Genomic DNA, 172,794 nt, shown 5'->3' with positions numbered 1-172,794 from the left:
ACCGAACCCACCAGGGTTGAAAACCTGGGGGATGACCTGTGGTTAGGGGTGAAAGGCCAATCAAACTCCGTGATAGCTGGTTCTCCCCGAAATGCATTTAGGTGCAGCGTCGTGTGTTTCTTGCCGGAGGTAGAGCACTGGATAGGCGATGGGCCCTACCGGGTTACTGACCTTAGCCAAACTCCGAATGCCGGTAAGTGAGAGCGCGGCAGTGAGACTGCGGGGGATAAGCTCCGTGGTCGAGAGGGAAACAGCCCAGAGCATCGACTAAGGCCCCTAAGCGTACGCTAAGTGGGAAAGGATGTGGAGTCGCACAGACAACCAGGAGGTTGGCTTAGAAGCAGCCACCCTTGAAAGAGTGCGTAATAGCTCACTGGTCAAGTGATTCCGCGCCGACAATGTAGCGGGGCTCAAGCGTACCGCCGAAGTCGTGTCATTGCAGCATTACTCCCAACGGAGGCTGTGATGGGTAGGGGAGCGTCGTGTGCCGGGTGAAGCGGCCCTGTAAGGGAGTCGTGGACGGTTCACGAGTGAGAATGCAGGCATGAGTAGCGATACAAGAGTGGGAAACTCTTGCGCCGATTGACTAAGGGTTCCTGGGTCAAGCTGATCTGCCCAGGGTAAGTCGGGACCTAAGGCGAGGCCGACAGGCGTAGTCGATGGACAACCGGTTGATATTCCGGTACCCGCTTTGAAGCGCCAGCGCTGAACCCTCTGATGCTAAGCCCGTGAAGCCGCCCTTGATCTCTTCGGAGTGATGGGGAGTGGTGGAGCCGGTGACCCGAGGTGGTAGTAGGTGAGCGATGGGGTGACGCAGGAAGGTAGTCCAGCCCGGGCGGTGGTTGTCCCGGGGTAAGGGTGTAGGCCGAGTGGTAGGCAAATCCGCCACTCATTGAGGCTGAGACCTGATGCCGAGCCGATTGTGGTGAAGTGGATGATCCTATGCTGTCGAGAAAAGCCTCTAGCGAGTTTCATGGCGGCCCGTACCCTAAACCGACTCAGGTGGTCAGGTAGAGAATACCGAGGCGTTCGGGTGAACTATGGTTAAGGAACTCGGCAAAATGCCCCCGTAACTTCGGGAGAAGGGGGGCCATTGCTGGTGAGGGGATTTACTTCCTGAGCTGGTGGTGGCCGCAGAGACCAGCGAGAAGCGACTGTTTACTAAAAACACAGGTCCGTGCGAAGCCGTAAGGCGATGTATACGGACTGACGCCTGCCCGGTGCTGGAACGTTAAGGGGACCGGTTAGCTCCATTTCGGTGGGGCGAAGCTGAGAACTTAAGCGCCAGTAAACGGCGGTGGTAACTATAACCATCCTAAGGTAGCGAAATTCCTTGTCGGGTAAGTTCCGACCTGCACGAATGGCGTAACGACTTCTCGACTGTCTCAACCATAGGCCCGGTGAAATTGCACTACGAGTAAAGATGCTCGTTTCGCGCAGCAGGACGGAAAGACCCCGGGACCTTTACTATAGCTTGATATTGGTGTTCGGTTCGGCTTGTGTAGGATAGGTGGGAGACTGTGAAGCGGTGGCGCCAGCCATTGTGGAGTCGTCGTTGAAATACCACTCTGGTCGTGCTGGATGTCTAACCTCGGTCCGTGATCCGGATCAGGGACAGTGTCTGGTGGGTAGTTTAACTGGGGCGGTTGCCTCCTAAAGAGTAACGGAGGCGCCCAAAGGTTCCCTCAGCCTGGTTGGCAATCAGGTGTTGAGTGTAAGTGCACAAGGGAGCTTGACTGTGAGACTGACGGGTCGAGCAGGTACGAAAGTAGGGACTAGTGATCCGGCGGTGGCTTGTGGAAGCGCCGTCGCTCAACGGATAAAAGGTACCCCGGGGATAACAGGCTGATCTTCCCCAAGAGTCCATATCGACGGGATGGTTTGGCACCTCGATGTCGGCTCGTCGCATCCTGGGGCTGGAGTCGGTCCCAAGGGTTGGGCTGTTCGCCCATTAAAGCGGTACGCGAGCTGGGTTTAGAACGTCGTGAGACAGTTCGGTCCCTATCCGCTGTGCGCGTAGGAGTCTTGAGAAGGGCTGTCCCTAGTACGAGAGGACCGGGACGGACGAACCTCTGGTGTGCCAGTTGTCCTGCCAAGGGCATGGCTGGTTGGCTACGTTCGGGAGGGATAACCGCTGAAAGCATCTAAGCGGGAAGCCTGCTTCGAGATGAGGACTCCCACCCCCTTGAGGGGTTAAGGCTCCCAGTAGACGACTGGGTTGATAGGCCGGATGTGGAAGCCCAGTAATGGGTGGAGCTGACCGGTACTAATAAGCCGAGGGCTTGTCCATAGGTTGCTCGCGTCCACTGTGTAGTTCTGAAACAACGAACCCCGGCCCCCTGCTGTTTTGTGGGGTGGCTGGTGCCGGTTCGTACAGTTTCATAGTGTTTCGGTGGTCATAGCGTTAGGGAAACGCCCGGTTACATTCCGAACCCGGAAGCTAAGCCTTTCAGCGCCGATGGTACTGCAGGGGGGACCCTGTGGGAGAGTAGGACGCCGCCGAACAATTATTGGCCTCAGCCCCTGAGTTTCGACTCGGGGGCTGAGGCTTTTTTGCGTTCAGCGCACTCCGGTCCAGATGACCGGCTTCAGTACGTCGTCGCGGACGGCGCAGCCGCCCACCCTGCCGTCGTCCGCGGCGGCGAAGGCATCCGCGTCGCCGTCCTCCTGGAGGCGGGGCAGGGCGCGGATCGGGCCCGTGCCGGTCCAGAACTCGGCGGTGCCGGGCGGGTATCCGGGAGGAGAGCCGAAACTGGTCGGGGCGCCGCCGACGACGAGGCCCGTGGTGGGGCTGACCGCACGGAAGTAGCCCTCGTCGTAGTAGCCCGGCAGGCCGGGGACCCGTACGCCGTCCGCGGTGTACGGCGCGTCCCAGTAGGTCTCGTACTGGCTGTCGGAGAAGAAGTCGCCGGCGCTGCCCACGATGCGGCCATGGTCGTCGACGGCGGCGGGGGCGTACGACACGCCCTCGGGAAGCTCGGTGGGCATCAGGCGTTGAGCCGGCCCGGCGGTTCCGCCGGGCCAGACCACGGCGCCGTTGGTGTCGGTGCCGACGACCGTGCCGGCGTTGTTGATGCCGACGGCGCTCGTCACGTGGGCGAACGGACTGGAAGACGGCAGTTCGCGCTCCACGGCGGTGCGGTGCCAGACGTACGCCGTGTGGTTCTCGCCCGTGCCGACGATGCGGCCGTGGTCGTTGACGCCGTTCGCGGTGAGGCTGTTCGGGAGGATCCTGGCGGTGCGCCAGCCACGCCGGTAGCTGAAGCCGACGGCGTGGCCCGGTCCGGGGAAGAGCACGGTGCCGGCCATCAGCCCGTGCCGGTTGACGGCGCGGACCTCGCCGGTTCCGAAGCCGTACCCGGCCGGGAACGGGACGCGGTGGACGGTGCGTCCCGTCCAGTACACCGGGACGTTGGCGCTGGATCCGCCCGCGAGGCCCGCGCGGCCCAGGGCGTGGACCTGTCCGTTGCCGCCGGGGAGTGTGTCGAGGACGCGGATGCGCGGTCCGGCCGCGACCGCGGCGGCGGCCGCGGAGGAGGCAGGGGCGACGAGAGCGGTCAGGCCCGCCCCGGTGAGTGTGAGGAAGCTTCGGCGTCTCAAGGATCTCCCCTCCCGCCGGGACGCGGTGCCCCGTCGGCCGTCCATGATGGGCGAGAGGCGCCGGCGGACGGGCGGATTCAGCCCGGACCGGCCGGATCCGGTGCCCGACTACAGTGGGGCGGTGCGCTACGACCTGGTCATCTTCGACAACGACGGCGTGCTCGTGGACAGCGAGCCGCTCTCCAACCGCATCCTGGCGGGCCTGCTGACGGAGCTGGGCCACCCCACCACCTATGAGGAGTCCGTCCGCGACTACATGGGCGCGGCGATGCACCGCGTGCACGACCTGGTGGCGGAGCGCACGGGGCAGCGGCTGCCGGAGGACTTCGACGCCACGTACTACGCGCGGGTCTTCGAAGGCTTCCGGCGTGAACTGGAGCCGGTGCCGGGCGTGGTGACGCTGCTGGGGAAACTGGCGGCGGACGGGGTGCCGTACTGCGTCGCGTCCTCCGGCAGCCACGAGCGGATCCGGGTCGCGCTGAAGACGACCGAGTTGTACGGGTACTTCGGCGAGGAGCGGATCTTCAGTTCGCAGGACGTGGGACGCGGGAAGCCGGCGCCGGACCTGTTCCTGCACGCGGCGCGCACGATGGGCGTGGCGCCGGAGCGGTGCGCGGTGGTGGAGGACAGCCCGCTCGGTGTGCGTGCCGCGGTGGCGGCCGGGATGGACGCGTACGCGTTCACGGCGATGACGCCTGCGGAGAAGCTGGCGGGGGCGCGGGAGCTGTTCGCGGACATGGCGGAGCTGCCCGCGAAACTGTTCGTGTGATCGATCTACCCGTCCGTAGCCCGCGGCCCTACGCTGCACGCTCATGGAGGGCTTCGACGGCGGTTTGCGTCATGGACGGGCCTCGTTGGCCGTCGGTTTCTTCGCGCAGGGGGCGGCCTTCGCGCTGCTGGTGACCCGGATCCCGGCGCTGCAGGACCGGTACGGCGTCAGTGACGCGCTGCTGCCCGCGTTCCTTGCCGCGGTGCCCGTGCTGGCGGGCGTGGGGAGCGTCGCCACCGAGCACCTGGTGAAGCGGGTGCGGCCGAGCGTGGTGCTGCGCTGGGTGCAGCCGGTGGTGTGCCTGGCGCTGCTGGGCGCCGGTGCGGGCGACGCGCTGTGGCAACTGGCGGCGTCGCTGGCCGTGTTCGGGATATGCGTCGGCGCCCTGGACGCGTCCATGAACATGCTCGGGGTGAGCCTGCAGCGCGCGTACGGGCGCAGCATCATGCTGGGCTTCCACGCCGCGTACAGCCTCGGCGGCATCCTGGGGGCGTCGCTGGCCTGGGCGGGAGCGCACTGGCACCTGTCGCTGGCGGTGCTGTACGGGCCGGTGGTGGCGGTGCTGATCCCGCTGACGCTGGTCGCGAGCCGCTGGTACGTCGACCAGAAGACGGAGGCCCGGGGCGGGGCGGCCACAGCCGCCGAGGCTCCTGTGGCGATGCGGCTGCTGCTCCCGCTCTGCCTGGTGATGGCGTTCGCGTACATCGGTGACTCCACCGTCTCCAACTGGAGCGCGAAGTACCTGCAGGACGTGCTCGGCGGCTCCGAGCAGCTGGCCACCGTCCCGTACAACGTCTACATGGTCACCACCCTGCTGGGCCGCTCGGTCGGCGACCTCGGTGTGCGGCGGTTCGGGGCGGCCGCGGTGGTGCGCACGGGCGCGCTGGTGGCGGCGGCGGGCTTCGCGGTGGTCGCGGCCGCGCCGGGCGCATGGGTGGGGATGGCGGGCTTCACGCTGCTGGGCCTGGGGCTGTGCGTGATCGTGCCGCAGACCTTCGCGGCCGCCGGGCGGCTGTTCCCGGGGGCTTCGGACACGGCGATCGCGCGGCTGAACATCTTCAACTACGTGGGTTTCCTGGTCGGTTCCCCCCTGGTCGGGGCCCTGGGTGACGCCTGGAGCTACCGGGGCGCGATGCTCGTGCCGATGGTGCTGGTGGCGGCGACGCTGCTGTACGCCCGCTCGTTCGGGACGGAGCCCGCCCGATACGGTGTCGACCATGAGCGGCCGCGCACAGCTGATGTGGGACGAGCAGGTAACGGGCTATGACTTCGGTCGCGGCCACCCGATGGACCCGGTGCGGCTCGCACTGACCATGGGGCTGGTCCGGGCCCTCGGACTGGACCGGGCGCTCACCGTCACCGCGGCCCCCGCGGCCGGAGACTCGACGCTGCGCCTGGTGCACGACGCGGAGTACGTGGCGGCGGTGCGCCGTGCCTCCGCCGACCCCAAGGCCATGACGGAACTGGCGTACGGCCTCGGCACCGAGGACACCCCGGCGTTCGCGGGCATGCACGAGGTCTCGGCGCTGATCGCGGGCCAGTCGGTCGGGGCGGCCGAGGCGGTGTGGCGCGGCGAGGTGGCGCACGCGGTGAACTTCGCGGGCGGGCTGCACCACGCGATGCCCGGGATGGCCTCGGGCTTCTGCGTCTACAACGACGCCGCGCTGGCCGTCGCCCGGCTGCTGGAGCTGGGCGCGGAGCGCGTCGCGTACGTGGACGTGGACGTGCACCACGGGGACGGCGTGCAGACCGCCTTCTGGGACGACCCGCGCGTGCTGACGATCTCGCTGCACGAGCACCCCCGCACGCTCTTCCCGCAGACCGGCTGGCCGGAGGAGACCGGGGGTCCGGCGGCGGAGGGCGGCGCGGTGAACGTGGCGCTGCCGGCCGGCACCGGGGACGAGGGCTGGCTGCGGGCGTTCGACGCGGTCGTCCCCGAGGTGCTCGCGGCCTTCCGGCCGCAGGCGCTGGTGACCCAGCACGGCGCGGACACGCACTTCGAGGACCCGCTGGCGCACCTCGCCGTGAGCCTGGACGCGCAGCGGGCCGTGGCGGAGGCGCTGCACGGCCTGGCGCACGAGCACGCCGAGGGCCGGTGGGTCGCCCTGGGCGGGGGCGGTTACGCGGTGGTGGACGTGGTGCCCCGGACGTGGACGCACCTGGTGGGCATCGCCGCGGGGCAGCCGGTCGCGCCGGAGACGGCGACGCCCGAGGAGTGGCGGGCGGAGGTGTACCGCAGGACGCGCCAGATGGGGCCGCTGCGGATGACGGACGGTCGCGACGCGGCGTTCAGCGGTTTCCACGACGCGGGGTACGACCCGGCGGACCGGCTGGACCAGGCGATCCTGGCGACCCGGCGGGCGGTCTTCCCGCTGCACGGGCTGCTGCCCTAGTGAGGCGCGACCGGATCCCCGCGAGAACGGGGTCAGGCGCCGGCGCGCAGGAGCCGCGCCGCGCGTTCCGCGATGGCGTAGACGGTGGCGTCGGTGTCGGCGGAGACCGGGCCCGGCATCACGGACGCGTCGGCCACGCGCAGGCCGTCGACGCCGCGGACCCGCAACTCGGGATCGACGACGGCGTACGCGTCGGTGCCGATGCGGCAGGTGCCGGCGTAGTGGTTGCAGGAGCGCAGGTTGCGGCGGAGGTAGGCGCGCGCTTCGGTGGCGCCGGTGGTGTCCGGGCCGGGGAGGACCTCCTCGCCGTACCACTTCGCCAGGGCGGGGGAGGCGGCGAGCTCCCGGGCGGCGTCCAGGCCCCGCGCCATGGCGTCGAGGTCGCGGACGTCTGCGTAGTAGCGGGGGTCGATGAGCGGTGGCGCGCCGGGGGCGGTGCCGGAGAGCCGGACCGTTCCGTGGCCGTGCGGCGCCATGAGGGCGACCATGATCGTCCAGCCTTCGCCGACGGCGGGCCCGGGCAGGCTCTCCTCGCGGATCGGGACGTCGGAGATGTGCAACTGCACGTCGGGGCCCGGAGTTTCGGGCCCGGTGCGGATCAGGCCCTGGACCTCGCCGTGGTTGTTGGCGCCGGGCGGAACGGGGCGGGCGGATCGTACGACGACGCCGGAGAGCACGTGGTCCAGCAGGTGGGAGCCGACGCCCGGCAGATGCACGGCGGTGGGGATGCCCCAGTGGCGCAGGTGGTTGCGGGGGCCGATGCCCGAGAGCATGAGCAGCTGCGGGGTGCCGACCGCGCCCGCGGCCAGGACGACCTGCCCCGACGGGGAGCGACGGGCCGTGCGGGGCTCGCCGTCGACGGCGTACTCCACGCCCGTGCAGCGGTCGCCGGCCAGGAGCACCCGGTGCGCTAGGGCTCCGGTGGCCACGTGGAGGCCCGGTTGGTGCAGCGCCGGGCGCAGGTATGCCGTGGCGGAGTCCTGGCGTACGCCGTCGGCGATGCTGAGGTCGCCCCAGCCGAACCCCTCCTCCAGGCCGCCGGTGAGGTCGCGCGCCTCGCGATGGCCCGCTTCGAGCGCGGCGCGCAGGAAGTCGCGGGCGAGCGGGTGGCGGTCGGTGGCCGGGCCGACCCGCAGGGGGCCGTTCATGCCGCGCAGTTCCGGGTCGCGGTCCGGGACGCCGGTCAGGTCCTCGCTGCGGCGGAAGCAGGGCAGCAGGTCGTCCCAGCCCCAGCCGTCGGCGCCCTCGGCGGCCCAGGCGTCGTAGCCGGAGCGGTGGCCGCGCAGGAAGTTCATGGCGTTGACGGCCGAGCTGCCGCCCAGGCCGCGGCCGCGGGGCCACGGTACGACGAGGCCGGTCTCGGTCTGCGGCACGGTGCGGTCCGCCCAGTCGAGCCGGGTGCCGAGCAGGCTCGGCCAGGCCGCGGGGACGGAGACCCGCGGGGGGCGGTCGGCTCCGCCGGCCTCGAGGAGCAGCACACGGGCCGCGTCGTCCTCGCAGAGGCGGGCGGCGAGCACGCATCCCGCGGTTCCCGCCCCCACCACGATGTAGTCGAACTCGTCTGCGCCGGCGGAGGTGTCGGCAACGGGGACCCTCCCGTCGCTTTCGCGCGCCATGCCTGAATTGTACGGAGGGCTCCGCCGGGAGCGCCGACCCGAACAACCGCCCCTCGGGAGTGATGTTCGGGCCGTTCCGGCACGTGAGGGGGACGAGGAGGGTCACCATCGGCACGTGGTGACTGTTGCCGCGCTGCGGGCGCATCTGGTGGGGGCGGGGATCGCGGGGGTCGTGGCGACACCGCGGGAGAAGAGCCTGCGCAGCTATCGGCTGTTCGTGGCGGGCGATCCGCGGCAGACCCTGGGGCTGGAGCCGGCGCGGCCCTGGACGCAGTCCGGTCTTCTGCGGTTGATGGCCGACCGATGTGGGGTTTCGCCTGACCCGGGGCACACTTCCGGGCAGGATGTGATCGACCCGGACCGCACGCTGGCGGGGCTCGAGGCCTTCGCCGTCCGGCTGAAGGAGGCCGCGCAGCGCAGGGAGCCCGTACTCATCGGTACTGGTCACCCGCATCGTCTGCTCGGGTTCTACGCCGGATTGGCGGCCGCCCTGTCGGCGGCGGGATGTCCTGTCCTCACCCCATCGCATGGCCGATGTATCGACATGGCGACGCAATTCGGCCTACGCACGTACAACCTCTGGTACGTAGGGGGAGTCGCGACGGTCCGGGATGCGCCGGGTGAGGGCGCCCGTGGTGCGCCGGCGGTACACACGCACTCCCCGCTCCCGGTTCGGGCCGCGCTGGCCGGCGCGGCAGGACGCGGGGGGCTGCTGCCGAGCCTCGTGGTGGGAGACCACGGCTGGGTCTGCGGAGCAGGTCAGCTGGGCATCGAGGCCATCGGACTGGCCGATTCGGACGACCCGGCGGTTTTTGTGGCCGAGACGGAGGGCAGGGTCTCGGCCGTGGTTCCGCTTGATGACGCTGTGCGGTCCGATTACTACCGACCGCTTACGCGCTATGTACTCAATCGAGCGTGTCTGTCACAGTAGTCAACCGATCGCTACTCCTCTTCCCCACTTGCATCATGCGCACCTAATCTGGGGAGGAGCGCACGTGCGAGAGGGAGTCACCGGAGGGGAAGCCGGTGCCCGTCATGTGCGGAAGGTTCAGGTGTGTCATGGCTTCAAGCGAGAGGCCTCTCAACGAGGTCGTGTTCCTGACCGTGGCAGAGGTCGCCGCGGTGATGCGAGTTTCCAAGATGACCGTGTACCGGCTGGTGCACAGCGGTCATCTGCCGGCGATCCGGGTGGGGAGGTCCTTCCGGGTGCCGGAGCAGGCCGTCCATGACTATCTTCGGGAGTCCTACGTGGGGGTGGGGGAAACTGCCTGACGACCGCCTCGGTTTCTGCTCGGCGCTTGCGGACGGGTAGGCTGAGCCGACGTAGGTCGTGTGGGCTCGGACGCCCCGCACCGAGTGAAAACGAAGCGAGGGTAGTCGTGGGCTCTGTCATCAAGAAGCGGCGCAAGCGTATGGCCAAGAAGAAGCACCGCAAGCTGCTGAAGCGTACGCGTGTGCAGCGTCGCAACAAGAAGTAAGCGAGCTACGCGTCGCACTTCGCTGCCCTCCCGCCCCCACGGACCGTGGGGGCGGGAGGGCAGCGGCGTTCCCGGGGGCCGGGCCCTCCTTGACGGTGCCCGTACGTTCGGGCGTCATCACGGCGCAACAACGAACCGATACGGTGCGTACATGCGGTGCGAGGGAAGGCGCTGATCTTGGGCAAAGTGGTGCTGGTGACCGGAGTCGCCCGCCAGCTCGGCGGCCGGCTGGTACGACGTGTGATGCGCGACCCCGACGTCGACCGGGTGATCGCGGTCGACACGATGCCGCCCACGCACCAACTGGGCGGCGCCGAATTCGTCCGTGCCGACATCAGGCACCCGATGATCGCGAAGGTGCTGGCGGAGCACTCGGTGGACACGGTGGTCCACATGGACGTCAGCGGCACGCTGCCCGGTCGCAGCAGCCGGACCGCGGTCAAGGAGACCAACGTCATCGGCACGATGCAGCTGCTCGGCGCCTGCCAGAAGGCCCCGACGGTGCGCCGCCTGGTGGTGAAGTCCACCACGAGCGTGTACGGCTCCGCGCCCCGCGATCCCGCGGTCTTCACCGAGTCCATGCCGCCCAAGTCGCTGCCCAGCGGCGGCTTCGCCAAGGACGCGGTCGAAGTCGAGGGATATGTGCGCGGCTTCGCACGGCGCCGCCCGGACGTTGCCGTATCGGTTCTGCGGTTCGCCAACATCCTGGGCCCGCGGGCCGACACGCCCCTCGCCGAGTACTTCGCGCTGCCGGTGCTGCCGACGGTGTTCGGCTACGACCCGCGGCTGCAGTTCGTCCACGAGGACGACGTCATCGACGTTCTCATGCTGGCCCTGCGCGACGAGCGCAACGGGACGATCAACAGCGGCACGTTCAACATCGCCGGTGACGGGGTGCTCCTGCTGTCGCAGACCGCGCGACGGCTCGGGAAGCCCACGGTGCCGGTGCTGCTGCCCGCGGTCACATGGGTGGGGCAGATGCTGCGCACCGCCGGCGTCACCGACTTCTCGCGCGAGCAGATCCGGTTGCTCACCCACGGCAGGGTCGTGGACACCACGCAGATGCGCGAGACGCTCGGTTTCGCCCCGAAGTACACCACCGCCGAGACCTTCAGCGACTTCGCCCGCAGTCGCGGCCCCGGCCTGCTGCCGCCCGATCGGCTCGCGGAGGCCGTCGACCGGCTCGCCGCGCTGGTCCCCGCGGGCGGCCCCCGAGGACTGAGCTCGTGAGCACTGCTGCGAGGAGGAACCGCACCATGGCGGACGCCAAGGTCATCCCGTTCGACGAGGACACGCGGACGCGGAGGGGGGCGCCGCGCTCGCGCGGGCGCGCCGCGGCCCGCGGCAAGGCGGGCGGCGACGCCGGGAACGCGGTGGCCGCGCTGCCGGTCGAGGAGCGGACCACGCGTGCCGCGGACGAGGCCGACGCCGTTCAGGGCGCCGTGACGGCCTCCGCGGACACCCCGGGCACCGGTGGTGCGGATGGGGCGTCCGAGGGCGCACAGGCCGCTCCGGAGGGCGCTGAGGGGCATCCCGGCGGCACCCCGGGCAGTACTCCGGGAGGCCCGGGCGGCCCGCTGGCGGCGGCGCTCGGCTCCGCCGCGGACCGGCTGCTGGGGGCACCCTGGGAGCGCCGGGTGGCGCACGGCCTGGCCTTCCTGCGCCGCCGGATCACCGGCGACTACGAGGTCGACGACTTCGGCTACGACGAGGAGCTCACCGACCAGGTCCTGATGTCGCTGCTCCGGCCGCTGTACGAGTCGTACTTCCGGGTCGAGGTGAAGGGCATCGAGAACATCCCGGCCGAGGGCGGCGCCCTGGTGGTGGCCAACCACTCCGGGACGCTGCCGATGGACGGCCTGATGATGCAGGTCGCCGTCCACGACCACCACCCCGCGGGTCGGCACCTGCGACTGCTGGCGGCGGACCTGGTGTTCATGCTGCCGCTCGTCAACGAGCTGGCCCGCAAGGCCGGGCACACCCTGGCCTGCGCGGAGGACGCCCAGCTGCTGCTCGAACGCGGTGAGGTCGTCGGTGTGATGCCCGAGGGCTTCAAGGGGCTGGGGAAGCCCTTCTCCGAGCGCTACAAGCTGCAGCGCTTCGGGCGGGGCGGTTTCGTCGCGACCGCGCTCAAGACCGGGGTGCCGATCGTGCCGTGCTCCATCGTGGGCGCGGAGGAGATCTACCCGATGATCGGCAACGCGAAGACGGTGGCCCGGCTGCTGGGCTTCCCGTACGTCCCGATGACGCCGACGTTCCCGTGGCTGGGGCCGCTGGGCATGGTGCCGCTGCCGACGAAGTGGACGATCCAGTTCGGCGAGCCGATCCCCACGGACGGCTACGCGCCGGAGGCGGCCGAGGACCCGATGCTGGTCTTCAATCTGACCGACCAGGTGCGGGAGACGATCCAGCACACCCTCTACAAGCTGCTGGTGCAGCGCCGCTCGGTGTTCTTCTAGAGCTTCGGCCTCCGGGGCTGCCGCCGGCTCGCGGGGGCCGGAACCCGTGGTGGGCCGGGGCGTGACGCTCCGGCCCACCACGTGAGGTGCCTGCTCAGTCGTCCCTGTCGTCCTCGGCGCTGAGCCCGAGGCCCGGGAGCAGTCCGGGCAGCAGCGGCGGGAGGGTGACCGACGGCTGGGTGCCGTCGCCGCCGGGGTAGCTGCCGCTCGGCGTGGGGTCGAGCAGATCGCCCGTGCCGCCGATGAGGCCGCTGTCCGCGCTGCGGGAGGCCGACGGGCTGGCCTTGTCGCCGCCGCGCTCGTCGGCCGAGCCGCTCGCGGAGCCGCTGACCGAGGGCGAGGGGCCCCGGGTGCCGCCGACGGAGCGGTTTCCGCCGCCCGGGACACCGCGGCCGTCACTGTGGCCGGCGCCTGTGTCGGGCGGCAACAGCTTCTGCAGCGGCGCCACTTCGTCCTCTATGGCGTCGAAGACGGAGGTGACCTTGTTGCCCACGTCGTCGAGCCGGGAGGGCAGCCGGCCGCGCAGCTCCGTCCAGCCCCTGCGGTGGTTGCTGGAGAACGCGGAGAGCGTCTCGATCGGCCGCAGCGAACCGTCCTTGCGGTACGCGGCGGCGAGCAGCCGATGGCCCTCGGAGGCCTCCTGCTGCATCCCGGACAGCGCCCTGCGGATCTCGCCCACGGACTCGTCGTCGAGATCGCCGCCCCGGCCGCGTTCCATGAGGCGGCGGGCCTCCTGGAGCCGGGTGGAGGCGAGGTCGAGATAGACCTTGCCACGGTCGGCGTCGTCGTCGGCGAGGTTGAGGCGCATGTCCTCCATGCCCCGTTTGAGGCCGTAGAGGGTGTCGCCGGGCAGCGCGTCCGTGCTCGCGGCGGCGACGCCGCCGAGGGCACCGGCCGCCACGCCCACGGAGAGGCCGCCGGCGGCGAGCCTGCGCGACCACGCCGAGCGCGGCTTCAGTTTGCCGAGACCGCGGCCGCCGGCGCGGTGCGCGCCCCGTCCGCCGTCACGCTGTACGGGAACCGTCAGGGTGCCGTCGGCGAGCGCGGCCTCCATGGCCGCGATCAACTGGGCACGCTGGACGGTCTTGGTCTCCGGGTCCAGCATCGGCCGCGGAACGTCCTGCAGGGCGTCCGCGAGGGCCAGGAACGTGTCCTGGTCCGGATCCGCATGCCGGTCCGCGGCGTGGGCGCCGTGCTGTACGCCGGCACCCGTCTGGGGGCCTTCGCCCTCGAGGGCGTCGGCGAAGGCGTTGGCCCGCCGGTGCGCCGTTGGATTCGCGATCACGGGCGGCACCTCCTCTCGTCATCCACCTCGACTCCCCGTAGTGCCTTCAAGGTTGTGCACCTTGAGCCTTTCCACCCGATCGAGTGATCGGAAGCGGGCAGGGCACGGCATTGGGGGGTCCGCATGTGATGCAACGAGTGCCGCCCGAGTTGGGTTACGCAGTCATGATGATCGGACCGTGGAGGCAGTCGCAAGATGAAGATCCATCCATCGCGCTCATCGCGCGTCGTCGGGGAGCAGCCGGGCGAGGGTCCGTACGGCCCGGTACTGCAGGGTCTTGATCGCGCCTTCGTTCTTGCCCATGATGCGGGCCGTCTCCGCGACCGAGAGCCCCTGCAGGAAGCGCAGCGTCACGCACTCCTGCTGCTGGGGGTTGAGCTTGCGCACGGCCCTGAGCAGCGACTCGTTGGACAGCGCCTCCAGGACGCAGTCCTCCGGGCTGGGCTCGACCTCGTTGGCGTCGAGCATCTCCCCGGTGGTCACCTCCAGCCGGAACCGGCTGGACTTGAAGTGGTCGGCCACCAGGTTGCGCGCGATGGTGACCAGCCACGCGCCGAAGTCACGGCCCTGCCAGGTGAAGGTGCCGATCCGGCGCAGGGCGCGCAGGAAGGTCTCGCTGGTCAGGTCCTCGGCGGTGGCCTTTCCCCCGACGCGGTAGTAGATGTAGCGGTAGACCGTGTCGGAGTAGTGGTCGTACAGCCGCCCGAAGGCCTCGGTCTCACCGGCCTGGGCGCGCTCGACCAGGTCCATCATGCGTCCGCTGTCGCTGTCGGCCGCCGGCCGGCGCGGGGTGGCGCCCGTTGACCGGTCGGTCTGCTGGGCATTGCGGGATCGTCTGCCGACCGTGGCCCGGCCGTCGGCCAGCGCGTAGGCGCGGCCGGCGGGCGCTGCCGCCGTGGCGAGTGCGGGGACGGGCACGGCGTACGCGGGGACGACGCGCAGCAGGTGCTCAGCCACCAGTGCGCGCAGCGTAGCCAGGCCAGAGGCGTCAACCCCGGTGTGTGGGTACACGGGACTCCCAGAGGCAGAACTTCCATCACGTGCAGTACGGAACCGTTCACCCGTCGTAGCGACGTGTGGGTACCGGCTTGCGTTTGAGGAGAATAACGCTTCGTACAGGCGACGCTACACCGAGTTGCTGAAATCGTCGGTTCCGCCCACTCTCTGGCGGAATGGTGATCGAGTAATTATCGAACACTGAAACGGTGTTGACCACATAGCGTCGTGAAATGCTCGCGTGGAGAGCGTGTTGTGGCTGTGTGGCTCACCGTGAACTGACGGGGCGCCAGAGGGGGACCCGGGCGTGTCGCCCGTGTCCCTAGCGGCGACGGCGCTGCAGGGCCATCGCGGCGGCCGCACCGCCCGCCACGGCGCCCACGCCGGCGGCCGCCGGGATGCCGATCTTCGCCGCCTTGCGGCCCGTACGGTAATCACGCAGCCGCCAGCCCTTTTCGCGTGCGTGCTTGCGCAGACGCGTATCAGGATTGATCGCGTATGGATGTCCTACGAGCGACAGCATCGGGATGTCGTTCGACGAATCGCTGTACGCGGCGCAGCGCGAGAGTTCGAGTCCCTCCGCGCCGGCGAGCGCCTTCACGGCCTCGGCCTTGGAGGGGCCGTGCAGCGGCTCGCCGACCAGCCGGCCGGTGTAGACGCCGTCGACGTGCTCGGCGACGGTGCCGAGGGCGCCGGTGAGGCCGAGCCTGCGGGCGATGATCGTGGCCGTCTCCACCGGGGCGGCCGTCACCAGCCAGACCCGCTGGCCGGCGTCGAGGTGGGCCTGGGCGAGCGCGCGGGTGCCGGGCCAGATCTTGTCCGCCATGTACTCGTCGTAGATCTCCTCGCCGATGGACATGAGTTCCTCGACGCGGTGCCCCTTGATGATCGTGAGCGCGCTCTCCCGCACCTCCTGCATGTGCTCGGGGTCCTCGGACCCGGCGATCCGGAAGTACGCCTGCTGCCAGGCGAAGCGCGCGAGGTCGCGGCTCCGGAAGAACTTCCGCTTGTACAGGCCGCGCCCGAAGTGGAAGATCGCGGCGCCCTGCATCACGGTGTTGTCCAGGTCGAAGAAGGCGGCCGCGTGCGCATCGCCGGCCACCGGGAACGCGGGGGCGCCCGCCCGGTCGTCCTTCTCCTGCGCGGGTGCCGCGAGTGCGGCCTCCGCCGCGGCCTCGCCGGCCAGCACGCTGCGCGCGGTGGCGGAGCGCTTACGGGGGGTGAGCCATCGCAGAGCGGCCATGGGGCGAGCATAGCCAGTCCGTTGGGCAACTCCGGTGCACCGATGGAGCAGGTGAATGAACTCCTCGCGACGAGGGTGTTACCGCGGGTCGGCGGTTGACGGAGGCAGAATGGCCGGCATGAGCCCTCTGTTCGGGCGTGAAGCCCGCAATGCCCGGAAGGACCCGGCCGGCCGGACGGTGACGCTGATCGCCAAGCCCGGCTGCCACTTGTGCGACGACGCGCGGACGGTGATCCGCAGGGTCGTCGACGACCTGGGCGCGCGCTTCGAGGAGATGGACATCACGCGCGACGAGGAACTGCACGACCGCTACTGGGAGCAGATCCCGGTCGTCCTCATCGACGGCGAACAGCACACGTTCTGGCGTGTCGACGAGGGCCGGCTGCGGCGCGGGCTGGGCGCCTGAGGGCCCTGATGCGACAGGTGGGCGATTTGCGCGTGTTCCTCTGGACGCGGGTGCTCGTTTACCATCAAGGCGTTTTGTGTAACGGCGGGGGTGCGTGAGTAAGGAAGGTGACTGCGTGCTCCCGGGCAGACTTCAGACGCGCGGCGGCTTCGCCGTGGTCGATCTGGAGGCCACCGGTTCCAGTTCGCGGCGCCACCGGGTGGTCGAGCTGGCGGTGGTGCTGCTCGACCGCGACTTCGGGCACGAGGGCGAGTTCTCGACCCTCGTCGACCCCGAGGGGCCGGTCGGTCCCACTCACATCCACGGCATCGAGTCCCGCCACGTCGAGGCGGTCGGCGCCCCGCTGTTCGGGCAGATCGCCCCGAGACTGCTGGGGCTGCTGCGGGGCAGGGTGCTGGTGGGGCACAACGTCGGCTGCGACCGCGCGTTCCTGGCGGCGGAGTACACCCGGCTCGGAGTGGAGTTCCCCGTCGTCCCCGAACTGTGCACCATGCGGATGGCCGCGCTGCGCGAGCCCGCGCCGGGCGGCCTGAGCCTGCTGGCGTGCGCCGAGGCCGCCGGGCTGACCGGCTGGACCGCGCACACGGCGCTGGGGGACGCCCGCACGACGGCCCGACTGTTCACCTCGTACGTCCTGGACCACCCGGGTGGACCCGCGCAGGCGGACAAGGCGCTGGGGCGCGCGGCGGCGGTCGAGTGGCCGCAACTGGCCGGGGCGGACGCGCTGTGGGTGGGGCGCCGGAGCGCGGACCGGGCTCCGGCGTGGAACGTTCCGTCGCAGCAGAAGGTTTCTTATGTCCGTAATGGGGGTGCGTGATGCCGGTCACTTCCCCTGGGCAAATCGGACACCATCTTTGTGCACGCGTTCACAAAGACATAGCCTGGCGTCCACGGGGCGGCCCCAACGACGGGTGCCGCTCGCAGCCCAGCTCTACCCGCAGGAGCATCGTGGCAACTGGCCGAACTCACCGACCGGCGACCCGCAGCCGAGGGATTCCCGAGGCCACCGTCGCCAGGCTCCCGCTGTACCTGCGGGCCCTGACCGCGTTGTCCGAGCGATCGGTGCCCACCGTCTCCTCGGAGGAACTCGCGGCCGCCGCCGGTGTGAACTCCGCCAAGCTGCGCAAGGACTTCTCCTACCTCGGTTCCTACGGAACCCGCGGCGTCGGATACGACGTCGAGTACCTCGTGTACCAGATCTCCCGTGAACTGGGCCTCACCCAGGACTGGCCGGTCGTCATCGTCGGGATGGGAAACCTCGGGGCCGCGCTCGCCGGGTACGGCGGCTTCGCCTCCCGCGGTTTCCGCATCGCCGCGCTCATCGACGCGGACGTCCAGCTCACCGGCCGGCTCATCGCCGGGTTGCCGGTGCGCCACGCGGACGAGCTGGAGGGCATCGTCGATGACAACCAGGTGTCCATCGGCGTGATCACCACGCCGGCCGGGGCCGCCCAGGAGGTCTGCGACCGCCTGGTGGGCGCCGGGGTCACCTCGATCCTCAACTTCGCGCCGACCGTGCTGACCGTCCCCGACGGGGTCGACGTCCGCAAGGTCGACCTCTCCATCGAGCTGCAGATCCTCGCCTTCCACGAGCAGCGGAAGGCCGGCGAGGAGCTGGAGAGCAGCCTCACGGCGCCTCCGGTGGCGGCCAAGGCGGTCCGCGACGGCGGCCGCCGTCCGGGACCTGACGGGGACGTCCCCGCCGTGATGCCGGCATGAGCCTCCTCGTCGTCGGACTGAGTCACCGCACAGCCCCCGTCAGTGTCCTGGAGCGCGCGGCGCTCGGTGAGGACACCAAGGGCAGGCTGCTGCTGGACGTCATGGCCGCCGAGCCGGCCAGCGAGGCCGCGGTGCTGTCCACCTGCAACCGCATCGAGCTGTACGCGGACGTCGACAAGTTCCACGCCGGTGTCGCCGAGCTGTCCACGCTGCTCGCCACGCACAGCGGCGTCGGCCTCGACGAGCTGACCCCGCACCTGTACGTGCACTACGAGGACCGGGCCGTCCACCACCTGTTCTCGGTCGCCTGCGGCCTGGACTCCATGGTCGTCGGCGAGGGCCAGATCCTCGGCCAGCTCAAGGACACCCTGGGCCTCGGCCAGGAGCTGCACACCGCGGGCCGGTCCCTGAACGACCTGTTCCAGCAGGCCCTGCGGGTCGGCAAGCGCGCGCACTCCGAGACCGGGATCGACCGGGCCGGGCAGTCGCTGGTCACCTTCGGTCTGGAGCAGATGGCCCAGGCCGTCGGCGGCGTGCCCTTCGAGGAGTGGGGCAAGGGCAAGCGCGCCCTCGTCGTCGGCGCCGGCTCGATGAGCTCGCTCGCCGCGGCCACCCTCGCCCGCGCGGGGGCGGGCGAGATCGTGGTCGCCAACCGTACGTTCGAGCGCGCCGAGCGCCTCGCCGAGAGCGTCGGCGGCCGCGCCGCTCCCATGGACGATCTGGCCGGCGAGCTGTCGTACGCCGACATCGTCGTGTCCTGCACCGGGGCGACCGGGCTGGTCCTCACCGCCGACACCGTCGCCCGTGCCACGCTCTCCCGGGCCCTGCGCTCCGGCGGCGAGCCCGTCGCGCCCATCGGGATGCTCGACCTCGCCCTGCCGCGCGACATCGACCCGCTGGTGCACTCCCTGGACGGCGCCCACGTCACCGACCTGGAGACGATCGCCGCGGCCGCGGCCAACGCCCCGATGGCGGCCGACGTCGACGAGGTGCGAAAGATCGTTTCAGCTGAGGTGGCCGCCTTCGGCGCCGCCCAGCGTGCCGCGCACATCACGCCGACCGTCGTCGCCCTGCGCGCCATGGCCGCCGACGTGGTCGCCTCCGAACTGGCGCGCCTGGACGGCCGCCTCCCCGATCTGGACGAACGGCAGCGCGCGGAGGTCACCCAGACCGTGCGCCGCGTCGTCGACAAACTCCTGCACGCGCCTACTGTGCGGGTCAAGCAGCTCGCGGGAGAGCCCGGCGGCGCCGGGTACGCCGACGCGCTGCGCGAACTCTTCGACCTGGACCCCCAGGCGGTCGCCGCGGTCAGCAGGGCCGACTCACCGCGCACAGCGGTGATCCCCTCCGCTGCCGCGGCCGTCACGCCGGTGGCGTCGGCTGCTTCAGCAACGAGTGACTCGAATCGAGGGCGGGCATGACGAGCCCAACCGCACTGAAACTGGGAACCCGGCGCAGCGCGCTGGCGATGGCGCAGTCCGGATTGGTGGCCGAGCAGGTCCGCCGGATCACCGGTCGTGACGTGGAGCTGGTGGAGATCACCACCTACGGCGACGTCTCGCGCGAGCACCTGGCGCAGATCGGCGGCACCGGCGTCTTCGTCTCCGCCCTGCGCGACGCGCTGCTGCGCGGCGAGATCGACTTCGCCGTCCACTCCCTCAAGGACCTGCCGACCGCCGACCCCGAGGGCCTGACCCTTGCCGCGGTCCCGCTCCGTGAGGATCCGCGCGACGCGCTGATCGCACGCGACGGCCTCACCTTCGAGCAGCTGGCCGCCTCCCCCCGGGGCGCCCGCATCGGCACCGGCTCGCCGCGCCGCATGGCGCAGCTGAACGCCTGGGCCCGCTCGATGGGGGTGCGCGTCGAGACCGTGCCGATCCGCGGCAACGTCGACACGCGCATCGGATACGTTGCCTCAGGCGACCTCGACGCCGTGGTGCTCGCCGCCGCCGGACTCAGCCGGCTGGGCCGCCTCGCGGAGGCCACCGAGCTGATCTCCCCCGACATCGTGCTGCCCGCTCCCGGACAGGGAGCGCTGGCCGTCGAGTGCCCTGCGGACGACGCAGGGCTCGTCTCCGTGCTCGCCGAGCTCGACGACCCGTTCACCCGGGCCGCCGTGACCGCCGAGCGCGCACTGCTCGCCGCTCTCGAGGCCGGTTGCTCCGCGCCCGTGGGCGCGCTGGCCGACCCCGTCGTCGACGGGCACATCACCGAGCTGCGCCTGCGCGGTGTCGTCGGGACCACCGACGGCTCCTCGCTGGTGCAGATGTCCATCACCGGTCCGACCCCCGCATCCCGGGACGAAGCCGTGGCCCTCGGCCACGAGCTCGCCGACGAGATGCTCGCCAAGGGCGCGGCCGGTCTTATGGGGGAGCGCGAACTTTGAGCCCCACCGCCGCCGCAGCGACCAACACGACCGCAGGCACCACCGCGGCCGGGCCGGCAGGACCGGCAGGCAGGACGGGTACCGCGGGCACCGCGGGCCACACCGGGACCGCGGGCACGGGTGTGCCGGGTTCCGCCCTCGGGCACGTCACCTTCCTCGGTGCCGGGCCCGGTGACCCCGGGCTGCTGACCCTTCGCGCCGTCGAGGCGCTCGCCCACGCCGACGTCCTGGTCGCCGACGGCCACGTGCTGGACGTCGTACGGACCCATGCCCGGCCGGGCGTGGACACGGCGCAGCCGGGCGACGCCGAGGGGGAGTTGAGCCCTTCGGCCGCCGCGGCCAAGCTTTTCATGGCCTCCGCGCGTACCGGCAAGCGGGTGGTCCGTGCGATCGCCGGCGACCCCGGACTCGACTCCGCGGCCGCCGGCGAGATGCTCGCCTGCGCGCAGGCCGGCATCCCCTTCGAGGTCGTGCCGGGCGTGGCCGCGGCCGTGGGCGTGCCCGTGTACGCCGGCGTGCCGCTCAGCGGCGACGTGCGGTTCGTGGAGGCGGCGACCGCGTCGGGGCGGTGCTGGAGCGAGGCGGGCGCGAGCGACGCGACCCTGGTCGTCTCCACCACCCTGCAGACCGTCGCCGCCAACGCCGCGGAGCTGGTCTCCGGGGGCCGCAAGCCGGACACCCCGCTGACCGTCACGGTCGCCGGTACGACGACCCGGCAGCGCACCTGGACGGCCACGCTGTCCACGATCGCCGCCGAGCTGAAGGCGACGAAGGCGCTGCCCACGCCGGAGGGCCCCATCGCGGCGATAGCCGTGGTCGGCGAGCCGACCGCGCGGCGCGAGCTGCTCTCCTGGTTCGAGACCAAGCCGCTGTTCGGCTGGAAGGTGCTCGTCCCGCGCACCAAGGAGCAGGCCGCGTCCCTCTCCGACCAACTGCGCTCCTACGGTGCCGTGCCGCACGAGGTGCCCACGATCGCGGTGGAGCCGCCCCGCACCCCGCAGCAGATGGAGCGCGCGGTCAAGGGCCTGGTCACCGGACGGTACGAGTGGATCGCCTTCACCTCGGTGAACGCGGTCAAGGCCGTCCGCGAGAAGTTCGAGGAGTACGGGCTCGACGCGCGTGCCTTCGCCGGGATCAAGGTCGCGGCGGTGGGCGAGCAGACGGCCGGGGCGCTGGTGGACTTCGGTGTGAAGCCGGACCTGATGCCCAGCGGCGAGCAGTCCGCCGCCGGCCTGCTGGAGGACTGGCCGCCCTACGACCCCGTCTTCGACCCGATCGACCGGGTCTTCCTGCCGCGCGCCGACATCGCGACGGAGACGCTCGTGGCGGGGCTCGTGGAGCTCGGCTGGGAGGTCGACGACGTCACCGCCTACCGGACCGTGCGGGCCTCCCCGCCGCCGGCGGAGACCCGTGAGGCGATCAAGGGCGGCGGGTTCGACGCGGTGCTGTTCACCTCGAGCAGCACGGTGCGGAACCTCGTCGGCATCGCGGGCAAGCCGCACAACGTGACCGTGATCGCCTGCATCGGCCCGGCCACCGCGAAGACCGCGGAGGAGCACGGGCTGCGGGTGGACGTGATGGCCCCGGAGCCGTCCGTCCACGCGCTCGCGCAGGCGCTGGCGGACTTCGGCGTCCGGCGGCGCGAGACGGCGATCGCCGCGGGCGACCCCGTCACGCGTCCCAGCGAGCGGCGTCCCGGCTCCCGGCGCAGGGCCCGCGTCTGACGGGCCCACCGGCCGCGTTCCGCGTGCCCCCGGCTCCCCCTGCGGAGCCGGGGGCCGTTGCGTTCCCGGGCCGGCAGCGGACCGCACCGGGCCGACAACGGGTCGGCATGAGCACGGCGCGTACGGGCGTACCGTGGAACGCGGAAACGGCCCGGGACGGAGAAAGGCGCGGCGCGGTGATGAGCGGAAACGGAAGCGGATACGGTCAGTTCCCCGGTACGAGGCCCCGCCGGCTGCGTACGACGCCCGCGATGCGCCGCCTCGTCGCGGAGACCCGGCTGCACCCCGCCGAGCTGATCCTCCCCGTCTTCGTCCGCGAGGGCATCGACGCGCCCGTGCCCATCTCCGCCATGCCGGGCGTCGTCCAGCACACCCGCGACACCCTCCGCAAGGCCGCCGTGGAGGCGGCCGAGGCGGGCGTGGGCGGGATCATGCTCTTCGGCGTGCCGCTGGACGAGAAGAAGGACGCCGTGGGGACGCCCGGCACGGACCCGGACGGGATCCTGCAGGTGGCGATCCGCGACGTCGTCAGCGAGGTCGGCGACGCCCTGGTGGTCATGTCCGACCTGTGCCTCGACGAGCACATCGACCACGGCCACTGCGGCGTGCTGGACTCCGAGGGCCGGGTGGACAACGACGCGACCCTGGAGCGCTACGCGGAGATGGCCCGGGTCCAGGCGGACGCCGGCGTCCACGTCGTCGGCCCCAGCGGCATGATGGACGGTCAGGTCGGCGTCATCCGGGGCGCCCTGGACGCCGCCGGCCACCAGGACGTGTCGGTGCTGGCGTACACGGCGAAGTACGCGTCGGCGTTCTACGGGCCGTTCCGTGAGGCCGTCGGGTCCTCGCTCAAGGGCGACCGCAAGACCTACCAGCAGGACCCGGCGAACCAGCGGGAGTCGCTGCGCGAGCTGGCGCTGGACCTCGCCGAGGGCGCCGACATGGTGATGGTGAAGCCCGCGGGGCCGTACCTCGACGTGGTGGCGAAGGTCGCCGAGTCGGTGGACGTGCCGGTGGCGGCGTACCAGATCAGCGGCGAGTTCGCGATGGTCGAGGCGGCGGCCGAGCGCGGCTGGATCGACCGGGACCGGGCGATCATGGAGACCCTGACCGGGATCCGCCGCGCGGGCGCCCAGTTGATCCTCACCTACTGGGCGACCGAGGTGGCCGCGCAGCTCTGAGCCCGCGGCCGCCGGCCGTTCAGGCACCGGCCCGGCGCGCCGGTGTCGCCGGATTGCGCGCGGCCGTGGTGGCTCCGGCGCGCACGGTCGCCGTGCGGCCGCCCGACGTCCTCGGCCGGGGCGCGGCTCACGCGCGGTCAGGTCGCGGAGCACACAACGAACATGGGGCGCCCCCTCGCGCGGGCGCTGCCGTGCCCGGGGGCCGCCGACCGGGTGTGATCGGCGGCAGAGGAGTGATCATGCCCGGCCGGGTCTGCAGCCGGGGCGGTCACCTGCCGAAGCGGGGTGGGCGGCGCTCTTCGCGCGCTGCCCGGACGCGGTACCCACAGATGATCGCGCGCAGGACGCGGATGTGGACGGCGCGGTTCCAGGTTGCCCGGCATTTCATTACATCAAGTGGCGTTGGTGGCGATTCGGACTTAACGGCCCATCTCGGTGGGAAGTTCACAGCAAGTCCACAGCAGGCGGAGGCACAAGGGCCTCCGCCGTGAAAGGAGAACCGCGATGCGGATTCCCCGATTCGCCGCCGCGCTGGGCGTCGCTGCCGCCGTCCTTCTGGGCGGCGCCGGCGCTGCCGGCGCCGCAACGCCGCCGACGGCGGCGGTGTCGCACACGACCCAGGCGACAAACGACCGGGGCGGCGAGTACCGGCACGACGGTGACCGCGGCCGAGGCCGTGAGTTCCGCCGTGACCGGGGGCGTGACGGCCGTGAGTTCCGCCGTGGCGGGCGCGACGGCCGCTGGCACCACCGCCACCACCGGCACCACCCGCGCTGGCACCACCGCCACCACCGTCACGACCACCGCTGGCACTTCCACCGCTGAGCGGTGCTGACCGGGTCGTCTCGGGGGTGTCCTTCCACCGCGGGGAAGGACACCCGTAGCTCGGGCCCGGTCGACGGCACCGCCTAGTCCCACCAGAAGGACCAGGCGTGCGCGTCCACCAGGGACTCGGCGTACGCCCGCAGTGAGCCGCTGCCCTGGGTGACGTTGTCGGGGCAGAAGGCGAAGTGCTCGGCGGCCACGGCCTCGGCCTCGGCCTCCGTGGCCGGCGGCGCGGCCACGGAGAGGACGAGCACGTCGAAGGCGACGGCCACGACGCGCACACCGAAGCGCTCCTCCCAGGAGCGCAGGACGGCACAGAGCCGGGCCACGTCGTTCTCGTGGTTGCACGGTCCCGTCCAGCCGATGGCCGCGGGGACGTCGGCGCTGCGCCGGGCGGGGACGAGGGCCGCTCGGGGGTCCTTGATCCACCCCGCCCCGACCACGGACGCGGCGACCTCGGCCGCCCTGACGTCCGGGTCGGCCTCGAACTCCCGCTCGGGGGCGAGGCCGGGCCACGCCCGGCCGAACGGGGCGGTCAGGTCCGCGTCGTCCTCCTCGGACTCCTCCTCGTCCCCCCAGAGGCCGGCGAGGACCTCGTCGGCGTCGTGGTCGCCCGGATAGGACATCGCCCCGGGGTCCAGGTCCCTGGTGGCCGGCAGCGCCTCGTCCATGGAGAGCAGCACCGGGTGCAGCCCCGCCGACATCCGCGCGGGGAGCAGCCGTTCCCAGGAGCCCGGCTCGGCGGGCCCTTCCGCGTGCCACAGCAGCGGTTCGTGCCAGCGGCCGTCGCTCGTGGCGTCGACGAGCGTGCCGGGCGGGAGGTTCAGGCCCAGGGACCGGCCGGCCGGGTCCTGCGCGAGCTTCGGGAGCTGGTTGGGGAGCATCGCCATGGCCGTGAATGTAGGGGTGCCCACCGACAACGGCGGCCCCGGGGGGAGTGATGACTCCCGCCGGGGCCGCCGTCGTACGGACGCGGGGCGCGTCAGAGGCGCTCGGGCGTGCGGATACCGAGCAGCGCCATGCCCTGCCGCAGGGTGCGGGCGGTCAGGTCGCAGAAGAAGAGGCGGTTCTCCCGCAGTTCGGGGGTCTCGGCCTTCAGGACCGGGCACTGGTCGAAGAAGGTGGTGTACGCCGAGGCCAGCGCGTACAGGTACGAGGCCAGCTTGTGCGGCTCGTAGGTCTCCGAGACGCCCGCCAGGGTCTCCGCGAACTCGTCCAGCAGCAGGCCGAGCGCCCGCTCGGCCGGGGCCAGCGGCAGCTCGGGGTGCGCGACCGGCTTCGCGTCCCCCGCCTTGCGGAGGATGGAGCGGTTCCGGGCGTACGCGTACTGCAGGTACACGCTCGTGTCGCCGTTGAGCGAGACCATCCGGTCCAGGTCGAAGACGTAGTCCCGGCCGAGCGAGGTGGACAGGTCGGCGTACTTGATCGCGCCGATGCCGACCTCCTTGGCGCGGTCCGCGACCTCCTCGTCCGTCAGCTCCGAGGACTTCTCCCGGATGACGGTCGCGGCGCGCTCCACCGCCTCGTCCAGCAGGTCGACCAGCCGGAAGGTCTCGCCGGACCGGGTCTTGTACGGCTTGCCGTCCTTGCCGAGCAGTGTGCCGAACGGGATGTGGAGCGCCGTGACCTCGTCGGTCAGCCAGCCGGCCCGCCTGGCCGTCTCGAAGACCATCTTGAAGTGCAGGGCCTGCCGGGAGTCCACGACGTACAGGAGCGTGTCGGCGTGCAGGTCCGCGGTGCGGTCGCGGATCGCGGACAGGTCGGTTGCGGCGTAGCCGAAGCCGCCGTCGGCCTTCTGCACGATGAGCGGGACGGGCTCGCCGTCCTTGCCCTTGACGTCGTCGAAGAACACGCACAGCGCGCCGTTGGAGCGCACGGCGACGCCGGACTCCTCCAGCAGCTTGCAGGTCTCGACCAGCATGTCGTTGTAGCCGGACTCGCCGACGACGTCCTCGTCGCGGATCGCGATGTCGAGCTTGTCGTAGACGGAGTTGAAGTAGATCTTCGACTCGTCCACGAACCGCTGCCACATCGCCAGCGTCTCCGGGTCGCCGGCCTGCAGGTCGACGACGCGCTTGCGCGACCGGGTCTTGAACTCCTCGTCGGAGTCGAAGACGGTCCGGGAGGCCTTGTAGAGCCGGTTGAGGCGCGACATGGAGGCCTCGCCCGCCTCCTCGCCGGCCTCGGACGCCTCGTGGTCCAGCTCGTGCGGGTGCTCCACCAGGTACTGGATGAGCATGCCGAACTGGGTGCCCCAGTCGCCGATGTGGTGGCGGCGGATCACCGTCTCGCCCTCGAACTCGAGGATCTTGACCAGCGCGTCGCCGATCACGGAGGACCGCAGGTGGCCGACGTGCATCTCCTTGGCCACGTTCGGCTGCGCGTAGTCGATCACCGTGGTGCCCGGCTCCGGCTTCACGGGCACGCCGAGCCGGTCGTCGGCGGCCCGGGCGGCGAGCGTCCGGGTGATCGCGGCGTCCGAGACGGTGATGTTGAGGAAGCCCGGTCCCGAGACCTCGACGGCGGCGATCAGCTCGTCGCCGGCCGGGAGGGCCTCGACGACCTGGGCGGCCAGCTCGCGCGGGTTCTGCTTGCTCCGCTTGGCGAGGCCCAGCACGCCGTTGGCCTGGAAGTCGGCCCGGTCGCTACGTCGCAGCAGCGGGTCGGCACCGAGGGCGTCGGCGACGCGCTGCTGGATCGAGGCGGAAAGCGAGTTGACCGAGGCCATGGGATGGGTGCTTCCTGAGAGGGATCGGAGATCAACCCTCAGTATCCCACGCGCTACCACTCATTTTTCTCTGGGACAATTGCCGGGTACCGCGCTACCCGCTGCACAGGTGGAAGGAAGTCGAGACAGTGGCTCAGAGCACCGAGGCCGACTGGGTCGCCCGCTTCGCGGACGACGTCATCGCGGAAGCCGAGCGTCGGGCTCCGGGCAAGAAAATCATCGTCGCCTCGGGTATCAGCCCCTCCGGCCCGATCCACCTGGGCAACCTGCGCGAGATCATGGTCCCGCACCTGGTCGCCGACGAGATCAAGCGGCGCGGCGTGCCCTGCGAGCACATCCTGTCCTGGGACGACTTCGACCGCTACCGCAAGGTGCCGGCCGGTTACGACCCGTCGTACGCCGAGCACATCGGCAAGCCGCTGACCTCCGTGCCGGCGCCCGAGGGCAGCTCGTACGAGACCTGGTCGGACCACTTCAAGGCCCCGTTCCGCGAGGCGCTGGCGGCGCTCGGCGTCGAGGTCACCGAGATCAGCCAGACCGTCGAGTACACCTCCGGCGCCTACCGCGAGCAGATCCTGCACGCGATGCGCGAGCGCCGGCGGATCGACGAGGTGCTCGGCCGCTACCGGACGAAGAAGAAGGGCGGCGGCGAGGAGCAGGACGACGAGGAGGCCACGCTCGCGCAGGCCCCCGAGTACTTCCCGTACAAGCCGTACTGCTCGGCCTGCGACAAGGACACGACCACGGTCGTCGCCTACGACGACGACACCACCGACCTCACCTACGAGTGCCAGGACTGCGGCAACCGCGAGACCGTGCGGCTGAGCGAGTTCGACCGCGGCAAGCTGGTCTGGAAGGTCGACTGGCCGATGCGCTGGGCCTTCAAGGGCGTGGACTTCGAGCCCTCCGGCGTCGACCACCAGTCGCCCGGCTCCTCGTGGATGGTCGGCCAGCAGCTGGTGCGCGAGATCTTCGGCGCCGAGCCGCCCATCGGCCCGATGTACGCCTTCGTCGGCATCAGCGGCATGGCCAAGATGTCCAGCTCCAAGGGCGGCGTGCCGATCGCGGCCGACGCGCTGCAGATCATGGAGCCGCAGCTGCTGCGCTGGCTGTACGCCCGCCGGCGGCCCAACCAGGCGTTCAACATCTCCTTCGGCGACGAGATCTCCCGCACCTACGACGAGTGGGACGCGCTGGAGCGCAAGGTCGCCGAGGGCACGGCCGCCCCGGTGGACCTCGCGGTGCACTCGCGGGCCGCGAGCACCGCGAGCGGTGAACTGCCCACCACACCGCGCAAGCTGCCGTACCGCACCCTCGCCTCGGTCGTGGACATCACGACCGGGGACGAGGAGCAGACGCTGCGCATCCTGCGCGACTTCGACCAGGAGCAGCCGCTGGCCTCCCTGGACGAGGCCCGGCCGCGGCTGGACTGCGCCGAGCGCTGGGTCAACACCCACGTCGAGCCGGAGGCCCGCACCCGGGTGCGCACCGAGGCGGACGCGGAGGCCCTGGCGGCTCTGTCGGGCGAGGAGCGGGAGGCGCTGAAGCTGCTGGTGGACGGGCTGCCCGAGCACTGGTCGCTGGACGGGCTGACCACCCTGGTCTACGGCGTGCCGAAGATCCAGGCGGGCTTCGCGCCCGACGCCAAGCCGACGCCGGAGATGAAGGTCGCCCAGCGCTCCTTCTTCGCCCTGCTCTACAAGCTGCTGGTCGGCCGGGACACCGGTCCGCGGCTGCCCACGCTGCTGCTGGCGGTCGGTCAGGACCGCGTGCGGGAGCTGCTCGCGGCGAGCTGAGCGGGACGCGCACATGGCGGCGGCGGGTGGCACGGCCACCCGCCGCCGTCGCGCGTGCCGGGGCGTGAATATTCGAACGCGGTGGAGGGGGCCCCGCGCTAGGGTCGTCGCACGCGGGGCGGCTCACGGTGTGCTTCCTTCTCTCACTGTCAATGAACAGCGCTCCGGCTTCCCGCCCCGCGTACACGACCGGCGTCACCGGCCCGGACATGGGGACCGGGCACGGGACCACCGGTTCCCGGGGCGGCTCCCGGCGTGCTTCCTCCTCACAGTCATCGCTATCGCTGTGCCGCGAAGGTTGTCAGCGCGCCCACTTCCCGCCCCGGTACGTCCATCAGGGGGAGACACAGGGATGTCCACGGCCACCACCACCGCCACCACGACCGCGCCGCGCACGCTCGCTGCCGTCCTGCTCGCACGCGGCGGAGCCGTCCACCTGCCGACGCCGACCGCTCCGGCCGGGCCGTCGCTCGCCACCGCGGCGGGCGTGGCACTGCTGGAGGCGGACCTGCTCGACCGCGGCTACCTGATGGCGCCCGCGCTGCGGGCCGCGCTCACCGAGCGGAGCGAGGCCGCGCTGACCGCTGCCGGGCGTGCCCTGCTGGCCGAGGCCGACCAGGCGCTGGGCGCCGACCGGCCCCACGAGCCGCTGTTCCGCGACTTCCCCGCGAGCACCCCGCGGGACACCTTCGCCTTCTACGTCGACCGGGTCCTGACCCTGCTCTTCCAGCACCCGGAGCAGCCGTGCGTGCTGTGCGGCACGGAGGGCACCGTCCACGCCGTCTCGCCCTGCGCGCACCTGGTGTGCCGCTCCTGCTTCGACGGCGCGGACTTCTCGGCGTGCCCGGTCTGCCACCGCCGGATCGACGCTGACGACCCCTTCCTGCGGCCTCGACGGCCCCGGCGCTTCGGCGCGCTGCGGCGCGCCCTGCCCGAGCGGCTGCGCGTGCTGCAGTACGGCGGCGACCTCGCGGCGCGGGACGCCGACGCGGAGCGCGAGCTCGGCGGGCTCCTCGCCCGTACCGGTGCGCTGAGCCCGCAGGACGCCGACGACCTCGTGGCGCTGCTGGGGACCCGGGAGCGGGACGGGCTGTCCTGGCTGCCGGAGCAGATCCCCGGCCGGGAGACCAAGGCCCGGGTCCTGGCCTGGCTGCTGGCCGATCCCGCCGCGTACGCCACCGCCGTCCCGGCCGCCGCCGCACGCATCGACACCGCGACCGACGTCCTGCGGCTGCTCGCCGTCCGCTCGGGCGGTGACCCCGGCCTCGTCGACCTGCCGCGCTTCGGCGCGGTGCCGCGGCCGCTGCGGCGCGCCCTGCTCGGGGTGCTCGACGGCCTGGCGCCGGACCTGGCCGCGCAGGACATGCGCCGCCACCGGCACGCGTGGCTGCGCGTCGCCGAGCGGCTGCACCCCTTCGAGCACGCCGACCGCTTCCCGCGGGCCGCGCTCGCCGTCGCGGCGCTGCGCGACACCCGCCTCGCGGACGGCGACGCGCTGACCGCGACCCTGCGGGCGGCGGCCGACGCCGCGCCGCGGATCGACGCGACCGGGACGACGGTACGGGTGCGCGGCTGGGCGGGCCGGGTCGAGGCCGCGCTGGACGCCATGGACGTACCGGCGGCGGTCGCGCTGCTGGCGCAGCGGCCGGGCGAGTTCGTACGCCGGCTCGACCACCTGCTGCGGCTCTCCGGGGCCGCGGAGGCGGACGTCGTGCTGTCGGCGCTGGAGACGGCGGCGCCCCGGGTGTCGCCCGCGGTGCTGCTGTCCGCGCTCGGCGAGATCCGCAGCCGCCCGCACGCGGCCGGCACCAGGGTGTTCTTCCCGAAGGGCGGCAGCGCCAAGACGCATCTGGCGGACGACGACCGGCTGCCTATCGACGCCGGTACGGTCGAGAGGACCGTGGCCGTGCTCCACGCCGAGGTGCTGCGGCGGGCGGCGGAGCGGGAGGCGGTCGAGGTCGCCGTCGTGGACGCCGGACTGGACGGCCTGATCGCGCCGTTCACCGAGCGCACCGCCTCGCGCGCCCTGGTGACCCTGCCGCGCGGCAGCGAACTGCCCGTGCCGCAGGGCCGGACGATCCGGCTGTTCCTGCACTGGACGGAGAGCGAGCACTCCGGCAGGACCGACCTGGACCTGTCCACGGCCATGTTCGACGCCGACTGGCGGCGCGTGGGCCACTGCGACTACACGGCCCTGCGGTTCGGCGGCGGCGCCGCGGTGCACTCGGGTGACCTGACCAGCGCCCCCGCCCCGGACGGTGCCAGCGAGTTCGTCGACCTGGACCTGGACGCCCTGGCGGACGCCGGGGTGCGCCACCTCGTCGCGCTGGTCTTCTCGTTCAACGACGTGCCGTTCGAGGAACTGGACGAGGCGTTCGCCGGGCTGATGCTGCGCGACGAACCGGGCGACGCGGGACCGGTGTTCGACGCCCGCGCCGTCGAGCAGCGCTACGACCTGACCGGGCGGGCCCGCACGAGCGTGCCGCTGGTGATCGACGTGGCGGGCCGCACGATGCGGTGGCTTGACGTGGCCATGGGCGTCACCGGCACCTGCCACTCCGTGGCGCGGCACGGGGACGGCCTCGCCGCCCTCGCCGAGGGCCTCACCGGGATGTTCGCCTCCGGGGCCCGGGTGGGGCTGGGCGAACTTGCCGTCTGGCAGGCCGCGGCCCGCGCCGCGACCGTCCTGCTGCGGCACGCGGACGGCTCCACCACCGCCTACCGGCGCCGCGACGCCGAGACCGCGGCGCAGTTCGCGGCCCGGATCGGTTCGACGTACGCCGACCCCGCCGACGGTGTGGAGCCGGACGCGGCACGGCTGGCGTACCTGCTGCGCGGCGACGTCGCCGTGGCCGAGGGCGGCGAGGTGTTCGCGCTGCACCCGGCGGCCCTCGACGCGGCGCGGGTGCGGCTGCTCTCGGCGTCCGACGTGGTCGCCTCGCTGGGCCCGGCCGTCGCTCCGGCCGCCGGCTGAGGCGCTACGACGCGTACTGGCCGTCGAGTTCGAGCCGGCGGCGCAGTTCGCGGACGTAGGGGCGCAGTGTGCTCTCGCTGAGCGGGCCGCCGTTGGGGCTGGAGATGCCGTAACGGTCCTGCAGGATCAGGCCGAACTGGCGGGCGTTCGGGATGGTGCCGAACTGCTGGTGGTACGCCCGGAAGGCGCGGTCGTAGATCTCCTCGCGGGAGGTGTCCTCCGTGACGGGCTCCGGCTCGGGTTCGGGCTCGGGGTAGAAGTCCGAGTCGGGCTCCGGGGCGAACTCGGCGCGGGGCGTGGGGATCACGCCGTTGCCGTCGGCGAGGGCACGGCGGCGGTTCCCGGCGCCGACCGGGGCGGTGACGGGCTCGAGCGCGGGAGCGGGAGCGGGCTGCTGGTACGGCTCCGGCGCCTGGTACGGATCTGCCACCGGTTCCGGCGCGGGAGCGGGGGCCCGGAACTCGACCTGGACCTGCGGCTCGGCCGGGACCGGTCCGGGGGCCGGCTCCGGGGCGTGCCACACGGGCTCGGGCGCGGGGCCCGCCTCCGGCGCGGGGGCCGGCTCGGCGGCGGGCAGCGCGGCGGTGGCCGCGGCGGCGGCCGGGAGGTCGATGCCCGCGGCGGCCAGGCCGATGGCCGCGGTCTGCTCCATCGGCACCCCGTACCGGGCGAGCTTGAGCGGCATCAGGGACTCGACCGGGGCCTTGCGGCGCCAGGCCCGGCCGTAGCGGGCGCGCAGCCGGGCGCGGTAGACGAGACGTTCCTGCTCGACCCGGATGACCTCGTCGTAGCTGCGCAGCTCCCACAGCTTCATGCGCCGCCAGAGGCGGAAGGTCGCGAAGGGGGCCAGCAGCCAGCGGGCGAGCCGGACCGACTCCATGTGCCTGTCGGCGGTGATGTCGGCGACCCGGCCGATCGCGTGCCGGGCCGCTTCCACCGAGACGACGAAGAGGATCGGGATGATGCCGTGCATCCCGACGCCGAGCGGGTCCGGCCAGGCCGCCGCGCCGTTGAAGGCGATCGTGGCCGCCGTCAGCAGCCACGCCGTCTGGCGCAGCAGCGGGAACGGGATGCGCAGCCAGGTCAGCAGCAGGTCGAGTGCGAGCAGCACCACGATCCCGGCGTCGATGCCTATCGGGAAGACGTTGGCGAACCAGCCGAAGTCCTTGCGCAGCGCCAGCTCGCGCACGGCCGCGTACGAGCCCGCGAAGCCGATCGCGGCGATGACCACCGCGCCCGTGACGACCACACCGATCAGGATCCGGTGCGTCCGGTTCATGCGTATCGCGGACACCCGCGACCCTCCCAGGCTCGGAAACTGGCCTGCCCAGCCTGCCACACGGGGCAACGGGCAGGTTGCCCAAACGTGGTGAATCGGTACAGCGGATCCCGCAGTTGTTACGCGTTCGCCGCCGCGACCGCGGTGGCGGCCTCCTTGGCCGCCTTGAGCGCGCCGGCCTTCAGGCCGGAACCGGCCGGGGTCTTCGCGTCCTCGAGGCCCGCGCCGTTGTAGGTGAGCACCAGCACGGCGTTCCCGGTGCGGGCGACGACCGTGACGTCCCGGTACTCCTCCTTGTCCTTCTTCGCCGTCGAGGTGACGGCGGTGCCCGCGTCCCACACGCCGTCCACCGCGACCGGAGCGCTCTTGGCGCCCTTGACCCGGCCGGCTTCGGCGACCTGCTCGGCGTAGCGCTCCTTCGCCTGCTCCTCGGCCGAGCCGAGGCCCGCGACCGTGTCATAGCGCTGGAGGGAGACGTCCAGCCAGCGGTACTGGTAGCCGTCCAGACCGTTCCAGGAGCAGCCGCCGCGCTCGTCGCGCTCGGCGGAGTGCGCGGGGGAGCCCGCGGGCTTCTTCGCCTTGGGGACCAGGGACTTGACGGTCTTGGCGCCGATGACCCGGCAGGGGTCGGGGAGTTCGGCGTACTTGGCGGCGACGGTGCTGGGCGACGGTGACGCGGACTTCGACGCGGCGGCCGAGGCGGCGGCCGCCTTCTGCGCGTCGTCCTTCGACGAGTCCGAGCCGGAGGAGCAGCCGGCGACGAGCATCACCGGCACGGCCGCGCCCACCAGCAGGCGGGCGAGGTGCGGGGCTGATCGGTGCATGGGTCCTTCGCTCATTTCGTATGCGTGTCATGTCATGGCACAAACGGCCAGACTACGCGCTTCGTCTCATTCGTCCAGTTGATCTGCCAGCTCGGCCGCGACCTGGCGAGCCCCCAGCTGCAGTTCCTCGCTGGGCGGTTCGACCGATTTGTCCGTCGACCACTGGGAGAGTTCGACGGTGACCAGAACGTTCGCCATGCGGAAGACCACGGCGATGTCGCGGTGGAGTCCGGAGTCCTGGGTCTTGAGGACGTCGTCGAGGAAGGCCCCGTCGCCGAGGTCGTCGAGGGTGCGCGGGGAGGTGTCGCCGGTGGCCGTGACAGACGGCGAGGGCGCGCCCGAGGCCGTGGGGCTCCCGCCCTCCGCGCCGGGCGGCCCCGCGGTCGCCGACGTGGAGGCGGCGGCGTCGGCCGGCGCCGTGGCGGCCGGGATGTGGGCCGCCGCGGCCCGGCTGTCGTAGTCCGCCGTGGCCTGGTTCTCGTCGCTGACGGATGTGTCGTACGACACGACGCGCTCGAGGTCGATGTGGAGGTAGCGGTTGCCGAGCTCGGTGCGGCCGGTCCACCTGCAGCCCGCCTTGCGGTCCGTGTCGAACGTCACGGTCGCCTCGCCCGCGTAGTCGTCCGCGTCCGGGACGAACTTCTCGAGTGTGCCGGGAGCCAGCGAACCGCAGGGCTCGGGCAGTACCCGGTACCGGCCGGGCGGGGCGGCCGGGGTGGACTGCCTGCCGTCCGCGGTGTCCCCGTTGCGTGCGCCGTCCCCGGTGCCGCCCGAGCCTGTGCACCCCGCCAGCGCGGCGGCGGCGAGCGCGGTCGTGCACACCGCGGCCACCAGGCCCCGGACCCGGTGCACGCGGTCTCCCGTTGGCTGCACTTGAGGTGGCCCCTTCCTCCGGCGATCGGTCCGGCGCCCGCGTAAATCCCTTGGCGGGGGTGGGCGACGGGTAGACACAATGTCTACCGCACGCGCTGCGGCCGTCGCCGGATCATGGGGCTGTATGGCCGCCTTCGCCCTTTATTTCACTTTCCGTTGTGACGTGTTGTTTGTGTTGCCTTGATGGAAATCACCGTCCGACCCAGGGGGGATCGAGATGTCGTACACAGAAGTGCCCGGAGTGCGGGTGCCCATCCGCATGTGGACCGACCCGGCCGCGGTTGAGGGCGGGGCCATGCAGCAGCTGCGCAACGTCTCCTCGCTGCCGTGGATCAAGGGCCTCGCCGTCATGCCCGACGTCCACTACGGCAAGGGCGCCACGGTGGGTTCGGTGATCGCGATGCACGGCGCGGTCTGCCCGGCCGCGGTCGGCGTGGACATCGGCTGCGGCATGAGCGCCGTGCGGACCTCGCTGACGGCCGACGACCTGCCCGGCGACCTCTCCCGGCTCCGCTCCAAGATCGAGCAGGCCGTCCCGGTCGGCCGCGGCATGCACGACGAGGCCGTCGACCCCGCCCGGCTGTACGGCCTGTCCGCCGCCGGCTGGGACCGCTTCTGGGACGGCTTCGACGACCTGGCCGAGCCCGTCCGGTTCCGTCGGGAGCGCGCGACGAGGCAGATGGGCAGCCTCGGTTCCGGCAACCATTTCATCGAGGTCTGCCTCGACGAGGAGGGCGCGGTCTGGCTGATGCTGCACTCCGGCTCGCGCAACATCGGCAAGGAACTCGCGGAGTACCACATCGGCGAGGCCCAGAAGCTGTCCCACAACCAGGGCCTGATCGACCGCGACCTGGCCGTCTTCATCGCGGACACCCCGCAGATGGCGGCCTACCGGCGCGACCTGTTCTGGGCGCAGGACTACGCGAAGCGCAACCGCGCGATCATGATGGCCCTGTTCCAGGAGGTGCTGCGGCGCGAGTTCCGCAAGGCCAAGGTCACCTTCGACGAGGTCATCTCCTGCCACCACAACTACGTGGCGGAGGAGCGCTACGACGGCATGGACCTGCTCGTCACCCGCAAGGGCGCGATCAGGGCCGGCAGCGGCGACCACGGCATCATCCCGGGCTCCATGGGCACGGGTTCGTACATCGTCCGCGGCCTCGGCAACACCGACGCCTTCAACTCCGCCTCGCACGGCGCGGGCCGCAAGATGAGCCGCACAGCGGCGAAGAAGCGGTTCTCCACGCGGGACCTGGAGGAGCAGACCAAGGGCGTCGAGTGCCGCAAGGACTCGGGAGTGGTGGACGAGATCCCCGGCGCGTACAAGCCGATCGAGAAGGTGATCGAGCAGCAGCGGGACCTCGTGGAGGTCGTCGCGAAGCTCAAGCAGGTCGTCTGCGTGAAGGGTTGAGCCCGGCCGGGCGGGCGGGTCCGGGGCCGCGAAGGGCCCCGGACCCGCCCGTCGTACGGCGCAGGTGAGCGGAACGGTGATGCGCCAGGGAGCACTGTGGGCGCGGCTGCTCGCCCCTGCGCGCCTTCCACCTGCGCACGGGCCGTCCGCTGTGGAGCACCGGTCAACGCCGGCACGCCGTGGGGCCGTTGGCTGCCGGGGCCGTCGGCCCCGGTGCACGCCGGGGCGGTCTGCGTGGCCGCCCGGGGCACCCCGCTCGCGCTGCGCCTGTGACCCCGCCGGGCGGCTACGGCTCCCGGTGCACCCGGTGCTGGGCGGCCTGGGCGCGGGGGCGGACGACCAGGAGGTCGACGTTGACGTGGGGCGGGCGGGTGACCGCCCAGGTGACCGTGTCGGCGATGTCCTCGGAGGTGAGGGGCTCGGCCACGCCCGCGTAGACGGCGGCGGCCTTCTCCTCGTCGCCGTGGAAGCGGGTGAGCGCGAAGCCCTCGGACTTCACCATGCCCGGGGCGATCTCGACCACGCGGACCGGCTCGCCGAGCAGTTCCAGGCGGAGCGTCCCGGCGAGGGCGTGCGCGCCGTGCTTGGCCGCCACGTACCCGCCGCCGCCCTCGTACGGGGTGAGGGCGGCCGTGGAGGAGAGCACGACCACGGTGCCGTCGCCGGAGGCGATCAGCCGGGGCAGGAAGGCCTGGACGGTGTTGAGCACGCCGATGACGTTGACCTCGTACATCGTGCGCCACTCCGCGGGATCGGCGGTGGCGACCGGGTCCGCGCCGAGGGCGCCGCCGGCGTTGGCGAACAGGACGTCCACCCGGTCCAGCGAGGCGGCGAGCGCGTCGACGGCGCTCCGGTCGGTGACGTCGAGGGCCACGGCGGCCGCGGAGTGGCCCGAGGCGGCGATCTCCTTGGCGAGCGCCTCCAGACGGTCGGCGCGGCGGGCGGTGAGCACGACGTGGTAGCCGGCTTCGGCCAGCCTGCGGGCGGTGGCGGCACCGATGCCGCTGCTCGCGCCGGTCACGACTGCGGTACGGGGGCTCATGGTCGTGCTGCCTTTCGCCGTTCGGGAGGTCGGGAGGGGCAAGCGCCCGCCCACATTCGCAGCATAGGCGCGGTGGTGCCGGGCGCTCGCAGGGCGGTCCGCGGATCCGCGGGCCCCGGAGCCCCGCCGGTGGCTCAGCCTCCCGTGCCGGCCCAGGCGGCGAGGGCGGCGGCGCGGCCCCCGGCGGCGGTGCCCTCGGCGGCCCAGGCGATGTAGCCGTCGGGGCGGACGAGCAGCGTGGTGCGGCCGCCGTCCGTACGGGTGACATGAACGGCGCGCGGGTCGGCGGCGGGGCCGTCCGCGGAGCCGTCCGCGGGGCCCTCGGGGGTCACGAGGACGAAGCGGCCGGCGCGCAGGGCCTCGTACAGCCGGCCCTCCCGCAGGGGCAGATCGGGCGCGCGCCCGCCGGTCAGGGGATGGGCGCCGCGCGGGGCGGGATAGGCGATGCCGATGCCGGTGACCGTGCCCAGGGCCCTTCGGCGCAGTGGTGGGAGGTGCCCGACGGCCAGGGAGAGCAGGTCGCGGAGGGCCCGCTGGAGGATGTTGTGGGCCATGGCGAGGCGGATGATGCCGCCGCTGCTGCGGAGCACCATCGCGCCCACCGGGTGCCGTTCGGCCTGATAGGTGTCGAGCAGGGCGTCGGACGCGCCTGCGCGGACCACGGCGGCGAGCTTCCAGCCGAGGTTGGCGGCGTCCTGCAGGCCGGTGTTCATCCCCTGCCCGCCGGCGGGGGAGTGGACGTGCGCCGCGTCGCCGGCGAGCAGCACGCGGCCGGTGCGGTAGACGGGCACCTGGCGTTCGTCGCTGTGGAAACGGGAGAGCCAGCGGGCCTCGCTCATGCCGTGGTCGGTGCCCAGAGCGCGGCGCATGATGTCGCGGACCTCGTCGAGGCCGACCGGGTCGCCGTCGGGCCGCTCGCCGGCGCGGTCCCAGCACATCACGCGGTACCAGCCGTCGCCGAAGGGCGCGAGGAAGGCGAAGGCGTCACCGGTGCCGCGCACGGTCAGCAGTCCGGGGGGCGGCTCGGCGAGCCGGACGTCGGCGAGCACGATCGACCGGATCACGGACCGGCCGGGGAAGGGCAGGCCCAGGGCGGTCCGGACGGCGCTGCGGTGGCCGTCGGCGCCGACCGCGTACGCGGCGCGGCGGGTGGCGACGGTGCCGTCCGCGGCGCGGACGTCGAGCGAGACTCCCTCGTCGTCCTGGCGCACGGCCAGCACCTCGGCGCCGTGCTCGAAGCGCACGCCGGCGGCGCGGGCGCGGCGTTCCAGCAGCCGCTCCACCTCGTACTGGGGAGTGATCAGCAGATACGGGAAGCGGGAGGGCAGTTCCGTCAGGTCCAGCGAGAGACGGCGGAAGAGCCGCATTCCGCGCAGCCGGTGGCCGGTGGCGACCAGTTCGTCGGCGAGGCCGCGGGCGTCGAGGAGTTCGAGGGTGCGGGCGTGGACGCCGAAGGCCCGGCTCAGGTTGCCGTGTCCCGGGGCGCGGCGCTCCAGGACGGTGACGGGGACGCCGGCGGCGGCGAGGTCCCCGGCGAGCAGCAGCCCGGTGGGGCCCGCCCCCACGACCAGGACCCCGGCCGGGTGGTCCGCGGTTCCGGGGCGGCGGGCGGCGTCGGTGCGGTTCTCGGTGGTCATGGCGGCCTCCTGGGGCCAACGTCTGTGGGCCAACAGATGTTGGCCAACGCTTGTTGGCAAACGTAGTCCGGCCCCTCTGGTGATGTCAACAGGTGTTGGCCTACAGTTGTGGGCATGACTGCGACGTCCCCCGCCCCCCGCCGGTCCGACGCCACCCGCGCGGCGATCCTCACCGCGGCCCGCGACCGCTTCGCCGCCGACGGCTACGAGCGCGCGACCATCCGCGCCATCGCCAGGGACGCCGGCATCGACCCCTCGATGGTCATGCGCTACTACGGCAACAAGGAGGGGCTCTTCGCCGCCGCCTCTGAGTTCGACCTGCGCATGCCGGACGTGGCCTCGGTCGCGACCGAGGACGTCGGGGCCGTTCTCGTCACGCACTTCCTGGAGCGCTGGGAGGAGGACGAGACGCTGACCGCGCTGCTGCGCGTCGGCGTCACCAACCCGGCCGGCGCCGAGCGGATGCGGTCGATCCTGCAGCGGCAGCTCGCACCGGTCGCCGCCGCCGTGTGCCCGGATCCGGAGCCCGGACGGGCCGCGGAACGCGCCGTGCTCGTGGCCTCGCAGATCCTCGGCATGGCCGTCAGCCGGTACGTGCTCCGCTTCCCGCCGGCCGCGGCGATGCCGCGCGAGGAGGTCGTGGCCTGGCTGGCGCCCACCGTCCAGCGGTACCTGACGGCCGTGGCGCCCTGACCCGGCGGGCGGTCACCGTCCGCGCGGGGCGGACCCGTGAACGAAGGAGTGACGACGCATGGAGCAGCCGAAGAACGTCCTCGCGGCGATCGCGCCGCACGTCGGGGGCCGCGGTGCCGGTGCCGCCCTGGCCGGGCTCTTCGGGGACCGGGCCGCCGTCACGGTCGTCGAGTCCGCCGACGAGGACCCGGCCGCGCTGGCCGCGGCCCATGTGATCATGACGGCACTGTGCCCCGTGACGGCCGGGTACCTCGCCCGGGCGTCCGCCCTGGAACTCGTCCAGTGCACCGGCCACGGCCACGAGCACGTGGACGTCGCCGCCGCCCGCGCCCGCGGCGTACCCGTGTGCACCATCGGCTCCAGCGGGGCCGAGACGCAGAGCGTCGCCGAGCAGGCCTTCGCGCTGATGCTCGCCCTCGCCAAACGGATCGTCCCCGGGCACGAGGCGCTCTCCCGCGGTGAATGGCCGCTGCCCCGCCTGCAGCGCTCGCTGACCGAACTGGACGGCAGGGTCCTCGGCGTGATCGGCCTCGGGGCGATCGGGCAGGCCGTGGCCCGGCGGGCCGCCGCCTTCGGGATGACCGTGCTCTACACCTCGCGCGGGCCCGTACCGGCCGCGACCGAGCGGCTGCTCGGGGCGCGCCGCGTGCCGCTGGAGGAACTGCTGGCCGCCGCCGACTACGTCTCCGTCCACGTCCCGCTGACCGGCGCGACCCGGCATCTGCTCGACGCGCGGCGGCTGGCGCTGCTCAAACCCACGGCCTTCCTGGTCAACACGGCGCGCGGCGCGGTCGTCGACCAGGACGCGCTGGCCGACGCCCTGGAGGCCGGGCGCCTGGCAGGTGCCGGGCTCGACGTCTTCGAACCCGAGCCGCCGCCGGCCGGGACGCGGCTGCTCCAGGCGCCCAACGTCGTCCTCTCGCCGCACGCGGGGGGTGCCACCCGGGACACCCTGGTGCGGATCGCCCTGGCCGCCGTCCGCAACGTCGTGGACTTCTTCGACGGCCGGCCGCCACGGGACGTCGTCCCCGCCGCGGAGGACTGAACGGGGCCCGGGGGAACGGGCCTTGCCCGCCCGCCGCCGGCTCAGGCGCTCTGGTCGCCCTCGACGTTGCTGCCCGGGCCGAGCCCGGCGAGCGCGTCCTTGGCCACCGCCAGGGCGCCGTCGCGGACCGCGGAGTCGTCCGGCGCCTTCTTGTTCTCGAAGTCGCTGCCGTTGTAGGTGACGGTCACGACCGCGTTGCCCTTGCGGAACACCACGACCGCCTCGCGCGTCTGCTGCTTGTCCTCGGTCGTCAGCTCCACGGACACGGACGCCTCGTCACCGATGCCGGAAGCCGTGATCGACTTTTTCAGGCGCTTGTACGAGGCCTTCGCCGCGGCCTCGCCGTCCTGGCCGCCGCTGTTGGTGGACACCTCGAACGTCACGTCGAGCCACCGGTAGTCGAAGCCCTTGAGGGCGTTCCACGAGCAGCCGGTGCGGTGCGAGGGGTCGGTGAGGGAGAGCTGCTTCCCCGCCGTCTTGGCCTCCGGTACCAGCTTCTTGATGGTCGCGGCCTTGATCGCGGTGCACGGCGCGGGCGGTTTGGAGTACGTGGCGGGCGCGTCTTTCGAGCCCTCCGATCCGGAACCGGACCCGGAGTCGGAACCGGACCCGGAGTCCGAACCCGGGCCGGAGTCCGACCCGGACGGCGCGACGGAGCCGGCCGGGGATCCGTTCGCCGACGTGCGGCCGGCCTCCTCGTGGGACGAGGAGGCCATCGTCCAGCCGACGATGGCGAGTATGGCGGTGGGCAGCAGACGAGCCGCCAGGGTGAGGGGCAGGGACGCCACGGCGGTCTTCTCTTCGTCGATCCTGAGGAACCTGGGGCTGAGGAGGTGAGCGTGGGGGACGTGGGGCCTGAGCGTACGACGTGAAGATGAGATTGCCATATGAAAGTGGCCCGGGAACAGACCAGGCGCGTAGGGGTTGCGGCACCGGGCGTGACGGGTGTACTCGCGCGCCCCGTCAATCCGGGTGCGCCGGAGGTGGTGCCGGAGTCAGGATGGGCGCCGTGACCGATCCTCCGTGGGCCGACGTCGCGGACGTCTTCGACCCCGTCGCCATGGGCAGGCTGCCCGATGTGTGGGTCCCCGGCGTCTCCGCGGCGGACTGGCAGGCGCTGCTCGACCTGGTCGTCGCCCGCGGTTGGTGGCACGAGTACGCGGAGGGCTGCCGCGTGCTGCCCCTGCCGACCGCCGCGCGGGTGCTGTCCCGGCCGTCCGGCGCCGAGGTGCCGACCCTGTGCGTCGAGCCCGCGCCCGGGTTCCGGGCGATCTTCCGTTTCCTGTCGGACGAGACGATCGACTTCGACATCGACCTGTACGAACTGCGGGGCCAGGAACGGCTGGACGTCTTCTGCGGCTTCCTGCGGGCGATCGGCCGGCGCCTGGACCGGACCGTCTTCCTGTGCCCGGAAGGCGCCGGCGTGGACGTGGCCGTCCTCTGGTACGAGCCGGGTGCCGACCGCATCGCCGTCCGGCACGACCGGTGACAGCGTGGGAGCGCTCTCATAGCATGCGGGGACATGAGGAGCCTGACCAAGCGCGCCCTGTCCGCCGAGCAACTGGCCGCCATGCTGCGGGAGTCGGCGGGCGTCGGCTGCAGCGTCGAGGCGGAGCTGACGGACGGCTGGTTCAACGCCGCCTACCGGGTGCGGCTCGACGACGGGCGTCCTGCGGTGGTGAAGATCGCCCCGCCGCCGGACGCCGTCGTCCTGCGCTACGAGCGCGGCATCATGGCCACCGAGGTCATGGCGCACCGCCGCATGGCCGCCCTGGGCGGCATCCCGCTGCCGGAACTCCTGTACGCGGCACCGGAGTTCATGGCGCTCTCGGTCCTGCCCGGCACCTCCTGGGACAAGGCGGCCGACCGCATCCCCGCGGACCGGCAGGCCCCGCTCCGCCGTGAACTGGGCCGGATCGTGGCGCGGCTGCACACGCTCGCCCCGGAGGACGGCCGGTACGGCTACCCGGCCGCCGAGGCCGGGCTGTCGGCGGCGGACTGGCCGACGGCGTTCGGCGCCATGGTGGACGCGCTGCTGGAGGAGGCCGGGCACCGGGACACCCCGCTCGGCGTCGCCCCCGAGGAGATCCGCGCGCTGGTCGCGGCGGGCGAGGACGTCCTGACGGAGGTGACCGAACCGCGGCTGGTCCACTTCGACCTGTGGCCCGGCAACGTCTTCGTCGCCGACGACGGCTCGGCCGTGACCGGGCTCATCGACCACGAGCGGGCCTTCTGGGGCGACCCGTTGGCCGAACTGGTCTCCCTGGCCCTCGGCGGCGACGCGGGCCCCGGCAGCGACCTCGTGGCCGGCTACCGGGAGGCGGGCGGCGTTCTCGACTTCGGGCCGTCCGCGCTGCACCGGCTGGCCCTCTACCGGGTCTACCTGGGCCTGATCCTGGTCGTCGAGTGCGGCCCGCGGGGCTACCCCGCCGACCACGCCGACCACGTCCGCGACGTCCTCGGCCGGTGGGTCGCGGAGCTCAGGGCCGTACGGCGGGGCCGGGCCGACCCGGCCTAGTACAACCGTCGCGCCCGTCGCGGCACCGGGGACGGGGGAGCTACCCGGCGGCCGTCGTGGGCTGCTCCACCACGTTCCGGCCGTCGAGCGGCGCCAGCCGGCCGGGCTGCTCCGGCCGGCGGCCCGGCGTGAGTCCCGTGCCGGACACCGAGGTGGCGGCGTGGGCGGACGCCGGGGCGGTCGTGGGAGCCGTCGCGTGCGTGGACGCGTGCGTGGGCGTATGGGCGGGTGTGTGGGCGGGGGCGGCGTGGGTGGGCGCCGCGTGGGCGCCTCCGGACTGCTGCGCGGCTCCCGGGGCGATCGCCATCGGGGCGGCGGAGGAGGGCACCGCCGCGGTGACCGCGCGGGTCGCCTCCGTCTTCGGGTGCTCGTCCTTGTCGGGTGCGTGGCTCACCCCGAACCGGGTCCGCAGGTGGTGCCCGGCCGCCTCGTCGAGGCTCACGGGCCGCTGCAGCCGTACCGCCAGCCGGCTCGCCTCCCGGCCCAGCGCCGCGAGGTCCTCCCACCTCAGGTGCACGACGAGCGGCAGCTCCGCCTCGCCGTCGGGGAGCGCTTGAAGGCCCTGGAAGGGGACGTTGCTCTGACTGTTCATCGGCCGTTCCTCACCCTTGGCTGCAGTGCGGTACGGCAGGGGATACGCGCCCCGGCACCGGAACGTTCAGCCGCGCCCCCGCGGCGCGGTCCGCACGGCGGGGATGATGGGACCGTGCGCACCCTCGGGATCGACCTCGCCGCCGGCCCCCGGACGACCGCGGCGGCGGTCGTCGACTGGCCAGGCGACGGCACGGCCGTCGTCGCCCCGCCGCTGCTCGGGTGCGCCGACGACGTGCTGGTCGACCTGCTGTCCGGCCTGGAACCGGAGGAACGCGCCGGGGTGGACTGCCCCTTCGGCTGGCCGATCCCCTTCGTCGAGGCCGTCACCGCCCATACGGCGGGCGCGCCCTGGCCCGGACGGGGCACCGACAGCGCCGCGCACCGGGCGACCCTGCGCCACCGCCGCACCGACATCCTCACCCACGAGGAACTCGGCGGACGGTGGCCGCTGTCCGTCGCCTTCGACCGGCTCGGCGCCACGGCCGCCCGCTGGGCCCACCTCGCCGACGAGCTCGCCGCCCGCGGCCGTCCGGTGGCCCGCGACGGCTCCGGGCGGATCGCCGAGGTGTACCCCGCTGCGTCCCGCAGGCGATGGGGCCTCGGCCCCGAGCGCTCCATGGCGGAACTCCGCGCCGCCGCGCCCTGGCTGCGGTGCGGCCCGGCCGAACGCGCCGCGTACGACGGCAGCGAGCACGCCTTCGACGCCCTGATCGCCGCCCTGGCCGCCCGCGCCGTCGAGCGCGGGCTCACCCGCCTCCCGTCCGGTCCCGAACAGACCCGTGCCGCGGCCGTCGAGGGCTGGATCCACGTCCCCCACGCAGCCACCCTCCCGTCCCTGCCGTGAGGCCCGGCCCGGTCAGGGGAGGCGGATCGCGAGGGTGACGACCGTGCCGACCGGGCCCGGGACGATCGTGAGGTGGTCGGTGACCAGGCGGACGAGCCACAGGCCGCGCCCGCAGCGGGAGTCGAGGCCGGGGAGCAGTTCGGGGATGACGGCGGCGTCGAATCCGGGGCCGCCGTCGGTGACCCGGCACTGCACCTCGCCGTCGGTCCGGCGCAGCATCAGGCGGCCGCGGCCGCCGCCGTGGACGATCGCGTTGGAGGCCACCTCGTTCACCGCCAGGACGAACTCCCCCCGGTGGGCCGCGGGGAGGCCCGCCCACATCGCGAACTCCTCGGTCAGCACGCGCAGCCGGGGCAGGTCGCCCTCCGCGAAGTCGCGTTCGAGCCGGCAGCCGTCGGCGGCGGGGTCGGCGGCGGGGTCGCCGGCGGACGGTTCACGCAGCTCCTCCAGCATCAACCGCTCACCCCGATCAGCGTCAGCCCCGGCAGGGTCGCCGCGCCCAGTCTGCGCAGCAGCGCCAGGTGGAAGGCCGAGCAGCGGACCTCCACCCGCACCCCCCGCTCTCCCGCGGCGGCCACCAGCGTCAGCAGCTCCGCCGCGCAGCCCACGTCGAGGAAGTGCAGGTCGCGCAGGGCCAGTACGAGCCGGCCGCCCTCCGCTGTCCGGCGCAGGGCGTCCCCGACCACGCCGTGGAACCGTTCCCGTGTGCTGAGGTCGGCCTCGCCCAGCAGTCGCAGCGGGCCCTCGGTGCGCGTCGCGTACAGCGCGCCGAGCCGGGTCAGCAGGTTGCGCGGGTGCGCCTGCGCCATCGCGTCGAGCACGTCCCCGGTGAACCACCGGCGGTCGTAGGCGCAGACCTCCGCGTAGGGGCGTCCGGCGAAGAGGTGGTCGGCGTGGGTCTCGCGGTGCACCATCGCGTCGATGGGCGCGCCCATGTCGCGCACCCAGTGCATGTCGATGTACGCGCGCAGGCCCGCGTATCCGTCGCGGACCGCGCGGTCCGTCTCCTCGGTGAGCCGGCCCTGCTGCCGTACCGCCGTGAACTCGCTCTCCGGGCTGATCAGTTCGCGCATGCTGCTCAGCACGAGCTGCCCGCTCCGCCGCGCGGAGCGCACCCACGCGTCGGCGTCCCCGGGCCGCCCGGCGTCGTCGGCCGGTCCCAGGTGGGCCAGCACTTCCGGGTCCGGCACGCCGGGGGCGGCGAAGACCATCACCCGCTCGCCGGCCGCCAGCCCGAGCCGTGCGAACGCGGCCAGGACGTCCCAGCGTGTGTCGTCGCCGTCGTAGCTGACGAACGCATGGTCGCCGGGCCGCATCCGCTGCACCGGCACGACCCGCACATCCGCGGCAGGCATCCGCCCTCACCCCCTGGTCTCCGAGCTGCCGAGGCTAGGAGCGCGCACCATGGGACGCCAGGCGGGACCGACTCTGCCCGGGATCGCACGGGGAGCGACCGCGACCGTGCCGTAGCTGCCCGGAAGCGCCCGTCCGTCAACGTGATGTGACGTACGGCGATCAATGTGCCGGTCGGGCGCCCGTGCACCGGCCCGGCCGTCCCGCGGGACGTCACCCGGATGCGCCGTGAGGACGCTGCCCCCGTCCCCGCCGTGGTCCAGTGGGTGGCGTGGCGAGGCCCCGACGCGAGCCGGGAGCCGGGCGGGCGTGCGGGCGTTCAGGGGTGCGCGCGTGCGGGTGCCGGGACCGTCGGACGGGCCACGGGAAGGAGGTGGTGACGACGCCCCGCCGGAGCCCGGCACGGCTGTGAGAGCGACCACTTGCCCGCTTTTCGGCAGGCAGCGTGGATTGAGTCCCGGTAAACTCCTTGTTCGCCATTTCTGGCGCTCGGTGAAAGGGCCCGTGGCCGTCCGGTCGCGACGGCCGCGGTACGGGGAGGCCGGGCGTGCGCCAGTCGCGGGAACCAGCCCGCGCGCCGGGACACCGTGGTCCCCGGCCGTCCGGTCGAAGGCCGCCGGCACCGCAGTGTTCCCGAGTTCTTGGAGGGTTTGACATGCGTCCGTCCCTGGCTGTGAGTGACCGGAACAAGGTGCCCGGCGCGTCCGCCGCCGCGCCACCGTCCCCCGGCTCGCCCGAGCCGGGGAGCACCGTATGACGCTCGTCGAGTCGCCCCTCCCGCTCCTGGAGGACCCCGCGCCCACTGGTGCCACCGGCGTCACCTGCGCCCCGGGTCCTGCGCTCTTCCGGGCCGGCGACGCCACCCCCGAGCGCACGCTGCTCGGCATCCTGGCCGCCACCGCCCGGGCGCACCCCACCGCCCCCGCCGTCGACGACGGCACCACGACGCTGAGCTACCGCGCCCTCGCCGCGGCGACCGAGCGCCTGCGCCACCGCCTGGCGGAGGCCGGCATCGGCGCCGGCGACCGGGTCGGCGTACGGGTGCCCTCGGGCACCGCCGACCTGTATGTGGCGATCCTCGCCGTGCTCTGCGCGGGCGCCGCCTATGTGCCGGTCGACGCCGAGGACCCCGAGGAACGCGCCCGGCTGGTCTTCTCCGAGGCACAGGTGTGCGCCGTCATCGGCGAGCACCTCGCGATCACCCCGTGCGCCGTGCCCGGCGGCACCGCCGGCCGCCGTCCCGGGCCGGACGACGACGCGTGGATCATCTTCACCTCGGGCTCCACCGGCAGGCCGAAGGGCGTCGCCGTCACCCACCGTTCGGCCGCCGCGTTCGTCGACGCCGAGGCGCGGCTCTTCCTCGCCGACGAGCCGCTCGGACCCGGCGACCGGGTGCTGGCCGGGCTGTCGGTGGCGTTCGACGCCTCCTGCGAGGAGATGTGGCTGGCGTGGCGGCACGGCGCCTGCCTGGTGCCCGCGCCGCGCTCCCTCGTGCGCACCGGCCTGGACCTCGGCCCGTGGCTGGTCGAGCAGGGCATCACCGTCGTGTCCACCGTGCCCACCCTGGCCGCACTGTGGCCCGTCGAGGCGCTGGACGACGTCCGCCTGCTGATCTTCGGCGGCGAGGCCTGCCCGCCCGAACTCGCCGAGCGGATGGCCGTCGAGGGCCGCGAGGTGTGGAACACCTACGGCCCGACCGAGGCCACCGTCGTCGCCTGCGCCGCCCAGCTCACCGGCGAGGGCCCGGTCCGCATCGGGCTGCCCCTGGACGGCTGGGAGCTGGCCGTGGTGGACGCCCACGGCGAACCGCTGCCCATGGGCGCGACCGGCGAGCTGGTCATCGGCGGGGTCGGCCTCGCCCGCTACCTGGACCCCGCCAAGGACGCCGAGAAGTACGCCCCGCTGCCCGCCCTCGGCTGGGACCGGGCCTACCGCAGCGGCGACCTGGTCCGCGCGGACGCGGAGGGCCTGGTCTTCGTCGGCCGCGCCGACGAGCAGGTCAAGCTCGGCGGCCGCCGCATCGAACTGGGCGAGATCGACGCCGCCCTGCAGGCGCTTCCCGCCGTCGCCGGCGCGGCCGCCGCCGTACGCACCACCAAGGGCGGCAACCAGATCCTGGTCGGCTATGTCGCGGTGACCGAGGACTTCGACCAGGCCGACGCGCTCGCCCGGCTCCGCGAGGCGCTGCCCGCCGCCCTGGTGCCGCTGGTCGCCGTCGTCGGCACCCTGCCGACCCGGACCTCGGGCAAGGTCGACCGGGACGCGCTGCCCTGGCCGCTGCCCGGGCTCGACACGCCCGCCGCGGAACTCGCCGGCACCGAGGGGCTGCTCGCCGGGCTGTGGGGGGAGCTCCTCGGCGCTCCGGTGACCGGGCCCGAGGCCGACTTCTTCGCGCTCGGCGGAGGCAGCCTGACGGCCGCCCGCCTCGTCTCCCAGCTGCGCAGCCGCTACCCCGCGGCCGCCGTCGGCGACGTCTACCAGCACCCCACCCTCGGGGCGCTCGCCGCCCGCCTGGACGAGGCCGCCGCCCGCCGCACCGCCGCGCGCCCGGTACGGCCGGTGCCCCGGCGGGCCGCGGCGGCCCAGCTGGCGCTGATGCCGCCGCTGCTCGTCCTGGCCGGACTGCGCTGGGGTGTCGTGGCGGCCGCCATCGGCAACGTGCTGCTCCTCCTCGGCCCCTTCCCCCGGGTCCCGGCCGTCTCCTGGTGGTGGGTGCTGGCCGGCTGGGCGCTGCTCATCAGCCCCGCCGGACGGGTCGCCGTCTCGGCGGGCGGCGCCCGGCTGCTGCTGCGCGGGGTGCGTCCCGGCACCTATCCGCGCGGCGGGGCGGTGCACCTGCGCCTGTGGACCGCGGAACGCCTGGCGCACGTCAGCGGCGCGGGCAACCTCACCGGCGCCTGGCTGAGCCACTACGCCCGCGCGCTGGGCGCCAAGGTCGGCGAAGGCGCCGACCTGCACGCGCCACCGCCGGTCACCGGCATGCTCAAGCTCGGCAAGGGCAGCGCGGTCGAGCCCGAGGTCGACCTGTCCGGGCACTGGCTCGACGGCGACCTGCTGCACATCGGCAAGATCCGCGTCGGGGCGGGCGCCACGGTCGGCTCGCGCAGCACCCTCCTGCCCGGCGCCCGGATCGGCAAGCGCGCCGAGATCGCCCCCGGCTCCGCCGTCGTGGGGGCGGTCCGGGCCGGGCAGCGCTGGGGCGGTGTGCCCGCCGTCCGCACCGGCAAGGCCCCGCACCGCGGCGCCGACTCCCGGCCGCCTCGGCGGCTGCGCTGGGCGGCGGCGTACGAGGCGACCGCCTTCGCCCTGGACCTGCTGCCCGCGGTGTCGGCGCTGCCCGCCCTGCTGGTACTGGCCCGCTGCCTGCGCGACGCCGGCGCCGCGCCGCTGTCCGCCGCGCTCGCCGCCGTCCCCCTGGCCACCCTCGCCTGGCTGCTGACGTACGCGCTGCTGGTGCTGGCCGGGGTGCGGCTGCTGGGCGTCGGGCTGCGCGAGGGCCACCACCCCGTGCACGGCCGCGTCGCCTGGCAGGCGTGGACGACGGCCCGTCTCATGGACCGGGCCCGCGCGCATCTGTTCCCGTTCTACGCCAGCCTGCTCACGCCGGTGTGGCTGCGGGCGCTCGGCATGAAGGTCGGCCGCCGTGTGGAGGCGTCCACCGTGCTGGCGCTGCCCACGATGACCACCGTCGGCGACGGGGCCTTCCTCGCCGACGACACCATGGTCGGCAGCTACGAGCTCGGCGGCGGCCGGATGCGCATCGCCGAGGCCCGGATCGGCAAGAAGGCCTTCCTCGGCAACTCCGGAATGACCGCCCCCGGCCGCTCGGTGCCGAAGAACGGCCTGGTCGGCGTGCTCTCGTCGGCGCCCAAGGGTGCCAAGGCGGGCAGCTCCTGGCTGGGCATGCCGCCGATGAAGCTGCCCCGGGTCCCCGAGGAGGGCGACCGCAGCCGCACCTTCGCGCCGCCCCGGCGGCTGGTGCTGGCCCGCGCGGCCGTCGAGCTGTGCCGGGTCGTCCCCGTGATGTGCGCGGTCGCGCTGGTGGTGCTGGTGCTCGCCGGGTACGCGGCGGTGGCGGGCCGGTACGGGGTGCCGGTGGCGCTCGCCGCCGGCGGGGCGCTGCTCGCGGGCGCCGGTGCGGCCGCCTGCGCGGTGGCCGTCGTGATGAAGTGGCTGCTGGTCGGGCGGGTGCGGGCGGGCGAACGGCCGCTGTGGAGCTCGTTCGTGTGGCGCAACGAACTGGCCGACACCTTCGTCGAGGTGCTGGCCGTGCCGTGGCTCGTCGGCGCGGTCGGCGGCACCCCGCTGATGAACCTGTGGCTGAGGTGCCTGGGGGCGCGGATCGGGCGCGGCGTATGGTGCGAGACGTACTGGCTGCCGGAGGCGGACCTGGTCCGGGTCGGGGACGGCGCGACCGTCGGCCGCGGCTGCGTGGTACAGACACACCTGTTCCACGATCGGATCTTGCGGATGGACGAGGTCGTACTCGGCGAGGGCGCGAGCCTGGGCCCGCACGGCATCGTGCTGCCCGGCGCCACGGTCGGGGCCCGGAGCGCGATCGGCCCGGCCTCGCTCGTCATGCGGGGCGAGGGCGTGCCCGAGGGCACCCGCTGGCTCGGCAACCCGATCTCCGCCTGGCACACAGAGGGGGCCCGCACAGGGTGAGCAACGGCAAGCGCGTGCGTGGCGGGGCCGCCGTCCCCGCCACGCCGGGGGCGGAGGTGTCCGCGGACTCCTACTTCCCCGAGCACGGCAACGGCGGCTACCGGGTCACCCACTACGACCTGGAACTGGATTACCGCCCGGCGGCCAACCGCCTGTCGGGCCGGGCCCGGATCTCCGCGGTGGCGGACCGGGCCCTCTCCGCGTTCAGCCTCGACCTGGGCGCCTTCCGCCTCGACCGGATCCTCGTCGACGGCCGCCCCGCCCGCTACACCCACCGCGCGGGCAAGCTCCGCGTGAAGCCCGCGAAGGCGCTGCCCGAGGGCCCGTTCGCGGTGGAGGTCCGCTACGTCGGCAACCCGAGGCCCGTCCGCTCCCGCGACTGGGGGGAGCTGGGCTGGGAGCAACTGGAGGACGGCGCGCTCGTCGCCAGCCAGCCGATCGGCGCGCCCTCCTGGTTCCCCTGCAACGACCACCTCGGCGACCGGGCGGGCTACCGGATCACGGTGACCGCTCCCTCGCCGTACACGGTCGTCGCCAACGGCAGTCTGGAGTCGTACCGGGTGGGCGCCTCCACGACGACCTGGGTGTACGACCAGCCGCGTCCGATGCCGCCGTACCTGGCGACCGTGCAGATCGGCCAGTACGAGCTGATCGACCACCTCGGCGGCCCGCTGCCCCAGCCGGCCGCCGTACCGCCGCGCCTGACCGCCGACTTCGCCCACGACTTCGGACGGCAGCCGCGGATGGTGGAGGCGTTCACCGAGTTCTTCGGGCCCTACCCCTTCGGCGAGTACGCGGTCGTGGTGGTCGACGAGGAGCTGGAGGTGCCCGTCGAGGCGCACGGGGTGTCCGTCTTCGGCCGCAACCACCTGGACGGCCGCCGCGGCGGCGAACGCCTCGTCGCCCACGAACTCGCCCACCAGTGGTTCGGCAACAGCCTCGCCCTCGCCGACTGGCGGCACATCTGGCTCAACGAGGGCTTCGCCGCGTACGCGGAGTGGCTGTGGGCGGAGTCCTGCGGCGAGATGACCGCCGCCCGCAGCGCGGCCCGCGCCCACGCCAAGCTCGCCGCCCAGCCCCAGGACCTGCGGCTCGCCGACCCCGGCGTCCGGCGCATGTTCGACGACCGGGTGTACAAGCGCGGCGCGCTCACCCTGCACGCGCTGCGCACGGTCATGGGCGATCCGGCGTTCTTCCGGCTGCTGCGGGCCTGGACCGCCGCCCACCGCCATGGCACCGTGACCACCGGGCAGTTCACCGCCCTGGCCCAGGAGCACACCGACCGGCCGCTGGAGGCGCTGGTCTTCCATCCGTGGCTGCACGGGACGCGGCTGCCACGTCTGCCGATCGGGGGAGTATGAGCGACGCGCACACGGACGAGGGCGGCATCGTCGTCTACTGGCGGCCCGGCTGCACCTTCTGCATGAAGCTGCGCGCACAGCTGCGGTTCGCACGGCTGCGCCACACCAAGGTCAACATCTGGCGCGATCCGGACGCCGCCGCCTTCGTGCGTTCCGTGGCGGACGGGAACGAGACCGTGCCGACCGTCACCGTGGCGGGACGGGCCATGGTCAACCCGTCGCTGCGGCAGCTGAGGGAGGCGGTCAGGGCGTACGCCCCGCACCTTCAGCCGAAGCGCGACACATAGCGGCGCTGCCAGGGCGTCTCCACCGCGCGCCGGGCGTAGTGCTCGCGCACGTAGGCGACGGCCTCGCCGGGGGGCACACCGTCCAGCACCGCCAGGCAGGCCAGCGCCGTCCCGGTGCGGCCGACGCCGCCGTGGCAGGCGACCTCCACCCGCTCGCCCGCCGCCCGGCGCCACGCCTCGCGCAGCGTCTCCGGGGCGGCGGCGCGGTCCGCCGGCAGCCGGAAGTCCGGCCAGCGCACCCAGCGGCTCTCCCAGGCCACCGCCGGGGGCTCGTGGCCCAGCAGGTACAGCCCGAACGTGGGGACGGGCCCGGCCGGCAGCGGATGCCGCAGCCCCCGTCCGCGCACCAGCCGCCCCGACGGCAGTCGCAGCACCCCCGGTGCGCCCGGCTCCCAGCCGGCGGCGGGCTCAGCGCTCATGGCCGCCGCACGCCGCCGTCGCCGGGTAGAGCACGGCGCCGGCCAGGCCGCCGTCGTCGGCGGCGTCCGCGCCGAGACCGGACAGCCGCAGGCAGGCGTCCTCGGTGGCGTCCACGCGGGGGCACTCGACGCCCACGGCGGCGACCTCGGTCACCGAGCCGTCGTGGTGCAGTTCCCCGCCCGCGGACGGCGCGGGCAGCCCGCCCTGAAGCGTGCCGAGGGCGACGACGTCACCGGACGCGCCCGAGGCCTCGCGGATGACGAAACGCCAATGGGCGTCGCTCGCTTTGAGGAGGTATTTCCCGGACCTCCCGCATTCCGCCAGGGAATCCCCGCGGGCGCGGACCAGTTCGGCTATCGCGCAACACAACGGGGCGTCATGTCCGGCCGCCGTGCGGAAACGGCTGAAATCGGCGAGCGGGGCGGACCGCATCGCGCGGTCGAGGAGGACGACCGCGGACTCCCGGGCGTGCGGGTGGCCGCGCTCGGCGATGTCCAGCAGGAAAGGGGCCGCGACCGCGGCTCCGGGAAGCGTCTCGCCGTTGCCCCCTCGGAGCAGGGAACCGCTGGTCAGGGCCGCCACGGCGGAGGCGACCGAGTCGAGGTCCCGCGCGGCGGCCAACGCCCTCAGGCCGTCCCGGGCATCCGCGGTCCGAGGGCGCGGCCGCGGCGAGGGAATGGCATTCCAATTGACGGCGTCGATCTCGGTGAGCAGCATCCGCACATGATTCCACCCGCTCCGGGATTTCGGGGTTCCGCATGCGGGACAAGCGTTCGAGCGGCTATCCTCCGCCGACTCAGGCGGTATGACGCAGATACAGCGCGCCGCAGCTGTGGCAGAAGGGCTGCGCCGCCGGCGTCCCCCACACGTCCTCCGCCTGTACGGCCGCGGCGGGGGAGAGCTCCCGGCCGCACAGCCCCGTCACGGCGTCGTCCTCGACCATGTGCCACGCCCGCACCGGGCCGTCGCCGGCCGGGCCGCCGTTCTCGGTGTCGTACTCCGCACGCATCTCGTACACGGGCATCGTGGTGCCTCCGGGTGGGTCATGCCCCCTGTGGTGCCGGTAGTCCAGTATGTCCGTGCGCCGTGCCCTCGGCGATCGCAGTCGCGCCGGGGACGGGCGTACCGCGTCGGACCTGCCCGGGCGGCTCGGTCAACGACCGTGCGGAGCCGGTGGGTTCGGCCCCGGCGAGCGGCGAACCGCCCTCAGCCGCCTGTCGGCGGCGGAACCCGACCGGCCCCGCCGGGCGGCCGCCCCGTGTGACCGGCGGGCGGCGGACCGTCACCGATTTGGTCACCTTTCGTGACCGGAGAAGCTCCCACTGCATGAATAGAGTCCGAAATTAGGGGATTTCACCCTATGTATTGACTGCGGGGAGTAATGGAATCTAAGGTTCATGTCAGAGGGCGACTCCTATGAGCCGCATCCCGTCCGACACTTCACGTCTGTGATGGTGCGTCCGCCCCAGAGGTCCAGACGCACCCCCCGTCGCACCAGTGCCATTGCGCACCGGCCGGTGCGACCCGCGCACGGTCGCACGCGACCGGCACCGACGTTCCGCACCTCGAAGGGGAACGACAATGCGCGTCCAGAGCATGACCATCCGCCGGGTCGCCGCGGCGGCACTCGCGGCACCGATCCTCGCCCTCGTCGGAGCCGGCGCGGCCGGCGCGGCGCCGCAGCAGGCGGCCCCCGCCTCGCACCAGTCCGTCGTCACCCACGGGGACGGCTGCCGGGGCTACGGCGACTGGGGTTACGGATGGCGTTACAACCATCACTACGACAACGGCTGTGGCTACGGCTACGGCTACGGCTGGGGAGGTTACGGCGGCTACGACAACGGCTACGGCAACGGCGTCGTCGTGGTGGTGCTGTAACCGTCAGTGAACCCGCATCCGCCCGGCGCCCGTCACGGCCACACCAGGCAGTACAGCTGGTGCCCGCTCTCGTGGCAGCGCTGGGCGAAGTCCTGCCACTCGTGCAGCATCTTGTAGATCATGAACGCGTCCCGCGGTCCGCGGCGGTCGGGGACGGTGGACCAGATGAAGGCGGCGGCGCCGAGGGCCTCCTCGTCGGCCTTGCGCAACGGCTCGACGACGGAATGGGGCAGTTTGACGACGGCGTAGTCGGGATGGAGCACGACGAGTTCCAGCGGCGGGACCTTCGCCGGGGGTATGCCCTCGATCCCGGTCAGCACCATCGCGGCCATCGTCTCCGGCTTGACCTTGGTGTACATGCCCTGGCCCAGCTCGTCGCCGCCGAGTTCCTCCGGTCGCATCGAGATGGGGACCCGAGCGGCGGTGGCGCCGTCGGGCGCGCCGAAGTACTTGTAGGTCACCCCCACTCGGCCACCCCTGCTCCCGCTTTTCTCAACGGCCATGTCGCGCTCTTTCGGCGGCCGGCGGCGCCGACCGGTGGGGCGGGCGTGCTCCGCGTCGGGGTCGTCCGACCCGTCGCCCACGTCACCGCGTTCGCCACCGCGCTGCATTCCACTACCCGACCATCCGCAGACCCAACCGCGCAACCCGATCATCGTCTCAGATGCACGGTCGATACCTCGTCGCGCAACGCCCGGCATTTGAGAGCATGTGCTTGTGAGCTATCCGTACGCCTACGAAGCGCCAGTTTCTCAGACCTTGTTCGATCGAGCAGCCGCCGTGACCCCTGGTGGGGTGAACAGCCCGGTACGCGCCTTTCGTGCCGTGGGCGGTACGCCCCGGTTCATGGTGTCCGGAACGGGTCCCTACCTGAAGGACGCGGATGGTCGTGAATACGTCGACCTCGTCTGCTCGTGGGGGCCGATGATCCTCGGCCACGCCCACCCCGAGGTGATCGCCGCCGTGCAGACGGCGGTTGCGCGGGGTACCTCCTTCGGCACGCCCGGTGAGGGCGAGGTGGAACTGGCCGAGGAGATCGTGGCGCGCGTCGCGCCGGTGGAGCAGGTACGGCTGGTCTCCTCCGGCACGGAGGCCACGATGTCGGCGATCCGGCTGGCGCGCGGGTTCACGGGCCGGGCCAAGGTGATCAAGTTCGCGGGGTGTTACCACGGTCATGTGGACGCCCTGCTGGCCGCCGCGGGTTCCGGGGTTGCCACGTTCGGGTTGCCGGACACCCCCGGGGTGACGGGCGCGCAGGCCGGCGACACGATCGTGCTCCCCTACAACGATCTCGGGGCGGTACGGGCCGCGTTCGCCGCCCACCCCGGCGAGATCGCCTGCGTGATCACCGAGGCGTCGCCCGGCAACATGGGCGTCGTGCCGCCGGCCGAGGGCTTCAACCAGGGCCTGGCGGACCTCTGCCGCGAGAACGGCGCGCTGTACATCTCCGACGAGGTCATGACGGGCTTCCGCGTCTCGAAGGCCGGCTGGTACGGCATCGACGGCGTCCGCCCCGACCTGATGACCTTCGGCAAGGTGATGGGCGGCGGCTTCCCCGCCGCGGCGTTCGGCGGCCGTGCCGACGTGATGGCGCACCTCGCGCCCGCCGGCCCGGTCTACCAGGCGGGCACGCTCTCCGGTAACCCGGTGGCCACCGCCGCGGGCCTCGCCCAGCTGCGGCTGCTGGACGACGCGGTGTACGAGACCGTCGACTCCGTCGCCGCGGAGGTGTCGGGCCTGGTCTCCGCCGCGCTCGCCAAGGAGGGCGTGGCGCACCGCCTGCAGACCGCGGGCAACATGTTCTCGGTGTTCTTCACCGAGGGGCGGGTGACCGACTACGACGAGGCCAGGAAGCAGGAGGCGTTCCGCTTCACCGCCTTCTTCCACGCGATGCTCGCCCGGGGCGTGTATCTGCCGCCCTCCGCATTCGAGTCGTGGTTCGTGTCGGCGGCACACGACAGCGCCGCCGTCGAGCGCATCGCCGCCGCCCTGCCGGCCGCCGCCCGCGCCGCCGCGGAGGCCACGGCATGAGCGAGATCACGGTCGTCCACCTGATGCGGCACGGCGAGGTGGAGAACCCCACCGGCGTGCTCTACGGGCGGCTGCCCGGCTACCACCTGTCCGATCTGGGCCGGAAGATGGCCGACCGGGTCGCCGAGCACCTCGCGGGCCGCGACATCGGCTACGTCGTCGCCTCCCCGCTGGAGCGCGCCCAGGAGACCGCGGCGCCGATCGCCGCCGTCCTCGGCCTCGACGTCGCGCGGGACGAGCGGCTGATCGAGGCGGACAACGTCTTCCAGGGCAAGACCTTCGGCGTCGGCGACGGCGCGCTCAAGCGTCCCGCCAACTGGAAGCACCTGGTCAACCCGTTCCAGCCGAGCTGGGGCGAGCCGTACGCGGACCAGGTCGTCCGCATGACCGCCGCGCTGGAGGCGGCCCGGGACGCGGCGCGCGGCCACGAGGCGGTGTGCGTCAGCCACCAGCTGCCGATCTGGATCGTGCGCAGCGCCATCGAGCAGCGGCGCCTGTGGCACGACCCGCGCAAGCGGCAGTGCACCCTGGCGAGCCTGACGTCCGTCACGTTCGAGGACGACCGGATCGTCTCCGTCGGCTACACCGAGCCCGCCCGCGACCTGGTCCCCGCGCACCTGCTGGCCGGGGCGAAGCCGGTCAAGGGCGGCAGCAAGGGCTTCGGCGCGTAGCGGTCCCCCAGGAGGGCGCCGGTCACACAGACCGGCACCCTCCTGGACGCTGTGTGACGACCGCCGCCACGTCGCGCGATCCGGTGCCCGGTCCCGGTGAATTTCCCCGCCCCGGGAAGGAACCTGCCGCACGCCCATGGCATCTAGCGCCATGGGGCCGAGGCAAGGCACGGGGATTGGGGCGCGGAATGCGGGACATCAGCCGACGAGGAGTACTGGGCCTGGCGGCCGGAGCGACCGCGGCCGGACTGGCGGGCTGCGCCGGGCAGAGCCCCGGAGGCCGGCACGCGAGCGGGGGGTCGCCGTCGCCGACGCCGTCCGCGGGCAGCCCGCGGGTGTCGCCCTCTCCGTCCCCGTCGGTGCGGACGATAGGTGACGGCTCCACGGCGGACACCGGGCCGCAGCCGCACCAGCCCCTGGTGGAGCGCCTGGAACCGGGGCAGAAGCCGCCGCAGTTCGTGATCTTCTCCTGGGACGGGGCGGGCGAGCTGGACAACGGCCTCTTCGAGCGGTTCCGGAAGCTCGCGGTCGAGCACGACGCGAAGATGACCTTCTTCCTCTCCGGCGTCTATCTGCTCCCCGAGTCGAAGAAGAGGCTCTACAAGCCGCCGCGCAATCCCGTCGGCGCCTCCGACATCGGCTACCTCACCGACGCCCACATCCGCGTCACCCTGGAGCAACTGCGGCTGGCCTGGCTGGAGGGCCATGAGATCGGCACGCACTTCAACGGCCACTTCTGCGCGGGATCCGGCTCGGTGGGCCGCTGGAGCCCGGCGGACTGGCGCAGCGAGATCGAACAGGCCGTCGGCTTCGTGGAGAAGTGGCGTACCCACACCGGCTTCACCGACCTGCCCCCGCTGCCCTTCGACTACCGCAAGGAACTGGTCGGCGGCCGCACGCCCTGCCTGCTGGGCCAGGGTTCGCTGCTGCCCACCGCCGCCCGCCTGGGCTGGCGGTACGACGCCAGCGGGCCGGGCGGTCTGCAGGTGTGGCCGGGCAAAAGCCACGGGCTGTGGAACCTGCCGCTGCAGGCGGTGCCCTTCCCCGGCCGCTCCTTCGAGGTGCTGTCGATGGACTACAACATGCTGGCCAACCAGTCGGTGAACTCCACGCGCGGCAACCCCGCCCGCTACCCGGCCTGGCAGCGGCAGGCCCGCGACGCCTACCTGGCGGGCTTCAGCCGGGCGTACGAGACCAACCGGGCGCCGCTGTTCATCGGCAACCACTTCGAACAGTGGAACGGCGGGATCTACATGGACGCCGTCGAGGAGGCGCTCCGGCGGATCGCCGACCACCGGGACGTGCGGCTGGTGTCGTTCCGCCAGTTCGTGGACTGGCTGGACGCGCAGGACCCGGCGGTCCTGGCGAAGCTGCGCACCCTCGGGCCGGGGCAGCGCCCGGCGGGCGGCTGGCGCCGATTCCTCGCGCAGGAACGTTCCTCCAAGTCCCCTTCGTCCTCTGTCTCCCCTTCCTTCTCCTGAGCGTCTGAGCCGACCGGTTCGCACACCTGGCCGGGGCCGCGATTAACCGTCGCTTACTTGGGGCATTTGCCGCTTTCGGCAAAGGTGTCGGGGGTGCGCAAGATCGCCCCCGGCCTCATGCGAAACTTTTCACATGAGTCCTACGCGCGCCCTCCGACGCCGTCCGCTCCGCGGTGCCGCCGCACTCGCCGGGGCAGCCGCGCTCGCGCTGGCCGTCACGGCCTGCTCGACCTCCACCGCGTCCTCCAACGGCACCGGCTCCGGGACGAACTACGTCGGTGGGACGGGCGAGATCTCCACGGTCGAGCCGGGTCACCGGGTGGCCGCGCCGGAGCTGAGAGGGAAGTCCGTGGAGGGCGCCCCGCTGAGCCTCGCCGACCACAAGGGCAAGGTCGTCGTCCTCAACATCTGGGGCTCGTGGTGCCCGCCCTGCCGGGCCGAGGCGCCGCACCTGGCCAAGGTGGCGAAGGAGACCGAGTCCCAGGGCGTGCAGTTCCTCGGCATCAACACGCGGGATCTGCAGACCGCGCAGGCCAAGGCCTTCGAGAAGGAGTTCGCGATCCCCTTCCCGAGCTTCTACGACCCGTCCGGCGACCTGGTGCTGCGCTTCCCCAAGGGCAGTGTCAACCCGCAGGCCATCCCCTCCACGCTGATCATCGACCGTCAGGGGAAGATCGCGGTGCGCGCGCTGAAGGAACTCGGCGCCGACGAACTGCACGAGGTCCTCGACCCGGTGATCGCGGAGAAGTGACGTGAGCGCACTCGCCGCCGGTGCCAACCAGACCGTGATGAACGGCGCCCTGCTCGCCGCCGTGCCGATCGCGCTCCTCGGCGGCCTGGTCTCGTTCTTCTCGCCGTGCGTGCTGCCGCTCGTCCCCGGCTACCTGTCGTACGTGACCGGCGTCACCGGCACCGACCTGGCCGAGGCCCGGCGCGGCCGGATGCTCGCGGGCGCCTCGCTGTTCGTCCTCGGCTTCACCGCCGTCTTCGTCTCCGGCGGCGCGCTGTTCGGCAACTTCGGCTACACGCTGCAGCAGCACAAGGCGGTCATCACCCAGGTGCTCGGCGCGCTCACCATCGTCCTGGGCCTGGCGTTCATGGGCCTGGTGGGCGGGATCACCCAGCGCGAGTTCCGCTTCCACCGCAGGCCCGCGATGGGGCTGGCGGGGGCGCCGCTGCTCGGGGTGCTCTTCGGCATCGGCTGGGCCCCGTGCATCGGCCCGACGCTCGCCGCCGTCCAGGCACTCGCCTTCAACGAGGCCAGCGCCGGCCGCGGGGCACTGCTCACCGCCGTCTACTGCCTCGGCCTCGGTCTGCCGTTCATCGTGGCGGCCGTCGCCTTCCGCCGCGCGCTCGGCGCCTTCGGCTGGGTCAAGCGCCACTATGTGTGGGTGATGCGGATCGGCGGTGGCATGCTCGTCGCCGTGGGCCTGCTGCTCGTCACCGGCGTGTGGGACCACATCGTCTACCAGATGCAGATCTGGTCGTCCGGCTTCACTCCAGGGATCTGATCCATGAGCTCCAAAGACACCGCGGGCGCACCCCCCGGCGCGGCGGCGGACGCCGGTACCGACCTCGGCGCGGCCGGCGCACAGCTGTCGACCGCGCCCGTCGAGGACCTCGGGCAGGCCGTCCCCGGCTCCTTCGGCGGCGTCCGCAAGCCGGGCACGGCCGGCGCGCTCGCCTGGACCGGCCGCGAGGCCGGGGGGTGGGTGCGCTGGACGTGGCGTCAGCTCACCTCGATGCGGGTGGCGCTGATCCTGCTCTTCCTGCTGTCGCTGGCCGCCGTCCCCGGTTCGCTGGTGCCGCAGACCAGCGTCGACGAGATCAAGGCGCAGAACTTCAAGGACGCCCACACCACGGTGGCGCCGCTGTACGAGAAGCTCGGGCTGTTCAACGTCTACAGCTCGGTGTGGTTCTCGGCGATCTACATCCTGCTGTTCGTCTCCCTCGCGGGCTGCATCGTCCCGCGCAGCTGGCAGTTCGTCGGGCAGCTCCGCGCCAAGCCCCCGGCGGCGCCGCGCAACCTCACCCGGCTCCCGGCGTACGCGACCTGGCGCACCGAGGCCGAGCCGGAGGCCGTGCTCGCCTCAGCGCAGCGCCTGCTGCGCGGCCGCCGCTTCCGCACCGAGCCCGCCGGCTCGGCGGTCGCGTCGGAGAAGGGCTTCCTGCGCGAGGCCGGCAACCTGCTGTTCCACGTCGCCCTGTTCGGACTGCTGATCTCCTTCGCGGTGGGCGGGCTGTTCAAGGCCGAGGGCGGCAAGCTGATCGTCGAGGGCGACGGTTTCAACAACACGCTCACCCAGTACGACGACTTCAAGCCGGGCACCTTCTACAACGCTGACGACCTGGACACCTTCGGCTTCAAGCTGGACGGCTTCAACGCCTCGTACGCGCGCAGCGGCCCCCAGAAGGGCACCCCGCGCACCTTCCGCGCCAACATCCGCTACTGGACGAGCCCGGGCGGCAAGCAGACGAAGTCCGCGATCGAGGTCAACGAGCCGCTGGAGGTGGGCAGCTCCAAGGTCTACCTGATCGGCCACGGCTACGCGCCCGTCGTCACCGTCAAGGACGGCCAGGGCAACGTCGTCTTCCAGGGCCCGGTCCCGTTCCTTCCGCAGGACGGCAACCAGACCTCGGTCGGTGTGATCAAGGCAATGGACGTCCGCGACCACGCCGACCGGAAGACCCAGTACGGCTTCCAGGGGCTGTTCACCCCGACCTTCGCGCTGAACGCGCAGCAGGGACCGCACTCGTCCTTCCCGGCCCTGGACTACCCGGCGCTGGTCCTCACCGCCTACCACGGCGACCTGGGCGTGGACGCCGGCCTGCCGCAGAACGTGTACCAGCTCGACACCAAGAAGATGAAGCAGTTCAAGGACGCCGACGGCAAGATCGTCAGCAAGGCGATGAAGCCGGGGGAGACCCTCGCGCTGCCCGGCGGCGACGGCTCGCTCACCTTCGACGGCGTCAAGACCTGGGCCACCTTCCAGGTCTCCCACCAGGTCGGCAACGGCTGGGCGCTGGTCAGCTCCGTGGCCGCGATCGCCGGCCTGGCCGGCTCGCTGTTCATCCAGCGCCGCCGGGTCTGGGTGCGCGCGGTGCGCGGCGACGACGGCACCACCGTCGTCGAGCTGGCCGGACTCGGCCGCAGCGAGTCGGCGCGGATCGCCGACGAGCTGGGCGAACTCGCCGACGGCCTCACGGCCACGGCCCCGCCGCTGCCCGCGGCGGACCCCGAAGCCTCAGAAGAACCCCTGCCCCATGACGAAGGAGCGCGCGCGTGACCACCGCTGCCGCGGTCAACGAGAACGTCGCCCACATCAGCAACCTACTGATCTACTCGGCGATGGCGGTCTACACGCTGGCCTTCCTCGCGCACATCGCGGAGTGGGTCTTCGGCAGCCGCAGCAAGGTCGCCAGGACCTCCGCCGCGCTCGCCCCCGCCGCCGGGTCCGCGCCCGCGGTCACCGTGACCGTGAAGCAGGGCGGCGGCACCGCCACCCTGGCGCGGCCCGAGGTCGTCACCCGGGCCTCCGCCAGTGACCGCGGCTTCGCCGACGGTCCCGGCGCGGCCGGCGACACCGAGCAGGGCGACCTGTACGGCCGCATCGCGGTGTCCCTGACCGTGCTGGCGTGGGCGCTGCACGTGGGCGGTGTCGTGGCCCGGGCGGTCTCGGTGCAGCGCGCCCCCTGGGGCAACATGTACGAGTTCTCCACCACCTTCGGCGCCACGGCGGTCACCGCCTACCTGGTGCTGCTCCTGCTGGGCAAGAAGGTGCGCTGGATCGGGCTCTTCCTGACCACCTCGGTGCTGCTCGACCTCGGCCTCGCCGTCTCGGTCCTCTACACCGACAGCGACCAGCTGGTCCCGGCCCTGCACTCGTACTGGCTGTGGATCCACGTCTCCTGCGCCATCATCTCCGGCGCGGTGCTCTACCTGGGCGCGGTGTCCAACGTGCTCTACCTCTTCCGCGACCGCTACGAGACCGGCCTCGCGGCCTCGGGCAGCAGCAACGAGGGCGCCTGGGCGAACATCATGTACCGCCTGCCGTCGGCCGCGAGCCTGGACAAGTTCGCGTACCGCGTGAACGCCATGGTCTTCCCGCTGTGGACGTTCACGATCATCGCCGGCGCGATCTGGGCCGAGGCGGCCTGGGGCCGCTACTGGGGCTGGGACCCCAAGGAGACCTGGTCCTTCATCACCTGGGTGGTCTACGCGGCCTACCTGCACGCCCGGGCCACCGCCGGGTGGAAGGGCCGCAAGGCCGCCTACCTGGCGCTGCTCGCCTTCGCCTGCTTCCTGTTCAACTACTACGGCGTGAACATCTTCATCACCGGCAAGCACTCCTACGCCGGCGTCTGACCTCCCGGCCCGGGCTCGGCCCAGGCCGATCGCGTCCGGCTTCGCCCGCCGCCCGCGGGCACGCGTGCGAGTCCACCGGCTCGTACGCGTGCCCGCCCACGGGCCCGGGCGGCGGCGTCACCGGTGAGCCACGGCCCGAGGCCGAGGGCGGGGATCACGCGCCGATGTCCTCGTTCCACAGGTCGGGACGGGCCGCGACGAAGTCCGTCATCAGGGCGACGCACTCCGGGTCGTCCAGCAGGACGATCTCCACGCCGTGCTCCGCCAGCCAGTCGTGGCCGCCGTGGAAGGTGCGGGCCTCGCCGATGACCACCCGGGAGATCCCGAACTGCCGGACCAGGCCGCTGCAGTACCAGCACGGCGACAGCGTGGTCACCATCGTCGTGCCGCGGTAGGTGCGCTGCCGCCCGGCCGCGCGGAACGCCGCCGTCTCGCCGTGCATGGACGGGTCGCCGTCCTGCACACGGCGGTTGCGGCCGCGACCCAGCACCGTGCGGCCGTCCGGGCCGTACAGCGCCGCCCCGATCGGGATACCGCCCTCCGCGAGGCCCGCCCGGGCCTCCGCGACGGCCGTCGCCAGCATCGTCCGTGCGTCGTCCATGACGGCAGTGTGCCGCAGGATCAGCCGCGGGGCTGGTTGTCCTGGCCGTCGCCGGAGCCGCTCTCGCGTTCCCGCAGCTCCTCCTCGCGGCGCCGCAGGTCGGCCTCCCAGCTCTTCAGCAGCTGCTCGTCCTTCTTGTTCTCCTCACGGAGCGAGGAGAGGAACTCCGGGTTGTCGTCCGGCGCGACCCACTGCGTGCGGTGGTTGCGGTGCCACTCCGCGGGCGTGCTCCCGCCCGCCGGGGCCGTGCGGTGCTTGCCGGCCACCAGCCAGGCGATCGGGCCGATCAGCACCTCGCCGAAGAGCAGGATGACGATGACCCAGACGACCTTGGGGAGGCCACGCACCTGCTCCTCGGGCGTGTTGAGGCAGTCGATGAAGGCGTAGATCCACAACGCCAGCACCAGCAGGAACGGGATGTACCGGATCATCGCGGGAGTGCCCCCCAGGCAGCGGCGGCGGGGCGCGGCAGGGCCCCGGTGACGGGTACAGGGTAGTCCGTGCCGGATACTGGACCGCATGGCTTACGACGATCTTCGCTCGCTGCTGAGGGCCCTGGAGAAGGAGGGGGACCTCAAGCGCGTCAAGGCAGAGGTCGACCCGTACCTGGAGGTCGGTGAGATCGTCGACCGCGTCAACAAGGCGGGCGGCCCGGCGCTGCTGTTCGAGAACGTCAAGGGCTCCTCGATGCCCCTGGCGATGAACGTCTACGGCACCGACCGGCGGCTGCTGAAGGCGCTCGGCCTGAAGTCCTACGCCGACATCGGCGACCGCATCGGCGGGCTGCTCAAGCCGGAGCTGCCGCACGGCTTCGTCGGCGTGCGCGAGGCCTTCGGCAAGCTCGCCGGGATGACGCACGTACCGCCGAGGAAGGTGAAGGACGCCCCCGTCCAGGAGGTCGTGCTCACCGGCGACGACGTCGACCTGGACGCGCTGCCCGCGCTGTTCACCTGGCCCGAGGACGGCGGCTCCTTCTTCAACCTCGGCCTGACGCACACCAAGGACCCCGAGACCGGCGTCCGCAACCTGGGCCTGTACCGGCTGCAGCGGCACGACCGCCGCACCATCGGCATGCACTGGCAGATCCACAAGGACAGCCGCAACCACTACCAGGTGGCCCAGCGCCGCGGCGAACGCCTGCCCGTGGCCATCGCCTTCGGCTGCCCGCCCGCCGTGACGTACGCCTCCACCGCGCCGCTGCCGGGCGACATCGACGAGTACCTCCTCGCCGGCTTCGTCGGGGGCAGGCGTATCGAGATGGTCGACTGCAAGACCGTGCCGCTGCAGGTGCCAGCCCAGGCCGAGGTGGTCCTGGAGGGCTGGCTGGAGCCCGGGAAGATGCTGCCCGAGGGGCCGTTCGGCGACCACACGGGCTTCTACACCCCGCAGGAGCCCTTCCCGGCCCTGACCATCGACTGCGTGACGATGCGCAAGCGCCCGCTGCTGCAGTCCATCGTGGTGGGCCGGCCGCCGACCGAGGACGGCCCGCTGGGCCGGGCCACCGAGCGCTTCTTCCTGCCGCTGCTGAAGGTCATCGTGCCGGACATCGTGGACTACCACCTGCCGGAGGCGGGCGGCTTCCACAACTGCGCGATCGTCTCGATCGACAAGAAGTACCCCAAGCACGCCCAGAAGGTCATGCACGCCATCTGGGGCGCGCACATGATGTCGCTGACCAAGCTGATCGTCGTGGTCGACGCCGACTGCGACGTGCACGACCTGCACGAGGTCGCCTGGCGGGCGCTGGGCAACACCGACTACGCCCGCGACCTGTCGGTCGTCGAGGGTCCCGTGGACCACCTCGACCACTCCTCGTACCAGCAGTTCTGGGGTGGCAAGGCGGGCATCGACGCGACCCGGAAGCTGCCCGAGGAGGGCTACACCCGCGACGGCGGCTGGCCCGAGATGGTGCTCTCCGACCCGGAGACCGCCGCGACGGTCGACCGCCGCTGGAAGGAGTACGGCCTGTGAGCGCCGAATCCGCGACCCCGGATCTCTTCGGACCCTCTCCCCGTCCGGACGGCAAGGTCCGGGCGTTCCTGCGGCTGGTGATGATCGAGCACTCGGTCTTCGCCCTGCCCTTCGCCTACATCGCCGCGCTCAGCGCGATGTTCGCCGAGGACCGGTCCGTCCACTGGTGGCAGCTCCTCCTGATCACCGTCGCCATGGTCGGCCTGCGCACCTTCGCGATGGCCTGCAACCGGATCATCGACCGCGAGATCGACGCCCGCAACCCCCGCACCGCGGGACGCGAACTGGTCACCGGCGCCGTGTCCGTGCGCTCGGCGTGGACCGGCGCGCTGATCGCCGTGGTGTTCTTCCTGGGCGCCGCGGCGCTGCTCAACCCGCTGTGCCTGGCGCTTGCGCCGATCGCGGTGGTCCCGATGGTGGTCTACCCGTACGGCAAGCGGTTCACGGACTACCCGCACGCGATCCTCGGCCTCGCCCAGGCGATGGGCCCGGTCGGCGCCTGGCTCGCGGTCTCCGGCTCCTGGTCGTGGGACGCCGTCGTCCTCGGCCTCGCGGTGGGCGTGTGGATCGGCGGCTTCGACCTCATCTTCGCCTGCCAGGACGTCGCCGCCGACCGCGCCCACGGGGTGCGCTCGGTGCCGGCCCGCTTCGGCGTCGACGGCGCGCTGTACGGGGCGCGGGTGAGCCATGTGGTGACGACCGTGCTGCTCGTCTGGTACGGACTCGCGGTCGGCGCCGGGGCCTTCTGGTGGGTCGGCATGCTGATCGTGGGCGGCGCCTTCGTCTACGAGCACAGCATCGTGAAGCCCGGCGACCTCAGCAGGCTCAACCGGGCGTTCTTCACCGTCAACGGCTTCATCGGCATGGCGCTGTTCCTCTGCGCCCTGCTGGACCTCGCGGTGCGCGGCCTGGGCGTCTGACGCCCGGGCCGCTCCGGCCGCGACCGCTCAGCCGCGTACGAACGGCAGGGCGAAGAACTTCGGGTAGCTCCACCACTGGCCGCCGTTGGCCTTGGTGCTGCCGATGATGCAGAGGATCAGCCCGGCCAGCAGGTGCAGCCCGGCCACGGCCAGCAGGCCGAAGGCCGCGACGGGCAGCCAGCCCGGGCTGCCGTCGTCGTACGCGGCAAGGCCGACCAGGCCGCCGACGTAACCGGCCACGGCGAGCAGGCCCACGATGGCCGTGGTGATGCCGTAGTTGATCGCCTGGGCGGCGTGGTGCCGGATGAAGGGGTCGTGCTTGTTGTGCTGGTTGGAGCGGATGACCAGCGGGGCCACCCAGGCCAGCGCCCAGCCGATGCAGCAGACGCTGCTCCCCGCCACCAGGGTGAGCAGCGCGCCCAGGTGGGCCCACATCGCCGGCGTGGTGGGCGGCCGCACCGGCGGGGGCGGGTACGGCAGCGGCCCGTGCGCGTAGCCGTGGCCGTACGGGGGCGGCGGCGGGGCGGGCGGCTGGTACGGCGGTGGCGGCGACGGTACGGCGTGGGGACCCTGCGCCTGCCCCTGCGGCGGCACGGGCGGTGCCGTGTCCCGCGGTGGTACGTCCTCGTGCTTGCTGAAATCGGTCATGGAGAACCGCCCCCCGTCGCTTCGTTCCCGGGATCCTACGGCGTCATCTGATCAACCCGTCGGCGGGGCGGTCCCGGAAGAGGAACGCGCCCACGACGCCGCCGACGAGGCCGAAGAGGTGACCCTGCCAGGAGACCCCCTGCGCGGTGGGCAGGACACCCCACAGGATCGAGCCGTACGCCACCGCGACGATCAGGCCGACCGCGATGTCGATCAGGCGCCGGTCGACGAAGCCGCGCACCAGCAGGTAGCCGAACAGGCCGAAGACGACACCGGAGGCGCCCGCGGTGTTGGTGTGCGGCGGGGCCACCAGCCAGACCCCGCCGCCGCTCGTCATGATGATGACGAAGACCACGCTCAGCAGGCGGCCGATGCCGCGCAGCCCCGCGAGGAAGCCCAGCACCAGCAGCGGCAGGCTGTTGGCGGCCACGTGGTCGAAGCCGAAGTGGACGAACGCGGCCGGGATGATGTCGCGCAGCTCGCCGATCTGCTGCGGCACGATGCCGAAGGTGTCGAGCGCGTGATGGGTCATCACGTCGACGCACTCGATCAGCCAGAGCAGCCCCACCCAGATGAACATGACCGCCGCGGCGGTCTTCGCACGGTCTCCGGGACCCGGCACGGCGTTGCCGCGGACGCGCCGCCGGGCGTCGCCGGCGTCATGTCCGGCGACGGGTTCGTACGCCACAGGTCCCCCCTCGTGGTTGTCCACCGCCCGCCTGTCCGGCCAGGCTTCCTCACGGTAGACAACGACAAGGGCATCGGTGGCGGTTCCCGGGCCTACTCGTCCATTCCGCCCATCATGAACTGCATCATGGCGCCCATGACGTCCTGGGGGTTGAGCGGGGTGGCGCCGGCCGGGGCGGCGACGGGCGCCGCGTCGGGGGCGAAGCCGACGGTCAGCGGCAGCGCGCCGTGGATCTCGTCACCGGAGTCGAACTGGTCGAGGTCGAGGCTGATCCCCGACAGCGTGCCGTCCTTGACGGCCACGTCCACGGTGACGTCCTTGTCGGGCACGTCCTTCAGGTCGGAGGGCGAGACCCCCTCGGGCAGCTGGTCCGCCAGCGGCTCCAGGGCGTCGGCGAGCGCGTCGGCCGTCTTCCCCGCGGGGACGGTGACCTTGACGATGTCGGCGCCGTCCTTGCTGCCGGCGTCGGCGAACTTCGCGTTGCTCTCCAGGGCCCGGCGCAGTGCCTTGGTGACCCGCTTCTGCGTCCCGGCGTCCAGTTCCGGGGTGTCCGGGAGAGGCGAGCCGGCGGGGCCGTTCTCGCCCATGCTCATGGCGAACTCCTGGAAGGCCTTGGGGTCGACGGAGACCCACTTGCCGCCGAGCGCGTCCTTGACCGACTTGTACGAGGAGGGCAGGTCGTCGGCGGCGTCCAGGAACTGCTGGATCTGCGCCATGTCGCCCTTGCTCTTCCCGGTGCCGAGATCGCCGGCGAGCGACATGAACCGCCTCAGGTCCAACCGCAGGTAGGTCTTCCCGCCCGCCAGACCGCGGACCTCCAGCAGGTCCTTGCCCCGGCCGAGCGAGATCCGCAGCGCCAGCGAGGCGCCGCCCTCCTTGACGTCCTTCAGCGGTTTGGCGGCGCTCACGGACAGCGACACGTCGATACCGGCGAGCAGTTCGGCGTTTTCCCGGGTGAACCCGTCCGATCCCTTCAGCGCGGACCAGATCTGCTGTTCATTGCCGTCGAGGCCCACCGACAACGTGACGGCCTTCTGCTCGCCGAGCCGGTCCACCGCCTGCTGGAGCTTGGCACCGGCGCTCAGGTTCTCGGCGGTGCCGCACGCGCTGGCGGTGGTGGCGATGAAGGCGGCGCAGCCGGCGGCGGCGATCCCCTTGCGCATGGCGTTGATGGTGTTCTCCTCGATCGGTACAGGAACGGTTGAAGGACCCGCGAGGTGGCCGGAAGGTTGTACGAGTGGCCGGATAGGCTCGCGGCATGGACGACAGCGAACGCGGGGCACCGTGGGTGGTCGGGGTCTCCGGGGCCTCCGGGACGCCGTACGCCGCGGCGGTGCTGCGGGCGCTGCTGCACGCCGGTGAGGCGGTGGACCTGGTGGTCAGCCGGGCCGCCCGGCTCACCGTCCTGGACGAGACCGGGGCGCCCTTCCGGGACGCCCACTGGCGCGAGGACCTGGCCCGCTGGCTGGCCCGCGGCGCGGACGGCACCCCGGACCGGTTCGAGACCGATCTGAGCCGGGTGCGGTACTGGTCCGCCGGGGACCTCGCGGCGGGGCCGAGCTCGGGTTCGTACCCGGTCAGGGGGATGCTGATCGTGCCGGCGAGCACGGCCTGCGTGGCGGGCGTCGCCCTCGGGCTCTCCAAGGACCTGCTGCAGCGGGTGGCGAGCGTGACCCTGAAGGAGCGGCGGCCGCTGGTCGTCGCCGTACGGGAGACGCCGCTCGGCGGACAGACCCTGCGGCACCTGGTCGCGCTGGACGACGCGGGCGCCGTGGTGCTCCCGGCCTCGCCCGCCTTCTACGCGGGGGCCAGGGACATCCAGGACCTGGTCGACTTCGTCGCGGGCCGGGTGCTGGACGCCGTACAGGTGCCGCACAAGCTGTACCGGCGCTGGGAGGGCGAGCTGGGCGCCGCCGGGGCCGGGGTCGACGGGGCTGCCGCGGATTGATGCGCAGGGCACATCCCCGTGGATGCCTTAGATTCTTGTCCTGACAGCTCAGTCGTGGCATGAATGAAGGGGTCCAGTCTGATGGACGCGGTGGACAGGCAGCTCATCCAGGCCCTCCGTGAGAACGGCCGGGCCTCGTACGCCGAGCTGGGCCGGCTGGTGGGCCTGTCCGGACCGAGCGTCACCGACCGGATCAACCGGCTGGAGCAGGCCGGAGTGATCACCGGCTACCGCGCCACGATCCACCCCGCGGCCCTCGGCCTCGGGGTGACCGCTCTGGTGGGCCTGCAGCTCAGCGACGCCGCCGACCACGAGGACGTGGCCACCCGGCTGCGCGACCTGCACGAGATCGAGGACTGCTGGTTCATCGCCGGCGACGACTCGTACATGCTCAAGGTGCGGGTCCCCGACGTGGACGGCCTGGAGCACACGATCCGCAGGCTGTCCGGCACCAAGGGCGTCGCCCGCACCCGCACCACGGTCGTGCTCTCCACGAAGTGGGAGAACCGGGTCGGGGAACTCCCCGAGAGCATCTAGGCGTAAGGTCGAACGGTCGATTTCGGATGGTGAAGGCGAGGCGGACGATGGACGCGGGGCTCAAGCGCGAACTGGAGGAGAAGGTCTACGCGGGTGAACGGCTGACCCGCGAGGACGGCATCGCCCTCTACGAGTCCGACGATCTCGCCTGGCTGGGCGGTCTCGCCCACCACGTGCGGACGCGGAAGAACGGTGACGTCGTCCACTTCAACGTCAACCGCCACCTCAACATGACCAACGTCTGCACCGCCTCCTGCGCGTACTGCTCCTTCCAGCGCAAGCCGGGGGAGAAGGACGCCTACACGATGCGCATCGAGGAGGCCGTCCGGCTGGCGAAGGAGATGGAGGGCGACAGCCTCACCGAGCTCCACATCGTCAACGGCCTCCACCCGACGCTGCCGTGGCGCTACTACCCGCGCTCGCTGAAGGCGCTCAAGGAGGCGCTGCCGGACGTCTCGCTGAAGGCGTTCACCGCCACCGAGATCCACCATTTCGAGACGATCTCCGGGATGAGCGCGAGCGAGATCCTGGACGAGCTCATCGAGGCCGGCCTGGAGTCGCTGACCGGCGGCGGCGCCGAGATCTTCGACTGGGAGGTGCGGCAGCACATCGTCGACCACCGCACCCACTGGGAGGACTGGTCGCGCATCCACCGCCTGGCGCACGAGAAGGGCCTCAAGACCCCGTGCACCATGCTGTACGGGCACATCGAGGAGCCCCGGCACCGGGTGGACCATGTGCTGCGGCTGCGCGAGCTGCAGGACGAGACCGGCGGCTTCCAGGTCTTCATCCCGCTGCGCTACCAGCACGACTTCGTGGACCTTAAGGACGGCAAGGTCCGCAACACCCTCCAGGCGCGCACCACGATGGCCAGCGGCGCGGAGGCGCTGAAGACCTTCGCGGTCTCCCGGCTGCTGTTCGACAACGTGCCGCACGTGAAGGTGTTCTGGGTCATGCACGGCGTGCAGACCGCCCAGCTGGCGCTGCAGCACGGCGCGGACGACATGGACGGCTCGGTCGTCGAGTACAAGATCACGCACGACGCCGACAACTACGGGACGCCCAACAAGCTCACCCGGGACGACCTGCTGGAGCTCATCCAGGACGCGGGCTTCCGTCCCGTCGAGCGCAACACCCGGTACGAGATCATCCGCGAGTACCCGGGTCCCGACGCGGCGCGCCGCGAGTCGCCGCAGCCGATGCGCGTGTGAGACCGCCTGCGAGACGGAACCGAGGGTGCGTCGCCGTGTGACGGCGGCGCGCCCCGGCGCACCCTCGCGCACCCCGGCGCACCGAGGCTTTGCCTTAACCCCGATGTCGTCCGGCGTCCGGACGCCCGTCGAATGCTGTCAGCCCCGATGCCTAGGGTGTGCGCCATGGCACTGCGCTTCACCCTCGACCCCGAGCTCACCCCCGGTCTGCGGGAGCAGCTCGTCTCCCTGTGGACCGACGTCACCAACGCGGGCGGCGCCGTCGGCTTCGTCGCGCCCGTGACCCGTACCGAGGTCGCCCACGAAGCCCAACGGCACTACTCGGCGCTGTCCGAGGGCAGGGCGCACATGGTCGCCGGGTTCGACGGCGACCGGCTCGCCGCCTCGACCTTCCTCACCTTCAACACCCACCGCCTGATGAGGCACTGGGCCTGGCTGTACACCGTGATGGTCGACCCGTCGCTGCAGGGCCGCGGGTACGGCTGGGAGCTGATGCAGGCGGCGGAGCGGGCCGGCCGCGACCTCGGCCTGGAGGGGCTGAAGCTCACCTGCCGCGGCGGCATGGGACTGGAGCGCTTCTATGCCTCGGCCGGCTACAAGGAGGTCGGGCGCGTTCCCGCGGCGATACGCGTCGCCGCAGGTGACGACCGTGACGACATCACCATGTGGCTCCCGCTGACCTGACCGCCGCGGGCCCGTGCTTCACTGATACGGGTACGTCCGGTACGTCCCGCAGGCCGGAACGAGGGAAACGAAGGAAGTGGCAACGACCGTGAGCTGGAAGCCGAGCCCCATGCTGCGCTACTCCCTGATGCGCCTTGGCCTTTTCGCGGCCTGCTTCCTGGTGATCTGGGGCCTGGTCTACGTCCGCGTACTGCCCTCCGGCCTCGGCGACTCCAACCTGCTGTGGGTGATGCTGCTCGCGCTGGTGATCAGCGCGCCGCTCAGCTTCGTCGTGCTGCGCGGAGCCCGAGAGGCGGCCTCCGTGCAGGTCTCCGCGCGCGTGGAGCGCACCAAGGCCAACCTCGCCGCCAACGCCGCCCAGGAGGACGAGGCGGACGACGCCGCGCGCGCGGCGGCGCAGAGCAGCTGACACACCCGGGGGGCCGGGGCGAGGGGCGGGTGACCCGCAGGCGCCTGCCCGAAGAGGTCCGCGAACGGCAGATGCTCGACGCGGCGGTCGCCGGCTTCGGACGCCTGGGCCACCGGGCCGCCTCCATGGACGGGATCGCCGAACGGGCGGGCGTCGGCAAGCCGTTGCTGTACCTCCACCTGACCTCCGAGGAAGAGCTCTTCACTGCCTGCGTTCGGCGTGAGGCCGTCGCCCTGTCCTCGGCGGTGACCGGCGCGTTGGACGCCGGGGAGTCCCCCGAGCGGCGGCTGTGGAGCGGGCTCCTCGGCTGGGCCGTCCTCCACCGTCAGGCGCGCACCACCGGCGAGCCCTTCGCGGCCGAGGTGGACGTCCTGCGCGAGGGGCTCGTGGAGTACGTGGCGGGGCTGTTCGCGGCCGCCGCCCGTGAGGCGGGCTGCGACGCCGCCCTCGCCCACGCGCTGGTCGGCGCCGCGGAGTCGCCGGCCGACCGGGCAGGCGGCGCGCCGCCCGCGTCCGGCGATCGTTCCGAGCCCAAGGACACCGCCGCGACCCTGATGAACTTCGCCTGGCTCGGCCCGGAGGCCCTGCTCGCCCGTGCCCGGACGCCCGGCACGGCCTAGGGACCGACGGTTCCGGTGAGGTGTATCCGGTCCCCGGAGCGGACGGCGAAGTTCCGCACCCGGCCCGGCTCGGAGGCGTCCCCGTCCGATGCCGCGTAGGTGACGGTGCCGGGCAGCAGGACGGGAGCCTTGAACTCCGCCCGCAGGGTGACCGTTTCGGCGTCCGTGGGGACGGCCTCCGCGGCGCAGCGGGCGACGGTCCACATCCCGTGGGCGATGGCGCGCGGGAAGCCGAGCGGCCGAGCGGTCAGCGGGTGGACGTGGATCGGGTTCCAGTCGCCGGACACGGCCGCGTGCCGGCGCCCGAGGCCGGCGGGGAGCCGCCACTCCGCCACGCCGGGAAGTCCCGGCCCCTCGGCGCCCGCGGTGCCGCCGCCGGTCGTGCCCCCGCCCTCCGCAGCGCCCGTGCGGGTCCGTGCGAGATAGCCGCTGCGGTCACGCCAGACGACCTCCCCGCCGACGGACGCCTCGGTGACGACCACGACTTCGACGCCGCGCCGGTGGGGGCGCAACTCCTCGGCGTGGACGGCGATGTCGGGGCGGTCGCCGGGCAGGAGCGGGCGCCGCTGGACGATCTCGATCCACGTGTGCACCAGGCCGAGCAGCGGAAGCGGGAAGCTCCGCCGGGCCATCAGCCGGGCGGCGAGCGGGAATCCGAGGACGTGCGGATACGTCAGCGGGAGCCGTTCCGCAGGGGGGAACCCGCACACCTCGGCGTACGCGGCGAGCCGCCGGGGGTCCACCCGGACGGCCGGCGCGGTCGCCCGCTCGGCGGGCAGCGGCGCGTCGGCGGCCGGATGCTTGCCGAGACCGGTCAGTACGCCTCGGGCGAGGGTGAGGATCAGGGGCATCGTGGGTTCCCGCGGGGTCGGTGGGCGGTTGTGGACGGGCGGACGACGGGCGGCCTCCGCCCCGCGGACGCGCACGACCTGCCCGGCCGCGGCCGTCGTCGTCGGTCTCGACGAAGCCGATACCCCGGGCCTTGGGTGAGATTACCGAAAGTAACGCTCACCCGTCGCCCCCGGTCCTTGCAGGAGCAGCGGGTATCGCCGAGGACGGCGAGGTGCCCGTTCCCGACGGTGCCCTGCGCGCGGACGGCGGCCCCTGTGAAACCGCCGGCGTGGTTGCGGCCGGTCGTAGAAGATGCGATTTCCCTGTTTCCCGCGCGGAGTCCCAAACGCGGCTTCACCGTGTTATCCGTGGAATTCACGGAGTAATCGGCCCATCTCGCCCCGCCCGTGAATCCGCGCCGCGCGGCGGGCGCACGCAAAAGGCAGGAGCCCCGCACGACTCGTGCGGGGCTCCTTGGGTACTGCTCGTCGGTTACTGCGCGTCAGTCCGCGATCAGGCGGGGACGACGTTCTCCGCCTGCGGGCCCTTCGGACCCTGGGTGACGTCGAAGGTCACCGCCTGGTTCTCCTCCAGCGAACGGAACCCGGAGGCGTTGATCGCGGAGTAGTGGACGAAGACATCGGGGCCGCCGCCGTCCTGGGCGATGAAGCCGAAGCCCTTCTCGGCGTTGAACCACTTGACGGTTCCGGTAGCCATAAGCCCTCCTTGGGCCAAAGGGTTGCCCTGCTCCAGAACCTGCCCTGCGCACTGCAAGAAGTCTGAAAACTACAAAAGCCCGCGGTCACATGCTCCGCAGGCTCTGTACTGCAAGGGAAACCAAACTGCAACTTGCGAAGACAGTAGCACGGAGCATCTGCGGCGGGGAAGAGCGACAAGATCCGATTTCACTCGCGCCGCGCGAGGCGCGAACGCAGAGTGAACGCCGTGCCGGCCCCCGGCCGCCCGGCGTGGGAGGCGGGGACCCGCCTGAAGTTCACCTGGGCGGGGGTCTAGCCTCCTGATGTGGACAAATCTGCGCCTCTTCCATCCGGCAGTGGTGTGCGCCGGACCCGGCCCCGCGTCGGGCACATCCAGTTCCTGAACTGCGTGCCCCTTTACTGGGGACTAGCCCGAACGGGTGCCCTGCTCGACCTGGAGCTGACCAAGGACACGCCCGAGAAGCTCAGCGCCCAGCTCGTCTCCGGGGACCTGGACGTCGGTCCGATCACCCTCATGGAGTACCTCCGGCACGCCGACGAACTGATCGCGCTGCCGGACATCGCCGTCGGCTGCGACGGCCCGGTGATGTCCTGCGTGATCGTGAGCCAGGTCCCGCTGAGCGCCCTGGACGGCGCCCGGGTCGCCCTCGGCTCCACCAGCCGCACATCGGTCCGCCTCGCCCAGCTGCTGCTCGCCGAGCAGTACGGGGTCGAGCCCGAGTACTACACCTGCCCGCCCGACCTCTCGCTGATGATGCAGGAGGCCCAGGCCGCGGTCCTGATCGGCGACGCGGCGCTGCGCGCCTCGCTGCACGACGCGCCGCTGCTCGGCCTGGAGGTCCACGACCTCGGGCTGATGTGGAAGGAGTGGACGGGGCTGCCCTTCGTCTTCGCCGTGTGGGCCGCCCGCCGCGACTACCTGGCGTCCCTTCCCGGTGTGGTGCACGAGGTGCACCGGGCCTTCCTCTCCTCCCGCGACCTGAGCATGGAGGAGGTCGAGAAGGTCGCCGAGCAGGCCGCCCGCTGGGAGGCCTTCGACGCCCGCACCCTCCAGCGCTACTTCACCACCCTGGACTTCTCGCTCGGCCCCGAGCAGCTCACCGGCATCGCCGAGTTCGCCCGCCGGGTGGGCTTCCCGGAGCAGGCGCGCGTCGAACTGCTGGGCGCCGGGGGCTGACCCCGGGCGGGACCCGGGCCGGCGGCACCCCGCCGCCGGCCCGGGTCCCGCCCGGCGGGCCCACTACGATCGGCGGCAGCCCCGGCCGCGGCGCCGGGCGCCGGATCCGCTCCGGCGCCCGCCGCGACGGCTGGGGTGACCACGGCGGCCACGGGTACAACTCCACTGACCTTCCGCACCGGCGAGAGGCGCGCAGATGCAGCCCCTGCAAGCGAACGACCCCCCGTCGATCGGCCCGTACCGCCTCCTCGGCCGGCTGGGTGCCGGCGGGATGGGCCGGGTCTACCTGGGGCGCAGCCCCGGCGGCCGGACGGTGGCCGTGAAGGTGGTGCGCTCGGAGCTCGCGGACGACCTGGAGTTCCGCACCCGGTTCCAGCGCGAGGTCGACGCCGCGCGCCGGGTCGGCGGCGTGTGGAGCGCGCCGGTGCTGGACGCCGACACCGACTCGCCGGTGCCGTGGGTGGCCACCCGCTACGTCGCCGGTCCCGCCCTGTCCGAGGCCGTCGCCACCTTCGGGCCGCTGTCGCCGCAGGGCGTGCGGGCGCTGGGCGCCGGACTGGCCGAGGCACTGGAGGCCGTGCACGGCCGGGGGCTGGTGCACCGCGACATCAAACCGTCCAACGTGCTGCTCTCGCTCGACGGTCCTGTGCTGATCGACTTCGGCATCGCCCGTGCCATGGACGCCACGGCCGCCCTGACCAGCAAGGGGGTGGTCGTCGGCTCGCCCGGCTACATGGCGCCCGAGCAGGTCACCGGCGGACCGACCGGCCCCGCGGCCGACATCTTCGCGCTCGGCGCGGTGCTGGCCTTCGCCGCGACCGGCAGCGGCCCCTTCACGGGGGACAGCGCGGCCGTGCTGCTCTACAAGGTCGCCCACGAGGAGCCGGAACTCGACGGCGTCCCGGAGGAGTTGCGCCGGATCGCGGAGTCCTGCCTCGCCAAGGACCCCGCGGTGCGCCCGACGCCGCGGCGGCTCGCCGAACTGCTGGCACCCGGCGGCGACGCCGCATCGCTGGTGCGGGCCGGCTGGCTGCCGGCCCCGATGACGGAGCGCCTGGGGCGGCAGGCCGTCGAACTGCTCGATCTCGAACCCACCCCGCATCCGGGCCCGGTCGCCGGCAGCCCCGACGGGACCGCCGGGGGACCGGGCGGCGGTCACGGCTCGTACGGTTCGCACCCCTCCTACGGGTCGTTCGGCCCGCCGCCCTCGCTGACCGAGCCCCAGGACGCATCCCCGTTCGCCGCCACGCCGCCGCCCGCCCCCGCGCCGGGCCGCCGCGGCCGCGTCGCCGCGCTGGCCGCGACGGGGATCGTGCTGGTCGCGGCCGCCGTGACCCTGGCGCTCGTGCTGCCGGGACTCCTCGACGGCTCGAACCAGGCCGAGGGCGGCGAGCGCACCCCCTCGCGGAGCGCGGGCTCCGGGACCACTCCGGCGTCCTCGGCCGCGTCCTCGCCCTCGACCCCGTCCTCGCCGGCGGCGTCCGAACCGCGCCTGGACGCGCTCCCGAAGGCCTTCGCCGGCACCTGGAAGGGCGACACCGTCACCGCCCACGGGGTGCCGGGGACGATGGAGATCACCCTTCGCGAGGGCAAGGTCGGCGCGGTCGTCGGCCGCGACAAGAGCGTGCTGGACCTGCTCGGCCAGTCCTACGACTGCAGCGGCGACTGGAAGCTCGCGGAGGCCACCGAGAAGAGCGTCGTGCTCGACACCAGCGGCGGCACCAACCCGCATCCCGGGGTCTGCTCGGACGGCTCGGCCGACGAGCGGTTCACCCTCAACGCGGACGGCTCCCTGCACTACCGCTCGGGCGACTCCCTGGCCGGTCGGCCGGAAGGGGACCTCAGGAGGCAGGGCGGCTGACCCCCTGGCGTAGGCTGGGCGCGTCCGTCACACCCCTCGGAAGGATGCCCGGTGAGCGAGAACGCCGACCTCCAGTCCGTCCTCGACCGCGCCGCCGACGGCGGTCGCATCACCCCCGAGGAGGCGCTCGACCTCTACCGCTCGGCGCCCCTGCACGCCCTCGGCGCCGCCGCCGACGCCGTGCGCCGCCGCCGCTACGCGGGTACCGAGCACATCGCGACGTACATCATCGAGCGCAACATCAACTACACCAACGTCTGCGTGACGGCGTGCAAGTTCTGCGCCTTCTACGCCGCGCCCAAGGACACCGCCAAGGGCTGGACCCGCGACCTCGACGACATCCTGCGCCGCTGCGCGGAGACCGTCGAACTCGGCGGCACCCAGATCATGTTCCAGGGCGGCCACCACCCCGACTACGGCGTCGAGTACTACGAGAAGCACTTCAGCGCCATCAAGCAGGCTTTCCCGCAGCTGGTCATCCACTCCCTCGGCGCCTCCGAGATCGAGCACATGGCCCGCATCTCCAAGGTGCCGGTGGACGAGGCCATCACCCGCATCCACGCCGCGGGCCTGGACTCCTTCGCGGGCGCCGGCGCCGAACTGCTGCCGGCCCGCCCGCGCAAGGCGATCGCCCCGCTGAAGGAGAGCGGCGAGCGCTGGCTGGAGATCATGGAGACCGCGCACAAGCTCGGCGTGGAGTCGACCTCCACGATGCTCATGGGCACCGGCGAGACCAACGCCGAGCGCATCGAGCACCTGCGCATGATCCGCGACGTCCAGGACCGTACGGGCGGCTTCCGCGCCTTCATCCCGTACACCTACCAGCCCGAGAACAACCACCTGAAGGGCCGGACCCAGGCCACGCTCTTCGAGTACCTGCGGATGATCGCCATCGCGCGGATCTTCCTGGACAACGTCGCCCACATCCAGGGTTCCTGGCTCACCACCGGCAAGGAGGTCGGCCAGCTGTCGCTGCACTACGGCGCCGACGACCTCGGCTCGGTGATGCTGGAGGAGAACGTGGTCTCCTCGGCCGGCGCCAAGCACCGCTCCAACCGCACGGAGCTGATCCACCTGATCCGCGCCGCCGGCCGGGTCCCCGCCCAGCGCGCCACCACCTACGAGCACCTCGTCGTCCACGACGACCCGGCGAACGACCCGGTCGACGACCACGTCGTCTCCCACCTGTCGTCGACCGCCATCGAGGGCGGCACGGCGCACCCGGAGCTGAAGCTGCTCAGCACCTCCTGACCCCGCCGATGCTGACGATCCATTCCGGGACCGACGGCACGGCCCTGGTGGCCGACGGCGGCCTCATCGCCGCCGTCGGCCCCCTCGACGCGGTACGGGCGGCCCATCCGGGCGCCCGCGTCCGCAGCTGGCCCGGCGCGCTGCGTCCGGGCCTGACCCACGAGGGCGAACTCCCGCCGGCCCCCACCCCGCGCGAACGCGTGCACGCCCTGCTGCGGCGCGGGGTCACCGCCGTCGCCACCGCCCCCGCCGACCCCGCGCTGCGCTCCGCCCTGGACCGCAGCGGGCTGCTGCCGGCGCGCCAGGCCCCGCCCCTGGAGCCGGGCGCCCGGGCGGACTTCGCCGTCTTCGACGAGCACGGCGCCTGCCTCGCCACGGTCGTCGCCGGCCGGCTCCTGCACCGCAGGGCCTGACCGCCCACGCCGGGTCGCGCCCGCCGCCCGGGGCGGGTGCCCGCCCCGCGACGTCCCCCGTCCCCTCGCGGAACGCCGTACGGCGTTCCGCGACCGCGGCCGGGGCCCCTGCGCGGGGCGCGATGCCGGCGGGTGAAGAATGGGGGCGTGACCCGAGCCTCCCTGGACAAGCAGCCGCACGAAGTCGCCGCGATGTTCGACGACGTCGCGGCCAACTACGACCTGACCAACGACGTGCTGTCGCTCGGCCAGGACCGCCGCTGGCGCAAGGTCGTCGCGCAGGCCCTCGCGGTCCGTCCCGGCGAGCGCGTGCTGGACCTCGGCGCCGGCACGGGCACCTCCTCCCTGCCCTTCGCCGAGGCGGGCGCCCGGGTCGTGCCGTGCGACTTCTCCCTGGGCATGCTGCGCGAGGGCAAGCGCCGCCATCCCTTCCTCCCGCTCACCGCGGGCGACGCGACACGGCTGCCGTTCGCCGACGGGGTCTTCGACGCCGTCACCATCTCCTTCGCGCTGCGCAACGTGCACGACACCGACGCCGCGCTGCGCGAGATGCTGCGGGTCACCCGGCCCGGGGGCCGGGTCGTCATCTGCGAGTTCAGCCACCCCACCTGGGCGCCGTTCCGCACGGTCTACACCGAGTACCTGATGCGGGCGCTCCCGCCGGTCGCCCGGGCGGTCAGCAGCAACCCCGACGCGTACGTCTACCTCGCCGAGTCCATCCGGGCCTGGCCCGACCAGCCCGGCCTCGCCGCGCGACTGCAGAAGGCCGGCTGGTCGAAGGTCGCATGGCGCAACCTGTCGGGCGGCATCGTGGCCCTGCACCGCGCGGTGCGCTAAGCCGGGGCGCCCGGCCCGCGCGCAGAAGCGGCCACATAGACTGCACGGGTCCGGTCCGGCCGCCGCCGGCTGGTCGCAGACAGGCCCGCATCAGCCCAGAGCAGCGAGGAGCACCGTGACCGAGACCGCCGCTTCGGAACGCAGCGCCGATGTGATCGTCGTAGGTGCCGGGCCCGCCGGTTCGACGACGGCCTACTACCTGGCGAAGGCGGGACTCGACGTCCTGCTGCTGGAGAAGACCGCCTTTCCGCGCGAGAAGGTGTGCGGCGACGGCCTGACGCCCCGGGCGACCAAGCAACTGGTCGCGATGGGCATCGACATCTCCGAGGAGGCCGGCTGGCTGCGCAACAAGGGCCTGCGCATCATCGGCGGCGGGGTCCGGCTGCAGCTGGACTGGCCGGACCTGGCCTCCTTCCCCGACTACGGGCTCGTGCGCAAGCGCGAGGACTTCGACGAACTCCTCGCCCAGCAGGCGCAGAAGGCCGGCGCCCGGCTGTACGAGCGCTGCAACGTGGGCGCCCCGATCCGCGACGAGCGCACCGGCCGCATCACGGGCGTCGAGGCCAAGCTGGGCGAGGAGAAGACCCCGGTCACCTTCCACGCCCCGCTGGTCGTCGCCGCGGACGGCAACTCCACCCGGCTCTCCCTCCAGATGGGCCTGCACCGGCGTGAGGACCGCCCGATGGGCGTGGCCGTCCGGACGTACTTCACCTCCCCGCGGCACGACGACGACTACCTGGAGTCCTGGCTGGAGCTGTGGGACCGGCGCGTCCCGGGCAACCCGCGGCTGCTGCCCGGCTACGGCTGGATCTTCGGCATGGGCGACGGCACCTCCAACGTGGGCCTGGGCGTCCTCAACACCTCCGCCTCCTTCAAGGAGCTGGACTGGCGTGAGGTGCTGAAGGCCTGGTGCGCCTCGATGCCCGAGGAGTGGGGCTACACCGAGGAGAACATGACCGGGCCGATCCGCGGCGCGGCCCTCCCGATGGCCTTCAACCGCCAGCCGCACTACACCAAGGGCCTGCTGCTGGTCGGCGACGCGGGCGGCCTCGTCAACCCCTTCAACGGCGAGGGCATCGCCTACGCGATGGAGTCCGGCCAGATCGCCGCCGACGTCATCGTCCAGGCGCACGCGCGCGGCACCGCGGCCCAGCGGGAGCTGGCGCTCCAGTCGTACCCGCGGATCCTGAAGGACACCTACGGCGGCTACTACACGCTCGGCCGGGCCTTCGTGAAGCTGATCGGCAACCCGAAGGTCATGAAGCTGGCGACGCAGCGGGGCCTCACGCACCCGATGCTGATGCGCTTCACGCTGAAGCTGCTGGCGAACCTCACCGACCCGTCGGGCGGCGACGCGATGGACCGCGTGATCAACGGTCTGTCGAAGGTGGCGCCCCGCTCCTGACATCCCGGCACCCGCTTGCCGCGCCGGCCCGTACCGCTCGGGCCGGCGCGGCTTTTTCCTGCCCTCCCGTCATAGGACGAGGTAGGTAAACATCCTTATCCTTCCCTTTGGAGGGTAGGATGCGTACTCATGGAGAGGGATTGGCTGTCCGTCGAGCAGGTCGCGGACCGGCTCGGCCTGCATGTGCGTACGGTCCGCGGCTACATCCGCGACGGCCGGCTGAAGGCCGTCCGCATCGGCAAGCAGTACCGCGTCGCCCGGACCGACCTGGACGCCCTCACCGGTGCGCCGGCGGCCGCCGCCCGGCACCGGGTGGAGGTCTCGGCCATCGTCGAGGTGGACGGCATCGGTGCGGCCGCGGCCGACCGTCTGGGCACCCTGCTCGTGGCCGGTGCCCAGATGGCGCGTGACCCCCACGAGTTGGCCCGGGTGCGGACGGCGTACGACGACGAGCGCTCGCGGCTGAAGGTCGTGGTGCTCGGCGGCGCCGCGGCGACGGCGGACGTCCTGCGGACCATCGACGACGTCCTGGGAGGGGAGAACGACATGTTCCCGGAGGAGCACACCGAGCACCCGGAGGCGGGCCGTGACTGACGTGGTGACCGAGCGGCGGGGCGTGCCGGTCCTCGTCTGCGGCGAGAACGGCGCGCGGATCTCCGGTGTCCAGGACGCGCTCGACGTGATCGGATCGGCGTTCCAGCGGGCGGATGTCGTGGCCGTCCCCGTGGGCCGGCTGGACGAGCGGTTCTTCGCCCTGCGCAGCGGCCTGGCGGGGGAGATCCTGCAGAAGTTCGCCAACTACCGCATCAGGCTTGCCGTCGTGGGCGACGTATCGGCGTACACGACGGCCAGTACGGCCTTTCGGGACCTGGTGCGCGAGTGCAACCGCGGCGACCGCACGTGGTTCGTCGACGACCTCGAAGCGCTCGACACCCACCTGGGCTGACCCGGCGTCGGGGCGGTGCGGCGCGAACGTCGCCCGGTGTCCGCCGTGTTGCCCCGCCCGGCGTCACCTCCCACCGAGCGGGACGGTGAACTCCGAAGCCCTGTGCACCGGTTCGCGCCGACCGAGATGGAGGGGCGCGGGTGGGGCGGACCGCCGATCCTTTGACATCGATGTCGTTGACATCGATGTCAGATGCGTCTGCCCCGGAGTCAGCTCGCGCCCGAAATGCGGGATTTGAGGCGTTGTGCTCATACTTTTGATCACTGCTCGGGGATTCGTGATCAACAGAAGGGTGCAGACATGAGCACGCGCATATTCCAGGTCCTGGCCGCCGCTGCCGCATCGGTCCTGATCGCCGGAGGGGGCGTGCTCGCAGCCGGCCCGGCCTCCGCGGCCCCGACGGACCACCGCTCGAGCGACCGGCAGGGCGACGATCGACGTGGTGACGACCGGCGTGGCGACGACCGCCGTGGCGACGACCGGCGTGGTGACGACCGGCGTGGTGACGACCGCCGGGACGGGGACCGGCGCGGCGACCGGCAGCGACAGTGCTCGCTCGGCCTGGGCTCCTGGAAGCTGGAGTACCGCCCCGGACGCCTGGTGCGGGTCTCCAGCCACGGCCGCGTCAAATGGGTCCGCACGCCCGGCCACTGGGTCAGGGTCTGGCACGGCGGAGGCCGCGACTGCCACCGCTGATGAACCCGAGGCCCGGAGCCCGGTCCCCCGCCACGGCGGAGCCGGGCTCCGGCCCGTGAGCCCCGTCCGGGGCTCCCCGGTCGTCCGGCCCCGTGTGCGGTACCTCTCCTTGCGGCGGGGCCGGACCCCTGTCCGGCCGCCTGCCGTGGGGCGCGGTGCGGCGGCCCCGCCTCGCGGCGGCGGAGGACCGCACGGGGGTGGAACGGAGGAGGCCGCCGGCCCGGTGCGGGCCGGCGGCCTCCGTGGGGACGGGGCGCGTGATCAGAGCACGCGGACGGCCGACGTCGGCATGTAGTTGGACATCTGCTGGATGACGACGCCCTTGCTCGGGTTCGCCGCGTCCAGGTACTGCCCGCCGCCTATGTAGACGGCCACGTGGTAGGCGGAGCCGGCGCCGCCCCAGAAGACGAGGTCGCCCGGCTGGACCGCGCTCACGGACACCGGGGTGCCGAAGGTCGACTGCGCCTGCGAGGTACGCGGCAGGTCGACGCCGATGGTGCGGAAGGCGGCCTGGGTGAGACCGGAGCAGTCGTAGGCGCTGGGGCCCGTGGCGCCGTAGACGTACGGCTTTCCGACCTGGGCCTTCAGGAAGCCGATGACGGAGGCGACGCTGCCCGTCGCGGAAGTGGAGGAGGAGGCGGCCAGCGCGGTGCGTCCGGCGGAGCGGGACGCGGTCGCGGTCTCGCGCGCCTTGGCGGCCTTGGCCGCGGCGCGCGACCGCGCGTCGGCGGCGGCCTTCTTCTTCTGTGCGGCCTTCATGGCCTCGGTGCGCGCCTCCGTGCGGGCGGCGTCCAGCTGCTGCTCGACGACGGTCTCGTCGATGGCGTCAGCGGCCTCCGCGGCGGTGGCGGTGGTGGAGAGGGCGGGGATGACGGGGATGCTCCCCGTGGTCGCCGGGTCGGCGGCCGAAGGCTCGGCGTTCGCCGAAGAGGACATTCCGGTGAGGGCGAGCGTTCCGATGACGCCGCCGGCGACTCCTGCGCGGCGCACCCAGTTGGGGCTCTGCGAGGCGCGTCGCCGGCGGCGTATATGCGAGGTCTGAAGGGACATGAGGACTTGGGTATCAGGCCAGGTCGGTTCCGTTCAACAAAAGTGTGATGCGCCACAGTTGGCTCGCGAGCAGTGGTATTGTCCCCTTTTTGATCTTCCTTATTCGGGACGATAGGGATATTCAACCGCGAATCCTCGTGCGCGCGTTCACGTGCCTCGGGCCGCTGTCAGTGCGGGGTTTCGCGCCTCACCCGCGCGAGTGGCGAGGCGCTATCACGTCCTCCGGACCGGCTCCAATTTGCCTCGGCTCGTCGGCGCCTGATAGTGCGGCACCCCCGTTTACCAGCGGAAACGCAGGAAAATGTGACTTCTGGTGATCGTTTGAGATTCCTGAGTGAGAAGATCACCGCTCATCCCTGTTCATGATCGTTCGACTGGTGGCAGAGATCACAAAGGCCAGAGTGAACCCCGTGTCGCAGATCACAGACCAGGAGGCATAGGATGCGGGCAGTCTGGGCTTGTGAACTGCCTCACATGGAGGGGATCCAGGTGGCGTGGGGCGCACGTCCGGGCACGGTCCGTCATCAGTCATCGTCGACTGGAAGGAGCGGGGACGTGAATGCCTACGCGCCCATCCTCGTGCTGGGCGGCCTCGGGGCCGGCTTCGCGATCTTCTCCGTGGTCATGGCCTCCATCATCGGCCCAAAACGGTACAACCGGGCCAAGTTGGAGGCGTATGAGTGCGGTATCGAGCCGACTCCGCAGCCAGCCGGGGGCGGCCGTTTCCCGATCAAGTACTACCTGACGGCGATGCTCTTCATCGTCTTCGACATCGAGATCGTCTTCCTCTACCCCTGGGCCGTCACCTTCGACGCCCTCGGGGTCTTCGGGCTCGTCGAGATGCTCCTCTTCGTGCTCACCGTCTTCGTCGCTTACGCCTATGTCTGGCGTCGCGGCGGCCTGGAATGGGATTAGGGGCGGAGAATAGCCATGGGTATTGAAGAGAAGCTGCCGAGCGGGTTCCTGCTCACCTCCGTCGAAGCGGCGGCCGGCTGGGTCCGGAAGGCCTCGGTCTTCCCGGCCACGTTCGGCCTCGCGTGCTGCGCCATCGAGATGATGACGACCGGGGCCGGGCGGTACGACCTGGCCCGCTTCGGCATGGAGGTCTTCCGCGGGTCCCCGCGCCAGGCGGACCTGATGATCGTGGCCGGCCGGGTGAGCCAGAAGATGGCCCCCGTCCTGCGCCAGGTCTACGACCAGATGCCGAACCCCAAGTGGGTGATCTCGATGGGGGTCTGCGCATCGAGCGGCGGGATGTTCAACAATTACGCAATTGTGCAGGGTGTTGACCATGTGGTGCCTGTTGACATTTATCTCCCCGGATGTCCGCCCCGCCCCGAAATGTTGATGGACGCCATCCTCAAGCTCCACCAGAAGATCCAGCACAGCAAGCTCGGCGTGAACCGCGAAGAGGCCGCGCGCGAGGCGGAGGAAGCGGCGCTGAAGGCGCTGCCGACGATCGAGATGAAGGGGCTCCTCCGATGACGGATTCCCCGGACACCCCGAACCCGGACAGGGACGTCAACGCGGCCGGGCTGCCCGGCCAGCGCGGCGACCACGGCGAGGCGATCCGCGTCCAGCGCGGAATGTTCGGTGCCCGGAACGGCGGCGACACCTCCGGGTACGGCGGTCTGGTGCGCACCGTGCGGCTGCCCGGTGCGGCCGGCCGTCCGTACGGCGGCTGGTTCGACGACGTCGCCGACGAGCTCGAGGGCGCCCTCGAGGAGCAGGGCCTGGTCCCGGACAACGCGATCGAGAAGGTCGTCGTGGACCGCGACGAGGTCACCTTCCACATCACGCGCGAGCACCTGCCCCTGGTCGCCAGGACCCTGCGGGACGACCCCGCGCTGCGCTTCGAGCTCTGCACGGGCGTGAGCGGCGTCCACTTCCCGGAGGACAAGGGGCGCGAGCTGCACGCGGTGTACCACCTGCGCTCGATCACCCACAACCGGCTGATCCGGCTGGAGGTGAGCGTCTCCGACGAGGACCGGCACGTGCCGTCGCTCGTCGAGGTCTACCCGACCAACGACTGGCACGAGCGCGAGGCCTACGACTTCTTCGGGATCGTCTTCGACGGGCACCCCGCCCTGATCCGGATCATGATGCCGGACGACTGGCAGGGCCACCCGCAGCGCAAGGACTACCCCCTCGGCGGCATCCCCGTCGAGTACAAGGGCGCCCAGATCCCTGCTCCGGACCAGCGGAGGTCGTACTCGTGAGCACTCACCACGCACCCCAGCAGGCCGAGGAGCGGGAGACCACCGAGGGCCGGGTCTTCACGGTCACCGGCGGCGACTGGGACGAGCTGGCCGAGACGGTCGGCAAGGCCGACGACGAGCGCATCGTCGTCAACATGGGCCCGCAGCACCCGTCCACCCACGGCGTGCTCCGGCTGATCCTCGAGATCGACGGCGAGACGGTCACCGAGGCCCGCTGCGGCATCGGCTACCTCCACACCGGCATCGAGAAGAACATGGAGTTCCGGACCTGGACCCAGGGGTCCACGTTCGTGACGCGCATGGACTACCTGACGCCGTTCTTCAACGAGACGGCGTACTGCCTGGCGGTGGAGAAGCTGCTCGGCATCACCGACGCGATCCCGGACCGCGCCTCGGTGATCCGCGTGATGCTGATGGAGCTGAACCGCATCTCCTCGCACCTGGTGGCCATCGCCACCGGCGGCATGGAGCTCGGCGCCACCACGATCATGATCTACGGGTTCCGCGACCGCGAGCTGATCCTGGACCTCTTCGAGCTGATCACCGGCTTGCGGATGAACCACGCGTACATCCGCCCCGGCGGCCTCGCCCAGGACCTGCCGCCCGGCGCCGTGGACCAGGTCCGCGAGGTCGTGAAGAAGTTCCGCAAGAACCTCCCCGAGTACGACAAGCTCGCCACCGGCAACCCGATCTTCAAGGCCCGCATGCAGGACGTGGGTTACCTGGACCTGGCGGGCTGCATGGCGCTCGGCGCCACCGGCCCGATCCTCCGCTCCACCGGCCTGCCGCACGACCTGCGCAAGTCGCAGCCGTACTGCGGCTACGAGAACTACGAGTTCGAGGTCCCGACCGTCGACACCTGCGACTCCTACGGGCGGTTCCTGCTCCGCCTGGAGGAGATGCGGCAGTCGCTGGACATCGTCGAGCAGTGCCTGGACCGGCTGCAGCCCGGCCCGGTCATGGTCGCCGACAAGAAGATCGCCTGGCCCGCGCAGCTCGCGCTCGGCCCGGACGGGCTCGGCAACTCCCTCGACCACATCAAGAAGATCATGGGCACCTCCATGGAGGCCCTGATCCACCACTTCAAGCTGGTGACCGAGGGCTTCCGGGTCCCGGCCGGCCAGGCGTACGTCGCCGTCGAGTCGTCCAAGGGCGAACTCGGCGTCCACGTGGTCAGCGACGGGGGCACCCGCCCCTTCCGCGTCCACTTCCGCGACCCGTCCTTCACCAACCTGCAGACCATGGCGGCGATGTGCGAGGGCGGCCAGGTCGCCGACGTCATCGTCGCGGTGGCGTCCATCGACCCCGTGATGGGAGGCGTCGACCGGTGACAGACGTATCACTCGGCATCCCCGCGATGCCCGCGCCGGACTACCCGGCCGACGTACGGCAACGACTGGACGAGGACGCGGCGAAGATCATCGCGCGCTACCCCGGCAGCCGCAGCGCCCTGCTCCCGCTGCTGCACCTGGTGCAGGCGGAGGAGAGCTACGTCTCCCGCACCGGGGTGCGCTTCTGCGCCGAGCAGCTGGGGCTGACCACGGCCGAGGTCACTGCGGTGGCCACCTTCTACTCGATGTACCGGCGGGGGCCCTCCGGCGAGTACCAGGTCGGGGTCTGCACCAACACGCTGTGCGCGGTCATGGGCGGCGACGCGATCTTCGACGAGCTCAAGAGGCACCTCGGCGTCGAGAACGGCGAGACCACCGACGACGGCAAGGTCACGCTGGAGCACATCGAGTGCAACGCGGCCTGCGACTTCGCCCCCGTGGTGATGGTCAACTGGGAGTTCTTCGACAACCAGGACCCCGAGTCGGCCAAGCGGCTCGTCGACGACCTGCGCGCCGGCCGCACCGTCGAACCCACCCGCGGCGCTCCTCTCTGCTCGTACAAGGAGACGTCCCGGATCCTCGCCGGGTTCCCCGACGAGCGCCCCGGCGCCGTCGAGGCGACCGGCGGCGCCGGCCCCGCCTCGCTGGCGGGCCTGCGACTCGCCCGCGGCGAGTCGCTGCCGGGCAATGGGGCCGGCGTGCCCCGGCAGACCTCCGCCCCGCCGCAGGACGAGACACCCCCGGCTCACCCCAGCTCCCACGACGCCCCCCTGGACTCCGCGGTCTCCGACCCGGAGCACCCGGCGGGACCGGTCACGCAGGAGCGCCCGACGGAAGGCGAGGAGGACCGGTGACCATGGTCGACTCGGCGGAGAAGGTGCTGGCACCCGTTCTCTCGGCCTTCTGGGACGATCCCCAGTCCTGGACCCTCGACACGTACCGCCGCCACGAGGGCTACGAGGGCCTGCGCAAGGCGCTGGCCCTGCCCCCGGACGACGTGATCGCCCTCGTGAAGGAGTCCGGCCTGCGCGGCCGCGGCGGCGCAGGCTTCCCCACCGGGATGAAGTGGCAGTTCATCCCGCAGGGCGACGGCAAGCCGCACTACCTCGTCGTCAACGCGGACGAGTCGGAGCCGGGCACCTGCAAGGACATCCCGCTGCTCTTCGCCAACCCGCACTCGCTCATCGAGGGCATGGTGATCGCCTGCCACGCGATCCGCTCCCACCACGCCTTCATCTACCTGCGCGGCGAGGTCGTGCCCGTGCTGCGGCGGCTGCACCACGCGGTGGCCGAGGCGTACGAGGCCGGACTCCTCGGCAAGAACATCCTGGGCAGCGGCTTCGACCTGGAGCTGACCGTGCACGCCGGCGCCGGCGCGTACATCTGCGGTGAGGAGACCGCGCTGCTCGACTCCCTGGAGGGACGCCGCGGCCAGCCCCGGCTGCGCCCGCCCTTCCCGGCGGTCGAGGGCCTGTACGCCTGCCCGACGGTGGTCAACAACGTCGAGTCCATCGCGTCGGTGCCGTCGATCCTGCTCAAGGGCAAGGACTGGTTCCGCTCGATGGGCAGCGAGAAGTCCCCGGGCTTCACGCTCTACTCGCTCAGCGGCCACGTCGCCAACCCCGGCCAGTACGAGGCCCCGCTCGGCGTCACATTGCGCCAGCTGCTCAGCCTGAGCGGCGGGATGCGTCCCGGCCACAAGCTGAAGTTCTGGACCCCGGGCGGCTCCTCGACCCCGATGTTCACCGACGAGCACCTCGACGTCCCGCTGGACTACGAGGGCGTCGCCGCCGCCGGGTCGATGCTGGGCACCAAGGCGCTGCAGTGCTTCGACGAGACGACCTGCGTGGTGCGGGCCGTCACCCGCTGGACCGAGTTCTACGCCCACGAGTCCTGCGGCAAGTGCACCCCGTGCCGCGAGGGCACGTACTGGCTCGTCCAGTTGCTCCGCGACATCGAGGCGGGCAAGGGCACCCTGTCGGACCTCGACAAGCTCGCCGACATCGCCGACAACATCAACGGCAAGTCCTTCTGCGCCCTCGGCGACGGAGCGGCCAGCCCGATCTTCTCCTCCCTCCAGTACTTCCGCGACGAGTACGTGGAGCACCTGGAGGGCCGCGGCTGCCCCTTCGACCCGTCCAAGTCCACGGTCTGGGCCGACAAGTCTCACCTGGAGGTGAACGCGTGACCGTCACGACCAACGCCGCCTCCGGTGAGGCGGCGGTGCCGCCCGAGGACCTGGTGTCCGTCAGCATCGACGGCATCGAGATCTCCGTGCCCAAGGGCACCCTGGTGATCCGTGCCGCCGAGCTGGTCGGCATCGAGATCCCGCGCTTCTGCGACCACCCCCTCCTCGACCCCGTGGGCGCCTGCCGCCAGTGCATCGTCGAGGTCGAGGGCCAGCGCAAGCCGATGGCGTCCTGCACCATCACGTGCACCGACGGGATGGTCGTCAGGACCCAGCTCACCTCCGGCGTCGCTGACAAGGCCCAGCGCGGTGTGATGGAGCTGCTGCTCATCAACCACCCGCTGGACTGCCCGGTCTGCGACAAGGGCGGCGAGTGCCCGCTGCAGAACCAGGCGATGTCCGCCGGGCAGGCCGACACCCGCTTCGAGGGCCGCAAGCGGACCTACGAGAAGCCGGTCCCGATCTCCACCCAGGTGCTGCTGGACCGCGAGCGCTGCGTGCTGTGCGCGCGCTGCACCCGCTTCTCGCAGCAGGTCGCCGGCGACCCGATGATCGAACTGCTGGAGCGCGGCGCGCTGCAGCAGGTCGGTATCGGCGAGGGCGACCCCTTCCAGTCGTACTTCTCCGGCAACACCATCCAGATCTGCCCGGTCGGTGCCCTGACCTCGGCGGCCTACCGCTTCCGGTCGCGGCCCTTCGACCTGGTCTCCTCGCCGAGTGTGTGCGAGCACTGCGCGGGCGGCTGCGCCACCCGTACCGACCACCGGCGCGGCAAGGTCATGCGCCGGCTGGCGGAGGACGACCCTGAGGTCAACGAGGAGTGGATCTGCGACAAGGGCCGTTTCGGGTTCCGCTACGCGCAGCGCCCCGAGCGGCTCACCACCCCGCTGGTCCGCAACGCCGACACCGGTGAACTGGAGACCGCGAGCTGGCCCGAGGCCCTGGAGGCCGCGGCCCGCGGGCTCGCGGCGGCCCGCGGCCGCACGGGCGTGCTGACCGGCGGCCGGCTCACCGTCGAGGACGCGTACGCCTACGCCAAGTTCGCCCGCGTCGCCCTCGACACCAACGACGTCGACTTCCGGGCCCGCGCGCACTCCGCGGAGGAGGCCGACTTCCTGGCGGCCGTCGTGGCGGGACGCGGACGGGACCTGTCCGGCGACGGGGTCACCTACACCCTGCTGGAGAAGGCCCCCGCCGTCCTGCTGGCCGGACTGGAGGCCGAGGAGGAGGCGCCCGGCGTCTTCCTGCGGCTCCGCAAGGCCTGGCGCAAGCACAAGCAGCGCACCTTCGCGCTGGCCCCCTTCGCCACCCGCGGTCTGGAGAAGGCGGGCGGCACCCTGCTGCCCGCCGCGCCGGGTACCGAGACCGAGTGGCTGGACGCCCTGGCCGGCGGCGTCGGGCTGGACGGCAACGGCCTTACCGCCCACGAGGCGCTGCGCGCCGAGGGCTCGGTCGTCCTGGTCGGCGAGCGGCTGGCGGCCGTCCCCGGCGCGCTGACCGCGGTCGTGCGGTTCGCCCGGGCGACCGGCGCCCGGCTGGCGTGGATCCCGCGCCGCGCGGGCGAGCGCGGTGCCGTCGAGGCGGGCGCCCTGCCCGGGCTGCTGCCCGGTGGCCGCCCGGTCACGGACCCGCGGGCCCGTGACGAGGTCGCCGAGGTCTGGGGCGTGGCCACGCTCCCGGCCCGCCACGGCCGCGACACCGGCGGGATCCTGGAGGCGGCCGCGAGCGGCGAGCTCGGCGCGCTGCTGGTCGGCGGCGTCGAGCCGGCCGACCTGCCCGACCCGGCCCTGGCCCGCGCGGCCCTGGACGCGGCGGGCTTCGTGGTCAGCCTGGAGCAGCGCCCCGGCGAGGTCACCGAGCGGGCGGACGTCGTCCTGCCGGTCGCCGCGGTCGCCGAGAAGGCCGGCACCTTCCTCAACTGGGAGGGCCGCGTGCGGCTCTTCGAGGCCGCGATCAAGCCCTTCCAGCAGGTCCAGCGGCACCAGTACCCGGACGCCCGGGTGCTGACCATGGTGGCCGACGCGATGGACGTCGCGCTCGGGCTCGCCGACGTGAGCTCGGCCCGCGCCGAGCTGTCCCGGCTCGCCCCGTACGAGGGCCCGCGCGCCACGGCTCCGCAGGAGACCGGCCGCCAGCTGCCGAAGCCCGGCGGCGGCGAGGCGGTCCTCGCGGGCCACCGGCTGCTGCTCGACCAGGGCCTGCTGCAACAGGGCGACGACGCCCTCGCCGGCACCCGCCACCCGGCGGTCGCCCGTGTGTCGGCGACCACCGCGAAGGAGATCGGCGTCGCCGACGGCGAGCCGCTGGAGGTGTCCGGCCCGCTGGGCACGGTCCGGCTGCCGCTGCAGGTGACGGCGATGGCCGACCGGGTCGTGTGGGTGCCCCTCAACTCGGCCGGCGGGGGAGTCGCCTCGGACACCGGCGCACTGCCGGGCCAGATCGTCCGGATCGCCCCGGCCGCCGTGGACGCCGCTGCCGTACCGGAGGTGACCCCGTGACGGGACTGACCACGCTCGCCGCCGAGGACCTGTCCCTGTTCGGGCGGGACCCGTGGTGGCTGATCGCCATCAAGGCGGTCTTCTGCTTCGCGTTCCTGATGGTGACCGTGCTCTTCTCCATCGTGTGGGAGCGCAAGGTCGTCGCGTGGATGCAGCTGCGCATCGGCCCCAACCGGCACGGCCCCTGGGGCATGCTCCAGTCGCTCGCCGACGGCATCAAGCTGATGCTCAAGGAAGACCTGATCGTCAAGAAGGCCGACAAGTTCGTCTACGTGCTGGCCCCGATCGTGGCGGCCATCCCGGCCTTCATGGCGATCGCGGTGATCCCCTTCGGCCCGGCGGGCAACGAGATCTCCATCTTCGGCCACCGCACGCCGATGCAGCTCACCGACCTGCCGATCGGCGTCCTCTACATCCTGGCCACCGCGTCCGTCGGCATCTACGGGATCGTGCTGGCCGGCTGGTCCTCCGGCTCGACGTACCCGCTCCTCGGCGGTCTGCGCTCCTGCGCGCAGATGATCTCCTACGAGATCGCGATGGGCGTCGCCTTCGCGTCGGTCTTCCTCTACTCCGGCTCGATGTCGACCTCGCAGATCGTCGCCCAGCAGGAGGACCGCTGGTACGTGCTGCTGCTGCCGGTGTCGTTCATCATCTACATCGGCACCATGGTCGGCGAGACCAACCGCGCCCCGTTCGACATGCCCGAGTCCGAGGGCGACCTGGTCGGCGGCTTCAACACCGAGTACTCCTCGATCAAGTTCGCGCTCTTCATGCTCGCCGAGTACGTGAACATGGTGACCGTCTCGGCGGTGGCCACCACGCTCTTCCTGGGCGGCTGGCGGGCCCCGTGGCCCATCAGCACCTTCTGGGAGGGGGCCAACCACGGCTGGTGGCCGCTGCTCTGGTTCGTGATCAAGGTGCAGCTGCTGCTCTTCTTCTTCATCTGGCTGCGCGGCACGCTGCCCCGCGTCCGCTACGACCAGCTGATGAAGCTGGGCTGGAAGGTCCTGATCCCGGTCTCGATGGTGTGGCTGATGCTGGTCGCCACCGTCCGGGCGCTGCGCAACGAGAACTACGACTTCCAGTCGATCGTGCTCTACGTCGGCGGCGGCGTGGTCCTGCTGCTCCTGCTCTCCCTGGTCTACGACGTCTTCCGCGACCGCGGCGACAAGGCCCGGGAGGCAGCCGAACAGGCCGGGCCGCAGGAGCCGTTCGATCCCATGGCGGGCGGGTTCCCCGTGCCGCCGCTGCCCGGCCAGGAGCTGCCGCCCGTCCCGCGGCGGCCGTCCCGTGCGGAGCGTCAACTCGTAGGCAAGGAGGCCGACGATGCCTGAGTTCCTGGGCCCGGTCGCGGGCTTCGGCGTGACCTTCAAGGCCATGTTCAAGAAGCGCCTGACCGAGCAGTACCCCGAGGAGAAGAAGCCGACCGCGCCGCGGTTCCACGGCCGCCACCAGCTCAACCGGCACCCGGACGGGCTGGAGAAGTGCGTGGGCTGCGAGCTGTGCGCCTGGGCCTGCCCGGCGGACGCGATCTACGTCGAGGGCGCCGACAACACCGACGAGGAGCGCTACTCGCCGGGCGAGCGCTACGGCCGCGTCTACCAGATCAACTACGCCCGCTGCATCCTGTGCGGGCTGTGCATCGAGGCCTGCCCGACGCGCGCCCTGACCATGACCAACGAGTACGAACTCGCCGACAGCAGCCGCGAGTCGCTGATCTTCACCAAGGAGCAGTTGCTCGCGGGCCTGGACGAGAACATGGTCGACACCCCGCACGCGATCTTCCCCGGCATGGACGAGGGCGACTACTACCGCGGCGCGGTGACCCACGCGGCCCCCGGGACCGAGCGCCAGGTCGCGGTCTCCAAGGGCGAGAAGCCGGACGAGACGGTGCGGGGCGAGCGGGACGGCGAAGGCGCGGCGGGCGCAGAGGTCCCCGCGACCGGCACCGCCGCTCCGGCCGGGACGGGAGGCGAGGCATGAACGGCGTGACCACGCTGACGACGCTGGCCGCATACACCACCTCCACCGGGGAGGCGGTCCAGTTCTGGGTGCTCGGCACCGTCGCGGTGCTCGGCGCGCTCGCGACCGTACTGATGAAGAAGGCCGTGCACAGCGCACTGTCGCTGGCCGGGACGATGATCGTCCTGGCGGTCTTCTACCTGGCCCAGGGCGCGTACTTCCTCGGGGTCGTCCAGATCGTCGTCTACACCGGCGCGATCATGATGCTCTTCCTCTTCGTCGTCATGCTGGTCGGCATCACCGCCGCCGACTCGCTCAAGGAGACGCTGAAGGGGCAGCGCTGGCTGGCCGCCGGGGCCGGACTCGGCTTCGGCGTGCTGCTGATCGCCGGCATCGCCAACGCCTCGATCAAGAACTTCCAGGGGCTCGGCCAGGCCAACGCCGGCGGCAACGTCGAGGGACTCGCCTCCCTGATCTTCACCAAGTACGTGTGGGCCTTCGAGATCACCGGCGCGCTGCTCATCACCGCCGCCATCGGCGCGATGGTCCTCACCCACCGCGAGCGCACCGAGGCCCGCGCCACCCAGCGCGAACTCGCCGAGCGGCGCGTGCGCGAGGGCAAGCAGATCACCCCGCTCCCCGCGCCCGGCGTCTACGCCCGCAACAACGCGGTCGACGTCCCCGGCCTGCTGCCGGACGGCACGGTCTCGGAGCTCAGCGTCAGCCCGACGCTGCGCGGCCGCGGCCAGTACCGGGACGTGTCCGCGGAGGCGGTCGCCAAGGTCGCCGAGCTGGAACAGCGCTCCGAGGAGGCGTCGAAGTGAATCCGGTCAACTACCTGTACCTGTCGGCGCTGCTGTTCACCATCGGCGCGGCCGGGGTGCTGATCCGGCGCAACGCGATCATCGTCTTCATGTGCGTCGAGCTGATGCTGAACGCCGCCAACCTGGCGTTCGTCACCTTCTCCCGCATGCACGGCAACCTCGACGGCCAGATCATCGCCTTCTTCACGATGGTCGTCGCCGCCGCGGAGGTCGTCGTGGGTCTGGCGATCATCGTGACGATCTTCCGCTCCCGCCACTCGGCCTCGGTCGACGACGCCAGCCTGATGAAGCTCTAAGGGGTAGCGACAGTGGACTACTTGATCGGATGGCTCGTCCTCCTGCCGCTGCTGGGCGCCGGTGTGCTGCTCACCGGCGGCCGGAGGCTGGACCGTACGGGCCACTGGATCGGCACCGTGCTCGCGGGGTCGTCCTTCGCCGTCGCGGCGGTGCTCTTCTTCGACATGCTCGGTCGCAGCGGCGAGGACCGCGCGCTGCACTCGACCGCCTTCACCTGGATCTCCGTCGGGAGCTTCAAGGCGGACGTGGCCTTCCAGCTCGACCAGCTGTCGATGACCTTCGCCCTGCTGATCACCGGTGTGGGCACGCTCATCCACATCTACTCGATCGGCTACATGGAGCACGACGAGCGGCGCCGCCGCTTCTTCGGCTACCTCAACCTCTTCCTCGCGGCGATGCTCCTGCTGGTCCTCGCCGACAACTACCTGCTGCTGTACGTCGGCTGGGAGGGCGTGGGCCTCGCCTCGTACCTGCTGATCGGCTTCTGGCAGCACAAGCCCAGCGCGGCGACCGCGGCCAAGAAGGCCTTCATCGTCAACCGCGTCGGCGACGTCGGCCTGTCGATCGCGATCATGCTGATGTTCACCACCTTCGGCACCTTCACCTTCGGGCCGGTCCTCGGAGCGGTGGACGGCGCGGGTGAGGGAGTCCTCACCGGCATCGGCCTGATGCTGCTGCTCGCCGCCTGCGGCAAGTCGGCGCAGGTCCCGCTGCAGTCCTGGCTCGGCGACGCGATGGAGGGCCCGACCCCGGTCTCGGCCCTGATCCACGCGGCGACGATGGTGACCGCCGGCGTCTACCTGATCACCCGCTCCGGCGCGATCTTCGACGCCGCGCCCACCGCCCAGGTGGCCGTGGTGACGGTCGGCGCGGTCACCCTCCTGTTCGGTGCGATCGTCGGTTGCGCGAAGGACGACATCAAGAAGGCCCTGGCCGGGTCGACGATGTCGCAGATCGGCTACATGGTGATGGCCGCGGGCCTCGGCCCGATCGGCTACGTCTTCGCGATCATGCACCTGGTCACCCACGGCTTCTTCAAGGCCGGGCTCTTCCTCGGCGCCGGATCGGTCATGCACGGCATGAACGACGAGGTGGACATGCGCAAGTACGGGGGCCTGCGGAAGTACATGCCGGTCACCTTCGTCACCTTCGGCCTCGGCTACCTGGCGATCATCGGCTTCCCGGGCCTGTCCGGCTTCTTCTCCAAGGACAAGATCATCGAGGCCGCCTTCGCCAAGGGCGGCACCGAGGGCTGGATCCTCGGCGGCGCGGCCCTGCTGGGCGCGGGGATCACCGCGTTCTACATGACCCGCGTGATGCTGATGACCTTCTTCGGCGAGAAGCGCTGGGAGCCGGACGCCGAGGGCCATGAGCCGCACCCGCACGAGTCGCCGAAGTCGATGACGATCCCGATGGTCGTCCTGGCCTTCGGCTCCGTCTTCGCCGGCTTCCTGTTCAGCTGGAACGAGGCCTTCGTGACGTGGCTGGAGCCGGTCACCAGCTTCGAGGAGGGCCACCCGCCGATGGGCGCGGCGGCTGTCACCGGCGCCACGATGGTGGTGATGGTGCTCGGCGTGGGCCTCGCCTGGGCCATGTACGGGCGCCGCCCCGTCCCCTCCGTCGCCCCGCGCGCCGGCTGGCTCACCCGCGCCGCCCGGCGCGACCTGCTCCAGGACGACTTCAACCACGTCGCCCTGGTGCTGCCCGGCGAGTACCTCACCCGCGGGCTGGTCTACGTGGACCACAAGGGTGTGGACGGCGTCGTCAACGGCACCGCGGCCGCCGTCGGGGGCCTCTCCGGGCGGATGCGGCGTCTCCAGAACGGTTATGTGCGCAGCTACGCGGTGTCGATGCTGGCGGGCACCGCGGTGCTGGTCGCCGCGACGCTGCTCATGAGGGGTGTTGCCTGATGTCCTTCCCCCTGCTCACGCTGACCGCCGGCCTGCCGGCGCTCGGCGCGATCGCCACCGCCGCCGTGCCGGCGGCGCGGCGCGGGGCCGCCAAGTGGCTCGCGCTGGGCGTCTCGCTGGCGACGCTCGTGCTGGCCGCCGTCGCCTTCGTGCGCTTCGACCCGGGCGGGGCCCGGTACCAGCTCACCGAGTCCCACGCCTGGATCGCCGACTTCGGGGTCCGCTACGAACTCGGCGTGGACGGCATCGCCGTCGCGCTCATCGGGCTGACCGCGCTGCTCGTACCGTTCGTCATCGCGGCGGGCTGGCACGACGCCGACCCTCTGGAGGAGAAGAACCCCAACCGCCGCTGGCGGCCCACCCAGGGCTTCTTCGCGCTGATCCTGCTGGTCGAGGCGATGGTGATCATCTCCTTCGAGGCCACGGACGTCTTCCTCTTCTACATCTTCTTCGAGGCCATGCTCATCCCGATGTACTTCCTCATCGGCGGCTTCGGGGACCGTGCCCACGAGCACGGCGAGGAGGAGGCGGCCCGTCAGCGCTCGTACGCGGCGGTGAAGTTCCTGCTCTACAACCTGGCCGGCGGTCTGATCATGCTGGCCGCGGTCATCGGGCTGTACGCCGTCACCGCCGACCAGCTCGGCCAGGGCACCTTCTCCCTCCAGGAGATCCTGCAGGCCCGGGCGGCCGGCGAGCTGGACATGTCCACCACCGCGGAACGCGCTCTGTTCCTGGGCTTCTTCTTCGCCTTCGCGGTCAAGGCACCGCTGTTCCCGCTGCACACCTGGCTGCCCAACGCCATGGGCGAGGCCACGGCGCCGGTCGCGGTGCTCATCACCGCGGTCGTCGACAAGGTCGGCACCTTCGCGATGCTCCGCTTCTGCCTCCAGCTCTTCCCCGAGGCCAGCAAGTGGGCGACGCCGGCGATCCTGGTGCTGGCGCTGATCAGCATCGTCTACGGTGCCCTGCTCGCACTCGGCCAGCGCGACATCAAGCGGCTGATCGCGTACGCGTCGATCTCCCACTTCGGCTTCATCATCCTGGGCATCTTCGCGATGACGTCCCAGGGCCAGGGCGGGGCGACGCTGTACATGGTCAACCACGGCATCTCCACCGCCGCGCTGATGCTGGTCGCGGGCTTCCTGATCTCCCGCCGCGGCTCCCGCCTCATCGCGTCCTACGGCGGGGTGCAGAAGGTGGCCCCGGTGCTGGCCGGCACCTTCCTGATCGGCGGTCTGGCCACCCTGTCGCTGCCGGGGCTCGCGCCCTTCGTCAGCGAGTTCCTCGTCCTCGTCGGGACGTTCAGCCGCTACCCGGCCGTCGGGATCATCGCCACCACCGGCATCGTCCTCGCCGCGCTGTACGTCCTCGTCCTCTACCAGCGGACGATGACCGGCCCGGTGAAGGCCGAGGTGCAGGGGATGCCCGACCTGAAGGTCCGGGAACTGGCCGTCGTGGCGCCGCTGATCGCGCTGCTGATCGTGCTCGGGGTGTACCCGAAGCCGCTGACCGACGTCGTCAACCCGGCGGTGCAGCAGACGCTCTCCGACGTGCACAAGACCGACCCCAAGCCGGCGCTGGAGGCATCCAAGTGAGCAGCACAGTTGCTGTCCACAGCCTGTGGACAACGGCGGCACCGCTCGCCGCCGACAAGATCAACGCGCCGAAGATCGAGTACGCCCAGCTCGCTCCGGTCCTGATCGTCTTCGGTGTGGCCATCCTGGGCATCCTCCTCGAGGCGTTCCTGCCGCGGCGGTTCCGCTACACCGGGCAGGTCGGCCTCGCGGTCGTCGGCATGGCCGCCGCCTTCGCCGCGGTCGTGGCGCTCGCGGCGGGCGGCTACGCCACGACGAAGGCGCACATCGCGGCCATGGGCGCGGTCGCCGTCGACGGCCCGGCCCTCTTCCTGCAGGGCACGATCCTGCTGGTGGGCATGGTCGGCGTGTTCACCTTCGCCGAGCGCCGGCTCGACCCCAAGGCGCACGGCCGGCACGTCGACTCCTTCGCCGCGCAGGGCTCCGCGGTGCCCGGCAGCGACCAGGAGAAGGACGCCGTCCGGGCCGGTTTCACCACCACGGAGGTCTTCCCGCTGCTGATGTTCGCCATCGGCGGCATGCTGATCTTCCCGGCGGCCAACGACCTGCTGACGCTCTTCGTGGCCCTGGAGGTCTTCTCCCTCCCGCTCTACCTGCTCTGCGCCCTCGCCCGGCGCCGCCGCCTGATGTCGCAGGAGGCGGCGGTCAAGTACTTCCTGCTGGGCGCCTTCTCCTCCGCCTTCCTGCTCTTCGGCATCGCCCTGCTCTACGGCTACGCGGGCACCGTCTCCTACTCCGGCATCGCGTCGGTCGTCGACGGCACCGCCAAGCTCACCCCGGCGCTGGCCGACTCCGCGGGCAACGACGCGCTGCTGCTGATCGGCGCCGCGCTGGTCGGCATGGGGCTGCTGTTCAAGGTGGGCGCCGTGCCGTTCCACATGTGGACGCCCGACGTCTACGAGGGCGCGCCGACCCCGGTCACCGGCTTCATGGCCGCGGCCACCAAGGTCGCCGCCTTTGGTGCGCTGCTGCGGCTGCTCTACGTGGTGCTGCCGGAGCTGCGCTGGGACTGGCGGCCGGTGCTGTGGGGCGTCGCGATCCTCACGATGCTGGTCGGCGCGATCGTGGCGGTCACCCAGACCGACGTGAAGCGCCTGCTCGCGTACTCCTCGATCGCGCACGCCGGGTTCATCCTGGCCGGTGTCATCGCGACCACGCCGGAGGGCGTCTCCTCGGTGCTCTTCTACCTGGCGGCGTACTCCTTCGTGACGCTGGGCGCCTTCGCGGTCGTCACGCTGGTGCGCGACGCCGGCGGGGAGGCCACGCACCTGTCGCGCTGGGCGGGCCTGGGCCGGCGTTCCCCGCTGGTGGCCGCGGTCTTCGCGATCTTCCTGCTCGCCTTCGCCGGCATCCCGCTGACCTCGGGCTTCGCGGGGAAGTTCGCGGTCTTCAGCGCCGCCGCGCAGGGCGGCGCGATGCCGCTGGTGATCGTGGGTGTGATCTCGTCCGCCATCGCGGCGTTCTTCTACATCCGGGTCATCGTGCTGATGTTCTTCAGCGAGCCGAAGGCCGACGGCCCCACGGTCGCCGTGCCCTCGCCGCTGACGTCCACGGCCATCGCGGTGGGTGTGGCCGTCACCCTGGTGCTGGGTGTCGCGCCCCAGTACTTCCTGGACCTCGCGAACCAGGCGGGCGTCTTCGTCCGCTGACCCCCTCGCACAGCCCGAGCGCCCCGTGACCGGCTCCCCGGTCGCGGGGCGTCGTGCTGCCGCGGGACGGCTGCCGCGGCACGGCTGCCAGGGCCCGAGTGCCGGAACCCGAGTGCCGGAGTCCGGCCGCCGGGGCCTGTCACGGCCGCATCGCGCCAATTCGGTTCCCGCACCGGTTTTCTGACCTGCGTTCGCCTGCGACACGCGGATGAATTCAGCCACTTGATGCCATGGTGAACAGCTCTTCTCGATTGTCTAAAGAGTTCGCAATGTCCGGAAAAGTCTTGCAGCGGTGGTCAATTCGGGCTTAGCTTCCTTTCAGGTCGCGGTCGGGAGGGGCCGATCAATACCGTGATCATTGGGGGGATTGTGTGGTGAAGTCCGCGTTCGCGGTCGACCCTGCCGTGCCGGGGCTGATCGTGAAGATCGGAAACTATCCGCTGCACCACGGTGGCGTGGGGGCGATCCGCAGCCTGGGGAGACTCGGGGTCCCCATGTACGCCGTCACCGAGGACCGGCACACGCCCGCCGCGGCCTCCCGCTACCTGCGCGGGCGCTTCGTCTGGCCGACCACCGGACTGGAGCCGGCGGAGCGCCTGGTCGAGGGACTGGTCCGGATCGGCCGCCGGATCGGGCGCCCCGCGGTGCTCATCCCGACCGACGAGGAGGCGGCCGTGCTCATCGCCGAGCACGCCGCCGAACTGGACGGCCTCTTCCTCTTCCCGCGCACCGACGACCCCGGGCTGTCCCGGCGCCTGGCCAGCAAGCAGGGTCTGCACGAACTGTGCGTCCGGCACGGGGTGCCGACCCCGCGGGCGGCCTTCCCCGACTCGCCGGAGGAGGTCGAGAAGTTCGCGGCGGACGCCCGCTTCCCGGTCGTCGCCAAGAACCGGGAGGCCTTCGAACGGCGCCGCACACCCGCCGTACCCGGCACCACCCGTATCGACGACGCGGAGGAACTGCTGGCGCTGGCCCGCGGCTGGGGACCGAAACCCGGTGTGATCCTGCAGGAGTACCTGCCGCGCGAGGAGGCCGAGGACTGGATCGTCCACGCCTACTTCGGGGCCGGCGCGACGGAGCCCGTGCTCTTCACCGGCGTCAAGGTGCGTTCCTGGCCGCCGCACGCCGGAATGACGGCCTGCGCCTATGTGGTGGCCAATCCGGAACTCGCCGCAATGGCCCGCCGTTTCTGCGCGGCCATCGGATTCCGGGGCATCGCCGACCTCGACTGGCGCTTCGACCGCCGCGACGGCCGTTACAAACTGCTCGACTTCAATCCCCGCATGGGCGCCCAGTTCCGGCTCTTCGAATCCGAGGCCGGGATCGACGTCGTCCGCGCACAGCACCTCGACCTGACGGGACGGGAGATCCCCCGGGCGGGGCAGCCGGAGGGCCGGCGCTTCGTCGTCGAGAACATCGACCTGCCCGCCCTCCTGGCCTACCGCCGCAGCGGCTACACCACGCCCCACGCCCCCGCCCGCGCCGGCCGCACCGAGTTGGCCTGGCTGGCCGCCGACGACCCGGGGCCGTTCGTCACCATGCTCGCCCGCTTCGTACGGCCGGGCGCCCGGCACCTGATGCAGATGTACCGGTCACGACGTCGAACCGCGATGCGAAGGGAACACCCATGACGACGCCCGTTGCCGTGATCGGCGCAGGCCCGTACGGTCTGTCCACCACCGCACACCTGCGCGAACGGGGCGTCCCCGTACGCACCTTCGGCGACCCCATGGTCAGCTGGCGGGAGAACATGCCCTCCGCCATGGTGCTGAAGTCCACCCCCGCCGCCTCCGACATCTCCGCCGCCCGGCCCGGGCACACCCTGCGCGACTTCTGCCTGGACGCCGGGGAGCGGCCGCTGGTCACCGACTGGGACCTCGTCCCCGCGGAGACCTTCGTCCGCTACGGCCACTGGTTCCAGGAGCGGCTCGTCCCCGATCTGGAGCAGGTCAGGGTGGTGTCCGTGGACCGGGCCGCCGGCGGGGGCTTCGAGCTCAAGCTGGACTCCGGCGAGCAGTTCAGGGCCCGGGCGGTCGTCGTCGCCAGCGGGCTGCACGGCTTCGCACACACGCCCGACGTGCTGCGCCGCGTCACCCCCGACGGGCCGTCCGCGGCCGGGCCCGTCTCGCACAGCTCCCAGCACACCGACCCGGGCCGGCTCGCCGGACGCGAGGTGGTCGTCGTCGGCGCCGGGCAGTCGGCCCTGGAGAGCGCGGCGCTGCTCGCCGAGGCGGGCGCCACCGTACGGCTGCTGGCCCGCGGACGGCGCGCCGTGGGCTTCGGCGACCCGCCGGACCGGCAGCCGCGCCTGCGGCCCGAGTCGCCCTTCGGGCGGGCCTGGTCCCTGTACGCCTTCAGCTACCACGCCCGGTACTTCCGCGGCCTGCCCGCGCCCCTGCGGCTGTACCTCGTACGCCGCGTACTGGGCCCGCTGGGCGCCTGGTGGCTGCGCGAGCGCTTCGAGGGCAAGGTCGCCGTCAGCGAGGGCCACACGCTGCGCAGCGCCCGCCTGGACGAGGACGGCAGGGTCGTGCTGTCCACCGCCGCGCCCGGCGGCCGCGCGGCCGAGTTCCGCGCCGACCACGTGATGGCCGCCACCGGCTACCGCGTCGACCTGGAGGCGCTGGAATTCCTCGGCCCCGAGCTGCGCGCCGAGCTGTCCCGTACCGGCGGCTCGCCCCGGCTGGGCGCCGACTTCGGTTCCTCCGTCCCGGGGATGTACTTCACCGGGCTGCCCGCCGCGGCCACCTTCGGGCCGGTGCTGCGCTTCGTGTGCGGCACGGAGTGGGCCTCGCCGCGACTGGCGGCGGCGGTGGCGGTGGCGTACGGGCGCTAGGCCGTGTCGTCAAACGCCCTCCCCCAGCCTTCGGCCGGGGGGAGTTGTCGAATCGTCCGAGTAGCCCACTACGAGGACGACTCTCCGCCTTGCGATGCACCGCACTGGGGCACCTCCCAGCGCAAGCTGGGGGAACCGCGGGGCCCGCCCTTCGGGCGGTGGGGGCACCTCCCAGCGGTAGCTGGGGGAGCTCATGTGACGACACGGCCTAGGCGCGTCCCGGCGCGGTTTGTACGTTCCGGCACGTCCCGGCGCACGGCCATCCACGGCGCGGCGCCCCGCACTTGGCGGGGGCCGCGCCGTTCGCCGTGCGCGCCGGGGGCCCGCGGCGGGCGGGCATGGGGGGCGGCTCTCGGGGAAGGCGGAACAATGGCGCAGGCCCGTCGCTGAGGCCGCCCGCGGGTGCCTCGTGAGGGGTCGTCCGGGGCGGCGGTGGGACTCGTGGACGGGCGGAGGGGCCGGTGTGGGCCGTGCGCGGGCCGGGCGCAGGCCGTGCGCGGGCCGGGAAGGTCCGGCCGCACACGCGGGCAAAACCGGGCGTAGTGGCCCGAGGGGGCCATGCCCTCGCAGTGATCGAGAGGCGACCGGTTACGCTGCCGGTGTAGTACAGCGCCACGCCGCACGCCGCAGAAGCGATCTCAGCGACAGGAGAATCCCAGGTGACGACCGTCGTCGGGCCCTTCGGGCTGAGCGTAATGGATGAGGACCTCGAGTCCGGGATCCGGGCCGGGCTGTCCGCCGTCGAGGAAGGCCTCATGGAGGCCACCAAGAGCGACGTGCGGTTCATCACGGACGCGGCCCGCCACCTCGTGCACGCGGGCGGGAAGCGGTTCCGTCCCCTGCTGGTGCTGCTGGCCGCCCAGTTCGGCGATCCGCACGCGCCCGGCATCGTGCCGTCGGCCGTGGTGGTGGAGCTGACGCACCTGGCGACGCTGTACCACGACGACGTCATGGACGAGGCCGAGGTGCGGCGCGGCGTGCCGAGCGCCAACGCCCGCTGGGACAACTCGGTGGCCGTGCTGACCGGCGACTTCCTCTTCTCCAAGGCCTCGCACATACTGGCCGACCTCGGGCCGGAGGCCGTACGCATCCAGGCCGAGGCCTTCGAGCGGCTGGTCACCGGGCAGATCCTGGAGACCGTCGGCCCGCGCGACGGACGCGACCCGATCGACCACTACCTGGAAGTCATCGCCGGCAAGACGAGCTCGCTGATCGCCGTCTCGTGCCGCTTCGGCGCGATGATGTCCGGCGCCGAGGAGAGCGTCGTCGACATCATCACCCAGTACGGGGAGCGCATCGGTACGGCCTTCCAGCTCGCCGACGACGTGCTGGACATCGCCAGCGACTCGCACGAGTCCGGCAAGACCCCGGGCACGGACCTGCGCGAGGGCGTGCCGACCCTGCCGGTGCTGCACCTGCGTACGGCCGTGGCCAAGGCGGGCGACTTCGCGTCGGCGGACGACCGGCGGCTGTGCGAACTGCTGGACGGCGATCTGACGGACGACCGGCGGCACGCCGAGGCGCTGGCGCTGCTGCGCGCCCATCCGGCGCTGGCTCAGGCCCGGCGCGACACCGTGCGCTACGCGGACGAGGCGCGGGCCCTGCTGGCACCGCTGCCCGACTGCGCCGCCAAGCAGGCCCTGGAGGGCCTCTGCGACGCCGTGGTGCACCGCGCGGGCTAGCGGAGCCCGGGATCCGTCCCCGGCGTCCACGCGGCCCGTGCGGCCCGTGTGTCCACGGGGCTGTGGGACCCCTTCTGCCCTGAGCTGTTGTCAGGGGACGTCATCCCAGAGGTGTACGCCGAGTTGATCCCGGCGGGCGATGTGCCCGAGGGGCCGGCTTGATGGGATAAGAGGCACCACCACACGGCGGATCGGGTGACAATGGCCCGAGGTGGACGATTGCGATGCTGACGGGAACCCGCCGTTGACAACGGAGGTAGGGACGTAATGGCACCCATCCAGCCCATGGACGACGACCGGGAGCCCCGGCGGCGGGCCAAGGCGATACGTTACGCGGTCCCGGTGGCGGCCGCGGGGGTCGCCGCGGCGACCATCGGCCTCGTACCGGCGCTCGCGAGCGTGGGCAGCCCCGATCTGCCCAAGATCACGGCCGAGGAGCTGATCGCGAAGGTCGCGGCCTCGGACACCCAGACGATCTCCGGCTCGGTCCGCATCAGCACGGACTTCGGCCTGCCGGCCCTGCTGACCGGTGCCACGGGCGCCGGCGGGCCGTTCGGCGGCGGTGCCGGCGCCCGCGGTGACTCCTCGGCCGACCCGAAGGAGCAGCTGACCGAGCTGCTGGCCGGCTCCCACACCCTGCGCGTCGCGGCCGACGGCCCGCAGCGGCAGAAGGTGTCGATCGTCCGGAACGCCGCGGAGTACAGCCTCATCCACAACGGAGACGAGGTCTGGGCCTACGACAGCGGCAGCAACCAGGCGTACCACCTGACCGGCCTGCCGCAGGAGGCGCAGGGCAAGGACGGGGCCGAGGACGGGCACGACGTGCCCGAGGGCTGGCCGGCCACCCCGCAGGAGGCCGCGAAGAAGATCCTCGACGCGGCGGACGACAGCTCCACCGTCACGGTGGACGGCACCGCGCGCATCGCCGGGCGGGACGCCTACCAGCTGGTGGTGACGCCCAAGGCCACGGACTCCACGGTCGGGTCGATCCGGATCGGCGTCGACGCCGGCACCGGTGTGCCGCTGAAGTTCACCCTCGCCCCCAGGGGCGGCGGCAAGGCCATCGTCGACGTCGCCTTCACCAAGGTCGACTTCTCCCGGCCCGCCGCATCGACCTTCGACTTCACCCCGCCCAAGGGCGCCGAGGTGACGACGGAGAAGGCCGGTGAGAAGGCCGGTGAGAAGGCGGACACCAAGGCCGAGCGGGAGGCCCGCGAGGAGTTCGGTGACCTCGGCGGCCCGGACGCTCTGGAGGGCCTTGACGTCCTCGGCAAGGGCTGGGACTCGATCGCCGAGCTGAAGCTGCCGCCGGAGGCGCTGAACGAGTCCCCGTCCAAGGGCGGTGACAAGGCCCCCGGTCTCGGCGGTCAGGGGCTGCTCGGCACCTTCGGCAAGGAGGTCAAGGGCGACTTCGGCACCGGCACGGTGGTCAGCACCCGCCTGGTGAACGCCCTGATCACCGACAGCGGCAAGGTCTACGTGGGCACCGTGACCCAGGACGCCCTGATCAAGGCCGCGGACGCGGCTGCACGGTAGGGCGCGGAGCAGGGCACGTCACCGAGCGAAGGAGCGCCGATGGGGGAGCCGTCCGCCCAGACCGGTGAGTACGCGATCTCCACGAGCGGGCTCACCAAGCGGTACCGCGGCGGACAGCTCGCCGTCGACGGCCTCGACCTGGCCGTTCCCCGCGGCAGCGTCTTCGGCTTCCTGGGGCCCAACGGCTCCGGGAAGACGACGACGATCCGCATGCTCATGGGGCTCATCGCCCCGACCTCCGGCACGGCACGGGTGCTCGGCGAGCCCATGCCGCGCGCGGTGCGCAGCGTCCTGCCACGCGTGGGCGCGCTGATCGAGGGCCCGGCCCTCTACGGCTTCCTCTCCGGCCGTGACAACCTGCTGCGCTTCGACGCGGCCGATCCGACCGCCGAGCCCCGCACCCGCGGGACACGGGTCGACACGGCCCTGGAGAGGGTGGGCCTGGCCGCCGCCGCGGGCAAGAAGGCGCGCGCCTACTCGCTCGGCATGAAGCAGCGGCTCGGCCTGGCGGCCGCGCTGCTGCGGCCCCGCGAGCTGCTGGTGCTGGACGAGCCCACCAACGGCCTGGACCCACAGGGCATGCGGGAGATCCGCTCGCTCGTCCGGGAGCTGGCGGCGGACGGCACCACGGTCTTCCTCTCCTCCCACCTCCTCGACGAGATCGAACAGGTCTGCACCCACGCCGCGGTGATGTCCCGCGGCAGGCTGATCACCCAGGGCCCGGTGGAGGCGCTCTCCTCCGCCGGGCGCCTGGTGGTCACCACCCCCGACCCCGCCGAGGCGGTGCGGGTCCTGAAGGAGCAGGGGGTCACCGGCCTGGCCGCCGACGGCGACCGGGTCACCGGAGAGCTGCCGCAGGACCCCGTGGCGCTTCCCGAACTCGGCGACCTCAACGCCGCACTGGTCGCCGCCGGAGTCCGCGTTCGCGGCTTCGGCGTCGAACGGGCTTCACTGGAGGACGCGTTCGTCGCGCTGACCGGAGAGGGCTTCGATGTCGCAGGCTGACACCCTGACCAGGTCGGTGTGGCCGATCCGCTCGCTCGGGCTGTTCCGCAGCGAACTGGTGACCGTACTGCGCCGCTGGCGCACCCTCGCCCTGCTGGCCGTCCTGGCCGGGGTCCCGGTGCTCATCGGGATCGCGGTGCGGATCGAGACCGGTGACGGCGGCTCGGCCGGCGGTGGTGGCGGGGGCGGCCCGGCCTTCGTCGCGCTGATCACCAACAACGGTCTCTTCCTGGTCTTCGCCTCGCTCGCCGCGACGCTGCCCTTCTTCCTCCCCATGGCGATCGGCGTCGTGGCCGGCGACGCCGTCGCCGGTGAGGCCAACGCGGGCACCCTGCGCTATCTGCTGGTGGCCCCGGCCGGGCGCACCCGTCTCCTGGTCTCCAAATACGCCTCCGTCCTGGCCTTCTGCCTGATCGGCACCCTCGTGGTGGCCGTCTCGGCCCTGGTGACCGGCGCGTTGCTCTTCCCGCTCGGGGACGTCACCCTGCTGTCGGGTACGACCGTCCCCTTCTCCGAGGGGCTGCTGCGCGCCCTGCTGGTCGCCCTGGTGGTGGCGGCCTCGCTCACCGGCATCGCCGCGCTGGGCCTGTTCGTCTCCACACTCACCAACAGCGGCATCGCCGCCATGGCGACCACCGTGGGCCTGCTGATCACCGTGCAGATCGTCGACACCATCCCCCAACTGCACGCCGTGCAGCCCTACCTCTTCCCCCACTACTGGCTGAGCTTCGCCGACCTGGTCCGCGATCCCGTCTACTGGGACGAGATGCGCAGCAACTTCCAGCTCCAGGCCCTCTATGTCGCCGTGTTCGGCTCTGCGGCCTGGGCCCGCTTCACCACCCGCGACATCCTGGCCTGACCCCCGCCGGTCAGCTGAAGAAGGCCTTCGCCCGGCCCAGTGCCGCCGTGTCCCGCAGGACGTCGCCAGGTTCGCTGCCGTGGCCCAGCAGCGCCCCGCCCCAGCGCATCCCGGCGTAGTCGGCCGTGTGCCGCAGTGTCCCGACCAGCGGGGCCGCCGTCGCCGGGTCCTGGCCGCCGTGCACGGTCACCGACCACAGGGTCTTGCCACGCATCCGCTCCAGGAAGTCCAGCCCCGGCACCCGCATCCAGCCCGACCAGAGGTCCAGGTAGAGCTTGGTGGCGGTCGAGACGCTGTACCAGTCCAGCGGTGAGACCACCACGATGTCGGTGGCCGTCAAGGTGGCCTCCAGGAGCGTCTCGGCGAGAGCCGACGGCGCGGGACAGGGTCCTTCGGCCTCGTGCGGGCGGTCCTCGAAGAGCGGCAGTGACAGATCCCCCAGCCGCAGCCAGCGCCGGTCCATCGCCGGCGGAAGCTGTTCGGCGGCGTGCCGCGCCAACGTCTCGGTGTTGCCGTCGGCGCGGCTGCTTCCCACCAGGAAGAGGAACGACCGCTCTGAATCCGACACCCCGTCATCTCCTTGCGTATGCAATAATTGCGTATGCATGGAGATATTTTCATCGCTCCGCCATCGGCGTCAAGGCGAGTGTCGGAGGGCTACTCGACGTCGAACTCGTTCCCCTCCGGGTCGGCCATGGTGACCCAGGTGCCGGAGGGTTCCGCTATCCGCCGCAGCACCTTCGCGCCGAGCGATTCCAGCCGGGCCACCTCCTCCTCCAGCCGTCCGCCGCCCGGATGGAGGTCGATGTGCAGCCGGTTCTTCGCCGTCTTGGGCTCGGGCACCCGCTGGAAGAGGATGCGCCGCCCGAGGCCCGAGCCCTTCTCCTCGTCGTACGGGTCCTCGGGGTGCCGTACGGCCGCCAGGTCCCGCCAGGCCTTGCGGCCGGCCGCCTCCGTCAGGAGGTCCTCCGTGACGGCGCCGAACCCCAGCAGCTTCTCGATCAGCACGCTGTGGTCCTCGAGCGTGTACTCCAGGGCCTCCGCCCAGAAGGCGGCCTGCCGGTGCGGATCCGCCGCGTCGATCACGAGCTTCCAGTGAACTGCCATGACGTGCCCCCTCGTTCGCGTCCCCGCCGGCTCTCGGCCGGTGTGTAACCAGTTATATTGGTTACATGACGGAGCCCGCAATCGGTCTGGTCCTCCATTCATCCGAAGGAGTTGCCTACCGCTTCGACCCGGGAGCGCTCGGCCTGGAACTGCTGCCCACCGGAGGCCCCGGCGCGCCCGCCCGCTACGAAGTCCTCCAGGAGCCCGCCGACCTGGCCCGCTGGGCGGCGTCGTCCCGGCTGCGCCCCGACCCCGGCGCCCTCGCCGTCTCCCCGGAGGACGTCGGCGTGGCCCGCTACCTGCGCGACGCGCTCTGGCACATCGCCGTCGCCCGCGTCCACGGGGAACCGCTGCCCGCCCCGGACCTCGTCGTCCTCAACGAGGCGGCCGCCTGGCGCCCCCCGGCGCTGCGGCTCGCCCCCGACGGGGGCCGCACCTGGCGCACCCCGGTCACCGGCACCCAGGTCCTGGCGGCCGTCGCCCGGGACGCGGTGGAGCTCTTCTCCGGCCCGTACGCCGACCGTGTCCGGGAGTGCTCCGCCCACGACTGTCGACTGGTCTTCGTGGACGTCTCACGCCCCGGCCGGCGCCGCTGGTGCTCCATGGAGCACTGCGGCAACCGCCACAAGGTGCGCGCCCACCGTTCCCGCAGCCAGGCGTACGGGGCGCCGGAAGGCTAGCGCCGGTGCGCGGACGCCGCCGCTCAGCCGGTGACGGCCCCGCGCGGCGTGGCCTCGTCGGGCACGACGGCGGCGTCGCGCACCGCGATCCGGCCGCGCCGGGCGGCGCGCAGGGCGTCCCAGGTCAGCAGGGCCAGGGCGAGCCAGACGAGGGCGAAGCCCGCCCAGCGCTCGGCCGGCATCTCCTCGTGGAACCAGAGCAGTCCGAGTCCGAACTGGAAGACGGGCGCGAGGTACTGCAGCAGCCCCAGCATGCTCAGCGGTATGCGGATGGCCGCCGCGCCGAAGCAGACCAGCGGCACCGCGGTGACGACGCCGCACGCGGCGAGCAGGGAGGCGTGACCGGCCCCGTGCGAGGCGAAGGTGGTCTCCCCGCGGGTGCCGAGGAAGACCAGGAAGCCGAGCGCCGGCAGGAACTGGATCGCGGTCTCGGCCGCCAGCGACTCCAGGCCGCCCATGCCGACCTTCTTCTTGATGAAGCCGTACGTGGCGAAGGAGCAGGCCAGGGTGAGTGCGATCCAGGGCAGCCGTCCGTAGCCCAGGGTCAGCACCAGGACGGCGGCGGCGCCGACGCCCACGGCCGCCCACTGCGCGGGCCGCAGGCGCTCGTGCAGGACGAGGACGCCGAGGGCGATGGTGACGAGCGGGTTGATGAAGTAGCCCAGCGAGGTCTCGACGACGTGGCCGCTGTTGACACCCCAGATGTACAGGCCCCAGTTCACGGATATCACGGCCGCGGCCACGGCCAGCAGCCCGAGCCGCCGCGGCTGCCGCAGGAGTTCGGGGACCCAGGCCCAGCGGCGCATCACCAGCAGCACGACGGAGACGACGGCCAGCGACCAGACCATGCGGTGGGCCAGGATCTCGCCCGCGCCGGACGGTTCGAGGAGCGGCCAGTAGAGGGGGAAGAGCCCCCAGAGCCCGTAGGCGGCGAATCCGTACAGCAGACCGGCACGCTGCTCGTTCACTCGTTCCTCCCGGGGCGCTGGCCGACTGCTCGAAGGTAGCGCGCGGGGTGTTCTCCCGTCATCTGCGTATCGCATGACGGTCATGACACCTTCGTCGCAGGCAGGGAGCGCGCCGGGGCGGGGCGGAACCGGGCGGGGCGGAACGGGGCGGGGCGGAACGGGGCGGGGCCCCGCGGCCGGAGGGGATCCGCCGCGGGGCCCCGCCGTTCCGGCGGATGTCCGGGGTCAGCCCTTGAGCGCCGCCGCGATCGTGTCCGCGAGCGGGGTGGTGGGACGTCCGATCAGCCGGGCGAGGTCGCCGCTGCCGCCCCGGAGGAGGCCGCGGGAGATGCCGGCGACGTCCACGTCGACGTAGATCGCGGCCACCGGCTCGGGCAGCCCGGCGCCGGTCAGGACCGCCAGGAAGGCGTCGGCGGGCAGGTCGGCGTAGGCGACCGGCCGGCCGGACTGCTGCGCCAGCTCGGCGGCGTACTCGGCCATCGTCCAGGCCTCGTCCCCGCTGAGCTCGTACACCGCGTTCTCGTGCCCCTCGCCGGTCAGCACGGCCACGGCGGCGTCGGCGTAGTCCTCACGGCTCGCGGAGCCGATGCGGCCCTCGCCCGCGCTGCCGGCGACGCCGTGCTCCAGCTGCGTGGGGATCTGCGCGGTGTAGTTCTCGGTGTACCAGCCGTTGCGCAGCAGCGTGTAGGTCAGGCCGGAGTCCAGCAGGGCCTGCTCGGTGGCCTTGTGCTCGGCGGCGAGGAGGAAGTCGGCGGCCGGACCGCCGAGGACGCCGGTGTACGCGAGCCGAGCGACCCCCGCCTCCTTGGCGGCCTCGATCACGGCGGCGTGCTGGGCCACGCGCTGCCCGACCTCGCTCCCCGAGATCAGCAGCACCACGTCGCCGGCCCGGAAGGCGCCCTTGAGGGTCTCGGGTGCGTTGTAGTCCGCCACCCGGAGCTCCACGCCCCGGGCGGCGAGGTCCGCGGCCTTGTCCGCGTCGCGTACGACGGCCACGACCTGCCCGGCCGGGACGCCGGCGAGCAGCCGGTCCACGACCAGACGGCCCAGCTGTCCGGTGGCTCCGGTGACGACGATGCTCATGAGGGGTTCACTCCAGTCCCTGTTGTCCCCGTTGGTGATGACGGGACTAACCCTAGGGCTGGTACTAACTTCTAGAAAGTACCCACTTTGAAGTAAGCTAGTGGCATGGACGTAAGGGAAGAGCCGGCCGGCCTGCTGCAGGCGCCCCCCGACGTGAACGCGCGCAACTGCCCCTCGCGCGTGATCCTCGAACACGTCACCAGCCGCTGGGGTGTGCTGGTGCTGGCCGCCCTGATCGACGGCACCCTGCGCTTCAGCGAGCTGCGCCGCACGGTCGGCGGGGTCAGCGAGAAGATGCTCGCCCAGACCCTGCAGACCCTGGAGCGCGACGGCTTCGTGCACCGCGAGGCACACCCCGTCATCCCGCCGCGCGTCGAGTACTCCCTCACCCCGCTCGGCAAGGAGGCCGCCGACCAGGTCTGGGCGCTGGCCCGCTGGACCGAGGACCGCACCGGGCAGGTGATCGCGGCCCGCAGGACGTACGACGAGGCCCGGGCCTGATCGTGCGGCCCGGGCCCCGTACGGCGGCTGAGGTGGGTGCCGTGGCTCAGCCCACGACCGTCCAGGTGTCGCTGCCGGCCAGCATGGCGGCGAGGTCGCCCTTGCCGTGCTGCTCGACGGCCTGCTCCAGCTGCTCGGACATCAGCGCGTCGTAGACCGGCCGTTCGACGCTGCGGAACACGCCGATCGGCGTGTGGTGCAGCGTGTCGGGGTCGGCGAGTCTGGACAGGGCGAACGCCGTCGTGGGCGTCGCGGCGTGCGCGTCGTGCACCAGGACCTCGTCCTCGTTGGACGCGTCGACGTCGACGACCCGCAGATCGCCCGTCGCCCGGTCGCGCACGACGCCCTTGGCGCCGTCCGCGCCGAAGCGGATCGGCTCGCCGTGCTCCAGCCGGATCACCGCGTTCTCGGCGGAGGTCCGGTCCTTCAGCACCTCGAAGGCGCCGTCGTTGAAGATGTTGCAGTTCTGGTAGATCTCCACGAAGGCCGTGCCCGGGTGCGCGGCGGCCGCCCGCAGCACGCTCGTGAGGTGCTTGCGGTCGGAGTCGACGGTGCGCGCCACGAAGGAGGCCTCCGCGCCCAGCGCCAGCGAGACCGGGTTGAAGGGCGCGTCCAGCGAGCCCATCGGCGTCGACTTGGTGATCTTTCCGAGCTCGGAGGTCGGGCTGTACTGCCCCTTCGTCAGCCCGTAGATCCGGTTGTTGAAGAGCAGGATCTTGAGGTTGACGTTGCGCCGCAGCGAGTGGATCAGGTGGTTGCCGCCGATGGACAGCGCGTCGCCGTCTCCCGTGACGACCCACACCGACAGGTCGCGCCGCGAGGCGGCGAGCCCGGTCGCGATGGCCGGGGCGCGTCCGTGGATGGAGTGCATCCCGTAGGTGTTCATGTAGTACGGGAAGCGGGAGGAGCAGCCGATCCCCGAGACGAAGACGATGTTCTCCCGGGCCAGGCCCAGTTCGGGCATGAAGCCCTGCACCGCGGCGAGGATCGCGTAGTCACCGCAGCCGGGGCACCAGCGCACTTCCTGGTCCGACTTGAAGTCCTTCATGGACTGCTTGGCTTCGGCCTTGGGGACCAGGGACAGCGCCGGCAGCCCCGGCGTGCGGTGTTCGACGGCAGGAGCCTCAGACATCTGCGCTCTCCTCCTGGATGGCGGCAGCGAGTTGCTCGGCCTTGAAGGGCAGGCCGGTGACCTGGGTGTGCGAGCGTGCGTCGACGAGATACCTCGCCCGCAGCAGATGGGCGAGCTGGCCGAGGTTCATCTCCGGGACCACTACCTTCTGGTAACGCCCGAGGACCTCCCCGAGATTCCTCGGGAAGGGGTTCAGATGGCGCAGATGGGCCTGCGCGACCGCGCCCCCTGCGCCCCTGATGCGCCGGACGGCCGCCGTGATCGGACCGTACGTCGAGCCCCAGCCGATCACCAGCGTCCGCGCCTGCCCGTCCGGGTCGTCGACGACGACGTCGGGCACCTCGATGCCGTCGATCTTGGCCTGCCGGGTGCGCACCATCAGATCGTGGTTGGCCGGGTCGTACGAGATGTGCCCGGTGCCGTCCTGCTTCTCGATGCCGCCGATGCGGTGCTCGAGACCGGGGGTGCCCGGCACCGCCCAGGGGCGCGCCAGGGTCTCCGGGTCGCGCAGGTACGGCCAGAACTCCTCGGTGCCGTCCTCCGCCACATGGTTGGGCGTCGTCGCGAACTGCACCCGCAGGTCGGGCAGCTCGTCCAGCTCGGGGACCCGCCAGGGCTCGGAGCCGTTGGCGAGGTAGCCGTCGGAGAGCAGGAGGACCGGGGTGCGGTAGGTCAGCGCGATGCGGGCCGCCTCCAGCGCGGCGCCGAAGCAGTCGCCGGGGGTGCACGGCGCCACGATCGGGACCGGCGCCTCGCCGTTGCGCCCGTACATCGCCTGCAGCAGGTCGGCCTGCTCGGTCTTGGTCGGCAGGCCCGTCGAGGGCCCGCCGCGCTGGATGTCGACGACCAGCAGCGGCAGCTCCATCGAGACCGCGAGGCCGATGGTCTCGGACTTGAGCGCGACGCCCGGACCGGAGGTGGTGGTGACGGCCAGCGAGCCGCCGAAGGCCGCGCCGAGCGCGGCGCCGATGCCGGCGATCTCGTCCTCGGCCTGGAAGGTGCGCACACCGAAGTTCTTGTGCCTGCTCAGCTCGTGCAGGATGTCCGAGGCCGGGGTGATCGGGTACGAGCCCAGGAAGAGCGGCAGGTCCGCCTGGCGGCTCGCGGTGACCAGGCCGTACGACAGCGCCAGGTTCCCCGAGATGTTGCGGTAGGTGCCGGCCGGGAAGGCCGCCTCGGCCGGGGCCACCTCGTAGCTGACCGCGAAGTCCTCGGTCGTCTCGCCGAAGTTCCAGCCCGCGCGGAAGGCCGCGACGTTCGCCTCGGCCAGTTCGGGCTTCTTCGCGAACTTCTTGCGCAGGAAGTCCTCGGTGCCCTCGGTGGGACGGTGGTACATCCACGACAGCAGCCCGAGCGCGAACATGTTCTTGCTGCGCTCGGCCTCCTTGCGGGTCAGCGGGAATTCCTTGAGCGCCTCGACCGTCAGGGTGGTCAGCGGCACCGGGTGCACCGCGTAGGCCGACAGCGAGCCGTCCTCCAGCGGCGAGGCCGCGTAGCCGACCTTGCCCATCGCGCGGGAGGTGAACTCGTCCGTGTTGACGATGACCTCCGCGCCGCGCGGCAGGTCCCCGATGTTCGCCTTCAGCGCCGCCGGGTTCATCGCGACCAGGACGTTCGGGGCATCACCCGGGGTGAGGATGTCGTGGTCGGCGAAGTGCAGCTGGAAGCTCGAGACGCCCGGCAGGGTGCCTGCCGGGGCCCGGATCTCGGCAGGGAAGTTCGGCAGGGTGGACAGATCGTTGCCGAACGACGCCGTTTCCGAGGTGAACCGGTCTCCCGTGAGCTGCATCCCGTCCCCGGAGTCCCCGGCGAAACGGATCACCACCCGATCGAGCTTCCTGGTCTCCTTGGCCGGTTTCCGCTGCTCGCCCAGAACGGGGCGATCGGGGGTTGTCGGGCTGCTGACCTGGCTGGTCACTGAATCGGACCTCCTTCGAGGCGGCGGCTCACGACCGGGGCCGTGACCTTGTGTCCCACGCGCCATCGTACGTGGGTAAGGGTCGCCTTCCCGGGTCTTCCCGCATCGTGGGCGCCGCGCTGAGCTCCCTTTGTGCCCTGATGGGTCACGGTCGCCGCCCCCCGGAGCCCGTGCTGCCTGCTTCCTCCATATGGGACGCCTCCCGGCGGCGCTTCGGTTCTGTGCCTCCGCGGGCCCCTCTGACGATACGTCAGAGGATCAGGAATTGAGGTACGTGAGCACGGCCAGGACGCGCCGGTGATCGCCCTCGCTGGGGGCCAGCCCCAGTTTGAGGAAGATGTTGCTGACGTGCTTCTCCACCGCGCCGTCGCTCACCACCAGCTGCTTGGCGATCGCGGAGTTCGTCCGGCCCTCCGCCATCAGTCCCAGCACCTCGCGCTCCCGCGGGGTGAGACCGGCCAGCACGTCCTGCTTGCGGCTGCGCCCCAGCAGCTGCGCCACCACCTCCGGGTCCAGGGCGGTACCGCCGCCCGCCACGCGGACGACCGCGTCGACGAACTCCCGGACATCGGCTACCCGGTCCTTGAGCAGATACCCGACCCCGCGGGAACTGCCGGCCAGCAGCTCGGTGGCGTACCGCTCCTCGACGTACTGCGACAGCACCAGCACGCCCAGCTGCGGATGGTCGCGGCGCAGCCGCACCGCGGCGCGCACGCCCTCGTCGGTGTGGGTCGGCGGCATCCGCACGTCGGCCACGACCACGTCGGGCACCGCGCCCTCGGCGGCGAGCTCGCCGATCACCTTCAGCAGGGCCTCGGCGTCGCCGACCCCGGCGACGACCTCGTGCCCGCGGTCGGTCAGCAGACGGGTCAGTCCCTCCCGCAGCAGCACCGAGTCCTCGGCGATGACCACGCGCACTCTGTCCTCCACCGCTACCGGCTCCCCCATGTCGACGTCGACGTGTCCCTCCCCAGCATTCCAGCTTCCGGCGGCCGGCACACGGCCTTGCCGCCGGGGCGGAGTGCGGGGGAGGGACGGAGGGGGGCGCGGTCAGCGTCCTCTCGGTTCTTCCGGTCTTCCCGGTCCTACTGGTCCTTGCGGTTCTTCTGGTTCTTCCGGCGCTTCCAGCGCTTCCGGCTCCTGCGGCCGAGCCGCCCCGGCGGTCCCCCGCGGGGTCAGGTACGCCAGGGCAGCTCCGCCGCGACGGTGGTCGGACCGCCGGCGGGGGAGTCCACCGCGAGGACGCCGTCCACGGCCCCCAGCCGCTCCGCGAGCCCGGCCAGACCCGAGCCGCGCCCCGTGGACGCGCCGCCGCGCCCGTTGTCGACGACGTGGATCATCAGCCGGTCCCCGGAGCGCCACAGGTCGACCGCGGCGCGCGAGGCCCCGCTGTGCTTGCTGATGTTCTGCAGCAGCTCGGAGACGGTGAAGTACGCGATGCCCTCGATCGCCGGCACCGGCCGCCCCGGCAGGTCCACGCTCACCTGCACCGGCACGGTGCAGCGCGCCGCGAGGGCGGACAGGGCGGCGTCCAGGCCGCGGTCGGTGAGGACGGCCGGGTGGATGCCGCGGGCCAGGTCGCGCAGCTCCTGGAGGGCCAGCTTCACCTCGCCGTGTGCCTCCTCGACCATGGTGGCGGCCGCCTTCGGGTCCTCCTGGAGCTTCTCCTTGGCCAGGCCCAGGTCCATGGCGAGCGCCACGAGCCGCGCCTGGGCCCCGTCGTGCAGGTCGCGCTCGATGCGGCGCAGGTCGGCGGCGGCGGTGTCCACCACCGTGCCGCGGTCCGACTCCAGTTCCGTGACGCGGCTGGCCAGCCGCGACGGCCCCAGCAGCCCGGCGACCAGGCCCCGGTCCACGTACGCCATGCCCCGGATCAGCCAGGGGGTGACCAGGACGAGCAGCAGGCCCAGCACGGAGGTCATGGCCACCTCGAACGGCGAGTCCAGCCACCAGCCGTTGCCGTTCCCGTCCCCGTACAGCTGGAGTCCGGGCTGGTCGGTGTAGGCAGGGAAGACCCACTGCCACAGCGGGTACGTGAGGAGCCCCCAGCCGTAGGTGAAGAACGAGATGGCCACGGAGAAGGTGAACACGCCCCACGGGAAGTGCAGGAAGAAGTACAGGATGTGCCGCCAGGAGGCACCGCTGGTCAGCTGGCCGCCGAGCCACGACATGAAGCCCTGGCCGGGCCGACGGCGCAGCGGCTCGGGCGCGGCCACGTCGATGCGCAGGCATTGGCGGGCCCGCTCGCGCTCCACGACGCCGAGCCCCCGGCACCCGGCCAGCATCAGGGCGAGGACGGGCAGCCCGAGGAAGGTGACCAGCAGCCCCGCGCCGAGCGACAGCATCGTCACGGTGAAGACGAAGCCGATGATGCCCATCGGCAGGTTCAGCAGCAGATACAGCAACTCGCGCCAGGTGCGGGCCTCGATCGGCGCGCGCAGCGCCGCGGGCAGTCGGTGCTCGCGCGGCTCCGGGAAACCGTATGCCATGGTCACGTCCGTCCTCTTCGTCGTCCCTCTGCGACCGCCTGTGATGCCTCCAGCCTCGTCCTCCGGGGCCTTCACGCCCATGGTGCGGATAGGCGTCTTGGACCTGGGGAAAACCCCACCCTGGCGCGGCGGTCGGGACCGGGGCGGTGTCAGCGGGGGAGCCGCAGCGCCAGCCCGTCGAGGACGACGTCCAGGCCGTAGGCGAACTTGGCCTCGCGCAGCGCGACCGGGTCCTCGATGGCGGCCGTGGGGTCGGCGTAGGAGCCGGACAGGTGGTCGTGGGGCGCCGCGGCGGCCTGGGCGGCGGGCATGAGACGGGCGATGAAGCCGGCCTCGGTCTCGCCGGAGCGGGCGACCGTGGTGAGCCAGGCGGCCTCCGTGGTGCTCATGCCGATCACGTAGCTCAGGAGGGTGTCGATCGCCCGGCTCGGCTCGGGGAAGCCGGCGGCGGCGAACAGGGCGGCCAGCCGCTCGGAGTACGACATGAGGTTGGGGCCGAGGTAGGCCAGGCCCGCCTGGCCCAGGACCGAGGACAGCCACGGGTGGCGCAGCGCCGTCGCGCGGAAGGACCCGGCGGCCTCGGTGACCGCGGCACGCCAGTCCCCGCCGCCGGCGGCGGGGACGGCGATCTCGGCGGCGACCTCGTCGACGGCCAGTTCCATCAGCTCGTCCTTGGTCGCGACGTGCCGGTAGAGGGAGGTCGCGCCGGCGTTCAGTCGGGCCCCCAGTTTGCGCATGCTCAGGGCCTCGACGCCGTCGGCGTCCAGCATGGCGATCGCCTCGCGGACGATCGCGCCGCGGCTGAGCGCGGGCTGGTCGGCCTCGCGCTGCTGCCGGGCCCACACGGACGGGATCGGGCTCGGCTTCGTCCTGGCGGCCATGGCGCTCCTTCGGGGACCGGTGTGCGGGCGGATCCGCTGCGTACGGCGTTCGCATTCAGCGTACAGGAGCGAGTGTTGCGCACACCGTTCCGCTGTGCGTACAGTGTTCGCATCAAAGGAACGGTGTACGCACGAGCCGATGCCCGAAAGGACGCCCCATGGAGACCCGCAACCCCCGCCGCTGGTGGATCCTGATCGTGCTGTGCCTCAGCTCGCTGGTCCTGGTGGTCGACAGCATGGCGCTGACCGTGGCGGTGCCCGCGATGACCGCGGACATCGGCGCGAGCGCCCAGGACACGCAGTGGATCCTCGACTCCTACATCCTGGTCTTCGCCGGTCTGCTGTTGGCCTCGGGAAGCCTCGGGGACCGGTTCGGGCGCCGGAAGGTGATGCTCGCCGGCTTGCTGCTCTTCGGGGCGGCCTCCCTGGCGGCCACCTTCTGCACCAGCCCAGGTGAGGTCATCGCCGTACGGGTCGCGATGGGCGTCGGCGGCGCGCTGATCATGCCCTCGACGCTGTCGATCCTCATCACCGTCTTCGACGGGGAGGAGCGCGGCAGAGCCATGGCGGCGTGGAGCTCGGTGTCGATGCTCGGCCTGGTCGGCAGCCCGGTGCTCGGCGGCGTGCTGATCGACCACTTCTCCTGGCACGCGATCTTCCTGATCAACGTCCCGGTCGTCGCGCTTGCCGTCGCCGCCGGCCTCACCCTCATGCCGGAGTCCAAGGGCCCGTGGAGCAAGCCCGACCCGCTCGGCGCGGTGCTGTCCGCGGCCGGCATGACCGCCCTGGTCTGGTGGATCATCGAGCTCCCGCAGCACGGCGCCTTCGGCGGCCGCTCCGGGATCACCCTCGCCGTCGCCGTCGTCGCCCTCGGCGCCTTCGTGGTCTGGGAGAACGTCACCTCCGCGCCGATGGTCCCGCTGGTCCTGTTCCGGCACCGCAACTTCAGCGGCGGCTCGCTCTCGCTGACCCTGGTCCAGATCGGCAACGGCGGCCTGCTGCTGGTGCTCACCCAGTACCTGCAGTTCGTGCTGGGCTACTCGCCGGTCAAGGCGGGTGTCGCCTTCGTGCCGCTGGCCGTCGCCGCGCTGGCCGGCAACGTCCTGGGCACCACGTTCGCCGCGCGGACCGGCAACCGCCTGCTGATCCTCGGCGGCATGCTCGTCATGGCCTCCTCCTTCGCGCTGCTGACCACCGTCTCGGCCGGCACCGGCTTCGCCGTCCCGGCGGCCGCCCTCGGCCTGCTCGGCCTCGGCGCGGGCCTGGCGATGCCGGCCGCCGTCGGCGCCCTCATGGCCACCATCCCCGCGGAGAAGGCGGGTGTCGGCTCCGCCCTGAACGACACCATCCAGCAGGCCGGTACCGCGCTCGGCATCGCGATCCTCGGCTCGCTGCTGGCGAGCGGCTTCGCCCGCGAGATGCCCGCAGGCACCCCCGAGGAGGCGAGGCACTCCATCGCCGGCGCGCTGGCCGTCGCCCAGGGCGACAGCGGGATGGTCCGCGCGGCCCGGGAGGCGTTCACCGCCTCGATGTCGGCCACCTTCACCATCAGCGCGATCGGCGTCCTCGCCGCCGCCCTGCTGGCCGCCCTGGTCATGCGCGACAGCAGGCCCGAGCCGTCCGCCACCCCGGCGCAGGAGGCGGAACTCGCCGCCTGACGCGAGCACAGAAGGCCGGTGCCCTCCAGCGAGGGCACCGGCCTTCCCGTACGCGGCTCAGGCGCGGTCCCGCCAGGGCAGCTCGGCCGTCACCGTCGTCGGGCCGCCGGCCGGGGAGTCGACCACCAGCAGACCGTCCACCGAGTCCAGCCGCTCGGCCAGCCCGCCCAGACCGCTGCCGCCCGACGCGGTCGCCCCGCCCCGGCCGTCGTCGCGGACCTGGATCATCAGCCGGCCGTCCGAGCGCCACAGCTCGACAACGGCCCGGCGCGCCCCGCTGTGCTTGCTGATGTTCTGCAGCAGCTCGGAGACGGTGAAGTACGCGATGCCCTCGATCGCCGGCGCCGGCCGGCTCGCCAGGTCCACCTGGACGTGCACGGGCACCGTGCACCGGGCCGCCACCGAGGACAGGGCGGCGTCCAGGCCGCGGTCGGTGAGGACGGCCGGGTGGATGCCGCGGGCCAGGTCGCGCAGCTCCTGGAGGGCCAGCTTCACCTCGCCGTGGGCGTCGCCGACCATCCTCGCCGCCGCCTCCGGGTCCTCCTGCAGCTTCTCCTTGGCCAGGCCCAGGTCCATGGCGAGCGCCACGAGCCGCGCCTGCGCTCCGTCGTGCAGGTCGCGCTCGATGCGGCGCAGGTCGGCGGCGGCGGTGTCCACCACCGTGCCGCGGTCCGACTCCAGCTCGGCGATCCGCCGCTCCAGCTCGTCGGAGGGCGACAGCAGGCCGCGGACCATCGCGCGGTCCGCGTTGGCCAGCCCCCGGGCGATGAACGGCAGCACCGGCCACGCGACGAAGAGCGAGGTCAAGGCGATGGTGAAGGTCGCGATCCCCCACGGCAGCCGGATGAAGAAGTACAGCGCGTGGCGCCACCCCACCGGGTCCTTCAGCGAGGTCCACAGCCAGGGGAAGAAGCCCATCCGCCCGGGACTCAGCGACCGGGGCTCGTCCACGGCCACCCCGAGCATGCCGCGCGCCCGTATCCGCTCCAGCCGCCCCAGCAGCCGGCACCCGGCCAGTCCCAGAGCGAGCAGCGGCAGGCCGATCACCGTCACCGACAGCCCGACGCCGAGGTAGAGGACGACGGCGACGTAGACGAATCCCGCGATGTCCACGGGCAGGTTCGCCAGGAGATACGCGATCTCCTTCCACGTCACGGCGTCGAAGGCGAAGCGCGCCGGCGGCAGCGGGGCGGCTTCCCCGCGCTGGGAGTTGATGGTCATGACGCCAAGCCTGCCGGGGACGGGGCGGCCACCGCCATGGGGTGCGCCTGCCAGGACAAGGTGGGGTTATCCGTACCACCGGTCAGGACGGGTGGTTCCGCTCCGGGAGGCAGGGCCTAGACTCCGATCGTACAGATCGTCTAAAGATCCACCGGGATCGCTGGACAACGCGCTTACGACGAGAAACGAGGGGCGGACGGACGTGGACTACTTCCACGGCTACTCGGTCGTCGGGCTGGTCGCGGTGCTCGGGGTGCTCTTCGTGACCGTGGCCTTCGGGGCCGGTCGCCTGCTGCGGCCCGTGGTGCCGACGCAGGAGAAGATGCTCACGTACGAGTGCGGCGTCGACCCCGTCGGCGAGGGCTGGGCGCACACCCAGATCCGCTACTACGTCTACTCCTTCCTCTACGTCGTCTTCGCGGTCGACGCGATCTTCCTCTTCCCCTGGGCGACGGTGTTCGCCGCCGAGGGGTACGGCGGCACGACGCTGGTCGAGATGTTCGTCTTCCTCGGCTTCCTCGCCGTCGGTCTGCTCTACGCCTGGAAGAAGGGCGTCCTGGAATGGACGTGACCGATATGACCGATGTGAGCACTCCCGAGTACCTGCCGGAGCCGCGCCGCCTCGGTACACTCGCGCGCCTGGCACCCGAGCCGATGAAGGTGGTCCTGAACTGGGGCCGCCGCTACAGCCTGTGGGTCTTCAACTTCGGGCTCGCCTGCTGCGCCATCGAGTTCATCGCCGCCTCCATGGCCCGGCACGACTTCATCCGGCTCGGCGTGATCCCCTTCGCGCCCGGCCCGCGCCAGGCCGACCTCATGGTCGTCTCGGGCACCGTCACCGACAAGATGGCCCCGGCCGTGAAGCGTCTGTACGAGCAGATGCCCGAGCCGAAGTACGTCATCTCCTTCGGCGCCTGCTCCAACTGCGGCGGCCCCTACTGGGATTCGTACTCCGTGACCAAGGGCGTCGACCAGATCATCCCCGTCGACGTCTATGTGCCCGGCTGCCCGCCGCGGCCCGAGGCGCTGCTGCAGGGCATCCTCAAGCTGCAGGAGAAGATCGCCCGCGAGTCGCTCGCCGAGCGCTACGGCGACGGCGGCACCCCGCGCGCGTCCACCGCGGCGCTGCGCAGCGGCCTCGTCCAGGCCCCGCCGCCGCCCGGGGAGGCCGCGAAGTGACCACGCCCTTCGACCGGCTCCCCGAGCAGGACGCCGTCGCCGAGGTCTTCGGCGCCGAGGCCACGGCGGAGGAGGCGTACGGCCTGCTGACCGTCGATGTCCCCGCCGCCTCCTGGACGGACGCCCTGCGCGCCGCTCGGGACACCCTCGGCTGCACCTTCTTCGACTGGCTCAGCGCCGTCGACGAAGGCGGCACCGGCTTCCGCGTCTGCGCCCACGTCGTCGCCCCCGCGGTCGGCTCGGTGCGGCGCCTGATGATCCGTACGACCGTCCCGCACGAGGCACCGGTCCTGCCGACCGCCGTCGGCGTCTACGCGGGCGCCGCCTGGCACGAGCGCGAGACGCACGAGATGTTCGGCGTCGACTTCACCGGGCACCCGCACCTGGTGCCGCTGCTGCTGCCCGAAGGCTTCGAGGGGCACCCGCTGCGCAAGGACTTCGTGCTGGCGGCACGCGTCGCGAAGGCGTGGCCCGGCGCGAAGGAGCCGGGGGAGTCCGATCACGGCGGCCCCAAGCGGCGTCAGATGCTGCCCCCCGGCGTGCCCGATCCCAACGACTGGGGCCCGATGAAGGGCCAGCTCCCGCCCGCGCCGGCGCGCCCCGCCCGCACCCCGCGCGCTGCCGGAGCCGCCGGTGCGGCGGCTGCCGCCGAGCGCCCGGCCCGGCGTACCCGCAGCGTCACCGAGGGCTCCGCCAGCCAGGGTGCCGCCGAGGCCCCGGCAGCGCCCGCGGCCCCGGCCGCCACCCCGCGACGCGCCCGCTCGGCGAGCGACGGCTCGGCCGGGCAGACCGGGCAGACCGGGCAGACCGGAGCCGTCGAGGCCCCGGCAGCTGCTCCGGTGACCCCCGCGGCTCCCGGGACGACGCCCCGCAAGCGCACCCCGGACGCCCCCTGGGACGTCCCCCGCGACACCGGACCGGCCACCGCCGCTCCGGCGGCGAAACCCGACGCGGCGGAGCCCGACGCGGCGAAACCCGGGAAACCCGCGCCGCCTGCCGAGGGCGGCACCGGCGAGCCCGCCGAAAGCTCCCCCGACGGCAGCCCGGCCACCGAGCCGGACACCCCCGGCAACGACGAAGCGGAAGGAGGCAGCACACCGTGAGCGACGCCCTCGAAGTGATCCTCCGGCTGCTCGCCGTGCTCGTCGCCTTCCTCGTCCTGCCCCTGGTCGTCGGCCAGACCGAGCACAAGGTCATGGCCCACATGCAGGGACGTCTCGGGCCCATGTACGCCGGCGGCTTCCACGGCTGGGCCCAGCTCGTCGCCGACGGCGTGAAGTTCGCGCAGAAGGAGGACGTGGTCCCGGCCGACGCCGACCGGAAGATCTTCCAACTCGCGCCCGCCGTCGCGCTGCTGCCCTACCTCCTGGTCCTCATCGCGATCCCGATCGGCCCGGGCGGACTCGTCGGCCAGGACATCGACGCGGGCCTGTTCTTCGTCCTCGCCGTGATGGGCGTGGGCGTGCTCGGCTCGCTCATGGCCGGCTGGGCCTCGGCCAACAAGTTCTCCCTCCTCGGCGGTCTGCGCAGCGCCGCACAGCTGATGTCGTACGAGCTGCCGATGCTGCTCGCCGCCGCGTCCGTCGCCATGGCGGCCGGGACGCTGTCGCTGCCCGGCATCGTCGACGCGTACGCCTGGTGGTGGACGCCGTGGCAGCTGATCGGAGCCGTCGTGTTCTTCACGGCCGGCCTCGCCGAACTCCAGCGCCCGCCCTTCGACATGCCCGTCGCGGACTCGGAGATCATCTTCGGCGCCTACACCGAGTACACGGGCCTGCGGTTCGCCCTGTTCCTGCTCGCGGAGTACGCCGGCATCGTCGTGCTGTGCGGCCTGACGACCGTCCTGTTCCTGGGCGGCTGGCACGGCCCCTGGTCCGACAGCGTCGGCTGGTTGTGGACGTTGCTCAAGACCGCGGCCCTGGCCTTCGTCGTGATCTGGCTCCGGGTCACCTACCCCCGGCTGCGCGAGGACCAGCTGCAGAGGTTCGCGTGGACCGTCCTCATCCCGCTCGCCCTGACCCAGATCGCGCTCACCGGCGTGGTGAAGGTGGTGATCTCCTGATGGGCATCCCCGGTTCCGGCCTGGCCAAGGGCCTCGCCGTCACCCTGCGCACGATGACCCGGCGCTCGCACACCGCGCAGTACCCCGAGGTGCAGCCCGAACTGCCGCCCCGCACCCGCGGAGTGATCGCGCTGTTCGAGGAGAACTGCACGGTCTGCATGCTGTGCGCCCGCGAGTGCCCCGACTGGTGCATCTACATCGACTCCCACAAGGAGACGGTGCCCGCCGCCGCCCCCGGCGGCCGCGAGCGCAGCCGCAACGTGCTGGACCGCTTCGCCATCGACTTCTCGCTGTGCATGTACTGCGGCATCTGCATCGAGGTGTGCCCCTTCGACGCCCTGTTCTGGTCGCCGGAGTTCGAGTATGCGGAGACCGACATCCTCGAACTCACCCACGAGCGCGACAAGCTGCGCGAGTGGATGTGGACGGTGCCCGCCCCGCCGCCGCTCGACCCGGCCGCCGAGGAGCCCAAGGAGCTGGGTGCCGCCCGCAAGGCCGCGGAGAAGGCCGCCGCCGCGGCCGCCGCCCAGGGCGAGGCAGAGACCGAGCACGAGCAGCCGGGGGGCGAGGCGTGAACGTCGCCGCAGCCCACCCCGGCTTCCTGTCCCCGACCGGGGTCGAGATCGTCTTCGTCCTCGTCGGCGTCGCGACCCTCGCCGCCGCCCTCATCAGCGTCACCACCAAGCAGCTGGTGCACGCCGCGCTGTGGCTGGTCGTCGCGCTCGGCGGCGTCGCCGTCGAATACCTCCTCCTCACCGCCGAGTTCATCGCCTGGGTGCAGGTGCTGATCTACGTCGGGTCCGTCGTCGTGCTCGTGCTGTTCGGCCTGATGCTCACCAAGGCGCCCATCGGGCGTTCCCCGGACGCCGACTCCGGCAACCGGATCGCGGCCCTCGCCGTGGCCGTCGCCGCCGCGGGCACGCTGGTGTGGGTCGTGGTGGACGCCTTCCGGTCCACCTGGATCGACGTGGACGGCGCCGCGCAGGGCTCCACCAAGGTCACCGGCGAGATCCTCTTCCGCCACTGGGTGCTGCCGTTCGAGGCGCTGTCCGTGCTCCTGCTCGCCGCGCTCGTCGGTGCGATCGTCCTGTCCCGCAAGCAGTCCCGTCAGCAGCCGGGGGAGCGCTGATGCATCTCGCCTATCCCGCCGTCCTCGCCGCCCTCCTGTTCTCCGTCGGCCTGTACGGCGTCCTCGCCCGGCGCAACGCGATCCTCGTCCTGATGTCGGTCGAGCTGATGCTGAACGCGGTCAACCTCAACCTGGTCGCCTTCGACGTCTGGCTCCGCGACACCCTCCACGCCGGGCAGGCGCTGACGCTGTTCGTCATCGTCATCGCCGCCGCCGAGATCGGCATCGGTCTCGCCATCGTGCTGCTGGTGTACCGCAACCGGGGCAGCTCGGACGTCGACCGCCTGACCGACCTCGCCGAGCACGGACCGCATGATCCGCGCGACCCGCAGGGCGAAGGGGCCGGGCCCTCCGCACCCGAAGAGAAGACCGAGGCCGCAGCGTGACCCTGACGACCCTCGCCGTCCTCGTCCCCCTCCTCCCCTTCCTCGGCGCCGTCGGCGGTCTGCTGCTCGGCCGCGCCGCTCCCGGCTTCGTCCGGCCGCTGGCCGTGCTGCCCACCGCGACCGCGTTCGTGCTGGCCGTCGTCGTCGCCGTACGGCAGGGCAGCGGCCCCGCCACCGACGCCGCGACCCGGCTCACCCCGACCGGCTCGGTGCCCGTCGACCTGGCCCTGCACCTCGACGGCTTCGCGGTGCTCATCGCCGTCCTTGTCGGGCTGGTCGCCACCTGCGTACAGCTGTACTCCACGGCCTATCTGCGCCACGACCCCCGGTACGCCTCCTACTCCGCCCTGGTCTCCCTCTTCACCGCCGCCATGTTCCTGGTCGTCTACACCGGCGACCTGATGGTGCTGCTGGTCGGCTGGGAGATCATGGGCATCTGTTCGTACTTCCTGGTCGGCCACTACTGGGAGACCGAGGTCGCCCGGGCCGCCTCCCTCAAGGCCTTCCTCGTCACCAAGCTCGGTGACGTCCCCTTCCTGATCGGTGTCTTCGCGCTCGCCGCCGACGCCGGGACCTTCCGGATCAACGGCATCCTCACCGCCGCGACCCACGGCGGGATCGCGCACCCGACCGTCGTCGGCCTGCTGCTGCTCGCCGGAGTAGCCGGCAAGTCGGCGCAGTTCCCGCTGCACACCTGGCTGCCCGACGCGATGGCCGGCCCCACGCCGGTGTCCGCGCTGATCCACGCCGCCACGATGGTCGCGGCCGGCATCTACCTCGTCGCCCGGCTGCTGCCGGTCTTCGAGGCCTCCACCGTCACCCTCGCGGTGCTCGGCGTACTGGCCGCCGTCACCATGATCGGCTCCGCTCTGGCCGCGCTCGCCCAGGACGACATCAAACGCGTGCTCGCCTACTCGACGATCGGCCAGCTCGGCTACATGGCCGCCGCCCTCGCCGTCGGCGACCGCAGCGCCGCCGTGTTCCACCTCGTCTCGCACGGTGCCTTCAAGGCCCTCCTCTTCCTCGCCGCCGGCGTCGTCATCCACGCCGCCGGCACCAACTCGCTGGCCGCGATGTCCCGCATGGGCGACCTCGGCAAGCGCGCCCCCGACGCCATGTGGACCATGGGCATCGCATTGGCCGCCCTGGCCGCCGTCCCGCCCTTCTCCGGCTTCTTCTCCAAGGAGTCGGTGCTGCGGGCAGCCGAGCACGCCGCCTCCGGACACGCCGAGGGCGTGCCGTCGGCCGTCGGCTGGCTCGTCCTGGTCGCCGCGCTGCTCACCGCCGTGCTCACCGCCGGCTACGCCACGCGCCTGTTCCTCCTCGCTTTCCGCGGCCGGGGCGCCGCGGCGCCCGAGGCCCACGGCAGGGAACCGGCCCTCATGACCGTCGTGCTGTGGGTGCTGGCCGTACCGACCCTCGCCTTCGGCGCCGTCGCCCTCGTGCCCTCGCTCCTCGACCTCCCTGCCTGGCTCGACGGCAACGAACTCGCCCCGACCCTGGTCACCTCGATCCTCGGCGTCGGCCTCGCCGTCGTCGGCATCCTCGCGACCTACGGCGCCTGGCAGGCCGCCGCGACCCGCCGCACCGCGCCCATGGGCGCGGTGGTTTCCGCGGCGGCCGACGAGGAGCCGGCGCTCACCGAGGCCGCGGCGCTGCAGACCCACGAGCAGGTCTACGGGGACGTCGCCGCCGCACAGGACCCCGCCGACCCCGGACGCCTGCTGCTCGGCCCGCTCTTCGAGCCCGCCTCGCACGGTTTCCGCCTCGACGCCCTGTACGCGAAGCTCTTCGTCCGCCCGGTGCTCGCCGCCTCCGGCCTCGTCCGCTTCCTCGACCGCGAGGTCGTCGAGACGTACGTCCGCGGCGCGGGCGGAGTGCCCCGGCTGCTCGGCGCGCTCGTGCGCCGCACCCAGACGGGCAACGTGCAGACCTATATCAGCGTGCTGCTGGCCGGCTCCGTGATACTCGCCGTCCTCGTCGCCGTCGGAGCGTGAGCCGTGAACGACACCGTCCTCCAGTACGTCCTCGCGGCCGCCGTCGTCCTGCCGCTGCTCGGCGCCGCGGCGGCCCTGCTGCCGCCCCCGCCCGGCCTGAAGGGGAAGAACCCCGACCAGGCCGTGCTGCGCCACGGCGTCACCGTCACCGGTCTCGTCCTCGTCCTGAGCATCGTCCTCGCCGCGGGCTTCGACCACGACCACCCCGCGACGATGCAGGCGAGCACCGACATCAGCTGGATCCCGGCGCTCGGCATCCGCATCCACCTCGGCATCGACGGCATCAGCCTCCCCCTCCTCGTCCTGACCGCGCTGCTGACCTTCCTCTGCGCGCTCTACAGCTACTTCAAGATGCCCGCGGGTCCTTCCCCGAAGGCGTTCGTGGCGCTCCTGCTCCTCCTGGAGACGGGCACGCTCGCCACCTTCGCCGTGCTCGACCTGGTGCTCTTCTTCCTCGCCTTCGAGACCGTCCTCATCCCGATGTACTTCCTCATCGCCCGCTGGGGCGGCGAGAACCGGGAGAAGTCCGCCCTCCGCTTCATCCTCTACACACTGCTCGGTTCCGTGATCATGCTGCTCGGCCTGCTCCTCATCGGGCTGAAGGCCGGCACATTCGACATGGTGGCACTCGCCACTGACAACGGGTCACCGCTCAGTCACTCCACGCAGCTGATCGCCGTGCTCGCCATCGGCCTCGGCCTCGCCGTCAAGGCCCCGATGTGGCCGCTGCACAGCTGGCTCCCCGACGCGCACACCGCCGCGCCCACGGTCGGCTCGGTGCTCCTGGCCGGCGTCCTGCTCAAGATGGGCACCTACGGCTTCGTGCGGATCCTGCTCCCGGCCGCCCCCGAGGGCATGCAGACCTTCGCGCCCTACCTGGCCGCCCTCGCGGTCGTCGGCATCGTCTACGGGTCGCTGGCCTGCCTGGCCCTGGCCCGCCGCGGCGCCGGCGGCGACCTCAAGCGGCTCATCGCCTACAGCTCCGTCGGCCACATGGGCTTCGTGCTGCTCGGCATCGCGACCCTGACCCCCACCGGCGTCAACGGCGCGCTCTTCGCCAACATCGCCCACGGGCTCATCACCGGCCTGCTCTTCTTCCTGGTCGGCGCCCTCAAGGACCGCTACGGCTCCACCGACCTGGACAGCCTCGCCGGGCAGACCGGCGCCGCGCTGTACGGCAAGGCCCCCCGCATGGGCGGCCTGCTCGCCTTCGCGGCCGTCGCCTCTCTCGGCCTGCCGGGGCTGGCCGGTTTCTGGGGCGAGATGCTCGCGATGTTCGGGTCCTTCAAGCCCGCCCCGGGCCTGGACCGCGGCGCCTACCTGGTCTTCACCGCGGTCGCCGCCTTCGGCACCCTGCTCACCGCCGCGTACCTCCTCGTCGTCGTGCGCCGCGTGTGCATGGGCGAACGCGACACCGTCCAGGCCGCGCCGGCGCTCGCCGACGTCCGTGGCTACGAGTTCGCGGCCTGGACCCCGCTGGTCGTCCTGACCGTCCTCGCAGGCCTCTGGCCCGCCGCCCTGCTCGGCCTCACCGACCCGGCCGTGCGCACCCTGCTCGGAGGCAGCTGATGAGCACCCTCGCCACCTCCGTCGTCCAGTCGGTCGACTGGGCCGCGATCGCCCCGCCCGGCATCGTGGCCGCGGCCGCGCTCGTCGTGCTGGTCGCCGACCTCTTCCTGCCCGAGGGCCGCAAGCAGGCGCTGGTGGGGATCACCCTCGGCGGCCTCGTGCTCGCCGGGCTGAGCCTGCTGCCGCTGCTCGACGGCGACCGCAGCACGTTCTGCCTCGTCGGCAGCCCCGCCGACTGCTCCTACGTCGCCGACCGCTTCACGCTCGTCGTGCAACTGCTGGTCCTGGCCGGAGCGCTCGTCGCCGCCCTGCTGTCGGTGCACACCCTCGACGAGCTGCCGGCCGGCGAGTTCTGGTTCCTGCTGCTCTCCTCGGCCTCCGGCGCCGCACTGCTGCCCGCCTCACGCGACCTGGCGACCCTCGTGATCGCCCTGGAGGTCACCACCCTCCCGTCGTTCGCCCTGGTGGGGCTGCGCCGCGGCGACCGGCTGTCGAGCGAGGCGGCCCTGAAGTTCTTCCTGTCCTCGGTCGCCGCGACGGCCGTCACCCTGCTGGGCGTCAGCTTCGTCTACGCCGCGACGGGCACCCTCCACCTGGAGGCAATGGCCAAGGGGTTGCAGGGCGTCGACCCCCGCCTGGACACCCTCGCCGCGGCCGGCGCCGCCCTCACCGTCGTCGGCTTCGCCTTCAAGCTCGCCGTCGCCCCGTTCCACTTCTGGGTGCCCGACACCTACACCGGCGCCCCGCTCCCGGTCGCCGGCTACCTCTCGGTCGTCGGCAAGGCCGCCGGGTTCGCGGGCCTCATCCTCGTCACGGTCGTCGCCTTCCGGCCCTACGCGCACGTCTGGGGCCCCGCCGTCGCCGTCCTGGCCGCCCTCACGATGACCGTCGGCAACGTCGGCGCGCTGGTGCAGCGCCCCGACCGCCCGCGCAGCGCGGTCCGCCTGCTGGCCTGGTCGTCCATCGGCCAGGCGGGCTACCTGCTCGTCCCGATCGCCGCGGCCGCGTACACCGACCCCGACCGCCAGGTCGGCACCACCCTCGCCTACGCGCTGATGTACGCCGCCGTGAACCTCGGCGCCTTCGGCGTCGCCGCGCTCGTCGGCCGCACCGCGCCGCAGAACCGGCTCACCGACTACCGCGGCCTCCACGGCGGCCACCCGCTCGCCGCGCTGGCCATGGCCTTCTTCCTGCTCTGCCTGGCCGGTCTGCCGCCCGGCGTCATCGGCCTGTTCGCCAAGGTCGCCGTCTTCTCCTCGGCCGTCGACGCGGGCCTCGGCTGGCTGGCCGCCGTCATGGCCGTCAACGTCGTGATCGCGCTCGTGTACTACCTTCGGTGGACGGTCCTGCTCTTCGCGAAGCCCGGGACGGAGCCCGCGGCCGCCGCACGCCCGTCGGGCCCCTCGCGCCCGCTCGGCGCCGCCATCGCGCTCACCGCCGTCGTCGGGATCGTGCTGTCCGGCGCACCCCAGCTCGTCCTCCGCTTCGCCTCCGCCACCCTGCTCTGAGCACCCGGTCGGAAGGTGCACAAGGGAACTAACGCCCTTCGGGTGGCGTTGGCCCCTACGGGAGGTTCTCCTTGAACGAGGAGAGATGGTCCTCCTGATGCACAACTTGGAGGGTGTACCGTGCACCGCCGGCACAACGGCCTGAAGACCGCCGCGCTCCTGGGCGGAATGTCGGCTCTCATCCTGATCATCGGCAGCTTCTTCGGCCGTACGGGACTGATCGTCGCACTCGTCGTAGCCCTCGGGACCAACGCCTACGCGTACTGGAACAGCGACAAGATCGCGCTGCGCTCCATGCGCGCCCGCCCGGTCAGCGAGTTCGAGGCACCGGCGCTGTACCGGATGGTGCGCGAACTCTCCACCTCCGCCCGGCAGCCCATGCCGCGGCTCTACATCTCCCCGACCGAGGCCCCCAACGCCTTCGCCACCGGCCGCAACCCGCGCAACGCCGCCGTGTGCTGCACCGAGGGCATCCTGCGCCTGCTCGACGAGCGCGAACTGCGCGGCGTCATCGGCCACGAGCTGAGCCATGTCTACAACCGCGACATCCTCATCTCGTCCGTCGCCGGCGCCCTGGCCTCCGTGGTCATGTTCCTCGTCAACTTCGCCTGGCTGATCCCCGTCGGCCGCTCCGACGACGACGAGGGCCCCGGCCTGTTCGGCCTGCTCCTGATGATGATCCTCGGCCCCGTCGCGGCCTCCCTCATCCAGCTCGCCGTCAGTCGCTCCCGCGAGTACGAGGCAGACTCCTCAGGCGCCCGCCTCACCGGCGACCCGCTCGCCCTCGCCTCCGCGCTGCGCAAGCTGGAGACGGGCACCAAGCGCGCCCCGCTGCCGCCCGAGCCCCGGCTGGAGACCACCAGCCACCTCATGATCGCCAACCCGTTCCGCCCCGGCGACGTGTCCAAGCTCTTCTCCACCCACCCCCCGATGGCCGAGCGCATCGCCCGCCTCGAGGATATGGCCGGCCACCGCCGCTGAACGCGCACGTGCGGCCCGGACGGCGCGCGGGTACGGGCCCTGTGGAGGACGCCTGACGGAGCGGCGGCTCCCGCCCCCTGACGGGCGGGGCCCGCGGACGCATGGGAGGCTTGGGCAATGAAGGCGGTCAACATCGTCCTGAACGTCATATGGCTGATCATCTGGGGCCTGTGGATGGCGATCGGCTACGCCCTGCTGGGCCTGCTGATGTTCATCTTCATCATCACCATCCCCTGGGGGATCGCCTCCCTGAGGATCGCCAACTACGTGCTGTGGCCCTTCGGCCGCACCACGGTGGAACGCCGCGACGCGGGGGTCGGGTCGCTGCTGGGGAACATCATCTGGCTGGTCCTCGCGGGCATCTGGCTCGCCATCGGCCACGTGATCGCGGGCATCGGCTTCTGCCTGACGATCATCGGCATCCCGTTCGGCATCGCCAACTTCAAGATGGTGCCGATCTCCCTGGTGCCGCTCGGCCGCGAGATCGTCCCCGTCGAGGCCCCGTACGCCACCCGCTGAACCGAGGCCCGCGTCCCCCTGCGGGGCCTCAGTCCGGCTCGATGTTGTGGTTGAGCCGGAAGACGTTCTCCGGGTCGAACTCGGTCTTCACCCGTGCCAGCCGCCCCAGGTTGTGCGCACCGAGCCCGGCGATCACCCGGCCCTCGCCCTCGTCTCCGATGAAGTTCAGATAGACCGCGCCCGAGGACCACTGCCGCAGGTCGGCACGGACGTCGTGCGCCCACCGCCGGGCCCGCTCGTCGTCCGCCGGGTCCGCCCACAGACCGAACGGGTGCACCACCCACGGCGCCCGGCGCCAGGGCAGCGGGTAGTCGGCCGGAGCGCGCGCCACGGCGCCGCCCACGGGGAACAGCACGTGCTGCGAGGGGGAGGGGACCACCATGTCCCGGGCACGGGAGCAGAAGCGGTCCACGGCCTCGTCCGGGAAGTCGTCCAGGTACTCCGCCGACCAGTAGTTCCGGTAACCCGGCGGGTCGTCGAGCGCGGACTGCAGGTCCGCGTACGGCATCTCCGCCACCATGCGGCCCTGCGGACCGAGCGCGAGCAGCGGCTCCAGCACCTCGTGCGCCGCGTCCGCGGTGCCCGCGTACGTGAACACCACGGCGCAGGCGAGCCTTCCCACCAGGTGCTCCGGCACGAACTCCTCCGGTGGCCCGGTCAGGAAGAGCATGCCCCCGCCCACCTCGTCCGGCGCCGACGCCAGCAGGGTGCGGTAGGCGCGCAGCACTTCGGGGCCGGCTTCCGGCGGCCACAGCAGTACGGCCAGGGTGGCCGCGGGCAGCGGGTGCAGCCGCAGCGTGAGCGAGGTGGCGACGCCGAAGTTGCCGCCGCCCCCGTGCAGGGCCCAGAACAGCTCCGGGTTCTCGTCCTCGGCGGCCCGCACCAGGGTGCCGTCCGCCGTCATCAGCTCGGCCTCCGCCAGGTTGTCGCAGGCCAGCCCGAACTTGCGCTCCAGCCACCCCGATCCGCCCCCGAGGGTGAAGCCGCCCACCCCCGTGGTGGACACCCGGCCGCCGGTGGTGACCAGGTCGAACGGCTGCGTCGCCCGGTCCAGGTGGCTCATCGTGGCGCCCCCGCCGACCCGTGCCGTGCGCGCCCCCGGGTCGACGACCACCGCGTGCATGCGCCGCAGGTCGACGACGATGCCGCCGTCGCTCAGGGCGTTGCCGGCGACGCTGTGCCCGCCCCCGCGGACGGCGACCTCGAGCCCGCGCTCACGGCCGAAGCGGATCGCCGCGGCCACGTCGTCCACCGTCTCGCACAGGGCGATCACGGACGGCCTGCGGTCGATCATCGCGTTGAACAGCGTGCGGCTCTCGTCGTACGACGGGTCGCCCGGTGCGACGACCTCGCCCGCGAACCCCGAGCGCAGGGCGTCCACCGCCGCGTCGTCCAGGACATGGGGTGCCATGGATGCTGCCCCCTCTCTCCACCTCCACGGTAGGACGGGGGCATGGGCCCGGCACGTCGGCGCCGGGCCCGTGCGGTCAGTCCGCCAGCCCGGCGGCCAGCGTCGCGCCCAGCTCCCAGCAGGCCTGCAGATCGGCCTTGGACGGCTCCCCGGTGACCGTCACCTCCGCCGCGGCCTGCTCCCAGCCCAGGCCCGTGGTGATCGACCGGATCCCCCGCACCGTCCCCGTGACGTCGTTGCCGCCGTGCACGTAGAAGCCGAACGGGCGACCGCGCGTGCTGTCCAGGCAGGGGTAGTAGACCTGGTCGAAGAAGTGCTTGAGGGCCCCCGACATGTAGCCGAGGTTCGCCGTCGTGCCCAGCAGGTAGCCGTCCGCCGCGAGCACGTCGGAGGCGGTCGCCGCGAGGGCGGCCCGCCGTACGACGTCCACGCCCTCGATCTCGTCGGTGGTCGCGCCGGCGACCACCGCCTCGAACATCGCCTGCAGGTTGGGAGACGGCGTGTGATGCACGATCAGCAGAGCCGGCACTCAGCTCACTCCGACGGGCGCCGAAGCCGGCAGGCTGTCCATGAACGAGCTCACCGAGAACACCGCGTTGCCGGGACCGGCCGGGCCGTACCCGGGCGGCGAGCTCAGCCCGTACTCCTCCAGCGTCGCGCGGTACACGTCCAGCAGGCGGATGTGGTACTCCAGCGGCGCGCCCTCCGGGTTCGCCTTGCCCAGCGGGGTCGTCGGCTCCGGGCACCAGGTGGTGAAGCGCGGCGTGATGCCCCGCGACATGAAGAAGCGCAGGCCCTCCGCCGTGGAGTCGATCGCCTCCCCGACGGTGGTGAAGCCGAATGGCTCGGCCATCTCCACGCCCGCCACGAAGTTCGGGATCACATTGCGCGGGCCGAAGATCTCCGCCGAGTCCAGGATCCGGCGGTGCCACTCGTCCCGGCCGACGTAACGTTCCTTGCCGGGGCAGTACAACTCGAACAGACGGCGGTCCCACACCTCGTAGTTGGGGTGGTAGATCTGCACGCCGTAGTCCTTGAAGCGCTGCACGTCCTCCTTGGGCAGCGCCTGTGCGACGACCTTGCCGATCCAGCGGCCGGGGAAGCGCTCCTCGATGGCCTTCGCGTAGTGGCCGTAGAAGTCGGCCTCGTCCCGGCCTGCGACCTTGGAGGTGATCGCCCCGCCGGTGAGGGTGTACGCGGTGGAGGACTTCGTCTCGTCGTACTTGTCGATGATCTCCAGCGCCTCCAGCACCTCCTCGACCGGCTTCACACCCGTGTAGGGGCGGCCGGCCGCCTTGTGCTGGCGCCAGTTGTGGTTGATGTCGCAGTACTGGCACTCCTCCTTGGCGCCGAAGTACTGGCACACGCGGAAGACCGTGAGGTAGATCAGGTAGCCCCACTGGATCGTGGGCGCGACCTCCATCACCGACTTCCCGTTCTCCAGGCTGTGCCGGTAGTACGCCGGCATCGGCGGCAGGCCGACGTCCGCGATACGCACCCCGTCGAGGTAGAGGCCGAGCACACCGCGCCCGCCCGCCCGCACGCGGTACGGCGAGGCCGGGTTGACCCGTACCGACACCACCGTGCGGCGCAGGTCGTACGGCCCGCCGGTGAGCACGATCTCCTCCGGCGGCCGCTTCAGCGCGGCGGCGCCCAATTCGGGAAGCGTGCGATGGTCGAAGGAGAAGATGAAGTACGACTTCGGTTTGACGTCGCCGTCCTCGTTGCCGCTGAGCGCGGACTCGTCGAACGCGATCCCGCCGCGCAGCAGGTCCTCCTTGATGACCGCCTCGCGGGGAACGTGCGGGAAGCGGCTCATCAGGTCCTCGACCAAAGCGGTGCGGCTTTGCATGCCCGGCTCCATCCTCGAGACGCTGCCCCGGGTCCGCCGTCGACCGGCGGGGCAGTCCCGGGGAGACCTAACAGGAAGACACTACGCACCTGCGGCGGCTTCCCGGGCGGCACCCTCCGAATGCGCCCCGTCGTGCGCGCGGCAAAGGCCCCGGCCGCCTCCTCCCGACCGGGACCTCGGGCAGGACCCCGCTCAGCGGTAGTTCACGAACTGCAGCGCGAAGTCGAGGTCCTTGCCCTTCAGCAGCGCGATGACGGCTTGCAGGTCGTCCCGGCTCTTGGAGGTGACGCGCAGCTCCTCGCCCTGGACCTGGGCCTTGATGCCCTTGGGCCCCTCATCGCGGATGATCTTGGCGACCTTCTTGGCGTTCTCCTGCGAGATGCCTTCCTCGATGGTCGCGAAGATCTTGTACTCCTTGCCGGACAGCTGGGGCTCGCCCGCGTCCAGCGACTTCAGCGAGATCCCCCGCTTGACCAGCTTGGTCTCGAAGACGTCCAGGATGGCCTTGACCCGCTCCTCGGAGTTGGCCTGCATCAGGATCTTGTCCCCGGACCACGAGATCGACGCACCGACGTTCTTGAAGTCGTAGCGCTGCGAGATCTCCTTCGCGGCCTGGTTGAGGGCGTTGTCGACCTCCTGCCGCTCGACCTTCGAGACGATGTCGAAACTGGAGTCGGCCATCTTCTGTTGGCTCCTTGGCTCTGATCTGTCAGGTCCGCGACCCGCCACCGGGCCGCCCCCGCAAGCCTAGCCACCGGACCCGCCCGGAGCGCTGATCAATAGGGTGGCGGAGCACCCCCGCGCATCGGGTATTGTTTACGACGTCGCCAAGGGGGACCGCGCACAAGCGGCCCGCGGAGACACTTCCCAGGCGGTGTGCCCGAGTGGCCAATGGGAGCGGACTGTAAATCCGTCGGCTTAGCCTACCCAGGTTCGAATCCTGGCGCCGCCACAGTGGAAACACAGCCCCTGAGCTGCGGAAACGCAGCGCGGGGGCTGTTTTGTTTGCTCCGTCGGGTGGGGGCCGCCATCTCGCTCCGTCCCCTTCGCGCACGCTCTGCACCTGCGGTTGTGAACGGGGCGTGGACGGGAATCCGGGTCGACCTGCAGCTGGTGGGGGATCCGCGGGGTGTCCCCGCCGCGGCCGGGTGGGCGCCTGCTCGCTTCCCGACTGCTGTGGCGTGATCCTCGGCCGATCGCCGTGCTCAATCGCCAGGAGCCGGTGACACAGGTCGTCCGTGATCCTGGCTTCTACGACCCCTCGAAGAGGACGAGTGCTCGGTCTTCTGGTACTTCTGCCGGCCCCACGAGGTCTTGGCTGCGGGGGGCGGGGGCCGGGCGGTCAGGGCGGAAGGGCGGAAGGGCATGAACTCATCAGATAAGCTGCCGCCTCTTCCAACGGCATTCTGCTGAAGAGGTGTGAATGAAGACTGGCAGACGAATCGCCGCGGTGGCCACGCTTGTGGGGGCGCTGGGGCTCTCGGCGCTGAGCGCGCCGACGGCTCAGGCGGCGGACACCGGCATCACCGTGTCGAACATCGTCGTCAACAACGGCAAGCCGATCGTCGTCGGCACGTCGAAGGTGGTGGAGCCGTCCATGCGGTTCAACATCGCGCTGCCTTCCGGGTACAGCACCGCCGACCCGTCCCGCTACGACGCGTTCCCCTTCCTCTACCGCGGCAGCATCAACACGGCGGCGGACAGCGGGGAGAACTTCATCGGGCCGGGCGGCTACACCTGTTATGAGATCGACTCCAAGCACGCTCGCTGCGAGGGCAACCTCTACATCGACCCGCACCCGAGCCAGGAGCACGTCGACTCCAACAGTGACGCCACGACCTGGAAGGTCGGCGTCTCGCTGCGCCTGTGGAAGGCCAGCGGCGGCCTGAAGACCGCGGAACGGGAGACGCGCTCCACGACCGTCCAGCTCAAGCGCGCGGCCAAGGCCACCACCAACGCCTCGCCGGAGCCGGTCACCAAGGGCAAGCCGATCACCGTCACGGGCAAGCTGACCCGGGCGAACTGGAGCACGAAGAAGTACGGCGCCTACAGCGGCCGTTTGGTCAGCCTTCAGTTCCGCGCCAAGGGCACCGACACCTTCAAGACGGTCAAGAAGGCCACCACCAGCAGCACCGGGGGCCTGAAGACCACGGTCACCGCCTCGGCCGACGGTTACTACCGCTGGGTGTACTACGGCAACTCCACGACCGGCGTCGCCACCAGCGCCTCCGACTACGTCGACGTGCGCTAGAACCGGGCCGGGCGGTTCACTTCACGCGGACTGTGAAGCCGACGCCCGGTGGAATTCCAAAATCAGCCATGTGAGAGTCGGGCCCGGCGCGGCGCGCCGGGCCCGTTGGCGGGATCGCGATGGCCGGCCGACGGTCTCGACCGTGATCCGAGCGGTTCCTGAAACGTGGTCGGCGAGCGCGCGGCGTTCGTGCGACCGGCCCTGACTTCTGCCGCCGGCGGCGATGGACGACTACCGCGGATCAGTGGGCTTAGCGGGCCTTGCCGCGGCGTACGCCGCGGCGGCGGAGCAGGTGGACGGTCTTGGCCGAGAGGGCGGCCAGTACGGCGGCCAGGGCCCAGTGCTTCCAGGGGCCGGACGTCAACAGGAGCCCGCCCAGGCCCAGGTGGGCAGCGACGACCAGGACGACGACGGCTGCGATGCCGAGCTTCGTCCCGTGGCGCGGGCGGGGCGTGGTGGCCACCGCCGGTTGCCAGGTGACCGGAGGCGTGTCGGGCCCGCCGGTCTCCCGCAGGCGCTCGGTGATCAATCGCTGGACGCGCCGGAGGTCGTTCCGGTCGGCGGCCTCGACGCGGAGCGTCAGCGCATCGGGCCCAGCCTGCAGGGTGCACCGGCCGCCTTCGAATTCGATGGTCCCGTGTCTGTCGGACCAGTCGGTGAGGCGCTCGGGCTGCTGATGGCTGCCCACCGTGCCTGCCCACTCGCGCAGTCGCGCCAGGTACCGGGCCGGGTGGTCGGTACGTACGTGGCCTTTGGCCTGCTGCGGGTGCTCGGCGCCCATGATGAGGAACCCCCACCTTCCGTGGCCGGTGTGTCTCCTCCATGAGGACAGGGCGGCCGGGCGGTATGTGACAGCGGCCACGCCCGTTCCGGGGTCAGCGCCATTGGGTTTCGTGGGTGAGGCGGTGGTGGCGGTTGTCGTACTGGTCGACGGCGGAGATGGTCTTGCCGTCGGGTATGGCGACGGCCCAGGCACGGTAGTCGGTGCCGGGGACGGTGACCGTGGTGGCTTTGAGGTGGGTGCCGTCGGTGAGGTCGACGATGCCGTAGGCGATGGCGGCCTCGGGGTTGGAGACCATGAGGCGGGAGCCGCTGGTGCCTTTGCCGTGGAAGCCCCACAGGCCCATGCCGCCGCTGCCTGCGGGGTCGTGGGTGCCGGTGACGGGCTGGCAGTCGGACCAGGGGCCGCCCTGGTGGTCGATGCGGACGCCGTCGATGTACATGCGCTGGCACAGCAGTGCCGTGCCGGAGGCGGTGGTCCCGTTGGGCGCCGTGGGCAGTTCGTAGCCTTCCGGCAGCGTCCGGTGGAACTCCAGCGCCACCGACCAGGGGGCGCCGCCCGTCGTGCCCCCGCCCACCGAAACGGTGAGGGGCCCGGGCGTCGCTGTGGCGGTCGGGCTCGCGGCGGGGGAGGAATGCTGCGCGGGGCCGGCGGAAGGGTGGGGACCCTGGAGCGAGACGGCCAGGGCGGCGGCGAGGACGCAGGCGGCACCGGTCACGGCGCCGACGGCAGCGGCGGCGCGGTGGCGCTTCCTGCGGGCCCGCGCGGTGGCGAGGATCCGCTCGACGGGGGCCTGGGAGGAGGGGTAGGCGTCGCGCGACCGCGCGAAGGCGTCGCGCAGCCAGTCCTCTTGGGCGGGGCGTCGGTCGTGGTCGGGAGTCATCGTGCCTCTGCGGGGCGGCTGGACGGGTGAAGACGGGCGACGGTCCCCCGGTTGCGCAGTTTGTCCAGGGCCCGGGAAGCCTGGCTTTTCACGGTGCCGACCGAACAACCGAGGATGTCCGCCACTTCCTCCGCGGACAGGTCCTCGCAGTAGCGCAGCACGACGACCGCCCGCTGCCGCCCGGGCAGTTCGGCGAGCAGGCGGGCCAGGGCGTCGTAGCCGTCCACGCCCCCGACACCCGCCCCGTCCTCGGGGACGGGGCGGGTGTCGGGGAGCGACGGAAGGAGGAGGTGGGCGATCCTGCGGCGGCGGTGCCGGCTGCGGTTGGTGTTGACCAGCGCCCGCCGCACGTAGTGCTCGGCGTGCTCGGGCCGTAGCCGTCCCCAGTGCGGGTACACCCTGGCCAGCATGGACTGCACCAGGTCTTCCGCTTCGTGGAAGTCCCCGGTGAGCAGGTACGCGGTGTGGGTCAGGGCGCGCCAGCGGGCGGCGACGAACCGGGTGAACTCCGCTTCCGGTCCGCCGTCCTCGGCTCGGTGGTCACGTGGTTGCACGGCAGGAGGTGCCCGTCCTTCTTTCCGGGGTCAGCGCCAGTAGGTGTCGTGGGTGAGGCGGTGGTGGCGCTTGTCGTACTGGTCGACGGCGGAGATGGTCTTGCCGTCGGGTATGGCGACGGCCCAGGCACGGTAGTCGGTGCCGGGAACGGTGACCGTGGCGGCCTTCAGACGGGTGCCGTCGGTGAGGTCGACGATGCCGTAGGCGATGGCGGCCTCGGGGTTGGAGACCATGAGGCGGGAGCCGCTGGTGCCCTTGTCCTGGAAGCCCCACAGGCCCATGCCGCCGCTGCCTGCGGGGTCGTGGGTGCCGGTGACGGGCTGGCAGTCGGACCAGGGGCCGCCCTGGTGGTCGATGCGGACGCCGTCGATGTACATGCGCTGGCACAGCAGTGCCGTGCCGGGGGCGGTGGTGCCGTCGGGGGACGTGGGCAGTTCGTAGCCCTCGGGCAGCGTCCGGTGGAACTCCAGCGCCACCGACCAGCGCTTGCCGTCCACGCGGCCCTTGCCGATCAGCTGCGTGACGACCTGGGGCGTCTGCTTCCGGGGCGCGGCGACCGCCTTGGCGGCCACGGCGGCGGGGGATGTGCCGACCCGGTGCGCGGCCGGTGCCGCCGGGCCCGCCGGCGCCGCCATCGCGGAGGCGCCGAGCGACACCGCGCCGATGGCGACCGCTGCGGCGGTCGCCATGCCCGCCTTCCTGGCAAAACTGAGAACCACGGAGCATTTCTCCTTCGAAGCTGCCGCCCGGCACTGCGCCGGCCGGTCCTTGACGGCCGGCGCGGTGGGCCCGCGCGCCGGCCTGCGGCGGCCACCGGATGTGGTGGCCGCCGCGTGGACGTCTGTTCGTAGGTACTCCCGAAAACGAGCGGGGGGTTGCACGGCCCCGCAACTTCTTTCGCCGCGAGCCCGGTTGAGGCTGCACCGTACGGTGGCGTCCGGCGGGCCCCGCCGCGCGGGGCGCAGGGGGAGGGAGCCGGGAACGGCGGGCACGACCGCGTCCGAATGGTGGGCGATGCCCTCGCCGGGGGTCCGGGAAGAGGTCGACGGGTACGTCCTGCGGGACAACCTGTTCCCTGCGGTCCGCGTCGTCTTCCTGGCCGGCTGGGCCCGCGGACCCGGGCTCCACGACGCCCGGCTCGTCGTGGGCGGACGCTACGACCACCACGGCGACCGGATCGCCCGCCACGACTGGTTCGTGGACCTGCCGGCGATCACCGCGGATCCCGCTGGTGAGCAGCACCTGGCCACGATCCACCGGGGCGCGGCGTCGCGGTACCTCGGCGGGGAGCGGGACGCGAGCCGCCGCCACCCCTTGGCGGACGCCGCCGCCCGGGCCGGCCGGGCGCAGGCATCCGTCCTCTCGGTTCCCTTCCACTTCGCGAGTCCGGACACTCCAGCCACTCCGGACACCCCGGACGACCGGGCCCCGTGCCTGCGGCTCCGAGGGGGCGAGGTCACCGGTGCCATTCGGCACTTCCAGTATTTCGGGATGAGATGTACCAAAGAGGGGAAAGTGGTTGAAAGCGGCACACAGGCATCGCGTGCCTTCTGAGGGAGGAGGGATGCCTGTGTGATCCGTGGTGACCGCACCAACACGCTCCGCTGGTCCCCGGGACGGCCGGCGCCGCCCGTCGGGGCTTGGGGGCAGAAGAGGGTTCCCCATGAACTACATAGCTGAGCGATTGCGCGTTCCGCCGCAGACCGAGGGCGCCCCGACGGCACGGCCGCGGGTGACCGCCGGCGACTGCGGCCTGCTGCTGATCCGGCTCACCTTCGGCGTATTGATGGCGGGGCACGGGCTCCAGAAGACCCTCGGGTGGTTCGGCGGCCAGGGGCTCACCGGCACCGGCAAGGGTTTCGAGATGCTGGGCTACTCGCCGGGCAAGGTCTACGCCGCCATCTGCGGGGCCTCGGAGTTCCTGGGTGGCGTGGGGCTGGCGCTGGGGCTGTTCACCCCGCTCGCCGCGGCTGCTCTGATCGGCGTGATGATCAATGCCATGGCCACCGTGACCGGCGCCCGCGGGCTGTGGGACGAGCAGGGTGGCATCGAGTACAACCTGGCCATCACCGTCGTCGCCCTCGGCGTCGCCGCCATCGGCCCCGGGCGGCTCGCGCTGGACCGCTACTTCCGCTGGGGGAGGGGCGGCTGGGCCGATGCCGCCGTCGCCCTGGGCCTGGGCGGTGTGGGGGCCCTCATCGTCCTGAACCTGTAGGCCGCCCCCTGTCGTCGGTGCCCTCCTACGGCCCCGGGGTGCGGGGGAGTCCCGGGGCCGTAGGACGTCCGACGCCGGGCTCCGCCGCAAGCTCACCCCTACGAGTGACGTGTGAGACGTGCGCAGAAAATCGAACACGTGATGGAATTGCGTGCATGGCCAACACCGTGTTCCCGCCCGATCTGGTGCAGGCGCAGCGCGAATGGCACCGCACCTACGCGCGACTCGCAGCGGAGCCGGCGCATGCGGCGCTGCTGCGACGACGTCTGCTGTGGCTCTCCTGCCGTCTGTTCTGGCACCCCTATTGGCGTACCGGTCCGGGCCGCTCGCCCGCGGCCCGGGTGGAGTTGCGGCAGCAGGCGCGGGTCGCTCAGAACCCGAGGTCGGAAAGACCCGGGTGATCGTCGGGCCGCCGTCCCAGCAGCCAGTGGTACTTGCGCTCCGACTCGGCGATGGGGGTGTCGTTGATACTGGCCAGGCGTACGCGCATCAGGCCCTCGTCGTCGAACTCCCAGTTCTCGTTGCCGTAGGAGCGGTACCAGTTGCCGGAGTCGTCGTGGCACTCGTAGGCGAAGCGGACCGCGATGCGGTTGCCGTCGAAGGCCCAGAGCTCCTTGATGAGCCGGTACTCCTGCTCCCTCGTCCACTTCCGGGTGAGGAACGCGACGATCTCCTCCCGCCCGTGGAGGAACTCGCCGCGGTTCCGCCACCGGCTGTCCGGTGTGTAGGCGAGGGACACCTTCTCGGGGTCGCGACTGTTCCAGGCGTCCTCCGCGAGACGGACCTTCTCGATCGCGGTCTCGCGGGTGAACGGGGGTGCCGGGGGCTTCATCGGCATGCTCTCTCCGTGACGTCAGGGGATGGTGCTGGCCGTCCCGATACGATCAAGTGCAGCCCAGAGCCGTGCTGATCGCATCTCGGCCGTTCCCCCTCTACCCGCCCGCCCCAGCCCGCATCCGCGCCTCGCGGAAACGGGGTCCGGGGGCCGAGGCATCCGTTCCGGGGTGCGGTTCAGTTGCCGGCGACGTCCTTCACCGCGACTGACACCGGTGTGTGACCCTCGATCAGTTCCAGGGTGAGCCCCGCCGTCGAGGGTGTGTCGAGCAGCTCCGCGAGGACCGCCGCGACGTCGTCACGCGTTACCGAACCGCGCCCGGTGTCCGCGGCGAGCCGGACCCGCCCCGTGCCGGGGTCGTCGGTCAGACGGCCGGGGCGGACGATCGTCCACTCCAGGGCGGCACGGCGGCGCACCTCGGCGTCGGCGGCTCCCTTGGCGCGCAGATAGGCGGCGAAGACCTCGTCGGTGCCGGGGCGGGGGTCGGCCTCCGCCCCCATCGCGGAGACCATCAGGTAACGGCGTACGCCCGCGCGTTCGGCCGCGTCGGCCAGCAGCACGGCGGCGTCCCGGTCCACGGTCTCCTTGCGGGCGGCGCCGCTGCCCGGCCCCGCGCCCGCGGCGAAGACGACCGCGCCCGCGCCGGTCAGCGCCCGGGCCACCTCGTCCACCGACGCCGACTCCAGGTCGAGCACGATCGGCTCGGCGCCGGCCTCGCGCAGGTCATCGGCCTGTTCCGGCCTGCGGATGATGCCGGCCACCTCGTCCTCGCGCGCGGCGAGCAGCCGTTCCAGCCGCAGCGCGATCTGTCCATGTCCACCAGCAATCACAGTGCGCATGCCACCGACGCTACGCCCGGCGTGCCGTTCATGCCGGGTCACGGCGGCTCCTCGATTGACGTGGCAGGTCGAGCGCCAGGGTGTCGGTGTACTCGCGCACCGCGCTGGTCCGCGAGACGACCCGCCCCCGGTGGATGACGATCCGGCTGTACGCGAGCGACAGCGCGCTCTCCAGCCGGTCGGCGCGCACCGCGAGCAGTTCGGCGGGGAAGCCCGCCTCCACCCGCACCTCGGGCAGGCCCATGACCGCGCGGGCGTCCCGGCTCACCGCCTCGTAGGCCTCCCCGGGGGCGCACTCGCCGTGCGTGGCGAGCAGGAAGGCCGCCTCCAAGGGGTCGCCGCGGCCGACGGGGTTGGCCAGATCGCGCAGTGCGCCGCTGCCCGCGGCGATCCGGACGCCGGCCGCCCGCAGGGCCCGCACCGGCGCGGTGCCGCCCCGGCGCACCGACTCCATTGCGCCGCAGCCGCCCTGGGGGAGGGCGGTCAGCGAGACCCCGGCGGCGGCGAGCTGCCCGGCGAGGCGGACGGTGGTGTCGTACGGGAGCCGGGTCAGGCCGCCGCACGGGCCTAGGGCGACGCCGGGGCGCAGCCCTCCCGCCATCGCGGCGAGCCGGGAGAGCCGGGCCGGGTCGGCGGCGTCGGTGTGCAGGTCGACGGGGAGGCCGAACTCGGCGGCGACGGTGAGCACGGTCTCCGCGTAGCCGGCCGGGTCGGGGTCGAGGTCGGGGCAGCCGCCCACGACGTCGGCCCCCATCTTGAGGGCGTCGCGGAGCACGGCGAGGCCGTCAGCGCCCGCGGGCCCGGTGAGCACCCGGGGCACGGCCACGGTCTGCACGTCGACCAGGCCGCGCAGCGCGCGCCGGGCCTGCAGCGCCGCCTCCAGGGCGCGCAGCCCCTGTACGTCGCCGATGCGGATGTGGGTGCGGACCGCGGTGGCGCCGTGGCCGAGCTGGTGGAGGGCGCCCTCGGTGACCCTGCGCTGCACGTCCTCGGCGTCGTACGAGGGCGGGCCGGCGGAGCCGGCGGTCAGCGCCGTGTCGAGATGGGCATGGGGTTCGGCGGGGGCGGGCAGCAGGAGGTAGCCGCCGAGGTCGACCCGGGTGCCCTCGTGGAGGCTGCCGGCGGTGCCGACGGCCTCGATGCGCGCTCCGGCCAGACGCACGTCGACGGTGCGGCCGTCGGCGAGGCGGGCACCGCAGAGCAGGAGGGCGGGGGCTGGGGCGGCTTCACCGAGCGGGGGGTCGGTGGGCTGCTGCGGCTGGCTGTCGGTCATCGCGCTCCTCGGGGCCGGAGGCAAGATCACGCGGTTCCGAGCCTAGGGGGCTGCGCCCGGTCCGTCCGGGAAGAGCGAATAGTCGTACTGGTGACGTCAAGTGACGTATGGGGCCGAGCGGCTGGGGCGGCGGAGGCGGGAGGTGGTCCGGCGACTGCCCGCAAGATACGGATTTCACCTTCGGCGGCGGACCGTGTAATGTCTTCCTCGCTCGCCCCAATAGCTCAGTCGGCAGAGCGTCTCCATGGTAAGGAGAAGGTCTACGGTTCGATTCCGTATTGGGGCTCTGGTGATCGGATGACCCGCCACCCGGCGGGTGATCTTTTCATCGAAGCGGCGTAGCTCAGTCGGTAGAGCAAGCGGCTCATAATCGCTGTGTCACCGGTTCAAGTCCGGTCGCCGCTACCCGCGTAGCCGATTGTGGGATCGGTCCCTCAATCGGCTACTCTTTCCGTGTTCAAACCTTATTGCCGTTCGTCAAGGAGCACTCACGTGGCCGCCACCGACGTCCGCCCGAAGATCACGCTGGCCTGCGTGGAGTGCAAGGAGCGGAACTACATCACCAAGAAGAACCGGCGCAACGACCCGGACCGTCTTGAGATGAAGAAGCACTGCCCGCGCTGCAACGCGCACACCGCGCACCGCGAGACGCGCTGACCCAGGCCGTAAGACCAACGAGGCCGCCCCTGCCAACGGGGGCGGCCTCTTGGCGTTGGCGGACCCGCCGACGCGTACATCACAGCTCCAGGAGGTGCCGATGGCGCTGGACCAGTCCTTCGTGGGGCGGACGTATCCGCCCACCGCTCCGTACGAGGTGGGCCGGGAGAAGATCCGCGAGTTCGCCGAGGCCGTCGGTGACCCGAACCCGGTCTACACCGACCCCGACGCGGCCAAGGCCCTGGGCCACCAGGACGTGATCGCGCCGCCGACCTTCCCGTTCGTGATCACATACAAGGCCTCGGGGCAGGTCGTCCTCGACCCGGAGCTGGGACTGGACTACGGCCGGGTGGTGCACGGCGACCAGAAGTTCAGCTACACCCGCCCCGTGCGGGCCGGTGACCGCCTGTCGGTGACGGTCACCATCGAGGCCATCAAGTCGCTCGCGGGCAACGACGTCATCGACGTCCGCGGCGAGGTCCACGACGAGAGCGGCGAGCACGTGGTGACGGCGCTGATGAAACTGGTGGCGCGCGCGCCGGAGGGTGAGTGACCGATGACGGCGAAGATCTCCTACGACGAGGTCGAGGTCGGCACCGAACTGCCGACGCGGTCCTTCCCCGTGAACCGCGCCACACTCGTGCAGTACGCCGGCGCCTCCGGTGACTTCAACCCGATCCACTGGAACGAGAAGTTCGCCAGGGAGGTCGGCCTGCCGGACGTCATCGCGCACGGCATGTTCACCATGGCCTCGGCGGTCCGCGTGGTGACGGACTGGGCCGGCGACCCGGGTGCGGTCGTGGAATACGGCGTCCGCTTCACCAAGCCGGTCGTGGTGCCGAACGACGGCACGGGTGCGCTGATCGAGGTCAGCGCCAAGGTCGCGGCCAAGCTGGACGACGACGAGCGCACGGTCCGGGTGGACGTGACGGCCGTCAGCGCCGGGCAGAAGGTGCTGGGCATGTCCCGCGCGGTGGTCCGGCTCGCGTAGCCGCGAGGAGAGGGCGGCGGGCGTGCCCGCCGCCTTCCTCTTGCCCCAGCTTGTTATTGACTGATAACTTACTTCGCATGGCAGGCGACGGGATGCGGATGAGTGCGGACGAGCGCCGCGAGGCGGCGGTCCGCGCGGCGATGGCGGAGTTCGGCACGGGTGGCTACAACGGCACCTCGACCGGCGTCATCGCCAAACGCATGGGTGTGTCGCAGCCCTACCTCTTCCGGCTCTTCCCGAACAAGAAGGCGCTGTTCCTGGCCGCCGCGGCGCGGTGCGTCGAGACGATCGAGGCGCACTTCGAGAAGGCGGCCGAGGGGCTGGAGGGGGAGGAGGCGTTCGAGGCGATGTGCGGCTCGTACCAGGAGCTCGTCGGGGGCGGCGACGTCCTGCGGATGCAGCTCCAGATGTACGTGGCCGCCGTCGACGACGAGGAGATCCGCGAGGCCTGCCGGCGCGGCTGGCTGGGCCTGTGGGACTACGTCAGGGCGCGCACGGGGGCGGCCGACGGCGACATGGCGCAGTTCTTCGGCACGGGGATGCTCGTGAACGTGCTGGTGGCGCTCGGTGTCCCGCAGGACGAGCGCGGCTGGTCGGGGATCGTGGACCTCTACGCCGACCGCTTCCCGGGTAAGGGCTGACGGGTGGTGCCGGCCCTTCCGGGGCCGACCCATGGCCATGAAAGTTATTGATCAATTACTAATCAGCTGGGGGAGTTCATGGCACAGCAACCGACGGAGGCCAGGCGCGGCAGCGTCGTCTGGGCACTCGTCATCACCAGCGTCGCCGGGTTCATGGCGGCGCTCGACAACCTGGTCGTCACCACGGCGCTGCCCTCCATCCGCGCGGACCTCGGCGGCGCCCTGGAGGACCTGGAGTGGACGGTGAGCGCCTACACGCTCACCTTCGCCGTCCTCCTGATGTTCGGCGCCGCCCTGGGCGACCGCTTCGGCCGCCGGCGCATGTTCCTCGTGGGGCTCGGCGTCTTCTCCGCGGCCTCCGCCGCCGCCGCGCTCGCCCCCGGCATGAGCGAACTCATCGCCGCCCGCGCCGTCCAGGGTGTCGGCGCCGCGATCCTCATGCCGCTCACCCTCACCCTGCTCTCGGCCACCGTCCCGCCCGAGCGGCGCGGCATGGTGTTCGGCATCTGGGGCGCCGTCAACGGCCTCGCGGTCGCCGCCGGACCGCTCATCGGCGGCTCGCTCACCGAGCACATCTCGTGGCAGTGGATCTTCTGGCTGAACGTCCCGATCGGCCTGCTCCTCCTGCCCCTCGCCCGGCTGCGGCTCGCCGAGAGCCACGGCCCCGACCCCCGGCTCGACGTGACCGGCACCGTGCTCGCCAGCGCGGGTCTGTTCGGCATCGTCTACGCCCTCGTCCGCGGCAACGCCGACGGCTGGGCCAGCGGCCCGGTCCTGGGCGGCCTCATCGGCGGCGGTGTGCTGCTGGCCGCCTTCGTCCTGCACGGCATCCGCGCCCGCAACCCGATCCTGCCGATGCGGCTCTTCCGCAGCCGCGCCTTCGCCGCCGTCAACGCGGCCAGCCTGCTGATGTTCCTCGGGATGTTCGGCTCGATCTTCCTGCTCAGCCAGTTCCTCCAGGGCGTCGCGGGCTACTCCCCGACGGAGGCGGGGCTGCGCATGCTGCCCTGGACCGGCATGCCGATGCTCGTCGCGCCCATCGCCGGCTTCCTCTCCGACCGCATCGGCGGCCGCCCGGTCGTGGCCGCCGGGCTCGCCCTGCAGGCGGTGGGGCTCGGCTGGTTCGCGCTGATCGTGGAGCCGGGCATGTCGTACGCGTCGCAGGTGCCGGCGCTGGTCGTGAGCGGCATCGGGATGGCGATGTACTTCGCGCCGAGCGCCAACATCGTCATGGGCAGCGTCCGGCCGGAGGAGCAGGGCATCGCCTCGGGCGCCAACAACGCCCTCCGCGAGGTCGGCGGGGCCCTCGGCGTCGCCACCCTCGCGGCGGTCTTCTCCGCCCAGGGCGGCTACGAGTCCGCGACGCGGTTCGTCGGCGGCCTCACCCCGGCGCTCTGGGTGGGCGCGGCCGCCGTCGCGGTCGGCGCGCTCGCGGCGCTCCTCGTCCCGGGCCGCCGTGCCGCGAAGGCCCCCGAGACGAACCCGGTCCCGTCCAAGCCCCTGGTCGACGCGGCGCCCTGACGGCGCCTCACGCGAGGCGGGTGCGCCGACGTGGCGCACCCGCCTCGCGTCATGCTCCATCCGCCCCGTCCCCCCGGGGCGGGCTCGCTCCCCGCATGACGCGCCCCCGCTCAGCCGGGCGGCGCTGCCTCCGTCCGCCCCTCGGGAGTCCATCCCTCGCTCCGGATGTCGAGCGCGAGGTCGCGGTCGTGGACCTCGTCTCCGCACGTGCGGCAGTACTCGACGGCGTCCACCGGGTGGTCCCCCCGGTGCCGCAGCACCACCGGCGGCTCCTCCACCGCCCACTTGTCGCCCCACGCCACCAGCGCCCGGATGACCGGCGCGAGATCGCGCCCCGCCTCCGTCAGGTGGTACTCGTACCGCGGCGGCCGCTCGCTGTAAGCGCGTCGTTCGACGATGCCGGCCTCCTCCAGGGCGCGCAGCCGCGCGGTGAGGCGGTCGCGGGGAGCGCCGGTGTTGCGGGCGAGGGCGTCGAAACGCCGGTTTCCGTAGAGGATCTCGCGGACCGCGAGCAGCGCCCACTTCTCACCGACGACGTGCAGGGCCGCGGCGGCGGAGCAGGGACGCCCCGGCAGTGGGGGCGCAGGTGTGGTCGGGCTCACCGGCCCAGTCTCACACAGCGGGTTGTGATTCCAAACCCACTCGCCCTACGCTCGTCTTCGCGTCATGGTTTGAAAATCAAACTAACCCAGTCCCCACTCCCGCAGAAGGCGAGAACGTCATGCGCGACGCCGTCATCGTCGAAGCCGTCCGCACCCCCATCGGCAAGGGCAAGCCGGGAGGTGCGCTCGCCGGTACGCACCCGGTGGAGCTGCTCGCCCACACCCTCAAGGAGCTCGTCGGCCGCAGCGGGATCGACCCGGCGCTCGTCGACGACGTCATCGGCGGCACCGTCGACCAGGTCGGCGAGCAGGCCATGAACACCACCCGCTGGGCCTGGCTGTCGGCGGGCTTCCCGGACTCCGTCCCGGCCACCACGGTCGACCGGCAGTGCGGCTCCTCCCAGCAGGCCGTGCACTTCGCCGCGCAGGGCGTCGTCGCCGGCGCGTACGACGTCGTCGTGGCCTGCGGTGTGGAGTCGATGAGCCGGGTCCCCATGTGGTCCAACGTGCCACCCGGCGCGGACCCGTTCGGCCCGGGCGTCGCCGCGCGCTTCCCCGGCGGACTCGTCCCGCAGGGCATCAGCGCGGAGCTGATCGCCGCCAAGTGGTCGCTGAGCCGCGAGGCGATGGACGCCTTCGCCGCCGAGTCGCACGGCAGGGCCGCCGCCGCCTGGTCGGCCGGCGCCTTCGACGCCGAGGTCGCGCCGCTGGCCGGGCTCACCACGGACGAGTCCGTCCGTCCCACGACCACACCCGAGATCCTCGCCGGGCTGCGCCCGGCCTTCGCCGACCCCGGCTACGCCGAGCGCTTCCCGCAGATCGAGTGGTCGGTCACGGCCGGCAACAGCAGCCCGGTCAACGACGGGGCCTCCGCCGTGCTGATCACCAGTGGCGAGACCGCCGAGCGCCTGGGCCTGCGCCCGCTCGCCCGGCTGCACAGCTTCGCCGTCACCGGCTCCGACCCCCTGCTGATGCTGTCCGGCGTCATCCCGGCCACCGAACGCGTGCTGCGCCGCGCCGGGCTGGACCTGGCGGACGTCGACCTCTTCGAGGTCAACGAGGCCTTCGCGAGCGTCGTCCTCGCCTGGCTCCAGGAGACCGGCGCCGATCCCGCCAAGGTCAACGTCAACGGCGGCGCCATCGCGCTGGGGCACCCGCTCGGCGCCAGCGGCACCCGGCTGATGACCACCCTCGTCCACGCCATGCGGGCCCGGGGCGCGCGCTACGCGCTGCAGACGATGTGCGAGGCGGGCGGACTGGCCAACGCGACGGTCCTCGAGGCGCTCTGATCGGTCACGGGACGGGCGGCATCCCTGGCCGGGCCGCCCGCCCCCGTACCCTGAATGCCGTGCACGTACTCAACGACGCCCCGCTCGCGCCCCTGACCACCTTCCGCCTCGGCGGTCCCGCCACCCGCCTGGTGACGGCGACCACGGACGCCGAGGTCGTCGAGGCCGTCCGGGAGGCGGACGCCGCCGGGACCCCGCTGCTGATCATCGGCGGCGGCAGCAACCTGGTGATCGGCGACGAGGGCTTTGCCGGAACCGCGCTGCGCATCGCCACCGGCGGCTTCGAGCTGAACGGCACCGAGCTGGAGCTCGCGGCGGGCGAGGTGTGGACGGACGCCGTCGCCCGCACCGTGGAGGCGGGCCTGGCGGGCGTCGAGTGCCTGGCCGGCATCCCGGGCTCCGCCGGGGCCACGCCCATCCAGAACGTGGGCGCGTACGGCCAGGAGGTCGCCGGCACGATCACCGAGGTGATCGCGTACGACCGGACCACCGGCGGGACGGTCGTCCTGCCCAAAGCCGCGTGCGCCTTCTCCTACCGGCACAGCCGCTTCAAGGCGGACCCCGCGCGCTACGTCGTGCTGCGGGTGCGCTTCGCCCTGGAGGACGCCGACGGCATGTCCGGCCCCCTGAAGTACGCCGAGGTGGCCCGCGCCCTCGGCGTCGGTACGGGCGACCGGGTGCCCCTGGCCACCGTCCGCGAGACGGTGCTGAAGCTGCGCTCGGGCAAGGGCATGGTGTCGGACCCCGAGGACCACGACACCTGGTCGGCGGGCTCCTTCTTCACCAACCCGATCCTCACCGAGGCCGGATACGCGGACTTCCTGACCCGCGTCCACGACCGGCTCGGCCCGGACACCGCGCCCCCCGCCTACCCCGCGGGCGACGGCCGCATCAAGACCTCCGCCGCCTGGCTGATCGACAAGGCGGGCTTCACCAAGGGTTACGGCACCGGCCCCGCGCGGATCTCCACCAAGCACACCCTGGCCCTGACCAACCGGGGCGGGGCGACGACCGCCGACCTGCTCGCGCTCGCCCGCGAGGTCGTCGACGGCGTCCACGCGGCCTTCGGGATCACTTTGGTCAACGAGCCGGTGACGGTCGGCGTCAGCCTCTGAGCCGCCGGCGGTCGCCCACGCCCGTCCCGGCCGGGATCAGTCGCCGAGCCAGTCGTCGATCCCCGCCAGGAGCTTGTTCCGCACGCCCTCCGGCGCCGCCGAACCGCGTACCGACTGGCGGGCCAGCTCGGCCAGCTCCTCGTCGGTGAAGCCGTGCGCCCGCCGGGCCAGCTCGTACTGCGCGGCGAGCCGCGAGCCGAACAGCAGCGGGTCGTCGGCGCCCAGCGCCATCGGCACCCCGGCGTCGAAGAGGGTGCGCAGCGGCACCTGCTCGGGCCGGTCGTAGACGCCGAGGGCGACGTTGGACGACGGGCACACCTCGCAGGTGACGCCGCGCTCCGCGAGCCGCGCCATCAGCCGCGGGTCCTCGGCCGCCCGTACGCCGTGCCCGACCCGGCTCGCGTGGAGGTCGTCCAGGCAGTCCCGGACGCTTCCCGCACCCGCCAGTTCGCCGCCGTGCGGAGCCGCCAGCAGCCCGCCCTCCCGGGCGATGGCGAAGGCGCGGTCGAAGTCCCGGGCCAGCCCCCGGCGCTCGTCGTTGGAGAGCCCGAAGCCGACCACCCCGTGGTCGGTGTAGCGCACCGCGAGGCGGGCCAGCGTACGGGCGTCCAGCGGGTGCTTGGTGCGGTTGGCCGCGACGAGGACGGCCATGCCCACGCCCGTGTCCCGGGAGGCGGTCTCCACCGCTTCCAGGATGATCTCCATCGCCGGGATCAGCCCACCCAGGCGCGGTGCGTACGAGGTGGGGTCGACCTGTATCTCCAGCCACCCCGAGCCGTCGCGGGCGTCCTCCTCGGCGGCCTCGTGCACCAGACGCCGGATGTCGTCGGGGGAGCGGAGCACGGAACGCGCGATGTCGTACAGGCGCTGGAAGCGGAACCAGCCGCGCTCGTCGGTCGCTCGCAGACTGGGCGGCTCGCCCGAGGTCAGCGCCTCGGGGAGGTGCACCCCGTACTTGTCGGCGAGCTCCAGCAGGGTCGCGGGCCGCATCGAGCCGGTGAAGTGCAGGTGGAGGTGCGCCTTGGGGAGGAGGGATACATCGCGTGCCATCCACAGATCCTGCCGCACCGGTGGGGGGTGCCGGTACCGCTTTCGGCCGCTTTCCCCGAACGAGGGCTTGCCCGCACACACACGCGGGCCCCCTGACCGGCCGGTCAGGGGGCCCGCGGGGCGGTCCGAACAGGCTCAGGCCTTGGCCTCGCCCAGCAGCTTCTGGATCCGGGAGACGCCTTCGACGAGGTCCTCGTCACCGAGCGCGTACGACAGACGCAGGTAGCCGGGGGTTCCGAAGGCCTCGCCCGGGACCACGGCGACCTCGGCCTCCTCCAGGATCAGCTCGGCCAGCTCCACGGAGCTCTGCGGCCGCTTGCCGCGGATCTCCTTGCCGAGCAGCGCCTTGACCGACGGGTACGCGTAGAACGCGCCCTCCGGCTCGGGGCAGACGACACCGGGGATCTCGTTGAGCATCCGCACGATGGTCTGGCGGCGGCGGTCGAAGGCCTTGCGCATCTCGGCCACGGCCACCAGGTCGCCGGAGACGGCCGCCAGGGCGGCGACCTGCGCTACGTTGCTCACGTTCGAGGTGGCGTGCGACTGCAGGTTGGTGGCGGCCTTCACGACGTCCTTGGGGCCGATGATCCACCCCACGCGCCAGCCGGTCATGGCGTAGGTCTTGGCCACGCCGTTGACGACGACGCACTTGTCGCGCAGCTCGGGGAAGAGCGCCGGCAGCGAGACCGCGGCGGCGCCGCCGTAGACCAGGTGCTCGTAGATCTCGTCGGTCAGCACCCACAGGCCGTGCTCGACGGCCCAGCGGCCGATCGCCTCGGTCTCGGCCTCGGTGTAGACCGCGCCGGTGGGGTTGGACGGCGACACGAAGAGCACGACCTTGGTCTTCTCCGTGCGGGCGGCCTCCAGTTGCTCGACGGAGACCCGGTAGCCGGTGGTCTCGTCGGCCACCACGTCCACCGGGACACCGCCGGCCAGCCGGATCGACTCGGGGTAGGTCGTCCAGTACGGCGCCGGGACGATGACCTCGTCACCCGGGTCGAGGATCGCGGCGAAGGCCTCGTAGATGGCCTGCTTGCCACCGTTGGTGACCAGGATCTGGGAGGCGTCGACCTCGTAGCCCGAGTCGCGCAGCGTCTTGGCGGCGATCGCCGCCTTCAGCTCCGGCAGACCGCCGGCCGGCGTGTAGCGGTGGAACTTCGGATTGCGGCACGCCTCCACGGCCGCCTCGACGATGTAGTCGGGGGTCGGGAAGTCGGGCTCGCCGGCTCCGAAGCCGATGACCGGTCGCCCGGCGGCCTTGAGGGCCTTGGCCTTCGCGTCCACGGCGAGCGTCGCGGACTCGGAGATCGACCCGATGCGGGCCGACACGCGTCGTTCAGTTGCAGCGGTCATGCCTGCATCGTCGCAGACCCGGCGGCACCGGAGCACACGAGTTCACGTTCCGGGCGGAACCGAGCGGAACCTCGCCGAACCGCGCCCGGACACGCTCCGCATTCGACGCCCGGCCCGCGAACACGTACACTCATCCGTCGATGGCCCCCGCAAGCTGATCTTGGCTGCACACATCGTGCAGCCGCTCGGATGCGGTACGTTGGGGGGCACTCAAAGGGTCGTAGCTCAATTGGTAGAGCACTGGTCTCCAAAACCAGCGGTTGGGGGTTCGAGTCCCTCCGGCCCTGCTACAAGCAGGCAGACGCTTTGAGGATTGTTTCGGCAAACGAACCGGATTCAGGTGAGGACGAGTGACGGAAGCCCTGGGCTCCACCGCGACGCCTGAAAGTGGTCGTCCCGACAGTGAATCCGCGGACGCCGGTTCGAAGAAGCCCCGCCGCGGCGGCAAGCGCGGCAAGAAGGGCCCCCTCGCGCGCCTCGCGCTCTTCTACCGCCAGATCGTCGCGGAGCTCCGCAAGGTCGTCTGGCCCACGCGCAACGATCTGGTCACCTACACCAGCGTGGTGATTGTCTTCGTTGTGGTCATCATCGCGCTCGTTACCGTGATTGACTGGGGATTCAACAAGGGCGTCTCGTACGTCTTCGGGTGATTCCTCCCGCGGAGGGCGCCCGCGGCGCCGGACCGCCTGTTCCACATCGTGAAGGAAGAAGCAGCGACCGTGTCTGACCCGAACCTGTACGACGCCGACGAGACCGTCGAGGGCGACGACACCGCGCTCGACATCGTCGAGGCAGCCGACGGCGACATCGACCAGGCGGAGGCTGCAGACGAGGCCGCCGGCGAGCCCGCCGAGCAGGCTGCCGTCCAGGTCGTCGACGAGGACGAGACGGACGAGGCTGACGAGGCCACGAGTGAGGAAGCCGCGGAGGAGCAGGCCCCGGTCGACCCGGTCGCCGCGTTCCGCGAGGAGCTGCGCGTGCTCCCCGGCGAGTGGTACGTCATCCACACCTACGCCGGCTACGAGAACCGCGTGAAGTCCAACCTGGAGCAGCGCGCCGTCTCGCTGAACGTCGAGGACTACATCTACCAGGCCGAAGTGCCCCAGGAAGAGGTCGTCCAGATCAAGAACGGCGACCGCCGCACCGTCCGCCAGAACAAGCTGCCCGGCTACGTGCTGGTGCGCATGGACCTGACGAACGAGTCCTGGGGCGTCGTCCGCAACACCCCCGGCGTCACCGGCTTCGTCGGCAACGCCTACGACCCGTACCCGCTGACGCTGGACGAGGTCACCAAGATGCTGGCCCCGGAGGTCGAGGAGCTGGCCGCCGCCGCCGAGGGCGGCGAGGGCGGCGCCGTGCCGAAGCGCAAGGTCGAGGTCCAGGTGCTGGACTTCGAGGTGGGCGACTCGGTCACCGTCACCGACGGCCCGTTCGCGACGCTGCAGGCCACGATCAACGAGATCAACCCGGACTCGAAGAAGGTCAAGGGCCTCGTGGAGATCTTCGGCCGCGAGACGCCGGTCGAGCTCAGCTTCGACCAGATCCAGAAGAACTAGCGGACCCCGAACACCGGAAGAGCCCCCGCCCGCGGTTTCCCGCCGGGCGGGGGCTCTTCCGCGTGCGGCGACGGTCGGCGGTGCCGCCGGCCCCGTGCCCGGCGGGAAGCCCATGACGCGGTCCTCGCCGGACACGGCGGCCGTTGAGGCGTCCTTTGCCCGCCCGCCCCGGGCGGGCCTGCCAGATCGTCTGCGGAGCGCGTGCGCAGGCCGCGGCCTGCCGCGGAAGCGCGCATCGGCGGGGTCGGCCGAGGGCGGGAGGCGCCGCCCGAGAGCCTCTCTGACCTGCCCGGTTTCAGAGCTCGGCACGATACCCGCTATCGTGGTGCGGTATGCCTGCTCGCAGGCAGGAAAACTCTCACTAGGACCCGGAGAGAGCACATGCCTCCCAAGAAGAAGAAGGTCACGGGGCTTATCAAGCTCCAGATCAACGCCGGCGCGGCCAACCCGGCCCCGCCGGTGGGCCCGGCGCTGGGTCAGCACGGCGTCAACATCATGGAGTTCTGCAAGGCCTACAACGCGGCCACCGAGTCGCAGCGTGGCTGGGTGATCCCGGTGGAGATCACGGTCTACGAGGACCGTTCCTTCACCTTCATCACCAAGACCCCGCCGGCCTCCCGCATGATCCTCAAGGCTGCGGGCGTGGAGAAGGGCTCCGGCGAGCCGCACAAGACCAAGGTCGCGAAGCTTACGCGCAACCAGGTCCGCGAGATCGCCACGACCAAGCTGCCCGACCTCAACGCGAACGACCTGGACGCCGCGGAGAAGATCATCGCCGGCACCGCTCGTTCCATGGGCATCACGGTCGAGGGCTGACCACACCACCGGCAGTTCCGTGGTAGGGCCTGCTCGGCCCGCACCACGACTCCTCAAGACACACAGGAGCAGTAGTGAGCAAGCGCAGCAAGTCTCTCCGCGCTGCGGACGCCAAGATCGACCGGGAGCGTATGTACGCGCCCCTCGAGGCCGTCCGTCTCGCCAAGGACACCTCCACCAGCAAGTTCGACGGCACCGTCGAGGTGGCCTTCCGTCTGGGCGTCGACCCGCGCAAGGCCGACCAGATGGTCCGTGGCACCGTGAACCTTCCGCACGGCACCGGTAAGACCGCCCGGGTCCTGGTCTTCGCGACCGGTGACCGTGCCGAGGCCGCGCGTGCCGCGGGCGCCGACATCGTCGGTGCCGACGAGCTGATCGACGAGGTCGCGAAGGGCCGTCTGGACTTCGACGCCGTCGTCGCCACCCCGGACCTCATGGGCAAGGTCGGCCGCCTCGGCCGCGTCCTCGGCCCCCGTGGTCTGATGCCGAACCCGAAGACCGGCACCGTCACCCCCGACGTGGCCAAGGCCGTCACGGAGATCAAGGGCGGCAAGATCGAGTTCCGCGTCGACAAGCACTCGAACCTGCACTTCATCATCGGCAAGACCTCGTTCGGTGAGCAGCAGCTGGTCGAGAACTACGGCGCCGCCCTGGACGAGATCCTTCGTCTGAAGCCGTCCGCCGCCAAGGGCCGCTACATCAAGAAGGCCGCCATCAGCACCACGATCGGCCCCGGCATCCCGGTCGACCCGAACCGCACCCGCAACCTCCTCGTCGAGGAGGACCCGGCCGCCGTCTGACCGGGTCGGGCCCCCGCGGCTCGTGTGATGTGAACCGGCCCCGCACCTCCTCCGGGAGGCGCGGGGCCGGTTTTATTGCGTACGGCCCTGTCAGTGGCGTGCGTTACGGTGGCCCAGGTTTCACGGGGGACTCACAGCACACGAACAGCATGGGGTGGGAAAGCATGAGCATGTCCGGATGGAAGCGTGCGGGCGTCTGTCTGGCGGCGGTGGCCGTCGTCGCCGGTGCCGCGGGCTGCGACGACGGTGACGGGGGCGGGAAGAAGCGGAAGAAGGCCGACGGCTCGCCGGTCTCCCGGGTGCTGTCGCAGAGCGAGATCGCCAAGGCCATCAAGGCCGCCTTCACGACGACCTCCGAGGCGAAGTCCGCCAAGGTCCGCATGACCATCACCGCGCCCGCCGGGGCACAGGGCGGCGGCACCACGCAGATCTCCGGTGTGCAGGGCTGGGACCCCGCGGTCATGGACGTCACCGTCACGGGCTCCGCGCTCACCGGGGGCGCCCCGGACGGCCCCTCCCAGGTGCGCATGAAGATGCTGGACAACGTCATGTACATGGACATGGGCGCGAGCATGGCCGCCGAGACGGACGGCAAGCGCTGGATGAAGATGGACTTCGCGGCGGCGGCCAAGGCGAGCGGCGACGCGGAGATGCAGAAGCGGATGACCGCCGGCCTGGAGAACATGAACCAGGACCCGGCCGAGCAGCTCGCCCTGCTGCTCCAGTCGCCGAACCTCAAGCACGTCGGCGCGGAGAAGGTCGGCGGCGCGCAGACCGAGCACTACAAGGGCACGCTCTCCTTCGCGGAGATGATCGCCACCAACAAGGCCGCCGACCTGGTCTCCGAGAAGGACCGCAAGACCGCGATCGCCAACGCCGAGAAGGCCGGCATCAAGGGGTACGACACCGAGATCTGGGTCAACGAGGACCACTTCCCGGTCCGGATGGCGATCGGAATGAGGATGCCCGAGGGCACGGTCCGGGTCGCCGCGACCTACTCCGACTTCGGGACCGCCGCCACCGTCGAGGCACCGCCGGCGAAGGACACCTTCGACCTCTTCAAGATGATCAAGAACATGAAGCCGTCCGACCTGTCCGGAGGCACCGGCTCCACGGGCTGACCTGCCCCGATAGCGGATTTGCCTGGCGAGGATCCGTTCACGTATTCTTCTGGGGAAGCCAAAGACCGCTGGTTGTTGGCGCGCCCGTGAGGGCGCGGCAGCCGAAGGATCCGCTGATGCGGACGGCCCGCGCAGGTGACAGTGGATGTACTCCCGGAATCGCTTTAGCGGTCCCGGTCGAGTCACGCCCCGTGCGCCTGCGCCGGGGCGTTTGTTTTTGCCCGGCCCCTTCCCGCGCGGTCCGAATCACCCGGAAGGAGGCCGAGGCTCTATGGCGAGGCCCGACAAGGCCGGTTCGGTCGCGGAGCTGACGGACAAGTTCCGCAGCTCCAACGCCGCCGTGCTGACCGAGTACCGCGGTCTCACCGTGGCGCAGCTCAAGACGCTGCGCCGTTCGCTCGGTGAGAACGCCCAGTACGCCGTGGTGAAGAACACGCTGACCAAGATCGCGGCCAACGAGGCCGGGATCACCGCTCTGGACGACCTGTTCGCGGGTCCGACGGCGGTCGCCTTCGTCACCGGTGACCCGGTGGAGTCGGCGAAGGGTCTCCGTGACTTCGCCAAGGAGAACCCGAACCTCATCATCAAGGGCGGTGTGCTTGACGGCAAGCCGCTGTCCGCCGATGAGATCAAGAAGCTCGCGGACCTCGAGTCCCGCGAGGTGCTGCTCGCCAAGCTGGCGGGTGCCATGAAGGCCAAGCAGGGCCAGGCCGCTGCTGTCTTCCAGGCCCTGCCGTCGAAGCTCGTTCGCACCGTGGAAGCGCTGCGCGCGAAGGCCGAGCAGGGCGGTGCCGGTACGCCGGCTCCCGCCGAGGACGCGGAGTAACCACTCCCGTGCTCTAGCGGGCCCGTACGCCCGCCGACATGTACATCCGGCACCAGCCGAATTAGTGGAAGGACCGCCATCATGGCGAAGCTCAGCCAGGACGACCTGCTCGCCCAGTTCGAGGAGATGACCCTCATCGAGCTCTCCGAGTTCGTGAAGGCCTTCGAGGACAAGTTCGACGTCACCGCCGCCGCCCCGGTCGCCGTTGCCGGCGTTGCGGGCCCGGGTGTCCCCGCCGAGGCCGTCGAGGAGCAGGACGAGTTCGACGTCATCCTCACCGGCGCCGGCGACAAGAAGATCCAGGTCATCAAGGTCGTGCGCGAGCTGACCTCCCTGGGTCTGAAGGAGGCCAAGGACCTCGTCGACGGCACCCCGAAGCCGGTCCTCGAGAAGGTCAACAAGGAGGCCGCCGAGAAGGCCGCCGAGTCCCTCAAGGCCGCGGGCGCGGCTGTCGAGGTCAAGTGATCGCTGCCCCTTCCGGGGGGCTGATCAGCCGCGGGGCGGCCACCCTTTCGGGTGGCCGCCCTCGGTCGTTTGCGTGGTGCGTCACCCGGTCCGGCGACCGACCCGGGTAGGGTGATCATCACTGTTCCGCGACCGTCTGCTTCCTCGAGCTGTGACGATCTCCGCGGGGCGCAGGCCTTGACGAACCGCACGCAGCGCGCGATTCTCAGGACGCGTCGTCACATCGGCCATGGACCGAGGCATGGAACGAAGGCGATGCGGGAATGCCTAGCGTGGCAAGCGTGAAAGAGGGCATGACGGCTCACAACAAGGGGATCTCACCGACCCCTCCGGAGGACGAGATTGGTGCAGCACCGGTCTCCGAAACTCTGCACTGGACATCAGTGTGCCAAGTGGCTACACTGACCCTTTGCGCTGCCTGTTAGCTGCCGCCTGGCCCGTCACCAGGGGCAAGCCCAAGCCTGAGCACACATGAGGAACCGTCCTGACCAGGACATCCTTGTCTGCGCCCGGGGGCGGAACCGGTACGCGCGTAGTGAGTCCGAGCCCTCGGAAGGACCCCCTCTTGGCCGCCTCGCGCAACGCCTCGACTGCCAATTCGAACAACGGCGCAAGCACCGCCCCGCTGCGCATCTCTTTCGCGAAGATCAAGGAGCCCCTCGAGGTCCCGAACCTCCTCGCGCTGCAGACCGAGAGCTTTGACTGGCTTCTCGGCAACGCCGCCTGGAAGGCTCGCGTCGAGGCGGCCCTGGACAGTGGTCAGGACGTCCCCACCAAGTCCGGTCTGGAGGAGATCTTCGAGGAGATCTCCCCGATCGAGGACTTCTCCGGGTCGATGTCGCTGACCTTCCGCGACCACCGTTTCGAGCCCCCGAAGAACTCGATCGACGAGTGCAAGGAGCGCGACTTCACGTACGCGGCCCCGCTCTTCGTCACGGCCGAGTTCACCAACAACGAGACCGGCGAGATCAAGTCCCAGACGGTCTTCATGGGCGACTTCCCGCTCATGACCAACAAGGGCACCTTCGTCATCAACGGCACCGAGCGTGTCGTGGTGTCCCAGCTGGTGCGCTCGCCGGGTGTCTACTTCGACAGCCAGATCGACAAGACGTCCGACAAGGACATCTACTCCGCCAAGGTCATCCCCTCGCGTGGTGCCTGGCTGGAGATGGAGATCGACAAGCGCGACATGGTCGGTGTCCGCATCGACCGCAAGCGCAAGCAGTCCGTCACCGTCCTCCTGAAGGCGCTCGGCTGGACCACCGAGCAGATCCTCGAGGAGTTCGGCGAGTACGAGTCGATGCGCGCCACCCTGGAGAAGGACCACACCCAGGGCCAGGACGACGCGCTGCTCGACATCTACCGCAAGCTGCGTCCGGGCGAGCCGCCGACCCGTGAGGCCGCGCAGACGCTGCTGGAGAACCTCTACTTCAACCCCAAGCGCTACGACCTGGCCAAGGTCGGCCGCTACAAGATCAACAAGAAGCTGGGTGCCGACGCGCCGCTGGACGCCGGTGTGCTGACCGTCGAGGACGTCATCTCGGCGATCAAGTACCTGGTCAAGCTGCACGCGGGCGAGACCGAGACCACCGGCGACAACGGTTCCTCCGTGGTCGTCGAGGTCGACGACATCGACCACTTCGGCAACCGTCGTCTGCGCAACGTCGGCGAGCTCATCCAGAACCAGGTCCGCACGGGTCTGGCCCGCATGGAGCGCGTCGTCCGCGAGCGGATGACCACCCAGGACGTCGAGGCGATCACGCCGCAGACCCTGATCAACATCCGGCCGGTCGTCGCCTCCATCAAGGAGTTCTTCGGCACCAGCCAGCTGTCCCAGTTCATGGACCAGACGAACCCGCTGTCGGGTCTGACCCACAAGCGTCGTCTGTCCGCGCTGGGCCCCGGTGGTCTGTCCCGTGAGCGGGCCGGCTTCGAGGTCCGTGACGTGCACCCGTCCCACTACGGACGCATGTGCCCGATCGAGACCCCCGAAGGCCCGAACATCGGTCTGATCGGCTCGCTGGCCTCCTACGGCCGGGTCAACGCGTTCGGTTTTGTGGAGACCCCGTACCGCAAGGTCGACGAGAACGGCGTCGTCACCGACGAGGTCAACTTCCTCACGGCCGACGAAGAGGACCGCTTCGTCATCGCGCAGGCGAACGCGCCGCTGACCGACGACGACCACTTCGCGGAGTCCCGCGTCCTGGTGCGCCGCCGTGGTGGCGAGATCGACTACGTCCCCGGTGAGGACGTGGACTACATGGACGTCTCGCCGCGCCAGATGGTGTCGGTCGCGACCGCCATGATCCCGTTCCTCGAGCACGACGACGCCAACCGCGCGCTCATGGGATCGAACATGATGCGCCAGGCCGTGCCGCTGCTCAAGGCGCAGGCCCCGCTGGTCGGCACCGGCATGGAGTACCGCTGCGCGGTCGACGCCGGTGACGTCATCAAGGCCGACAAGGACGGTGTGGTCCAGGAGGTCTCCGCGGACTACATCACCGTCGCCAACGACGACGGCACCTACAACACCTACCGGGTGGCCAAGTTCTCCCGCTCCAACCAGGGCACCTCCTTCAACCAGAAGGTCGTCGTGGACGAGGGCGCGCGGGTGATCGCCGGCCAGGTGCTCGCCGACGGCCCGTCCACCGAGCGCGGTGAGATGGCGCTCGGCAAGAACCTCCTGGTGGCGTTCATGCCGTGGGAGGGCCACAACTACGAGGACGCGATCATCCTCAGCCAGCGTCTGGTGCAGGACGACGTCCTCTCCTCGATCCACATCGAGGAGCACGAGGTCGACGCCCGTGACACCAAGCTCGGCCCCGAGGAGATCACCCGGGACATCCCGAACGTCTCCGAGGAGGTCCTGGCCGACCTCGACGAGCGCGGCATCATCCGCATCGGCGCAGAGGTCGTCGCCGGCGACATCCTGGTCGGCAAGGTCACCCCGAAGGGCGAGACCGAGCTGACCCCGGAGGAGCGCCTGCTGCGCGCGATCTTCGGCGAGAAGGCCCGTGAGGTCCGTGACACCTCGCTGAAGGTGCCGCACGGCGAGACCGGCAAGGTCATCGGCGTGCGCGTCTTCGACCGCGAGGAGGGCGACGAGCTGCCGCCGGGCGTGAACCAGCTGGTCCGCGTCTACGTGGCACAGAAGCGCAAGATCACCGACGGTGACAAGCTCGCCGGCCGTCACGGCAACAAGGGCGTCATCTCCAAGATCCTGCCGATCGAGGACATGCCGTTCCTGGAGGACGGCACCGCGGTCGACATCATCCTCAACCCTCTGGGTGTCCCGTCCCGAATGAACCCGGGACAGGTCCTGGAGATCCACCTCGGCTGGCTCGCGGCGCAGGGCTGGGACGTCTCCGGCCTCAGCGAGGAGTGGGCGCGTCGCCTCACGGCGATCGGCGCCGACCGCGTCGAGCCCGGCACCAACGTCGCCACCCCGGTGTTCGACGGTGCCCGCGAGGACGAGATCGCCGGTCTCTTCGAGGCCACGATCCCGAACCGCGACGGCCAGCGCATGGTGCTGCCCTCGGGTAAGGCCCGGCTCTTCGACGGCCGCTCCGGCGAGCCGTTCCCGGACCCGATCTCGATCGGTTACATGTACATCCTCAAGCTGCACCACCTGGTGGACGACAAGCTGCACGCCCGTTCCACCGGCCCGTACTCGATGATCACCCAGCAGCCGCTGGGTGGTAAGGCGCAGTTCGGTGGTCAGCGCTTCGGCGAGATGGAGGTGTGGGCCCTTGAGGCGTACGGCGCGGCCTACGCGCTGCAGGAACTCCTCACCATCAAGTCCGACGACGTCCTGGGCCGCGTGAAGGTCTACGAGGCCATCGTCAAGGGCGAGAACATCCCCGAGCCGGGCATTCCCGAGTCCTTCAAGGTGCTCATCAAGGAAATGCAGTCGCTCTGCCTCAACGTGGAGGTGCTGTCCTCGGACGGCATGTCCATCGAGATGCGCGACACGGACGAGGACGTCTTCCGCGCGGCGGAGGAGCTCGGAATCGACCTGTCCCGGCGCGAGCCGAGCAGCGTCGAAGAGGTCTGACGGGCCGGCCGGGGAGCCGCCGTGAGCGGCTCCCCGCCTCCCCCGGACCGTTCAGACATGTTTGACTTTCGACCCCGAAAGAGGGATTGACGACAAAGTGCTCGACGTCAACTTCTTCGACGAGCTGCGGATCGGCCTTGCGACCGCGGACGACATCCGACAGTGGTCCCATGGCGAGGTCAAGAAGCCTGAGACCATCAACTACCGCACCCTGAAGCCCGAGAAGGACGGACTCTTCTGCGAGAAGATCTTCGGCCCCACCCGGGACTGGGAGTGCTACTGCGGCAAGTACAAGCGTGTCCGCTTCAAGGGCATCATCTGCGAGCGTTGCGGCGTCGAGGTCACTCGCGCCAAGGTGCGTCGTGAGCGGATGGGCCACATCGAGCTGGCCGCTCCCGTGACCCACATCTGGTACTTCAAGGGCGTTCCGTCGCGGCTGGGCTACCTGCTCGACCTCGCCCCGAAGGACCTCGAGAAGGTCATCTACTTCGCCGCCTACATGATCACGTGGGTGGACGACGAGCGTCGTACCCGCGACCTGTCCTCGCTGGAGGCCCAGGTCTCCGTCGAGCGTCAGCAGATCGAGCAGCGCCGTGACTCGGACATCGAGTCCCGGCAGAAGAAGCTCGAGGCCGACCTCGGCGAGCTGGAGGCCGAGGGCGCCAAGTCCGACGTGCGCCGCAAGGTGCGCGAGGGCGCCGAGCGTGAGATGAAGCAGCTGCGCGACCGTGCCCAGCGCGAGCTCGACCGGCTCGACGAGGTGTGGTCCCGCTTCAAGAACCTCAAGGTCCAGGACCTGGAGGGTGACGAGCTGCTCTACCGCGAGCTGCGGGAGCGTTTCGGCACCTACTTCCAGGGTTCGATGGGTGCCGCGGCGCTGCAGAAGCGCCTGGAGTCCTTCGACCTCGACGAGGAGGCTGCCAAGCTCCGCGAGATCATCCGTACCGGCAAGGGCCAGAAGAAGACCCGTGCGCTCAAGCGCCTCAAGGTCGTCTCCGCCTTCCTGCAGACCACCAACAAGCCGCAGGGCATGGTGCTGGACTGCGTCCCGGTGATCCCGCCGGACCTGCGTCCGATGGTGCAGCTGGACGGTGGCCGCTTCGCGACCTCCGACCTGAACGACCTGTACCGCCGCGTCATCAACCGCAACAACCGCCTCAAGCGCCTCCTCGACCTCGGTGCCCCCGAGATCATCGTGAACAACGAGAAGCGCATGCTTCAGGAGGCCGTCGACGCGCTCTTCGACAACGGCCGCCGCGGCCGCCCGGTCACGGGCCCCGGCAACCGTCCGCTGAAGTCGCTGTCCGACATGCTCAAGGGCAAGCAGGGCCGGTTCCGTCAGAACCTGCTCGGCAAGCGCGTCGACTACTCGGCCCGTTCGGTCATCGTCGTCGGCCCGCAGCTCAAGCTGCACCAGTGCGGTCTGCCCAAGGCCATGGCGCTGGAGCTCTTCAAGCCGTTCGTGATGAAGCGCCTGGTGGACCTGAACCACGCGCAGAACATCAAGTCGGCCAAGCGCATGGTCGAGCGCGGCCGCACGGTCGTGTACGACGTGCTCGAAGAGGTCATCGCCGAGCACCCGGTGCTGCTGAACCGTGCGCCGACCCTGCACCGCCTCGGCATCCAGGCCTTCGAGCCGCAGCTGGTCGAGGGCAAGGCCATCCAGATCCACCCGCTCGTCTGCACCGCGTTCAACGCGGACTTCGACGGTGACCAGATGGCCGTGCACCTGCCGCTGTCCGCGGAGGCGCAGGCCGAGGCCCGCATCCTGATGCTGTCCTCGAACAACATCCTCAAGCCCGCCGACGGCCGTCCGGTGACGATGCCGACGCAGGACATGGTCCTGGGTCTGTTCTTCCTCACCACGGACGCGGAGGAGCGCGAGCTCCGGGGCGAGGGCCGGGCGTTCGGCTCGACCGCCGAGGCGATCATGGCCTTCGACGCGCGCGAGCTCTCGCTGCAGTCGAGGATCGACATCCGCTTCCCGATCGGGACCGTCCCGCCGCGTGGCTGGACCCCGCCGGCGGACGTCGAGGGCGAGGAGCCCTGGCAGCTCGGTGACTCCTTCCGGCTGAACACGACCCTGGGCCGTGCGCTCTTCAACGAGCTGCTGCCCGAGGACTACCCGTTCGTGGACTACCCGGTGGGCAAGAAGCAGCTCTCCGAGATCGTCAACGACCTCGCCGAGCGCTACCCGAAGGTCATCGTGGCGGCGACGCTCGACAACCTGAAGGCGTCCGGCTTCCACTGGGCGACCCGTTCCGGCGTCACCGTGGCCGTCTCCGACATCGTCGTGCCCGAGGCCAAGAAGGCCATCATCGCGGGCTACGAGGCACAGGACGAGAAGGTCCAGAAGCAGTACGAGCGCGGTCTGATCACCAAGGACGAGCGCACGCAGGAGCTCATCGCGATCTGGACCAAGGCGACCAACGAGGTCGCCGAGGCGATGAACGCGAACTTCCCGAAGACCAACCCGATCTTCATGATGGTCGACTCGGGTGCCCGTGGAAACATGATGCAGATGCGTCAGATCGCGGGTATGCGTGGTCTGGTGTCCAACGCGAAGAACGAGACCATCCCGCGGCCGATCAAGGCGTCGTTCCGCGAGGGTCTCACCGTGCTGGAGTACTTCATCTCCACCCACGGTGCCCGTAAGGGTCTCGCGGACACCGCTCTGCGTACCGCCGACTCCGGTTACCTGACGCGTCGTCTGGTCGACGTCTCTCAGGACGTCATCATCCGCGAGGAGGACTGCGGCACCGAGCGCGGTCTCAAGCTGGCGATCGCCGAGCGCTCCGAGGACGGTTCGCTGCGCAAGACGGACGACGTCGAGACCAGCGTGTACGCGCGCTGCCTCGCGGAGGACGTCGTGGTGGACGGCAAGGTGCTGGCCACCGCCGGCACCGACCTGGGCGACGTGCTCATCGAGCAGCTCATCCGCAACGGCGTCGAGGAGGTCAAGACCCGCTCGGTCCTGACCTGCGAGTCCGCGGTGGGCACCTGCGCGATGTGCTACGGCCGTTCGCTCGCGACCGGCAAGCTGGTGGACATCGGTGAGGCGGTCGGCATCATCGCCGCCCAGTCCATCGGTGAGCCCGGCACCCAGCTGACGATGCGTACCTTCCACACCGGTGGTGTGGCCGGTGACGACATCACCCAGGGTCTGCCGCGTGTCGTCGAGCTCTTCGAGGCGCGTACCCCCAAGGGTGTCGCCCCGATCTCGGAGGCGGCGGGCCGCATCCGGATCGAGGAGACGGAGAAGACCAAGAAGATCGTCATCACCCCGGACGACGGTGCCGAGGAGATCGCCTACCCGATCTCCAAGCGTGCCCGTCTGCTGGTGGGCGAGGGCGACCACGTCGAGGTCGGCGAGAGGCTGACCGTGGGTGCCACCAACCCGCACGACGTGCTGCGCATCCTGGGTCAGCGGGCCGTCCAGGTCCACCTGGTCGGGGAAGTGCAGAAGGTCTACAACTCGCAGGGTGTGTCGATCCACGACAAGCACATCGAGATCATCATCCGGCAGATGCTCCGCCGGGTGACGATCATCGAGTCCGGCGACGCGGAGCTGCTGCCGGGCGAGCTGGTCGAGCGCGGCCGCTTCGAGACCGAGAACCGTCGGGTCGTGGCGGAGGGTGGCCACCCGGCCTCCGGCCGTCCGCAGCTGATGGGTATCACCAAGGCCTCGCTGGCCACCGAGTCCTGGCTGTCGGCCGCCTCCTTCCAGGAGACGACCCGAGTCCTGACCGACGCGGCGATCCACGCCAAGTCCGACTCGCTGCTGGGCCTCAAGGAGAACGTCATCATCGGCAAGCTCATCCCGGCGGGTACGGGTCTGGCCCGTTACCGCAACATCCGGGTCGAGCCGACCGAGGAGGCCAAGGCCGCGATGTACTCGGCCGTCGGCTACGACGACATCGACTACAGCCCGTTCGGCACCGGCTCCGGCCAGGCCGTCCCGCTGGAGGACTACGACTACGGCCCGTACAACGGCTGAGTCGTCCGCTCGAGGCCGCTGGGCGGCCATCCCTTCGGGGGTGGCCGCCCAGCGGCTTTTCCGCCGTCCTGGACGGGCCTGGGGGCCCTGGCGGGCAGGTCGGGCCGGGGGAGGAGCGGCACGGTCCGGCCGACCGTGTGACGGGACACCCTCGGAACGTGGTTTTCCGGGCATAATGGAGCGATGCGGGCTGCGCACGATGATCGCGAGCGTACGGTGGACGTGCTCAAGACGGCGTTCGCCGAAGGGCGGCTGACCCAGCCGGAGTTCGAGGACCGGGTCGGGCTGGCCTACCAGGCGGTGACGTACCAGGAGCTGTACGGACTCACCGTGGACATCCCGCGTCCCCGCCGGCTGCCCACGCCGCCGCCGGCCGTGAACGCCAAGGCGGTCGCCTCGCTGGTCTGCGGCGCGGTGGGGATGTTCGGGCTGCTGATCCCCGGGATACCGGCCGTGGTGCTGGGGCACATGGCGCGCCGGGAGATCCGGCGCACGGGCGAGCGGGGCGACGCCCTCGCGGTGTGCGGCCTGGTGATGGGATACCTTCTCACCGCGTTCACGGTCGCGCTGACGGCGATCGTCGTTATGGTGGTAGTGGCGGTCAGTCACGGCTGAGTACGTTCCCGCGAGCCCCCGGCGGGGCCCGGCGGGAGGGTGCGGCATCGGCCGAGACCATATGTTTTGACCGAAGGCTGAGCGCTGGGTACGCTCTGACCTTGTGCCTGGGGTGTGCCCGGGTTCTCGTGCGTGCACTTGTCCGTACGGGACACCGAGGCCGAAACACCGACAAATACGCACTTCGCTTCGACGGAAATCGTATGAGGTGCGCGACACACCCGACCGCGTGGGTCGGAGTGAGTCGCTGAAACCCCAGGTTAGAAGTATCGAGATCGGCACACAGAAACCGGAGAAACGGTGCCTACGATCCAGCAGCTGGTCCGAAAGGGCCGGCAAGACAAGGTCGAGAAGAACAAGACGCCCGCGCTGAAGGGGTCTCCCCAGCGCCGCGGCGTCTGCACGCGCGTCTACACCACCACCCCGAAGAAGCCGAACTCTGCCCTGCGTAAGGTCGCGCGTGTGCGACTGACCAGCGGCATCGAGGTCACCGCTTACATCCCGGGTGAGGGTCACAACCTGCAGGAGCACTCCATCGTGCTCGTGCGTGGTGGCCGTGTGAAGGACCTGCCGGGTGTTCGCTACAAGATCATCCGCGGCTCGCTCGACACCCAGGGTGTCAAGAACCGCAAGCAGGCCCGCAGCCGCTACGGCGCCAAGAAGGAGAAGTAAGAATGCCTCGTAAGGGCCCCGCCCCGAAGCGCCCGGTCATCATCGACCCGGTCTACGGTTCTCCTCTGGTGACGTCGCTCGTCAACAAGATTCTTCTGCACGGAAAGCGCTCCACCGCCGAGCGCATCGTGTACGGCGCCCTCGAGGGCCTGCGCGAGAAGACCGGGCAGGACCCGGTCATCACGCTCAAGCGCGCCCTGGAGAACGTCAAGCCCTCCCTCGAGGTCAAGTCCCGCCGTGTCGGTGGCGCGACCTACCAGGTGCCGATCGAGGTCCGCCCCGGCCGTGCCAACACCCTGGCGCTGCGCTGGCTGGTGGGTTACTCCCGCGCCCGCCGCGAGAAGACCATGACCGAGCGTCTGATGAACGAGCTGATGGACGCCAGCAACGGTCTGGGCGCCGCGGTCAAGCGTCGCGAGGACACCCACAAGATGGCCGAGTCCAACAAGGCCTTCGCGCACTACCGCTGGTAGTCCGCGCCCCCATCGAGAGAACCGAGAGAAGACTGAAGCCTTATGGCTACCACTTCACTTGACCTGGCCAGGGTCCGCAACATCGGGATCATGGCCCACATCGACGCGGGCAAGACGACGACCACCGAGCGGATCCTGTTCTACACCGGTGTCTCGTACAAGATCGGCGAAGTCCACGACGGCGCTGCCACGATGGACTGGATGGAGCAGGAGCAGGAGCGCGGCATCACGATCACGTCGGCCGCGACGACCTGTCACTGGCCGCTGGAGAACGTCGATCACACGATCAACATCATCGACACGCCGGGTCACGTCGACTTCACCGTCGAGGTGGAGCGTTCCCTGCGCGTGCTCGACGGTGCTGTCACGGTGTTCGACGGTGTCGCCGGCGTCGAGCCGCAGTCCGAGACCGTGTGGCGTCAGGCCGACCGCTACGGCGTGCCGCGCATCTGCTTCGTCAACAAGCTGGACCGGACCGGTGCCGAGTTCCACCGTTGCGTCGACATGATCGTGGACCGCCTGGGCGCGGTTCCGCTGGTCATGCAGCTGCCGATCGGTGCCGAGGCCGACTTCAAGGGCGTGGTCGACCTCGTCCAGATGAAGGCCCTCGTGTGGTCCGCCGAGGCCACCAAGGGCGAGATGTACGACGTCGTCGACATCCCGGACACCCACACCGAGGCTGCCGACGAGTGGCGCGGCAAGCTGCTCGAGGCCGTCGCCGAGAACGACGAAGAGATGATGGAGCTGTACCTGGAGGGCACCGAGCCCAGCCAGGAGCAGCTGATGGCGGCCATCCGCCGCATCACCCTCGCCTCCAAGGGCGGCGCGGGCTCCGTCACCGTCACCCCGGTGTTCTGCGGCACCGCATTCAAGAACAAGGGCGTCCAGCCCCTGCTCGACGCGGTCGTGCGCTACCTGCCGTCGCCGCTGGACGTCGAGGCCATCGAGGGCCACGCCGTCGGCGACGCCGAGCAGATCATCAAGCGCAAGCCCTCGGACGACGAGCCCTTCTCCGGCCTCGCGTTCAAGATCATGAGCGACCCGCACCTCGGCAAGCTCACCTTCGTCCGGGTGTACTCGGGCCGCCTGGAGTCCGGCAGTTCCGTGCTGAACTCCGTCAAGGGCAAGAAGGAGCGCATCGGCAAGATCTACCGCATGCACGCGAACAAGCGTGAGGAGATCGACTCGGTGGGCGCCGGCGACATCGTCGCCGTCATGGGCCTGAAGCAGACCACCACCGGTGAGACGCTGTCCGACGACAAGAACCCGGTGATCCTGGAGTCCATGGACTTCCCGGCTCCGGTCATCCAGGTCGCGATCGAGCCCAAGTCCAAGGGCGACCAGGAGAAGCTGGGTGTCGCCATCCAGCGTCTCTCGGAGGAGGACCCCTCCTTCCAGGTCCACTCGGACGAGGAGACCGGTCAGACGATCATCGGCGGCATGGGCGAGCTGCACCTCGAGGTGCTGGTCGACCGCATGAAGCGCGAGTTCAAGGTCGAGGCGAACGTGGGCAAGCCCCAGGTCGCCTACCGCGAGACCATCCGCAAGACGGTCGAGCGGATCGACTACACGCACAAGAAGCAGACCGGCGGTACCGGCCAGTTCGCGAAGGTGCAGATCGCGCTGGAGCCGCTGGAGGGCGGAGACGCCTC

At 71.7% G+C, this 172,794-nt stretch carries 163 protein-coding genes, 4 tRNA genes and 2 rRNA genes (2 of these 169 cut by a window edge); 117 read left to right on the top strand and 52 right to left on the bottom strand.

Annotation, left to right across the window (positions count from 1 at the left end):
- Positions 1-2,290, top strand: a 23S ribosomal RNA gene (locus tag OIE69_RS18580) (it extends 832 nt beyond the left edge of the window).
- A 98-nt stretch (positions 2,291-2,388) separates the two neighbouring features.
- Positions 2,389-2,505, top strand: a 5S ribosomal RNA gene (gene rrf, locus OIE69_RS18575).
- A gap of 54 nt (positions 2,506-2,559) precedes the next feature.
- On the opposite strand, the gene OIE69_RS18570 is transcribed toward rrf, so the two are convergent.
- Complete coding sequence (locus OIE69_RS18570; protein ID WP_326573000.1) at positions 2,560-3,600, bottom strand: hypothetical protein; 1,041 nt, start codon at positions 3,598-3,600, stop codon at positions 2,560-2,562.
- A gap of 121 nt (positions 3,601-3,721) precedes the next feature.
- Between OIE69_RS18570 and OIE69_RS18565 the strand changes: the two genes are divergently transcribed.
- The 3 genes from OIE69_RS18565 to OIE69_RS18555 are packed head-to-tail and all read left to right on the top strand — an operon-like array spanning position 3,722 to position 6,762.
- Positions 3,722-4,369: an HAD family hydrolase gene (locus tag OIE69_RS18565; RefSeq protein ID WP_326572999.1), complete on the top strand. Its 648-nt coding sequence runs from the start codon at positions 3,722-3,724 to the stop codon at positions 4,367-4,369.
- Positions 4,370-4,412: 43 nt separating this feature from the next.
- Positions 4,413-5,636, top strand: coding sequence for an MFS transporter (locus OIE69_RS18560; RefSeq protein ID WP_326572998.1), 1,224 nt, complete (start codon positions 4,413-4,415; stop codon positions 5,634-5,636).
- Positions 5,587-6,762, top strand: coding sequence for an acetoin utilization protein AcuC (locus tag OIE69_RS18555; protein WP_326572997.1), 1,176 nt, complete (start codon positions 5,587-5,589; stop codon positions 6,760-6,762). The genes OIE69_RS18560 and OIE69_RS18555 overlap by 50 nt, the downstream gene beginning before the upstream one ends.
- A gap of 32 nt (positions 6,763-6,794) precedes the next feature.
- Here the strand turns inward: OIE69_RS18555 and OIE69_RS18550 are convergent, their stop codons facing one another.
- Positions 6,795-8,378 carry a GMC family oxidoreductase gene (locus tag OIE69_RS18550; RefSeq protein ID WP_326572996.1) on the bottom strand — a complete coding sequence of 528 codons (1,584 nt, stop codon included), beginning with the start codon at positions 8,376-8,378 and terminating at the stop codon, positions 6,795-6,797.
- Positions 8,379-8,493: 115 nt separating this feature from the next.
- On the opposite strand from OIE69_RS18550, the gene OIE69_RS18545 reads away from it, so the two are divergent.
- The 5 genes from OIE69_RS18545 to OIE69_RS18525 all read left to right on the top strand — a co-directional run bounded on the left by OIE69_RS18545 (position 8,494) and on the right by OIE69_RS18525 (position 12,315).
- A complete protein-coding gene (locus OIE69_RS18545; RefSeq protein WP_326572995.1) occupies positions 8,494-9,309 on the top strand; it encodes a phosphatase in 816 nt (271 codons plus the stop codon).
- A gap of 128 nt (positions 9,310-9,437) precedes the next feature.
- Positions 9,438-9,650: a helix-turn-helix domain-containing protein gene (locus tag OIE69_RS18540; protein WP_018558718.1), complete on the top strand. Its 213-nt coding sequence runs from the start codon at positions 9,438-9,440 to the stop codon at positions 9,648-9,650.
- Positions 9,651-9,757: 107 nt separating this feature from the next.
- Positions 9,758-9,856, top strand: a complete 99-nt coding sequence (locus OIE69_RS18535) for a 30S ribosomal protein bS22 (protein ID WP_003948845.1) — start codon at positions 9,758-9,760, stop codon at positions 9,854-9,856.
- A 177-nt stretch (positions 9,857-10,033) separates the two neighbouring features.
- Positions 10,034-11,086, top strand: a complete 1,053-nt coding sequence (locus OIE69_RS18530) for an NAD-dependent epimerase/dehydratase family protein (protein ID WP_326572994.1) — start codon at positions 10,034-10,036, stop codon at positions 11,084-11,086.
- A 26-nt stretch (positions 11,087-11,112) separates the two neighbouring features.
- On the top strand, positions 11,113-12,315 hold the full coding sequence (locus OIE69_RS18525; RefSeq protein WP_326572993.1) for a lysophospholipid acyltransferase family protein: 1,203 nt from the start codon (positions 11,113-11,115) through the stop codon (positions 12,313-12,315).
- Between the two features lie 94 nt (positions 12,316-12,409).
- Here the strand turns inward: OIE69_RS18525 and OIE69_RS18520 are convergent, their stop codons facing one another.
- From OIE69_RS18520 to OIE69_RS18510, 3 genes are all read right to left on the bottom strand, one after another.
- Positions 12,410-13,600, bottom strand: coding sequence for a DUF5667 domain-containing protein (locus OIE69_RS18520; RefSeq protein WP_326572992.1), 1,191 nt, complete (start codon positions 13,598-13,600; stop codon positions 12,410-12,412).
- A gap of 216 nt (positions 13,601-13,816) precedes the next feature.
- The gene (locus OIE69_RS18515) at positions 13,817-14,611 is read right to left on the bottom strand and encodes an ECF subfamily RNA polymerase sigma factor, BldN family (RefSeq protein WP_026250935.1); all 795 of its coding nucleotides are present in this window, start codon (positions 14,609-14,611) and stop codon (positions 13,817-13,819) included.
- 307 nt (positions 14,612-14,918) lie between these two features.
- Positions 14,919-15,839, bottom strand: coding sequence for an HAD family hydrolase (locus tag OIE69_RS18510; RefSeq protein ID WP_326572991.1), 921 nt, complete (start codon positions 15,837-15,839; stop codon positions 14,919-14,921).
- A gap of 109 nt (positions 15,840-15,948) precedes the next feature.
- Here OIE69_RS18510 and OIE69_RS18505 point away from each other — a divergent pair, with 109 nt between their 5' ends.
- The 8 genes from OIE69_RS18505 to OIE69_RS18470 all read left to right on the top strand — a co-directional run bounded on the left by OIE69_RS18505 (position 15,949) and on the right by OIE69_RS18470 (position 24,080).
- On the top strand, positions 15,949-16,245 hold the full coding sequence (locus OIE69_RS18505) for a glutaredoxin family protein (protein ID WP_326572990.1): 297 nt from the start codon (positions 15,949-15,951) through the stop codon (positions 16,243-16,245).
- Between the two features lie 115 nt (positions 16,246-16,360).
- Positions 16,361-17,062, top strand: coding sequence for a 3'-5' exonuclease (locus OIE69_RS18500; protein ID WP_326572989.1), 702 nt, complete (start codon positions 16,361-16,363; stop codon positions 17,060-17,062).
- A 131-nt stretch (positions 17,063-17,193) separates the two neighbouring features.
- Positions 17,194-17,964 (top strand): redox-sensing transcriptional repressor Rex, encoded by a 771-nt coding sequence (locus OIE69_RS18495; RefSeq protein ID WP_326572988.1) that lies wholly within the window; start codon positions 17,194-17,196, stop codon positions 17,962-17,964.
- Positions 17,961-19,385: a glutamyl-tRNA reductase gene (locus OIE69_RS18490; RefSeq protein ID WP_326572987.1), complete on the top strand. Its 1,425-nt coding sequence runs from the start codon at positions 17,961-17,963 to the stop codon at positions 19,383-19,385. Before OIE69_RS18495 ends, OIE69_RS18490 begins: the two co-directional genes overlap by 4 nt.
- Complete coding sequence (gene hemC, locus OIE69_RS18485) at positions 19,382-20,350, top strand: hydroxymethylbilane synthase (protein ID WP_326572986.1); 969 nt, start codon at positions 19,382-19,384, stop codon at positions 20,348-20,350. Before OIE69_RS18490 ends, hemC begins: the two co-directional genes overlap by 4 nt.
- Positions 20,351-20,472: 122 nt before the next feature.
- Positions 20,473-22,074 (top strand): bifunctional uroporphyrinogen-III C-methyltransferase/uroporphyrinogen-III synthase, encoded by a 1,602-nt coding sequence (locus tag OIE69_RS18480; protein WP_326581250.1) that lies wholly within the window; start codon positions 20,473-20,475, stop codon positions 22,072-22,074.
- Positions 22,075-22,253: 179 nt separating this feature from the next.
- Positions 22,254-23,255, top strand: coding sequence for a porphobilinogen synthase (gene hemB / locus OIE69_RS18475; protein WP_326572985.1), 1,002 nt, complete (start codon positions 22,254-22,256; stop codon positions 23,253-23,255).
- A gap of 504 nt (positions 23,256-23,759) precedes the next feature.
- Complete coding sequence (locus OIE69_RS18470; RefSeq protein WP_326572984.1) at positions 23,760-24,080, top strand: hypothetical protein; 321 nt, start codon at positions 23,760-23,762, stop codon at positions 24,078-24,080.
- Between the two features lie 83 nt (positions 24,081-24,163).
- Here the strand turns inward: OIE69_RS18470 and OIE69_RS18465 are convergent, their stop codons facing one another.
- A complete protein-coding gene (locus OIE69_RS18465; protein WP_326572983.1) occupies positions 24,164-24,970 on the bottom strand; it encodes a DUF4253 domain-containing protein in 807 nt (268 codons plus the stop codon).
- A 92-nt stretch (positions 24,971-25,062) separates the two neighbouring features.
- On the bottom strand, positions 25,063-26,808 hold the full coding sequence (gene argS, locus OIE69_RS18460; protein WP_326572982.1) for an arginine--tRNA ligase: 1,746 nt from the start codon (positions 26,806-26,808) through the stop codon (positions 25,063-25,065).
- A 128-nt stretch (positions 26,809-26,936) separates the two neighbouring features.
- Between argS and lysS the strand changes: the two genes are divergently transcribed.
- Both lysS and OIE69_RS18450 read left to right on the top strand, forming a co-directional pair.
- A complete protein-coding gene (gene lysS, locus OIE69_RS18455; RefSeq protein WP_326572981.1) occupies positions 26,937-28,604 on the top strand; it encodes a lysine--tRNA ligase in 1,668 nt (555 codons plus the stop codon).
- Between the two features lie 352 nt (positions 28,605-28,956).
- Positions 28,957-31,578 (top strand): MXAN_6230/SCO0854 family RING domain-containing protein, encoded by a 2,622-nt coding sequence (locus OIE69_RS18450; protein ID WP_326572980.1) that lies wholly within the window; start codon positions 28,957-28,959, stop codon positions 31,576-31,578.
- Between the two features lie 4 nt (positions 31,579-31,582).
- On the opposite strand, the gene OIE69_RS18445 is transcribed toward OIE69_RS18450, so the two are convergent.
- The 3 genes from OIE69_RS18445 to OIE69_RS18435 form a co-directional block, all read right to left on the bottom strand.
- Positions 31,583-32,857: a DUF2637 domain-containing protein gene (locus tag OIE69_RS18445; RefSeq protein ID WP_326581248.1), complete on the bottom strand. Its 1,275-nt coding sequence runs from the start codon at positions 32,855-32,857 to the stop codon at positions 31,583-31,585.
- 119 nt (positions 32,858-32,976) lie between these two features.
- Positions 32,977-33,681: a DUF3558 family protein gene (locus OIE69_RS18440; RefSeq protein WP_326572979.1), complete on the bottom strand. Its 705-nt coding sequence runs from the start codon at positions 33,679-33,681 to the stop codon at positions 32,977-32,979.
- 66 nt (positions 33,682-33,747) lie between these two features.
- Positions 33,748-34,533 carry a hypothetical protein gene (locus tag OIE69_RS18435; RefSeq protein WP_326572978.1) on the bottom strand — a complete coding sequence of 262 codons (786 nt, stop codon included), beginning with the start codon at positions 34,531-34,533 and terminating at the stop codon, positions 33,748-33,750.
- A 238-nt stretch (positions 34,534-34,771) separates the two neighbouring features.
- Here OIE69_RS18435 and OIE69_RS18430 point away from each other — a divergent pair, with 238 nt between their 5' ends.
- Positions 34,772-35,965, top strand: coding sequence for an RtcB family protein (locus OIE69_RS18430; protein ID WP_326572977.1), 1,194 nt, complete (start codon positions 34,772-34,774; stop codon positions 35,963-35,965).
- 286 nt (positions 35,966-36,251) lie between these two features.
- Here OIE69_RS18430 and OIE69_RS18425 read toward each other — a convergent pair whose 3' ends face one another.
- Both OIE69_RS18425 and OIE69_RS18420 read right to left on the bottom strand, forming a co-directional pair.
- Positions 36,252-37,007, bottom strand: a complete 756-nt coding sequence (locus OIE69_RS18425) for an SDR family NAD(P)-dependent oxidoreductase (protein ID WP_326572976.1) — start codon at positions 37,005-37,007, stop codon at positions 36,252-36,254.
- A gap of 134 nt (positions 37,008-37,141) precedes the next feature.
- On the bottom strand, positions 37,142-38,644 hold the full coding sequence (locus OIE69_RS18420; protein WP_326572975.1) for an FAD-dependent oxidoreductase: 1,503 nt from the start codon (positions 38,642-38,644) through the stop codon (positions 37,142-37,144).
- 114 nt (positions 38,645-38,758) lie between these two features.
- On the opposite strand from OIE69_RS18420, the gene OIE69_RS18415 reads away from it, so the two are divergent.
- Complete coding sequence (locus tag OIE69_RS18415; protein ID WP_326572974.1) at positions 38,759-39,337, top strand: TetR/AcrR family transcriptional regulator; 579 nt, start codon at positions 38,759-38,761, stop codon at positions 39,335-39,337.
- Between the two features lie 58 nt (positions 39,338-39,395).
- Positions 39,396-40,382, top strand: a complete 987-nt coding sequence (locus OIE69_RS18410) for a 2-hydroxyacid dehydrogenase (RefSeq protein WP_326572973.1) — start codon at positions 39,396-39,398, stop codon at positions 40,380-40,382.
- Between the two features lie 41 nt (positions 40,383-40,423).
- Here OIE69_RS18410 and OIE69_RS18405 read toward each other — a convergent pair whose 3' ends face one another.
- Positions 40,424-41,170, bottom strand: coding sequence for a hypothetical protein (locus OIE69_RS18405; RefSeq protein ID WP_326572972.1), 747 nt, complete (start codon positions 41,168-41,170; stop codon positions 40,424-40,426).
- A 212-nt stretch (positions 41,171-41,382) separates the two neighbouring features.
- Between OIE69_RS18405 and OIE69_RS18400 the strand changes: the two genes are divergently transcribed.
- A complete protein-coding gene (locus OIE69_RS18400; protein WP_326572971.1) occupies positions 41,383-41,871 on the top strand; it encodes a hypothetical protein in 489 nt (162 codons plus the stop codon).
- A 33-nt stretch (positions 41,872-41,904) separates the two neighbouring features.
- Complete coding sequence (locus OIE69_RS18395; protein ID WP_326572970.1) at positions 41,905-42,900, top strand: phosphotransferase family protein; 996 nt, start codon at positions 41,905-41,907, stop codon at positions 42,898-42,900.
- Between the two features lie 40 nt (positions 42,901-42,940).
- Here the strand turns inward: OIE69_RS18395 and OIE69_RS18390 are convergent, their stop codons facing one another.
- Positions 42,941-43,492 (bottom strand): hypothetical protein, encoded by a 552-nt coding sequence (locus tag OIE69_RS18390; RefSeq protein ID WP_326572969.1) that lies wholly within the window; start codon positions 43,490-43,492, stop codon positions 42,941-42,943.
- Between the two features lie 114 nt (positions 43,493-43,606).
- Here OIE69_RS18390 and OIE69_RS18385 point away from each other — a divergent pair, with 114 nt between their 5' ends.
- Positions 43,607-44,338 (top strand): DUF429 domain-containing protein, encoded by a 732-nt coding sequence (locus tag OIE69_RS18385; RefSeq protein WP_326572968.1) that lies wholly within the window; start codon positions 43,607-43,609, stop codon positions 44,336-44,338.
- Between the two features lie 12 nt (positions 44,339-44,350).
- Here OIE69_RS18385 and OIE69_RS18380 read toward each other — a convergent pair whose 3' ends face one another.
- Together OIE69_RS18380 and OIE69_RS18375 are read right to left on the bottom strand one after the other, a co-directional pair.
- Complete coding sequence (locus OIE69_RS18380; RefSeq protein WP_326572967.1) at positions 44,351-44,791, bottom strand: ATP-binding protein; 441 nt, start codon at positions 44,789-44,791, stop codon at positions 44,351-44,353.
- Positions 44,791-45,693, bottom strand: a complete 903-nt coding sequence (locus OIE69_RS18375) for an MEDS domain-containing protein (RefSeq protein ID WP_326572966.1) — start codon at positions 45,691-45,693, stop codon at positions 44,791-44,793. Before OIE69_RS18375 ends, OIE69_RS18380 begins: the two co-directional genes overlap by 1 nt.
- A 751-nt stretch (positions 45,694-46,444) precedes the next feature.
- On the opposite strand from OIE69_RS18375, the gene OIE69_RS18370 reads away from it, so the two are divergent.
- The 3 genes from OIE69_RS18370 to OIE69_RS18360 are packed head-to-tail and all read left to right on the top strand — an operon-like array spanning position 46,445 to position 52,004.
- Entirely contained in the window at positions 46,445-50,356 is a 3,912-nt protein-coding gene (locus OIE69_RS18370) for a Pls/PosA family non-ribosomal peptide synthetase (protein WP_326572965.1), read from the top strand.
- Positions 50,353-51,717: a M1 family metallopeptidase gene (locus OIE69_RS18365; protein ID WP_326572964.1), complete on the top strand. Its 1,365-nt coding sequence runs from the start codon at positions 50,353-50,355 to the stop codon at positions 51,715-51,717. The genes OIE69_RS18370 and OIE69_RS18365 overlap by 4 nt, the downstream gene beginning before the upstream one ends.
- On the top strand, positions 51,714-52,004 hold the full coding sequence (locus tag OIE69_RS18360; protein WP_326572963.1) for a glutaredoxin domain-containing protein: 291 nt from the start codon (positions 51,714-51,716) through the stop codon (positions 52,002-52,004). The genes OIE69_RS18365 and OIE69_RS18360 overlap by 4 nt, the downstream gene beginning before the upstream one ends.
- Here the strand turns inward: OIE69_RS18360 and OIE69_RS18355 are convergent.
- The 3 genes from OIE69_RS18355 to OIE69_RS18345 form a co-directional block, all read right to left on the bottom strand.
- Positions 51,983-52,423 carry a protein-tyrosine phosphatase family protein gene (locus OIE69_RS18355; protein WP_326572962.1) on the bottom strand — a complete coding sequence of 147 codons (441 nt, stop codon included), beginning with the start codon at positions 52,421-52,423 and terminating at the stop codon, positions 51,983-51,985. The two genes, OIE69_RS18360 and OIE69_RS18355, sit on opposite strands and share 22 nt — an antisense overlap.
- Positions 52,413-53,141: a hypothetical protein gene (locus tag OIE69_RS18350; RefSeq protein ID WP_326572961.1), complete on the bottom strand. Its 729-nt coding sequence runs from the start codon at positions 53,139-53,141 to the stop codon at positions 52,413-52,415. The genes OIE69_RS18355 and OIE69_RS18350 overlap by 11 nt, the downstream gene beginning before the upstream one ends.
- A 79-nt stretch (positions 53,142-53,220) precedes the next feature.
- On the bottom strand, positions 53,221-53,448 hold the full coding sequence (locus OIE69_RS18345) for a hypothetical protein (protein ID WP_326572960.1): 228 nt from the start codon (positions 53,446-53,448) through the stop codon (positions 53,221-53,223).
- 557 nt (positions 53,449-54,005) lie between these two features.
- Here OIE69_RS18345 and OIE69_RS18340 point away from each other — a divergent pair.
- Positions 54,006-54,302, top strand: a complete 297-nt coding sequence (locus OIE69_RS18340; protein ID WP_326572959.1) for a hypothetical protein — start codon at positions 54,006-54,008, stop codon at positions 54,300-54,302.
- 32 nt (positions 54,303-54,334) lie between these two features.
- Here the strand turns inward: OIE69_RS18340 and OIE69_RS18335 are convergent, their stop codons facing one another.
- The gene (locus tag OIE69_RS18335) at positions 54,335-54,913 is read right to left on the bottom strand and encodes a hypothetical protein (protein ID WP_326572958.1); all 579 of its coding nucleotides are present in this window, start codon (positions 54,911-54,913) and stop codon (positions 54,335-54,337) included.
- Positions 54,914-55,019: 106 nt separating this feature from the next.
- On the opposite strand from OIE69_RS18335, the gene hemL reads away from it, so the two are divergent.
- From hemL to ccsB, 7 genes are all read left to right on the top strand, one after another.
- Positions 55,020-56,333 (top strand): glutamate-1-semialdehyde 2,1-aminomutase, encoded by a 1,314-nt coding sequence (gene hemL / locus OIE69_RS18330; protein ID WP_326572957.1) that lies wholly within the window; start codon positions 55,020-55,022, stop codon positions 56,331-56,333.
- Complete coding sequence (locus OIE69_RS18325) at positions 56,330-57,004, top strand: histidine phosphatase family protein (RefSeq protein WP_326572956.1); 675 nt, start codon at positions 56,330-56,332, stop codon at positions 57,002-57,004. Before hemL ends, OIE69_RS18325 begins: the two co-directional genes overlap by 4 nt.
- Before the next feature lie 188 nt (positions 57,005-57,192).
- Complete coding sequence (locus OIE69_RS18320; protein WP_326572955.1) at positions 57,193-58,485, top strand: polysaccharide deacetylase family protein; 1,293 nt, start codon at positions 57,193-57,195, stop codon at positions 58,483-58,485.
- A 133-nt stretch (positions 58,486-58,618) separates the two neighbouring features.
- On the top strand, positions 58,619-59,236 hold the full coding sequence (locus OIE69_RS18315) for a TlpA family protein disulfide reductase (protein ID WP_326572954.1): 618 nt from the start codon (positions 58,619-58,621) through the stop codon (positions 59,234-59,236).
- Between the two features lie 37 nt (positions 59,237-59,273).
- Entirely contained in the window at positions 59,274-59,996 is a 723-nt protein-coding gene (locus OIE69_RS18310) for a cytochrome c biogenesis CcdA family protein (RefSeq protein ID WP_326581247.1), read from the top strand.
- Between the two features lie 3 nt (positions 59,997-59,999).
- Positions 60,000-61,772 (top strand): cytochrome c biogenesis protein ResB, encoded by a 1,773-nt coding sequence (gene resB / locus OIE69_RS18305; protein ID WP_326572953.1) that lies wholly within the window; start codon positions 60,000-60,002, stop codon positions 61,770-61,772.
- Complete coding sequence (gene ccsB, locus OIE69_RS18300; RefSeq protein WP_326572952.1) at positions 61,769-62,851, top strand: c-type cytochrome biogenesis protein CcsB; 1,083 nt, start codon at positions 61,769-61,771, stop codon at positions 62,849-62,851. Before resB ends, ccsB begins: the two co-directional genes overlap by 4 nt.
- A 154-nt stretch (positions 62,852-63,005) precedes the next feature.
- Here ccsB and OIE69_RS18295 read toward each other — a convergent pair whose 3' ends face one another.
- A complete protein-coding gene (locus OIE69_RS18295; protein ID WP_089226350.1) occupies positions 63,006-63,452 on the bottom strand; it encodes a nucleoside deaminase in 447 nt (148 codons plus the stop codon).
- A gap of 20 nt (positions 63,453-63,472) precedes the next feature.
- Complete coding sequence (locus OIE69_RS18290; RefSeq protein WP_326572951.1) at positions 63,473-63,883, bottom strand: PLD nuclease N-terminal domain-containing protein; 411 nt, start codon at positions 63,881-63,883, stop codon at positions 63,473-63,475.
- An 88-nt stretch (positions 63,884-63,971) separates the two neighbouring features.
- On the opposite strand from OIE69_RS18290, the gene OIE69_RS18285 reads away from it, so the two are divergent.
- Both OIE69_RS18285 and mqnP read left to right on the top strand, forming a co-directional pair.
- Entirely contained in the window at positions 63,972-65,423 is a 1,452-nt protein-coding gene (locus tag OIE69_RS18285) for a menaquinone biosynthesis decarboxylase (RefSeq protein ID WP_326572950.1), read from the top strand.
- A complete protein-coding gene (gene mqnP, locus OIE69_RS18280) occupies positions 65,420-66,343 on the top strand; it encodes a menaquinone biosynthesis prenyltransferase MqnP (protein WP_089226353.1) in 924 nt (307 codons plus the stop codon). Before OIE69_RS18285 ends, mqnP begins: the two co-directional genes overlap by 4 nt.
- Before the next feature lie 27 nt (positions 66,344-66,370).
- On the opposite strand, the gene OIE69_RS18275 is transcribed toward mqnP, so the two are convergent.
- From OIE69_RS18275 to OIE69_RS18265, 3 genes are all read right to left on the bottom strand, one after another.
- The gene (locus OIE69_RS18275) at positions 66,371-66,991 is read right to left on the bottom strand and encodes a DUF4870 domain-containing protein (protein ID WP_326572949.1); all 621 of its coding nucleotides are present in this window, start codon (positions 66,989-66,991) and stop codon (positions 66,371-66,373) included.
- Positions 66,992-67,034: 43 nt separating this feature from the next.
- Positions 67,035-67,571: a rhomboid family intramembrane serine protease gene (locus OIE69_RS18270; protein WP_326581245.1), complete on the bottom strand. Its 537-nt coding sequence runs from the start codon at positions 67,569-67,571 to the stop codon at positions 67,035-67,037.
- Positions 67,572-67,771: 200 nt separating this feature from the next.
- A complete protein-coding gene (locus OIE69_RS18265; protein WP_326572948.1) occupies positions 67,772-68,842 on the bottom strand; it encodes a hypothetical protein in 1,071 nt (356 codons plus the stop codon).
- A 95-nt stretch (positions 68,843-68,937) separates the two neighbouring features.
- Between OIE69_RS18265 and OIE69_RS18260 the strand changes: the two genes are divergently transcribed.
- The 6 genes from OIE69_RS18260 (at position 68,938) to OIE69_RS18235 (ending at position 73,088) form a co-directional block, all read left to right on the top strand.
- Positions 68,938-69,627, top strand: coding sequence for a UbiX family flavin prenyltransferase (locus OIE69_RS18260; RefSeq protein ID WP_326572947.1), 690 nt, complete (start codon positions 68,938-68,940; stop codon positions 69,625-69,627).
- Positions 69,628-69,708: 81 nt separating this feature from the next.
- The gene (locus tag OIE69_RS18255; protein ID WP_326572946.1) at positions 69,709-70,164 is read left to right on the top strand and encodes an Lrp/AsnC family transcriptional regulator; all 456 of its coding nucleotides are present in this window, start codon (positions 69,709-69,711) and stop codon (positions 70,162-70,164) included.
- Between the two features lie 47 nt (positions 70,165-70,211).
- Positions 70,212-71,375 carry an aminofutalosine synthase MqnE gene (gene mqnE / locus OIE69_RS18250; RefSeq protein WP_326581243.1) on the top strand — a complete coding sequence of 388 codons (1,164 nt, stop codon included), beginning with the start codon at positions 70,212-70,214 and terminating at the stop codon, positions 71,373-71,375.
- Between the two features lie 165 nt (positions 71,376-71,540).
- Positions 71,541-72,059, top strand: coding sequence for a GNAT family N-acetyltransferase (locus OIE69_RS18245; RefSeq protein ID WP_326572945.1), 519 nt, complete (start codon positions 71,541-71,543; stop codon positions 72,057-72,059).
- 109 nt (positions 72,060-72,168) lie between these two features.
- On the top strand, positions 72,169-72,468 hold the full coding sequence (locus tag OIE69_RS18240; protein WP_326581241.1) for a DUF4229 domain-containing protein: 300 nt from the start codon (positions 72,169-72,171) through the stop codon (positions 72,466-72,468).
- Between the two features lie 44 nt (positions 72,469-72,512).
- Positions 72,513-73,088 (top strand): TetR/AcrR family transcriptional regulator, encoded by a 576-nt coding sequence (locus OIE69_RS18235; protein ID WP_392567665.1) that lies wholly within the window; start codon positions 72,513-72,515, stop codon positions 73,086-73,088.
- Here the strand turns inward: OIE69_RS18235 and OIE69_RS18230 are convergent.
- Both OIE69_RS18230 and OIE69_RS18225 read right to left on the bottom strand, forming a co-directional pair.
- Positions 73,085-73,939, bottom strand: a complete 855-nt coding sequence (locus OIE69_RS18230) for a MaoC/PaaZ C-terminal domain-containing protein (protein WP_326572944.1) — start codon at positions 73,937-73,939, stop codon at positions 73,085-73,087. The genes OIE69_RS18235 and OIE69_RS18230 overlap by 4 nt on opposite strands.
- A 493-nt stretch (positions 73,940-74,432) precedes the next feature.
- Complete coding sequence (locus OIE69_RS18225) at positions 74,433-74,636, bottom strand: cold-shock protein (RefSeq protein WP_018558781.1); 204 nt, start codon at positions 74,634-74,636, stop codon at positions 74,433-74,435.
- A gap of 342 nt (positions 74,637-74,978) precedes the next feature.
- Here OIE69_RS18225 and OIE69_RS18220 point away from each other — a divergent pair, with 342 nt between their 5' ends.
- The 9 genes from OIE69_RS18220 (at position 74,979) to OIE69_RS18180 (ending at position 83,224) form a co-directional block, all read left to right on the top strand.
- Entirely contained in the window at positions 74,979-75,815 is an 837-nt protein-coding gene (locus OIE69_RS18220) for a menaquinone biosynthetic enzyme MqnA/MqnD family protein (RefSeq protein WP_326572943.1), read from the top strand.
- Between the two features lie 196 nt (positions 75,816-76,011).
- Positions 76,012-77,676: a serine/threonine-protein kinase gene (locus tag OIE69_RS18215; RefSeq protein ID WP_326572942.1), complete on the top strand. Its 1,665-nt coding sequence runs from the start codon at positions 76,012-76,014 to the stop codon at positions 77,674-77,676.
- A 51-nt stretch (positions 77,677-77,727) separates the two neighbouring features.
- Positions 77,728-78,927, top strand: a complete 1,200-nt coding sequence (mqnC, locus tag OIE69_RS18210; protein ID WP_326572941.1) for a cyclic dehypoxanthinyl futalosine synthase — start codon at positions 77,728-77,730, stop codon at positions 78,925-78,927.
- Between the two features lie 8 nt (positions 78,928-78,935).
- Positions 78,936-79,340 carry an imidazolonepropionase-like domain-containing protein gene (locus tag OIE69_RS18205; protein ID WP_326572940.1) on the top strand — a complete coding sequence of 135 codons (405 nt, stop codon included), beginning with the start codon at positions 78,936-78,938 and terminating at the stop codon, positions 79,338-79,340.
- Positions 79,341-79,487: 147 nt separating this feature from the next.
- Complete coding sequence (locus OIE69_RS18200) at positions 79,488-80,177, top strand: demethylmenaquinone methyltransferase (RefSeq protein ID WP_018558786.1); 690 nt, start codon at positions 79,488-79,490, stop codon at positions 80,175-80,177.
- 115 nt (positions 80,178-80,292) lie between these two features.
- Complete coding sequence (locus OIE69_RS18195) at positions 80,293-81,582, top strand: geranylgeranyl reductase family protein (protein WP_089226365.1); 1,290 nt, start codon at positions 80,293-80,295, stop codon at positions 81,580-81,582.
- Positions 81,583-81,711: 129 nt separating this feature from the next.
- A complete protein-coding gene (locus tag OIE69_RS18190; RefSeq protein WP_326572939.1) occupies positions 81,712-82,176 on the top strand; it encodes a helix-turn-helix domain-containing protein in 465 nt (154 codons plus the stop codon).
- The gene (locus OIE69_RS18185) at positions 82,169-82,528 is read left to right on the top strand and encodes a DUF4180 domain-containing protein (RefSeq protein WP_326572938.1); all 360 of its coding nucleotides are present in this window, start codon (positions 82,169-82,171) and stop codon (positions 82,526-82,528) included. Before OIE69_RS18190 ends, OIE69_RS18185 begins: the two co-directional genes overlap by 8 nt.
- A gap of 300 nt (positions 82,529-82,828) precedes the next feature.
- A complete protein-coding gene (locus OIE69_RS18180) occupies positions 82,829-83,224 on the top strand; it encodes a hypothetical protein (RefSeq protein WP_326572937.1) in 396 nt (131 codons plus the stop codon).
- A 261-nt stretch (positions 83,225-83,485) separates the two neighbouring features.
- Here the strand turns inward: OIE69_RS18180 and OIE69_RS18175 are convergent, their stop codons facing one another.
- Positions 83,486-84,274 (bottom strand): C40 family peptidase, encoded by a 789-nt coding sequence (locus tag OIE69_RS18175; protein ID WP_326572936.1) that lies wholly within the window; start codon positions 84,272-84,274, stop codon positions 83,486-83,488.
- Positions 84,275-84,829: 555 nt separating this feature from the next.
- On the opposite strand from OIE69_RS18175, the gene OIE69_RS18170 reads away from it, so the two are divergent.
- The 20 genes from OIE69_RS18170 to OIE69_RS18075 all read left to right on the top strand — a co-directional run bounded on the left by OIE69_RS18170 (position 84,830) and on the right by OIE69_RS18075 (position 108,665).
- Complete coding sequence (locus OIE69_RS18170) at positions 84,830-85,189, top strand: NADH-quinone oxidoreductase subunit A (RefSeq protein WP_089226370.1); 360 nt, start codon at positions 84,830-84,832, stop codon at positions 85,187-85,189.
- Positions 85,190-85,204: 15 nt separating this feature from the next.
- On the top strand, positions 85,205-85,759 hold the full coding sequence (locus OIE69_RS18165) for a NuoB/complex I 20 kDa subunit family protein (RefSeq protein ID WP_018558792.1): 555 nt from the start codon (positions 85,205-85,207) through the stop codon (positions 85,757-85,759).
- The gene (locus OIE69_RS18160) at positions 85,756-86,493 is read left to right on the top strand and encodes an NADH-quinone oxidoreductase subunit C (protein ID WP_326572935.1); all 738 of its coding nucleotides are present in this window, start codon (positions 85,756-85,758) and stop codon (positions 86,491-86,493) included. The genes OIE69_RS18165 and OIE69_RS18160 overlap by 4 nt, the downstream gene beginning before the upstream one ends.
- Positions 86,490-87,824, top strand: coding sequence for an NADH-quinone oxidoreductase subunit D (locus OIE69_RS18155; protein WP_018558794.1), 1,335 nt, complete (start codon positions 86,490-86,492; stop codon positions 87,822-87,824). Before OIE69_RS18160 ends, OIE69_RS18155 begins: the two co-directional genes overlap by 4 nt.
- A gap of 26 nt (positions 87,825-87,850) precedes the next feature.
- A complete protein-coding gene (gene nuoE, locus OIE69_RS18150) occupies positions 87,851-88,678 on the top strand; it encodes an NADH-quinone oxidoreductase subunit NuoE (protein WP_326581236.1) in 828 nt (275 codons plus the stop codon).
- 2 nt (positions 88,679-88,680) lie between these two features.
- Positions 88,681-90,012 (top strand): NADH-quinone oxidoreductase subunit NuoF, encoded by a 1,332-nt coding sequence (gene nuoF / locus OIE69_RS18145; protein ID WP_326581234.1) that lies wholly within the window; start codon positions 88,681-88,683, stop codon positions 90,010-90,012.
- Positions 90,009-92,510: an NADH-quinone oxidoreductase subunit G gene (locus OIE69_RS18140; protein WP_326572933.1), complete on the top strand. Its 2,502-nt coding sequence runs from the start codon at positions 90,009-90,011 to the stop codon at positions 92,508-92,510. Before nuoF ends, OIE69_RS18140 begins: the two co-directional genes overlap by 4 nt.
- Entirely contained in the window at positions 92,507-93,844 is a 1,338-nt protein-coding gene (gene nuoH, locus OIE69_RS18135; protein WP_392567525.1) for an NADH-quinone oxidoreductase subunit NuoH, read from the top strand. The genes OIE69_RS18140 and nuoH (OIE69_RS18135) overlap by 4 nt, the downstream gene beginning before the upstream one ends.
- Positions 93,837-94,493, top strand: coding sequence for an NADH-quinone oxidoreductase subunit NuoI (gene nuoI / locus OIE69_RS18130; RefSeq protein WP_326572931.1), 657 nt, complete (start codon positions 93,837-93,839; stop codon positions 94,491-94,493). Before nuoH (OIE69_RS18135) ends, nuoI begins: the two co-directional genes overlap by 8 nt.
- Positions 94,490-95,296, top strand: a complete 807-nt coding sequence (locus OIE69_RS18125) for an NADH-quinone oxidoreductase subunit J (protein ID WP_326572930.1) — start codon at positions 94,490-94,492, stop codon at positions 95,294-95,296. The genes nuoI and OIE69_RS18125 overlap by 4 nt, the downstream gene beginning before the upstream one ends.
- A complete protein-coding gene (gene nuoK / locus OIE69_RS18120) occupies positions 95,293-95,592 on the top strand; it encodes an NADH-quinone oxidoreductase subunit NuoK (RefSeq protein WP_018558801.1) in 300 nt (99 codons plus the stop codon). The genes OIE69_RS18125 and nuoK (OIE69_RS18120) overlap by 4 nt, the downstream gene beginning before the upstream one ends.
- Positions 95,593-95,604: 12 nt before the next feature.
- Positions 95,605-97,503: an NADH-quinone oxidoreductase subunit L gene (nuoL, locus tag OIE69_RS18115; protein WP_326572929.1), complete on the top strand. Its 1,899-nt coding sequence runs from the start codon at positions 95,605-95,607 to the stop codon at positions 97,501-97,503.
- Positions 97,503-99,098 carry an NADH-quinone oxidoreductase subunit M gene (locus OIE69_RS18110; RefSeq protein WP_326572928.1) on the top strand — a complete coding sequence of 532 codons (1,596 nt, stop codon included), beginning with the start codon at positions 97,503-97,505 and terminating at the stop codon, positions 99,096-99,098. Before nuoL ends, OIE69_RS18110 begins: the two co-directional genes overlap by 1 nt.
- On the top strand, positions 99,095-100,747 hold the full coding sequence (nuoN, locus tag OIE69_RS18105) for an NADH-quinone oxidoreductase subunit NuoN (protein WP_326572927.1): 1,653 nt from the start codon (positions 99,095-99,097) through the stop codon (positions 100,745-100,747). The genes OIE69_RS18110 and nuoN overlap by 4 nt, the downstream gene beginning before the upstream one ends.
- A 371-nt stretch (positions 100,748-101,118) precedes the next feature.
- On the top strand, positions 101,119-102,378 hold the full coding sequence (locus tag OIE69_RS18100; RefSeq protein WP_392567524.1) for a carboxylate--amine ligase: 1,260 nt from the start codon (positions 101,119-101,121) through the stop codon (positions 102,376-102,378).
- Positions 102,375-103,583, top strand: coding sequence for an FAD-dependent oxidoreductase (locus OIE69_RS18095; RefSeq protein WP_326572925.1), 1,209 nt, complete (start codon positions 102,375-102,377; stop codon positions 103,581-103,583). Before OIE69_RS18100 ends, OIE69_RS18095 begins: the two co-directional genes overlap by 4 nt.
- Before the next feature lie 695 nt (positions 103,584-104,278).
- The gene (locus OIE69_RS18090) at positions 104,279-105,265 is read left to right on the top strand and encodes a polyprenyl synthetase family protein (RefSeq protein ID WP_326581230.1); all 987 of its coding nucleotides are present in this window, start codon (positions 104,279-104,281) and stop codon (positions 105,263-105,265) included.
- Positions 105,266-105,532: 267 nt separating this feature from the next.
- Positions 105,533-106,801, top strand: a complete 1,269-nt coding sequence (locus OIE69_RS18085; protein WP_326572924.1) for a LolA family protein — start codon at positions 105,533-105,535, stop codon at positions 106,799-106,801.
- Between the two features lie 39 nt (positions 106,802-106,840).
- Complete coding sequence (locus OIE69_RS18080; RefSeq protein WP_326572923.1) at positions 106,841-107,806, top strand: ABC transporter ATP-binding protein; 966 nt, start codon at positions 106,841-106,843, stop codon at positions 107,804-107,806.
- Positions 107,793-108,665 carry an ABC transporter permease gene (locus OIE69_RS18075; protein ID WP_326572922.1) on the top strand — a complete coding sequence of 291 codons (873 nt, stop codon included), beginning with the start codon at positions 107,793-107,795 and terminating at the stop codon, positions 108,663-108,665. The genes OIE69_RS18080 and OIE69_RS18075 overlap by 14 nt, the downstream gene beginning before the upstream one ends.
- A gap of 10 nt (positions 108,666-108,675) precedes the next feature.
- Here OIE69_RS18075 and OIE69_RS18070 read toward each other — a convergent pair whose 3' ends face one another.
- Positions 108,676-109,233: a flavodoxin family protein gene (locus tag OIE69_RS18070; protein ID WP_326572921.1), complete on the bottom strand. Its 558-nt coding sequence runs from the start codon at positions 109,231-109,233 to the stop codon at positions 108,676-108,678.
- A gap of 89 nt (positions 109,234-109,322) precedes the next feature.
- On the bottom strand, positions 109,323-109,772 hold the full coding sequence (locus tag OIE69_RS18065; RefSeq protein ID WP_326572920.1) for a VOC family protein: 450 nt from the start codon (positions 109,770-109,772) through the stop codon (positions 109,323-109,325).
- Between the two features lie 65 nt (positions 109,773-109,837).
- Here OIE69_RS18065 and OIE69_RS18060 point away from each other — a divergent pair, with 65 nt between their 5' ends.
- Positions 109,838-110,452 carry a CGNR zinc finger domain-containing protein gene (locus OIE69_RS18060; RefSeq protein WP_326572919.1) on the top strand — a complete coding sequence of 205 codons (615 nt, stop codon included), beginning with the start codon at positions 109,838-109,840 and terminating at the stop codon, positions 110,450-110,452.
- Positions 110,453-110,475: 23 nt separating this feature from the next.
- Here the strand turns inward: OIE69_RS18060 and rarD are convergent, their stop codons facing one another.
- A complete protein-coding gene (gene rarD, locus OIE69_RS18055; protein WP_326572918.1) occupies positions 110,476-111,420 on the bottom strand; it encodes an EamA family transporter RarD in 945 nt (314 codons plus the stop codon).
- A 225-nt stretch (positions 111,421-111,645) separates the two neighbouring features.
- Positions 111,646-112,503: an SDR family oxidoreductase gene (locus tag OIE69_RS18050; protein WP_326572917.1), complete on the bottom strand. Its 858-nt coding sequence runs from the start codon at positions 112,501-112,503 to the stop codon at positions 111,646-111,648.
- Between the two features lie 105 nt (positions 112,504-112,608).
- On the opposite strand from OIE69_RS18050, the gene OIE69_RS18045 reads away from it, so the two are divergent.
- Positions 112,609-113,004: a winged helix-turn-helix transcriptional regulator gene (locus OIE69_RS18045; RefSeq protein ID WP_089226392.1), complete on the top strand. Its 396-nt coding sequence runs from the start codon at positions 112,609-112,611 to the stop codon at positions 113,002-113,004.
- 46 nt (positions 113,005-113,050) lie between these two features.
- Here the strand turns inward: OIE69_RS18045 and OIE69_RS18040 are convergent, their stop codons facing one another.
- The 5 genes from OIE69_RS18040 to OIE69_RS18020 all read right to left on the bottom strand — a co-directional run bounded on the left by OIE69_RS18040 (position 113,051) and on the right by OIE69_RS18020 (position 119,424).
- Complete coding sequence (locus tag OIE69_RS18040; RefSeq protein ID WP_326572916.1) at positions 113,051-114,136, bottom strand: 2-oxoacid:ferredoxin oxidoreductase subunit beta; 1,086 nt, start codon at positions 114,134-114,136, stop codon at positions 113,051-113,053.
- Entirely contained in the window at positions 114,129-116,054 is a 1,926-nt protein-coding gene (locus OIE69_RS18035) for a 2-oxoacid:acceptor oxidoreductase subunit alpha (protein WP_326572915.1), read from the bottom strand. The genes OIE69_RS18040 and OIE69_RS18035 overlap by 8 nt, the downstream gene beginning before the upstream one ends.
- A gap of 258 nt (positions 116,055-116,312) precedes the next feature.
- Positions 116,313-116,972 carry a response regulator transcription factor gene (locus tag OIE69_RS18030; RefSeq protein WP_326581228.1) on the bottom strand — a complete coding sequence of 220 codons (660 nt, stop codon included), beginning with the start codon at positions 116,970-116,972 and terminating at the stop codon, positions 116,313-116,315.
- 257 nt (positions 116,973-117,229) lie between these two features.
- Positions 117,230-118,543: a sensor histidine kinase gene (locus tag OIE69_RS18025; protein WP_326581226.1), complete on the bottom strand. Its 1,314-nt coding sequence runs from the start codon at positions 118,541-118,543 to the stop codon at positions 117,230-117,232.
- Positions 118,544-118,692: 149 nt separating this feature from the next.
- Positions 118,693-119,424, bottom strand: a complete 732-nt coding sequence (locus OIE69_RS18020) for a TetR/AcrR family transcriptional regulator (protein WP_326572913.1) — start codon at positions 119,422-119,424, stop codon at positions 118,693-118,695.
- Between the two features lie 158 nt (positions 119,425-119,582).
- Between OIE69_RS18020 and OIE69_RS18015 the strand changes: the two genes are divergently transcribed.
- Positions 119,583-121,082: an MFS transporter gene (locus OIE69_RS18015; protein WP_326572912.1), complete on the top strand. Its 1,500-nt coding sequence runs from the start codon at positions 119,583-119,585 to the stop codon at positions 121,080-121,082.
- A gap of 57 nt (positions 121,083-121,139) precedes the next feature.
- On the opposite strand, the gene OIE69_RS18010 is transcribed toward OIE69_RS18015, so the two are convergent.
- Positions 121,140-122,303 carry a sensor histidine kinase gene (locus tag OIE69_RS18010; RefSeq protein WP_326572911.1) on the bottom strand — a complete coding sequence of 388 codons (1,164 nt, stop codon included), beginning with the start codon at positions 122,301-122,303 and terminating at the stop codon, positions 121,140-121,142.
- A gap of 202 nt (positions 122,304-122,505) precedes the next feature.
- Here OIE69_RS18010 and OIE69_RS18005 point away from each other — a divergent pair, with 202 nt between their 5' ends.
- The 12 genes from OIE69_RS18005 to OIE69_RS17950 all read left to right on the top strand — a co-directional run bounded on the left by OIE69_RS18005 (position 122,506) and on the right by OIE69_RS17950 (position 133,633).
- Positions 122,506-122,874 carry an NADH-quinone oxidoreductase subunit A gene (locus tag OIE69_RS18005; RefSeq protein WP_326572910.1) on the top strand — a complete coding sequence of 123 codons (369 nt, stop codon included), beginning with the start codon at positions 122,506-122,508 and terminating at the stop codon, positions 122,872-122,874.
- Complete coding sequence (locus tag OIE69_RS18000) at positions 122,865-123,482, top strand: NADH-quinone oxidoreductase subunit B (protein WP_326572909.1); 618 nt, start codon at positions 122,865-122,867, stop codon at positions 123,480-123,482. Before OIE69_RS18005 ends, OIE69_RS18000 begins: the two co-directional genes overlap by 10 nt.
- Positions 123,479-124,585, top strand: coding sequence for an NADH-quinone oxidoreductase subunit C (locus OIE69_RS17995; protein ID WP_326572908.1), 1,107 nt, complete (start codon positions 123,479-123,481; stop codon positions 124,583-124,585). Before OIE69_RS18000 ends, OIE69_RS17995 begins: the two co-directional genes overlap by 4 nt.
- Positions 124,582-125,544 carry an NADH-quinone oxidoreductase subunit NuoH gene (gene nuoH / locus OIE69_RS17990; protein ID WP_018558824.1) on the top strand — a complete coding sequence of 321 codons (963 nt, stop codon included), beginning with the start codon at positions 124,582-124,584 and terminating at the stop codon, positions 125,542-125,544. The genes OIE69_RS17995 and nuoH (OIE69_RS17990) overlap by 4 nt, the downstream gene beginning before the upstream one ends.
- Positions 125,544-126,119 (top strand): NuoI/complex I 23 kDa subunit family protein, encoded by a 576-nt coding sequence (locus OIE69_RS17985; protein WP_326572907.1) that lies wholly within the window; start codon positions 125,544-125,546, stop codon positions 126,117-126,119. The genes nuoH (OIE69_RS17990) and OIE69_RS17985 overlap by 1 nt, the downstream gene beginning before the upstream one ends.
- A complete protein-coding gene (locus OIE69_RS17980) occupies positions 126,116-126,673 on the top strand; it encodes an NADH-quinone oxidoreductase subunit J family protein (RefSeq protein ID WP_326572906.1) in 558 nt (185 codons plus the stop codon). Before OIE69_RS17985 ends, OIE69_RS17980 begins: the two co-directional genes overlap by 4 nt.
- Entirely contained in the window at positions 126,673-127,059 is a 387-nt protein-coding gene (gene nuoK, locus OIE69_RS17975) for an NADH-quinone oxidoreductase subunit NuoK (protein ID WP_326572905.1), read from the top strand. The genes OIE69_RS17980 and nuoK (OIE69_RS17975) overlap by 1 nt, the downstream gene beginning before the upstream one ends.
- Positions 127,056-129,056, top strand: a complete 2,001-nt coding sequence (locus tag OIE69_RS17970; RefSeq protein WP_326572904.1) for an NADH-quinone oxidoreductase subunit 5 family protein — start codon at positions 127,056-127,058, stop codon at positions 129,054-129,056. The genes nuoK (OIE69_RS17975) and OIE69_RS17970 overlap by 4 nt, the downstream gene beginning before the upstream one ends.
- Before the next feature lie 3 nt (positions 129,057-129,059).
- Complete coding sequence (locus tag OIE69_RS17965; RefSeq protein ID WP_326572903.1) at positions 129,060-130,625, top strand: complex I subunit 4 family protein; 1,566 nt, start codon at positions 129,060-129,062, stop codon at positions 130,623-130,625.
- Positions 130,625-132,133, top strand: a complete 1,509-nt coding sequence (locus tag OIE69_RS17960) for an NADH-quinone oxidoreductase subunit N (protein ID WP_326572902.1) — start codon at positions 130,625-130,627, stop codon at positions 132,131-132,133. The genes OIE69_RS17965 and OIE69_RS17960 overlap by 1 nt, the downstream gene beginning before the upstream one ends.
- Before the next feature lie 120 nt (positions 132,134-132,253).
- A complete protein-coding gene (gene htpX, locus OIE69_RS17955; RefSeq protein ID WP_326572901.1) occupies positions 132,254-133,114 on the top strand; it encodes a zinc metalloprotease HtpX in 861 nt (286 codons plus the stop codon).
- Between the two features lie 117 nt (positions 133,115-133,231).
- On the top strand, positions 133,232-133,633 hold the full coding sequence (locus tag OIE69_RS17950; RefSeq protein ID WP_326572900.1) for a YccF domain-containing protein: 402 nt from the start codon (positions 133,232-133,234) through the stop codon (positions 133,631-133,633).
- Between the two features lie 28 nt (positions 133,634-133,661).
- Here OIE69_RS17950 and OIE69_RS17945 read toward each other — a convergent pair whose 3' ends face one another.
- The 4 genes from OIE69_RS17945 to OIE69_RS17930 form a co-directional block, all read right to left on the bottom strand.
- Positions 133,662-135,044 (bottom strand): FAD-binding oxidoreductase, encoded by a 1,383-nt coding sequence (locus OIE69_RS17945; RefSeq protein ID WP_326572899.1) that lies wholly within the window; start codon positions 135,042-135,044, stop codon positions 133,662-133,664.
- A gap of 76 nt (positions 135,045-135,120) precedes the next feature.
- Complete coding sequence (locus OIE69_RS17940) at positions 135,121-135,573, bottom strand: flavodoxin family protein (RefSeq protein ID WP_326572898.1); 453 nt, start codon at positions 135,571-135,573, stop codon at positions 135,121-135,123.
- Positions 135,574-136,896: a radical SAM protein gene (locus tag OIE69_RS17935; protein WP_326572897.1), complete on the bottom strand. Its 1,323-nt coding sequence runs from the start codon at positions 136,894-136,896 to the stop codon at positions 135,574-135,576.
- Between the two features lie 192 nt (positions 136,897-137,088).
- Positions 137,089-137,577 carry a YajQ family cyclic di-GMP-binding protein gene (locus OIE69_RS17930; protein WP_018558836.1) on the bottom strand — a complete coding sequence of 163 codons (489 nt, stop codon included), beginning with the start codon at positions 137,575-137,577 and terminating at the stop codon, positions 137,089-137,091.
- 189 nt (positions 137,578-137,766) lie between these two features.
- On the opposite strand from OIE69_RS17930, the gene OIE69_RS17925 reads away from it, so the two are divergent.
- A tRNA-Tyr gene (locus tag OIE69_RS17925) sits at positions 137,767-137,848 on the top strand.
- Positions 137,849-138,319: 471 nt separating this feature from the next.
- Entirely contained in the window at positions 138,320-139,147 is an 828-nt protein-coding gene (locus tag OIE69_RS17920; protein WP_326572896.1) for a hypothetical protein, read from the top strand.
- Between the two features lie 250 nt (positions 139,148-139,397).
- Here OIE69_RS17920 and OIE69_RS17915 read toward each other — a convergent pair whose 3' ends face one another.
- From OIE69_RS17915 to OIE69_RS17900, 4 genes are all read right to left on the bottom strand, one after another.
- Positions 139,398-139,928 carry a DUF2218 domain-containing protein gene (locus OIE69_RS17915; RefSeq protein ID WP_326572895.1) on the bottom strand — a complete coding sequence of 177 codons (531 nt, stop codon included), beginning with the start codon at positions 139,926-139,928 and terminating at the stop codon, positions 139,398-139,400.
- Positions 139,929-140,022: 94 nt separating this feature from the next.
- Entirely contained in the window at positions 140,023-140,811 is a 789-nt protein-coding gene (locus OIE69_RS17910) for a hypothetical protein (RefSeq protein WP_326572894.1), read from the bottom strand.
- Positions 140,808-141,365, bottom strand: coding sequence for a SigE family RNA polymerase sigma factor (locus tag OIE69_RS17905; protein WP_326572893.1), 558 nt, complete (start codon positions 141,363-141,365; stop codon positions 140,808-140,810). Before OIE69_RS17905 ends, OIE69_RS17910 begins: the two co-directional genes overlap by 4 nt.
- 30 nt (positions 141,366-141,395) lie before the next feature.
- Positions 141,396-142,055 (bottom strand): hypothetical protein, encoded by a 660-nt coding sequence (locus OIE69_RS17900; RefSeq protein WP_326572892.1) that lies wholly within the window; start codon positions 142,053-142,055, stop codon positions 141,396-141,398.
- 325 nt (positions 142,056-142,380) lie between these two features.
- Between OIE69_RS17900 and OIE69_RS17895 the strand changes: the two genes are divergently transcribed.
- The 3 genes from OIE69_RS17895 to OIE69_RS17885 all read left to right on the top strand — a co-directional run bounded on the left by OIE69_RS17895 (position 142,381) and on the right by OIE69_RS17885 (position 143,982).
- Positions 142,381-142,920 (top strand): hypothetical protein, encoded by a 540-nt coding sequence (locus tag OIE69_RS17895; protein WP_326572891.1) that lies wholly within the window; start codon positions 142,381-142,383, stop codon positions 142,918-142,920.
- Positions 142,921-143,029: 109 nt separating this feature from the next.
- On the top strand, positions 143,030-143,581 hold the full coding sequence (locus tag OIE69_RS17890; RefSeq protein WP_326572890.1) for a DoxX family protein: 552 nt from the start codon (positions 143,030-143,032) through the stop codon (positions 143,579-143,581).
- 155 nt (positions 143,582-143,736) lie between these two features.
- Complete coding sequence (locus OIE69_RS17885) at positions 143,737-143,982, top strand: hypothetical protein (protein ID WP_326572889.1); 246 nt, start codon at positions 143,737-143,739, stop codon at positions 143,980-143,982.
- Here OIE69_RS17885 and OIE69_RS17880 read toward each other — a convergent pair.
- The 3 genes from OIE69_RS17880 to OIE69_RS17870 all read right to left on the bottom strand — a co-directional run bounded on the left by OIE69_RS17880 (position 143,952) and on the right by OIE69_RS17870 (position 146,528).
- Positions 143,952-144,419 (bottom strand): nuclear transport factor 2 family protein, encoded by a 468-nt coding sequence (locus tag OIE69_RS17880; protein ID WP_326572888.1) that lies wholly within the window; start codon positions 144,417-144,419, stop codon positions 143,952-143,954. The two genes, OIE69_RS17885 and OIE69_RS17880, sit on opposite strands and share 31 nt — an antisense overlap.
- 173 nt (positions 144,420-144,592) lie before the next feature.
- On the bottom strand, positions 144,593-145,255 hold the full coding sequence (locus OIE69_RS17875) for an NAD(P)H-binding protein (RefSeq protein ID WP_326572886.1): 663 nt from the start codon (positions 145,253-145,255) through the stop codon (positions 144,593-144,595).
- A 28-nt stretch (positions 145,256-145,283) separates the two neighbouring features.
- Positions 145,284-146,528: an amidohydrolase family protein gene (locus OIE69_RS17870; RefSeq protein WP_326572885.1), complete on the bottom strand. Its 1,245-nt coding sequence runs from the start codon at positions 146,526-146,528 to the stop codon at positions 145,284-145,286.
- Between the two features lie 213 nt (positions 146,529-146,741).
- Between OIE69_RS17870 and OIE69_RS17865 the strand changes: the two genes are divergently transcribed.
- The 7 genes from OIE69_RS17865 to OIE69_RS17835 all read left to right on the top strand — a co-directional run bounded on the left by OIE69_RS17865 (position 146,742) and on the right by OIE69_RS17835 (position 150,338).
- Positions 146,742-146,814: transfer RNA gene (locus OIE69_RS17865), tRNA-Thr, on the top strand.
- A 46-nt stretch (positions 146,815-146,860) separates the two neighbouring features.
- Positions 146,861-146,933: transfer RNA gene (locus tag OIE69_RS17860), tRNA-Met, on the top strand.
- Between the two features lie 87 nt (positions 146,934-147,020).
- Positions 147,021-147,185: a 50S ribosomal protein L33 gene (gene rpmG / locus OIE69_RS17855; RefSeq protein WP_004571794.1), complete on the top strand. Its 165-nt coding sequence runs from the start codon at positions 147,021-147,023 to the stop codon at positions 147,183-147,185.
- A gap of 100 nt (positions 147,186-147,285) precedes the next feature.
- Positions 147,286-147,738 carry a MaoC family dehydratase N-terminal domain-containing protein gene (locus OIE69_RS17850; protein ID WP_018558845.1) on the top strand — a complete coding sequence of 151 codons (453 nt, stop codon included), beginning with the start codon at positions 147,286-147,288 and terminating at the stop codon, positions 147,736-147,738.
- Positions 147,739-147,741: 3 nt separating this feature from the next.
- Positions 147,742-148,176, top strand: a complete 435-nt coding sequence (locus OIE69_RS17845) for a MaoC family dehydratase (RefSeq protein ID WP_326572884.1) — start codon at positions 147,742-147,744, stop codon at positions 148,174-148,176.
- Between the two features lie 77 nt (positions 148,177-148,253).
- Complete coding sequence (locus OIE69_RS17840; RefSeq protein ID WP_326572883.1) at positions 148,254-148,817, top strand: TetR/AcrR family transcriptional regulator; 564 nt, start codon at positions 148,254-148,256, stop codon at positions 148,815-148,817.
- A 78-nt stretch (positions 148,818-148,895) separates the two neighbouring features.
- A complete protein-coding gene (locus OIE69_RS17835; RefSeq protein ID WP_326572882.1) occupies positions 148,896-150,338 on the top strand; it encodes a DHA2 family efflux MFS transporter permease subunit in 1,443 nt (480 codons plus the stop codon).
- A gap of 110 nt (positions 150,339-150,448) precedes the next feature.
- On the opposite strand, the gene OIE69_RS17830 is transcribed toward OIE69_RS17835, so the two are convergent.
- Complete coding sequence (locus OIE69_RS17830) at positions 150,449-150,940, bottom strand: winged helix-turn-helix transcriptional regulator (RefSeq protein ID WP_326572881.1); 492 nt, start codon at positions 150,938-150,940, stop codon at positions 150,449-150,451.
- A 119-nt stretch (positions 150,941-151,059) separates the two neighbouring features.
- On the opposite strand from OIE69_RS17830, the gene OIE69_RS17825 reads away from it, so the two are divergent.
- Both OIE69_RS17825 and OIE69_RS17820 read left to right on the top strand, forming a co-directional pair.
- Positions 151,060-152,229, top strand: coding sequence for a thiolase family protein (locus tag OIE69_RS17825; RefSeq protein WP_326572880.1), 1,170 nt, complete (start codon positions 151,060-151,062; stop codon positions 152,227-152,229).
- 59 nt (positions 152,230-152,288) lie between these two features.
- A complete protein-coding gene (locus tag OIE69_RS17820; protein WP_326572879.1) occupies positions 152,289-153,344 on the top strand; it encodes a UDP-N-acetylmuramate dehydrogenase in 1,056 nt (351 codons plus the stop codon).
- A 36-nt stretch (positions 153,345-153,380) separates the two neighbouring features.
- On the opposite strand, the gene OIE69_RS17815 is transcribed toward OIE69_RS17820, so the two are convergent.
- A complete protein-coding gene (locus OIE69_RS17815) occupies positions 153,381-154,394 on the bottom strand; it encodes an adenosine deaminase (RefSeq protein WP_326572878.1) in 1,014 nt (337 codons plus the stop codon).
- A 135-nt stretch (positions 154,395-154,529) separates the two neighbouring features.
- Positions 154,530-155,747: a pyridoxal phosphate-dependent aminotransferase gene (locus tag OIE69_RS17810; protein ID WP_326572877.1), complete on the bottom strand. Its 1,218-nt coding sequence runs from the start codon at positions 155,745-155,747 to the stop codon at positions 154,530-154,532.
- A 214-nt stretch (positions 155,748-155,961) separates the two neighbouring features.
- Between OIE69_RS17810 and OIE69_RS17805 the strand changes: the two genes are divergently transcribed.
- From OIE69_RS17805 to fusA, 14 genes are all read left to right on the top strand, one after another.
- A tRNA-Trp gene (locus OIE69_RS17805) sits at positions 155,962-156,034 on the top strand.
- 63 nt (positions 156,035-156,097) lie between these two features.
- Entirely contained in the window at positions 156,098-156,397 is a 300-nt protein-coding gene (secE, locus tag OIE69_RS17800) for a preprotein translocase subunit SecE (RefSeq protein WP_326572876.1), read from the top strand.
- Between the two features lie 69 nt (positions 156,398-156,466).
- A complete protein-coding gene (gene nusG / locus OIE69_RS17795; RefSeq protein WP_326572875.1) occupies positions 156,467-157,303 on the top strand; it encodes a transcription termination/antitermination protein NusG in 837 nt (278 codons plus the stop codon).
- A 381-nt stretch (positions 157,304-157,684) separates the two neighbouring features.
- Positions 157,685-158,119 carry a 50S ribosomal protein L11 gene (rplK, locus tag OIE69_RS17790; protein ID WP_018558856.1) on the top strand — a complete coding sequence of 145 codons (435 nt, stop codon included), beginning with the start codon at positions 157,685-157,687 and terminating at the stop codon, positions 158,117-158,119.
- 74 nt (positions 158,120-158,193) lie between these two features.
- A complete protein-coding gene (rplA, locus tag OIE69_RS17785; RefSeq protein WP_326572874.1) occupies positions 158,194-158,919 on the top strand; it encodes a 50S ribosomal protein L1 in 726 nt (241 codons plus the stop codon).
- A 170-nt stretch (positions 158,920-159,089) separates the two neighbouring features.
- Complete coding sequence (locus OIE69_RS17780; protein ID WP_326581224.1) at positions 159,090-160,040, top strand: hypothetical protein; 951 nt, start codon at positions 159,090-159,092, stop codon at positions 160,038-160,040.
- A gap of 271 nt (positions 160,041-160,311) precedes the next feature.
- Positions 160,312-160,866, top strand: coding sequence for a 50S ribosomal protein L10 (gene rplJ / locus OIE69_RS17775; protein ID WP_089226434.1), 555 nt, complete (start codon positions 160,312-160,314; stop codon positions 160,864-160,866).
- 81 nt (positions 160,867-160,947) lie between these two features.
- A complete protein-coding gene (rplL, locus tag OIE69_RS17770) occupies positions 160,948-161,331 on the top strand; it encodes a 50S ribosomal protein L7/L12 (protein WP_326572873.1) in 384 nt (127 codons plus the stop codon).
- 565 nt (positions 161,332-161,896) lie between these two features.
- Complete coding sequence (gene rpoB, locus OIE69_RS17765; RefSeq protein WP_089226436.1) at positions 161,897-165,385, top strand: DNA-directed RNA polymerase subunit beta; 3,489 nt, start codon at positions 161,897-161,899, stop codon at positions 165,383-165,385.
- A gap of 97 nt (positions 165,386-165,482) precedes the next feature.
- Positions 165,483-169,382, top strand: coding sequence for a DNA-directed RNA polymerase subunit beta' (locus OIE69_RS17760; protein ID WP_018558862.1), 3,900 nt, complete (start codon positions 165,483-165,485; stop codon positions 169,380-169,382).
- Positions 169,383-169,565: 183 nt separating this feature from the next.
- Positions 169,566-169,997 (top strand): DUF1707 and DUF4190 domain-containing protein, encoded by a 432-nt coding sequence (locus OIE69_RS17755; RefSeq protein ID WP_089226437.1) that lies wholly within the window; start codon positions 169,566-169,568, stop codon positions 169,995-169,997.
- A 300-nt stretch (positions 169,998-170,297) separates the two neighbouring features.
- Positions 170,298-170,669 carry a 30S ribosomal protein S12 gene (gene rpsL, locus OIE69_RS17750; protein ID WP_014144289.1) on the top strand — a complete coding sequence of 124 codons (372 nt, stop codon included), beginning with the start codon at positions 170,298-170,300 and terminating at the stop codon, positions 170,667-170,669.
- Positions 170,670-170,671: 2 nt separating this feature from the next.
- A complete protein-coding gene (gene rpsG / locus OIE69_RS17745) occupies positions 170,672-171,142 on the top strand; it encodes a 30S ribosomal protein S7 (RefSeq protein ID WP_018558864.1) in 471 nt (156 codons plus the stop codon).
- A 42-nt stretch (positions 171,143-171,184) separates the two neighbouring features.
- Positions 171,185-172,794: the 5' portion of an elongation factor G gene (fusA, locus tag OIE69_RS17740; protein ID WP_326572872.1), read on the top strand. The gene runs 520 nt beyond the window's last position; 1,610 of the gene's 2,130 nt are visible here — the first part of the coding sequence; its start codon is at positions 171,185-171,187; its stop codon lies off the right edge, out of view.

This window comes from Actinacidiphila glaucinigra, assembly GCF_035918135.1.
Classification (GTDB): Bacteria; Actinomycetota; Actinomycetes; order Streptomycetales; family Streptomycetaceae; genus Actinacidiphila; species Actinacidiphila glaucinigra.
Note: the sequence above shows the minus strand (reverse complement) of the source record. Positions and strands in the feature narration are given on the sequence as shown.

Coding starts and splice junctions, on each gene's coding strand:
- OIE69_RS18560 (WP_326572998.1), top strand. CDS start 4,413: ATGGAGGGCTTCGACGGCGGTTTGCGTCATGGACGGGCCTCGTTGGCC.
- OIE69_RS18555 (WP_326572997.1), top strand. CDS start 5,587: ATGAGCGGCCGCGCACAGCTGATGTGGGACGAGCAGGTAACGGGCTAT.
- OIE69_RS18550 (WP_326572996.1), bottom strand. CDS start 8,378: ATGGCGCGCGAAAGCGACGGGAGGGTCCCCGTTGCCGACACCTCCGCC.
- OIE69_RS18540 (WP_018558718.1), top strand. CDS start 9,438: ATGGCTTCAAGCGAGAGGCCTCTCAACGAGGTCGTGTTCCTGACCGTG.
- OIE69_RS18525 (WP_326572993.1), top strand. CDS start 11,113: ATGGCGGACGCCAAGGTCATCCCGTTCGACGAGGACACGCGGACGCGG.
- OIE69_RS18510 (WP_326572991.1), bottom strand. CDS start 15,839: ATGGCCGCTCTGCGATGGCTCACCCCCCGTAAGCGCTCCGCCACCGCG.
- OIE69_RS18505 (WP_326572990.1), top strand. CDS start 15,949: ATGGCCGGCATGAGCCCTCTGTTCGGGCGTGAAGCCCGCAATGCCCGG.
- OIE69_RS18490 (WP_326572987.1), top strand. CDS start 17,961: ATGAGCCTCCTCGTCGTCGGACTGAGTCACCGCACAGCCCCCGTCAGT.
- hemC (WP_326572986.1), top strand. CDS start 19,382: ATGACGAGCCCAACCGCACTGAAACTGGGAACCCGGCGCAGCGCGCTG.
- hemB (WP_326572985.1), top strand. CDS start 22,254: ATGAGCGGAAACGGAAGCGGATACGGTCAGTTCCCCGGTACGAGGCCC.
- OIE69_RS18470 (WP_326572984.1), top strand. CDS start 23,760: ATGCGGATTCCCCGATTCGCCGCCGCGCTGGGCGTCGCTGCCGCCGTC.
- OIE69_RS18465 (WP_326572983.1), bottom strand. CDS start 24,970: ATGGCGATGCTCCCCAACCAGCTCCCGAAGCTCGCGCAGGACCCGGCC.
- argS (WP_326572982.1), bottom strand. CDS start 26,808: ATGGCCTCGGTCAACTCGCTTTCCGCCTCGATCCAGCAGCGCGTCGCC.
- OIE69_RS18450 (WP_326572980.1), top strand. CDS start 28,957: ATGTCCACGGCCACCACCACCGCCACCACGACCGCGCCGCGCACGCTC.
- OIE69_RS18445 (WP_326581248.1), bottom strand. CDS start 32,857: ATGAACCGGACGCACCGGATCCTGATCGGTGTGGTCGTCACGGGCGCG.
- OIE69_RS18440 (WP_326572979.1), bottom strand. CDS start 33,681: ATGCACCGATCAGCCCCGCACCTCGCCCGCCTGCTGGTGGGCGCGGCC.
- OIE69_RS18430 (WP_326572977.1), top strand. CDS start 34,772: ATGTCGTACACAGAAGTGCCCGGAGTGCGGGTGCCCATCCGCATGTGG.
- OIE69_RS18425 (WP_326572976.1), bottom strand. CDS start 37,007: ATGAGCCCCCGTACCGCAGTCGTGACCGGCGCGAGCAGCGGCATCGGT.
- OIE69_RS18420 (WP_326572975.1), bottom strand. CDS start 38,644: ATGACCACCGAGAACCGCACCGACGCCGCCCGCCGCCCCGGAACCGCG.
- OIE69_RS18415 (WP_326572974.1), top strand. CDS start 38,759: ATGACTGCGACGTCCCCCGCCCCCCGCCGGTCCGACGCCACCCGCGCG.
- OIE69_RS18410 (WP_326572973.1), top strand. CDS start 39,396: ATGGAGCAGCCGAAGAACGTCCTCGCGGCGATCGCGCCGCACGTCGGG.
- OIE69_RS18400 (WP_326572971.1), top strand. CDS start 41,383: ATGGGCGCCGTGACCGATCCTCCGTGGGCCGACGTCGCGGACGTCTTC.
- OIE69_RS18395 (WP_326572970.1), top strand. CDS start 41,905: ATGAGGAGCCTGACCAAGCGCGCCCTGTCCGCCGAGCAACTGGCCGCC.
- OIE69_RS18390 (WP_326572969.1), bottom strand. CDS start 43,492: ATGAACAGTCAGAGCAACGTCCCCTTCCAGGGCCTTCAAGCGCTCCCC.
- OIE69_RS18380 (WP_326572967.1), bottom strand. CDS start 44,791: ATGCTGGAGGAGCTGCGTGAACCGTCCGCCGGCGACCCCGCCGCCGAC.
- OIE69_RS18375 (WP_326572966.1), bottom strand. CDS start 45,693: ATGCCTGCCGCGGATGTGCGGGTCGTGCCGGTGCAGCGGATGCGGCCC.
- OIE69_RS18370 (WP_326572965.1), top strand. CDS start 46,445: ATGACGCTCGTCGAGTCGCCCCTCCCGCTCCTGGAGGACCCCGCGCCC.
- OIE69_RS18360 (WP_326572963.1), top strand. CDS start 51,714: ATGAGCGACGCGCACACGGACGAGGGCGGCATCGTCGTCTACTGGCGG.
- OIE69_RS18355 (WP_326572962.1), bottom strand. CDS start 52,423: ATGAGCGCTGAGCCCGCCGCCGGCTGGGAGCCGGGCGCACCGGGGGTG.
- OIE69_RS18350 (WP_326572961.1), bottom strand. CDS start 53,141: ATGCTGCTCACCGAGATCGACGCCGTCAATTGGAATGCCATTCCCTCG.
- OIE69_RS18345 (WP_326572960.1), bottom strand. CDS start 53,448: ATGCCCGTGTACGAGATGCGTGCGGAGTACGACACCGAGAACGGCGGC.
- OIE69_RS18340 (WP_326572959.1), top strand. CDS start 54,006: ATGCGCGTCCAGAGCATGACCATCCGCCGGGTCGCCGCGGCGGCACTC.
- OIE69_RS18335 (WP_326572958.1), bottom strand. CDS start 54,913: ATGCAGCGCGGTGGCGAACGCGGTGACGTGGGCGACGGGTCGGACGAC.
- OIE69_RS18325 (WP_326572956.1), top strand. CDS start 56,330: ATGAGCGAGATCACGGTCGTCCACCTGATGCGGCACGGCGAGGTGGAG.
- OIE69_RS18320 (WP_326572955.1), top strand. CDS start 57,193: ATGCGGGACATCAGCCGACGAGGAGTACTGGGCCTGGCGGCCGGAGCG.
- OIE69_RS18315 (WP_326572954.1), top strand. CDS start 58,619: ATGAGTCCTACGCGCGCCCTCCGACGCCGTCCGCTCCGCGGTGCCGCC.
- OIE69_RS18310 (WP_326581247.1), top strand. CDS start 59,274: ATGAACGGCGCCCTGCTCGCCGCCGTGCCGATCGCGCTCCTCGGCGGC.
- resB (WP_326572953.1), top strand. CDS start 60,000: ATGAGCTCCAAAGACACCGCGGGCGCACCCCCCGGCGCGGCGGCGGAC.
- OIE69_RS18295 (WP_089226350.1), bottom strand. CDS start 63,452: ATGGACGACGCACGGACGATGCTGGCGACGGCCGTCGCGGAGGCCCGG.
- OIE69_RS18290 (WP_326572951.1), bottom strand. CDS start 63,883: ATGATCCGGTACATCCCGTTCCTGCTGGTGCTGGCGTTGTGGATCTAC.
- OIE69_RS18285 (WP_326572950.1), top strand. CDS start 63,972: ATGGCTTACGACGATCTTCGCTCGCTGCTGAGGGCCCTGGAGAAGGAG.
- OIE69_RS18275 (WP_326572949.1), bottom strand. CDS start 66,991: ATGACCGATTTCAGCAAGCACGAGGACGTACCACCGCGGGACACGGCA.
- OIE69_RS18270 (WP_326581245.1), bottom strand. CDS start 67,571: ATGTTCATCTGGGTGGGGCTGCTCTGGCTGATCGAGTGCGTCGACGTG.
- OIE69_RS18265 (WP_326572948.1), bottom strand. CDS start 68,842: ATGCGCAAGGGGATCGCCGCCGCCGGCTGCGCCGCCTTCATCGCCACC.
- OIE69_RS18260 (WP_326572947.1), top strand. CDS start 68,938: ATGGACGACAGCGAACGCGGGGCACCGTGGGTGGTCGGGGTCTCCGGG.
- OIE69_RS18255 (WP_326572946.1), top strand. CDS start 69,709: ATGGACGCGGTGGACAGGCAGCTCATCCAGGCCCTCCGTGAGAACGGC.
- mqnE (WP_326581243.1), top strand. CDS start 70,212: ATGGACGCGGGGCTCAAGCGCGAACTGGAGGAGAAGGTCTACGCGGGT.
- OIE69_RS18245 (WP_326572945.1), top strand. CDS start 71,541: ATGGCACTGCGCTTCACCCTCGACCCCGAGCTCACCCCCGGTCTGCGG.
- OIE69_RS18240 (WP_326581241.1), top strand. CDS start 72,169: ATGCTGCGCTACTCCCTGATGCGCCTTGGCCTTTTCGCGGCCTGCTTC.
- OIE69_RS18230 (WP_326572944.1), bottom strand. CDS start 73,939: ATGCCCCTGATCCTCACCCTCGCCCGAGGCGTACTGACCGGTCTCGGC.
- OIE69_RS18225 (WP_018558781.1), bottom strand. CDS start 74,636: ATGGCTACCGGAACCGTCAAGTGGTTCAACGCCGAGAAGGGCTTCGGC.
- OIE69_RS18215 (WP_326572942.1), top strand. CDS start 76,012: ATGCAGCCCCTGCAAGCGAACGACCCCCCGTCGATCGGCCCGTACCGC.
- OIE69_RS18205 (WP_326572940.1), top strand. CDS start 78,936: ATGCTGACGATCCATTCCGGGACCGACGGCACGGCCCTGGTGGCCGAC.
- OIE69_RS18190 (WP_326572939.1), top strand. CDS start 81,712: ATGGAGAGGGATTGGCTGTCCGTCGAGCAGGTCGCGGACCGGCTCGGC.
- OIE69_RS18180 (WP_326572937.1), top strand. CDS start 82,829: ATGAGCACGCGCATATTCCAGGTCCTGGCCGCCGCTGCCGCATCGGTC.
- OIE69_RS18175 (WP_326572936.1), bottom strand. CDS start 84,274: ATGTCCCTTCAGACCTCGCATATACGCCGCCGGCGACGCGCCTCGCAG.
- OIE69_RS18165 (WP_018558792.1), top strand. CDS start 85,205: ATGGGTATTGAAGAGAAGCTGCCGAGCGGGTTCCTGCTCACCTCCGTC.
- OIE69_RS18160 (WP_326572935.1), top strand. CDS start 85,756: ATGACGGATTCCCCGGACACCCCGAACCCGGACAGGGACGTCAACGCG.
- nuoE (WP_326581236.1), top strand. CDS start 87,851: ATGCCCGCGCCGGACTACCCGGCCGACGTACGGCAACGACTGGACGAG.
- nuoF (WP_326581234.1), top strand. CDS start 88,681: ATGGTCGACTCGGCGGAGAAGGTGCTGGCACCCGTTCTCTCGGCCTTC.
- nuoI (WP_326572931.1), top strand. CDS start 93,837: ATGCCTGAGTTCCTGGGCCCGGTCGCGGGCTTCGGCGTGACCTTCAAG.
- OIE69_RS18125 (WP_326572930.1), top strand. CDS start 94,490: ATGAACGGCGTGACCACGCTGACGACGCTGGCCGCATACACCACCTCC.
- OIE69_RS18110 (WP_326572928.1), top strand. CDS start 97,503: ATGTCCTTCCCCCTGCTCACGCTGACCGCCGGCCTGCCGGCGCTCGGC.
- OIE69_RS18095 (WP_326572925.1), top strand. CDS start 102,375: ATGACGACGCCCGTTGCCGTGATCGGCGCAGGCCCGTACGGTCTGTCC.
- OIE69_RS18090 (WP_326581230.1), top strand. CDS start 104,279: ATGGATGAGGACCTCGAGTCCGGGATCCGGGCCGGGCTGTCCGCCGTC.
- OIE69_RS18085 (WP_326572924.1), top strand. CDS start 105,533: ATGGCACCCATCCAGCCCATGGACGACGACCGGGAGCCCCGGCGGCGG.
- OIE69_RS18080 (WP_326572923.1), top strand. CDS start 106,841: ATGGGGGAGCCGTCCGCCCAGACCGGTGAGTACGCGATCTCCACGAGC.
- OIE69_RS18075 (WP_326572922.1), top strand. CDS start 107,793: ATGTCGCAGGCTGACACCCTGACCAGGTCGGTGTGGCCGATCCGCTCG.
- OIE69_RS18065 (WP_326572920.1), bottom strand. CDS start 109,772: ATGGCAGTTCACTGGAAGCTCGTGATCGACGCGGCGGATCCGCACCGG.
- OIE69_RS18060 (WP_326572919.1), top strand. CDS start 109,838: ATGACGGAGCCCGCAATCGGTCTGGTCCTCCATTCATCCGAAGGAGTT.
- OIE69_RS18050 (WP_326572917.1), bottom strand. CDS start 112,503: ATGAGCATCGTCGTCACCGGAGCCACCGGACAGCTGGGCCGTCTGGTC.
- OIE69_RS18045 (WP_089226392.1), top strand. CDS start 112,609: ATGGACGTAAGGGAAGAGCCGGCCGGCCTGCTGCAGGCGCCCCCCGAC.
- OIE69_RS18040 (WP_326572916.1), bottom strand. CDS start 114,136: ATGTCTGAGGCTCCTGCCGTCGAACACCGCACGCCGGGGCTGCCGGCG.
- OIE69_RS18025 (WP_326581226.1), bottom strand. CDS start 118,543: ATGGCATACGGTTTCCCGGAGCCGCGCGAGCACCGACTGCCCGCGGCG.
- OIE69_RS18020 (WP_326572913.1), bottom strand. CDS start 119,424: ATGGCCGCCAGGACGAAGCCGAGCCCGATCCCGTCCGTGTGGGCCCGG.
- OIE69_RS18015 (WP_326572912.1), top strand. CDS start 119,583: ATGGAGACCCGCAACCCCCGCCGCTGGTGGATCCTGATCGTGCTGTGC.
- OIE69_RS18010 (WP_326572911.1), bottom strand. CDS start 122,303: ATGACCATCAACTCCCAGCGCGGGGAAGCCGCCCCGCTGCCGCCGGCG.
- OIE69_RS18000 (WP_326572909.1), top strand. CDS start 122,865: ATGGACGTGACCGATATGACCGATGTGAGCACTCCCGAGTACCTGCCG.
- OIE69_RS17985 (WP_326572907.1), top strand. CDS start 125,544: ATGGGCATCCCCGGTTCCGGCCTGGCCAAGGGCCTCGCCGTCACCCTG.
- nuoK (WP_326572905.1), top strand. CDS start 126,673: ATGCATCTCGCCTATCCCGCCGTCCTCGCCGCCCTCCTGTTCTCCGTC.
- OIE69_RS17960 (WP_326572902.1), top strand. CDS start 130,625: ATGAGCACCCTCGCCACCTCCGTCGTCCAGTCGGTCGACTGGGCCGCG.
- OIE69_RS17950 (WP_326572900.1), top strand. CDS start 133,232: ATGAAGGCGGTCAACATCGTCCTGAACGTCATATGGCTGATCATCTGG.
- OIE69_RS17945 (WP_326572899.1), bottom strand. CDS start 135,044: ATGGCACCCCATGTCCTGGACGACGCGGCGGTGGACGCCCTGCGCTCG.
- OIE69_RS17935 (WP_326572897.1), bottom strand. CDS start 136,896: ATGCAAAGCCGCACCGCTTTGGTCGAGGACCTGATGAGCCGCTTCCCG.
- OIE69_RS17930 (WP_018558836.1), bottom strand. CDS start 137,577: ATGGCCGACTCCAGTTTCGACATCGTCTCGAAGGTCGAGCGGCAGGAG.
- OIE69_RS17920 (WP_326572896.1), top strand. CDS start 138,320: ATGAAGACTGGCAGACGAATCGCCGCGGTGGCCACGCTTGTGGGGGCG.
- OIE69_RS17915 (WP_326572895.1), bottom strand. CDS start 139,928: ATGGGCGCCGAGCACCCGCAGCAGGCCAAAGGCCACGTACGTACCGAC.
- OIE69_RS17910 (WP_326572894.1), bottom strand. CDS start 140,811: ATGACTCCCGACCACGACCGACGCCCCGCCCAAGAGGACTGGCTGCGC.
- OIE69_RS17900 (WP_326572892.1), bottom strand. CDS start 142,055: ATGGCGACCGCCGCAGCGGTCGCCATCGGCGCGGTGTCGCTCGGCGCC.
- OIE69_RS17895 (WP_326572891.1), top strand. CDS start 142,381: ATGCCCTCGCCGGGGGTCCGGGAAGAGGTCGACGGGTACGTCCTGCGG.
- OIE69_RS17890 (WP_326572890.1), top strand. CDS start 143,030: ATGAACTACATAGCTGAGCGATTGCGCGTTCCGCCGCAGACCGAGGGC.
- OIE69_RS17885 (WP_326572889.1), top strand. CDS start 143,737: ATGGCCAACACCGTGTTCCCGCCCGATCTGGTGCAGGCGCAGCGCGAA.
- OIE69_RS17880 (WP_326572888.1), bottom strand. CDS start 144,419: ATGCCGATGAAGCCCCCGGCACCCCCGTTCACCCGCGAGACCGCGATC.
- OIE69_RS17875 (WP_326572886.1), bottom strand. CDS start 145,255: ATGCGCACTGTGATTGCTGGTGGACATGGACAGATCGCGCTGCGGCTG.
- OIE69_RS17870 (WP_326572885.1), bottom strand. CDS start 146,528: ATGACCGACAGCCAGCCGCAGCAGCCCACCGACCCCCCGCTCGGTGAA.
- OIE69_RS17850 (WP_018558845.1), top strand. CDS start 147,286: ATGGCGCTGGACCAGTCCTTCGTGGGGCGGACGTATCCGCCCACCGCT.
- OIE69_RS17845 (WP_326572884.1), top strand. CDS start 147,742: ATGACGGCGAAGATCTCCTACGACGAGGTCGAGGTCGGCACCGAACTG.
- OIE69_RS17840 (WP_326572883.1), top strand. CDS start 148,254: ATGGCAGGCGACGGGATGCGGATGAGTGCGGACGAGCGCCGCGAGGCG.
- OIE69_RS17835 (WP_326572882.1), top strand. CDS start 148,896: ATGGCACAGCAACCGACGGAGGCCAGGCGCGGCAGCGTCGTCTGGGCA.
- OIE69_RS17825 (WP_326572880.1), top strand. CDS start 151,060: ATGCGCGACGCCGTCATCGTCGAAGCCGTCCGCACCCCCATCGGCAAG.
- OIE69_RS17815 (WP_326572878.1), bottom strand. CDS start 154,394: ATGGCACGCGATGTATCCCTCCTCCCCAAGGCGCACCTCCACCTGCAC.
- OIE69_RS17810 (WP_326572877.1), bottom strand. CDS start 155,747: ATGACCGCTGCAACTGAACGACGCGTGTCGGCCCGCATCGGGTCGATC.
- rplK (WP_018558856.1), top strand. CDS start 157,685: ATGCCTCCCAAGAAGAAGAAGGTCACGGGGCTTATCAAGCTCCAGATC.
- OIE69_RS17780 (WP_326581224.1), top strand. CDS start 159,090: ATGTCCGGATGGAAGCGTGCGGGCGTCTGTCTGGCGGCGGTGGCCGTC.
- rplJ (WP_089226434.1), top strand. CDS start 160,312: ATGGCGAGGCCCGACAAGGCCGGTTCGGTCGCGGAGCTGACGGACAAG.
- rplL (WP_326572873.1), top strand. CDS start 160,948: ATGGCGAAGCTCAGCCAGGACGACCTGCTCGCCCAGTTCGAGGAGATG.
- OIE69_RS17755 (WP_089226437.1), top strand. CDS start 169,566: ATGCGGGCTGCGCACGATGATCGCGAGCGTACGGTGGACGTGCTCAAG.
- rpsG (WP_018558864.1), top strand. CDS start 170,672: ATGCCTCGTAAGGGCCCCGCCCCGAAGCGCCCGGTCATCATCGACCCG.